We start from the raw sequence: 176,822 nt of genomic DNA on the forward strand, positions 1-176,822 counted from the left end.
GTTCACCATAGCTCGCTATGCTTTCACAAATATTCCTTGAAACTAAACATTTATAAGCGATTTGAGCCAGTAATTTTATGTCGAACTCAGGTTATTAATAACAATGATAAAACTTAGAAACATGAAAGCAAGATTATTTCTACTCGGATTATTAAGCATCGCTTTAAACAGCTCACTAATGGCACAAAAACATGAAGCAGACATTGAAGCCAGTACTGTAAAATGGACAGGAACGAAAGTTGTTGGTTCGTCACACTATGGCTTTATTCAGCTAAAAGAGGGCAGCCTGGAATTGAAAAAGGGTGATATTAAAAACGGCCATTTTGTGATTGACATGGCCAGCATGATCAATACTGATCTCGATAATGAAGACTATAATAAAAAGCTCATTGGTCACCTCCATTCCGATGATTTCTTTGGTGTGGCCACCTACCCCACTGCCGAACTAAAAATTACAGAAGCATCAAAATTTAATAACAACAAAGCCACTGTTAAGGGACAACTAACCATTAAAGGCGAAACTAAGCCTGTAGAGTTTAATGTGACCAAAGAGGATGCTGCCTATACCGCATCAATAGTGGTTGACCGCACACAGTATGGTATCCGCTATGGCTCTGGCTCCTTCTTCGATAACCTGGGAGATAAAGCCATCAGCAATGACTTTACACTTGATGTAAAATTAGTTGTGGAATAATACAGAAACGTTCATCATTCAGGTAGGAGCATTTTGTTTCTACCTGAATTGCCAAGCTTGGTTTCAATATGATGATTAGAAAAAAAGGTTAGTAAGTGGCCTCCTCATTCGGATCATAATTGTCAATGGCTATAATGGCTAAGCCGGTTAGTGCAGCCACTCCAACAACGGTGCCAACACCGGTTGACTTAGTAAGATAAAACTGATCGGCCCGGGCAGGTAGGCGACTATCAACAATCTGGTATACCGATGTCACCCAAAACTCATTATCAATGTACTTTTTATCGCCGGATTGAGCATCGCTATAGCTAATAAAACACCTGAAAAATAGCGGAGTGCTTGCCTTATTAAAATCAAAGGCCTTCACTTCATAGCTCAAACCATTAGCCGCAACAATGTTTCGTTTCTCAGTCTTCGTCGCGTTTTTGGTGTTTAAAAATTTAGTGCAAACATTTAAATCGTTCAGCCTCAAACTGGCTTTGGGAGGTACAAAACCTGAGCGATCGTTGTTGGTGATTGTACCCGAACTGCTTCCATTGGTATAAGTGCTATAGTACAATTCGGTGCTTGTCTCGGAATAATCGGTACTGAAAGTAGCTACAGATGGATTAATCGGATATGTGGCGCCATTAACAATTAACGACGATTGATTCCAATAAATAATAATGGGTACATCCAGCTTATTATAAACATTGATGTTGAGCGGACAATTGAGACCTTCGAAGGAATAGTGAAGCTGTAAAGTGTCATTTTCAAAAATAAAACCATCGGCAAATGGTTGTTCCAATGAACTGTTGACGGTTGCAAACTGATAGCTCGAACAAGAGGTAGCTATAAGAACAGTCAATACAACAATAGGTAATAGGTTAAGCTTTTTCATAGCAGACAAAATAAAAAGGGTGGTGTAACTGATGATATTGATAAACAAAAATCATACCTCTTTGATATGACAATGCACCAATCATCTGCACGTAGTCCAATCTTAGTCTGTATTTCCTTTCATTGGTCGATTGGCCTTTAATGAGCCTATAAGCATGAATAATAAAAATGCCAGACTCACATAACCTACAGACCCATATGTCGCTGTCAATGTATTGGCTACACTAAACAGGTAAGGTCCAATAGCACTTGCCATTACAATCATTGACATAGCTTTGCCTGAGATGGCACCAAGATGCTGGCGCCCGTAATAGCGCGGCCATGTAATTGCATTAATAACGGCAAATAAACCGCCTGTTACACCCAGCCCGATAATCAGTAAATAAACACCCAGCTCATTCTTTATTAGAAGTAGGCCAAAACTGGCTATTAGGGCCCCTGCAATCATCACATACAAAAACACCTTCAGGCGCATCCAGTCACTCATAAAATTAGCAATTAATGAGGTGAGAACCGATACCACTGTCATTGGCAAGAAGATACTGATAGCCTCAGTACGCGTCAGACCAGCTTCAGCAAACAAAGACACCACGTGAAATGTGAGACCGGTAACAAAGAAGGCATGAAAGGCCAGTATCAAGGCATACATCCAAAAGCTCCTTGTTTTCTTAGCTTCCTCAAGTGTGAAAGCATCTCTGCCAGCTGATTGTGAAGCAGTACTTATTTCTGAATCGCTCCCATCGGGATGCAGACCATAGCTTTCCGGATTATCCTTATAGAATAACAAAATCATACCCAAAACAAAGACCAATCCCAACGCCATCACCTGCCAGGCGCCTTGCCAGCTAAAATGCTGAATCAGCAAATCAATCAATAAGGGTGAAGCCGAGAATCCGAGCGATACACTAACACTGCTAAAGGCATTAATTCGACCACGCATCTGGTCAAACCATTTCATTATCATGTTTCGCGAGGTCATTGTTAAAACCCCTTGTCCGCTAAAGCGCAGCATAAAAAACAACCCCACCATTACTACAAAAGGGATGGCCCAATGCCGTATGCCAATCAGTGATTCCAACAAACCCGAGATACCTGGCGAATATGAGCACAAAAGCAATGTAATGGCCAAAACAAGGACGGCAAGTGCGGCTGTTGGTCGTACACCATATCGGTCGTAAAGCTTTCCGGCTCGCGTCAGCACAATAGAGCTCAGTAAAGTACCGATCATATATGCCAGGCTAAACTGATCACGCGTTAAAGAAAGGGCATCTTTCACCGGGTCTGTAAATGTAGAAACACCAGCTGTTTGTCCGGGAATACTAGCCCAGATACCAATAGTTCCGACCAAGGCTATCAAATAACCATAGAAAAATGGGAATCGTTGTGGTTTAATCATCGTGGTTCTTTGCTCGTCCGCGCAAAGTTATCAATCCCTGACAAAAATTTAGCACAACATCGCAATCCTTGAAGAAACCCGATTAGTCATCACATAAGAATGTCCGGCATTGTTTATTGGGTAAACAAATAACACCGGACATTCACCATCTCACATTACCATCCAACATCTTATTATCGCAAACTATTGTATCAATAGCCGATTGGATTTATGCTTCGGCAATCACTTTCCTCGACAGTTTCAAAACCGTTGGATGCACTAAACGCTGATAATCTTTGTAAGTCATCTGTATCAACTCAGCATGATTACAGGCATTGAATGCTATAGTGGTATCTTCAGTAAGCTTTTCGGCAACAAACACATCCATGTTGTACAGGTTACCAAAAGGTGGCTGAGCACCAACTTCACAATCAATAAACGCATCTTTAAACTCTGACTCAGTAGCCAGCCGAACACTTTTAGCACCAGTGGCGCGCTGCAATTCATTTAAATCAACCTGGAATGAGGCTGGCAACACAACCATGCATAATCGCCCATCAACTTTCACCATCACTGTCTTTGCTATTTCATCGCCCGAAATATGCGAATAAGCAGCGGTCTTTTGCGCTGTGTAGGCTCTGGAGTGCACAATTCGCTTATAATTGACATGCTCCAGATTCAAAAACTTTTCTAAGCGTGTAAGTGGCATAATTTCCCCTCCATTTAAGTGTTTATAATCTTTGCGGTACAAGCTGACATAAGTTACTATCAAATTGAGCTGCTGTAAATAGTAAATAGCGGTATTTTACATTGCAATAGGCTTATGTGCTGATTTTCAGTTGGCATTTTTGTTTTCAACATATTTATGCCAATTTTGTGCCCTAATAGTTAGATTTAAGAATGGGAAAAGAACAGGTTTTAACTGCTGAAGAGCTACACTTTTTGGGCATCAAGGTAGTTTACAAGGATATGATTGACAAAGGGTATAAGGTGCTTAATGTTCGTAAAGAGCTGGATGTTAACCCTCAAATTCTGGCTACCAAGGATGACAAGCGCTATTTTGTAGTTGTGCGCACCGCCACCTATCCTGACATGGGTTTATTGCTGCCTCACATTGCGGCTGAGGTAATGAAACACGGCAACAAGCACAAGGCCATATGCTACTTTGCCAGCGTTGGTATTGCCAATGCCAATGGACAAACCGATGAAGAGATGGCTCAACCAATTAAGGATGGTGAGTACTATATCAACTACAAAGGTCTCCAACTGTTCCCCACCTATTAAGTAATTATATCATGCTTAATCAGCTTAAAGAATTTTACAAAAAGAACAGGCTGTTTATTATTATTGGACTGGCCTTCATTTTGTTAATGCAGATATGCAGCCGTGGAGGCCGTGTTAGCAAACCGGCGGTAGCCGAAACAGCCGTGCATCAGCCTGACTCTTCTGTTTCAGATGACAGCCAGCTTAAGCCGCTTCGTGAAATATATTACGAAGAGCAGCAGAACAAGAAAACACAAAACCCAGAGATAACCAACCTTTTTATACTTATGGGCCTGGTATTGCTGGTGTACGTGGCCACCAGGCGTGGATGGTTACAAAAGCTGGCCCCCTCAATTGTTTGGATCAATATCCGAATCAGGCGACATAAAACCAGCAAAGAACGGATTGCCACTATTACTATCAGCAACCATACTAAAGAAAGCCTGACTTTTTCTTCACCGGTACTGAGCTTTGGCTCTCCGCTTAAAAAGAGCCGAAAATTTAAGCTGAAAGGAGGAGGCGAACAGTCGGTCTTTCCTCTGACTTTAATGCCAGGCACAGCCCACAGCCTCACCATCAACCTGGATGCATTTCGACAAAAAGCAGGTATAGCAAAGGGATATAAATGGGTAAAAACCGAAGTGGACACAGGCACAAAAAATTATCGCTCCATCTGGAAATACCTGTTCTAAAACCAATCGTCGCATAGCTTGTTATACCTCAAAAACAAATAAACATGAAGAAAGGATTCTGGGCCGAACAATGGTATAAGTATCGTCGTAAAAAAACAATAATGGGCATTGTTTTCGACTTTCTGTTTACAGCCCTTCTCATTGCAATGATATTTCCGGCTTCACGTAAAGTGGTTCAGTCAACCATCATCAGGTATAGCATGTTTCAGCCCCGCGAAAGCAAAGATATTACTTATCTGAGTGATGCTGACTACAATTGGCACATCGAAGATTTGGAAGGTAATGTCATTCAGCTGTCGGAACTGAAAGGCGAAGTCCTTTTCATCAATTTCTGGGCCACCTGGTGTCCGCCCTGCATTGCTGAAATGCCCTCCATCCAGCGCTTATATGACGAGTACAAAAACAAAATGGCCTTTATACTGGTGAGTAAAGAATCCAAAGATATTCTGCAGGAGTTTATTCAAGCGAAAGGCTATACTTTCCCGGTGTATGTCCTGAGAAGTCGCGAACCGGATGTGTTTACTTCTCGCAGCATCCCGGCCTCCTTCCTCGTATCACCAGAAGGCCAGCTAATGATGAAAAAACAGGGTGCTGCCCGCTGGGATGGTGACAAAGTAAAAGCACTCATCGATGACATGCTGCAATAGCAGCATTATCAACCATCGTAACACGTTAACACCAAAAATTAAGCTTGCAAATACCATTTGCAAGGCTTCTCCATGGTATTTTCTAAGTAAGTTTTCATGTAAACTATGTGATGTTTTTCGGTTTTTACCCTGGTCAAATGATATTTTAACCAGGGTTATATTATTTTTTAACCAGGGTAATACTATCAAAACATAAGGACATTCCGTCAGGATACTAGTGATAAATATCCAAAAACCTCACAAGGTTTTACTAGTAATCTAACTTTCCTCGCTATCATTAAGCAATGCAAATCATTTCTTATCTTTGATTGCTTAAACAAAAAAATAACCGGTAACAATGAAATACAAAAGAGTACTTCTAAAACTAAGTGGTGAATCGCTGATGGGTGAACAAGGCTACGGCATTGACCCGGAAAGGCTAAATGACTATGCTGAACAAATTAAAGAGGCCGTTGAACTGGGTGTTCAGGTTGGTATTGTTATAGGGGGTGGTAACATATTCAGGGGGCTCAGCGGCGCTTCCAAAGGATTTGACCGCTATAAAGGCGACCAGATGGGTATGTTAGCCACAGTGATTAATGGTTTGGCGCTTCAGTCGGCCCTGCAAGCTATGGCTGTGCGAACGCGAGTGCTCACTGCTATCAGAATGGAGCCTGTAGGCGAATATTACGACAAACCTAAAGCGGTTGATGCCCTGGAGAAGGGAGAAGTAGTTATTTTGTCAGCTGGCACTGGTAATCCTTATTTTACAACTGACACTGGTTCTTCACTGCGGGGCATTGAAATTGAAGCCGATGTGATGCTTAAAGGCACACGGGTGGATGGTGTTTACACAGCCGACCCGGAAAAAGATCCAACAGCCACCAAGTTTGATGAGATTACTTTTGACGAGGTGTACAACCGCGGACTTAAAATCATGGACTTAACTGCCACAACCATGTGTAAGGAAAATAACCTGGATATTGTGGTTTTTGATATGGATACTAAAGGTAACCTTATAAAGGTGCTAAAAGGTGAAAATATAGGCACTGTTGTAAAGAATTAGCAGATATATACAAACGAAAAAAGGGAGCTATCGAGCTCCCTTTTTTTATATAATAAGACTAGTAAACTTTATCCTTCAATTAAAATTCCCACATATCGTGTTCCTTTTCAAAAATTTCTTGCTTGATGCGTTCTGACTCCATCATAGCCTCCATTCCTGCAGTAAATTCTTCAATACGGCGGTTATTATAAACGTTGGCTTCTTTATAGATATAGCTGCCAAAATAACGCTTGATAAATATATCATCGAAAGTACGGCGTTGAGCATCGTTACGTGGGTTAAATACCTCATGACGGGCAAATAAGCCGCGTGCTTCAGGGAAGTAAATCCAGAATGTCTGTGATTTCCTTACTTGTCCTTGATCGCCTTCGCCACCGACGTACTCTCTGATAGGACACAAACCTATAATCCGCACATCCATACGTGAGTATTTTCTGTCGAAGAACCAGATTTCCTTTAGCATGATTTGCTTAATCTCGGTTGAGCGCACTTCTCCACCTACGACCTTTTCTTCATACATCCCAGTCTCGGCATTACGAATCATAGTTGTATCTGCAACTGCACCCATTTCACGCATTACCTGCTCTACTGTTAATGGCACCTGAAATTCATCTTCAGTTTTTGTTGAATAAGCCGTTAATCCTTCGTATTGAATGCCGTAAATTAAAAGATCAATCAAACTATAACGATCATCCATCTTAGTAGTTGGATAATACATAGGCAGATTAATTTTCTCACGTAAATCAATCACGCGCCAAATTTTCTTAGCCCATAGTACATCAGCCTCACGAACGTGCGCATATGGAATCGGACGACGATTAGGCACATGATCTTTAGTGTACAACTCAGTGTTTACTTCCTGTGCATGCACCATGTCAGCAGCACCAAATCCAAGCAAAACGATAAGGATAAAGAATAATCTTTTCATTGTCTTTTAATTTATTTCCTAGTCAACAGTAATCACTATAGGTGCCAGTTTTCTGTTACGTCCATCTGGTCCAATAGCTTTAATTTCTTCAATAGTTATTTTAGCACCCCTACTGGTTCCCTTAATCAACTCAATCTGAGCCTGAGTAAGTTTATTGCTTTTAGACAATTCACTCTGGAAGAAACCTCCTTTTATTGTAGCAATACTAAATTGCGTTACTTTATATTCTAATTCAAAATCAAAATCCTCTCCCATCTCAGCAAATACCCCACTCTGACTTGCTAGCAGGTTTTTACGCACCTTACCATCACGCTTACCAGCAAAAGTAGCATATGGCAATGGTAATGGCTTAATACGGAACTCCTGGCTACCCAAACGTCGCACTTGTCCGTTAATTTCAGCTGATACGCTTACAACCGATTTACCACCTGCGAAACCTGCCTTTGGTTTCACATAAAACACATCGCCACGCTTCCTGAATGTACAGTTACCAAATGAAACTCTCAGCTGACTACCTGAGATACCAGGCACAGAAACTTCAACTGGGTTTTCTAGAGCTTCATAAAATACATTCATCTTAGTCGGTGAAATCACCACGTTTGGCTGAATAACCTCATATTCACGATTAACAGCATAACGTCTTGGCTGTCCATCTGGTCCAGTCATTGAGATGATACCTTTCCAACTTTTGGTTCCCAAAGAATTGGCAGGTATGGTTAACACACCACGACCATTAGGCTGAGCGTCCACACTGTGACCTTCAATATTAAACTCTGGCAACTGCAGTGTATCTGTTGCAGCCAGCAACAACTCGGCACGGTATTCGCCACCTTTGATAACAATCTCTGAACGAGGTATTACGATCGGCTCTACCTTATTAAATTTGAAAGAACCTTCGTCAATACTATTCAACAAGTAGTTTGTTATATCTGCCTGCGTATTTCTGATATTACTCTGAATACTACTGAGCAATGCAAAAGAAGCAGATAAAGGTAAATGCTCAAACTTCTGACTTTCCCACGACTGTTGAACCTGACCTTGCTTTGGTTCTTTAGGCTCTGTAGATAAACTCTTGGTAATGGTATGTACCAAAGCTGTATCTTCGGAATTTACGTACTCTAGCAACAGATCTTTATACGCATTTAATTTTTCTTTTAACTCAATACTGCGTGCTCTGTTTTGCTCCGTTATCATGATTTGTGCAGCCACATCCTGATTATCGGCTCCCTTATAACTCTCCAAAGTAGCTTCCGGACTGCCATCTGCAGTGCGCATCATTAATAGTTTCAGCTCGTGGATGTGATTGTAAAGACTATCAGCTTCACCATAAATCCTGTTAACCTTCTCGCGTACAGGCCTTACCTTGTTTGGATTAGCAAATTCTGCTACCTCAAATTGTGATTCCAGCTGCTTGTTTTTTACATCCGTTGCTTTAATACTTTCCTGAATACTTTCATCAACCAGTTGAAAAGCCTGAAGTAACTCTCCCGACACGTTCAATGCAAGCATTGCCGTGAGGAAAAGGTACATCATTCCGATCATCTTCTGCCTGGGGGTTTCGGGACAATTTCCGCCACTCATAATTTTGTTCTTTTAGCAGTTAATAATGATCTTCTGATTATTTATTACCCATATTCATGGCACTTAGCATGTTACCGTAAATGGCGTTCAGCTCCGATACTGACTGGCTCAACTGAGCAACCTGCTCACGATAAACCTTGGCATCATTAGCTGATTGCTGGAATTGATTGGTAATTTCAGATAATCCTTGTGTAAGGGCCTGCGAAGCCTGAACCTGGCTGTTTACTCCTTGTAGCTGCAGTTCGTAGGCAGAATTTATAGCTGCTAAATTTTTTGTTACATCATTTAATTTTTCACCATAAGCCTGGTTGTTGGCCGACAGTGTTTCAAAATGTGCTTTAATGGCACTGCCTGATGTGGCATAGGTATTGGCTAATACTTCGCTGCTTTGGGCCATTGATGCCTGCTGATTAGCAAATTGTCCAACTGCTTCACCAGCCGACTTCATATTCTGAATATAACTATCAGTGGCTACCGTGGCATTACTCAAATCAGAAAGTTGAGAGGATGTATCCGAAAGCTTTTTAATTCCTTCTGTTAATTTTTCAAGGTCTTTAGCATCCAAATTACCACTCTGCACAAGGGCAGCCAGTTCGCTACCACCTCCTTCTCCTCCTCTTTCTCTGGGTTCTAATCCATGTAATTCAGGATATACTAAACCCCAATCCGGCATTTCATGCGGTTTTTCAAACGCCGAAAGTGCGAAAATAATAGCTTCGGTACCTAATCCGGCAATCAACATAACAGAAGCGTAAGGTAAGTGAAGAATTTTCCACAGTGCTCCTAAAATTACCACAGCCGCACCAAGACCGTATACTTTGCCCATAACCTTTTTATAAGCAGGGCTCTCAACAAATTCCGAAATACTCATAATGACCTGATTTTTTTCAATTAACCGTCCTACAATTGATTTGTCTTAGTCACCAATGTAATCTCTTACACATCGGAAACCAATAAATGATTTGGATGAATCCTGATATTCATAAGTACGTGTTCCATTTTGCAGGAAGTAACCTACATCTTTCCATGAACCACCACGTAATACTTTTCTTTTCATTACATGTGGGTCATCTGGTAAAGCATTGTACTTATAGGTTGGGTTAAAATCGTGTGTAAAAGTATATGCCGACTCGTCATATGCGCTTGAAGTCCATTCAGCCACATTACCAGACATGTCAAATAATCCATAATCATTAGGCGCGTATGAACCTACGGACATAGTTGTCATACCACCATCATCGCCATAGCGACCACGTAAAGGCTTGAAGTTTGCCAGGAAGCATCCCTTGTCGTTACGGGTGTACATACCTCCCCATGGATACATGGCGTGCTCTAAACCACCTCTTGCTGCATATTCCCATTCAGCTTCTGTTGGCAGACGATAGTTATTCACGACCGGCTCGCCTTTGCTGCTCAAATAACTATTTAACAATTGAGTACGCCAGATACAGAAGGCTGTCGCCTGTTTCCAGTTAACACCTACAACTGGATATTCATCGAATCCAGGGTGCCAGAAATATTTCTCTGTCCATGGCTCATTGAATGAATAGGTGAAGTCAGCAATCCAGCACAGTGTATCAGGATAAACGTTTACAGCATCTTTCATAATAAAGGCCGAGCGATCCTTAATCTCTCTTTCTTCACCTCTTTGGTCGTAAACAACTCCTTCGTACTGTTTTGTTTCGAAGTTATAACGGTTGCTTCGCTTAGCAGCTTGTAAAAGATCAACCCACTCGTATTCGTAAGTTAACTTACGGGTATCAATTTCTTTTCTTCGAAAGAAACGTTCGTTTTCTGCCAAGTACATTTCATCAAGTATCTCAGCATATTCTTCGTTATCCCACTCAATCTCTTCATCCCAGTTTAGGAATGGAGGGTCAATTTCATTACCAAGATAATCTTCGCTAATTAAAAATTCTTCGAACTGCTCACCCAACAAACGACGGGCAATTGAATCTCTCACCCAGAAAACAAACTGACGATATTCGCTGTTTGTAATCTCTGTTTCATCCATCCAGAATGAACGAACCGAAACTGTTTTTGTTTGTGAGGTCATTGTGTTAGCAATGTCCATATCATTTGGCCCCATATTAAAGCTTCCTTGTGGAATAAAAAGCATTCCGTAAGGATCTGGTTCATAGAATGAGGCGCGGCGCTGAACGCCAACCAATTCTCCACCACTGGACTGTCCGCATCCAGTTAAGATGGTGATTAAAATGACACTGATGGCAAGTACTTTCTTCATAATAGCCTTAATATCTGAATTACTTATCTTTTACTTATTCTGTTCTAACTATAAATATCTTACGCTTTTATACTGCTTCTTTCTTTTTTCTATACTGAGGTCAAACCGATAACCCAACATTATTTCATGCGATCCGTTTTTGGCCTCACTCAGTTCTGAAATACTGATGTCGTAGCTGTAACCTATTCGTAAACCATTGTTCAATTCTACGCCTCCCAACAGCACAATGGCGTCTTGCATTCGATAGGTTAATCCGCCCCAATATTTATCTTTCAAAATGCCATTAATATTCCAGTCAATCTGGTAACTCGACATGTTTGTTTTCAGAAATATGGATGGTACCAGAATGATTGGTCGTTTTTTCATTTGGATGCGATAGCCTCCGGTAATAAAAACAGTGCGGTCGAGGTAGGTGGTGTATGTATCTTTAAATTTAGGTTTTGGTTGATTAAGGTGAGCCACTGAAATACCCAAATAATAGGTTTTGTGTTCCAGAAAAGCTCCAAATCCTGCATCAAATGCCGTTCCCTGATCGTCCGGAAACTGTTCATCCACATGCGAATTATCACCGGTGATGTCCTGTCCGTAACCAAACTCGGGCATTGTTTTCAAAATACTCCCGTTAATTCCCTGATTAAGCAGTCCTAACGAAAGCCCCACTCCTAACTTACCGTAATCCGTTTCCCATCGTTTTGCATAAACAGCCGACATATACAAGGTTGTAAAGGCGCCTATTTCATCATTCATGATGGTTAAACCAACTCCGCTGTTCCATCCCAATAAATTTACTTCTGTATCTACTCCAAAAACCGTTGTACTTGGAGCCAATGAAGAGCCGTCTGCTCCTTTAAATCCGCCCATCCATTGTTGTCTGTTACCAAGCGTCAGATTCATCATTTCGCTTGTGCCTGCATATCCTGGGTTGACAGTCAAATGGTTAAACATGTTCTGACTGAACTGAGGATATTGCTGCCCCCATGCGAGAGAAGCAATGCAAAATAACAGAAAAAATACTATTCTCCTAGCCATGCCATAAAAAAGCTGGTATTAACACTAAGAACCTGAGTTCATTTTATTGTTTCCATGATTGATGTCACTTTCAATCATTTTTTCTACCAGCTGACAAAATGCTGGGGATATATACTCTAATTTCATATTAAAGGTTTCATTTTTCAAACTTATAAATCATAAAAACACCGCTTTATTTTGATTTACAAGCTCTTTTTTTGAATGTAACGAAACCACTTCTCCGGTATCTCGTTCGCCGAAGCTGTTTCAAAATCCGTTCGACCACAGGCAATCACATCAACTCCACCTCCTTCACCTGGTATCTCTACCCACCAGCGGTCGTTATCCGGATTATTATAAAACTTAATTTCTAACTCATAATCGTCGAGATAAACGATAAACTGACGATACAAGTCCAGATCTTTAGCCGGATAATCATTATAACGTAAAGCAATCCCTTCTAGTATGTGCCAAATGGCCTGAGCGGTTAAAACTATGCCCTGATGCCCTTTATCGTCGTGTACATCCTGCTCAAAAACACCAATAACATTCAGCCGGTCGCTTTGACCGGCATACCACATCAGCTGGCACAATTCTTCACCTGATAAACCATTGGGCATAGGCGTAATATGGGCAGGCTGATCACATTGCCTCACTACAGTCATATCAACACTTAGCAAATCGGCATCACGCAACACCGGTTCTGCCAGGCGATGCCCTAACTGCCTGATTTGTCCAAGACGAAGGATTTCGTATGAATGCTTGTGAAGTTCAGCTTCCTGCTTCGGGCTGTAGAGGTATTTTTGCACACCAACAAAAGATACATCTTTAGGTGCAACACCTTCTTGCTCACAAATTTTACCTAAATAATTGTTTGCCGAGTAATCTTGCGCATGAAGCAACCAGTCAATGCGACTATCTAAAATGGCCAGATTATACTTTGCCTGATATTGACGAACGGCCTTGGCCATTGGCAGGGTGTAATCCTGGCTTCCCCCAAGCACAATAGTTATAACTTTTAATGTCTGAAGATGCAACAAGATATCTTCGAGCGCTTTATATCTATCATCAATAGTATTTCCTCGTATATTACCCAGATCAACGATGGTAAGCGGCTTCGAAAGACTCCTCAAACCTGCCAGATAGGAACGTACTAAATCCGGCGCCTCTGCGCTTCCTTTATGAACAGAATTCCGGGCATCATTCACCCCTATTAAAGCAATATCGACTGCATCCCAATCAACCGTTTTCAGCTGATGAAAGCTATCTATTCCATTCTTGAGTCTGTCTTCATCCAGACCTTCAAAGGCATTTATTACTTTATAATTGGGTTGGTTAAAATAATGTATCCAGTCTTCTGTCACAGGGTTAGCTATTTGGTTTTCTTAGCAGTCGCTTTCTTTTTTGTGGTTGTGGCCTTTTTAGTTGCTGTCGTTTTTTTAGTCGTTGCCGCTTTCTTGGCAGCTGTCTTCTTTTTGGGCGAAGCTTTGGTATCTGCCTCAATCAGCGCCTTACAGTCTTCCAAAGATAATTCTTCTGCATTTTTATCCTTGGGTATCTTGTAATTCTTTTTTTGGTATTTGATGAACGGCCCCCATCGACCGTTTAAAATTTGCAAATCCGGCTCCTCAGTAAATTCTTTGATAATTTTTTTCAGATCTTCTTCGCGTTTGGTTTTAATACGCTCAATGGCTGTTTCCAGATCAATCTCAAAAGGATCGTCAACCCCTTTCTTCAGAGAAACGAATTTACTATCGTGACGAATATACGGGCCAAAACGACCAATACCTATCACCACCACTTTATTTTCAAATTCACCAAGTGTTCGGGGTAACTTAAATAAGTCCAATGCCTCTTCCAGCGTAATGGTTTCCAGATGCTGTCCTTTTCTAAGCGATGCAAATCTTGGCTTTTCAGCGCCTTCTTCATCAGATGATACACCAATTTGCGCCAATGGCCCAAAGCGGCCAATGCGCACAGAAACCTGCTGCCCACTCGCAGGGTCTACACCCAGGATGCGCTCGCCTGTGCTTTTTTCTGATTGCTCCAGGGTTTCTTCAACCGTATCATGGAATGGTTTATAAAATTCATCTATTGACTTGCTCCACTCCACATTTCCTAATGCCACATCATCAAATTCCTTTTCAACTTTTGCCGTAAAGTCAAAAGAAACGATACTCTCAAAATATTTAACCAGGAAGTCATTAACGACCATGCCAATATCTGTTGGAAACAGCTTACTCCTTTCTGCTCCTGTAATCTCTTTCTTCTCGCTTTCGATTAGCGGTTCTCCTTTTTCAAGCCACAAATGCTTATAGTGCCTTTCGGTTCCATCGCGATCCTCCTTCTCTACGTAGCCTCTGTTTTGGATGGTGGAGATAGTTGGAGCATATGTTGACGGACGGCCGATACCCAATTCTTCGAGCTTACGTACCAGGCTGGCTTCTGTATAGCGGGCTGGCTTCTGACTCCAGCGCTGACGTGCCTCTACATTCAGCATCTCCAATACTTCGCCTTTGTGAATTGGCGGTAACAACACACTCTCATTCTCTTCCTGTTCCCCTTCATTATCTGTTGATTCGATATATACCTTCAGGAAACCATCGAACTTAATAATTTCGCCTGTTGCCAAAAACTTTTCACCAGTATTCCCTGCTTCAATATGAATCACCGTCTTCTCCAACTGGGCATCACTCATCTGAGAAGCAATGGTTCTTTTCCAGATCAGCTCATACAGGCGTTTCTCCTGTGACGAACCAGCAACCGTATCCTTATCTAGGTAGGTTGGGCGAATTGCTTCGTGAGCCTCCTGTGCCCCTTTTGCCTTGGTTTTATACTTTCGAATATTGACATATTCAGGCCCCATCATTTCACTAATCTGCGCCGATGCCATATTTAAAGCTAAATCAGACAAGTTGACCGAGTCGGTACGCATATAGGTAATCTTACCAGCCTCATAAAGTTTTTGTGCAATGGACATAGTCTGCGCAACTGAGAAGCCCAGTTTTCGTGACGCTTCCTGCTGTAGGGTTGATGTTGTAAATGGCGCTGCAGGCGATTTCTTAACGGGCTTTTTCTCCACTTGTGAAACCAAAAACTCGGCATCACTGCATTTCTCAACAAATGCTTTGGTTTGCTCGTAAGTATCAAAACGCTTGTTCAGCTCTGCTTTAAGCTCCTTAACACGTCCTTTATCGTCGGTTACTTCAAAAATAGCGGTTACACGGTATGATGAAGTGGGTTTGAAAGCAAACACCTCACGCTCACGATCAACAATCAAACGCACGGCTACTGACTGAACACGCCCTGCCGATAAAGAAGGCTTCACTTTGCGCCATAATACAGGTGATAGCTCAAAACCCACCAAACGGTCAAGTACACGCCTGGCCTGCTGTGCATTTACCAGGTTAATATCAATTTTTCGCGGATTTTTAATGGCTTTCTGAATCGCATCCTTTGTAATCTCATGAAATACAATGCGTCGCGTATTTTCTTCTTTGAGCTCAAGTGTTTCAAACAAGTGCCAAGCAATAGCCTCTCCTTCACGGTCTTCATCGGAAGCGAGCCATACCATCTTGGCATTCTTGGCCAACTGCTTTAATTCCTTAACAACTTCCTTTTTGTCGGAAGATATGATGTAATCGGGCTGATAATTATTATTGATATCAACGCCAAAATCACTCTTTGATAAATCGCGAATATGCCCATAGCTCGATTTCACCAGAAAGTCTTTACCCAAGAATTTCTCGATGGTTTTTGCCTTCGCAGGTGACTCGACTATCACCAAGTTTTCTTCCGTAACCGTTGTTTTTTTACCCATCTCTCAAATTGTCTTACAAGCACCACTTATTAATTAAAGCACGCAAAATTATATAAAATTGCCACAATGTTAAAAAATGAAAATGCTTTACGCAAACGTTCACCTCAGTCGATCTGTCAAATTTTACTATTTTTACACCAAAATATCAATAATTATTACGAAACTGCTTACAGAGAATATTTGTGAGCCACAGCTGATAATTTTAATGGCTGCCTGAGCAAACTCTTGATGGGTGGGCTTCTAAGAGCAAAAACAGCCAGATAATTAAACACCTGAAGAAAGATGGAGCAATCTAAATCAAAATACCGCAAATTAATTCGCACATTCTGGATACTTGTTATTGGTGGTATGCTATCGGTATTTCTACTATTTACCATGATCTCTTATGGTCTGCTTGGTTTTATGCCAACCTTTGAAGAGCTTGAAAACCCAAAAAGCAATCTGGCAACCAATGTTATCTCCAGCGATCACCAGATTTTAGGGAATTATTTCCGCGAAAACAGAAGCTTTAGCCAGTATGAAGAACTCTCGCCCAACATTGTTAATGCACTTGTAGCCACAGAAGACGTCCGTTTTTATGACCACTCAGGTATTGATGCCAGAGGATTGGCCAGGGTGATATTTCGAACCATTATTATGCAAGACCAAAGCTCCGGAGGAGGTAGTACCATTACCCAGCAGTTAGCCAAACTGCTGTTTCATGGCCATGCATCCAGTAATATCGAAAGAGCCTTTCAGAAACTTAAAGAATGGGTAATAGCTGTGAAACTTGAAAGAAGCTATACCAAGGACGAAATTCTAACCATGTATTTAAACAAGGCAGAGTTTATATATGATGCGTATGGGATTAAAAGTGCAGCCAAAACATTTTTCAATACCTCAACCGACTCCATAAAAGTTGAAGAAGCAGCTGTAATTATTGGCATGCTGAAAAATCCCGCTCTTTTCAACCCGGTTCGCAGACCTGAATTAACGCAAGACCGTCGTAACGTTGTACTCAACCAGATGCTTAAGGCCCAATTCTTAACGCAGACCGAATATGATTCCATATCCGTTTTACCGCTTGAGCTTAAATTCAACCGAGCTGATCATAAAGAAGGTCCTGCTCCCTATTTCAGAGAGTATCTGCGCTTGGCTCTAACGGCCGATGAACCTACAAGAGCCAACTACCCATCATGGATGGAAACTAAATTTTTGGAAGACAGCGCGCGCTGGGTGGATGATCCTCTGTATGGCTGGATTCATAAAAATTATCGCCCGGATGGCACCCAATATGATATTTATAAAGATGGCTTAAGGATATACACTACCATTGATTCGCGCCTGCAACAATATGCCGAAGATGCTGTTAAAGAACACCTCAGTCAGGACTTACAACCAAAATTCTTTACAGAAAAGAAAGGCCGAAGCGGTGCTCCTTACACCAGAGATTTATCGAAAGAGGATTATGAAAAAATCATTGATAAGGCCATTAAAAACACCGATCGTTATCGTGCATTAAAAAGAAGTGGTGCTGATATGGACAGTGTTAAGCGGGTGTTTAATACACCTTACGACATGACGGTATTCACATGGGCTGGTGAACGCGACACAGTGATGACACCCCTTGATTCAATACATCATTATAAGTTTTACCTGAGGGCCGGTATGATCTCGATGGATCCGCTTTCGGGGCATGTAAAAGCATACGTTGGAGGGCCCAACTTTAAGCACTTTATGTACGATATGGCCGGTAAAGGAAAACGACAAGTCGGCTCAACCATTAAACCATTTGTATACACCTTGGCTATGCAGGAAGGCTTTACGCCTTGCGATTTAGTGCCAAATATAGCTCAGACATTTTACCTGGGCGGCGGTAAAACCTGGACACCGCGTAATAGCGGCAGTGCACGTGCCGGTGAGATGGTGACACTTAAATGGGGACTGGCCAATTCCAATAACAACATAACTGCCTGGGTGATGAAACAGTTTAACCCTGAAGCGGTTGCCAATACCATCCATGAGCTTGGCATCAAAAGCCCAATGGATGCAGTACCGGCTCTTTGTCTGGGAACGCCTGATTTTGGCCTTCTGGAAATGACTAGTGGCTACTGTACCTTTGCCAACAAAGGCGTACATATTGAACCAATGATCGTAACACGCATTGAAGATCGCTATGGCAATGTTATCAGTGATTTCCATCCGCAGAAGCGCGAAGCCATCAGCGAACAAACAGCTTACCTGATGCTTAACCTATTGGAAGGCGTTATTAACCAAGGCACCGGTATACGATTGCGACTAACCTACGAGTTACATGCCCAGATGGGAGGCAAAACCGGCACCACACAGAACCATTCTGACGGTTGGTTTATGGGTGTAACGCCACAATTGGTTACTGGCATATGGGTTGGTGGCGAAGAACGCGACATTCATTTCGATGGTATCAGACTTGGACAGGGAGCCAACATGGCTCTGCCCATATTTGCCTTATACATGAAAGATGTGTATGCCAATGAAGAATTGGGCATAACTGAGGAAGACATCTTTGAAGAACCTCTTAACTTCAATATTAATATTGATTGTGGCGATAATGCTGCCAGACGCGCTGAGGCAAATAACCAGGAAGAAGTTATTGAGAACGTTGAAGAGTTCTTTTAGAAATTACAACTTTATATAAATAGAAAAGCGAGCTATCCAATTATCGAATAGCTCGCTTTTTTTATAGTTTCAATAAAGTATTTACGGCATTTTATACATAAATGCATTGATATTCATACCTGCTCCTACGGATGTCATCATCACATTATCACCGCTTTCCAGCGTGTGACCATTCAATTGCTTTTTACAAATTAAATCGAACAGTGTTGGAACTGTTGCCACACTACTGTTGCCCAGCTCTCGAATCGTCATTGGCATTACGTCCATATCTACCTTACGCTCGCCATACAATCTAAAAATGCGTTTGAGAATCGCCTCATCCATTTTGGCATTAGCCTGGTGAATTAAAATCTTCTTCACATCCTTTAGCTCCATCTCATTTTTATCCAGACATTCTTTGGCCAGTTGCGGCACATTGGTAAGCGCATAGTTATATAAACGTCTGCCGTACATCTTCAAAAACAGGTTTTCACCCTTTAATGCTTCATTGTACGGATTATCCATACGCAGAAGATCAATGTGTTCTTCAGTGTCGGTTTGTACCGCATGCTTTAATATACCCACAGGGGTTTCGCTTTCGCGAGCCTCAAGCACCACGGCTCCGGCGCCATCGGCGAATATCATCGAATCCCTGTCGTGTGGCTCCATGGCACGGCTCAGCGTGTCGGCACCTATCACCAGGGCACTTTTAGCATCACCTGACTTAATGTAATAATTGGCCTGTATCATGGCTTGTGTCCAGCCCGGACAACCAAAGGTTATGTCGTAAGCAATGGTTTTCGGATTCTTAATGCCAAGTTTATGCTTGACACGAGATGCCAAAGTTGGCAGAATATCCGGATAAATAGTACCATGACGCATATCACCGAGGTTATGAGCCACAATGATATAATCCAGCTTCTCCTTATTGAAACCAGCATCTTCAAGTGCTGCCTTACCGGCAAACATAGCCAAATCTGAAGTGACGTGATTCTTTTCGGCACATCGCCTTTCGGCGATATCGGTTATCTGCTCAAACTTATCAACAATTTCCTGGCCTTCTGTTTCGATAACTGTTCCATCATCGTTGAAAAAGGTGTTGTTGATAAAATCGGCATTGGCTTTAACCACAGGAGGGATATAGCTTCCTGTTCCGGTAGCTACAGCATAAATCTCAGCCTTTGAATTCATTTTTACTTTTTTTCTATATCAAACTATACGTGCGAATCGAAGTACTGTAATTCAATGGTATTTCCATCGAAAACACCATATGAAAAATGCTGTATCCAGTCGCCTAAAAAGATAAGCTGGCAACCTGGCCCCACACTGACCGTTCGTGCCACATGGCGGTGACCAAATACAAAGTAATCGACCTTTTCTTCTTTTAAAAACTCTTTGGCATACAATACCGAGAACTCCTTATCATCGCCCAGGTATTTATCGCCATACTCCTTATTGTTTTTCTCCCGGCTTTTTCCCGACCAGTAATTGGCCAATCCAATGCCACTGTTTGGATGAATACGAGCAAACAGCCATTGAGCAAACTTATTGGTGAAAACCGATTTCAGGAAATTATAGTGCTTGTCGTAATCGCCAAGTCCATCGCCATGTGCCAGAAACACTTTCTTCCCATTGAAATCTCTGATTACAGGCTCACGATATACCTTAACGCCACACTCATTTTCGAGATAATCAAACAGCCAGATATCATGATTACCGGTAAAGAAATGAACCGGAATCCCACTATCGGTAATTTCAGAAAGTTTACCTAAGAAGCGTGTAAAGCCTCTTGGCACCACATGCTTATATTCAAACCAAAAATCGAAGATATCACCCATTAGGTAAATCTCAGATGCATCTTTTTTGACTGTATCCAGCCAGTTTACAAACCGCTTCTCATGCAATCGATGATTATTTATACCTGGAGCTCCCAGGTGTACATCCGATGCGAAGTATATCTTTTTATTCGTTTCCAAGTATGCTACCTGCTATATTTTAACCGACAAATATATTAGAAAAATAAAGCATCTCCTAACCTAATTATTCTTGTAAGTAATTGTTGAACAAACAAGTAAAAAAGTCGAAGATTAAATTTCGCCTAATTTGCTGGTTAATTTTATGTAAATGAGACATTAAAAAAACCGCAATCGTAAGAATGCGGTTTTCAAGTTTAGCTTTTATAAGCTTATAATAGTTCTTTTAACTTATCGGTTAAACGATTTCCAAATAAATCCTTCCCTATAATCTCCCCTTTGGGACTAATAATATAGTTGGATGGTATTTGTTTGATATTATATAAGCGGGCCGGAAATGAATTGGTGTAATTTAGATCACTTACATCTACCCACTCATAGCCTTCTTTTTTTATAGTGCTTTCCCAAAGTACTTTACTCCTATCAAGAGAAACTGAATAAACAGCCAATCCTTTATTCTTGTATTGGGCATACATTTTTTTCAGATGACGGTTAGCAGCTACAGATTTTTCGTCCCATGATGCCCAAAAATTAACAATTATGGTCTTTCCCTCCAGCGAAGATAGCTTAATGGTATCACCTTGCAGGTCTGGAGCCTCAATATCAACATATCCTCTCTCATCGGCTTTTGAAGCCATTAACTCATCAGCAAATTTCTGACGTTGCTGCTGAGCCTTTGCACCTAAAACATAGTTGTAAAGGTGATTTGCTCTTTCTGACTCAGGAAAATATAGGTTTAGACTGGTGGCTAAAGTTGAAAAATAAACTTGATCCTTTTTATCAAACACGTTCATAACAGAGCTATTATCATCCAGGTTCTGAAAAAGGGCATAATAACCGGCAAAAGAACGAGGATTCTCCATTATGAACTCTCCGACAAAAGCCTTATGCTCGTTCAGTTTCTGATCATAGCGTTGCTCTAGCTCTGCACGTGTTTGAGCATCCTTTACATCGGTGGCCTTATATTTAGCCACAATGGTATTGAGCTCCTTATTGAGTTTACGAATGCGCTTATTAAACATCTGGATATAAACTGAACCAATCGAATTCTTAAGCTGATAGCTTGTTTCGAGATTTTTGGCATCTGCATCTACTGCTATTGTTTCAATAGAATCTGCCAGTAAAGTAATGAAGTTATTGTCATTTAGCTTTAAAATTAAGAATGTAGGTTCCTCGAGTCTATCGTTTTTAAACTCAAAATTGCCATTCTTAATCTTTACTGAATCAATGGTTACCGTTTGGCTTAGATCCATACGTTGAAGGTATAGCATTTGATCCTTAGCTCCTTCGATATGTCCGGTTACCCTGAATTTATCTTTATTATTACACGCAGTTGTCAATACTATTATTAAAAGTAAAAACAGTCCTTGTCTCATATTTAATAGTTTATTTTCATTGCTTATAAGTTGTAACTCACCTGCCTTTATCAACATCCATTTAAAAGTCATGATAAACAGGCATAAATACGAACTTATTATCAATTGGTTATAAGTTAGTATAATACTAAGATTCTCAATTATAGAACGCTCAAATATAGGATTAATTTTTCATTAATTGCCGCAAAGCCGTGCTTAGGTCGTCTAATTCGCGAGTGCGCTTAACAATGATTCGATTACTGTCTGTGAGCAATAAATACGGGATAGCTGATAGCCCTAACTGCTGAAGAACAGGCGAAGTATCACCATTCAAATCAGACAGGTGCAACACGGCCAGGCGATCCTCTTTTATGGCGCTTAGCCACTTATCTCTATCGTTATCCATCGAAATCAAGCAAACCTGGAGACCCTGATTACGATATGGTCGGGTCCATCGCATTAGCTGACCAGTGATATGACGCGATGCTGCATCATCTGATTTCCAGATTACAAACAAAGTAGGTTGGCTAATCAAACTATCAAGCCGAACTTCTTGCTTCCATGCATCTGGCACCGAGATCGCCGGAAATGTTCGCCCCTCTTTGGTAATGGCATTAAACAAGCTTCTGTTCATTAACGAATCAACATGCGTTGCAAACTGCTTCACCGGCCAGTAATCAGGATATCGATTCTGAAGCTGGTTGCTGGTTTCATAATACAAATCGGCATATTGCTCGGGATGAAACAGATAGTGATTACCTGCTTTGAATTGCATAGCCAGTAGTGGGAGCAAGGTATTCCGATGATTATTGGCAATGCGGTTGATGTCTCTTGCTTTCTTATTAATAATAGCATTAATGGCTGTATAGAATGAATCTTTCACAAATACAAATTCCTCAGCGACAATTGAATCTGGCCGGCTGGCAACTAACTGCTGTATCTCATATGCAGCTTCCTGTGCCAATTGCTCACATTTCCACAAGGCTTTTGTTTCGGAATTGCCAGAAACAGACAGACGTTGATCATTAGCTTGAAAATGCCCTGTTATGGTCGCCGGGAAAGTGGAATTAATTATCAATGAGGCTAGTTCTTCACCATTAATGTGCAAACTATATATGCCCTCGGGCACACTATCTTTCACAAATTCCCAATGACCTTCTTCAGCCTGTATGGCTCTATCGAATAAGTGAGCGGTTTCGTCAAAACGATACAGTTCAACCTTTCCGTTTAAGTCCTGCTCAGGCTTAAGTGTTAAGTAAGGTGTCTTTTGTGGCTTGGTACAATACAAAAACATTAAGGCCATTGCAGCCAATACAAAATATCTCATAGTGTGCAGCATTTACACAAAAATACAAAAAACTGTTTATTGGGAATCACTTTTAAAGATGCCTGATTCCCGATCCATTTTGTGGCATAACAATTGTTTATACTGGCAAATTAATTTAAGTGACCTTATATTTACATGATACTGACACCCTTACCTAATTAATTAGGTAATTACAGAATTTTAAATAATTTTGGTCGGTTATTTAAGCCTTTAACGGTCAACAAAAAACAAGCAACATGGATAATAATGGATACTTGAGCTATGTTGAACATGCTCTTAAAAATTACCGTCAGTTAAATGCATTCAGTGATTTCCAGGGAGAATCTATTACTTACAATCAGGTAGGTGAACGCATCCTTGGATTACATCAATTATATAAGGAGCTGGGCATCGAAAAAGGAGATAAAATTGCACTGATCGGCCGTAACATGACCAGCTGGGCAGTGGTTTATTTAGGCACCATTACTTACGGAGCTGTTATTGTGCCCATCCTGCCCGATTTTAATTCAAGTGACATTCACCACATTGTCAACCATTCAGAGTCCAAACTGCTGTTTTCAACCGACTTGCTTTTTGACAAGCTCGATGAAACCAAAATGAACGGATTACTGGGTATTGTGTCAATTAACCAATGCATATCACTTGTTGACAATAGCAATGGAAAACTGGCAGAAAAGGTGATTAATTTACAGCCTCTTTTTAAAGGCGATGGTAAAAACTTCAATCCTGAAAAGTTAGATTTCCCGGAAATTGATGCCGAAGCCGTGATGGTACTTTCATACACATCCGGCACTTCAGGTTTCTCAAAAGGGGTATTATTGCCCCACCGCAGTATCTGGTCGAACATAAAATACGCGCAAGAGCATTTAATCCTCAAGCCAGAGGAAAGGGTGGTTTCATTTCTTCCCCTTGCACATGCCTATGGCTGCTTATTCGAGTTTTTGTGGCCATTTACCATGGGATGCCACATTACCTTCCTCACCCGCACACCATCTCCGCAAATCATCACAGAAGCATTCAGAAAGGTAAAACCACATCTGATTTTATCGGTACCGCTTATTCTTGAAAAAATATTTAAGAAACGCGTTCAACCACAACTGGAAGAACCAAAAGTAAAGGCATTATTAAAAATCCCCGGGCTAAATAAAATTGTATTCAACAAAGTGAGGAACAAGCTGACTGAGGTATTTGGCGGGGAATTTCGTGAGATTATAATTGGCGGAGCGGCTCTGAATAAAGATGTGGAGCAATTTCTGCGTAAAATTGGCTTCCCTTTTACCATTGGCTATGGCATGACCGAGTGTGGACCTCTCATCAGCTATGCTCCATGGACCGAGTCGAGAACTTACTCAGCAGGTGCTTTGGTAGACCGCATGAGTATAAAGATTGATTCAAAAGACCCCTATAATGAGGTTGGTGAAATACTGGTAAAGGGCGATAACACCCTACTTGGTTACTATAAGAATGAGGAAGCCACTGAGGAAATATTTGATAAAGATGGTTGGCTTCACACGGGTGATTTAGGTGTAATTGACGAGCAAAACTTCATCTACATAAAAGGGCGAAGTAAAAATATGCTGCTGGGACCTTCAGGTCAGAATATTTACCCTGAGGAAATTGAGACCACCATCAACTCGATGAATTACGTACAAGAGTGCCTTGTCAGAGATAACGATGGGAAACTAGAGGCGCTGATTTATCCTGATTATGAAGCTACAGATGCCGAAAAGCTTACCAAAAAACAAATAGAAGAAAAATTACAAGCCATAAAAGTAGCTGCCAATAAGCTACTACCTGCTTACATGAACATATCTAAAGTAACCCTGTTCCCTGAAGAATTTGAAAAAACACCAAAGAAGAGTATTAAACGCTATAAATACACCAAATAGCACTAATTTTATAGAGAAAATATGCAGCCGCCTGAACAACAGGCGGCTTTTTATTGTCATATTGTAACCTAACTATCATCATTTCGTAACAGGGGAAATTGTTTTTTTATCACTTCGCAATTATTTTTGCTTAATACAATCTTTACCAACAGCTCGCAAATTGCCATTACCTAAGGGATAATGCATTAATAACGAATTGAGTGGGAGGAACATTATGGGAATGGAATCATTTATAGTGAGGTTCTTTGTTATTTTGGTAACAACAAGCTCTATCGGGTACTTTTTATTACGTTTGCTCTACAAGGGAAGTATTTTCTTCAGGATTGGAGCATTGTGGATGATCAACGTGTTTTTAACGGTGATGAACAGCCGGATTCATTACAAAAACCCGGAAGCTTATCCTTTCTGGGCTGCTTTATTGGGAGGTATTATTGTGACTGTTATTCTTCAATACCTGGTTTATCTGCAAATCAAAAAACCACTGGCAAGTATTACCAATAAACTAAAGAATATTGCAGCTGGAAATATTTCTAGTAAGCAAGAAGCCTACACTGCACCGGTTAAAGGTGAATTGTTCCAGATACATCAGGCCATTAATCATTTACAATCACAAATGAGTAATGTAGTAGCTGAGGTGGGGCACTCTGCCGATGAAGTTAATCGGGTTGGAACGAGCCTAAATGAAACGGCCACAGAAATATCAAGCCTCGCCAATAATCAGGCATCAGGCCTTGAGGAAATATCCTCATCAATGGAAGAAATGGCTGCTAACATAGAGGCCAACAGCCAGAATGCATTGGCTACTAAAGATAATTCGCATAAAGCAAGACAATCAGTTGATGAAAGCTATGCTAGTACACAGGAAGCTTTAAGTGCTATGCAACAGATCAATGAAAAAATTAAAATAATTGATGAGATAGCCATTCAGACTAACCTGCTGGCACTTAATGCCGCTGTAGAAGCCTCAAGAGCAGGCGCCGAAGGAAGAGGTTTTGCCGTTGTAGCAGGTGAGGTTAGAAAACTGGCTGAACGCAGCAAACTAGCGGCCAAAGAAATTGAAAGCTATTCGAAAAAAGGTAATGAGATGGCAGAAATAGCCCTGGACAAACTGCAGCATACGCTTCCATTAATAAAGAAAAATGCAGACCTGGTGGATGAGATTGCATCTTCGAGTGAAGAACAAAACCTGGGAGCCGCACAAATTAATAATGCACTGCAGGAAATCAATCGTTCTACACAAAGTAATGCTGCCATTTCTGAAGAGATGTCGTCCAGTTCGGGACTAATGGTTGAACAAGCAGCATCCCTCATCGAAAAACTTCGATTCTTTAAATTGCAATCATAACAGAAATAGCCGCACTATCACCTCTGTTTATTACTTTTACTGCCGAAAGGTAATAGTGTGAAAAACGAAGAACTGGTAAACATACCCGAAATAGGCGAAGTAAGCATTAGAATAAGTGCAAAAGCCAGGCGCATTAGTATACGGATGAAGCCCTTTGCACCTCCAACGCTCATCATACCTAAAGGAGCCAGCATACAGGAAGCCGTGCGCTTTTTACACGAGAAGCGTCAATGGGTGTTACAGCAACGCAGCAGACTTGAAGAAAAAGAACAGAACCTGACCATTTTTGATGAACAGACTCAGTTCAAGACCCGTTCGTTTGCTTTAAAAATAGAGCAGCATCAACAGCCCAAAGTACGCCTGCAATTACAAAATGGGTTACTACACATCTCTTATCCATCTCACCTGCCGGTTACATCACCCGAAATTCAGAAAACCATCCGATTTGGTATTGAGGAAGCCTTGAGGTTGGAGGCTAAGCGTTTTCTGCCGGGCCGATTAGCATGGCTGGCTCAGCAGCATCATATCAGCTTTCGCAATGTTACCATTAAGAACTTAAAAACGCGCTGGGGCTCATGCTCTACTACCAACAACATTAATCTCAATCTTCATTTAATGCGTTTGCCCGACCAACTGATAGATTATGTACTTTTGCATGAATTATGCCATGTACACGAGAAAAACCATGGCCCGCATTTCTGGGCACGGCTCGATATCATGTGCAAGGGCAAAGCACGTGAGCTGGATAAAGCCATGAAGGATTATCAAACAAAAATATATTAGCATGAACTGGGAGCAACTACTATCAACAATACGCACCGGACAAGAAAACCAAACGCAAATAAAACACGATCGCACCCAGTTTCAGCGCGATTATGATCGTCTTATTTTTTCGTCTCCTTTCAGACGACTGCAGGACAAAACACAGGTATTTCCATTACCCGGAAGTATTTTTGTACACAACCGCCTTACTCATAGCCTTGAAGTTGCCAGTGTGGGCCGTTCGCTGGGTAACAACATCGCTGCCCGATTAACGAAAGCTGGACATGGCAATCCTGAATTAGTGGCAGAGATTGGCTCTGTTGTGGCAGCCGCCTGCCTGGCGCACGACCTGGGCAACCCTCCATTTGGTCATTCGGGCGAAGCCGCTATTGGTCATTACTTTACCAATGGAGAAGGAAAGAAATTTAAGGCTGAACTAAGCCCTTCGCAATGGACAGATATAACCCGCTTTGAAGGTAATGCCAATGCGCTGCGTATGCTGACACATGCCTTTAAAGGACGACGCAAAGGTGGCTTTGCCATGACCTATACTACCATTGCGTCCATCATCAAATATCCTTATTCCTCAGGCGTTGGCCTTAAAAAATATGGCTATTTCCAGTCTGAATACGATACCTTTGAGCACATCGCCTCCACTTTGGGGCTTCAGCTATTAGACAGTGTAAAGGGGATTTATGCCCGTCACCCCCTGGTTTATCTGGTTGAAGCAGCCGATGATATTTGCTACCAGGTAATGGATATAGAAGATGCCCATAAGCTTAAAATCCTCTCATACGAAGAGACATATGATTTGCTAACCGGCTTTTTTGACAAGGACCAGGAGGCCGAGGAGTTTAAAAAGATAGCCAGTGTTTTTGAGGAGGTTACTGATCTAAATGAGCGCATGGCCTTTCTGCGGGCTAAAGTAATTGGCAAATTGGTAGGCCAATGCACCGAAATATTTTGGAATAACCATGCAAACATCCTCAATGGTACTTTTGAAAAAGGCTTGATCGACCACCTGAGCGGCCATGAACGTGAAGCTATGGAAACCTGCCAGACAACAGCCTACACGCGTATCTACAAACACCCTTCAGTCGTTGAAATTGAAATAGCCGGTTACCGCATACTTGGCACACTGCTCGAAGAATTTATCAAGGCGGTCACCAATCCCAACGACTTCTATTCAAAAATGCTTTTACCCTTTATTCCTGAACAATTCAGATGCGAAACCGATACTCCATTGTATGATAAAATCCAGTCAGTCCTTGACTTTATCTCAGGAATGACCGACGTGTATGCATTGGATTTATACAAAAAAATCAGCGGCATAGGTTTAAAATAGAGAGCGTTGTAATAAGTCCAGCTTTTTCCCTACAAAAGTGGCGTTTGAACTTTTTGGAGCATTCATTGAGCGAAACGGGATTTTAGAACTTGCAGATTCACAGCATCTTTGTCATGTAATAATTAACAAAGTATAATCAATTAAATGTTTGAGTCATGAAAGCATTAAAATCAATTTTCGCTGTAAGTCTTTTTATTGTAGGTTTAAGTTTAACGTCATGCAGTAGCGATGACAAGTACGTTGATCCAGATGGACCATCTGTTGAGAATCCTATCTGGACGGAGAAACCAGAACATTTACCAGAAGGGGAAGCTGTTCAGCCACTTCCATAAGTAAAATGAATACCCTGAGTCGATATTCGTGACTCCGTATATACTCGAAGGTTGCCGGCCGTAATGGTTTGCAACCTTTTTGTTTATCATTAACACGCCTTTAAAAAAGTGGACTCTTTACTTTATTGCTAAGGGATAAGTGACTATAAATTCTATTTTACATTTGTTATTCAACTAACTTTTTAGTTATATTTGAATGATAAAATGATAAAATCATGATCCTTAAACCCAAATTCTTTATTGCAGCTCTCTTTTTGTGCGCCTTACAAGTTAGTATTAATGCACAAGTTTCCCCCCACCTCCTGCTGGCCGAAGGACAATACGACGCTCTAATTAAACAGCTCGAACCAAAATCCCAAAGTCTGGATTTTCCGGACTCCTATTACCTGGCGCTAGCCTATCAACAGCTAGGCTTCCCTAATAAGGCTATTCAATGCTTAACAAATACAACTGCTACACTCAATTCACAGCAGCTTGACCTACTCTGCCGTTGCTACCTCAGCACAGGCGACTACACTAAAGCACTGCCCATCATTAAAAAAACCTATCAGCAAACCCCTGCAAATACTGTTAATTTACTGCGATATGCTGAAGTTAACCACTTCTATAAAGAATATGAAGCGAACGTTGAGCTATTACAAGAATATACTCAGCAAGATTCCAGTAACTACAACATCAACCTGTTTCTGGCTGAGTCGTATGAAAAAACCAAGCAAACCAGTCATGCCATTACCACTTATCAAATGATATTGCAGGCTCACCCCAATAATCAGAAGGTGGCATTAAAACTGGCCAACCTTTACTATAGCGATAAGCAATATGTAGAATGCCACGACTTGTGTATGCCTTATATTGAACGTTTGGAGAACAACAAAAACTTCCTGCTGCTTGCAGGCATGGCCAATTTTAAAAATGGCTCAAACCATAATGTGATGGTCATGTTCAAGCGCCTGGAAGCACAGGGCGACAGTTCATTTCTGACTAAAAAACATTTGGGCATAGCATCGTACCGGCTCGAAAATTTTGATAATGCAACCAGTTACCTGAAGTCAGCCATTAAATTAAAAGATGATGATCCTGAAGTTGCCTTCTTTTTAGGTGCTTCATTGGGGCAATCCAATCAGCCACTTGATGGTAAACTTTTTCTGTTGATAGCCCAGGAGTTAATTAAACCTTCACCTGTGTTAATGGAAAAAACCAACCTGAAACTGGCCATGATGCATTTTGATACCGGACACTATCAAATGGCCATCAATTACTACAATAAAGCTTATATCTATGCACCTTCCAATCACCAATACCTGTATCGTCAGGCATCGATATATGACTACCAGCTGAAGGATCCTGATAAGGCCAAAGAGCTATATCAGCATTTTATTGATGCTCTGCCTGAAGACCTCAATCCGAAAAAAGGCAATGAATTATATGCCATCAAACTCAAAAAAGTAGCCAGCAACCGACTCAACAATCTTATTGAAGAAGACTTCTTTAAAAATGGCATCAACTAAATAAGGCTGCTCTTTCGGGCAGCCTTATTCAACTCGAGAGTAAAACTAAACAACTAATTATAATGCTTTTAAAGCAGCCTCATAGTCAGGTTCGTTAACGATATCATCTACCTGCTCACTATGGGTTACTTTTCCGTTTTCGTCTACTACTACAACTGCACGTGACAATAAACCAGCCAAAGGTCCGTCTACCATCTTAACGCCATAATTCTGGCTGAATACTTCATCTTTATATTCAGATAATGAGACTACATCATCCAGTCCTTCAGCTCCACAGAAACGTGCATGTGCAAAAGGCAAGTCGCGCGAGACGCATAAAACAACCGTGTTGTCCTGCTTTGAGGCTTCGGCATTGAAACGACGCACTGACGCCGCACAAACACCTGTATCAACACTTGGGAATATATTCAATACAACTTTTTTGCCTTTGTAATCAGATAAAGACACTTCACCCAAATCAGTTTTTACCAGCGAGAAATCTGGTGCCTCTGCTCCTACTCTTGGAAGATCGCCTGCTGTACTAACTGGCGAACCTTTAAATGTTATTTTTGCCATTTTGTTCTATAATTTTGTTATGATTCCTAAACAACGTGTTCGAATAGATTGTTTGCTGAAAATTCAAAAAAAATGACTGATAACCAAAATGTCATCAGTCATTTCAATGATAATGTTATACTTAGTCAGTCTTCCTAATCACTATTTTTTTCGGCCTTGATAGCCTTTTGCACCTTCGCTTCGTTGTAGTAGGCAAAGAAGGATACTACCCCCACTACGACAATGGTATAGTAAACAAATGCAGGTATTGGCACCGGATCTCCTTTGGCATACGAATGCATACCTGCCAGGTAGTAGTTAACGCCAAGATAAGTCATAACCACCGAGCTAAAACCTATTACAGACCAGAAGTTGAAAGTGGTTAATCCACGCATACCAGGGATAAAGCGCATGTGCACAATAAACGCATATACTAATATGGTAACTGCCGACCAGGTTTCTTTTGGATCCCAGCCCCAATAGCGTCCCCACGACTCGTTAGCCCACACGCCGCCTAAAAAGGCACCGATAGTTAGCAGGTACAGTCCCACCGTCATACTCATCTCACTGATGGCTGATAGCTCTTCAATTGTGAGCGAAAAGGCTTTATTGTTCTTTGGTGATTTAACACCGAATAATATCAAATTCAGGAATCCCAATAATGCACCCAAAGCCAGGAAGCCATAACTGGCAACAATAATGGCCACGTGGATGGTTAACCAGTATGACTTCAGAACCGGCACCAGGTTGGTAATTTCTGGGTTCATCCAACTAAGGTGAGCCACCATCAGGATAATACCTGCAAAAAATGAGGTGACCGATAGAGCTATTGGACTTTGTTTGCTGAATAATAAACCTGCCAGCAAGGTACTCCACCCAATATACAACATCGACTCATAGCCATTACTCCAGGGTGCATGCCCTGATATATACCAGCGAATGGCTAATCCTGCTGTGTAGAATACAAAGGCCAGTATAATAAGAATTAATCCTCCCCGTAATATCCATTTAAACTGCCACTTAGGATTCACCAGTTTCACTAACTGGAAGAACAACAAAATCAGTCCCAATACTAAAAAGTATGGCATTAAACTCATAAATAACGAGCTGTTGTTGTAGAAAATCTCAATGCTCTTCTTGGCTTCAGAGGGCAGAATATCCTCACCATATTTAATCTGGTAATTGGCAATAGCTGTGATGTAACTTTGTTCATCTGCCTTATTGCCAGAACTAATGGCTTCCAGGTACATGCCGAATAAATTGCGAACCAGCAAACTATCTTCGTGCGTGAACCCTTCTGATTTGGATCCGGGAATCAGCCATGGCTCATGAGAGTCAGTAGGCTGTGGGAATAACTTCAGGAAACTACCCATTCGCGACATATAGAACACATTAATCTGCTCATCCACCTTTACGGCCTCTTGTTCCAGTTTATTCCGATAGGCCGGGCGCTTTCGATAAGAATCTTCGACTAGTTTACGTATTTTATACTCGCCTTTTGGCGTAAAAAAGTCCTGAAACGTTGCCTTCTTACCACTTATCTGCAACTGACTTTTCAGCTCATCGTGCTTAACGGTAATCATCGGCACAGTTTGCCAATACGCAGGATCAATCATCATACTTAGCACCACCCTGTCTGCCGACCAGCCTTTAAAGGTATGGTGCTTGGCCAGCTTGCGCACAACTTCACTGTTAAGGGTATTAAGTGGCTTTATTCTTCCTCCATTATCTTGCACCCACAATTGTCCAAAGGCATCAGCCGTTTCCTGACTGATATTATGCGGAGGATTTAATTCATTGGCATAAACCGCTGAACCAATGAAAAGAGCCAGGAATACAGCCAGGGTTTGTTTTTTCTTATAGATTTCAGAGGTACGCTTAATTAGCTGACGGAAACGCGTGTTAGGCGCTATTAATGCGGCAAACATGCCCAGGGTTAACAATAAGTAACCTGCATAAGTCAATAGCGTGCCCCACCAATCGCGGTTAACGGATAGCACTGTGCCTTTTTCATCCATATCATACGACGATTGGAAGAATCGATAGCCATGATAGTTTAAAATATTATTCATAAAAATGCGTCTATCCTCTTTAAGGCCGGTGCGCTCATCCATCAGGGTTACTTCAGAAGCAAATGAACTAGGGCTTTCACTGCCAGGGTACCTGTCGAGCTCAAACTTATTCAGATGCAAGGAGAACGGTATATGTATATTCTTAGCACCATAGGTCACAGTAAATTTAACACCATCAATTTCTTCGGTATATGGTTTGCCCAACACATCTTTCTGTCCAAAAACAAAGAAGTCTTTTCGCTTATCGCCCAATTCTGCCACGAACTTGATGGCATCGGGTAAGCCTCGCCCCTGATTGCCTTCAACAGAAACTGGTTCAATTACCGCACTCTCAACAAAACTGGATAGCACCATACGTAAATCGGCCACACTATACAATACCCCATTAAACAACTGATGAACTGAATCGGCAGCAAAAGTCTGACTAGTACCTGTTTGCATCTGCATCATACTAGCATCAACCGATGGTTTGTAATAAGGTATGCCATCTGCCACACTCAAAACAATAGTTTGTCCGTCTTCCTTTACAGGATTAAATGCAATTCGATGATTCCCCACCTGAACTTCATCACCTTCAAATAATGAAAACTCCTGACGCCCTGATGCTGCCGAAAGTACTAGGTTGATGGATGGTTTGCCACCTGGCTTTTCAACCGACCGTGACATAGCCTGCGGAATATACAAATCACTTCTCAGCTTCAATTTTCCTTTAGGTGTTGAGAAAGACGCTGTATATTCATGTGGGCTGACAATAGAATAAAGTACATGTTCTTCATCCTCCTTCTCATAAGCATCAGCCGTTACCTTGACATTAACAAACTGGTCACTGGATAAAATGGTGCTCGATTCTTCACCTTCACGAATGTGCATCATTCCCTCATATCCGGCATAACGCGTTATGGCGGCCCCAACTATTATCAATAAAAAAGACAAGTGAAAAACCAAAGCCGGCAGTTTTTTTAAACTAAAGCTTTTGAACTTTAGCAGGTTGCCAACCATGTTAATAGCCAATAGCACAAACACCAATTCGAACCACCAGGCATTATAAACCAAAGCTTTAGATGCGTTGGTTCCAAAATCATTTTCAATAAATGTAGCGACGCCTAATACAGCACCCAGAAATAGCAATAAACTACCCATCAGCCAATAGGCAGTCAGGAACTCAATTAGTTTTTTCATATTTTATTAATTGGATTTTCAATCATTAACTTTTCTAACTCGCAAAACGACTTCAAAATAGTAAATAAGACCAATAAATCTGAAATTTATTTAATTATTTTTTACATCACGTCGTTATTTCTATAACCGCTTATTTAGGAGTTTTCTAAACTGAAATGTTTTGTCAAAAATCATAACCTTTTATGTGCAGGTGCCGTAAAGTTGCACTGGGAATATAACAAGGATAAAATGAAACTAACAACCAAAATCATCGTCTTCTCGGTGACAATGCTATTGGTATTGGCCATGTCAATAGCCATACCTTCTATTTACATTAATTACAAGTCGCAACAGCAAGAGCTAGTCAGGCTGGAAGCAATGATGCGCAATGACTTTGATGGACTGATTAAGCATGAGGTAGAAACCGTCATCAGCCTGTTGAATAGCATCAAAAATGAAGTTGAAAACGATAGCCTGTCAGAAGAAGAGGCCACATTATTGGCAGCTAACATTATACGGCAATTACGGTACGGTGACGATGGCTATTTCTGGGTGGATACTAAAGAAGGTATCAATGTAGTACTTTTAGGTAAATCAGAGGTAGAAGGTAAAAGCCGATGGAGTCTTCAGGATGCCAAAGGGAATAATATGATACAGGACATCATCAATTCTGCTATCAATGGAGATGGCTATACCGAATACTGGTTTCCGCGCCCCGGCGAAACTGAAGCGGCGCCTAAACGTAGCTACTCGGCCTATTTTGAGCCCTTTGACTGGGTTGTTGGTACGGGTAACTATATTGATGACATTGATAAAGCCATTGAAACGGAAAGAATCGATCGCCTGAATCAGCTTAAAAAAGCAATTCTCACTGATATCCTGATTGTAGTTGGTGTATTAGTGCTTTTTTCAGTAATTATCATTGTTATTGGACGAAGATTTGCTGCCAAGTTAGTAACACTATCTAAAGCCACTGAGGAGATTGCAGGAGGTAATCTGATGATTAACGTATCCAAAACAGACAATGACGAGATTGGTGTGTTACAAGCCTCTATCCAGCAAACGATTAATAAGCTTAAAGAAATTATGGGCGAGATAATCGAGGGCTCGGGCAATGTACTGGCAGCGAGCGAACAAATGGCTCAATCGGCCGAACACATCTCCAACGGGGCTACATCACAAGCGGCCTCCACCGAAGAAATATCATCGTCCGTGGAAGAGATGGTATCAAATATTCAATCTAATGCCAACAATGCAAGTCGTACCGAAATAACAGCTGGTAAAGCAGAAAAAGGAATCAATCAGCTGCAGGAGACTGTAAAAAAGAACCTGGAAGCCATGCAAAGTATCACTTCAAAAGTGGCTGTCATCAAAGAAATAGCCGTGCAAACCAACCTGCTGGCACTGAATGCTTCGGTTGAAGCAGCTCGTGCTGGAGAAGCTGGCCGTGGTTTTTCGGTAGTAGCAGGTGAAGTGCGCAAGCTATCGGAAGTAACACAAACTGCTGCAGGCGAAATTGATGATTTATCAGTCAACAGCCTCGAGATTGCTGAAAAATCATGGCAGGCCATGGAAGAGTTATTGCCCGAGATAGCCAATATCATCCAGATGATTCGAGAGATCCTGGCTTCGAGCAAGGAACAGGAAGCTGGTGCCAATCATATCAACAGCGCCATTCAGTCGTTAGTCAGCATTACTTCTGAGTATTCGGCATCATCTGAGGAAATGGCCTCCAGCTCCGAAGAGCTGTCACGCCAGTCTGAGGTATTAAACGAAAGTATCTCATTTTTTAAAATTAAGTAATATAAGTCATAGATATATGGCCATAAGAGGTTTGCACAGCTACAAGCTTTTTTGTTGCTTTGCAACGTTTTTCACAAAGAACTAAGGAAGATAAGAAATACGTAATGAAAAAAATTCTCTCTATACTAACTGCTGTAATTATTAGCTCGTTAGTAATCGCTCAGGAAGAAACCAAACCGTTTAAAGTTGAGATACATGGCTTTGTTGGTGTTAACGCTTTTATGGACACTCGACAAAGTGTGATTGCCCGAAACGGAAACATCTACCTGTTTCCCAAACCTGCTGATCTGGATGAAGGGGGTAATGATATAAATAAAAATGCAGCCTATGATATAGATGCGGCCTATAGCCGTTTTAACATTGGTGTATCAGGTCCCGACATGTTTGGCGCCAAAAGTTTCGCATTTATGGAAGGTGACTTTTTGGGTGACCGCTCAGGTTCGCAGGATGTATACTTCCGTTTACGCCATGCTTTTATTCGCCTAAACTGGGATAACACAAGCTTATTATTTGGACAGTACTGGCATCCGCTGTTTATCACCGAGAATTTTGCCAGCACAGTTAATCTGAGTTGTGGCACACCATACCACCCACTTAACCGCCAACCTATGATACGTGTTGGACATCAGCTAACTGATAAACTGGAAGTTATTGGATTTTTAATGTCGCAGAATGACTTCCTGGATAAAGGCATGGTTAAAGCAGCTGAAAACTCGCTTCGCCCCGAAGCTACACTGCAGTTTAAGTACAAAACAAACGGATTCTTTGCCGCCTTTACCGGGGGCTTGAAAGCCTTACGCCCGGCGCTAAAAGATCCAAACACCAACATCGAAACAAAGGAGTTGGCCAAAGGCCATTATGTTGCCGGTTCAGTTAAGAAAGATTTCGGTGCTGTTACCTTCAAAACAGAAGCTTTGTATACAGCAGGCATGTCAAATATTGTGATGCTGGGTGGTTTTGCCGAGAAAGCTAATGCTACTCCTGAACGCGAGTATACGGCTATTAAGAACTTTTCATTCTGGGCCGATTTGGAATCAAATGCTAAGAAAGTAAAGCCAGGCATCCTGGTTGGTTATACCGAAAACCTGGGTGCACTTGATAAGGCAACGCCTTTGGCCGGATACAATCTGGGCGGAGATATCGCCAACATGTATTCGATTATTCCTCGTGTGAAATTTATGGCCAGTCCTAAAATTTGGTTTGGCCTTGAATGGATGTATGTGGTGGCTGCCTATGGCAATGACTACGATGAGTATGCCAAGCCTGTTGACACCACCGACTATACAAATAACCGCCTGACAGCCAGCATGCGTTACACCTTCTAATCCTATAAGATGAAACAAAAACTAGCAGTTATAGCCATACTGATGATTATTGCCGGCTTTGGCATGATTCATAGCACAAAAGGCACTATGGAGATAGTAAGTCTGTTATTGATTGGCACAGGTGCTGCATATCTGTTATTTTTGTTGCTTGTTAATAAAAAGAATAACAACCTATCTGACGAGGATTAAACATTAACAGGCATGTTTTCAAAAGAGGAAGCTAAACAAATCAGGCAATTATTCTGGCACAAGTTGGAAAATCGCACCCGACGTATACCCGGCCAAAAAGGAAAAAAAATCAAATGGCTATTTGATGATACAGGTATCAAAGGGGTGGATTTACGCTTTGATATCAATCGCGAGCGGGCAATTGTGGCCTTGGAAATAAACCATCGCTCAGAAGAACGCCGATTAAAGCTTTACGAGAAACTTGAGGCTTGTAAAAGCATATTTGAGTCAACATATGGTGGCACATTAGAGTGGGACTATTTATATACAAAGGATGAAGGAAGAGACGTATGCCGTGTATATGAAGAACTTGCTCCGGCCGATCTGTACCAACAGGAACAATGGCCCGATGTTATGAAATTTATGATTGACCGGATGATACGATTGGAAAAAGCATTTCTGGAAGTAAAAGATTTCCTTTTACACGATGAGCTTGGGCAATAATATCTTAATAACAAAATACTAAAGGTCTATCCATTGCGATAGACCTTTTTTGTAGCCCAAACAGATATGTTCTGTTGATGCGAAACTTGTACCGATGTTATTGTTGCAGAAAGGAAACTCAAGTGTAAGATTTGACGCCGAATTATTCTTAATAATATGGTAAACGATAGCCTTTACGCCAATATTATCAACCTCTGATGAAGTACAATGCAGTAAAATGAGGCTAGTCTTTGACTTCAGAAGAAAAGCCCCTGCCATCATCTGGTTATGGGCATCATAGGCTGCATATAAACCCGCACTTTTATACCTCAACGCATAAGGTATGAGTTTCGTAAGTAAACGATGTATAAATGAACTCAGTTGCTTATTGGCCTTAGCAAACATGAGGTAGCTACTTACATCTAATGCTCTCACCACCGTCAATTGTTTACTGTCGTATAGCTCCATAACTTGAACCATTTCCTTACTAAAACTGCTTTTTATACGCTCAACATCACTTATCAGATCCAATACGACATACCGAAATTCATATTTCTTTTTTGCCATACCACTGGGCAGCTTATTGTGCGCATTCATCACCAGATGAATATTCGCATAAGGAATCGCTTTCATCATTTGACGATAAACACCAAAATCGATAGGCACCTTATTGACAATACCAATATAGGGTACTATCTCAGGCCGATAAACATGTTTAATACCCAAAGTTCGTTTTACAGGAATTGGCAAAACGGCGTCGTAATCATCTGCCACAATTGCTTCCCATTCTGGGCATATCAAATCAAGCAACCAAACGTGCGCAAACACATTGCCATTGGAAGCAGTCTGAACACATTCCTTCCAGCGTACTTCATCAATCTTCTCACGTTTTAACAGACGAATATTCATACAATTTTTTATATCATGCCTTCATCGGCATAACTAAAATAACTCCCATCGGTAACAATGATATGGTCCAATACCGGAATATCCATAATACGGCCTGCTTCGCTCATCTTTTTCGTCACCTTGGTATCTGCATCGCTGGGCTGCACATTACCACTTGGATGATTATGACATAAAACGATGGATGATGCCAGGTGATCAATGGCCGATTTAAGAATGAGGCGAACATCGATCACAGTACCTGATAGACCTCCCTGGCTCACTTTGTTTTTTGCTATCACCTGGTTTGAACGATTCAGCATAAGCACCCAAAACTCCTCGTGGTGTATGTCGCCTAATATAGGTTGGAAAATATTACTCACATCTTTACTACAACTTATCTTTGGCCTCGTCTCAGTTTCCTGCAGTTTGCGGCGTCGCCCCAGCTCAAGAGAGGCCACAATACTTATGGCCTTCGCTTCGCCAATGCCGTGATAACCGGTCTTTAAATCATTAACTGACTTTTTGCCGAGCGTATGCAGATTATTCTTGCAGTCGCGTAAAATTTTTTTCGATAATTCAACGGCACTTTCCCTGGCACTACCCGAGCCAATTAAAATAGCTAACAATTCGGCATCTGATAACGAAGCAAGTCCTTTACTGATAAGTTTCTCCCGGGGACGATCCTCCAGGGCCCATTCTTTAATGCTGAGGTGTTGATAGGTCTCCATCTTTTTTCTTTTATGAGAAAAAGATAAAGAGGCTATATGAGAAAGTAAATATGCAGATACTAAAAAAGCCCTCCATATTGGAGAGCCCTTGTGCAGTCCCTAGGAGAATCGAACTCCTGTTTCAAGGATGAAAACCTTGCGTCCTAACCACTAGACGAAGGGACCCTATGGCCTTTTTTAGGCTATAAAGTTATATGCAGTCCCTAGGAGAATCGAACTCCTGTTTCAAGGATGAAAACCTTGCGTCCTAACCACTAGACGAAGGGACCTTAAGCAGCTATTAAAGTGTGTTAACGTGCTTAGTTAACTTTGACTTTAAGTTTGCAGCCTTATTCTTATGAATAATATTTTTCTTTGCAAGCTTATCAAGCATTGAAGCTACTTTTGGAAGCAATTCCTGAGCTGCTTCTTTTTCAGATGTACCTCTCAATGTTTTCACAGCATTACGAGCAGTTTTTGCATAGTATTTGTTGTGAAGTCTTCTCTTCTGTATCTGACGAATTCGCTTTTTCGCTGATTGATGATTTGCCATCGTACTACAATTAAAAATTGTTAATCTTTTTATTTTCGCAGTCCCTAGGAGAATCGAACTCCTGTTTCAAGGATGAAAACCTTGCGTCCTAACCACTAGACGAAGGGACCTTATTGCCTCTGGACCTTGTTGTTTGTCTCAAATGCGGATGCAAAGATATATCAAATTAAAATCCCTCCAAATTTTTTTTACAAAAAACATCGAAAAATTTACACCTCACCATCCGACACACCTTCTTCAATATTCACTAACTGTTAGTTACATGATTTTATGATTCTAATCAGGACATTTAACTCTTATTTTATTTGCAAACGATTTTATAAATGTGTTATTTTGCAGCAGTGAAAAGTGGAAGGATTTGGCTGATTGCAACCACTTAAAAAAAGTGCTAAAACGCAAAACTCGTTTGTACTTCCCCCTTTTCACATATCAATTAGTTTTAATGTACATCTGTATACTATACAGACTTTATTTTTAAATGATATGGGATATTTATTTACATCAGAATCCGTTTCTGAAGGACATCCAGACAAAGTAGCAGATCAAATCTCAGATGCGTTACTTGACAATTTTTTGGCATTTGACCCCAACTCGAAAGTAGCTTGCGAAACCTTGGTGACAACTGGCCAGGTAGTATTGGCAGGTGAAGTACACTCTAAACACTATGTTGATGTGCAGGAAGTGGCTCGTAGCGTAATTAATCGCATTGGATACACCAAAAGCGAATACCGTTTTGATGGCGACTCTTGTGGTGTATTATCAGCTATCCACGAACAATCAGCTGATATCAACCAGGGCGTAGACCGGGCAGAAAAAATGGAGCAAGGTGCCGGCGACCAGGGAATGATGTTTGGTTATGCATCAAAAGAAACAGACGACTATATGCCAATCTCACTGGAGCTGTCGCATCGCTTGCTAATTGATATGGCCGACATTCGCCGAGGCGGTAAAGAAATGACCTATTTGCGCCCTGATTCGAAAAGCCAGGTAACCATTGAATATGGTGACGACAACCAACCAAAGCGCGTACACACCATTGTAGTATCCACGCAGCACGATGAATTTGACGAAGATGAACCAATGTTGGCTAAGATTAAGGATGATGTGCGTAATATTTTAATACCACTCACCATTTCTAAGTTGCCTGCACGTGTACAAGCTCTCTTCGATGATGATTATATTTTACATGTTAATCCAACGGGTAAGTTTGTGATTGGTGGACCTCATGGTGACACCGGCCTGACTGGCCGTAAGATAATTGTAGACACATACGGTGGTAAAGGAGCACACGGCGGTGGTGCTTTCTCAGGAAAAGATCCGAGTAAAGTAGACCGTTCAGCAGCTTATGCATCGCGTCATATGGCTAAGAACATGGTAGCTGCAGGTTTGGCCGATGAAGTACTGGTACAGCTTTCATATGCTATCGGTGTTGCTCAGCCTGTGGGTGTTTTTGTTGATACTTATGGAACATCTAAGGTAACAATGAGCGATGGCGAAATTGCCATTAAAATAGCCGAAGTATTTGACCTGCGCCCTGCGGCAATCGAAGAACGTTTAAAACTACGTCACCCGATGTATGAAGAAACAGCCGCTTACGGACACATGGGACGTACTCCACGAACCGTTAAGAAGGTGTTTGAATCACCCTATTTTGGTAGTAAAGAAATGGAGGTGGAATTATTTACCTGGGAAAAGCTGGATTATGTAGATGTTATTAAAGATGCCTTTAAACTTTAAAATATTCTGCTTTTAGATACTAATAAAGGCCTTAAGTTATTTCTTAAGGCCTTTATTAATTATATCCAATCTTTCAATTCTTATTTCTTAAAATATGCCATCGTATCCTTTAGCTTCTCAGCCAATTGAGTCAGATGCTCAGAGTTATTTGTAAAGATAGATGCCGACCCCGAGTTTTGCTGCGTCACCTCATTGAGCTCCTGTATGGCTTTATTAACCTGTTCAGCACCGCTTTGCTGCTCATAGCTCGATGCCGTAATCTCCTGCACCAGCTGTGTGGTTTTTTCAATCTCAGGAATGATATCTTCTAATTGCTTGCCAGATTTCTCAGCTGCATCAACTCCGTGCTGCGTTAAATCAATTATCTCCACTGCTGCCTTTTGCGAGCGTTCAGCCAACTTCTTCACCTCGGCCGCCACCACTGCAAACCCCCTGCCCTGCTCACCGGCACGAGCAGCTTCTACAGCAGCATTTAATGCCAGGATATTCGTTTGTTTGGCAATCTCCTCAATAATGGTGATTTTTTGAGCAATTTCCTGCATCGATACTGTTGTTTCTTTTGAGCTCTCAAAGCTCTGCTTGATGCCCTTAGCCGACTCAAGGGCGATGCCCTCAGTTTGTTTGGAGTTTTCGCTGTTTTGCTGTATCGTGGCTACCATCTCCTCCATTGAAGACGATATTTCTTCAGAAGAGGCCGCCTGATTAGATGCTCCTTCGGATAGCTGATTAGAAGAGGAAGCCAGTTCCAGACTGGCAGTATTAATGGCATCGGAGCTTTCGATAATCTCATTCACAATTTGCTTCAGGTTATCAATCATATCGCGTAATGCCCGACCTAAATCTCCGGCTTCATCCTGCTGCTCATCATCCACATCAATCTCAGCCGTTAGATTCCCATCAGCAATTTCACGAGCGATAGCCGCACTTTTAATAATTGGCCGAACAATATTGCCTGCAGTGAAATAGACTATCACATAAAGAATAATTAATCCTATCAATCCAATGATGACACTCTGATAGAAAATGGCATTGGCCTTTTTCAATATTACTGCTTTTGGCACTTCAATACCCAGCGTCCAGGTTGTTTCAATGCCTTTAAAAGTTACCGGCGTATAAGATACATAGTACTCTACCCCGTTTTTCTGGTTGACATACTCAAAAGGATAATCCTCAGACTGTAATGTTTTAGCCAGTCCTAATGCAAATTCCTGACTGTCAGAATCAATAACCGATAATAACTTTTGGGATACATAATCGGGTGAAGTATGAGCCACAATACTGGTGTCACGTGATACCAGATAAGAAACAGCGCCTTCATAAAGATCCATGCTTGAGATGATCTTCGACATATCATTCAGGCTAATATCAACACCCACCAGACCAAGAAAACGACCACCGGCATCTTGCAGGGGTGCAGTGATTGAAGTCATCAAGATACCTTCCAACTCCTCTGTTACCACATCATAATATGGATTCCAGATATCTGCATGATTATATTCGCGCGCCTGGTAATACAAACTGGTCAGCACTTCATCATTCATATCCACTCTTTCAGTGGTTTGCTTCAATTGACCATTTAACCGGAAAACTACATTACGCTCACGCCCATTCCGCATGGTATAGTTACTGTCCAGGGCTTTAAGCTCCCATATTTGCCAGGTTGACAACAAATCCGGATTGTTCTGACACCAACCATATAACATATTGCCAAACACCTCATCCCGATAGGCCTCATCCATTGGCAAATAATTATTGTAATTATCACGAATGGTATTAGTTGATGTAATAACCTGATTAATATCATTTTGTATCAGGTTACGAGAAGCCTTTAAGTTGGCATCAATGATTGATTTAGAATCCTCTAATGCATTCTTTCTCAATTGAAAACTAATGTAAGCAAGCGTTGCGCCATAAATGAGTGTAAAAGATGCAAGCGTATAAACCAACAGCTTACTCTTTAAGCGTAGATTAATAATTTTATTCACAAGCAGTTATTTTAGGTTATTTTCCCGGACCTAGTTATGCCTTATATATACGTGTAATGCTAACAAAAGTTTTCCTTTCCACAAATGAGTTTTAACATTTTTATACAAAAAATGCCTGACTAATCGCCAGGCAGAGCTATTATTATAGTATTATATTAGGAGATTTATTCCATGGCGAATACTTTAAAGGCTAATTCAAAGTCATCGTATATCATCTTGTCTCCCAGATTATCGAAGAACTTTCCTGAGCCATATTTCACATCATATTGAGTGCGATCAACAATAATTTTACCTTCAAAAGCATTACCACTTTTAGTAACATTAAACGCTACCGGATGCGTTTTACCTTTAATAGTTAAATCAGCTATTACTTTATAAGCACTGTCTTCTTTTACTACTTTTGAGATGATAAGTCGACTCTCAGTATACTTTTCAACACCGAAGAAATCGTCTGACTTTAAATGACCTACCAGCTTGGCATTATAATCCTTATTATCCAAATCAGTACAGGTGATGGTGGTCATATCAACAACAAATTTACCACCAACCAGCTCCTTGTCTTTCATCTGCAATGTGCCTGATTTGAATTGAATATTACCCATATGCTCACCGGTTACTTTTTTTCCTGTCCAGGTAATCTTACTCAGCTTAACATCAACTTGTCTTTCTTGCGCAACAGCCCAGGTAAAAAACAGGCACAGGCCAGCAATTAATAATGATGATCTTTTCATGGTGTTTATTTTTTAATAGTTATTGTCGACTTTTAATAGAAACATCATCTGCTATTATTGGTTCAGATTCATGCTGTTAAAAGTTTGTTAACAGGCTATCAAAAGTGTGTTACAAATGTTCAGATAATGAATTACAATTTCAATAGAGTTAGCCACATATGCAATTGATATACTGAACACTACCAACACACGGAGCTAATTTTGCCAGCTATATATCAATAAGGTACATGTGGTTTAAATAAAGATGGATGCTTATTTTTACTTTTCCTGATGGTTGTATTTCAAAGCTTTATTCGATATGTTGCCAGTAAAATTTGCGCTTATACTATGCTTTCATTTTTTAGTTAACTGCCTGCTTGCCCAGGAAATTATCTATAAAAAAGACTGGATCGATTTCAATAAAAACGGCATTAAGGATATCTATGAAGATCCGAAGGCACCCATAGATAAGCGCATCAATGATTTGCTGTCGCAGATGACCTTAGAAGAAAAAACCTGCCAGATGGTGACGCTTTATGGCTATGGTCGCGTGGCCAAAGATGAGCTACCTACCAAAGACTGGCAGCAAGAGCTTTGGAAAGATGGCTTAGGCAATATCGACGAAGCATCAAATGGTGTTTTTAAAGATGCCCAATTCAAATACCCATATGATAAACATGTATGGGCACTTAACCAGATTCAAAAGTTCTTTGTGGAAGAAACACGACTGGGTATACCCGTTGAATTCACCAATGAAGGCATACGTGGCTTGAATCATTATAAAGCCACTGCATTTCCGGCCCAAATTGGCATGGGCTGCACCTGGAATAAAGAATTACTACATCAGGTAGGTTTGTGCATTGGATCCGAAGGGCGGGCTCTTGGCTATAATAACATCTATTCGCCAGTGTTAGATGTGGCACGCGATCAGCGTTGGGGCCGCATCGTTGAGTGCTTCGGGGAAGACCCCTTTCTTGTGGCCGAGCTGGGCATTCAGGTAAGTAAAGGTATTCAGTGGTATGGCATGGCCAATACCCTGAAGCATTTTGCCGTATACTCGGCACCCAAAGGTGGCCGTGACGGACATGTGAGGCTTGATCCACACATTGCGCCTCGTGAAATGCATCTGCTATACCTCTATCCCTTTAAAAGAACCATAATGGAAGCGGACGCACTTGGCATCATGAGTTCGTACAATGATTACGACGGGATCCCGGTGAGTGCCAATCGTTATTTTTTATACGATTTATTAAGACACACCTACGGCTTCAAAGGCTATGTAGTGTCTGACAGTGATGCCGTGGCCTGGGTTTACTCCAAGCACCGCGTGGCTGAAGACTACAAAGAGGCTGTGCGACAAACGGTGGAAGCCGGTTTAAATGTGCGCACCACCTTTAACCATCCCGCGAATTTTGTATATCCGTTGCGCGAACTGATCAATGAGGGCACCCTTTCAACGGCAGTTATCGATGAGCGGGTGAAAGATATTTTATACGTCAAGTTTAAAGAAGGACTTTTTGATCAGCCATACAGAGATGAGCAAACTGCTAATTCTGCCGTTCGAACACCAGCTCACCTGGAGCTATCCAAACAAGCTTCGCGCGAATCATTGGTTCTGCTTAAGAATAACGGAGCTTTACCTCTAAAAACTTCCCAATTACAAAACATACTGATTGTAGGGCCTAATGCCAAAGCAAAGAAGAGTTCTATCAGTCGATATGGTGCTTTGGGAGTTGATGTAGTTTCTCCTATGGAAGGCATTCTCAGTTATCTGCCTGAGGATGTTAAGGCGGATTATGCCTTGGGTTGCGAGCTAAAAGACAGCAACTGGCCACACTCCGAAATCATACCATACGACATTAATCCAGATGAACAAAAACACATCAAGGAAGCGGTTGACAAAGCCAAACTTTCGGATGTAATTATTGCATTTTTGGGCGAAGACGAGAGTATGGTTGGTGAAAACCTGAGTCGCACCTCACTGGATTTACCCGGCAGACAAAAAGACTTACTAAAAGCTTTGAGGTCCACAGGTAAACCTATAATTGTAGTGCTTATTCATGGGCGCCCTTTATCGGTTAACTATGCGCATCAGGTTGCTGATGCCATTATTGCTGCCTGGTTCCCAGGTGAATTTGGAGGACAAGCCATTGCCGAGGCTTTATTTGGAGAATTCTCGCCCGGCGGGAAGTTATCCACCACCTGGCCGGCCACCGTCGGACAAATACCGCTTAACTTCCCGTTTAAACCATACTCCCAGGCAGGACAAGCCAAGGAAGGTCCTCACGGCACCGGTGAAAGCCGCCTTGTTGAGCCGCTCTATCCATTTGGCTATGGACTTTCTTATACCAATTTTGAGTATGATAATCTAAACATCAACAACCAGCTGACAACAAGTACGGGAGATCTGACCATTACATTTGACATCACCAACACCGGCGACTATGCAGGTGACGAGGTGCCACAGCTATACATCAAAGACGAGTACAGCTCTATCATAACCTACGAATGGCAACTGAGAGGATTTGAGCGCGTGCACCTGACACCTGGCGAAAAGAAGCAAGTTAGCTTCACCATTAAACCGGATCACTTGAGCCTCCTCAATCAACATATGGAGTGCGTTATCGAAGTCGGACGTTTTCAATTGGCCATCGGCTCCTCATCGACTGACATAAGACTTAAAAACAGTTTTGAAATCAAATAAAACAAACATATGAACAACAGATTTTTAGGAATAATCACATTGGTAATGGCACTGGCTCTTTCCGCCTGCCAACCTCAAGAAAAGGTGGCTGACAATATATTGGAGTACGTTGATCCATTTATTGGCACAGGCTTTCATGGACACACCTTTCCGGGGGCCACACTGCCTTTTGGTATGGTGCAGTTAAGCCCCGATACCCATTTGGATGGCTGGGAAGCCAGTAGCGGGTACCATTACGATGACACAAAGATCTACGCCTTTAGCCATACCCACCTAAGCGGCACCGGTATTGGCGACCTGGGTGATGTTGGCCTGCTTCCATATTCCAACACCACTGAATCAATTCCGGCAGCAACATTTAGTAAGGAAAAAGAAAACGCTGCACCAGGACACTATTCTGTTCACCTCGATAACTTTAATATCGACGTTGAATTAACCACCACCTTACGCGTAGGTATGCATAAGTACACCTATGGAAACACTCATGATCGTAATGTGATGCTGAACCTGGCGCACGTGCTTCAGGCTAACTGGGGCAACGCCATAACGGGCAACGAATGCAACATTTTGGATGAACAAACCATTGAAGGGATTCAGCTGTCAACCGGTTGGGCACATGACCACCTGGTGGCCTACCGCATTGAATTCTCGGAGCCTTTTATACAAAAACGCATTATGGTAGATGGTGAAGAAAAAGACCTGACAAAAGTAAATGCCAATGATGCGCAGATCTACCTGACGTTTAACGAGAGTGATAAACCTTTGCTGGTCAAGGTGGCCATTTCAGCAGTGGACCCGTCTGGCGCCCACAAAAATATGCAGGCCGAGCTGCCTGGCTGGAACTTTGAACAAACATTGGCTAAGGCACAGTCTGAATGGCAAAAGCAATTGGAGCAGATACACATTGAGACCAACGATGCAGCAGTAAAAACTAATTTCTACACAGCCATGTACCATAGCATGATGGCTCCTTTTATATGGCAGGATGTAGACGGCCGCTACCGCGGTATGGACAAACAGATTCATCAGGCGGCTGAAGGACATGTCAATTACACGGTATTCTCACTATGGGATACCTTCCGAGCCTTTCACCCCTTGATGACCATTATTCAACCAGATAAAGCCAGCATCTGGGCCGAAGCATTGGTTCAGAAATACAAGGAAGGCGGCATACTGCCCAAATGGCCTTTAGTAAGCAATTACACAGGTACCATGGTGGGTTATCCGGCGGTGTCGGTATTGGCCGATGCTGCAGCCAAAGGCTTAGGTCCTGATGACTTAAGTGAGTGGCTCGAAGCCTCTGTGCAATCTGCTACCTGGCGACCTGACATTGTGGAGCGTTTCAAAGGCACCCGGGAAGCAGCCGTGATGCCGAAACACATCTATTTTAAGGAGACATTGGGCTGGGTACCGAGCGATTCAGTTGCTGAGGCCGTATCATACGGATTGGAAATGGCCTATTACGACTGGTGTGTTGGCCAAATTGCCAAAGCTGCCGATGAAACTAAAACAGCTAGTGAATTCATGGCTAAAAGCGAATATTTCCGTCATTATTTCGACCCAACAACAGGATTGATGCGTGGTCGTAACTACGATGGTTCATGGGTAACGCCCTTCCGTCCCCGCTATTCGAGTCACGAAAAAAGTGACTACGTCGAAGGTAATGCCTGGCAGTGGAGCTTTTTTACGCCACACGCCAATGAGCAGCTGATTGAGCTGTACGGCTCAGTCGACCGTTTTGAGGCCATGATGGACACCTTATTCACCACTGATTCGGGTATTGAAGGCGAGCACGCTTCCGCTGATATTACCGGATTAATCGGTCAGTATGCCCATGGTAACGAGCCAAGCCATCACATGGCCTACCTTTACAATTGGACCAATGCGCCTTATAAAGCCAATGAACGCCTCGACCAGATTATGCGCGAATTCTATCTGCCTGAACCAGCTGGTATCATCGGCAACGAAGATTGTGGTCAAATGTCGGCCTGGTATGTTATGAGTGCTTTGGGCTTTTACCAGATATGCCCGGGCGATGCTACCTACACAACCGGTCGCCCCATGGTAGACAAAGCAATCATCAACCTGCCCCAAGGTACACTTGAAATTATCGCCCATAATAACTCACCAGAAAATATGTATGTGGAAAAGGTTGTTTTGAATGGAAAAGTACTGGATAAACCATTCTTCACCCACGATCAGCTATTGACAGGCGGCCAGCTTGAGTTTTTTATGACCAGTGAAAAATAGACTATCAGACAATAGACGCGAGAAAAAAACAAACACAGGCATATGAAACGTAGAACCTTTATAAAGCAATCGGGCATGGTCATTGGTGGTACTTTATTAGCATCACCATTGCTCCGTGCTCAAAACCAATCAACTGTTGATTTAAAGTCAATGCGCCCTGCTGAGGGCAAGCGCTGCTTCAGCAGTAAAGAAGTTGAGAAACTGATTAATAAAGTAAAGAGCTCCATGGCCGACAATGAACTGGCCTGGCTGTTCGAGAACTGCTTCCCCAACACACTGGACACAACGGTTGACTTTGAATACATTGATGGGCAACCGGATACCTTTGTGATTACCGGCGATATTGATGCCATGTGGCTGCGCGACAGTACCGCTCAGGTGTGGCCCTATATGCCACTTATTAAAAAAGATAAGGATCTCAGAGAAGTGATTAAAGGTCTGGTTAAGCGACAAACCAAATGCATCATACTCGACCCATATGCCAATGCTTTTTATAAAGATGTGACCAAAGTATCGAAATGGCAGAGTGACCGCACCCAAATGCTCCCTGGCATACATGAACGCAAATGGGAGATTGACTCGTTATGCTATGCGGTGAGGTTGGCCAATGAATATTACAGCATTACTGGTGACAGCAGCGTTTTTGACGACGATTGGCAAGAGGCTTCACGCCTTATTGTGCAAACATTTAAAGCCGAGCAGCGTAAAGATGGCACCACCCCTTATACCTTTAATCGTGAGACAGGGCAAATGTTTGACAGTCCGGTTCACTGGGGATTAGGTCGACCGGTGAAGCCCGTCGGACTTATTTGCTCTATGTTCCGTCCATCAGACGATGCCACGCTTTACCCCTACCTGATTCCATCCAACGTGTTTGCGGTAGTTAGTTTACGACAAATGGCCAATATTCATGAAAGCATTACCGGTGAAACACAACTCGCCAAAGAATGTACTGCTCTGGCCGATGAAGTAGATGCAGCTATCAGGCAATATGCCATTGTGGAGCATCTGGATTTTGGTGAAATTTATGCCTATGAGGTCGATGGTTTTGGCAACCGTGTATTTATGGATGATGCGAACGTGCCATCACTCATGTCACTGGCCTACCTGGGTGCACATCAGCCCGATGACGCCTTGTATAAGCGTACCAGGGCCTTTTTACTAAGTGATAATAATCCCTACTATTTAACGGGCAAAGCGGCAGAAGGACAAGCCAGCCCGCACACCGGACAAGTTAATATCTGGCCTATGGGAATTATCCTCAGGGCCATGACCAGCACTGATGACAAAGAGATACTCCATTGTTTAAAGATGCTTAAAGCTACCCATGCCGGCACCGGTTTTATGCACGAGAGTTTTCATAAAGATGATGCATCAAAGTATACCCGCGACTGGTTCGCCTGGGCCAATACTCTGTTTGGCGAGCTAATCGTTAAGCTCTATCATGAACGACCTCATCTGCTAAAGACAGAACTGTAGATAATACAATAGTAACGCCGCTTTATTATTCAACTAATAAGGCGGCGTTTATGTATCAGGATAGTTATTGTTGGCTCTACAGAGCAATGTGCCCGCATGAGAGTTGGTTTCAATATCTCATGCTCCCATAGATGACTCATCAGCCTTGTTAGGTAAGCTATCTCCCGCCCATGCCTTTAAATTTGGAACTGGTAATCAAAAACTAATTTGTTTTGTTATACCTTTACACTATTACCGTTTTACAATCGTAAAACTGATTTACTAATCTGCTTAACCACTAAAAATGAAACAGATCAAAAAAAGGTATTATGTGCTCTCCTCATTGGCACTCATTATCTTCCTGCTGCTTTTCTTTCTTTCCACCTTTGTTAAAAACTATATTAACAAGAACAGTGAGGAACTGATTGGACGTAAAGTGCATCTTACTGATTTAAGCATCAACTATTTCAAGGTCGCCGTGCGTGCATCGGAACTAGCCGTTTATGAAGCCAACCAAACAGACACCTTTGCAGGCTTCAGAGAGTTGTATGTGAATTTTGATCCCACCCGCTTATTCGGTAACGAGTATTCTTTTTCGACTATTACACTAGATAGTTTATACATCCATGTCACACGTACCGATAAAGGCTTTAATTTTGATGACTTAATCCCGCCCGCCGATTCGGCAAGTCAGGAGGTAGCGACCGATACAGTGCCTTCGAAGCCTTTGCGTTTTGCCATCCATAATATTCAACTGGCTCACGGTCATTTCAACTTCCTTGACCAAACAGTTGATAACGAGCTAAAGCTGGAAGACATCACTCTTGAACTGCCACTTATTGCCTGGGACAGCGAATCGTCGGATGTGGGTATTGAATTTGAATTTGGTGAGCGCGGCAAGGTGTTTGTTGATGCCCATGTGGACCAACTAAAAAATGAATACAGGGTTGATTTTGAAGTGAGTAAGCTAGGCCTTGATAATATCTCAAGCTATGTGGAGGATGTAATTGATGCAGGCGGCATTGAGGGTTATGTGAATACCAAACTGCATATTACAGGTCACATGGTTGAAACCAGCCAAATAGTGGTAAAAGGTGAAGCCAGTGTAGATTCATTCCGCATTTGGGATTTGGAAAACAAAGACGTGTTCAGGCTTGACCAATTCAGCGTTGGATTAGAAAACATCGATGTTGGTAATGAAAACTATCACTTTTCTCACCTGTCTGTTGTAAGACCAACCCTCACAGCCAGCCTTTACAAAGATATGACCAACATTGAGCGCATGTTATTGCCGGTGATGCCAGCAGACAGTATTAGTCAGGAGGCCGATGCGACTGCTGATACCACTGAAACTGCATCCTCTCTAAGCTATCGGGTAGATAACGTGAATATCGACAATGGCACGGTTGTTTTTACCGATCATACGCTGTATCGTCCATTCTTATACGACCTGAAAAATATTAATGTGGAGCTCAACGGCATCACCAATAATGCCGAGCAGGTGCCGGTTAATTTCAGCGTTAACCTGAACGATCAGGGCAAGATGGAAGGGCATTCGACTATTAACATACTGCATCCTGAGGTGTTTGATTTGGAGGCCAAAATGGAGAAACTACAACTACTGAGCTTCTCTCCCTATTCAGAGTACCACATTGCCCGACCAATTACACAGGGTGACTTCAACTACGACCTGAGCATCAGCATGACGCCAACCCACATGATGAATAACAATGACATTGTGATTAATGAGTTGGAGATTGGTGATAAAACTCAAAACGAACCACAAGTGAAAGCCCCGGTGAAGTTAGGCCTTTACCTGATGAAAGATCCACAAGATGTCATCAGCATTCACATGCCGGTTGAAGGAAATCCTTCAGATCCTAATTTCAGCGTTGGCAAGCTTATCTGGAAGGCTATCTCCAACCTTATCATTAAAGCCGCAGCTTCGCCATTTAATGCACTGGGCAATCTGGTTGGTACACGCCCCGAAGAGCTGGAAAATATTCCCATGCCATATGCACAGGATTCATTGTCAATGGAGCAGAAACAAACGCTTGATAAGATTGCTAGCATTCTGACGAAAAAACCACAGCTTAACTTCAGCTTTATGCAACAGACCGATCCGGAAACGGAGAAAAGTGCATTGGCTGTCGCCATGGCCAAAAAACGCATGCTGACCGAAATAATGCCAACCAACAATGAAAAGCAGATTGCGGCATACAATGAAAGACTGGCTGCATTAGCCAATGACGACCCTGATTTCCTTGACTACATCAGCAAAACAGTAGAAGGTTCGGTAGGCCAGCCTCTATCAGCCAGCTGCCGACAGCTGATTGGTGAGGATGAGTTACAAGACGCCTTTACAAAGCTACTGATTAACCGCAACGAGCAGCTGAGCTACTATCTGCTGCAGGAAAAAGGGGTGGACTCGACCAGTATTAGTGTAGCTACAGCGGATTTGCGCAACTTGCCCGAACAGCTGAAGAGTTGTAATTACAAAGTGGAGGTATCGATTAAATAATAATCAGAGTAAAATAAAAAGCCGTCGGGACCATGTTTATTTATGATCCTGACGGCTTTCCTTTATTTGACTGTTTACAGAATCTTCTTATACAGAAAAATCTCTGCAGCTTTTTGCCCAATAACTAATTTGCCATCATCACTTACTTCTTTAAACCCGGGAAAACCACGTAGCTACTTAATACCACCTCGGTAATATACCTTGTTTGCTTGTTTTTATCTTCGTATTGACGATAGGTTAAGCGCCCTTCAATGGCCACCTCATTTCCTTTTTGCAAATACTTTTGAGCTATTTCAGCTTGTTTGCCCCAAGCCACAACATTGTGCCATTGTGTTTCTGTCTTCTCCTGCCCGTTCACGCCATTAAAACTTTCATTGGTGGCCAATGTAAATTTTGCCAGCTTGCGTCCATTATCAAATGCTTTGATCTCCGGATTCATACCCAGGTTGCCAACTAACTGTACTCTGTTCCTTATATTTGCCATGACTCATAATTTTAAATGAATAATAAATTGATGAAACAAAGGTGCAACGCCGCGCAAGCTTTATTTGGTTATTAAGTATTTAGAGTTGTTTAGCTTTCGTTTAAAACCGTTTGCAATCATTTAAAAACGTTTATATATTTACTTACCTGATACTTACAAAACCAAATCACATGTCTGAAAAACGTTTATGCCCGGTTTGCAACGACCCGATAATTGGCAGAGTTGACAAGAAATTCTGCTCCGACCAATGCCGAAACAGTTTCAATAATCGAAGATACAGTACTGAAAATGCCTTAGTTCAAAAAGTTAATCGCACCCTTAAGAAGAATTACAGCATTCTTCAGGCTTTCAACCAATTGGGTAAAACAAAGATTAAACGCACCAAGTTGCTACAGGAAGGTTTTGACTTCAACTACTTTACTGGCACCTACACCACCCAAAAAGGCGCCACCTACCATCTGTGCTACGATCAGGGGTATTTACCTTTAAGTGATGAGCTGTATTTATTGATTCATTGGGAAGGTTAAACCCATAGATATCAATGGTCTTGCTGCTTCATATTCAAACATCTTTATAACAATACTCCAATGATACATCTGGATTAAAACAACAAAAGCAGACCTGTATCAGTCTGCCTTTATTAGTATGTGAGCATTGGGCTATTTCTTATTGAAGAAGTAAACTTTTCGTTCCTGGCTATTAGGAATACCAATGATATTGTTAAGATAATCATTCTTTAAAGTCAATCCGCTTTTCTGAACATAGCCTTCCCCCATAGGCATGGCCGTCGCCCAGGAACCACTCATCTGGGTATATTCCAAATCGGTAATGCGTGCGATGGTATGCACCCCAACTGTGATAACGCAAAAATGATAGTCTTTGGCTGTTTCAAGGATTTCTTTAACCGATTCTTTGGTTAAATCTTTTGTCAGTGCGGTTTGTTCGGCAGCCAGCATTTTGATATCGGCAATTGGTGTGCCCTCATTAATAGTGGCATTTTCAAAACTGATGATACCATCAAGAAACTCAGTCAGTGTTTCGGTTTTTGATTGTGCAGAAAGGTTACCTGCCAACCCAAAACAAAAGATAAGGACCAGTGTGCTAATACATTTCATACTTGTAGATATTACAATTAATAGTTAACAAGCATTGAAGATAATAATATACCCAATAAATTTTTAATTTAAGAAGAAATTATATCAACACACCTTGAACAGTGCCATTGTTTGACCACAATCCCCCTTCTTCAATGCACAGAAAGCATATTACTGTTGCAACTTGTGATTGAAATACTAGCTCAATTTGTTAGCGCACTAATCATTAACATATTTACCAGATTCATGCTTATTCGTAACGCAAGGCCTCAACCGGGTTGCGATTGCCAATACGCAGATAATTGACCACCGCCACGGCGGCAACTGTCAAAAGTATAATGAAACTGCACATTAAAAACAGCATCCAGTTCAAGGGTATCTTATAGGCAAAATTCTGCATCCATTTACTGGCAGTGTACCAGGCACCAACTAAACCAAACATTACTGCCGGAATAGCCATGTATTGAAGCTCCATAACAAAATACTGCACCAGATTTGACATTTTAGCGCCATTGATGCGTCGAATAGCCAGCTCTTTCTGTCGGCGGGTTGCTTCATTTGTAGTATACCCAATCAGGCCGATGATCGTTATCAGAAGAATCACAAAATTTCCGGCCAGCATGGCATTGCGGAAGCCTTTCTCATCAGCATAGCTAATTAGTTGTTCTTCCGCCAGGCTCTTTACTTCAGCATCTTTCTGCGGTAATACTTTATTAAATACGGCAGCTATTTTATCCTTCATACCAGCCTGCGTGGTGCTGTGTACTTTCACAAGTATAGTCATTGACATAAACGGATGTTCATTCTTCTCCTGGATAAACAAATGCTGAGGCTTGTAAAAGAAAACAGAAGGTCGATCATCGGGTCTCGAAAGCGGACCGATAACAAAATCAGGATAGATACCCTGGATGGTAGTTGCGCCATGTTCAGTAATGGTGAGCGGCTTACCTGTAACACCATCCGTCCAGTTATTATACACTTCCAGCAAATCAGCCGCTTTCTGACTAATCATCACATTATTGGTCGATGCCATTTCATTGGCAAAAGAATGTCCCTGGATGATGGGTATGCCCAACATTGAAAAATAGTGCTCATCAACCTCGTAAAAATCGGCCACATTAAACAGCTCACGATGCCCGCCGGGCGAAAGCACATTGTTACCCGAAGCATAGCGTATGGGCACAGAATAGCCCAATGACACCTGCTCAACCTCAGCCATGGCATTTAATTCATTAATAATCATCTGTACCTGACTCCCGTTCATAGCAGTGGTAGCACCATAATAAATACCTTCAGTATCATAACCGTGATCGGCCTTGCGCATTTGCTCGTACTGCAAGGTGACTATCACCATGAGCGTTAAAATAAATGAGGCACCCACCAATTGCAGGGCCAGTAGCCCCAGTTTCCAGTTATTTTTCTTTTGCCGGTAACTACGAAAAGCTGTGGCAACCGGGATGCGTGAAAAGTAACGGGCTGGTAAGTAACTCATCAAGACTAACCATATGGCCAAAACGCCCATTAAAGGCCATAATACGCCTGGATTAACAGATGCAGTCAGGCTATGTCCAAGCTGCGCTTCGGCGAAGGGTTTAAATACCCAAAGCAGCAGAGACGCCAAGGTCAAGGCCAGAACAAAAAGGGTGAGCGACTCCACAAAAATTAATTGTCGGATATTATTCACCTGCGCTCCGCAGGTTTTATAAATGGCTGATGACTTAGCCCGGTTAACCAATATACTAAGGGTCAGCAGAAAATAGTTCATCAAAGACACAAACAGCACAGCCAATGCAATGGTACTGAGTATCACCAGCATGTCTTTATGGTTGTTTTTATAGATACACTTAATTGGTTTTAGAACGTATTTGAGTACCAAACCACCCTGCTCTTCCTCCAGCCGCTCTATATCCTGGTGTTTTTGCTGCATTTTTCGCAAGGCCGGAGCTAAATCATTGGGGTTAATGCCAGGCTGCAGCTTGACGTAGGCCATGTAACGATCGTTACCTAACCAATTGGTTGAACCGTCCCATGAGAAAAACTCGGTGATGGAAACCATCGAAACCAGAATATCATAGTTATAGTTCGTGTTTTCGGGCAAGGCTTCGAATACGCCCTGAATAGTCAGTTGTTTGCCCGGGTAGCGTTTTAGCTCAATCACCTGGCCTATTACGTCGCCCCCCATAGCTTCAGCCAATTCGCTGGATACCATGCAGGCCATCGGACTTGCTAATATTTTAGCTGGATGACCACTTATCATTGGTCGGGGTACAACATCGCCCCAATGTTCGTCGGCCAGTACCACCTCGGCCTTGTAGCCTCTTTTAAGCTGATCATATACTAGATGTGTACCTATTGAATTAAGCCGTGTAGCCGCCTCCACGCCCGGCACTTCGGCTTTGATACCGGGAGCTATGGCCCCGCTTACTTTCGAATAGTTCTCAAATTCACCCGCTTCCTTATCGCGCTTAAAACTGGACTGCACCGTGTAAATACGATCTGCATCGGGGTAAAACCCATCGTAGCTATAGTAATAAAAAACTTCGGATAGTATTAGCATCCCAAAAGCCAGTCCGACAGCCAGTGAGATGGTGCGTGTAAATGTATATTGTCCTTTTACAAATAGCTTGCGAAGAGCAAGTTTAATTGCGTGTTGCATAGTTATTTTGTTTTCAAACGTTCATTCTTCTTATTCATAGCGTAGGGCCTCAACCGGATTAAGGCTACTCGCTTTGATGACCTGGTACCCACTTGATATCAGAGTGATAAGAATGGATAACAACAGTATTATACCGGCATCGAGTATTGTAAACTGATATTTAAACTGGCCGGGCATCGTATCCTTAAGGAACATCGCCACTGGATAGACCACTATGTTAGCCGTCACGGCCATCAACAGGTATTTTTTGGTTATGAGCGGAAAAATCTGATAGGCCCTGGCTCCTTGTACTTTTCTAACACCAATCTCTTTAACCCGCCTTTGTGCCGCATAGTATATCAAACCAAACAGTCCCATTGCCGCAATAACCACCGCCATAACTGTAAAAAACAGGACGGTATTTTTTGCGTTATTCCAAATTTTCAGCTCTTCACGCGGCAGATTGGTATCGTAGGAGTTGACTTCGAACAAAACGTCAGTAAAGTGCTTATTCATTACCTGGTTAATATGTTGCAGGCTGCTTGCTGTTGTCTGCGGATGCACCTTAAAGGTTAAATCCAGGGCCTGCGATAAATCTCTGTCAATGAATAATAGCACGTATGGATTAACCGGATTATGAACATCTTCAATGTTAAAATCCTTAATGACACCCACCACTTTATAAGTACCTTCCTTTTCGAGTTGTTTCCCAATAGGCTGTTGCCAGCCAAATGCACGTGCAGCCGTTTCATTTATCAGGCATGCCTGTTCATCACTGGCCAGATCATCTGAAAAGTTACGCCCTTCGACAAGTTGCATGCCCATGGTATTAATAAAATTGGAGCAGGCAGCATTCCACCTTGAAAACACAGAGTTTTCACTTGACCAGCCTTCGGGAATGATCTGGCAGCCCCAGTTGGCATGCAATGGTGAATTAATGGACATGCTCATATTCTCAATACCAGGATGCGCCAGTATTTCATCACGCAGGGCATCGTGGGAAATACGGCTCTCTTGTGCCGGCAGCGTGCAATGAAGCAGGTGCTCCTTTTGAAATCCTAAATCTTTATTGATCAGAAAATTCACCTGACGATAGGTCCACAAGCTAACCGTTATGAGTACCACCGAAAGAATAAACTGAAAATATACCATGGCTTGCAACGCACTGAAACGATTCTGTTTTACCAGGTTACTGCGTTTGAGCACCACCACCGGTCGATAGTTAGACACTACAAATGCCGGGTAAGCCCCTGACAGCAATCCTGTGAGGAGCACCACTCCAAGTAGAAAAAGAGTAAAACGATAGTCAGCAAACAAGTTCAGTTCGATGTGGCGGTTAACCACGTTATTGAATACAGGTAAAAGCATATGAGCCAGGAACACAGCCAACACAAAAGCCACTATGGCTATAAACAAGGTTTCGCTTAAAAACTGAATGGCGATACTTTTGCGGCTGCTGCCAATGCTTTTTCGAACCCCGATTTCTACCTGTCGCAGTGAAGAAAATGCCGTGGTCAGATTCATAAAACTAACACAGGCCAGCAGTAAGATCATCAGGCCCATCACCGAGAAGATGTAAACCACCGCTCCCCGATCATCGCGTGGATTCTCCTTGAGGTGCAAAGTACTTAAGGGATTGAGGTATAATACGCGCCGGGCATCTGGATCATGCTTGTGAATCACCTCATCAATCTTCCGATTGATATCATCCACCGAAGTATTGGGCTTTAATTGCACATATACCGAAAAGGAATTATTGTACCAGTTATCGGCATAATTTTTTAATAAGGTAGCACTGGACCTGAAGTAGTCCACAGCGAGGTGTGATTGCTCAGGTACATCCTTCATAATGCCGCTGACAACTAACTCTTCCTTTTGTCCATCATAAATAATTTTACCCATTGCATTCTCACCAGGAAAATAACGCTCAGCCATCGACTCACTAATCACAATGGCATTGGGGGCATCCAGCACCGTATGACGGTTGCCCTGGCGAAGCTCAAAGGAAAACATTTCAAATATGGCTGACGGTGCCTTATAACCTTTAAACTCCTTGTATACAGTTCCTTTATCGGGCGATAAAAACTCAAACCAAATCTGACGAATAACAAAAGCATCATCTACTTCCGGCACATGCTCTTTCAGGTATTGGGCCACAGGCACTGGTATCTGATACCAGTCATCTGTTTTATCTCCTACTTTGTATGTTTGTGCCCGATAGATATGCTCATAATTGGCATTAAACTTATCGAAGTCTTGTTCATACTGCACATACCGTGCTACTAAGAAGAAAGCAGCCAGCCCAATAGATAAGCATACCACCTGAATAAAAGAAAGCGTCTTTTTACGTTTCAGGTTACGCCAGGCGATTAATAAATAATGGTAGAGCATATTATATTGGTTTAATTCGTTCTGTATCTATTCATATCGCAGTGCCTCCAGCGGATTACGACTGGCTGCTTTCCACGACTGCACAGACACTGTAGCTAAGGCAATGACCAGGGCCAACACTTTTAGGATGGTTTGTGTTGTTGCTTATTCAAAAAATTACTTTTCAGTAAAAGCACTGGTAATGTATTGAAGCATTATAAGCTGCATTCATTTACAACTCAACTGCCTCAAAACTCTTGTTCTGATGTATCTGCTCCGTTACTACGTGCCCATCGAACAGGTTGATAGTGCGGTGCGCATATTCAGCATGCTCGGCCGAGTGCGTCACCATCACAATGGTGGTACCTTCTTCATTAAGCTGACGCAACAGGTTCATTACTTCGGCGCCATTACGTGAGTCGAGATTACCGGTAGGCTCATCGGCCAGAATTAACTTTGGACTGGCAACTACGGCACGGGCTATGGCTACACGCTGCTGCTGTCCACCTGATAGTTGCTGCGGAAAATGTTTGGCACGATGAGCTATCTGCATGCGCTCCATCACTTTTTGTACGCGCTCGCGTCGCTCTCGGGCCGATAGCTTCAGATAAACCAATGGCATTTCAATATTTTCATATACATTGAGCTCATCAATCAGGTTAAAGCTCTGAAATACAAATCCAATATTGCCTTTTCGCAGGTTGGTGCGCTGACGCTCTTTAAAGGCAGCAATTTCCTGACCATCAAAATACAATTCACCATCGGTAGGATTATCCAGTAAGCCAATGATATTAAGCAATGTTGACTTGCCACAACCCGAAGGTCCCATAATGGCCACAAACTCGCCCTTTTGCACATGGATATTTACATTATTCAAAGCGGTGGTTTCCACTTCCTCAGTCCTGAAAACCTTTTGGAGATTGTTCGTTCTTAGCATATGTTTAGTTTTTAAGTGCTTTGTTTTTAGCGCACGGTGATAAGTTAATTTGATTGTATTGTAAATAGCTATCAGCTATTGGCTGCTTTACTCATACCTTAGTGCTTCTATGGGGTTTTGGCTGGCTGCTTTCCATGTTTGACGCAAGGTTACCAGGGAAGCCAATAGCCACACTCCCATTCCGCCCAGCAAAAAGTAATACCATTGAATAGCTGTATGCACAATAAAGTTATTCATCCACAGCTCCATCAAATACCATACAAGGGGCACCGAAATCACAAAAGCGATGATAATGGTATAGGTAATCTTCCTGTTGAGTAGTTTAATAATATCATATATACGTGCCCCATTAGCCTTACGAATCCCTATCTCTTTTATATGACGCTGGGTAATAATGGTGACCAGCCCTGTAATACCGATAGCTGTAATTAAGAGGGCTATGAAGCTGAAAAAGCTGATGAGCTTAAACAGGTTCATCTCACTCTTATAGTAAGCCTGGTAGGTGTCATCCACAAAACCATAGTCGAACATCTGATTAGGTGATACATCCTTGAAACAATTCTCAACATGATCTAAAACAAGTGGCAGGTTTCCTGAGAACTTAACAAACGCCATGTTGCACCGACCTCGATTGAGCCAGAAACACATCGGATCAACTGTATGATGCAAAGAAGCATAATTAAAGTTCTCACAGATACCTATCATATCAGCTTCTCCGCTAAAAGTAGGAAACTTCTTATTCAACTTCTGTTCCCAGTTGAATTTATCAATGGCCGTCTGGTTGAAGATAAATGTATTGTCATCCATTGTTTTATTCGAGTAATCACGGCCTTTAAGCACCTTCACATCAAAAAAGCTCAGGAAATTCTCGGCCACCGGCCACACATAAAACGATACCGACTCTCCATCAATGGTTCTTCCCCATCCCATCATGGTATTGGATGGTCCATGGGCAGCATAAGTGACATCAGTAATATGTGCTGATTTCTTTAACTCCGAAGTAAAACTATCCAGGTTTTTCTTAATCTTACCACTCAAAGGAAACGAGAGTATGTTATTAGTGGCAATGCCCGTATCGTAATGGAGAAGAAACTGCTTTTGCTGATAAATAACAATCGAACTGATTATCAACACCAGTGAAGCAATAAACTGGAATGTCATCAGTATACCGCGCATGCTTATGAACGATTTGGTGGAGGACTGACGGTACTTACCTACCAGTGTATCGGTAAATTTAAAGCCGGTTGGCAGCAATACCGATATAACAGCAGCAGAAATACTAATGGCAGACAACATCAGCAATCTTTGTCCCAGCCCAAATTCTTTAAGGTCATAAGGTACCAGATCCGATAATTGTGAACTGTTAAACAACTCTACCAGCAGGTAGGCCAAAGCAGCTGCCATCGCGCACACAATAAGTCCCTCAATCAACAGTGTTAGCCTGATATGCTTCAATTTAGCCCCGTTCACCTCCTGTACAAAGAAGTTCTTTTCACGGGTAGGCATAATGCCACACTTGAAATTATAATAGTTAATCACACTAATAATCAGAATAAGAAAAGCAATGGACAAGAATAGATCCACCGTCGAACGCTTGGTTACTTTGGCATATTCGTAGTTTATTTTTTCTGCGAAATGCACATCTTTCAGAGCTCGTAGATGAATGGTTACCTCATCATCAAATTCAGTATTGAGAATTTCTGCCATACGCTGCTTCAGACGCTCTGTCACCAGGTGCGAATCAAGCTCCACGAATGTTAAAAAGCTGCTCTCTGTCCTATCAAAACGCGATTGATTTTGCTTGATGCTCATAAAACCCGCCGGACTGAAGGAACTGTTGGAGGGAAACGATTTATACACAGCACATATCTCCATCTCTCGTCCGTAGTTAACCAATACCTTCTCGCCAATAACACTGGTAGAACCAAATAACTGCAGGGCTGCATCAGAAGCGATGGCCATCTTACTTTTATCAATAAATGCAGCATCTAAATCGCCAATGAGCACATCAAAGGTGAGCATTTTACTCAGCGCCGAATCAGATTGAAACACACGCCCTGCATATATATTATCAGGCTGTGTTGGATGCACCATAACCTGACCCGCATAGGATGATAGTGTAGTGGCATTTTTAATCTCAGGCATCTTATCTTTTAGCAGCTGCGCAGTGGTTCCTTTATAAATCACCTGATCGCCAAACTCAATACGGTAAACTGTTGCAGCCTTCTCATGGTGGCTATCAAAACTGTATTCGAAAATAACATAGAAGAAAATGATAAGCGATGTGGCAAAAGCCATTGCAAAACCAACAATATTGAGCAAGCTGAAATACTTGCGATGGATGATATGGCGAAAAGCCGTTTTTAATAAATAGTTTGTCATTTTGTTCTAGTTTAAAACCACCACTTCATTGTCTCCAAATATCTCATAGCCCGATGTAATTACTTCTTCTCCGGCCTCCAATCCGTCCAGTACCTCAAAGTAACGCGGGTTCTGCCGGCCAATACTCACCTGACGCTTATAAGCTGTAGTACGATCCTTATTAAGTACAAACACCCACTGCCCGCCTGTGCTTTGAAAGAAGCTGCCACGTGGCAACAGAAGCGCTTTAGATGAGTTACCCAGTTCAAGTTTTACATGACTGGTCTGGCCAATACGCAGGTTCTGCCGATTGCTGTTATCAAACTCCAGGTCAACGGTAAACTTACCCTCTTTTACTTCGGCGTATATTTTACTCACCTCAGCATCAATAGTCCCACTGGGAAACTGACAGCTGGCTTTTAGACCTTTTCGCGTTCGTGAGATGTAATGCTCATCTACTTCGGCCTTTAGCTTAAACTCATCCAGTATATTGACTTTACCAATGCGTGTGCCGTAACTGATGACCTGTCCTTCTTCAAGGTTGAGTGCCGCCAGCTGCCCGGTAACCGGTGCCTTAATGGTAAGGTTATCCAGCCGCTGACGGATAATGCCCTGATTCTGCTCCATGCGTTCGGCTGAACGCTCCAGTGTCTGAATCTGAATACCCCGATATATGGAATCGCGCTTAAAGCTTTCCTTGAGCAGAGTCATTTGCCGCAATGAAGCCTCGTAACTGGTTTTATCGCGCAGGTATTCATCTTCTGCAATGAGGCCTTCCTTGTAAAAGGCCTTTGAGTTATCGTATTTACGCTTTTGAATAAATAAGTCGCCTTCCAGCTGTACAATCTGATTCTGCAGCTCCATGGCATTCATCTCCATTTGCAAACGGGCAGTGCGCAGCTCATTAATGGCTCGTGCCACATTTGCTTCGTTGTTCGAAATCTCCAGTATCAGGTTGGTATTACTCAGCTGCGCTATGGCATCACCGGCTTTCACCATACTGCCTTCCTCCAGCAGAATACCTTCGACTCGTCCGCCCTCAATAGCATCCAGAAAAATGGTTTTGATAGGTTCAACAGTGGCCGTTACACTAATATAATCCTGAAAATCATCAAGCTCAACGGTTGAAATAGTAACACGATTAGCATCCACCTTTACCTGGCTTCGGTGATCGGCAAATGCAATAAAATAAATGCTCCAGCAAATAAATATGCCGCCACCAATAAGCCATTTCAAATGCTTTTTCCACCAGGGTTTCTTTTGTAGTTGTTTATCCATTATAATATTCTTTGACTGCTGTTATTGCCTTATGCCAAAGTCATGCCTCATACACTAATCCCTATTTTTCAATACTTTACATTTTCAGATAATAAGACCTGTGTTGGATTTTCCAACACATATGTATGATATTCCAACAATAAAGAAGTATTTTGTGGGTAGAAATAATAAGCCCGATAAAAAGTAATTTCCCCCTTGGAGAAGGGGGCCAATATGAAACAGATAATTAATATGAAATAAGCAGGGGGATTGACCTAATTCATACTCAATCCCCCAAAACCAACAACCAAAAATTCATTATTAGCACTACCCCCTTCGCCAAGGGGGAAAAATATTAACTTACAAAAATGTCTGAATCACATTATAATAAGAAATTAATTCAATGTGCCCGATAAAAAGCGATCCACCCTTTGTGAAGGGGGGATTGATAGCGATCCTAAACCTAAACAAACAACTATGCTCAAAGAAGGAAATATACTCATCGTTGACGACAACAAAGAACTGCTTGTTGCCCTTAAGCTCTACCTGAGTCCACATTTTAAAACGGTAGTCACCGAGCATAATCCTAACCGGATTAAAGAGCATCTCACAAAATCTGTTTTCGACATCATCATGCTTGATATGAATTTCAAGGCAGGTATTAATAATGGCAACGAGGGCTTATATTGGATGCAGGAAGTGCATAAACATGATCCGGAACTGGCTGTAGTACTGATAACAGCCTATAGCGATGTAGAGCTGGCCGTTAAAGCCATTAAAAAGGGTGCAGCCGATTTTATCGAGAAATCATGGGACGAACGCAAGATACTATCTACCCTTCGCTCAGTGTTTGAGTTGCAAAAATCAAAACGTGACATCAGCCGCCTGAAAAAGAAACACAAGCATCTGAAAGAGTGCATCGAAACACAATCTGATATGTTCATTGGGCAATCGGACACCATGCAACAAATAATGCACATGGTTAAAAAAGTGGCTCCAACCGATGTTAACCTGCTTATTCTGGGCGAGAATGGGACTGGTAAAGAGGTGATGGCACGCACCATCCATCAGCTTTCTGCCCGAAAAGATGAGATGTTTGTATCCGTGGACTTGGGTGCTATCCACGAAAACCTGTTTGAAAGTGAGCTATTCGGCCATTTGAAAGGTGCTTTTACAGATGCTAAAACAGACCGTACCGGCCGTTTCGAACTGGCATCAGGTGGCACACTGTTTCTCGACGAAATTGGCAACCTGTCGATGGCAGCGCAGGCCAAACTATTAGCCGCCTTGCAAAACAGAGAAATAACACCTGTTGGTGGCACACGCCCCATTAAGGTAGATATTCGCCTGATATGTGCTACCAATATGCCTTTGCAGCAAATGGTGGCCGAGGGTAGCTTCAGGGAAGACCTGCTATACCGGATCAACACCATTGCCATTGAGCTGCCGGCCCTGCGCAACCGGAAGGAAGATATTGGCCCACTGGCCAACTATTTCATTCAAAAACAGGCTGATAAATACAATAAGGGCTCATTAAGCCTGACGGCCAATGCCATTGAAGCGCTTAAGGAACAGTCGTGGCCAGGCAATATACGTGAGTTGCAACATACCATCGAAAAGGCTGTTATCCTTTGCGATTCAGCAAGCATCTGCAGTGAAGACCTTTTCTTAAACAACCACCAACCCAAAGTATTGGACGATGGTTGCTTTAATCTGAATGAGCACGAGCGCTTACTTATAGAAAAAGCCATTGCCAACTGTAAGGGCAACATGAGCAAAGCCGCCATGAAGCTGGGCATCAACCGCTCTACTTTATACGACAAAATAAAGAAATATGACCTTTAAGCACTCATCCCTCAGCCTTATTGTTCAATCAGTTTTACTGGCCATCACGCCTTTAATGGGTTTGGTGATCTGGCTATATGAACAACCTCTCATGCTTTTATATCTTCTTGGGTGTCTGTATATTTTTCAGGTTGGCCGACTGATATATACGGTGCGGAAAACCAATCGCGAACTGGCCAAATTCATTCAGTCATTTGGATTTGGCGATACCACCATTCATTTCAGCACCCGCGATAAGGATGCCTCCTTTCAGGACTTGTTCAGAGCTTTTAACCAGGTGGTAGAAGCTTTCAGACAACTCAAACTCGATAAAGAGAAAGAATACCTCTTTTTTGAAAATGCGCTGAAAAAGCTGGGTGTAGCCATTATTGTGGTCAACGAACACGGTAATGTGATGATGACAAACGATGCCCTTTTGCAATTGCTGGATTTCAAGTACATCCATCGTTTGGATAAACTCAATACACTAAAGCCCGGTTTGGCCGATGAACTGATGCAGCTGCAACCACACCAGCAACATCTGGTCGAACTGATGGTGAATAACCGCTTGCTACAGGTAGCTTTAACATCGGTACTAATGAAGCAGGAGACCAAAGTGTTGCGTTTAATAGCCTTCCAGGATATACGCAGCGAGATAGAACAGAAAGAACTGGAGTCGTGGCAAAAACTCATTCGGGTACTCACACATGAGGTTATCAACTCCTTAAGTCCGGTGAACCTTATCTCTGCCGGTCTGAAGCAACGCTTTGAAAACAACACGCAGCCACTGGTGATGGAAGCCGATGAACAGCAGGAAATTATTGAAGCCCTGGATGCCATGCACAACCGCAGCAAGGGACTCACGCAATTTGTAGAAAGTTACCGCAGCATGACCGGCTTAAAGAGTGTACAAACCAGCCATTGCAATATACACCAGCTGCTCTCACGTATACAAACGCTTTTTGCTGCATCGGCAAGTGAAGTTAACTGCTTAATAAGTATTGAGTGCCAGGCAGACCTTGCTTATAATATGGATGAGAAATTGATTGAACAGGTGCTGATTAACCTGGTTAAAAATGGTCTGGAAGCACTTGATAAAACAGACTCTAACATTGCGATGGTGGCTAAAATGAATGGCCGTAACCTGCAGCTGAGTGTTAAGGATAATGGGAAAGGCATTCCGCATGATGAAATAAACAAAGTGTGTGTACCTTTTTATACCACACGCCAAGGGGGCAATGGTATAGGCCTGGCCTTATCGCGCCAGGTGATGCGCTTGCACGGCGGGCAGCTGAAAGTTGACTCCAAAGAAGGACAAGGTACAGTTGTCAGCCTCTTGTTTAGCGTCTGACATCTGGTATTTTAATGACGCTGAGGGATCATAAAGCTCAGCCGCCTGCAAAAATCACTCAATGCTTCGCAAAAAAGTCAGAAACTTGTGGTTTTTGCTTAAACCGTTCTCCAAAATTCACAGAAAATCCTCAGATTTTTGCAGAAGATTCGATAAAACCGCCAGATAATTCAGGAAAAAAGCCAGAATGTTTTCCAGAATCCCTAGAAGCTTCTAAATAATGTGAAGAAAGATGAACTTGAGAGCCACATGATCGACTGTTTTTGCCAGATTAACGAGCTCCAGAGACAGATGCATGGTGGTTTTTACATCTTCCTCTTTGTAAAAATGCAGATGAGCGATAACTCCGGAAAAATTAAATACACTAAGAACCAGATGATAGGCTAAGCTCCGCATTTTTTTCTTAGTAAAAACATTTGCTTTAATGATTATTCTTCTATTTTTGCATCCGCATTAGCAAAGGCAATGCCACTAAAATATACGGGTGTAGCTCAGTTGGTAGAGCACTGGTCTCCAAAACCAGGTGTCGGGCGTTCGAGTCGCTCCTCCCGTGCAGAAAGCTCAACCTTATTGGTTGGGCTTTTTTATTTATAATTCATACATTACTGCATAAAATTAAACATCGTCGACTCATACCCAGAAAAGTCAGTTGGCTTTGTAGGTTCTACCTAACATGCCATCATGTTTTATGTATATGTAATTAAAAGTCAAGTTCAAGACTGGATTTACGTTGGTTTATCTGACAATGTGGAGCGACGCATACATGAACACAACTCTGGTTGGGGAAGAAGTACGAAGCTATACCGACAATTTAAATTACTGTTTGTGGAGAATTATCCTGATCGCCCATCTGCAAGAATAAGAGAGAAATACCTAAAATCAGCATCTGGAAAAAGATTTATCAGAAAAAAATTTAACCAATAAGCGCATTCATTTGACGGGCGCCTGTCTAACTGGCGTTAGCCAGGTAGATTCGAGTCGCTCCTCCCGCCCATAATCCTGACTTCGGTCGGGATTTTTTTATTCTAGCCAACTGAACTTTCAGAATTAAAATAAGTTCATATATTTGGGGCTGCAATTGGAGAGGTGACAGAGTGGCCGATTGTGCATGCCTGGAAAGCATGTGTACCCGCAAGGGTACCGGGGGTTCGAATCCCCCTCTCTCCGCTCTTCATTAATTCTTTTTTATTCGGCATAACTATACATCTTCCATACATTATGCTAATCCTGCCAATAATGGCTATTTATCCGTATTCAACAACCGGCAACACTCCGATACTTCACCACAAGATGTTATTGAAGTGCAAGAGGACTTAGATAATCATAATTCGCTATTGTTAAGACTAAAGGCAGGCTGATTGACCATCAATCACTGCTTGTTAACGTTCAAACACACATTATCAAGGCTCCGTATTACCTGCTTGGTATTCAACAATCAATTGTTGAAACTATAATAGGTCTTTTTACAGATGCACCAGTCACAGTTAACCTTCCACCAGGTTACTTTAAAGATGCACCAGTCATTGTTAACACTCCACCAGCTCTTTTTAAGGCTGCACCAGTCATTGTTAACACTCCACCAGCTCTTTTTAAGGCTGCACCAGTCATTGTTAACACTCCACCATGCCTGATTAATGTTAAACTCTCCATTGTTGGTGTTCAACAATTTGGTTGAGCATTAACAACGATGGGGTTAATCTGTGTTTGAAAAATAATCCCTACATTTGCACCTACCAGAACAGAACACTTAATTTCGAATTTGATGATTAAATTCAATATCAACCCCAATAGTGAAATACCCAAATTCCAGCAGCTGGTAGATACCGTGACCAATGCACTGGCTGAAAACAAACTGCACGAAGGCGACCAGCTTCCTTCAGTTAATGTTATCTGCCAAACCTACAAGCTTTCGCGCGACACGGTGTTTAAGGCCTATGGCATCTTAAAAGAACAGGGCGTTATTGAGTCGGTGCCCAACAAAGGCTATTTCATTGCCCGCGAAGGTCGCAAAGTATTTCTTTTTCTGGATACACTTAAAGCCTATAAAGAAGTACTGTACGGCGAGTTTGTTAAAAACCTGGATAAGAACACCATTGCCGATGTGCATTTCCACCATTACAACATCGATATCTTTAAGAAACTGATAACCGACAGCCGTGGCCGCTACAGCAAATACATCATCATGCCTTTCGACCACCAGGAAGTGCCTGACATCGTCAACACCTTGCCCCCCGACAAAAGCCTGATTATCGACTGGAACACCAACATCCAAAACTTCAACAATAAGCTTTATCAGGATTTCAGCACCCCTGTCTGCGAAGCACTAGAAGCAGCCGACCACCTGTTGAAAAAATACGAACGTAAGATAATGGTTTACCCCTCGTACACCTATCACCCCATTGAAACGGCCGATTGCTTTGCCCAATACTGCCTCGACAAGGGCTACCAACATCAACGACTCACCAATGAAGACGACCTGAATGTGCGAGCAGGCGACATGTATTTCAGCGTAAGCGACCGTATGTTGGGCCATATACTGGAACAATGTAAGGAACGCAAACTGGAACCGGGCAGCGATGTTGGCATATTATCGTATAACGAAACACCCATGAAGAAATTCATTTACAAAGGCATTTCGGTTATTTCAACTGATTTTAAATTAATGGGACAAAAGGCGGCAGCCTTTGCCTCCAGCGATATGGCAATGGATTTTTGTGTGCCAACAAAGCTTTTTTTTAGAGAATCATTATAACCATGATTCTTTTTTTTATAGATTTACACCATACCAGTACAGAACAGTATACTAAATCTCAAATCATGTATTCATTAGGATTCGACATAGGAAGCTCATCGGTAAAAGTGGCATTGCTTGATGTAACAACAGGGAAAGCCCTCAGCACAGCGTTTTATCCAAAAGAAGAAATGGCTATCTCAAGCCCGCAGCCCGAATGGGCCGAACAAAATCCTGCGGATTGGTGGAACAACCTGAAACTGGCACTGAAAGATGTGCTGACCACATCCAACATTGACCCATCAGCAATTCATTCAATCGGCATCTCGTACCAAATGCATGGGCTGGTAACGGTTGATAAAAACGGAGACATACTAAGGCCTGCCATCATCTGGTGCGATAGTCGCGCTGTACAGTACGGCAACATAGCCTTTGATGAAATTGGTAAGGAGCACTGCCTCTCACACATGCTCAACTCACCGGGTAACTTCACGGCATCCAAGCTCAAGTGGGTGAAGGAAAATGAACCCGACACCTACGCGCGTATCAACAAAATAATGCTGCCAGGCGATTACATTGCCTATCGATTAACCAATGAGCTAACCACCACCAAAAGCGGCTTATCAGAAGGCATCTTCTGGGATTTTAAGACACAAAGTGTATCAAAAGAACTACTGGCTAACTATGGTTTTAAGACCGACATCATCCCCAGCATTAAAGACACCTTTGAAATACAGGGCTACCTGAGCGAACAAGCAGCTGAGGAGTTGGATTTACCCACAGGTATAGCAGTGTCGTACCGCGCAGGCGACCAGCCCAACAATGCCTTAAGTCTAAATGTATTAAACCCGGGCGAGGTGGCTGCCACTGCCGGCACATCGGGAGTGGTGTATGGTGTTAGCGACCAGCTGAAGTATGATCCGGCATCACGCGTTAATACCTTTGCCCATGTCAACCACACCAATATAGATAATCGTCTGGGAGTATTGCTTTGCATCAACGGCACAGGCATCCTGAACTCATGGCTGCGTAAAAACGTGGCGGCCGATTTAGACTATGTGCAAATGAACTGCGAAGCCTCAGTTATTGAACCGGGGAGCAATGGCCTGCTGGTATTTCCTTTTGGCAATGGCGCTGAGCGTGTATTACAAAACCAGAACCCCGGCGCAACGGTTAAGCACCTGAATTTTAATATTCACACCCGCGCCCACCTGTTAAGAGCTGCCCAGGAAGGCATTGCCTTTAGTTTTATGTATGGCATGGAAGTGATGGAACAAACCGGCATTGCCACTAAAGTTATCAGAGCCGGCAAGGCCAATATGTTCCTGAGTCCGATATTTCGCCAGACACTGGCCGATATTTCGGGTGCCACTATTGAACTGTACGAAACCAATGGCGCATTGGGTGCGGCGCGTGGAGCAGCCTATGGAGCCGGCCTATACAGCACACTCGAAGAGGCCTTTGCCTCTTTGGAGAAGGTGGAAATCATTAAGCCAATTGAGCGAAACACAAAATCTTTGAAAGCGGCTTACAAGAACTGGAAGCAGCAACTTAGCGAAGACTAAAGCGGTTAAGCTGCCAAATGTTAATCCTTCATCATATAATCCATCTAACGAATCACCTACACAAAATCCAAAATGAAAAAACTCTTTATCGCCTGCTTATTTATAGTTTCGTTGTTAGTTGCTTGCAGCACCTCCAATCAGCAAACATCAAATCCAGTCCCTGCCCTGCCTGATTCATTGGCCGGCACATTCCTCGACCACCGTATTGACATGGAAGAACGCCTGGATATGGTTATCAGTCAGCTATCGCTTGAGGAAAAATGTGCACAGCTGATGCACGACGCGCCAGGCATCGAACGCCTGGGTATCAAACCCTACAACTGGTGGAACGAAGCGTTGCACGGTGTTGCCCGCATGGGACGCGCCACTGTTTTCCCGCAACCCATTGGCATGGCTTCCACCTTCGATCCCTTGCTCATTGAAGATGTGGCTACTGCTATTTCTGATGAGGGACGGGCTAAATTCAACATCGCACAAAAAAACGGAAATTACCTGCAGTATGCCGGTTTAACCTATTGGTCGCCCAATGTAAATATCTTTCGTGATCCCCGCTGGGGACGTGGTATGGAAACATGGGGCGAGGACCCCTTCCTGAGTGGGACACTGGGCGGTGCCTTTGTAAAAGGCATACAGGGCTATGACCCCACCTACCTGAAAGCTGCCGCCTGTGCAAAACACTACGCCGTGCACAATGGCCCTGAAGGATTAAGGCACAGCTTTAATGCCTATTCATCACCCAAAGATTTGTATGAAACATATCTGCCCGCCTTTAAGATGCTGGTTACGCAATACGATGTTGAAGCGGTGATGTGTGCCTATAACCGCACGCTGGATGTACCTTGCTGTGGAAGCACTTTACTGCTGACAGAGATATTGCGCAACAACTGGGGTTTTACGGGGCATGTCATGTCCGACTGTGGTGCCTTAGCCAACTTCCATGGTTTACACCAGTATACAAGTGATGCAAAAGCATCGTCGGCCGAAGCCATTAAGCACGATGTGAGCCTTAACTGCGGCAGCACTTACCAAAACCTTGTGGAGACTGTACAAGCCGGACTGATTAGTGAAGCGGATATCGACCGAAACCTTCGCTTGCTATGGCGAACTCGCTTTAAACTGGGCTTATTCGATCCTTATGGCGATAACCCATATAATCATCTGGGACCTGAGGTGGTTAACAGCAAACAAAACGTTGACCTGGCTCGCAAGGCGGCTCAAAAATCAGTTGTCCTGCTAAAAAACAACGGTGTTCTACCACTAAAAAAAGATATCAAACACCTGTTTGCCATTGGCCCCCTGGCGGCCGATGTAGACGTGATGCTGGGCAACTATAATGGCATGTCAAACAATGTTGTCTCAGTCATTGAAGGCATTGCCGGAGCAGTGAGTCTGGGTACCCGTTTCGAATACCGCCATGGTTTCTTGTTAACTGAAGAAAACAAGAACCCCATCGGCTGGGCCATAGGTGAAGCAAGAGGCGCCGAAGCCTGCATTGCAGTGGTTGGCATCAACACACTGCTCGAAGGCGAAGAAGGGGAAGCCATTGGCTCGGCCCATAAAAGCGATCGCCCCGACCTCCAATTACCGGGCAAACAGGTGGACTATCTAAAGCAAATCCGCAAAGATCAGGACAAACCTTTAATTGTAGTGGTGATGGGTGGCAGCCCCATAGCCCTGGAAGAAGTGCATAAGATAGCCGATGCTGTTATCATGGCCTGGTACCCGGGCGAACAAGGTGGAAATGCCATTGCCGACATTATTTTTGGTGACGCAATACCTACTGGTAAACTACCGGTTACCTTCCCTAAATCCGTTAAGCAACTGCCGCCCTACGAAGATTACACCATGTATGGTCGCACCTACAAATACATGAAAGACGATCCCATGTATCCCTTTGGTTTTGGCCTCAACTATGCCGAAATCAGCTATTCAAACATAAGCAGCCAAAAAACAACATACCAGTTTGGCGAAGCCATTACGCTAACTGCCGATATCAGCAATGGCAGTGATTTTGATGCTGAAGAAACGGTGCAGCTATATATGTCTGCTTTGGATGCCGACTTTCCGGTGCCCATGTACGATCTGAAAGGATTCAAACGCGAAACGATTAACGCCGGTGGCAGCACCCAGGTACGGTTCACCATCGATACATCAGAGCTGACCAATATTGATGAGAAAGGTGAAGAGCAACACGTTAAGGGGCGCTATCGCTTTTATATCGGCAGCACCCTGCCATCGCAAAGAGCCATGGATTTGGGAGCACCTGAGGCCGTTATGTTAGAACTTGAAATAGAAGAGTAAAGACAGAGGATAAAAGTACACAAAATACTAATCAAGAAAATTGGAGATCGGAGTCAATCAAGGCATTATCAGATTTATTAAACACAGGCAAAGTTTTGGTCTCCAATAGTAAAACAACAAAACATGACAACAGGTAACGAGTTTTTTCCCAGCATTGGAAAAATTGCCTACGAAGGCAGAGATTCAAAAAATCCATTAGCATTCAGATGGTATAATCCGGAGCAGGTAATTGCCGGTAAAACAATGAAAGAACACTTGCGCTTTGCTATTGCCTACTGGCACACATTCTGTGGCGACGGTGGCGATCCATTTGGTCCGGGCACGCAGGTTTTCCCTTGGGACAAAGGAAGTAACGCTATAGATAGATCTAAATACCGATTGGATGCGGCCTTTGAATTCTTCACAAAGATTGGAGCGCCTTTCTATTGCTTCCACGATACAGATGTAGTGGGTGATGGCACAGTGTTTGAAATCGAAGATCGCCTGGCTAAAATCATCCCAATCGCTCAGCAGTACCAAAAAGAAACAGGTGTGAACCTGCTATGGGGAACGGCCAATGTATTCTCTAATCCTCGCTACATGAATGGGGCATCAACCAATCCGGACTTTACAGCGTTGGCACATGCAGGCACTCAGGTGAAAAACGCATTGGATGCAACCATCGCTCTGGGCGGTCAGAACTATGTATTCTGGGGTGGTCGAGAAGGCTATATGTCATTACTTAACACCAATATGAAAGCCGAAAAAGAGCATATGGCCCAGTTCTTGACCATGGCGCGCGATTACGCCCGAAAAAATGGCTTCACAGGCAACTTCTTTATTGAACCTAAACCAATGGAGCCTTCAAAGCACCAGTACGATGTGGATGCTGAAACGGTGATTGGCTTCCTGCGCCACTACGGACTGGACAAAGACTTTAAACTCAATATTGAAGTCAACCACGCTACTTTGGCCCAACACTCCTTTGAGCACGAACTGCAATGCGCCGCCGATGCCGGTATGTTAGGATCCATTGATGCCAACAAAGGCGACTACCAAAACGGTTGGGACACCGATGAATTCCCAACCAGTATCCCCGAAACTGTGCAGGCCATGATGGTGATTCTGCAAGCTGGCGGCTTCCAGGGTGGCGGTATTAACTTCGATGCCAAAACGCGCCGTAACTCTACCGATCTGGAAGATATCTTTATCGCTCATGTATCGGGTATGGATACCTTTGCCCGTGCATTGGTAATTGCCGATGACATCCTGAATAACAGCGACTACCTAAAGCAAAAAGCTGATCGCTATGCCTCATTCGACAGCGGCAAGGGTGCCGAATTTGCTGCCGGCAAGCTAACAATGGAAGACTTGCGTTCCTACGCCAAAGAAGCGGGTGAACCAGCCATGATTAGCGGTAAGCAAGAGCGCTACGAGCAGTTAATTAACATGTATATTTAGTCAATAGTTATAGACAGTAGTGAGGCAGAAAACGTATAGTAAGATGTTAGTAGTGAGATAAGCTTTGTAAAAGAACATCAGTCTTGACACTTGCATCTTACTACTCGACACTTCCGTAAAACACTACTGACTACTGACTAAACACCACTAACTAAGCATTTAAATCCGGTTTTATGGAAAAACAACAAAACATCGGCTATATCATGCTGTTGACACTGGTTGCCACTTTAGGTGGCTTACTTTTTGGCTATGATACAGCTGTTATATCCGGGGCCGAAAAATCCATCCAGGCCTTTTTAATTCATGGACTTAATTTAAGCTCGTTTGCGCATGGCGCCACAGTTTCCAGCGCACTCATCGGCTGCATCATTGGCGGGGCAATATCGGGACTGTTAGCCTCTCGCCTGGGCCGTAAAAAATCACTGATGGTAGCTGCAGTGCTATTCTTCATCTCCGCCTTAGGTTCGGGTCAGCCTGAATTCGTGTTCTTCGAAAAGGGAAAAGCTACCATGGGCTTACTATACATGTTTAACTTTTACCGGGTGATTGGCGGAATAGGTGTAGGATTGGCATCGGCTATTAGTCCAATGTACATCAGCGAAATTGCACCAGCGCAAATTCGCGGCCGTCTGATTTCGTTTAATCAGTTTGCCATCATCTTTGGGATGCTCGTAGTGTACTTTGTCAACTGGTCAATCGCCAAAGGGCAAACCATCGAATGGATCAACGGCATCGGCTGGCGTTACATGTTTATGTCGGAAGCCATTCCGGCCGGCCTGTTTGGCATTCTGCTGCTATTTGTGCCCGAAACGCCGCGCTACCTCGCCATGCAAGGCCATCAGGATAAGGCCTTGACAATTCTGAAGCGCATTAACGGCCTGGATGCCGCCAAACGGATTCTAAAAGACATACAGAGTACGGTTGAAAAAGCCGCAGGCTCATCCAAGGTAATGGCCTATGGCAGGAAGGTGATTATCATTGGCATCTTATTATCCGTTTTTCAGCAATTTGTGGGTATTAACGTGGCCTTGTATTACGCACCACGCATCTTTGAAAGCATGGGAGCGGCCAAAGATGCCTCTATGCTGCAAACCATTGTAATGGGTTTAGTGAATGTTATTTTTACGGTTGTAGCCATTCTTACGGTTGATAAATGGGGCCGCAAGCCACTGTTGATAACTGGTTCGGTGGGTATGGCCATTGGTATGATGGCCATTGGCACTTTATCTTTCCTGGAGGTGATTGGTATTAGCACACTGGTTTTTATCATCATCTATACCGCCTCATTTATGATGAGTTGGGGCCCCATTTGCTGGGTGCTGATTGGTGAGATTTTCCCTAACAAAATCCGTGGCAAAGCCATAGCCATAGCTGTAGCAGCACAGTGGGCAGCCAACTATTTTATTTCATCTACCTATCCGGCCATGATGGAGTTCAGCGGCGGCATGACTTACATGTTCTATGGTATAATGAGTATACTATCAGCCATTTTTGTTTGGAAGATGGTGCCCGAGACAAAAGGCAAATCATTGGAGGAAATGGAAGAAGTGATTGAGAAACTATAGGAGCACGCCTAAGCTCTAGTACATAAATAAGCAGCTGTTGTTCTCACCCTTACGGCAGCTGCTTTTATATACATACAACACCCCTGATTGGTGCAACAAGTTTTTTTAATGCTTATCAAATTAGCGCATTCCTTTTTTATCTTTAAGGCATGTTGATTACTTTTACTCCATACTCAGAAAAAAATTAACATGAACTGCCCACGTTGCCAGCAAATACTATCTACCAGAACCATTAATGACTACAATGCCTCTGTTGAAGTAGATAACTGCCCCGATTGTGGTGGCCTCTGGTTTGATAAGGATGAATTAGCGCAGATAGATATGATCATTGAACCCCGATTGGTTGAGATCAGGCACCTGCCCAGTGAGGCAGAACAGCTGAAAAGCCTGCATTGCCCCTCGTGCAATAACTCACCCCGGCTCGAAAAAGGCGTTCACCCGCGCGACCGTAAAGTCATATTCGACTACTGCCCCTACTGCAAAGGTATTTGGCTCGACAAAGGTGAGCTTGAAGCCATTCAGCAGGAAAACTGGCTGCTGACCATCAGTAAATTTATCAGACGACTTACTTGATGCCACTAAAACTATGCATTAGAGGCTTGTTAATTGTCCCATTACTCACGCAGATAGCTAATTGTTGATACCTTGCCACAGCAACAAAAAATATTGGAGTTAAAAGCTAGTGCCAAAGCATCGACATAGCCTATTTCTTTTAATCGTTATCTAATATCGTATGATAAAAGTTGAAAAAACGTGGAGCCTGGTAACATTATAGAGCCACCTTCACGCCACGTTTATTATCAACCTGATTACGATTTAACACCTGCAACTATAAAGAACTGATTTACAACGCACATCTCCAGGGAAACAGTGAACTATTGCGATAAAGTTGCAAGCAGTAAATCAGTTATTTATTCAGGCCACACCTTAAATTCAGGTTATCAATTAGTAAAAATATTAAACTCTCAGAATTTACTCTTCTATGACAATCCTAAACCCTACATTATATACTTTTTGCCAGCTCTTGAAAGCCTTTCGGTGCGAAGAAGATGCCTTCTCGGGCCTGTCTCTCCAGGAACCTCCGCGAGCTACTTTATCAGCAGGCAACGTTCCAGCGTTTCGGCCGTCATTCTCCTTATAGGGATATGGCGCATAATCGGTACGCGTCCATTCAGCTACGTTTCCAATCATATCATATAATCCCCATGGATTAGCTTCGTATTGACCTACTTCTGCTCCAAGCATGTTGCCATCGTCCACCGTTTTAGAACGAGGTATAAAATCAAAGTAAGGTCTCAGGTGGTGCTTTTCAGACATAGGTTTTGGGTCCACGCCTATCACTGCCATATTCGCCAACTGCTTATCGGCTAAATTGGCATAAGAAGAGAAGTTAGTATTAGATTCCCCAAACCAGAAATCTTCTTCACTACCAGACCGGGCCGCCCATTCCCATTGTGCTTCAGTTGGCAAACTAACCTGCATACCTAACTGCTCGCTTAGTTTATCACAGAAAGCCATGGCCTCTTCCCAGCTAATACGAATAACTGGTTGATTGGGCATATTAGCCGGATATCCCGGATTAACATGATCTTTCCAGAATTGAGCAATATAACGACTATCGTGCTCTGGCACCACTGCCGTATATTGTTCATTGGTCACTTCAAATGCACCCATCCAAAATGCCTTTTTCACCTTAACCTTTGAGCGGGGATATTCATCGATGTCTCCATTTTCTGAACCCATTACAAATGAACCGGATGGTATACGTACCATTTTCATAGTAACACCTGGTGCTAGTTCTATTACTTTTAAGGCATCGCCACCGTCGTTTTGACGTCTGCTTGCTGTTTTAGATGAGAATGGCCAATTACGCAACTTTGTTTGTTGATGCATGACAGGTTCTTCGGCTGGTGGCATGACTGGTTCTACCTCACCTTTAGCTGCTAATTTTTCAATGTAAGCATGTAATTCACCTTTCCAGTCTACTTTTACATTGTTGTACTTCTCCATCAATTCCTGACGACGGTCCACCTGATTATAGCCACAGTATTCATTGGCATTAAACACACCATTATATGGGGCATTACAGTCAATCCATCTATATAAGGTCTGCCATTCCTCATCACTCAGTTCAACATTGTGATGCCCCTTCTTAAGCATTTGCACTAAATCACTTGTATTAGCGTGGTACTCCATTGGCTTCATCACATAAATATCTGCTTCAGGCCCTTGTCTATTGATAAAAGGATGAAATGCCAGGTAGCTTTTACCAAACTTTGTCACTTTTTCAGGTGAGTTATCTTTGAAATCAGGCAAATGATTCTTTCCATCATGACAAGCCACGCATCGCTTGTTAAGGATTGGTTGAATCTCATGTTCAAAAGTAATAGCTCTCACCCCATCAAACGGAGGCGTCAGCTCACGGGGTTGCATTTTTGAGGCAATAGTAAATTTTGGTTTTGCAATGGTATTTTGGTTCTCGTGGCAACCTACACAAGACACCACCTCTCCCGGCATACCCGTGAGCCAGCTACGCATCAATTGAACAGCTGCTCCTTCGCCATCTAATGGCTGAATAGTAATTGGCATATTGGCAGGCACTTTAAAGATGACCGAACCATCATCCTCAACAGGCACAGTACCTAATACACGCTTTATATCCCATCCACTTTGTATGCCATGCTCCATATGGCCTGATGGCGATTTGATATAGGCAAACTCATAGGCGATAATACGCAATTCTTTAATGGTTCCACGCGGCACACCTTTGGTCCCTGCTCCTTCATAAATATCCTGTATATAAATGGTTGATTCAGTATCTTTAAGGTTCACCTTTTCAGGTATAACCGGTGGTGTTGTTTTTTTATGTACCGGAGTAGCCTCTGTAATACCTTCTCCTTCAAACTGAACAATCGGTGTAACATTATCGAAAATATCCACCAGGTATAAACCCCACAATGACTCAGGAGACATTTTGGCGGTTACTAAAAAGTATTCCTTGCTTAACGCACGTGGTTTGAGAAACTGAGGCCAAACACCATCTACCAGGCGATCTTTTATTTCAGGTACAACATATTTGTTGCGATAGGGTATTTCCTGCACAACTCCTTTCTCTTCCTGGCGACCTTTTTTCGGATCGAATAATACCAGTCGGCCTGAACGCGCGATGCCATGGTGACCCGACACTATGGCTATGAACTGAGTATTGTCTTTACCGGGCAGCGGCTGCGCATCAAACATACTGTTTGGCCAGTAAGAACCACTTCCATATAGTTCCTTTTTATTGGTACCATCCGGATTCATGTGCATCATTATACGCGAAAAGTAGTGGGTATTATCGGTATACTCCCATCGCAAATACATCACACGTCCGTTGTTCATTACAATGGGGTCCCAATCGTTATCCTGTCCAAAGTTTAAGCGGCGTAAATCATGTGTTTTTGGATCATACAGGCAAATATTACCTACAATATCATTTCCGCTCACACAAGGTACTCCGTGATATCCAATATTGGATACGGCTAATATTTTACCATTCGGCAAATATGTTCCGTCGAAGAAGTTCAAATCTTTCTCTTCACTCTGTGTTACTTGGTGTAATCCTGTGCCATCCGTTTTAACTTCAAACAGCTGCCAGGTATCATTATCTCCGACTGTTGTAAATAGTAAACGATCGGCGTCCCAGTGCAATTGCAAATCGCTTACTGGTGCACCATTATCTGGTTTATAAATTGTTTTGCTTTGTATTTGTCCTCGCAGATTGCTCAACTCTGTAATTTCACAGTCGAACCCATTCTTTCGCTGAGAGTTATGCCCCGACCAGTTATTACTTTGTGTTCCGATACCCGGTCCCATCTCTATTCGGGCATTATTCTTTAGCTTATGACGAACAACAAGGATTCTATCCATATCCAAAAGTGGGTTGGCCAGTAAAATCTCTCTCCTGGCTGACAGAATCTTCTCAGCATCAACAAAAGCTTGCTGTTCTTCCGTGTATATTCCTTTTTGAACCAGGGGCAGCAAATGACTAATTTCTTTTAGCATAGACGTATAACGGGTCGTATCGAAATTGGCATCTTGCTTCATATTTTCAACCGCCAATTGAATCGACTCCGGCTTGACCCATTCAAGCTCTTCCTGCAAAGAATACACATTCAATACACGCTTAAAAAGCTGCAGGCAGGCTTCTATTTTTTTGTCTTTCGCCAAAGCACTCACCCTCCTCATCTCCTTCTGAAAATGAGCTGGTTCTTCAAGTTTGGCAATGAGGTTTTTCAAAGCCGCCTCTTCTTCCTGACCATCATATGAGGTAAGCCAGATATCAGCTTCGGTGTTGGCATGACTTAAAAAGTAACGCATTTCCTCAGGAAAATCCTGAGACAGACGATTAGCTATAGCAGAAGTGGTAATATTCTGTACTTTAAAAATGACTGATGACGATTTATTTCCAAGGTTTTCAATCCCTACCTCTGCCTCAAATCGATCGTATTGACCATCCAATTCAACAATCAACTCCCCATTACCATGGGTGTAAATACCTCGATCATATTGTTTCCCCGCAATAATAATTGGCTTATGCTGTTTGTTCTGATTTCGGGTAGGATGACCAAATTGGGCGTATTCTTTCTTAAATTTCATTTCATCAAGCCAAACAGTTTCACCCGACTTGGTGATCAGTTTGGCATTTACCCAGGCACTATGATCATTTCGTGTTCCATCCTTGGTTCCCCAAGTAATTAAAACCAGCTGTTTTAACTGCGAAACATTTAATGATATTTTTCTTGGCTGCTCACCCTTTCTGACAACATCAGTGGAAAATGGCAAATTATGCTCACTAAAAGTCTGCTGCACCCTTGCCTTTGTTTGCAGAACAGCACTGGCCCAGTCCTCTGCGCGCATATATACCTTATCAGCTGTTTGAGACCACCCGCTTTGAAATGCAATTATGAGCCCTAGAATAGCTACAATTTGTTTTAATGTAAATTTCTTTTTCATTATTCAATTTTTTCTTGTGCAACAAACACTCTATTAGCTTTAGGTCTGCAGGCAGATTCAACGCAGATATGTTAAATGCCAGTGCGGATCAATGGTTGAAATAAGTCCTAAATTATCTTTATCCTCCAGTTTCCAGATAACATTTGCATCCGAATCAATCTCAACAACCGAAGCTGTTGGCTGACTATTACGGGCATGACCTCCCCAGTTACAAATAATGGTATGCCCATTCTCAAGTCTGATTGCCTCGGCCACATATTGCAAGGCAACGCTATCGATATCATATTCATTTACCTCCCAAATCACTTCACTGGTTTGTGGGTTAATTTCGACTAAACGATGTGCATCGCCCAAAGAAACCAGCCAATTATTACTTGGCAGTACAACTAATGAAAATGGAACGCCGCCAACTTTAACGACCTGTTGCAAATGGCCATCCTCATTATATTCATGCACCTCACCATTACTTAATATTGGAACTAAGTATGTTCCCTTTTCTGTTTTACGAATTCTTCTAAATTGTGAATGAGGCTTCTTAATCCCTGTATTAAACACCAGCTCCTTCAGTTTATCACCTTGTGGCGTAAACTCCATTATTTTAGCCGGACAACCACATTGCCCCAGGAGGTAGTTGCCTTCCTTAGTTACAGATGCTGATTGCAGCTCGGTTCCTTCTGGTGCCATATATTCCCACACTACTTCATGCCTGGCGGTAATCACCTTGGCTCCAGTTCGGTGTGCATACAGGATATTTCCATTTGCTAATTCTGTTACTTCATTGCACTCCTGATCCTTTTCAAGCTTATGCCGCCAAAGAATATGACCATTTTTATCAGTCTTTACGATTTCATCCCAGCCTGAACCGGCCATAAGCATCGTTGGTGTATCGTTATGACACCCCATGACTAAGGTTGCCAAAATCAACAATGTTATCCTCCACGATATAGGTATTCCATTCATATTATTAGCAAATAGCATTTAGCAAAACTCCTGCGATTCCTGTTCAGTCGCTTTTTTCCTCCACCAATAGCAATAGGGAGAGGCTGGTACATCAGCTTCCCGGCCTGTTCCATTTTCACCCCTGAGGGCTATACATTACCAAGTATGTCAGTAAATGATACGTTGGGATTTGTAAATCTTAAGCCATTTCCGTCATGATAATTAGCATACTCTGACACAATAGCTCCTTCTGCCCCAGCCATCATAAAGTGAGGCGCTTCAGCTCTGTTCAAGGTATTAATACCATTACATTTTAATTCAACAACGTTATTTACTGTGATAAATTCCTTCTGGCTCACTGGTGTAGGTGGGTTGTTAGGCGTTTCATCACCCTCACCAAATGTAAAGATTGTTCCCTGGCGTACATGCCAGGATTCCATCTTAGCCGGATGCTCGGTTTCTACATGTTGATGCTCTACAATCATTTGACCGGGCAATAAAAAGATTTCATGTGCAAAGTAGCCATGTTTTGCATCGTTGTACCAAAATACACCCGCCATACCGACATTTTCAAAATCCCCGAGGCCAAAATCTGTAATGAACATGTTTGTCAATAAGAACTCATCTAACGGATAATTGTAATGCGCAAACATTTCCTTGTAAGCCTGAAGTGCTTTATCTGCACTTAATTGTCCATTGACATAGTAATCATCATTTGTATATCTCTTCACCATCTTTGTGCATGTTTTTTCACATTCTTTCTCTTTTACAGCAGTGCTTGCACATGAGTTGCTGACACTTGCTGCAACCACTCCTACAGAGCCTAAGGCCGTCATTTTAAGGACATCTCTCCTTTTCATATCATTAATTTTATTGTTATTCTCTTTTTTCTATTCTTAACCGTTACACTACCGATAGCGAGAAAACTGATTCTATTTCAACCAATAGCTCATCCCTACATATATCGGACAATAAGTAGCTAACATTGGCGGCAGCATTGTATTGGGAACACACCGCTCTAATCTCTTCAAAATCCTCTTCATGTTTGATATACACCCTTAACATTTCCAGGTCCCTTACACCTGAAACTGGAGTTACTGTATTATCCGTCGACACCAAATGACTGATATTTTCGAGTGTTAGTTGCGTTTGCCTGGCAGCATTACCTGCTCCAAGACTACTCTCTCCTCTTATGGCTGCCGTGCCAGAGACATAGACTAATGCCTTATTGAGATTCCCAATATATTTAGCCCGTTCAAACTTGGGCGTGGTTTTGATTCCTCTATTCTGGTCTTCTGCTCCAATTAAAACTCCCTGCGTGTAAGCATGGGCATCAATCTGAAGAGGGTTGGTTAATGGAAGATCCTGATCAACTCCTGAAACAGCCAGACAATCGACCACTATACCACCTGCCTTCATACCAATACCAGTTGCTGCCGGAAATCCATTGGGCCAATCTGTCATTTCATAAAACGAAGTGCGTTCATCGTTAAATAACTGGTAGCGTTGCGACTCACCATCCAAATCAGTAATGCACTCAATATAGTTCCATTGTCTAACAATAGAATTTATAGGCATTCCCTCACATTCAAGAATGCTTTTGATTGTGTGAAAAATCTGGTTGGCTTGTTGCCTTACACTCAAATGTAGAGGTGCCGACACACCAGATAAGTGCAATTCACAATACTCCTCCTTAATGACTTTTGCATATGATATACCATGATTTTTTTTAAAGATAAGTTGGGTATTTAAGCAACAAGGTACCTGTACCACTTCAAGTACCATTTTTGAATCCAGTGGTTTTTGCGCAATAAAACTAATAGATGGTTGATTGTTGCCGAATCGTTCGGCAGCAGTAGCTAATAGTCGCCTTTTATCATCTACATATCCTTCGTTCCCGTCAGGATTCCAGAAAACAGCTATGCGTAGAATACCCTCATCTGCAATTAATTGCCTAATACAGTCATTAAACATATCAACAACATTGGTACTAATGGTTGACTTTACAATATGATAGTCAGCTTTAAACATCTAATATTTAAGTTTTAGGCTAAAGTGATTTAACATACTCAATTAAATCCTCCATCTCTTTCTTCTTTAGTTTTTGCCTTTCCAAACCGTGTTTAAAATCCTTTAATAAGATTTCTATACTCTCGGCACGACCATCGAAAAGATAAGGAGCTGTTCGCCACACTTCTTTGAGTGTAGGCGTATCCCAACCCTTCTCAAATTCAAAAGAGCCAATTTTGTGCATCTGCATATCAGTATATAGCGGTCCGCTGTGACAATAATTACAGCTAGCTTTCTGAAATACTTTTTTACCTCGTTTTGCCTTTTCACTTAAATTCCCTTGTTCGAGATAAGGACTCGGCAATGGCCTAAGTGAATTCAGGTAAGCATCAACAGCCTTTGCATCCTCTTCACCTATTTCGGCAAATTGAATATGCTTAAATCCAGCTCTAACAGCCGTTTCGGCATCAGGTCTGATACCCGAAATCATAGCAGGTGCAGTTTGATGAGCATAAAGTAGACTTTTACAGTTCTTTGGATTCCCAATTCCATCATTCAGAAGATCCCAATTCATTCCATCAGAACGGGCATCCCCCGGGTGACACCCATTGCATGATTGCCAGCCTTGAAAACAGTGTGATGCATCGTTAAAGATTCGCTCTCCTCTCCTTTCAATGGTTTCTTTCAAATTAGGATTAAGGGCATGCGTATAAATCTGCCGACTAACCAGGTCTATAACATTAAGCGTATCAGAAAAATAGGTTGGCACAACAGCCTGCTCACCATCTAATAATAATGAACGTGGCCCATTACCAACAACTTTTAACCGATACCGTATATCCGTGAAAAACCGCAAATCGTATGAGAGTTCTTCCTTTTTATCTGTTTGTTCAAACTTGTTAATAAATGCCGCGTAATCTATTACACTGATATCATGTGTTCCAGAATGACTGATAAGCATTTTATCAGCATCGCAGGATACATCCCAGATTCCGGCAGCACCATACTCGGGTTCATCTAACAGCACTGTGCCCAAATAGGATTGTGACGCCGTGTGTATGATACTTAATCCACTGGTGTTCATCCATCCTTGTTGCAATTGTGAGGTTGGCACCTGAAAACGCCCTAAATTATGCGTGATAAAAATATACCTGCCATCTGAGGAAATACAAATACCTCTCAACGCATTACTCCCATTTGCCAAAGCAATGTCTTTAACGCGTTTCATTGTTTTAGTATCTACAACAGACACCTTGGCAGTCACCACCTCAACATCGGCTCGTTGAGCAGGTAAAAAATTAGTAACGTATAAGTATTTCCCATCATTGCTCAAAACAGCCCCTACAGGTTCTCTTAACAAAGAGACATTCCGCTTTACCTTATTGGAAATCAAATCAATCTCAGCCAGTGAGTTATCGTATTGGCAACAAACATACAGCTTTGCTCCATCATGGCTTAATACCGGACTAGTTGCACCCATTGGAACATTTATCTCAATGATCTTTTCCTTAGATAAAATATCAATAACAGTTACTAAACCTGTTGCATAGGAACTGGTAACATAGGCACGTCCATCTTTAACCACCACTCCTGTTGGCTCATCATTAAAAAACCATCGGTGATTCATTTGGTAATCTTCTCTTGATAATAGGTCAAGTCTTTTAGCCGTTTTCTGCAGTAAGAAAAGATATTCTCCCGTTTCATCGCTTGCAACATCTGTGGTTGACAAAGGACCATTCACTACATGTTGTCCTAACACGTTGTCACAGTTTCCAACGATGCATAAAACAGAAATAATAAGAGTCGCTATTTGAGCATTTTTCATAGTACACTTACATTAACCAGAATTAATTATCGAATCCCCATAAACGAGAGATTGCCAAGCCTGCTTCTTTCAATATTCTTCCAGTCTTATCAAAATCTTCATGCGGTAATCTTGCAGAAGGGGCTGTTACCCAAAGTGCCGCGATAGGGTAGCCATACTGATTAAAGATTGGTGCACCTACACAATGCACACCATCTAATTCTTCAGCATGATCAAAGCTATAACCACAACTTTTCACCTGAATTAACTCCTTCAAATAGTGACTCTTTGTAGTGATAGTATTGTTGTTAAATTTTTCAAAACCCATCCGTGCTATAATAACTTCTTGCTCACTTGGCGGCATAAAAGCAATAATCGCTTTGCCTGGTGCAGAAGCATGCAGATTGAAGCGCTTGCCAATCTTCAGCATAAAGGTAAAAGGATGAAGCCCGAGTACCTGTTCCAGTAGAACGCCCTGCTGATCTGCCAAAGAACCTAATAATACCGTTTCCTTTAACTCGTCTCTTATCTGGCGCATTACCGGCAAACTATTTTCAACTAAACTTGATTCTGAAAGAGTTGATAAACCGATATGAAGAAATTTTTTGGATAGAATAAAACGCGAAGGCTGCTCACATTTTATCAAATATTTTCGGTCAACTAACGTTTGTGTTATGCGGAAAAGTGAACTTTTAGGAAAACCTAATTTATCTTGCAATTCAGCCAAAGTAAGTCCATGCGAGTACTCCATTAACAATTCAATAATGGTCAATGCTCGCTCTAAGTTAGGAACAGAATAGTTCTTTTCATCATCCTTTGTATTTTGAAGTTTCATATATGAATCTTTGTTTTATTTATGAAATACAGCGTCAAAAATAAAAAAGAAAATCAAATAAAAAATCAAAGAACATTTCTTTTTACTGGCACAAACGATAATTACGCATTCCATTAGCCATTATTGCATTACTCATACAAACCCAACACTATATGGCTAAAAGCACTTCTATAGCATCTTGTCAATCAACATTAGTAAATTCATCAGGCGACTGACCTAATCTGTATCCTTTTATTAAAACACTGAAGCTTGATATAAACAGGTTTTTATAAGAAATTTGTTGTCCCAATACTTATCATCATGACAGTGACCAAACAACAAATTGACGATTTTTTAAAAGCACAAAGCATTGCCATTGCAGGTGTTAGCACCGATGAACGAAAATTCGGCCGTAAGGTATTCGATGAACTGGTTAAAAGTGGCTACCAGGTACTCCCCATCAATCCGAATACAAATAACATTAACGGACACGTTTGCTACCAGTCTGTTAACGAGCTACCAGAACATACCGAAAGCTTACTCATTATCACACCCAAAAACGAAACAGATAAGGTATTAAAAGAAGCCATTAATAAAGGCATTAAAAACATATGGGTACAGCAGTTTTCAAATACCGAAAATACCATTGCCATTGCCGAAGAATACCAGCAGGAAATCATCCACTCTAAATGCATTTTTATGTTTGCCGAACCGGTTAAAGGCTTTCATAAGTTCCATAAGCAGCTATTAAAGGTATTTGGCCGCTTACCAAATTAATGTTCATTCACTTTTTTTTTGAGTAACGGACTATTCACTCTGACAAAATCCTCCTGACACCTGATAACATTATATATTTCAATGACAAAGGAGCCACGTCGGATTTGATTTGGTTGGGCGATTTGTTTACATTCGACCCCATCAAACCTTACATGATATGTATCGAGCTCTTTTAGTCTTATTTACCTTAAGCCTGCTCACGGCAGATTTGCAGGCTCAGGAAGTCCCTTATCATATTAGCAACAAAGCTGTTTATGACTTTGTGGATGAACTGGCCAACAAGGGTATCATAGATATTAATTCGGCAATTAAGCCCTATTCGCGCATGACCATTGCCAAAGCCCTTCAACAAGCCAATGGTCACTCCTCACTCACTAAACGCCAGCAACAGGAACTAGCGTTTTACTTAAAGGACTTTAATAAGGAACTGACAACAGGCAAAGACTTTGATAAACGTTTTGATGTGCTTTACCACAGTGATTCTCTCTTCAAAGTAACAGTTAATCCTATTATTGGCGGACTGTTCTTCAATAACGGAGATAAAACAGTTTACCACCGCTGGGGCGGTGCAGAGTTTTATGGCTCCATTGGTAAGCACCTGGCGGTGTATGGCAGCCTGCGCGATAATCATGAATCCCAGTACCTGGGCGGACCACGCTACATTTCGCAGCGCGACGGAGTCGTTTACAAAGGTAAACACGATGCCCGCGATTATTCCGAAACACGGGGAGGCATTGTTTACAGCTGGAACTGGGGCAGCATTGGCCTGCACAAAGATCATATTCAATGGGGCCATGGCTACAACCAACATTCCCAACTAATTAATTCAGCTCTTGCTCCTTCTTTTGGGTATATATCCTTTAGCCTGAAACCAGCCAAATGGATTGATTTTCATTATTACCATGGCTGGCTGGTTAGCGAGGTTCTTGACTCAACACGTACCTACGGTGTTTATAATGGCGAACGCCAGGTATTTGCCAATAAATTTATCGCCTCCAATATGTTTACCATTCGCCCATGGCAGAAACTAAACATCTCCTTTGGTAACTCGGTGATTTATGGAGATGTTGATTTCAACCCAACTTTTCTGGTACCATTTCTATTCTACAAATCAGCTGACCACACCTATAACTCATGGGACAATTGGGTAGGCCACAATGCGCAGATGTATTTTGATATTAGTAGCCGGCAAATCAAAAACCTGCACCTCTATACCACCCTGTTTATAGATGAAATATGGCTGGCCAACATGTTTAATAAGGACCAGATGACCAATGACTTCGGCATTAAGGTGGGATTCAGAGCCACCGACCTGCTGCCCAACACATCGGTAACAGCAGAGTACACCAGAATACGTCCTTTGGTCTATGAACATTTTGTGCCAACTACTACCTATAAAAGTAACAAGTACGTAATGGGCCATTACCTGCGTGATAATGCTGAGGAAGTGTTTTTCGAATTGGGCTATAAACCCATCCGTGGCCTCGATATCAGAGCCAGCTATACCTGGTTTAGAAAAGGTAAGGACTACCAAAAAATATTTGATGATGGCGAAGCTGAAGAACATCCTGAAATCAATACCGACGAGCGGGAAATTCGCCTGGGATTGCCTTTCATAAACGAGGTGCGCTACAAAAACCAAAGCGTCACACTTAAAGCCTCTTACCAGGTCATCAACGATGGCTTTATTTTCGTTGAAGCAACTAAAAACAGCTTTGGCGGGCCCGACATGGAGCTATACACCAACCCCTATTACCGGAATGGTGATAACATCTTGTCCTTTGGGATGAACTTCGGATTCTGATATTTTTCTTAATTTAACAGCTCAAATTATAATCAATTAACAATATTAACAGTCAGGAACAGACGCATTAAACCCTTATAACCAACCTACTGGATTTTAAAATAAGTAACTATGTTAAAAGAACTTCTCGCCAAGGATAAAAAGCTATCAGTAATAGGCCTGGGCTATGTTGGCCTGCCAATCGCTTTAGAATTTGCCCGCAAAATGTCGGTCATTGGTTTCGATATTAAAGAAGAACGCGTTGAACTGATGCGCCAGGGCATAGACCCAAGTAATGAACTGGAAGCTGAAGCTTTTAATGGGTGCGATATCACGTATACAAGTAATGCAGCCGATTTAAAAGAGGCCAATTTCCACGTGGTGGCTGTTCCAACACCTATCAACAACCACAACCTACCTGATCTAACACCGTTGCTAAGTGCCACACGTGCAGTTGGCAAAGCACTTAAGAAAGGTGACTATGTAGTGTTTGAGTCGACTGTATATCCGGGCTGTACCGAAGATGATTGCGTACCTATCCTGGAAGAAGAGTCGGGCTTAAAACTGAATATTGATTTTAAAGTAGGCTTTAGCCCCGAGCGTATTAATCCTGGTGATAAAGAACACACACTGACTAAAATTCTAAAAATCGTTTCAGGTAGCGATGATGAGTCGGCCCGTGTGATAGAAGAGGTTTATGCTTCTATCATAACTGCAGGTATCCACAAAGCCAGCTCAATAAAAGTGGCCGAAGCAGCGAAAATTATTGAAAATACACAGCGTGATGTGAACATTGCCCTGATGAACGAACTGTCGCTCATCTTTGATCGCATGGATATTAATACCTTCGAAGTGCTTGAAGCAGCAGGCACCAAATGGAATTTCCTGCGTTTCTTCCCTGGTTTGGTAGGCGGTCACTGCATTGGCGTCGATCCTTACTACCTCACCTATAAAGCCAACGAATTAGGTTACCACTCGAAAATTATTACCGGCGGCCGTTTTATCAACGACTCAATGGGCGGCTATGTTGCCAAAACAGTCGTTAAGAAAATGATATCGAATGGTAACAAAATCAACGGCGCCAAGGTTTTGATTATGGGTGCTACCTTCAAAGAAAACGTGAGTGATATACGTAACTCGAAAGTGGCTGATGTGGTTAATGAGCTGAAATCATTCAGCATACAGGTTGATGTAGTTGACCCACACGCCTCATCGGATGAGTTAAAGCACGAGTATGGCTATGGCTTAATTGATAAGGTTACAGAAAAGTACAATGCGGTTATTGTTGCAGTAAACCATGATGAATATATCAAGCTGGATGAAGACTACTTTAAATCCATTATGGTTGATGAAGGTGTTTTTGTTGATGTGAAGGGCATTTATCGTAACAAGATAAACGATCTTACTTACTGGAGCTTGTAGGAAGCTGTCAAACAGATAAAAAATAAAAACGGTGTATCTACAAAATTGTTGATACACCGTTTATTCGTTCTGTAAACCTTACCTGGTCTACCTGGTCACTTTCATCATTACTTATTAAATTCATAGCTGTACTCCTTATTTCCTGAAGTTAATGAAACCATATAAGCACCTGAAGGAAGATTAGTCAAATCAAACATTCCTGAATAGGTACTCTCTGTTGGCAGGCTTGAGTTATAAATCTCAGTACCAAATCTATCACCAATAGTAATGTTTAATGCTGCCTCATCAAAGTTCATATGACTAACATATAGCTTGTCATTGGCAACTCTGAAAAATGCTTTCAGCATATCACTATCGTCACTTGCACCATTTACTTTCACCAATGAATGATTTTCAATGGTAAATTTCTCAGATGATTTTTCCTTTTTACTGGTTAACTCAATCGTATACTCTCCATCTGCTAAAGATTTTAAATCAAAAAGCTTCTGGAACGACTCTGCACCATTAATTCTGGAACTGGCATAAAGCTCTTCACCTGATTTATTGAAAATTTTCACCCGATAATTATCTGCCACATCAAAACGAGCTGTGATAACAGCATAATCTGTTTTCAGGTATGAGCTGATAAAGATCTTTCCTTTTCCGAATGCACCTGTGGATAATAACGCCAATACGGCTATTGGCAAAATCCTCCTTAATACGTTTACTTTTTTCATAGTAAAAACAATTTAAATAGTTAATAATTTATTTTGACCCCTTTTAATAATAGGGTACGATGCAAAAATAGATGGTTTTTTTGAAACCGCATGTAAAAATTAAGGGGTATTTTTGTTAAAAAAGTATAAAGTGCAATTTTTGATGTTGTTTTTAGGGGGTCAAAATCCATTTTTACTACTTTTTAGCTTTATCAAGCTATTTTTTAGGGGGTGTGTTTGAAAATTTACATTTTAAAGCGTACTTCTTTAGAAAATTCCAGATATAAAATACCCATGGGTCGTTTTTTGCATGTTTACCTTCTTTCCAAAAACTCCTTAAATAATCTATAAAAAGCCTTTGTTCATTAATAAACTGTTAAAAACATATAACAATACTGTATTTTAATTACAGTTTTAATGCATATGCACGCCATTAAGTGATGATTTATTACTCCTCCATCCTAATTATTATAAAAGTTAACCCGGATTATATTCGTTTCGCGAAAAAACATTTGGTACTTTTATTCTGGCACATACCTGCAAATGATTGTGCAGTTTAGAAGCAGTTGCACAGACTTATTTAAATATCTGGATATATAGGCATCTTATTAAACACATAGATATGTACCATAAAGATTATATAATGCGCATGATGGAGATGCTTTCTGAATTGATTGCCTTATTGCTTGGACTTATTAAGAAAGGTGATTTTCAGGTGGCAGCCAAACAGCTCGAAAAAGCATATCTTGACTTTCTGAAGAAGGATGCAGCCTTTTTTCATGCTATTCCCTTAGAGAAGTTAACCGACAAACTTCTATCGGAACATCACTACACCAATGACCACCTGAAAGTACTTTCAGAACTGTTGTATGCCGAAGGTGAATTACAGGTAGCTAACAACAAACCGCAAGCAGCACTCATACACTTTGAAAAAGCCATGCGCTTATTTGAATTTACAGAACAAGAGAATGCCACCTTCTCATTAGCTAACGAAAGACGCCATCAGGCACTTGCAGAACGTATTGAATCAATAAAAAAATTGCCAACCCGATAATCAGGCTGGCAATGTCCATCTTAAATATTTCTTACCTGGTTTAGAAGGTAAATGCTATCTCCAATTCAAATTGGTTCATTTCCAATTCGATGGTTTGATTCGGCACCATATTGCCTTGCATAGCTTGCTCAGGATCAAAGTCGAAAGGATTGTAGCCTTTAACCGATGCCGGTAAAGCATATACCATAGCCAAATGAATTGCACGGCCAGACTCTCCAAAAGCTTTTGAACATCCTAGCGATATATGGTTTTCGATTACACCAGGAGCTAACATATTAAAAATAACTTCAGATTCTGGAATTGGTTGATCGTTATGTGAGAATCCTCCTCTGAATACCCAGCTATTACCTTTATCATACTCAAGCCCCAGTTTGTATACATTAATATCCTGCCAGCCAAAACCGGAGCCATTATCGGCACCAAGTGGCACATGGTTTGGATTTGGGGTGAAACTACCATCCGGATTCATGAATGCTGGTGGCAAGGCCATCGGATCAATTGGATTTGCTATAGATGCCACTCCTGAGTAGTTGATCCGTTTATAGTCGAACATGGCAGTTAGCTTATCATTTACCTGATAGGCAAGACCAATAGTAAAGTTCTCTGGGATATCAAAATCGCCCTGCTCAGCGAATAAACCAGCATATTCATCAAAGGTACTCATGTTGATTTTCGGCTGATAACTTGCTCCAACAGACAACGCATCGGTAAGTTGACCCAAATACCCAATCTTTAATCCTACGCCAAATGAGTTGTCATGGCCATTTCCTGTCAGTTTCTCCGGGTTACTTGACATGCCAAATTCACCAAACATACCTAACCCTTTTGCTTCAAAATACTGATAGGTACCCAAAACAGTCAGACCCAAGCTATGCTTTTCAGACAGCTTGCGAGAATAGGTAACACCCAGAAACATTTGTGCCAGGTCAACGCCAGTTGTTGAAGATGATTGATCGCCAAAAGTCATCGCTGGATAGTTCGTGTTCATACCTCCATTACCAAACAGCACAGCAGACAAACTACTTTTCTCGTTTAACATCCAATTAGCACCAATATTGGGCACTACAAATAATTTAGAGTCACTCTCTACTGTACCTGGCATCAAACCCATTGTACCAGGCATCATCGATGGATTACCGGCCACGGTATATTGCCTGTTAGGGTTAAAAAACCCAACACCTAACTGGTATTGTTTACCTAAGAGCACATGCGCCGCAGGGTTTCCGTTTATCAGGGAGTTTTTATACCAGGCAATACCTGCCCCGGCCAGCCCTTTATTTTGAGCCCCATAGCCAACGCCAAAATAACCATCGGTGGCATAAGTTAGTGAAGGCATCAACAGCCCAACCAACATCGTTAAAACATAGATTCTTTTCATAAATGTGGATTTTAGTACTTTAAATACATTAATGTAGATATTTTAATGTATAAATATAGAAATAATTCTATATTTAGATTCTTAGAATTATTCTAAACTACCACTCCTCATTCTGAAACATTTATAGAGTTGAGCTGTAGGCAATCAAACGGGGTTTAGGCATGCATGATCTTTTTTTATACGTCTATCACCTAAGCTAAATCAAAAGGAATGAATAATAATTGATGCGTTCCCCGGCTTTTCAACTTATGGTTGGATAAGCTAAACTTTGGCACTCCTCTTTTTTTGCTATTTTTGATTGTGAATATGTTTATCGAGCCAATGCTAAATAACAAACAAATTACAGAGATAGAAGAATGGGCCCAATTAAAACTATCAGAGTGTGATGCCGGTCATGACTGGTGGCACATTAAACGTGTTCAGAATAATGCCCGCCTGATTCATCAGCAAGAAGGTGGTGATTGGAACATTATTCTGCTGGCAGTTATCCTGCACGACTTGGCCGACACCAAATTCTTTGATGAGATTGAGGCTTTAATGCTAATTGAAGATAAACTGAACGATTATCAAATAACGGAATCAAGCATTCAGCACATATTGGCAATTATCCAGAATATCTCCTTCTCCAAGCAATGGAATAACAATCCTTTTCATTCACTTGAGTTAGAAATTGTACAAGACGCCGACCGGCTTGATGCTATTGGAGCCATTGGGGTGGCCCGCGCCTTTAGCTATGGGGGCCACAAAAAACGTGATTTTTATAATCCAGCGATTGCACCTCAGCAATTCGACGATACCGAGGAGTACCGCAAAAGCAACAGCCCAACCATTAATCATTTTTACGAAAAACTACTGTTGCTTAAGGATAAGATGAATACCTCAACAGGTAAAACCCTGGCCGACGACCGGCATCAGTTTATGGAGCTATACCTGAAACAGTTTTTTAAAGAATGGGGTGAAGACCTCTAGTAAACACAAGTTTTTAAGCAAACTATTAACTCGTCGTTATTCACTAATTTTACCGCCGCTTAATAAAACACACAAGCTACATGGCAGCTAAAAAAACAACATATAAAAAGAAGTCGCCCACAAAGAGAACTGCAAAGGCCAATAATAAGACTCTTAAAAATAGAAGTTTTAAGAAACGTCTGCTAATATTTAGCCTTAAAGCAGCAAGCATAGGAATTGCAGCCTTCTTTATCTTCTGCCTGTTTGTGTATTTGGGTTTATTTGGAGCCTTACCTTCCGAGAAAGAGCTATCAAAAATACAGAACCATTCCGCATCTGAGGTCTACTCCATTGATGAAAAACTGATGGGCCGCTATTACATTGAGCACCGCCTTACAATAGATAACGATGAAGTATCACCCTATATAAAAGAAGCTCTTGTTGCTACCGAGGACAGCCGTTTTTTCGAGCATAACGGTCTTGATTTTATCAGCCTGGGCCGTGTAGTTGTGCGCTCAATTATATTTGGCGACCGTGCCCAGGGTGGAGGAAGTACCATCAGCCAGCAGTTGGCAAAAAACCTGTACCCGCGTATGCACCTTGGGTTTCTCACGCTACCGGTTGGAAAGACAAAAGAGATATTTACAGCAGCCCGTCTTGAGAAAATATATTCGAAAGATGAGATATTGATGCTATATCTGAATACTGTACCTTTTGGTGAAGACATTTACGGCATAGAGGTGGCCTCTCAACGCTTCTTTGGCAAGAAGTCACTTCATCTGAACCCCGCCGAAGCTGCTACATTGGTAGGGATGCTGGCTGCTAACACAGCTTATAACCCGCGCCTTAACCCAGAGCGCAGTTTTGATCGACGCAACATTGTACTGAAACGCATGAAAGAGCATGGTTCCATTTCGGAGAACGAATACCTGAAGTGGAGCCAGAGTAAGATTGAGCTGAACTACAAAAGAATTGATCACAACACAGGTATTGCTCCTTATTTCAGAGAGAAAATACGTGTACAAGCGCAGGATATTCTGGAAGACCAATATGGTGATGAGTACGACATATACTCTGATGGGCTAAAGATATATACCACTATTGATGCACAACTCCAGCTCTATGCAGAACAAGCTGTGGCCCAGCAAATGACTCGTCTGCAGGATGAATTTAACCGGCATTGGAAAGGACAAACAGCCTGGGCCAGACATCCACAGGTTTATACCAATGCGCTGCGTCAGTCGCGCCGTTATCAGAAGATGAAAGATGCCGGGCACAGTGATGAGGCCATTTTTAAAGCCATGGAAAAATCAGTGCCCATGACCATTTATACCCATGCCGGAGAAAAAAAGGTGAACATGAGTCCTGTTGATTCCGTCAAACATTACCTGATGCTATTAAACACAGGTTTTGTCGCCATGAATCCCCGCAATGGACATGTATTAACCTGGGTAGGTGGTATCGACCACAAAACGTTCCAATACGACCATGTCACCTCTCGCCGACCTGTAGGCTCTACCTTCAAACCGATAGTATATGCAGCTGCTTTGCAAGATGGTGTGTCTCCTTGTGACTTTATCTCTAACGAACAGGTTGTGTATGAAGATTACGACGATTGGTCGCCCGCCAATAGCAATGGACAACACGATGGCTTCTTCTCTGTAAAAGGAGGACTGGCCAACTCTGTTAACACCGTTAGTGCCAAGTTAATTACACAAATTGGTATTAATAAGGTGATTAATATGGCGGAAGATATGGGTATTAAAGAAGACATCCCCAATTATCCGTCAATAGCACTTGGCACAGCCGAACTTTCACTGCTTGATATGGTATCGGCCTACACCACTTTTCCGAACTATGGCCGGCCGGTTGAACCTGTTATGCTATTGCGCATAGAAGACAGAGACGGAAACGTGCTGTATGAAAATGAAGGTAATATTCCGGGTGACGAAGTTTACGATGATGACGTAGCGTATTACATGGTTGAGATGATGCGCGGCGTTGTTGAGCGAGGCACAGCCGGTTCGTTGAGAAATATTTTCCACCTGAAAAGCGAACTCGCGGGTAAGACAGGAACCACACAAGACAATTCCGATGGCTGGTTTATTGGCTATACGCCAAACATCGTTGCCGGTGTCTGGGTGGGCAACGATCAACCATCAATACGCTTTCGTTCCACTGCATTGGGAAGCGGCGGACATATGGCCTTACCAATTTTTGCCCGCTTTATGCAGCGTCTAGAGAAAGACCGAAGTCGCTATCAATATCACAAAGGCTCGTTTTATGTGGTGCCCGCACGCCTGCAAAAACAACTCATGTGCGACGATTTCTCAGAGCAAGATCCGGATACCAACTTCTTCGATAGCCTGTTCGACAGTTTTAGCCGACCAGACTCTGTTAAGCTAAAAAAACAGGAGGAACGCAAGGCACAAAGAGAAGAGCGCAAGAAGACCGACCACAAAAGCGTGTTACAAAAGATGAAAGACTTATTTAAAAAGAAATAAAAAGAGGTGTCTGTACCCCTGACACCTCCATCAAATTAAGGTTTTAACGAAACAGTCAGCTCTTTGAGTTTATTCACCCTTCAGAATCGAGTTCGGTTTTCAGGTCGGTGGTAAACTGACGAATCTGTTGCTCATTCTCTTTTGGGCAAATTAAAAGTGAGCTATCTGACTGTACAATGATGTAACCTTCCAAACCTTGAATAACCCCAACCTTTCCTTTGGGTAAATGCACAATACTATCTTTTGTATCGTAAAGCAGCACCTTTCCGCTCAGTACAGCATTATTGGCTGAATTTTGAGCCGAATTCTCATGTAATGAAGTCCAGGTTCCCAAATCGGACCAACCAAAATCAACTATTTGCACATAAACATTGCTGGCTTTTTCCATCACACCGTAGTCAATCGAAATATTCCGGCAATCAACATAGGTATCAAACAAGGCTTTTTCCTCCTGTTCGGTCCCAATATATGGGTAAAAAGTATCGAATAACACAGCCACTTCGCGCAAATGCTTATGAAAAGCATTCTCGATACTACCAAGTGACCAGATAAATATCCCTGAATTCCAGAAGAACTCACCACTTTCCACCAATATCCTGGCCATCTCCAGATTGGGTTTCTCAGTAAAAGTTTTCACCCTGTTAAAGCCATCGGGCAAACCTTTGGCTGAGCCAACCTGAACATAACCATAGGCTGTTTCTGGACGGTTTGGTTTCAAACCCAAGGTTAACAACACATTCTTCTCTTCAACAAACTGTAAGCCGTTAGTGATATTTGTCCTGAACAACTCTTCATTCATTATCAAATGGTCCGATGGGGTCACTACCACCTTTGCATCGGGATTCTTCTTTTTAATCACGGCATTGGCCAATGCAACACATGGTGCCGTATTCCGCCGCATCGGTTCTGCCAACACCTGTTCAGCCTTTAATTCGGGTAATTGTTCAAGTACCATCTGTTTATAATCCAGGTTGGTGACCACCAAAATATTTTCGATGGGACAAAGCGGCTTAAAACGCTCAAAGGTCTGCTGAAGAAGCGATTTTCCTGTTCCAAGAATGTCTAAAAACTGTTTGGGAGTTTGGGTAGTGCTGAGCGGCCAGAATCTTCGACCAACACCTCCTGCCATTATCACGCAGTATGTATCGTTACTCATGGATGTGTTTATTTACAAATACTCTAGTCGTATTCTTTCTTGAGTTGATGGAATATTATTACTTTTATCTCTCTAAATTACGGACTATTTTCCATACCACCATGAGAATGTTTTACCACCTTGGCCGTTACGCTATCTTTTTAAAAAAAGTCTTTGGAAAACCAGAAAAGCACTCTGTTTTTGTCAAACAGATTGTACGCGAGATAGATAAGCTGGGCATCGACTCTCTGGGCATTGTGATGATTATATCAGCATTTATGGGTGCTGTTATCACCTTACAAACTGCTTATAATATTGATTTACCAATCATCCCCAAATACACTGTGGGCTTAGCAGCACGTGACTCTATCCTACTGGAATTTTCATCTACCATTGTTGGATTAATATTGGCAGGCAAAGTTGGTTCAAACATTGCTTCTGAGATTGGTACCATGCGGGTTACCGAACAAATTGATGCCCTGGAAATAATGGGCATTAACCCGGCCGGCTACCTGATATTACCAAAGGTGGTGGCCTTTGTATTTATTATTCCTGCCTTAACGGTTATCAGCATGGGCGTTGGGATTACAGGTGGATATCTGGCCGGTTCACTTACTGGTGAAGTACCCGGCCCCGACTATATATATGGTATTCAATTTGCTTTCCAACCATTTTACATTGTTTATGCTCTCATTAAATCAGTTGTATTTGCATTTATAATCGCCACCATATCGGCCTACTGGGGCTACCATGTGCAAGGTGGTGCACTTGAAGTAGGTAAAGCCAGTACAAAGGCAGTAGTTGCCAGCAGTGTTCAGATTCTGCTGTTTAACCTCATCTTAACACAACTTTTATTGGCATGATTGAAGCAATTGACATACACAAATCATTTGACGACAAAGAGGTACTTAAAGGTATATCGACCAAATTTGAAAAAGGGAAAACTAACCTGATAATTGGTCAGAGTGGTTCAGGAAAAACCGTATTACTCAAATCCCTGGTTGGATTGCATGATATTACTTCAGGCGATATCCGGTACGATGATAATAGTTTTCTATCCATGGACAACGCCAGTAAGAAAAGGCTGCGTCAGGACATCGGGATGCTGTTTCAGGGGTCAGCCCTGTTTGATTCACTTACGGTAGAAGAGAATGTACGCTTCCCGCTTGATATGTTTACCGATTGGAATCTTGAGAAGAAGCGCGAACGAGCCAACTTCTGTATCAATCGCGTAAAGCTCGAGAATGCCAATCATAAGTTCCCTTCAGAGATAAGTGGTGGTATGCAGAAACGTGTAGCTATTGCCCGTGCCATAGCATTGAATCCTAAATACCTGTTTTGCGATGAACCTAACTCCGGCCTTGACCCCCGTACGTCCATTGTTATTGATGAGCTGATTCACGAAATCACAAAGGAGTTTGATATGACAACCATTGTGAATACCCATGATATGAATTCGGTGATGGGAATTGGTGAAAACATCATTTTTATATACGAAGGGCGCAAGCTATGGGAAGGGACGAAAGATGATATTTTCCATGTGCAGAACAAGGAGCTGGAGGATTTTATTTTCGCTTCGAAACTCTTTAAGAAGATAAAAGAAAACAATGGTTAAGGTTTCTGCGCTGAAACCTTAACCATAATGCTACTATTTCTTCAGCTCATATTGCATGTCGTATTTAAGAGGATGAGCCAGACTCGCCTCGGCATTAAGCGGCCTAACATCTATCTCTCTGGCTGCTTTTAAAACAGCTCCCTGTGGCGCAACACCTGTGATATCTGTTAATGCCGCTGCCAGGAAATCTTCATTGATATCCCCCAAAGGATAAATTTCCTGCCCCTGAAAGGCTACCTTAAAGTCTTTCTTTGGTACATCAGGTAGTAATCCCTGTGTATAATCAATTGAGTTATCAATATTCTCAGCTCGCATGACAATTGGTTGTATGGCCCAATTATGCTTCTCATCAGGATCGGAGATGGTAATGGAACCATAGTATTTACCATGTGTTTGCTCTCCAATCTGAATAACCTCGTCAAGATGTGGTTCTAATCCATAAATCACCATTTCACTAGCCGAAGCTGTTTTGTAGGTAGTAAGCACATACATCTTAGATAAATTAAGATTGCTAACGTTCTGCTGCAATCGGTCAATATTAAAATCATCACCATATTCCCCCTGCAAATAGCTGGTCAATGCGGGATTATAGCTTGTTCGTAACAATACCTCTCCGGCCTTACCCGAAGGGGCTATCATACTACTCATTAAGATAGCCGATGACACTGCTCCACCACTATTATAGCGCAAATCGAGTACTAAGTTATCCACACCCTGCGCTTTAAATTCTGCAAAAACAGTCTGAAGTTCATCATTGTAATCATCAATAAAAGATGTATATACGAGGTAACCGATTTTATGCCCCTCATACTCTATCACATCTGAATACAATATAGGATTACTCTGCCATACCACCGCTTCAATATTTATTGAAGGTGACCTTTCAGTAATCGTTAAGTCATTATTTAATGTACCCAGAGTTAGTTTAAAATTATCACGGTATATCAAATCCTGATAGTTTTGATCGGTGATCACTTTATCATCTATCTTATAGAAAATATCACCGCGCTTTAAGCCCGCTTCAGCACCCGGCGAGCCTGGCTCAACATATTCTATAAAACCAATCACTTCATTTGAGGTGTTTTCATCCCTGTAATATAGCCGGTACCCATAGCCGGTGGATTTACTTACCCCACCTAACATGTCAATTAGTCCTTGATAGTCATCAGTAAGAAAAGACCATCTATCTTCGGCTCGATACGTACATTTCTCAAACAAGTCGTACGTATCTGGCTCACGTTTATAATCAATATTAGGTATTTTATCCTCCCAATAGTAGTAGGCTTTCATATACTCATAAACAAACCCATTAATATTCTGCACCTCAACAGGCACAGGATTCGGATCAGGCTTGGGTGAGTCATCATCACTACAAGACAAAAAGTTGAGTGACAGTACTGCAAACAATGCAACAATGGTAAATTTCAGGTTTTTCATCTGATTAGATTTATTTCTTTTTAAAAGGTTGAAGACCAAAATAAAGTTCATTCATCATTATAACTGCTAAAATGAATAACTAAATTTGGATAGAAGTTTAAGGCTTCTCATCTTAAAACTAAAAAATATACTTTATTATTACCTACACAACTAAATAAATATTTGGAACAGAACCACAAATACTACCTCATCTGGCCGATTGATCAGCCCACATTACCTTGCAAAAAAGCAGCTATGGAACAAATTGCTTTAGTCAACCTTATACGAAACAATGCACCTCATCTGCTGATTCCTGAAAAGCGTAACAAAGCCAACTCAAGTCTGCCAATGCTTACTCAGCTATTTAGTAACAATGACTATCCTTTTAAAAACGGACAACAACTTCATACCAAAGGAAGTATTGTATGGACAGATTATGCCATTTACTTTTGGCAGCTTACACTTTATCTTCTAAAAACACATTCCAATATCAGTTTCGTTGATTTGCTTAAGACCTGTTTTTCTAATGATAGCTATCAACCAGACTGGCAGGCCATCGCACCATTAATTGCAACAAATGGCACCCAATCACCTATTGTTGAAACAGATGAGCTGGATCGTTGGTATGATGAAATTAGTCTGACACACCTGTCACCCCACAGCTACCACCAGCTGTACCAATGGTTTGGGATCGATTTAAAGGAGATTGGCTACCAGGCATTCGATTATTTCATGATTCACAGAGATGGTAGTAATGCCTGGCAAAAGGCTATTCAGCATTACCTAAGGAATATCAATAATTTGCCAAACAAAACAGCATCAGCCATATTTGATGACTACCTTAAAGCACTTCTGACTAAGCATTGATTAATCTTCATTAATTTCGTTTGAACATTAAGCGATGCCACTTTACCTTTGAACAAAACAAATAAATCATGGATATTACCTATCAGCACATACAAGAAACAGCAGAGTTTATAAAAGCAAAAGGCATTGAAGCCCCACAAGTGGGTATAATACTCGGCACTGGCTTGGGTGGATTAGTTAAACACCTGAACATTATCCAGGAAATAGACTACGCCAGCATACCAAATTTCCCGATATCAACAGTAGAGTCACATAAGGGCAAGCTAATATATGGCGAACTGGAAGGCAAAAAAGTACTGGCTATGCAGGGGCGTTTCCACTATTACGAAGGTTACAACATGCAGCAAATTACACTTCCTGTGAGGGTGATGAAGCTTTTGGGCATTCAGCAATTGCTTATCTCCAATGCTGCGGGCGCCGTCAACCTCAACTACAAAAAAGGCACATTAATGTTGTTGGATGACCACATTAACCTGCTTCCTGAGAATCCCCTGACCGGTAAAAACATCAACGAATTAGGCCCCAGATTTCCAGACATGAGTCAACCCTATAACAAGCGTATCAATGAACTGATGATAACAGCCGCAAAAAAAGAAGATGTAGAGCTCCATAAGGGCGTTTATGCATCGGTACCGGGTCCTAACCTCGAGACACGAGCAGAATACCGTTATATCAAAATTATTGGTGGCGATGCGGTTGGCATGTCAACGGTGCCAGAAGTAATAGTTGCCAATCATATGAATTTGCCTTGTGCTGCGGTATCGGTACTGACCGATGAATGCGATCCGGATAATCTGCATCCGGTGAGTTTGCAGGAAATACTGGATGTGGCAGCTGAAGCAGAAAAAGGATTGGTTAAGCTGTTTAAATCAGTTATTAAACAACTATAATACAATAGACTAAAAAGGATCACATCTTTATTAACATAGTGTCGATAAAGATGCGTTCCTACTATTTTAAAGTCAGAAAGACTACTTATTCTGAATAGCCATTATACGGCTAATATATTTTCCAAGTATATCAAACTCAATATTGATGGTTGAGCCAACTTCTAGCTGGTGGAAGTTGGTAAATTCGTGCGTATACGGAATAATTGCTACCGAAAACTGGTCATCCTTGCTATTAACAACTGTTAAGCTAACTCCATTAACGGTAACTGAGCCTTTTTCAACAGTCATATACCCCTGTGCCGCTTTCTCTTTATCAATCACATATTGGAAGGTATAATACCAGCTGCCATCGGCTTCTTTCACCTCAATACATTTAGCAGTCTGATCAACATGCCCCTGAACAATGTGTCCATCCAAACGACCGTTCATAATCATGCTACGTTCCAGGTTTACCTTATCACCAATTTTTAGCAGTCCAAGGTTCGATTTCTCCAAGGTCTCTTTAATGGCAGTTACAGTGTAGGTTTTACCTTCTTTTTTAACCACGGTTAAGCACACCCCATTATGTGCAATACTCTGGTCAATTTTAAGCTCATCGGTAAATGAGCACTCCAATGTTAAATGAAGATTTCCTTTATCTTGCTCTAAGCCCACTACAACAGCGGCTTCTTCAACAATACCTGAAAACATTTTTAAGCTGTTTTTGTTAGAAACTATCTGATTATCTGAACCGCTAAAATACAGATATTATTCGTATTTTTCGGGGCATAATAAGTAAATCGGCAGTGACAATCATCAACCTTTAATACTGAAGCAATCATGACCACTATAAAAACAAAATACCTGGGCGGATTACGTACCGAAAATACACACCTTCAATCGGGAGCAAAAATCATTACCGATGCGCCATGCGACAATCGCGGCAAAGGGCAGTCATTCTCCCCGACGGATATGCTTGCAACAGCCCTGGGAAATTGTATTTTAACCATTATGGGCATTAAGGCCATGGACAATGACATTGATATTGAAGGAACTGAATTGGATATCACTAAGGTAATGGCAGAAAATCCTCGTCGTGTCGCTGAAGTTGTAATGGAATTCCGATTCCCGCAGAAAGATTACAGCGAGCAGCAAAAAGCACTTATTGAGAGTGTCGCTGGCACTAGCCCCGTTCCACTTAGCGTGCACCCTGACCTAAAACAAACCATCCAATTTATTTGGTAAACACACACTATGATACTTGTTACCGGTGGCACAGGCCTTGTTGGCGCGCATTTACTTCATACACTCACTCAGGAAGGCAATAAGGTTCGGGCTATATACCGTTCTGAGCAATCTCTGGATTATGTGAGAGATCTATTCAGGTTTTACAACAACAAGCATTTGCATCTTATACAATGGGCTGAGGCCGATTTACTGGATTACTTCTCATTACTGGATGCTTTAAAAGGTGTTGATAAAGTATTTCATTGTGCAGCCATGGTGTCGTTTAAACCAAGTGACAGGATGACTATGTTTACGGCCAATGTTGACGGAACGGCTAACCTGGTAAATGCCTCCATTGAAAGTGGCATCAACCGTTTTTGTCATGTCAGTTCAATAGCCACACTAGGCAAAACACAAAACGGTCAACAGATAGATGAAACTACTTTCTGGCAAAATGACGATAACCACTCTGTATACTCACAAAGCAAATTCAGGGCCGAGATGGAAGTATGGCGTGGTACAAAGGAAGGTCTGAAGGCACTTGTTGTCAACCCATCAGTTATACTTGGCCCGTGCCCAATCGATAAAAGTTCTGGTCAGCTCATTCATACCTTAAGTAAAAACATGCTATTCTACACCGGTGGAGGTTCAGGATTTGTTGATGTAAGGGATGTAACCAAGGCTATGGTTACTCTTGCTGAATCAGAAGTGGTCAATGAACGTTTCATCATCAATGGTGAGAACCTGAGCTACAAAAAATTGATGACAACAGCAGCCGAAGTGTTTGGAGTAAAAGCCCCAACTATTAAAGCTAATCGATGGCTAACAGGGATTGTCTGGCGCTGGGAACGACTGCAATACATGCTTTTTCGCAGAGCTCCTAAAATGACCAAAGAAACGGCGCGCACATCACAAAACCAATCAAAGTACTCCATCAGTAAGCTGCAAGAGGTTTACCCAATGGCTTTTATATCCATCAAAGAGGCGTTGGAGAATGTGAAAGCTTATCAGAGTTAATTAAATATATACTAATTATAGTCAAAAACTACTTATAAACCTATCTTTTCATGGTACGTCTTTTTACATTAGAAGATGCACGGGACCTATTCCTAAAAGGTAAACAAAGAGGTTATCGTTTTCTTCTATCAAAACTTTCATTCTCCGAAACATCACGAACCATATCAGCTTTTGATAAATCGGCTCAATTCAGTTCAAACTGGTGGGATATACCATATATTCAAAAGCACTGGAATAAAAGAATTTCAGGAAACGAAACTCAGGGGTATGAAGCCTACTTTGTAAACTCAGTACTGGGTAAACGATCAAATCTTAAGTTACTTTCTATTGGCAGCGGTAGTTGTGAACATGAGATAAGATTTGCAGGCTACAGAAATTTTAAGATGATAACATGTGTTGACTTATCTCCTTTTAATATTGAACTTGCACAAAAAAAAGCATCGAAGAAAAACCTTACAAATATTGAGTTTATTTGTGCCAATCTAGCTCATCTTGATTTGTCTAAAAAGCAATTCGATATTGTAATGTTCAATGCTTCGCTCCATCATTTTAAAAAGGTCAATTCTTTATTGAGCAATACAATACTTCCACTTTTGCCGCAAGACGGCATTCTTTTGATAAATGAATTCGTTGGTGCCAATAGACTACAATTCCCCAGGGAGCAAATAAATACGATAAACCAAGCAATAAAATTAATCCCTAAGAGATTAAGACGAAGACTTAATACTTCACTTTACAAAAATAGCTTTTCAGGCTCTGGCCTTGTAAGAATGTTTATGGCCGATCCATCCGAATGCGTAGATTCATACAATATAATGCCTGCAATCCATAAGCATTTTAAAATAATAGATGAACGACCATATGGTGGCAATATACTTATGAGCGTACTCAAAGATATTGCTCATAATTTTATTGAAGAAAGTGATGAAACTAAATCAGTTTTAGACAAACTGATCGCAGTGGAGGATGATTATCTAAAAAATCATCCATCTGATTTTGTTTTTGGTGTATATCAAAAAAAGTAAATAAAGACTAACCTCTATCATAAGAAAAAGGTTAGTCAATCCTATATATCATTACACCCTGCTTACCAGCTCCTTAATAACTTTTGTCATTTTTGGTTCTGCTGCTGCAGCTACCTCCTGCACTTCTTCGTGCGACACCTCAACAATCTGTCCAGGCACGCCCGAATCGGTAATAATAGAGATACCAAAACATTTCATTTCCATATGACGAGCCACGATCACTTCAGGTACAGTAGACATACCAACCGCATCGGCACCTAAAACCCGGAACATCTTATATTCTGCCGGCGTTTCAAAAGTTGGACCTGTAGTACCTACATAAACTCCTTCTTTCAGATCGATCCCATTCTCCTTACCTATTTTAAGTGCTTCTTTAACATACGCCTTACTGTACGGCTCACTCATGTCAGGAAAGCGAGGCCCCAACTTATTATTGTTTTTACCAATAAGCGGATTGTCGCCAAACATATTAATGTGGTCGTTAATCACCATGATATCACCTACCACATAATCAGGATTTAGTCCACCACTTGCATTTGAAACAAACAATGTGTTAATACCCATTTGCTTCATAACACGAACGGGGAATGTCACCTCCTGCATGTTGTAGCCTTCGTAATAGTGAAAACGACCTTGCATAGCTAATATGGGCACATTATTAATGGTACCAAAAATAAGGCGTCCGCTGTGTCCCTCTACAGTTGATACCGGAAAGTTAGGAATATCTTCATAAGGAATTGATTTCTCAATATTAATCTCCTGCACCAAACCACCTAAACCGGTTCCCAGTATGATGCCAATCACAGGCTTGATATTACTCTGCGAAGCTAAGTAATCAGCTGTTATTTGAATGGTTTCTAACATAGTTGCGTATTCTATTTTCAAATTGTTTTTCTTCATTAAAAAGTATCTCCAATTCAATGGGTACAAACCAGCATTTCGCTGGTAAATTATCTACCAGGCCTTTCAAGCGCACTGCGTCTTTTTCGGTAGTTATTAAGCTCCTTCCAGCTTGTTTAAGCTTTGTAGCTATCTGCTCAATATCTACTGATGAAAAATGATGATGATCGGGGTAGATCATTTTTTCAACCACCCTAAATGATTTATCGACATGATTAAAAAAACCAAATGGCTGGGCGATACCGGCAAGAGCTACCATCTCACCGACCGGCAATACGGGAGACTTCTCCAATTCGCCTATCATTTGTGGTTGTCCATATCGAATAGTCGTAAAAAACACCTGCTGATCATTTGTGGCCTTTAACTTACTTAACCAATATGCTTTATCGTCTGCAGACAAATCATCAGGACATTTGTTTACTACAATGATATCGGCACGCGACTGCCCTTTAGATGTTTCTCTTAAATTGCCTGCCGGAAAAGGACAATCTTTCCATAATGGCCGATTATAATCAATGACCAGAATGGAAAAGCCAGGCTTGACATAGCGATGCTGATAGGCATCATCCATCAGTACCAAATCTGTTTTGGTACCACTCAAAATAAGTTCCATGCCTTCAATACGCTTCTCTGCCACCACCACATTAATGCCCGGAAATTTCTTCAATATCTGAAACGGCTCATCACCAATTGTTTCTGCAGTGCAATCTGGCTGAGCCAATATGGCACCTTTGGTTTGGCGCTTATAACCGCGACTTAATAGACAGAGCATATACTCATCATTGAGCAATCGGATGAGATACTCAGTAAGCGGTGTCTTGCCTGTTCCACCAACCGTAATATTCCCAACGGAAATAATTGGTAGCTCATAACTCTGTGAGCTAAGTACCCCGGCATCAAAAAGCCTGTTTCGGAGCGTAGTAATTCCGCCGTAAACAATGCTAAAGGGATAAAGTAATTTCCGGAGCCTCATGGATACTATTTTCGTTTTGACAAAAAAACAGGTCACCCATTGGGCAACCTGCCTAATTCAATATTTTAAACTTATTTTATTTCCAGATTATAAGGTATACGCGCCTGAATCTGATAACCATTCTTTAAATTTTCGAGCGTTTGGATATATTTATATTCATCACCCATTAACGACTTACCAACAAACATGCGAGCTTCGCCAGTCAAATCCTTCATTAGCTGCTGTATAGGATCTTCCACCTCTGGTAATTCAACCACCCTGTATTCTTCCAAGTCAGCAGCATCTTTAGCTAACTCAATGGCCTTACTAATACCACCGATTTCATCCACAAGGTCAATATCCAGCGCATTAACACCACTCCACACACGTCCCTGACCAATCTCATCAATGGCTTCTTTTGTGGTATTACGACCATCGGCACATCGGCCAATAAATGTATCGTAACCTTTAACAATATATGCCTGCAACAACTCCTTCTCATCTTTACGGAAAGGTCTTGTTATACTTGGCATATCAGCAAACTTATTGGTTTTTACTCCATCAAAGCTAACACCCAGCTTATTGGTTAACTCTTCAGCATTTGGTATCATACCGAAAATACCTATTGAACCAGTAAGAGTAGTTGGGTTAGCCACAATCTTGTCAGCCGCACACGAGATATAGTATCCACCTGATGCTGCATAGTTACCCATTGAAACGATGACTGGCTTGGTTTCCTGAGCTAATTTGACCTCGCGCCAGATAATTTCGGAACCAAGTGCTGATCCACCGGGAGAATTAACCCTGAACACGATAGCTTTAATGGAGCTGTCGCGACGTGCTTTACGGATGGTCTTTGACAGTTTATCTGATTTTATACCATCTGATGAAGTGCCATCGATATCGCCTTCGGCATAAATAACGGCAATCTTTTGTCTGATAAAGCCCTTACCTTCTGAAACAAACACTTTGGCATACTTATTATTCTTAATAGCCTCCAGGTCATTTGTTTCATCAATGCCCATAACTTCTTTGAGCTCATCAATTACCTCATCCTTATATTTTGAGCCATCTATCAAACCCGACTCAATAAGCATCTCATCAGACCTGAACATGGGCATTTCATCCGCCAATGCTGATACTTTCTCTGGTGTTAACCCCCGTGCTTCGGCAATACCAGCTTTCACATGATCCCACATGGAATTAATGTAAACCTCTGTTTGCAAACGTGCAGGTTCACTCATCTTTTCCAACAAAAATGGCTCAACGGCTGATTTAAATTTGCCATGCTTAAACACCTGAATCTCGACACCCACCTTCTCCAATGCTTTCTTGAAAAAAGTACGTTCGGCATACATACCTTTTAACTCTAACATGCCAGATGGATTAAGGTAAACTTTATCGGCTACAGATGCCAGGTAATAAGCCTTTTGAGTATAAATTGGTGAAAAGCTGTATATGAACTTGCCCGATGTTTTAAAATCAATCAGTGCATTTCGTATCTCCTCAATAGTGGCATAACCAGCTTGTACCATGCCCGATTCAAGCACAATACCAGAGATATTGTCATCGCGTTTGGCTTTATCGATATTACTAAGCAAACGGTTCAAACCTTCCGGCGTTGGCTCGCCTGTTAATGAAGCAAAAGCATCGGCAAAAGGATCATCCGATACCCGATCAACAATAGGTCCATTCAGATCCAACAGAAGAATCGTATTTTCCTTTATCTTTGTTTCTTTTTCGCCCATAGCTGCTAAGCCTGAAAGCATAGCAATAAAGAAAATGAACAGCACAAATGCTGCGACAATACCACCCGCGAAGGTGGCAAACATGTATTTGAAAAATTTTACCATAATGATAGAATTGAGTTTAGTTGTAATTGATTCGTTCAACTGTATTTTAACAAAAGTATTAAAAATAACTTACAAATAAACCTCAAAATTTCGACGACAAATATACTAAACCATTTGGTCGGTTTTTGTTTCTAAAGCGTTAAATTTTAGCATGAATAGACAAATTTTATTGTTAGGTGGCAATCAAGGCAATGTAATAGCCGCCTGCAAAAAGGCCGTGACTCTGCTTTCTGATAGTTTAGGCGATCCCATTCTTCAATCGGCATATTACGAAAGTGAACCATGGGGCTTCGAGGCTTCCCAAAACTTCATCAATCAGGTGGTTGAATTCCATTCTACCATAGAAGCTACTGAACTACTAACCGTTACCCAATCTATTGAGCAACAACTGGGGCGACAAACAAAAACCGGAACCCATTATGAGTCCCGGCTTATTGATATTGATATTTTATTTATTGACGATCTGCAAATTGACTTAGCCCAACTAAAAGTACCACATCCCAGGCTTCACGAACGAAAATTCACGCTTCTGCCCTTAATGGACTATTGGTCAAACTTTATGCATCCAACTTTTAAAAAGACCATTACGCAACTAACGCATGAGTGCCTGGATAAGGGAATTGTACAGCGTCTTTAATTAGATTTTACTGCCGTATGCTAAATCACCAGCATCACCAATGCCTGGTACAATGTACGACTTTGAGTTCAGTTCTTCATCTACTGCCCCCAGCCACAAAGTTACCGGTTCATCTTTAAACATGTTCTGTACATACTGAACACCTGCTTCGCTGGCAATTAAAGAAACAATATGAACATGCTTTGGCTTTCCTTTATGCAGCAAGGCTTTATAAGCTAATTCAATGGATGTACCTGTAGCCAGCATTGGGTCGCTCAGAAGCACTATTTTATCATTTAAAGAAGGCGATGAGATGTATTCAATGTGAATATCAAAATCACCCTTTTCATTGTATTTACGATAAGCCGAAACAAATGCATTCTCGGCACGATCAAAATAGTTTAACAGCCCCTGGTGTAATGGCAAGCCAGCTCGTAAAATGGACGCAATTACCGGCTCCTCTGTCATAACCGTTTCAGAAGCTACACCCAAAGGCGTAGTGACATCCTTTGCTGCATGAGGGAATTCTTTGCTTATTTCATAGGCCATAATTTCTCCCATACGCTCTATGTTTCGACGAAAACGCATTGGATCGGTCTGAATAGAAGTGTCACGAATCTCTGCAATAAAGCGATTAAAAATGCTTTGTTGTTGATTGAATATTATTGTTTGCATTTGGAAATTTTGCTGCAAAGTAAATAAAAATGAACGAATTCTTTAAATTATTATATGTGTTCACCTTGAATACCTCTATCTATGTCCAATCAAGTTAGTCTTTATTTCGTAATTGAAAAAAAACATTGAAAATGATATTATTTTCGTATTTAATACGTTGATCTATCCAGATTAATATCATTGAGGTTATTTGATGCATGATTAAATTACTAAATAAGAACCCGTTTTTATCAATCTCCATAAAGAATTCTTCTCAAATAATTATTCGAGTTCTGATTGGCTTACTAAGTATAAAAATTGTAGCTGTCATTCTAGGTCCGGTTGGCTTGGCAATTGTTAATCAAATGCAGAACTTTTTGCAACTCACAGCTAATTTAGCCAATGGTGGAATCTATAATGGAATAATTAAACTGCTATCTGATAAAGCTACTCTTAATTCAAAAAAAGAAATATTAAACACGGGATATGTCATAATCATTGTGGCATCTTTAACCATCAGTTTAAGTGGCATCTTCTTCAATCAGGCTATTTCTATTTTCTTATTTGGTAATGATTCATACCGATTTGTTATTCTTTGCCTATTTATTTATGTAATTCCTACTGCCTTATTTAACTTTGTATTATCAATAACTAATGGACTGCAAAACCTCAGATTATATCTTTTTATTACTATTTCATATCTAATAAGCGGCCTTATAATCTTTGTAACATCACTTTATATATGGGGATTATTCGGTGCATTATGGGCACTGTTATTGCAGGGACTAATTGCTTACATCCTCTTTCGAAAAGGCATTAAGAAACTTCAAATACAACTTCAGTTTGTTTTAAATAAAGATATATTCAAAATATTAAGTAATTATTCCCTAATGGCCATTGTATCCAATGCAATAACACCACTTGTTGTTATATTAATAAGGAGGATTATTATTAGTAACCTTTCACTTCATGATGCAGGCATATGGGATGGCGTATATAAGATCAGCTCAAGTTATGTCAACCTTTCGATGTTGTCGTTTAGCTACTACTTTTTACCAGCGTTCTCTAAAACAATCTCAACAAAAGAAATTAGAAAAGAAATTAGAGATTCACTTAAGGTACTTATCCCCCTTCTATCAATAGCCTCATTATCAATTTACTTATTTAGAGATGTGATAATTAGATTAATCCTCAGCAATAGCTTTGAAGCATCATCACAAATTATTAAATGGCAACTTATTGGTGATATTTTTGCTGTTACATCTTGGCTATTTAGAATTCTACTGATTGCTAAAGAGAAAACCAAGGCATACATTTTTTCCGAAATTCTGGCCGGAACACTTCTTCTTGCAGTTTCTTATTATGCTATAAAAGGTTTTGGAATTGAAGGCTGTACGATTGCCTATTGCATTGTGAATTTGATAAACTTATTCGTTCTTTTTATTGTGCACAAGTATTATTGGAAGGAACATTAATATTACAATAACATCTTTTTTAAATAGAAATGAAACTTAAGGCATTAAAACATACTACGCTAGGGCTAATTGGTTTATTAATACCGTATATCTCTATTTTAGCTGCATGTGCCGACAGTATTGTTGGACTAAAAATTATAATTGTCTATACAGGTATCATAGTGGCTTGCATCGGCTTATTAAGTTTTATATATAACAAAACAATCTATGTTGGGCTATTAATTATTTTTCAAACCATTTATAATGTCTCCGCATTTATTGATTTATCGTACTACCTGATTTTCAATACCAGATTGACAACGTCTGCTCTATACATAATGGGGGAATCAAACATTAATGAGTCATGGGAATTTCTCACAATGTACTTAAAACCACAACTCATAGCTGTCCTTTTATTGTTTTTTATTGGGCTTATTTTAGGCACAATTATTACTATCAAGTATTTTAAAAGAATAAGATTATTGCTTAATAGTTTTTACACTTTCAAATATATAACGATAATAACTTCTTTTTTTGCTATCTGTGGCAGTGTATTATTAAGAAACAATTTTGCATTTTATGTTACCACAAATGGGATGTACATATTTATCCAAGAAAAGAGAATGTTAGAACGATTAGAAATTACCTCAACAGGAAACTACAAAGATGTTGTTCACAAAAGCTCTAAGTATCAAGAAACCTATGTTGTTGTTATTGGAGAATCAACTACTCCTACACACATGGGGCTTTATGGATACTATAGGCAGACAAATCCCTTACTTAAAAACAAAATAAGCGAACTCAAAATTTATACAAACGTTAGATCTCCTCACGCTTATACTATTGGAAGCTTATCAAAAGCCTTAACATTAGGGGACTATGACGATCCGGCTAAAATGTATAATAGCTCCCTCATTCAACTTTTTAATAGTGCCGGCTTTTATACATACTTTATATCCAACCAGGCCCCAATAGGCAAATATGAAACCACTGTAACACTAACTTCAAAAATTAGCAACAATAGCTTTTATACCAATATGGAAAGAGCGATAAATAAAGCTAGGCCTGATAGTGTAATTTTTGAACCTTTAAAAATGGCATTAAAAGCACCCAATGATAAAAAATTCATTATGGTTCATCTAATGGGAACACATACAGCCTACTCAAAACGATATCCTGAAGAATTTAACAGGTTTACTACAACCCCCAAAACTCAATTCAACCATAAACTGGCACACAACACAATTAACGAATATGACAATGCTGTATTATACAACGACTATATAATTAATCACATTATCGATCTAGTTAACGAAAGCAATTCTAAATCATTTGTTTTATATTTCTCGGATCATGGAGAAGATGTATATGAAACAATAAATGAAGCCCGTCACGCAGAAAGTTCTGCAACTGACCCCATGTTTAAGGTTCCATTTATCATATGGCAATCGGAGAAATATAAAAGAACGATGACAGATTTATGTATTAATGAAGAAAGAAAATACAACCTTGAAGATGTAATTTTCACCATTGCAGATTTATCAAATATACAATTTAATCGTTTTGATCCTCAAAAAAGCATTGTAAATAGTGCATTTAAAGAAATCGGCCAATAAAAAATATGATGACTGATTTTATTCTTGAATCAATATAAAAGTTTCTAAAAACTATATATGACAATCCCAATAGTAATTAGTTTTAACGACAATTTCACTACTCCCACTGGAGTTTGCCTTACTTCTCTTTGCTTAAATGCGAAACCGGAAACTAAATATGAAGTTCATGTCTTATACTCCAACCGCCGACTGAGTAAAGAAAATAAGAGTATTATCAAGAAACTAGAAGAGTCCTTTAGTAATATTTCAATTTCATTTATCAATGTCAAAACTGCCTTTGAAAACTCATATGAGATAAGAAATATAACCATTGAAGCATACTATCGACTTTTAATTCCCAACTATTTTAAAAGCCTGTCCAAAATCATCTATATCGATGTTGATACCATCATTAATAATGATCTTTCATCTCTTTTCAATAATGAACTTAATGACAAATCCTTAGCCGGTGTTCCTGAATTCACATACAAGAATGAACCTTTTCAAAGCAAGCACATTAAGTCATTATCACTTGACCCCAAAAACTATATTAATTCTGGGATATTAATATTCAACCTAAATAAAATACGTTCTGAAATCGATAAGTACAACAACAATGTAAAAGAATTATCAAAATTGAACTTCTTATATCAAGATCAGGATATTCTTAATATACTATTCAAAGATGATATTCTTTATATTGAACACACCTATAACTATACCTATTCGAAACTTAAGGAGGGATTAGTTATTCCTGAACCTGTCATTATTCACTACACAATGCAAAAACCATGGCACACCACCAGACCTTTTGGTGACGTTTGGTGGAATCATTACAAACGTTCATTATTTTTTGAACCAATTAGTTACACAAACTATCAACTTAAAGCTTTTGATAGCATTGAAACACACATAAAGGTTGGTAAAACATTAAAGAGACTAGGTATATACCGCTTTCTTTTCTTACTAAGACTTTTTACAGGTTCAATCAAATCGATTTTCAATAAGCTGTGAACCAAAAGATTAATTAGAACTTAAGAAACACCTTATACGGATAAATTGTCACTTTATATTACTTCAATGCCAGGCAGCTTTCAACATCATCCTCCATTAATTAAACTCATACTACTCTTTACAGCAGTATTATTCTTTGGCACTATCAACACCTATTTGATGAGTCTACTGGCTAATCCCTGCTTCGGTGTTGACATTACTTCTATTGAGTCTATGCAGAACAACATCAGCTTTATGCAGCTTTTCCAGATTAGCCAAAGCATCAGCTTGTTTGTACTGCCATCGCTCCTAGCCTTCTATTTCTTTTATAAACCATTCAAAACGGGCATTACGGGTTACCATAAAATATCATGGTCCATCATCATATTTACAATTGCAATAATTGGTATTTCTCAGCCATTTATTTCTTTTAGCGGGTGGTTGAATCATCAGCTGGAGCTTCCTGACAACATGCAGCAGGTCCAAAACTGGATGACCCAAAAGGAATACGAGGTTAAAGAGTTGACGATATCATTAATTCGATACGATAACTGGCTGCAAGTGTCGATAACTATCTTAATGATGAGTATTCTCCCGGCCATTGGCGAAGAGTGGTTATTTAGGGGCTTGCTTCAACGCGAGCTGACAGCACTATTTAAGAATAAACATGTGGCTATTATTGTCACAGCTATACTTTTTAGTGCTATTCACATGCAATTTTTTACGTTCCTGCCACGTTTCTTTTTAGGCATTATCCTGGGCTATCTTTTTGTTTTGTCGGGCCATTTGTGGCTGCCGGTAATAGGACATTTTGTCAATAACTTTATGGCAATAGCTGCTACATATTATTTATTGCAGAACGGCAATAAAGAGCCTTTAGATATACCCTTTGATAATCCGTTTGGGGCGGGAGTGGTTGTTAGCTTTTCAGCTATTATTTTTCTGCTTTACCTGATAAGGATAAGAAGCAAAGCCATTAATGGTTAATGCCTATTCCAATGGCTCCTTTTCATGCTTGCGTAGCAGATAAACAATACCATAATTGGCACATTTCATACGCTTCTCATCTCCTTCCAGCGTATCAAAATAGTCTTCTATCTCGTTCCATATATGAAGGACGATACGGTCGGCGGCATTGCGCAGCTCAATGACTTTATCATGCATCTTTTGGGTGGTTACCAACAGGTTTTTATGATTATTATAATATTCAACAAACTTCTCATATTTAATCTTCACCATGGCAATGGAAGGGTTGTAAATACGAGAACCACCAGTCATGCCGCGCTTCTCCTCTCCTTCAATAACACTTTTACCCACTTGCAACAGTTGCTGTTCTGTTCCCAACTCAGGCACCGCCTTCTCCTCAATGTCAAACCCATATAATTTACGAACCTCTGGCTTAATCTCCCCCCTGATAATGCAAAAATTAAGCACCTGGATAAAATGAGAAACATACAAGCGGGTAATCTTAAACTGATCGCCTAACAGTTTTCCATATTTGGCCTGTCTGTCTTTACTAAAATTGTATTGCGAGATAGCCTGCTCGTATTGAGGCAAGAATGATTGCAGCTCAAGAAACAACTTTTGGCTATAAGCTAAATCAAAGGGACTCAATTGTATACCCTTCTGCAAGGCAGCTTTTAAGGCCCGCAAACGAGCCTGATCTGTATTGGGAAGGCGACGATATGGCATGTTGTTTTCAGTTAAAAGAGACCTGTTCGCATCTAAAAGTAGAAAAAATAACTTCTATTAACAAATATCTACCAGTCAATGACTTTTATTATTCATCTTTTTTGCTTCATTCATTTCATCATCTAAACTCATCTGTTTATCAGGATGAAATAACCATTCATAAAAACGATAAGTTTCGTTAAAGGTTACAATTTTTTAAAATTTAGCACTATAAACGAAAAAGAGCCGTCCTTTTCAGAACAGCTCTATTAATATCTCTAACGACTATGTATTAGTCTTGCAATTTTGCTTTAAGGAACTCACGGTTCAAGCGGGCGATGTTAGAAATGGAAACACCTTTAGGACATTCCACTTCACAAGCACCAGTGTTGGTACAGTTACCGAATCCCAACTCATCCATTTTAGCTACCATGTTTTTAGCGCGACGTGCAGCCTCAACTTTACCTTGCGGCAACAAAGCCAGGTGACTTACTTTTGCCGAAACGAATAGCATAGCTGAACCGTTTTTACAAGTTGCCACACAAGCACCACATCCAATACAAGAAGCAGCATCCATGGCCTCATCAGCATCAACCTTAGGAATTGGAATAGCGTTAGCGTCTGGTACACCACCTGTACTTACTGATGTATACCCACCCGCTGCAATAATCGTATCAAAAGCATTGCGGTTCACAATCAAATCTTTGATGACTGGGAAACCAGCTGAACGCCATGGCTCAATGGTAATTGTTTCACCGTCTTTGAACTTACGCATGTGTAACTGACAAGTAGTTACATCATCGTCTGGTCCGTGCGGACGTCCATTGATGTACAACGAACACATACCGCAGATACCTTCGCGACAGTCATGATCAAATGCAACAGGCTCATTACCATCGTTGATCAACTGCTCATTCAAGATGTCCATCATCTCAAGGAATGAGCTATCAGTAGATACTTTCTCTAATTTGTAGGTTTCAAAACGACCTTTCTCTTTAGGCCCGTTCTGACGCCAAACCTTTAGAGTCAAACTTATATTATTTTCCATTTTTCTCTGTTTAACTTATGAACAATAATGACCTAGAGATTATTTGTAGTTACGCTGAGCAACTTTTACAACTTCAAAAGTCAATTCTTCTTTATGCATTACAGGTGCTTTATCTTCACCCTGGTACTCCCAACATCCTGCGTAGGTAAACTTATCGTCCTGACGTTGTGCTTCACCTTCTTCAGTCTGGTACTCTTCGCGGAAGTGACCACCACAAGATTCTTCACGGTGTAATGCATCACGAGCCATCAAATCACCAATCTCGATGAAATCAGCTAAACGAGAAGCTTTCTCTAACTCTACATTCATACCTTCTCCTGAACCAGGAATACGCACATTGCTGTAGAATTCTTTCTTGATAGCAGCAATCTTTTCGATAGCCTGCTCCAAACCTTCTTTATTACGAGCCATACCAACGAAATCCCACATCACTAAACCAAGTTCTTTGTGGATGCTGTCAACCGAACGGTTTCCTTTGATAGCTAATAACTTCTCGAATTTAGCTTTTGCTTCATTTTCAGCGTCAACGAATTCTTTCTCATCACCAGTCATACGTGGTGTGGAAATATCATCAGCCAAATAGTTCTGAATAGTATATGGTAACACGAAGTATCCATCAGCAAGTCCCTGCATCAGAGCAGAAGCTCCTAAACGGTTTGCACCGTGATCAGAGAAGTTTGCTTCACCAGCAGCAAATAAACCAGGAACAGTTGTTTGTAATTCGTAATCAACCCAAATACCACCCATTGTATAGTGAATAGCTGGGTAAATCATCATTGGTGTCTCGTATGGATTGTCATCAACAATCTTTTCGTACATCTGGAATAAGTTTCCGTAACGTGCACGAATCGCATCTTCACCTAAACGCTCAATAGCTGATTTAAAGTCAAGGTAAACAGCCAAACCAGTAGCTCCTACACCAAAACCAGCATCACAACGCTCCTTAGCAGCACGTGAAGCCACGTCACGAGGTACCAGGTTACCAAATGCAGGGTAACGACGTTCTAAATAGTAATCGCGATCTTCCTCAGCAATTTGTGTTGGTTTTAATTTACCCGTACGAATCGCTTCAGCATCTTCTTTCTTTTTAGGTACCCAGATACGGCCATCGTTACGTAACGACTCCGACATAAGCGTTAATTTTGACTGAAACTCACCGTGTACAGGAATACAAGTTGGGTGAATCTGAGCAAAACATGGGTTAGCAAAAGCAGCACCTTTCTGGTAAGCTTTGATAGCTGCAGAACCGTTTGAACCCATCGCGTTAGTTGACAAGAAGAAGGTATTTCCGTAACCACCAGTGGCCAACACCACAGCATGTCCGAAATGACGCTGGAATTCACCGGTTACCAGGTCACGGGCAATTACCCCGCGCGCTTTTCCATCAACCATTACGATGTCAACAATCTCGGTACGAGTATATAAATCAACTGTACCAGCATTTACCTGACGCATCAACGCCTGGTAAGCACCAATTAACAATTGCTGACCAGTCTGACCTTTAGCGTAGAAAGTACGGCTTACCTGAGCACCACCGAATGAACGGTTGTCCAACAAACCACCATACTCACGCGCAAAAGGTACACCTTGAGCCACACACTGGTCGATGATGTCGTTACTTACTTCAGCCAAACGGTGTACGTTAGCCTCACGAGCACGGTAGTCACCACCTTTTACTGTATCGTAAAACAAACGGTGTACAGAGTCACCATCGTTAGGATAGTTTTTAGCCGCATTGATACCTCCCTGTGCAGCGATTGAGTGAGCACGACGAGGTGAATCCTGAATGGTGAAGTTTTTTACATTGAAACCCATCTCACCAAATGAAGCAGCGGCCGAAGCACCTGCCAATCCGGTTCCAACAACAATAATATCTAATTTACGCTTGTTAGCGGGGTTAACCAGCTTCTGGTTAGCTTTATAATTAGACCACTTTTTGGCCATTTCGCCTTGTGGTATCTTAGAATCTAATTTCATATCTATGATGTATTTAGATTTGACTATTGATAAAATGCAAATTGAAGGATGGCAATAGCTGCAAAGCCAAGACCAACAATCCATGCGAATGCAATACCGGCAACAGTCCAACGGCTACGCCAGATGTTATTGCTCAATCCAAGAGTTTGGAAAGCCGACCAGAAACCATGAGTCAGGTGAATGGTAAGACCAAGAGCTCCGATAACATACAAAATCACTCTCCATGACTCAGCAAAAGCAGCGTTTACCAATGCATAAGTATTGTGCATTTCAACACCGTCGATTGTAATAGATTCCGCAGCATGAGTAATTTGTAATGGCACCCAATAGTCAATTAAATGCACCACTAAAAATGCTGAAACAGTTAAGCCTAAAACAAACATGTTTTTTGAAGCCCACATAACATCTTTGGTATTGTTACCTGATGCGTATTTAGCCGAACCACGTGCCTTATTGTTTTGCGCAGTTAAAATGGCAGCATAAATAATATGCACAATGAAACCTGCAAACAAGACTGGCTGTAGACCATATTTAATTAATGGCAAAGCCATAAAATTGGCAGCCACATTAAACATCTGCCCGCCATCAGGCACCAGCAGCAATAAGTTTATGGAAAGGTGAATGATTAAGAACACCACCAAAAAAAGCCCTGACAAACTCATCAGTAACTTTCTTCCAATTGAGGAACCAAAAATAGTACTCATAGGAATCCCTTTTAAATTTATTTAATTGTTAAAACTAATTTGATATTAAAGGCTGCAAATGTATGTCTGAAACCCCCTCTGGACAAATAAAATTAAAGAATTAATTCTATATTTATATCAATTCTAATTAACCATCCATTATTACATTGAATTTTATAATCTTTTTAACATTTGTTATTACAAATTAATCAAAAACTTCTCAGACTATATCATCTTTATTTCTTTTATGTTTTTATGACTTTCCAGCTTGCTTATTGCTATGGGGCCACCAATTTACTTTAAATTTAGGCTTATATCAAAAAAAACACCTGTAATTGAATTAAAGAATTTGTTCGTTAAAGCTTGACAACCAGCGCTTTTTTGATTTCATGTAAAGTTTTCTATTTTTGTGTAAAAGAACAGGTTAAACGCAATCATTTATTCTGACCATGCAAGACGAAATAGATTTAATATTAGACGATGCCAAAGAAAGGATGGCCAAAGCAATTGAACACCTTGATAACGAATTAGGTAAAATACGCGCAGGTAAAGCAAATCCAAAAATGCTTGAAGGTGTAATGGTAGACTACTACGGCAGCATGACACCACTTAGCCAGGTGGCTAATCTGAGCACACCTGATCCGAGAACAATTGCCATACAGCCTTGGGAGAAACAGCTAATAGGTGAGATTGAGAAAGCAATTATGGCTGCCAACCTTGGACTTAATCCAGATAACAACGGTGATATTATTCGTATTAATATTCCGCCATTAACTGAGGAAAGACGTAAAGATTTGGTTAAGCAGGCTAAATCGGAATGTGAAGATACAAAGGTAAGCTTTCGCTCTACCCGCAGAGATTGCAATGAAGAATTGAAGAAGATGAAGAAAAACGGTCTATCGGAAGACCTTGAGAAAGATGCTGAAGCGGAAGTACAAAAAATCACTGATGAATTCACGAAAAAAGTGGATGCCATGTTTGAGGTCAAAGAAAAAGACATCATGACCGTGTAATGCCTATGAATGCTTTAAGCAAAAAAGAAATACCGTTTCGCGAAAAGAGACGGTAGATAAATAAAACAAGAGGCTGTCCATTTTACTTTTGGACAGCCTCTTTTTCTATGTATTTTCCCTGCTCTTCAGTTGCTATAAAACATCTGTCATCCTTTGAAAAAAGTCAACTGATAGTCTGAAACTTCCATCCTGGCAAGCTCAATAATGAGCTGTGTTATTCAGCAAGAATGCTAAATTCAGCGCCTCCCCCAAAATCCTGTCCGTTCTGTGAACTTAAACCGGTAAAGCGAATGAAACGCGCCTTTATAGGTTGCTTGAATAATACCTGCTTTTCTTTTTTATCGGGGGAGAAACGACCTGTATGTGCAGGCTCACCCCATTCTTTACCATCTATACTTACATGAATGGTATAGTCCTTAATATCTCCGTTATTTCCCCCATCCTGGCGTGACATATACGAGAAACCTTTGATGGACTTAGCTTCACCACAGTCGAAATCAACCCAGTGTGGGTACTGTGCAACAGTGACTGAATACATGGTGTGCCACATGGTTGACGGATCGCCATCCACCAGGTTATTGGCAGCGTTACCGGTACCGGGCTCCTCACTGCTGGCGAATACTACCGTTGTCTCAATCTTTTCAATTTTATTGAACGTCATTGTTATTTCAGAATCTTTGTTGCCTTTGTACCAAGCTTTAATGGTTCCATCTTCACGCATAGGAAATGATTCGCTGTAATCCTGTGTTTTACCACTGTTTATAGAGTAACATAATTGTGCATCGGTTTTACGTGAAGAAATCTTTACATTGCCATTACCTGAACGTGTGATAGCAATGGGCACCTCACCTGAGGGAGCCACATTGGCAATTTCATCCAAATTCAATCCTGCAGGACGAATAATAAAACCAAAATCGTTTTGACCGGCATAAACACGGTCGTGCTTTAGAGGCCCCCCCTGTCCGCAACTTGCTCCACCAAGACCTGTCACTTTCAAATCAAGATGAAGTGTAATGTCGCCAGCTTCCGGCAATTCATAGATGTGGGCAGCAGTCGCCATGGTTTGTGCTGTGTATGGCAATGCACTAACAACCATCTCACCATCAGCTACAAATACAGCACCTGCTTTGCTATTAGAGGTTAAGGCGCACCAGCGGGTTTCCTCGTGGTTGGCCATATCCTGAGGCTTGGGGAAGTTGACAAATTCCTCATTCACAGTCGTTGTGTATTTCTGGATATTCTGAGCAGTTTTACGGTCGTTGTAGTTACCTATAGGTCCACGTCCGTAATACGTAAAGTTCTCGTATTCTTTTGGAATAGTCATAGAGTAACCCAGTCGTGGCAACACAAATTGTGATTCATTGCTGGTGATGTTTGACTGAAGTTCCACTGAACCATCCTGGTAAACCGTCCATATCTGATTCGTTACAAAACGGAAGTCATCCTCACCGAATTGATTATCGGGAAGCTCTTCAACAGTTAGAACATTACCACTTGTACCACCATGCTGACGAGCAGCGTTGGGTGCTTGTGAGATTACCGTAAAAGACAATGTCATACTACCGTCTTCATTCGGCCACACCTTGGAATCAACTGCCACGTGTTTCAAATTATGAAGACCTTTTTCATACCATTTACTATATCCCCATGTATCATTATTAACAAAAGCTCTGAATGCGTCAAGCTTTGGTCCGTTGCCATCTTCTATGATTGTATTATCATCATAGATTAAACCATATAGTGAACCATCATTTAAATTAAATTTAGCTGAAAAGTTTTTCCCACTGATAACCCATATATGTTTGGATTTATCAATCATCAATCGCTTATCAGCCCCTTTAGATGCAACCGCATCGGCAACAGAAGGCACTCTGCTTTTCTCTTTAAGCAAAAACTGTTCTTGAGCCTGAACATACCCCCCATTAGCCCATGGCTGATCTTCTTTCAATGTGAACTGAAGTTTTATGAAGTATTCAGAATCAGGTTCGAAATCGGAAAAATCGTATGGTATGGTTACTGCAGCTTTTGATCTTGCATTGACTGGAGGTAGTGTAAGCTGACCATTTTTAACCTCAGTACCATTCTCCCAGATAGACCATTTCAAATCATAATCAGCAAGAGACTTGAAATAGTACTTATTGAAGATTTCAAACGAACCTTTCTTAACATCAAGTGCCTTAACAGCAATGTTCTGATATACTTTCTTAACTTCATAATACTGAGGTTTCAGGTCACGTTCGGCAAAAAGAATACCGTTCATCACAAACTGACCACTATTGGGTTTGTCGCCAAAATCGCCACCATACGCCAGGTAACGCGTGCCATCTTCCTTATAGTTGTATAGAGCCTGGTCAACCCAGTCCCAAATGGCACCACCACAGAAGAAGTTGGTCGATTCAATCGCCTCCCAGTAATCAATCAGGTTACCACAGGCGTTACCCATTGAGTGAGCATATTCGGAGATGTGGAACGGGTATTTAATATTCATTTCACCGGTAACCGCCTTATTCATCCAACCAATTGACGGATACTGGTTAGAGCCCATATCTACAATGCTGTTGTTACGTTCGTACTGAACGGGACGTGATTCATCAATCTTTTTAAGAGCATTGTATGCATGTACAAAGTTTTCGCCAGGTCCGGCTTCGTTACCGAGTGACCAAATGACGATAGAGGGATAATTTTTGTTCTGGTGAGTCATCTCAACAACACGACCAACGTGGGCATTTTTCCACTCAGGGGGATGAGAAAGCGAGGCTTCGCCATAGTAATACTGATGTGATTCGATATTGGCTTCGTCTTCCTGGTAAATACCGTATTTGTCGCAAAGGTAGTACCAGTAGGGTGCCGGTGGGTAGTGTGAATTACGAACGTGGTTTATATTGGCTTGTTTCATTAACATCACTTCCTCTTTCATCTGCTCACGAGTCAGTGTATGCCCCGATTCAGGGTGTGTTTCATGGCGGTTGACACCTTTCAGTTTTACCGTCTTGCCATTGATGTAATAATAGCGCCCGGCCAAACCAAATTCATCTTCTTCAGCTAAGGCATCTTTAATCACCACTTCACGGAAACCGGTGTAGGTGGAGATGGTCTCAACCATTTTGCCTTTCGCATCCTTCAGTTCAGCAACCAATGTATAACGATAAGGATATTCAGCCGACCACTGGTTTGGAGAAGCTACCTGCATCACTGCAGTAGCACTTGCCTGCTCACCACAATTTACAACAGGAACAGAGGCTGTCGCCACCACACCTTCTACCAATTCATTATCATCAGAATAGAGTTTATTGGCGTAGAGTGAATAATCCACTGTATAACCTTTAGCAGCCTTTTTACTGAAATTACGTATATCGACTGAAATATTGAGTGAGCCGTGTTCGTAGTTATCATCCAACTCAGGAAGGGCGAAAAGGTCACGAATCTGAACCTTGGGAGTAGAATACAGTTGCACAGAACGGAAAATACCTGGAAGGCGGAACATATCCTGTGCCTCAAGAAAAGAGCCGTCGGAGTTACGGTAAACCTCAGCGGCAATAATGTTAGTCCCTTTTTTAACGTATTTGCTGATATCAAAAATAGCTGCATTACGTGAATTCTTGGAGAATCCAATGTATTGACCATTGATCCACAGGTAGAAGAAAGAGTCCACACCATCGAATTGAACAAAGATTTCACGTCCATCCCAGTCTTCCGGAATTTCGAAATTACGACGATAAGAGCCCACTTCATTACGTGCCTCATAGGTCACCCAATCTTTAGCTGGCTCACGCATGACCCCACCTTTCCAGTCATCCACGGCAACTGTGTGTTTGAAAATTACCGGCTGGTTACAATAAATCGGTGTGCCGTATTTCTGGCCACCATCTTTAGCCAAACCAACAATATTCCAGTTAGACGGAACAGGAATCTCATCCCATTGGCTGACATCATATCCAGGTTTGTAAAAGTCTATCGGACGCAGTTCAGGGCGTTTGACCCAGTTGAACTTCCAATTCCCGTCCAGTGACTGCCAGTACTCAGAATTTTCAGGTAGTACTTTACGGGCACTTTCAACATCTTTGAAAGAATAAAAGGTAGCACGTGGCTGTTCTTTGTTATGGGCAAGGTGAGAAGGTGATTCCCACTCTTTGCCTGTCGTCGCTTCTTTATCACCATAAGTGAAACCTTCAAGTTGTGCCAAGGCAATGTTACAGCATGCAAATAAGCATACAATCAATCCCAATATAATTCTTTTCATATTCTGTTACTACGTGTTAGTTTTTATCTCTACAAATTTCACAATCCCTCGATAGTATAAAGTGTAAATTTTAAGCGATCAGGAGGACAATATAAATTTTATACATTAATCATTTATTCAAAAAGGAAAAATTGAGGGCGCCCATATATATTGATGTCTTTTACAGCGCCGGGTTTATTCATATCTCTCTGACGTAATCGAATCCCTTTTACACTTAAGATTTCACCCAAATCGATGATAACCTTGTGAGGATACTTATCATTTCCCTTACTCCACTTTGAATGCCAATAGGTACTAATATTATTATCAATCAACAGTTCAGCATGCCCTTCTCCCACTTCCTCTGAGTTGGTATAAAGTATCTCCCAGGTATCTTTGGTTAGAACGTCTCCATCCTCGCCTATTATCTCCAGTTCAGTTAAACAGGCAAAACTATCTGTATACCCGCTTATGGCTTCAATTGCAAGGTGCCGAAGCGTCTTGACACTGCTAAAATTGAAATCTTGCCAGCCGTTTTCTCGTTTCATCTGTACCTCTAGTAACCTATCTCCCAATTCTAATACTGGAGTCTTAGACCCATAATGCTTCGTCCGCTTTTTAGCGTTTATGTCATCCCCAATCTGATCAAGAATAGGAACAGCCAGACCTTCAACTGTTCTGGCCCCTGTATCTTCTAATGTAAAAATAACCAATTCATTATCGCCTTCATTTAGCCATGGTCCTGGCACATACAATGTCTGTTGTGGTCCAATGTTCCAAAACTTTCCTAAGGAACGACCGTTAATCCAGGCTGCTCCTTTACCCCATTTGCTTAAATCCAAGAACGTATCTCCCGGTTGCCTGAGTTTAAAGGTAGCTTTGTGAAATGCAGGCACCCCTTCAGTCTTACCAGAAGAATAATTGAAATCACCAACCTTTGCTTTATACAGCGGCATGGGTGTATTCATCCATCCGGCTATATCCTTGCCATTGATACTTACCTTTTCGGTTATTCCTTTCCGGTTATTTAAAATGTCGGCTCCATAATTTATTCTACCCACATTCTCAACAACAATTTCCAGTTTGGCAGGGACCTCCTTAATATCAATATTAATAGAGCTTTGAAGATGACGCCTGTCCAAACTACCAACCTGCTTGCCATTAATCAGAATGACAGCATAATCTCTAACATCTTTAATTGTTAATTTCCCACTTATTGGCTCATTTATAATGGTTTCGTAATGGATATAGCCAAAATCCTGATCAACATCTTCCATTGACATCGGCATTTCAGATGCGATACGCTGATTAAAGGCCTCTGACAAGGGTGCAGTCTCAACTAGCTCTATCGATGGAATTGTGATTACTGGATTTGGTTCTGGCACTGGAGGTAACTTCTCACTTTTGTATAACTTATCCTGAAGGACATCTCTGAATGCAAAGTATTTCTCGTATTCATTACCATACTCACCTAAAGGCGCATCATAATCATAACTTGTAGGTTGAGGCGCGTATCCATATGCATTATTCGCGCCGTTGGTATAGAAAAAATTAGTTCCCCCATGAAACATGTAAATACTCACTGACACCCCATTTTCAGCCATCCAGGCCAGCTGTTCGGTTGGTTTTTTATAGTCGCGATACGAATGCTTTTGCCCCCATACATCAAACCATGCCGGATAGAATTCAGCAACAAAATAGGGACCTCCATCGTGAAAACGATCAACGGATTTAAAAATATCTTCGCCAACGGCACCATTAACGGTAGTAATCGTACCTTCCACAAATCCAGCTTCCATCTGGCCGGAACCATCACAAGTCATAAGGGGCGTATTAAACCCGGCTGACTTAATCATATCCCTCAACTTTCCAAGGTAAACCTTGTCATTTCCATATGAACCATATTCATTTTCAACCTGTACCATCAAAATTGGCCCGCCATTTTCAATTGTTAAATCGGCCAGCTCCTCGCCCAAACGTTGTATGTAACGATCACAAGCCAGCAAAAAACGCTCATCATTACTGCGGTACACCATATCCTTTTCCTTGAGCAACCACGATGGGTAACCTCCAAAATCCCACTCTGCACACACATATGGTCCAGGGCGTAAAATGACATACAGCCCTTCTTGCTGTGCCAGTTCAATAAAATGGCGAATATCAGCCTGGCCTTCAAAATCAAACACTCCCGGCTGACGTTCATGAAAGTTCCAGAATACATAAGCTGATACGGTATTTAAACCCATGGCTTTTGCCCTTTTTAATCTGTCCTGCCAATATTCTTTTGGAATACGGGGATAATGCATCTCCCCACACATTAACTGAATTGGCTGATCATCAAGCTGAAAAGCACCATCTTTTACGATAAATCGTGCCGATTCTTTGAAGGCACAGGATGAAAGAATTACCACGAGTACAATACTTACTACTATTCTCATCCTGTTACTAGATGGATTGCTACTAAATAACTTTATCAAAACCTGTTTATATTTTTTATAATGAATACTTTACTATCAACCTTGAATACTTTATTCTTGCTTCTGAAAATGATTACTTTAAGCCGCATCAATAAATTATCTGTATAAATGACAGAAGAAATAAAGGCCTTTAAAGTCTGAAGAATATTCTAAACCTATCTTGAGAAACCTTCTTTAAACCACAAAGAGAATTAAATAAAGGCATGTTCGCACAAGAAGAGATTATCAAACTCTGCGAACATTCACCTAATATTAACTTTGTGCACTTCACCTTACCTTTCGCCGAACACTAAAACGCGAGTACCATCATAGCCTACAGCTTCAATACGTGTTGAACCCGATGGGTAAGGCACCTTGGAACTGGTGTTACTATTACTTCCGGTACCAACCATTGTGATGTTGGTCAGCTCGTTACCAGCATAGGTTTCAAAAACAACTACATTCTGCCAGTTGGAATGGGAAATCGTTTTGGTGGTTGACCCGCTTACTCCAGTATTAAAAGTCCCCGACACCTGTCTTCTATTTTTGAAAGCGTCAATACAGTTGCCACTGATATAATAGATGTAGTCGGTTTCAGGTTTTGGATATTTCGTAGCATAGCTGATTACCTCATCAACCATTGACTGAGTAATGGTTTTACGTGCTACTCCATAGTCATTCATTGACTTATCTATGACCTTAAGCATGCCTATTTTAATAAAGAAATCGCTAAGATCAAACTGTACTGCATCACAGGCATTCTTCATAAAGTTAATCTGCAATTGCCCATCGCTTAATCCTTTTTCGTCTGTCTGTCTGACCTTTTCAAATATTTCGGCCCAGAAATATGGCCTGTGCCAGGCATTACCCTCTCCTGCCACATGGAAGTACAACTGCAACTGCCACATGGGTACAAGTTTAACAAAGTGATCTCCACCCCAATCGCCGTTCTCATCAGCTCCATATTGCCTGTCGGGGCCTGCCTGTATACCCCATTCCTGGCCCTTAACCAAACCGTTATTCAGGAAAGCGTTAAAACGACCGCCAATGTCTCCGCCAATATTTTCATGTTCTAAACGGAGACTATTTGGTGTGTAGCAATATTGTATCCATGCCGAATAGATGTTGTTGGTACATTCGGTTGTACCTACCCATTTCATACCAGGACGTACCTGATTCACATGTCCAAATTCGTGTGCCACTCCCCAACTGGTTCTTCTTAAGTTATCCGGATTAGCCACATCTCCCATTGTATTATCATGAAAGGCAGCCCCCCATCCGTCTGCATGCATGTAACCGTCCCAAATCACCCTACCAAACATCTTGTTTTTTGGCAGACGGTTGTATTTTTCCAATCCCATAATAGTATGCTGAGAGCTGACTATACTATCATAGATAACCATTAATTCAGCCAGGCGACCATAGCACTGGTTTCGCAATGAGTTAACGCTATAAGCAAGATGCACGCGTTGGCCTTTTACATCTAAAATAGGACTCACAGCATTATCAAGAAGTTTCATCCCATATTCTTCGGAGTGCTTAGCTGCATCGAAATAACCGTTAACCTTTCCCGACGCAATATGAACTTTAACAGGACTAGCCGATTTGTAATTTTTAGTGTAATAGCTAAGATATCCATTGCCTTTTCCTTTCATGGTCAACACATTAAGTCCTTCTGCCAGAGGATAACTAAAATCATCGCCCGATTGTCCGAAATCAGTCACTCTAAGACTCACTTTTTCACCATTTAAAGGACCTGTAAAAAGCACCACTTCATCACCGCTTTCGAAATACATACCAGTCATGTTTTCAAATTGACTGTAAGTACTGGTTTTAAGTTCAGCTGTCAGATCTGCCAACTCTCTTACCGGCTCATAGTTCTGCACTCTGAACTCGGCTGGATATTCACCTGCCAGCAGGTATGCGGCAATATTTTGGAGAAAGGGATTCTGTATACTTGCAATATCATTTATTGTGGAGCCTGGGTTTAGCTCAGAACAAGTCATATCGGTAAAGAATTGCAAGTCTTGCTCAATGCTGTTCATTGCTTTACTTTCGTAACACTCAAATTCGGCCAGTGATACATAGTATTTTCCTTCATCACCAGAATAAGCATCGGTGATAACCAGCTTAATATCCTTAGGACGTATAACAGGAGTAGCAAAACGAACCACCACAGGTTGATTGGAAAAAGGTGCTTCGATTGTTCCCATCTGTTTAAAGGTTTGATCATCGTATGTATTGACCCAGATTGTAGCCGTTTTGATGATGCCGTTCGGGCCACTGTTTCGCGGATGCAGCACCACATAGTTGACAATATTATCTGTCACATCTTCCAGATTAAATACCATGGTTATATCCGTATCGGGTGTCATACCACCCCAGGGAGAATGGTAGATGGTTGACGTTTGCCCATCAATAGTATTATTAACGCCTTCCCCACTCTGGTATTTATCTGCGGGTATTAAAGTTACACCCTGTATGTTGAGTTTAAGATCTTTTTCAAATGCGGTGGCGTCCTCCGGTTTGTATTTATCGCCGGTTAACGACTGGGTAATCATAACGCTATCCGTCAATCCAGCATCCTCATCTGAAAAATATACTTTAGCCTGCCTTTGGGGTAGGTCGTTTTCCAACTGCTCCACTTCAATCAGGAATGCAAAATCTACCAGGTCAGTCTTCACTCCCTTAAGTCCCTCATTATCTACCTGCTTAATCCAGGGTTCGGAAAATGAAATAAGCGGGGAAGCATTACTGGCTATTTTTAATTCAAGTTGCTGGCTGTTCAGATTGAGGTTGATATCTCGCGAGTCGATTAAAATAACCGGCTTGGTACCCAATTGGGTGACTTTAATTGTCTCGGTAAGCCCAGCAGCCGTTATTTTAATATTGGCCGTTCGAACGTCAAAGGTAGTGTTAGACAACACTGTGACACCCAACCACGCATTATCGGCATTATTAATCTCGACGGAGCACCAAGACTGGTCTGAGCTGGCAGTCCAGTTGACCACATTGGTTTTAAAAGAAATAGTTTTGGACGTCTCCTCAGGGGGCAAATTAATTGTTTTATCGGCATTTTCAATTTCCAATATAGGAGGAGGTGCCGCATTATCCTTCTGACAGGCTGAATAAAAAAAACTCAAAAACAGTATAGATATAAGCAATAATATTTTGATTTTAGACATAATAAAGCAATTAAATAATGATTAGTATTGCCTGATAGCAGACGAATGTGAAACACCAATTCTTTATTAAGTATATCCTTCACAAAGCATAACATCCCAAATTGCGAAGGTTATTTGTATATAATCCATTTAGCAATTAACCTAACCTTATACAATCTCTTAACTCGCAGACAATGATTAAGAGGTTGTTAGGCTAGTAATTGTGGAGCTATTAACTTATTTACAAAGTGTTCTTTTTCAGAACTCACTAAATCAATACACTTCTGAAAGTACATTTTGTATTAAATCGCTACTTTGGTTAAAATCATAGTCAATATGACATCACCACAATAAAAAGTAGCATGAATCATTTTGATTGGCACCTATTTCGCACTTTCGCTGGATGACTTCCAGTAGCTATTAGCTTAATGATATCGCTCTGTGCGAACATTATTCAATATTCAGGTTTGAATTTAAAGCGGACAGCCTAAGGCCATCCGCTATTCATTATAATGATAAGTTATTATTGTATCACACCACCGTATATGTATATCTCTGACAAGAAGGCAAAGAAGTTAGGACCTTCCACAGCTACATACTTGAAATAACGCATTTGTGGCGAACCGGCTATTGCAAATTGTTGCCCATCGTCAATGGTTGCATCAAAATCAAACTCACCATAATCGGTCCAGGTAATACCATCGACACTTCCTAAGAGCTGTATCTTGGTTTGCCCGCGACTATCGCCCTGGCGTCTGTAGCACTCGAATTTAGATACAGCAACTTGCTGTCCCATGTCAATAATAAACCAGTGAGGATAATCAGGACTGCCTCCATTCCATTGGGTATGCCAGAAGGTTCCCAATTCGCCATCAAAGGATGCAGTAACCAAACCGTTTGGTGCACCTTCGGCGGGCTCTTCTGATGAAAAATCAACAACAGCCCAGCCTGTTCTGTCAATTTGTTCTTCTACCAATGGAGTAGCAGTAAATATTACCGGTTCAGACTTGTGTTCATAAACATCTGTTGCAATCACTGAGAAAGTATATTCCTGAACAGTCAAACCACCGATTGAACCAACACCGGTTTCGAGTGCATTAAATGATACAGATTGCTCTTGTTGGTCTTCATCCGTGTAACTGACAACCACTTTTACCTTTTTTCCTGTTTCGTTAACCCATGATACCTTAACGCCACCAAAATCAGGTTTCAAATCAACCGTTCCAATAACCAGTTCATAAGGAGGAGTATTGGCATTTGCCGTAACCGACTGCTTTTCAGATGCGTTTCCATTTTCATCATAAGCCGTCAAGGTAAATTCGTTGGAATCTGTATTACCAAAACCTTCAATGACCTTCTCCTGGCTATATTTGCTGGCTTTAACACTTCTGGCCTTACCCTTTTCATCTGTATAGTTAATATCCACATAAAACAGATCTTCATCCGTTGGGTTAGTCCAGGATAATTTTACAGAACCATAGTCTGAAATCGCTTCAATATTCGATACTGGTCCGGGAGGAGTTGTTTCTCCTTCTTCTTTCTCGCAGGCAAACAGCATGCAGCCTACTATCATCAAAATTAAGTATTTATATATCGGTTTCATTTTTGCAAATTTTGAATAACAATTACCATCCTGGATTTTGCACCAGATTTGTATTAATCTCCAGTTCCTTTATTTTGATTGGGAAAAGATAATAGCCTGGAGAAAGAAATACACGTTCCTCAGTATCAACCACCTGATAAAACTCAGTTGCCGAGGAGCCATTAATCTTCCAGCCTTTAACTGGCGTATTAAACACTTCTTCTCCCATTTTCCAGCGCCTGATATCCCAGCAACGGTGACCTTCATAACATAATTCAATGGTCCGTTCGGTTCTAATTATCTGACGCATCTCTTCTTTGGTAAAACTACTTTTGCCAACCTTTTGCCAGGCCTGCAAAACACCTGGGACTCCAGATCTATTTCGAATTCGATCCAGGTAGGTGATAACATCAGTATGGCTGGCACTGCCATTGTACTCATTTAATGCCTCAGCATAATTAAGATACAATTCGGCCAAGCGAATAATCGGCCATGGATAGAGTATCATGTTATCCTTTGAGGCTGTCATGGTGGTATTCGGATGAACACCTTTTTTCACCAAATAACCTGTTGGTGAATAATCGTTTCTGTTGTCAGCATAACCGTGCGCTTCATTAGAACGCATTCGAAGGGAAGTTACTTCACCGTTAATCTCATAATCTCCCCTGTCATAACCTATTGTGGCATAAAAGCGAGGTTCTCTTTCCTGATGCAGCTTAACAGTAACCCCATCAACGGTGTAACGTCCAGCGTAATCAAAATCCGGATCCACATCAATTGGAAGACCATCTTTAGTGAGAAAAGCTTCCACCATTCGCATTGTAGGTGCTTGTCCATTATAGGTTGTACCGTTGCCATTGGCAGGTGCACTGTGCCTCTGCCAGCCATAGTAACCCTCTGATTTAGAATAGCCCCATACCAACTCCTTGTTCCATGCATCCACCATTGAGTAGCGGTAGTTAGCTACTGATTGTTCAAATTCATCAGCCATCGATTCAGGATATTCATACAACTGCCGTCCATTTCCTTCAGCCATATCAATGGCCTCCTTAGTGGCATCAACCGCCCTCTTCCATTTCTCGGCATCGTATGTAGTATTCATCAATGATTCACCGTCCTTATTTTTAAAGTCGCTATAGAATTCACTGTTCCCATTAAATAGGGGTGATGCTGCATAAAGTAACAGGCGTGCCTTAACAGATTTAGCAACCATTGCTGAAGGTTTACCATACTCTGTCTGATCAACAATCTGTGATGGCAGGTCAATGGCGGCCTCATCTAATAGTTTAGCAATAAAATCAACACACTCGTCATAGGGTCTGCGGACCGGGAAAAACTCCTCCTCCGGTGCATCCAGCGGAACGGATTTCTCCATAATAACAATAGGCCCGTACTGACGCAACAAAATAAAATGGTAGTACGCTATCAGAAATTTTGCTTCAGCTTTCCATTGTACATTAAGTTTTGGTTCTAAATCAGCTACATTGTCAATATTTTCCAAAAACACATATGCCTGACGAATACCGTCATAAAGGTCAATACTTCCTGCTGTTGTCCAATAATCAAAAAATGGTTCATTAGCATTTAACTCCCCCTTCATCATCCGCTTAGCATAATAGTGACCTCTGTCCCAAGGCGTTGCTAATTCGTCAGTTCCCCATAGCCCGATACTTGCAAACATATCATTCTCCTTTGGCATGAATGAGTAAAGGGAAAACAGGAAATTCTGGGCCTCACCAGGTCTTGCGAATGCATCTTCCAGTGTGGGCGTATTATCAGGTACAATCTCCAGGTAGTCACATGAAAATGTGAACAAGGAAAGAAAAAGTACTATATATTTTAATCGTTTCATAATTCGTTTCTTTAATTGAATTAGAGTTTAAGTTGAACACCAATATTCACAACTCGCTGAGGTGGATATCCCAAACCGTTGGTTCCGGTGTAATTAGGATTACCATTACCGACGTTCATTTCTGGATCCCAAAACTTAAACTTAGAGATGGTGAACAGGTTGGTAGCATTAGCAAAGAAACGTGCCTTTTTATATGTATAGCCCAGTTCCAGATTTTTTAGTCTAATGAAATCACCATCGCGCAGCCACCATGAAGAATTTTGCTGATTATTAGTATTCTCGGTATCCGATAAACGTGGATAAAATGCATTAATATCCTGAGTTTCCTCATTCCAATAATCATCGGCAATGGCTTGTAACACATTTCTTTCGTTTTGTGCAAAAGGTTGAATATCTCTTAAAAAGAAAGATACGCGGGCAACACCTTGAAAGAAGAATGAGAAATCAACATTTTTATACTTAAAGAATGAGCCAAAGCCATATACTATTTCTGGAACTGTAGGGTGTCCCATTGGAACCATATCATTCACATCTATGCGATCCTGCCCATCAATGGCATTTGACACATCTTTATATTTTATATCACCAGGTAAAACCGGTCCAAAAGTATGGTTAGCACTATTATCTATCTCGGCCTGATCGATAAACAGGTGTTCGGCTTCTAAGCCCCATAACTGATTAATTGGACGACCAACCTTTGATAAATAAGGATAGGTTTGGTTAGGTTCGTCAATTTCAAGCACTTCATTGGTAGCGTATGTAAAGTTACCTCTTGCAGACACAACCAGGTCACCAAACACTTTATTGTATTCCAGAGACGCATCAAATCCCCTGTTCTCAACTTTACCAATATTTGCGTATGGTTTAGCATTACCAATACCAACTGTACTAGGCACTGTTTCGCGTTGCATAAAAATGCCATCACGTATTTCATGGAACACATCGGCCTGTAACATAAAATCATCGAAGAGTCCAACCTCTATACCAATGTTGGTTTTACGCCCTACCTCCCAGGTAGTTAATTCATTTCCATACTGATCAATTGAAACACCATTGCGCGAGTTATTAAAGTTTTCACCAAATGTATATCCATAATCACCATTAGATAAATTGACCTGTGTCAGGTAAGGGAAGCGATCACCTCCAATCTGGTCATTACCTACCAATCCATATGAAACGCGTAGCTTTAACAGACTGATTGTCTCTTTTAATCTTTGAAAGTAGGCCTCATTAGATATGATATACCCTACAGCGTATGAAGGGAAGTAACCAAAACGTTTACCACTAATAAAGTTCTCACTCCCATTATACCCAAAGTTAAACTCGCCAAAATATCGGTTATCGAATGAGTAAGTAAAACGGCCTGCTACCCCCTGGTTACGATATGGTAATAGTAAATAATAATCTGTAGCACTCCCATTAACGTACTCATCTTGGTTATACAACAACATTCCTGAAACATCATGTTTGCCATAAGTGCGCATGTAGTTAAATGCAAATTGCATATAGGTCTTACGATCACCTGAACTACCAGACGAATGATCAAGGGAGTTTCTCCCTCCACTTCCTACTTGCTTCAATGTATAATCGTAATCACCTGCATCAGGATCGAATGCGTAAGTATCAACCTCGTAATAGAATGGCTCAATTTTACGGTCAATGCTTGTTGAGCTCCAGTTTTTAAAAGAAATAAGACCATTGACTGAAAGACCTTTTGTAATAAAATCCAGTTCCTGATCAAAATTAAAACTTGAAATAACTGTAGATGAAAAACGTTCACTATACCCTTTCACCATTTCTGCATAAGGATTAATGTATCTGCCGCTAAAGAATCCTCCAGACTTATTACCAAAATATATATGCTCTTCTCCTTCTCCTGGGAAAGTTATTGGAAAAGCGACTGGATTGGAGTTCATTATATTGCCGTATAAAGAAGACGCAGCAACTACAGGCCCGTTATAATCCTCCAGGTTAGCTGAAATTTTCAGATCCACCTTCGTCGTTGGTGTCAGATTGATAGTCAGATTGTTGCGCAAGTTATATCGCTTCACATCAATATTGCTGTTATATGGCATTGAGTCGTCAGATTTCAGGATACCACTATCATGAAAGATAGAGGCCGATAAAAAGTACTGAGCCTTTTTGCCACCACCAGTCACATTCAGGTTACCACGCTGGCTTTGTGCCATACTCTTAAATAGGGTATTGTACCAATCCACATTAGGAAAAACATATTTATTCAGACCTTGAGCTGTACCATCAATTTTCTCCTGACTGAATTTCATTGGATCGAGTGGTCTTCTCATTCTAATGGCTTCATTGTACATCTTCATGTAGGTTACACCATCGGCGAATTCAGGAATCTGAGTTGGCTGAGAGAAAGATGTTTCAGCTCTGATACTAATACTGGCTCTTTCTACATCTTTACCTGTTTTGGTGGTAATAAGTATAACTCCATTGGCACCACGCACACCATAAATAGCAGTCGCAGTCGCATCTTTTAGTATGGAGAAACTGGCAATATTTTCAGGTTCAATATCATTAAAATCACCACTACTTACTTCCACACCATCTACAAGAATGAGTGGACTTTTATTGGCGCCAAAGGTTGAAATACCACGAATCCAGAAATCAGCACCATCGGCACCAGGTTCACCAGAGCGCTGCACTGAAATTACACCTGCCAAGCGACCAGCAAGTGTTGTTGATAATGAACTTGTTGGCATTTTCAGTTCCTCTGGCTTAACCGTATTTATCGAACCTATAACACTTGCCTTTTTTTGCTTACCAAAACCAACCACCATTACTTCCTCAAGACCTTGATTATCATCCATCATGGTCATATTGATGGTGCTCTGACCATTGTATGCAACTTCTTGCTGTTTCATCCCAATAAAGGTGAAAACAATAGCATCTGCATCTTCAGGTACACTTAAGATATAGTCTCCGTTGATATCAGTAATAGAACCTATGGCTGTACCCTTAATAATTACATTTACACCGGGTATTGCAGCACCTCCTACATCAGTCACACGCCCCTTAAGCTCTTTCTGGTTTTGTTGAACTGCGTTATCTTCAACATAGCGTTTCTGCGAAATAATAATCTTGTCATCAAGAATAATATAACCGACTTTCTGATCCTTCAGGATATGGTTCAGAACCTCTTCAAGGTTTGCATCTTTAAAATCAGCTGAAATTCTTACAGCTTCATTTAACTCATCTGTACTATACATGATAGACAATTCTGAAGTGTTTTTAAGCTGATCCAATACCTCAACAATGGAGTTATTATTAGCCGAAATAGACACTGTACTTTTTTGCGAAAACAAATCTGCTGCACTTATTGTCAGCAAATTAACGCAAAGCAAGAAAGTCGTAATCTTCATAACTTTTAACAGTTTTCCCCTACACCGCATGATATACCATGTGCGGTCAAATAGAATTTTTTTCATACTTTTGATATGGTTATATTAAAATTTATAGATGCTCCACTGCAATGAAGCGTTATTGAATTTTAACGGAGAGTCCTGCAAGACACTCCGTTTTTTGTTATTTCATAGGCTATTTTTCAATAATTACTACGCTATTTTTTATAGTAAATGAAAAGGATGACCACTCTTGCAAGGTTTCAAGCACCTGAGGTAGTGACTCATCCTTAAATTCTCCTGTCAATCGTTTTTTTGATAATTGATGATTATTGAACACGACTTCCACATTATAGTGACGTTCAATCTTGGTTGCGATATCCCCAAAGGTTTCATTTCTAAAAGAAAGACGATTTTCTCTCCAAGCTAATTCATGCCTCAAATCAACCGTGTGAACATCATGCATTAAAGTTTGATGGTTATATATGCACTTTTGAGAGGGATTTAACAGCTGATTTTCTAATATTTCAGATTCATCATTCTTAAACTCCAGATTCACGAGTCCATCCACCAAAATAGTGGTAGTATAATAATCGTCGGGATATGCTTTAACATTAAAGGTTGTACCAAGCACCTTGATATCTGAATATTTAGTATAAACCACAAAAGGCCAATCTTTGTCATGTTCAACATCAAAGTAACCTTGCCCTTCGAGCCTTACTTCTCTTTTATCTGAATCAAATTTAAGGGGGTAATACAATTTTGTATCTGGTGCCAGCCACACTTTAGTGCCATCCTCCAAAATAATCTGCTGCTGATTTCCCTTTTCCACAGTAACCATCTCCCACTTTTCACCTTCAGTATTAAAAAGTAAGAAGGTTAGAGTACCAATGAACATCAAACCTATAAACGCTGCTGCAATTCTATGAAACAATCGCCTTGTTTGCTTCTTCTGAATCTTTCGACGGATATCTAAATAGTCTTTTGTTTTCCACTCTGTATCATTCTTACTTAGGAGAAAAGCTTTGGAACGCATATACTTCTCAAGTATTTCATACCTCCTGGCATCAGCATTCAACCAATCCTTTATTTTCTCTTCTTCAGCCTCATTGGTTTTTCCGAAAATAAATTTTATAAGTAGTTCCTGATTGAAATTATTGTCTTCCATTTTTACGTCTTATAAACCAATAACGTGTAAAAGACCTGACACCCTAGTGTAAAAATGTAAATATTTTTAACTTTTTTTAATTATTACTCCAAAAGCCAATAATAGAAGCAATTACTGGAAGGTATTCTTGCAGCTCGTGTCTAAAAGTTTTCAATGCCTTTGACATATGAAACTCCACTCCTTTAACAGATATATCAAGTTCAAGGGCGATTTCTTTATTAGTCTTATCTTCAAATCGACTCATTCGAAACACTCTGGCAGTTTGTTCTGGCAGGTTATTTAATACTTTATCAATGCGATTGGAAAGCTCCAGTATTTCGATTTCTGAAATATGAATTTCTTCTTGCTCAAGAAGTCTTTCTAATATTAAAGCTCTTGAATTATGACGAACTTTCTGCTTTCGAAGAAAATCAAAGCATGCGTTTTTAATACTTCTGAAGATAAACTTTTCAAGTTCTTCCTCTGAAAAGTTATCTACTCTAACTTCCCATAATTTAATAAAGAGTTCCTGCACAAGATCACGGCAAACATCGAAATCAAGAATGAAGGTATGAGCATAATGACACAATCGTACATAGTAGCTTTCAAATATCTGGCTAAAAAACTCATCCCGCGAAGCAATAGTATTTCCCGATAATTTATCCTGCGCCATTTTCATATCTTCAATTGGTAACTGGGTTATTACCTTACGACCATTGCAAACGTAATGAAAGAAATCGAAAATTCATTAAGATTTTTTAACAAAACAAGCTACCACATATTTTCACTATTATCTAATACGTATCATCTTTCTTATAGCTGTTAACAGGTTTTGGTTCATCAAATGCAAGTTTTATCTTACCAATACTCAATCACATTAAAATATGAATATAACTCTCCTCCAAAACTCCTTATTCTTCCCATTCATCTTCTCACACGAAAACGAACTATCTATCTAATATAAAGCAATGGCTTATTTGTTACAAGTCGCTTTTTCAAAGTTACTGCTTGCATTGAAACAACCCAGGATTCTAACCAAATCCATCTATGTAAACGGGATTAGTTTTTTACTAAAGGATTAGATCCAATTCTGCAGTTTTTTTTGGTAATTGTATAGGTAAAAACAGGAAATCAAAAAAGCCTGACACTTAACGTATCAGGCTTTATTTCTGTACCCAGAGCCGGGATCGAACCGGCACGATATTGCTATCACTGGTGTTTGAGACCAGCGCGTCTACCAATTCCGCCATCTGGGCAACACTCTATTGAGCTTTTTTGCGGTTGCAAAGATAAGTCAAATCCTTTGTTCTGCAAGAAAATTCAATAAAATGTTCGTAATATTTTTACTCTTCTGTGCTAAGCTCCTCTTTTTTAGCATCTATCTTTTTGGTCACATATCCATACACAATTAACGATATGGCTGAAACCAATGCAACCCCAACAAAGAAGAACCAGATATAGTGCGCATGGTTGTATGCTGTCAATTTCTCTGTCTCAGTCAGTAGCTCTGGATCCGGACAATATTTCTCCAATAAGAAACCTGATGAGATGAATCCTAATAATGATGAAATAAACGAATGCAGGTGACTAAATCCAAGATATAGGCCCTCTTCACCTTTTGGCGCCTGTAACGAGAAATACTCCAGGAAACGAGGAGAAATAAAAGACTCAGCCAATCCCTGGAAGGCAATGCCAATAATCATCATAAAGGCCACCGGGTGCATCGTCATAAAGCCAAGGTTAATACTTTCTACACTAATCATATTACCGGCAGCCATCGCAAATGCCGATACAGGCATGATAAACATACCAATGGTCATGGAGAACAGGGCCGAACGCTTCCTGAGCAAGGCTGTAATCAGTCCAACCGTTGTAAATACCACCAATGGATTAACGTTGGCATACCACGACGGCGATGCACCTTCACCGGCCATACGCAACACATATTTAGGCATAGTGGCATACAGCTGGTGCTGCACCATCCAGAAACCGGTGATAATAATGATGAGAATAATTAAGCGGGCATTACAAAGCACTTTAACAAAGGCGTGCCATATTTCCTTTATTGACTTTCCTTCTCCACTCCTCACTGTTGGGCGAAAGAAAAAGACAATGGCTATCAAAGCTAAGAGCGTCATCCCGGCTGAGAAGTAACTGATGTTAATTAAACCAACATTACCCATGGCTTCGCGCAATGGTTTTACAATGGTCTTGCCTGAGAATGACCCAATATTTACAATCGTATAGAATATTGAGAATCCGGTAGCACGATTGGCCGTCGATGTCTCTTTAGCAACTGTACCAGTTATTACCGATTTAATAAAACTACCACCAATAATAATAAGGGCCATAATTGGCAGAATAACGTATTTGCCATTCGACTCTTTCAAACCGGTAAACTCGGTGGTTACACCGTACTTAGCTAAACCGGCACTCTCTAACACGGTAGGTAGCACACCCAATCCGGCGTACCCCACACTCAATAGTCCAAAAGCTACTATTAATGAGGTTTTAAATCCTATTTTATCGGCGTAGGCACCAGTGAATGTTGGCAGAAAATACAGCAAAGCACTAAAGGTACCGGCAATAGCAGCTGCTTGCACATCGGTAAATCCAAGAATGCGCGATAGATAAAGCGTTATAACAATAAAAACTCCATAATATGCAGCCCGCTCCAAAAGCTCAGCAAAGTTAGCCACCCAGAACGCCTGACTGAATCGCTTAAAGAAATTGACATTCTCTGTCATAAATAACATTTTAAAATTTATATCCTCTTATATTTCTTCTCGATAATAGTAATACTACAATTCACAAAAATAGTTACTTTAATTATATGTCTGGCATACTTTTATCATGCACTGAACATATGGTGAATAAACTAATCATATATATCAGACAAAATAAGCACCCGCAACCCTATATTGTATTACGACCTGAGTTCGATTTAAATTTTACTCCCAACTCAGGTTTTTCTAACCTTCAAATACTACTTTTGCACAAAACCGCAACGATGATACACACTACCAAGGGTATAGTACTCAATCATGTAAAATACAGGGAGACCAGTATCATCGTATCTGTTTATACTGAAAAGTTTGGGCGACAAAGCTATATGGTTAATAAAGTGCGTACCAGGCGCAATAAGGGCAATACCGTTTTACTTCAACCGATGACTCTACTGGATATGCAAGTGTACCATCGGCCTAAAGCAGATATACAACGCATCAAAGATTTTAAGGTTGCCCACCCCCTAAGCTCCATCCCTTTTGAACAAGAGAAGCGAGCCATGGCCTTCTTCCTGACTGAACTCATGAGCAAAGTACTTCGTGAGGAAGAAGAAAATACCGACCTGTTCAGTTTTATCTACCACGGCATTGCATTGTTTGACAGTGGCCTCGACGGCGCGGCCAACTTTCACCTGTTTTTCTTGTTTCAGCTAACGCGCTTCCTCGGATTTGGCCCAGAGAAAGCCACTGAAAACCAAGACTTCTTTGATTTGATGAACGGCCACTTCACCAATGCAGAACCTTCTCACGGTTTCTTTATTACTCAGCAAGTCAACACTAACTGGAAGAAACTATTCGATTTACAGGTGGATAACCTCAGGCACCTGCACTTGAAAAGCACAGAACGCTATAAGCTGCTTGAAGCCATACTCGAATACTACCAACTGCACATTGATACGCTTGGCGAATTAAAGTCATTACCTATTGTTCACCAACTGTTTCACGACGAATAACACAGGCTGCACAATAGCTCTTTTTATTCATGCTGAAGTCGTTAGTCAAATAATTACGCATGTTGATTGAACAAAAACTGCCATTCCGCAAAACAACCCGCATTTTAGAAACTTAATGACTAAATTGATTTGGCTTACTGCAATTGCCTATAACCTTTTAGTTGCATCATGAAAATAAATTCAAAGTTTCACAATCTGGAATCAAGCTTCCTGACAACAATACGTCCTCTAATAAAAGAGTACAATGCCATTAATCTGGCATCGGGCTATACCGGTTTTCATTGTTCTCCCAAACTGATTGAATTGGTTGAAAAACATTTGCGCGAAGGACTCAACAGGTATGCCATGCCGGCTGGCGAATTAAGCCTTCGGCAGCAGGTATCTGATAAAATTGCCAGCCTGTACGACACCTGCTACCATCCCGAAACCGAAATAACCATAACCGCAGGTGCTTCGCAGGGCATTTACACAGCCATTGCCGCGTTGGTAAAAGAAGGTGATGAAGTTATCATATTTGAACCAGCCAATGAGCATTATGTACCGGCTATTGAAATGAACGGAGGTCAGGTGCGTACCATTCCCATGAGTGGCGAGCAATACCACATTGAATGGGAGCTGGTGCAGCAAATGATTTCCAGCAAAACGCGGATGATCATCATTAATTCACCACATGCACCTACGGGCTGGGCTTTAAGCGAAATAGACCTGTTGCGCCTCCAAAAAATCATTAGTGGCTCCGAAATCATTGTTCTGAGCGAAGAAACCTTCGAGCACATTCTGTTTGATGGCAACCTGCACCAAAGTGTGGCTTGCTTCCCTAAGCTGGCCGAACGAAGTGTTATCGTAGCCTCACTGGGCGAAACTTATCATGTAACAGGCTGGCAAATTGGCTACTGCGCCGCTCCAAAAGAGATAATGAAGGAATTCAGGCAGGTACATGAAGCAATGATGCATAGTGTTAACTCCCCATTTCAGATTGCCATGGCTGATTTTCTGTCCTTTAAAGAGGAATACACCAGATTATCGGCTTTTTACCAGGATAAACGCGACAAGTTGCTGCATCTAATGGAAGACTCGGCGTTTAAGCCACTTAAGTGCGCAGGCTCCTATTTTCATCTATTTGACTACAGTCAGATATCTGAAGAGAAAGACCGTGAATTTGTTATTCGCCTGATTAAAGAAAAAGGAGTAGCCACCATGCCCATTAGCGCCTTTATGACTGAGCGGCAAAACCGCCACCACATCAGAATCAACTTTGCCAAACCCGATGATGTGCTAGAAGAAGCGGCAGTTAGGTTAAAGTCCTTGTGATATTTTTCTTTTCGATGAAAACTATTACATTTGCCCCGCATTTGGCCCCATAGTTCAAGGGATAGAACAAGAGTTTCCTAAACTCTAGATACAGGTTCGAGTCCTGTTGGGGCTACAAAAGCCTGCAAGCAAACTGCCTGCAGGCTTTGCTTTTTCCTCAGTAAACCATTCCACATTAATCTCAAACACATCCTGATTATCAAGACCCATTGCCATGTATGTATTATCAATCGTTAAATCAGCACTTGGCTCAACAGGTGGTATCTGCCGCTCTGTAATTCTTTTAGGCTTTACTGCAGGTTAAATGTTCCTTAATGCATATAGAATGTACACTCATACAAGTATCAAATATTTAATTGTAAAACTCATTTACTTCAATGTAAATACCTATTTATTGAATGTTGATATTAATTATTTCAGTGCAAATATTCATTGATGGAGCGTAAACATCAATTGTGCAACTGTAATAGGCAATTGTTTGCATGTAGCTGCCAATTGAATAACTACCGATAAGGATTGATATGCACCATCTGCCTTCTAACTTATAGAAATTAGTTATTTGCCGAATAACCGAGCCAATGATCGCATGATCAGCCGGATTTACATAGCATCTGTTTAATTGTCCTCAGACACTTCTTAGATATTCACAATTCTTTTCTATTTTTGGCCTGATGGCGGGATTATTACGGGAGATTCAGCCGCTAATCTAATTATCATGAACTATTTCGACATAATTACGGGCATCTTGCTAATACTGGCCATTATAAAAGGATTCAAAAATGGCTTAATCATTGAACTGGCATCATTGGCGGCGTTGGTACTTGGCCTTTTCGGAGCTATTAAATTCAGCAGTATTACCGAAACCTATCTAATGGAACACATTGATTCCTCACACATCGGCCTTATTGCTTTTATTGTCACGTTTATCGCCATTGTCATAGGTGTACATTTGGTAGCCAAGGTAGTTGATAAGCTAGTGTCGGCCATTGCTCTGGGCATGGTCAACCGGGTGCTTGGAGCAATTTTCAGCCTGCTCAAATACGCCTTTATCATTAGTGTGATTATTGCCATTCTGGGGAGTTTCGAAAAAACATACAGCCTGATTCCGGAGGAGCAAAAAAGCAGTTCGCACCTGTACGAGCCTTTGAAGTCAATTGCCCCCTCGATATTCCCATATCTGCAATTTAATGAGGTACGCGAGCAGATAGATAATGCCAGAAAAGGTGTTGATGTTTAGCTTAAACCCTGGTGCCATTTAGCGAGTGATTAAAGGCCTTTAATAGCTCTTCATTGTCCACCGGCTTGCCTAGCACATGATTAAAGCCAATTGCTCTGTAGGCTTCCTGCAATTCGGATGTTACGGGCTGATTGGTTTGTCCAACGAATGGCACATAGATGCCCATCTGTCTGATGCCTGAAATAAAGCCATCGAGCTCAAGCCCCGGCATATCCAGATCCATCAACACAATATGAATATCGTTACGTTTCAACAGCAGCTCCCTGGCCGATTTCTGCGTACGGGCTGATATCAGTGTTATTTTAGTCCTGTCAAGCACCTTACGCAGCTGTAACTGCGCCGTACTGGTAGCATCTATCAGCAACATCATTTTATTGGCCCAGGTGAAATTAGGTGTGACATTAATCGTTGGCTTCTCTTCAATCACCTCTTGCTTTATACCATTTACTTTATTCCCATTCACGGCATTCTTCAGCGGCAGTGTAAAATAGAATTCCGAACCTGTTGAAGGCTCTGATATTAATCCGATTTCACCGCCGTGTGCCGCCACTAAACGCTTGCAAATGGATAAGCCCAAGCCGGTACCTCCATAATTCTTTGAAGTGCTTTCGTCGGCCTGCCTGAATGGCTCAAAAATAAATGACTGCTTATCGGCTGCAATACCTATACCGGTATCACGTACATAAAAACGCAATTGTTGGTTGTCGGCAGTAAACCCAAATTCAATAAACCCTTTTTGGGTGAACTTGAAGGCATTCCCCAGTAAGTTGATAAATATCTGACGTAAGCGTCGCTGATCGCACTTCACCCTGAAGTCTGATGGGCCTTCAGGCAGATTCAGATAGAATTTCAAATGCGTCTTCTGATCAATAGCCATCCGTTTCTCAAACAAACGGTGCAACTCCTGCATCAACTGAACCACATTACATTCCTCTTTATGCAGCCTCAGCTCACCACTTTCTATTTTTGCCAAATCAACAATATCGTTAATCAGGTCCATCAGATTTTCCGAGCTCTTATTTACAATATCAATGTATTCAACTTTCTCGGCATCAGAAATATTTTCCTCTTTGAGCAAATTCGTAAATCCTACAATGGCATTAAGTGGCGTTCTGATTTCGTGGCTCATATTAGCCAGGAAGGCTGACTTCAGCTTATCAGCGCCAACGGCCTTTTCTTTGGCAATCACCAGTTCCTGTTCAGCTTTTTTCTTCTGCGTATAATCACGTCCTACAATCAGCAGCGACGAAATGTGCTTATTATCCGCCTCGGGCGTAATGGTCCAGTCAAAGGCCTTTATGGCATCTAAAAACCGGTATTCTATTTCAATATTACTGGCAGTTGCCGAAGCCAGCACATCATTAATACTGGTAAGCAAGCCATCCACCAGTTCCTTTGGCAGCTCCTTTATTTGGCTAAGCTTCTTCCCGACACAAGCCTGCAGTTTCAGATTGAAATCAGTCAGAAAAGCTGAGTTACAGTATGACAACTCACCCACACTATCGATGCGTAAAATATGATCACGGGAATTTTCGGTTAAAGCTCTGAATTTCTCTTCACTCTGTTTCAGGGAAGCCTCATTGTGCTTACGTTTGGTAATATTATGGATGGATACGTAATAATGAAAATCCCCATCGAGGTTTATAGATGTGGCGTATATCTCCGCATGAACGGTGCGCTTTGTTTTATCAACTAACTGAATATCTCCCTTGTAATCCACACCGTTTTTCACACTACTCAATGCCAGCAAAAAGTCTTCCACTAACTCTTCCGAATGGAATAAATCGTCAATTTTCTGCTCAAATAATTCCTCCTGCTGATAGTGCAGCATATTACAAGCTGAGGAATTTGCATATACCAACTGCATATGCTCATTAATCATCAGTATACCATCAATGGTGGCTTCTATCAGCTTACGATTTCGCTCTTCACTCTCCCGCAGATGATGCTCGGTATTTTTAACATGTGTAATGTCTTCGCCAATGAGGAGGTAGGCGTTTTCGCCTATGCTTTCGGGCGCAGGCGTACCCAATACTCTTATAATGATTTCATTATTGTATTTGCCGCGCATATGCGCTTCCATACTGGCAAACCCGTTGGCTTCAATTGCTTTGTAAAAATCATTAACCAGCTCTTCATCCTGTTCGCCTTTGTAGTACAAATCAGCTAATGAATGCCCAACCAGTTCATCTCTGGTGTAGCCTGACTGTGCAAGGGTGGCCTCATTAATATATTCAATCACCCGGTTACGAACCAACAAAATTCCAATTGGTGCCGAACTCAGAATGCTTTGCAGGAAACGTTCTTTATCAGCCAGCTCCTTGTTAATTTTCAATATTTCGGCATGACTTTTACGAATCTCACTGGATACGGCTTCTTGCTCATAAGTATTAGCAATCAAGCGCGCTGCCATCTGCAACAAGTCTGTTTCGTGAGGCAACCATTCCCTATTGAAGCTGCATTCGTCAAAACCAATAAATCCAAAATAGTGATCCTTTACCATTATCGGATAGACCAAGACCGACTTTATGCTTTGCTGAGCTAGAATGTCTCTTATACCATCGGGCAATTGATTGATGTCTGACGCCTGTATACTACCTTCCTCGATCAACATCCTCCGCCACTCAACAAACTCGTCGTAGGATATATTCTGAAGATTATCTTTCTCAGGATTTACACCATCGTTGCACCATTCAAAGGTATTGGAACAAAGGCTATCACCTTCATGGTTTTCGAAGATATAGATGCGACTAACATCGGCAAACTGCCCCAGCACACTTAATGACTTAGCTATTCGCTCCTCAAACGAATCTTCAGAGGAAAGAATGGTGGAAAGGTAAAGTGGTAAGTAACCGGCCGGAACAGCCTCATCAGTATTTTCGGGATAAAAAGGAATACCCCAGGCACCTCGGTACACCCGCTTCATCATCCGCTTTAACCTGGCATTTTCTGCTAATAAAACCTTAATATCTGTACTGTCCACCACTTCAGGAATATGTGTGTTAATACAATTATCTAACTAATTGTCCATTACAAAAATAGATAATTCAAACCCATAAAAACATTCATTGCTAAACGAAATCGAGCGATTCGTGTAAAAAATTAAACTTTTCGTCCAATGCCATCCGTTACCATCTTCTGAATACAATAAATTCAGGACAACAGAAGTTTAACAAATGAAAAGTTCCTTTACTGATGGGGTATTTTTAAAATCATTCAACTATTTTTGAGAAAATGTTTTTTGGATGGAGCAAAAGAATGGATTAGTAATTAAGTCAACAGGTAGCCGTTACACTGTTTTGTCAGATGACGGAACCATAATGATATGCCGTATCAGGGGCAAAATAAGGCTTCAGGGCATAAAGAGTACTAATCCTGTTTCTGTTGGCGACCGCGTTGTATTTGATGCCGATGAGTCTGGTGAAGGCGTTATTTCCGAAATCAAAGAGCGTAAAAACTACATCATCCGAAAAGCCACTAACCTGTCCAAAGAATCTCACATTATAGCGGCCAATGTGGATCAGGCTGTACTGATTGTCACCATTAACTACCCTATGACTTCCAGGGTATTTGTTGATCGCTTCATTGCTGCTTCCGAAGCATATGGCATACCCGTAACACTGGTATTTAATAAAACCGACCGCTACGATGCCAAACACATGCAGATACTGAATGAATGGCGTGAGTTATACGAAGGTATCGGCTATAAAACCATGGCTGTTTCGGCCAAAAAACAGGAAGATTTAAGTGAGTTCCAGAACCTCTTAAAAGATAAGATAACTGTATTGAGCGGCCATTCAGGCGTAGGGAAATCTACGCTGATTAACCGGGTTGAACCCAGCTTAAACCTGAAAACAGCAGAGATATCCTCCATTCACCATTCGGGTAAGCACACCACTACTTTTGCCGAAATGCATGCCCTCAGCTTTGGTGGGTACATTATTGATACACCAGGTATTCGTGGCTTTGGCCTCATCCATATTGAGCGTGAAGAACTTTACCATTATTTCAAAGAGCTTTTTGAATTTGCCAAAGATTGCCGTTTTAACAACTGCAGCCACTATAGCGAACCAGGCTGTTCGGTGAAAAAGGCCGTGGAAGAAGGTCACATTGCGCTCTCGAGGTACGAAAGCTATTTGAGCATACTATTAGATAAAAACGAAAAATACAGATAAAGGCTAATGCAATACTACATCCTATGAAAAGAGCCTTTATTATAGCCTTCATCAGCATTGCTTTTCTGGTGGTTTCCAACGTGTACTACTACCTTGATACCTACCAGTGGCAAATAAACTCTCAAAAGGATGTACTGCTCAAGCAATCACTTATGGTGCGTGATAAGCTGAGTCAGTTTGCCAACAAAACCAACACAGGCATATCCATACTAATTTCGCAGAAAGAACTTGACAGCCTCTTTATATCCAGGCAGCATTCCTTTGAAGTGCAGAAACGACTTGAATTGTTATACAATGGCTTTAGCGAGCACCTGAACGATCTGACTGTTTATGATACCAGAGGCCATGCTTTTGAGTTAAAACGGACCAGCAACGGCACCTTCATTTCTGCCTTTGGCCACAGTGATAACATTGGTATTAATACAGCCAAAATACTTATTAACCCACAAGGTACCCGAATCATCTATATTCAACCCTTGCTTACTAATGATGAGATCATTGGATACGTGAAATTCAACATGGATCTTAACCTGTTCTTTTCATCCGTCTTTCATAACTTTAACGTGGAAGATGTCAACTTCCAGTGGGTAATGAAACCGAACGGCGAAGTGGTATTCAACACCTTGCACCAGAATAAGTTTATACCCAACCTGAAGAATATCGACAGCCAGATTACCCGACATGATTGGTTTTCGGACATACACTACCTCAACATCGATGGCAAAAAAACCAAAGTACTTACGGTTTTCAGCAAATTATATTTTGATGGCATTGGTTATTACCTGGCTTTTTCGATGCCCCAGAAAATAATAACCGCGTCAATCGCCAGGTACTCGTTCTTAGTTGGTGGCATATCACTGTTTATCATCTGCCTGATCATCCTCACCTTTAGCATTTACCAGCGAAGGCAGGCCGAAGATGAGCAGACATTGAAACAATCGGAAGAGGCGCTCAGGAAAATGGTGTATTACATGCCGGTTGGCGTTGTGCTGATAGATAGCCGAAACCGCATCAGGCAGGTTAACAAGGCAGCCCTCAAACTGTTTGCATTCGATGATGAAGATCAGCTGGTTGGACGCATTGCCAGTGACAATATTTTATTTGAGAATAAAACACGTCTTGATAAAACCACCTACTCTTCGCAGTCAAATAAGTATATCCTGAAAAGCAAAACAAATGAGGAATCGGTTATACTGAATGAACAGATCCCTTTTTATTTGCTTCGGGAGAGGTATTCATTACAGGTTTTTATGGAGGTTACTTCGCTTGAAAATGAAAGAAAAAGCGAAGAAATGGCCAACAAAGCCAAATCAACCTTTATTGCCAACATCAGCCATGAGCTGCGCACACCCTTAAACGGCATCATTGGCATGACCGACATTCTGCTTTCGTCAGAAAAAGATGAACAGGACAGAAGCCTGCTGGGCATTGTCAAGCGCTCTGCTGATACTCTGCTGGTTTTGATCAATGATATTCTTGACTTCTCAAAAATGGAAGCGGGACGTTTTGAGATCGAATCCATCCCCTTTGATTTGCACGATGAAGTTGAGAATACCATTCAGTCGTTTATGCCTAAAGCGCATGATAAAGGTTTAGAATTAACGTGGACTTCCATGCTCAAACTGCCCAAGCACTATTTGGGCGATCAGATACGAATACGCCAGGTGCTGAATAACCTATTGAGCAATGCCATTAAATTTACCAACCAGGGCCGCATTCACTTAAGTGTTAAACAAGCAAGGGGTATCAACGGCTCGCCGGCCATACTCTTCTCACTTAAAGATTCTGGTATTGGCATCAAAAAAGAGAAGCTGGAGACCATCTTTAATTCATTCGCTCAGGAAGATGAAAGTACCACACGCAAATACGGTGGCAGCGGACTTGGCATCACCATATCAAAGCAATTGGTAAATATGATGGGTGGCGAAATATGGGTGAATAGTCCTTCTGGCATATCAAGTGATCCTGCCAATCCGGGTGCTGAGTTTGCATTCACCATCCCATACAAATCGAAAACCCATCAGAAGCACTTTAACTACAGTCACATTCATAACTTAAAAAAAGTGAGAGCCTTTATCATCTCTGACGAACCTTTACAGGTGCGTGTGCTGATGAAAAATCTGGCTTCGCTGCACATTGACTATAAAGTTATTCCGCCGTCCATTGAATCCATTGACATTATAGGAACAGACAATAAGCATCACCTGCTTATCGTTGATCATCGGCCTGATTTTAATGGTCTGGAATTTTTACAAACCCTTTACAACAACAGGTTGCATAAACGCATGCCCATCATCATGCAAAGTTCTGACTTTGAACCATCCAACACTGCTCTTGCCAAAAAGCTGGGTGTAGATGTGTATTTGCGTAAACCCGTTGAACTCACTAATCTGGAGGAATGTATTATCCGCTTCTTTCCGGGTATACCGAAGCGTCGCGCTGCAATTGGAGAGCCAAGCACAGAGCAATCTCTTAAAATACTTCTGGCCGAAGACAATGTGCTGAACCAACGCATTGCCAAAAGCTTGTTTAATAAAATTGGTCACAAAATAGATGTGGTAAGCAACGGTGTTGATGCTGTTGAAAAAATGCAGCGTAACAAGTACGACATTGTATTTATGGATATCCTGATGCCACAAATGGATGGCATAGAAGCTCTGCAAAAGATGCGCAAAACAGGCGACACCTGTCCGGTAATTGCTATGACGGCCAGCATTGAGGAAACAGAGCGTGAGCGAGTGCTGAAAGCAGGCATGGATGATTTCATTACCAAACCTACCAAGGTAGAAGATTTATCGCGAATGCTCACAAAATGGTGTCAGTTTTAATAGTCTGCCTGTAATAAATAGCTTCCTTATCCGTTAATGCTGATAACAACAAACTATTAACCAATGAGTTTTTATACACACCGGCGCATCTGGAAGCTATTCCTGCTAATCACTGCCATAGCCATCGGCATATTCACACTTGTGTACACCGATGACCTCACCAATCAGCTAAAAGATGAAGAGCGCAAAAGTGTAGAGATATGGATTCAGGCCATTAAGCAAATAACTCAAAGCGGCGCAGGCGAGGATGAATTGGCGCTTACCCTGGAAGTCATCAGCCAAAACACCACCATACCTATTATTATAACCGAAGCCGATTCAACCATAAATTCTCATCGCAATATACAACTGCCCAAAGAAAATGCCGACGAAGCTCTGCAAAAAGAGCTTGAACGTCTCATGAGTAAAACCAAACCACTTGTGATTGATTTAGGTGAAAATGAGCTGCAATACCTTTACTATGACGATTCTGTGCTTATCAAAAAACTGGAATGGTTCCCCATTATCCAGCTATCGGTAGTGGCACTTTTTATATTTGTAGCCTACCTGGCATTCAACGGCGCCCGCAAGGCCGAACAAGACCAGGTGTGGGTGGGCATGTCCAAAGAAACAGCACATCAGTTGGGTACACCTACCTCCTCCCTGCTTGGCTGGGTTGACCTACTGAAGCTAAAAGAGGAAAATACCGACATTGCTCTTGAGCTGGAGAAAGATGTGGAAAGGCTACAGGTAATCACCGACCGTTTCTCAAAAATAGGCTCCAAACCAGAACTTAGTGAGCAACCCTTGCTGATTGCCATTGAGGAAATCATCAATTACCTGAAACGACGGACTTCCTCAAATATTAGCATGACTATACAGTCGGAGCTACAGCCATACCAAATGGTTAAAATCAATAAGGTGTTATTTCAGTGGGTGGTTGAAAACCTCTGCAAAAACGCCATTGATGCTATGAATGGAAACGGACAAATAGATATTAACATCCAGACCAATAACGGGCACCTTCTAATAGATATTAAAGACAACGGAAAAGGTTTGCACCGCAATCAATTCAAAACAATTTTCAAACCGGGGTACACCACCAAGTTACGGGGCTGGGGCTTAGGACTTTCTTTGGCCAGGCGCATTGTGGAAGGCTATCATGGCGGAAAATTGTTTGTTAAAGAGTCAGAAATAGGTAAGGGAACCACCTTTAGAATTGTACTTCCCAAGGCCTGATTTATTAGTTACTGATAAAAATATGTAATTAAAAAATTACTTTTCTTTTCTTACATTGGTTTATTTTATACTTTTGCACAGTTTTTAGCTAGGGAAAAGTGGACAGATTGAGGAACTACAGTATCCCATTCAAGGGTTTAAAAGAAGGCAAGCACCTGTTTAACTATGAAATAGGGGCCGAATTCTTTGAGTTATTTGAACAGCCTTTGATTGAAAAGGGGAATGTTAAAGCAGAGGTTGAACTTGGTAAAAGTTCAGCATTGCTAACCTTAACCTTTAAAATTAAAGGCGAGATTGATACTGTTTGTGACAACTGTCTGGAGGCATTAACTCTTCCGATTGAAAATGAATCGCTGATGTACATCAAGTTTGGCGAGGAATATGACGAACCAACAGAAGAGATTATTGTGTTGCCCCACGATGAACACGAAATTAATGTAGCACAATTGCTATACGAGTTTATTTGTGTGGCCTTGCCAATCAGACATGTGCACCCCGAAGATGAAGATGGCAACGTTACTTGCGATACAGACATGTTGGATCAACTGGATAATTATTTAGTTGAAGAGGATACGGATGAGGAGCAGGACGATGATATGGATCCGCGATGGGCGGCTCTGAAAAATTTATTAGATAAATCAAGTAAATAGGTTGAAAAATGGCACATCCTAAGCGAAAAATCTCGAAAACGAGAAGAGACAAGAGAAGAACACACTACAAAGCAGTTGCACCTGCATTGGGAGTATGTTCAAACTGTGGTGCTACTGTAAAGTTACACACAGTGTGTGGTGAGTGCGGTTATTACCGTGGAAAATTAGCTGTAGAAAAAGAAGTGACAGCATAGTTTATTGAATCCGCATTCAATAAAATTTGCCCTCAAAGAAATTTGAGGGCAAATTTTGTTTTAGGGCATTTAAATTAAATCGTTTGTATACTATAACTGTTTTCTTACTTTTGTAGTCGCCCTAATTGAGTGTTAGTTAAAAGGCTTCAATATAAAGAACAAGCTATAACAATTGTGGTATTGTGTAAATGGTAGGTGTGGTACCATTTGCTCTTGTTGAAAAAAATACGGAAACAAAGAAAAATTAATTCTGGAGCGGACAATTAAATTTCTTGGTAGTTTCCAACTTGCTGTTGCGCCGTGCGCATGAAGCAAAAAATGAAAGTCAAATGAAAAAAACCAATGCAGTAATTACAGCCGTTGGAGCATACGTTCCTGATTATATCCTTGATAATCAAGAGTTGAGCACAATGGTAGATACCACCGACGAGTGGATCATGACCCGCGTGGGTATTAAAGAGCGTCACATCCAGAAAGGCGAAGGACTTGGAGCTTCGGACATGGGTGCTGAAGCCATAAAAGAATTATTTGAGAAAACTGGTGTTAAACCCGAGGAAATTGACCTGGTGATTTGTACTACCGTAACACCAGACCATCCATTCCCGGCCACAGCCAACATCATTGCCGATAAGTGTGGCATTAAAAACGGACATGGTTTTGACTTGAACGGTGCCTGTTCGGGATTCTTATACGGCCTGGATACAGCCACCCGTTTTATTGAATCTGGTGCCAAGAAAAAGATAATATTAGTAAGTGCAGAAAAGATGTCATCCATTGTGGATTACACCGACCGTACCACATGTGTATTATTTGGCGATGCAGCTACTGCTGTTTTGATTGAGCCTACCGAAGAAGAAATTGGCGTATGCGACAGCATCCTGCGCAGCGATGGTTTCGGACGTGTACATTTACATATGAAAGGTGGCGGCTCTGTTTATCCTGCCTCGCACGAAACAGTGGATAATAAGATGCACTATATCTACCAGGAAGGTCAGCCTGTATTTAAAAATGCCGTTTCAAAAATGGCCGATGTATCGGTTGAAATTATGGAACGCAACAACATGAATCACGAGGACATTGCATGGCTAGTGCCTCATCAGGCCAATCTGAGGATTATTGGCGCTACAGCTGAGCGTATGAACCTGGCAAAAGAAAAGGTGATGATCAATATTGAACGTTACGGAAACACTACTTCAGCCACTATTCCATTGTGCTTATGGGAGTGGGAGAAGCAGCTGAAGAAAGGTGACAACATAGTTATTGCTTCATTTGGTGCTGGTTTTACCTGGGGTTCTATCTATATGAAATGGGGCTACGACGGAGATAAATATGCCAAAAAATAAAGCTACTGGCCTTTAGCTGATAGCTTATAGCTAAAAAAGGATCGTATCTTATTGCATCTTGCAATGTTAGATACGATCCTTTTTATTTCAACTGACTAAGAAAATTACTTATAGCTATCCATTTTTTCGGCCAGCTTGTCTACCTCATCAATTTTAAAGTTGCCAAAGAAAGAAAGCAAAACACCATTGGTTTCTCCTTGAAACAACACATGGCATTCCGATACTTTCTTTCCTTTACGTAATACACGTATATCCACATCTTCGTCTGGATCGTCATCTTCTACCTTGTCGTACCTGCTCAGGGGCAAATACCCTAGGGTCGTTTCTCTGAAAGCCATTGGTTCCTCGTTCTCAGGCGCTGTGTAAATAATCAGTTTAACCTCATGCAAATCACCTGTCACATTACTTTCTTCATCTCCTTCATCATCGTCAAAATTTAAATTAACTGCATCCAGCATTTCTTTTGAGAAAGACATCATGGTAACACCGGGTTTCAGTGCCATCTTTTCAAAGAGTTTATCCGAAGGACGACTTTGTGCGTTAACTGCCAAACCAAACGACATCAGCAAGGCAAATACAAATATCTGTTTCATAATATTGGGGGTTAAAAATTTATCTTTTGTAAATCATTTAAGGCTTGCATCAAAAAGGTTTAAGCTTTTCACCCAAAACCCTTAACCTTTTTAAGCAAAGGGTTTAACCTTTCAGACCAAAAGGTTTAACCCTACTGATAAAAGCCTTAAACCTTTTTAATACTCATTAATAAATCTATCAAGGTAAGGACTTACCTCCAATTGTTTACCATATGGAATTTGAATAGTAACAAACACCTTTTGATTACGCACAAGAGCTTCTTCAGCGATAATAAATCGCTTGTCCAGGTAAACGATAGAATCATTCTGCGACCAGTTATAGACTGTATTCTGAGCATTAAACTCAGCCTCTTCCTCATTAAGCCCCCGGGCTTTTTTATCAATGGTCATCTGAAACCTATCGCCATGCGTAATATTAATGACTGGTGCGCCTTCAATGATTAGTTCGCCATCGGCCGAAAACAGCTCCAGGTGATCCATATCCATCAGGTAGTCGCGGTTATTGCCATTTGCCTCGGTAGCTGCAGGCTTCAGGTAAATGGTTTCTGCCGAACTGGCCATTAAGCTGTGTTGCTCCGAAACATTGCCGGTTTGCTCAAAACTTTTGGCAATGCGCACTCCTGTAAAGAATACTAACACAATGCCTGCCAGCCACAGAATCAGTGCTGTCATACCTATCACTTTGCCGTGACCTTTAAAGTGGAATATCAGCTTCAGCCCCAGATATAATATCACTAGAAACGGAATGCCAATTACTAAAAATGTGGCCGCAGATAGTAGGGTCTGATCCATATGTGACAAGAAACGGTCAGGTACCGATGCCAGAAAGTGATTGCCATCTGACACCGCCAATCCCATAATGGTGTCTTTAAAAGCGAAGAAGCCAACTAATCCCATAATGGATAAAACACTCCATATAACGATGCCAATACCTAAGATAATTCCAAAGATATTCAGCAGCTGATAAAGACCGCTGGCCATGGCATCTCCTGTTTTATTTGCTCGTTGTTGCATACGTTTATAATTAGGTTTGTTTTTATATTCTTTCAACTTGGAGGAAACAGCCTCATACTCTTCCTTAATGTTATCACCCATTTTTTTGAAGGTAATGCCTCCACGCATCTCAATACGCTGCCCCAGTGTTTTAGCCTTAGGCATGGCTATCCATAAAATGATGTAAATAATTGGCACAACACCAACCGACATGAGGGTGGTAACAACAGCTATGATGCGGAACACCAGCGGATCAACATCGAAATAGGCACCCAGTCCGGCACAAACACCACCTAATATACGATCATCCGGATCGCGAAACAGTGATCGTTTGCCTACATAGGTGGATGATGAGCTGCTTGTACTTTTACCGGCATTTTCCTGCGTTTCGGCTTCTTCCTCGTCCACAATCTCGCTCGGCTCACCAATGGTATGTATAATCTCTTCGACATCGGATAAAGCAATGGTACATCCCTGGCATTTAAAATGAAACAACTCAGCAATGCGGGATTCAATATCAGCAATCACCTCCTTGGCCTCTTCATCATTGCCCAGGCGTTTCTTAATGGTTTCAATGTATTCGTTAAGGCGCTCGTAGGCTTCTTCTTCTATTTTAAAGGCAAAGCCATCAAGGTTTATATTTATTGTCTTATTCATAATTCTTGTCAGTTATTATCAAATAATCTCCCTGTTAAGTATTAGCACATGAGCATAAATCCGCCAAACAGCCAGAATAATACCTTCAATGCGAGTGAGCCCAGCAACAAAAATGCAATTAGGTACAACACAATCTTCAGAAAGGTTTTGAATATTAAACCAATGACCAACAGCACAAGCACAAAGGTTAACGCCCCTGGAAAAAAGATATGATTAAAGGTGGGCACCACATGGTGACTAAAACCTGTAAATACTGCTGCAGGACCATAAAACACCCCATGCCAGTCGGGCATATTAAATAGCAAAGCAGCACCAACTACAGCCAGAATAATAAAGATGGTCGTTTTTTCACTCTTTGAGAAGCGACTAAAAAAACTCTCTCCCTTTTTATAGGTTTTCGATTCTTTAAAATGACCAAACTTCTTCTTTACCTCATCATACTCATCGCGAATGCTACGTTCAATGTTTTCGATGGTAATCCGTTCACCCCGCATTTGCAGTTTTTGAGCCGTGGTACGTGCAGGTGGTAGTGCTATCCAAAGTATAATATAAATAAGCGGAATACCTCCCCAGGTAAGTACGGTAAGGATGACAAAGAGTACGCGTACCAGTACCACATCAATACCAAAGTAAGCTGCTATACCAGCACATACACCACCAAGCACTCTGTTATCAATGTCGCGGTAGAAGCGACGACTGGCTTTGCGGAATACCATTGTGGTTGGAGGCGTATAGCTTTTCTGCTCTTCTCCTTCTCCGTCCTCAAACTGCTCTGGTTCGCCCATTGTAGCAATGACTTCATCAACCATCTCCAATGTTACAACACCTGTTTCGCGGTTAATGCGTTCATTAAATATCTCGGCAACACGGCTTTCAATATCAGAGATAATCTCATCACCACTCTCCTGCGAACGAAAAGTTGTCTCAATTTTATCGAGGTAGCTTCGAAGGCGTGTGTAGGCATCCTCATCTATATAGAACATGTGCCCACTAATATTGATTGTTACAGTCTTGTTCATTGTTCGGTTACGTTTTTGGTTTGATGTATTAATTCAACGGCGTTGACCAGCGCCTGCCATGAGGCATCCATTTCGCCTAAAAAGGTTCTGCCTTCATCGGTAAGTGCATAGTATTTACGGGGTGGTCCCTGGGTCGACTCTTCCCAGCGATAGCTAAGAAGTTTAGCGTTCTTGAGTCGCGTCAAAAGCGGATATAGTGTTCCCTCCACAACAATCATCTTTGCTTCCTTCAACTGATTGATGATGTCTGAAGCATAGGCATCGTTGTTAGACAGGATGAGCAATATACAATACTCTAAAACTCCCTTCCGCATTTGCGCTTTTGCATTTTCTACATTCATTCTCCCGGTTTTATAGAGTTACTTGTTATAGTTTACTTATGATATGATTCTTAAATAAAAAGGCATGTTCCAGATTGGCCTTACTGGTAGCTTTAACTTTTGTATCAGCACTGTTCTTTCGCTTCACCTCAGCTTTCGCCTTCTTCACATCCTGCTTTTTCTCAACTACAGGCTTCTCCTGTTCCACAATTTTACAAGTATCAGGCTTCTCGGTTTGCGCCAGCATTCCAGCCGAAATACAAAATAGCGCGGCAGCTATCAGTGATAATCGTTGGGTGGATAATGATCTTAAAAGTAACATGACTAATAATACTATCTTAAACAATGAATTTGGTATAACAAATATACAGTCATTAAATGGTACTTTGCAATACATAGTACCATATTTTTTTGAATTATTTTTGTTAAAATCTCTGAAAGTCTTTTAAATAAAGGATTTTGCAGCAACAATATTTTTATGGCGATACACTAATTTTCTTACTTTTGTGCCTCAAAAACTATAAAATGCTGTTTGAATCGGGATATTTTGCGTTGTTTTTAGCCTCATTTTTGGCTGCTACAGTGGTACCATTTAGCTCCGAAGCTCTTTTGTCGGGCATGCTGGCCACCAACTACAACCTGTATTGGTGCCTGGGACTGGCCACACTGGGCAACTGGCTGGGCGGTATGAGTTCTTATGGACTAGGCTGGCTGGGCAAAACAAAATGGATTGAGAAATACCTGAAGATTAAACACCAGCAGATAGAGAAAACCCGAAAAATGGTAAGTGGCAAAGAGCTTTGGATCGCCCTTTTTTGCTGGCTGCCAGGTGTGGGCGATGTTATTGCCGTAATATTAGGCTTGTTGAAAGTTAATGTTTGGCTGGTGAGTATTGGCATGTTTATCGGGAAACTCATCCGATATGTTGTATGGGCACTTATCACACTAAAGGTCATTACCTGGATAAGCTAATTCAGTATACAGATGATTTTGCCTACACCTGCAAAGCTAAGAGAATAAATAATTTTCAAATCATCACAATTTTCCCCATTTTTGCAGCTCTTTATTAAGAGATTAGACTGTTAGACGATAGCCAAAAGAAAATAAACTGATTGACAATATCCAAATCAGAACAGATTTCATAAAGCTATCTCATAGCTGAATTATAAAAACATTGATAAAATAAGTTCCAGATGGCAGAAGAAAATATAAGTGAAGCAATCAACGCTTCATTCGAAAGAGCTGTTCAGAAGAGTAATGAGTTAGAAGCTGATTTGCAGCTAAATCCGGAAAAGCACCGGGTATTAACAGGCGACCGTCCAACTGGCAACCTGCACATAGGACACTATTTTGGTTCGTTGCAAAACAGGGTGCGTTTACAAAACCTGGGTGTTGAAACATTTATTGTCATTGCCGACTACCAGGTATTGACCGATCGCGATGTGTTTAAGGACATCTCAAAATTTGTTCTGGAACTGACCATCGATTATTTAGCCTGTGGTTTAGACCCACATAAATTTAAGACGCATATTTTCCCGCACAGTCATATTCCTGAATTGAACCAGTTGCTGGTACCTTTCCTGTCATTGGTTTCTAATTCTGAATTGAGTAAGAACCCAACCATTAAAGAAGAGATTCAGGCTTCGGGACAAAATGTGATTAATGCTGGCATGTATACTTATCCGGTACACCAGGCAGCCGATATCTTATTCTGCAAGAGCGATGTGGTACCCGTTGGAAAAGACCAGCTGCCACACATTGAATTAACCAGAAACATTGCCAAACGTTTCAACAAGAAATTTAAAGCTCGTGTTTTCAGAGAGCCAACCGGCTTATTGAGTGAAACACCAATGATTCTTGGACTGGATGGTGGCCAAAAGATGAGTAAGAGCCGCAACAACACCATCATGATTAAAGCAACTGAAGACGAAACCATGAAAGCGGTGAAGTCGGCTAAAACTGATTCGGAAAGATTGATCACCTACGATCCTGATAATCGCCCCGAAGTGGCCAATCTGCTGCGCATTGCTGCGCTGGCTTCGGGCGGAACACCTCAAAACCTGGCGGCTGAGATTGGGGACCAGGGTGCCGGCAAACTGAAGCAAATTGTTACTGAATCGATTAACGAACACTTCAGGGAAATTCGTCAGCGACGCGCCCACCTGGAGAACAATTTAGACTTTGTAAAAAGCATCCTTCGCGAGGGCATTGCCGAATCGCGTAATGTAGCGCAGAAAACACTGGAAGAAGTACGCGCAGCCATGAATATGGACATCTAGAAATCAACAGCATCAAAATAAAGATGAAAGGGAGGCACATGCTTCCCTTTTTTAGTGCCCGAATGTTAAAAAATTATTAAATCTCCTTCTGACGTGTTTTTACGTCAATAGCATGACGTATTTTTGCGTCAGAATTTTCAGTTAGTAGTATGTCACAAGCAAAAAACAACTTATTTGACGATCACCTGCAGGATTTGGCACTTATATTCAAAGCCTTAGGCCATCCGGCACGTTTGCAAATCCTAAAATTCTTAGGCACCCGCAACACTTGCTACTCAGGCGATATATCCGAAATAATACCTCTTGGCCGAACAACGGTCAATCAGCATCTGACCGAATTAAAAAAGGCCGGATTGATTAAAGGGACAACACGTGGCGCAAAAACCAACTACTGTCTTAACCCTGAAGGCATTCAGAAACTCACTAACTGTGGTGTATCATTTTGCAACGAGCTACAGCTTGATGCGTGTGAAACCAAAGTGTGTTAATCATCAATAAAAAAAACAGATAATGAAAGTATTGATTTTATGTACTGGTAACAGCTGTCGCAGTCAGATGGCACATGGATTTTTACAGTCTTTTGACCAAAACATTGAGGTGTTTTCAGCAGGTACCGAAGCTTCAGGTAAACTAAATGCTAAAGCAGTGCAGGTAATGCAAGAGATAGGCATTGATATCAGTGGCCACACCAGCGACTCAGTGCAGAAATACCTGAACGATGAGTGGGACTACGTAATTACTGTTTGTGGAGGAGCCAACGAATCGTGCCCTGCATTCAGTGGTAAAGTAAAGCATCGTTTACATATTGGCTTTGATGATCCATCACATGCCCAGGGAAGCGATGAATTTATCATGAGTGAATTTCATCGTGTGCGTGACGAGATTAAAGACGGTTTCTACAAATTCTATCTGGAAAATATCAAACAAGCCTAACGCATGTCTGACAATAAAAAACAAATCGGCTTCTTTGAGAAGTACCTGACCCTGTGGGTGGCACTTTGCATTGGTGGCGGTATTTTAATCGGCCATTTCTTTGGCGATACAGTTTCGGTTTTAAGCAGCCTGGAAGTATCGGGTGTAAATATCTTGGTGGCTATACTGGTATGGCTCATGATTTACCCCATGATGCTGCAGGTAGATTTCACCAGTATCAAAAATGTGGGAAAACGCCCCAAAGGCCTGATCCTGACACTGGTTGTTAACTGGCTGATCAAACCATTTACAATGGCATTCTTTGCCTGGATATTCTTCAGCAAATTATATGGTGCATTCATAGAGCCAGAGCTGGCCGGTGAATACATTGCGGGCGCCATCCTGTTAGGCGCAGCTCCATGCACGGCCATGGTGTTTGTATGGTCGTACCTTACTGATGGCGACCCTAACTACACACTGGTACAGGTGTCGGTGAATGACCTTATTATATTGGTGGCCTTTGTGCCAATAGTTGGTTTTTTGCTGGGCATCACCAATGTTACCATCCCTTATGATACGCTGGTGACCAGTGTGGTCATCTTTGTGGTGGTTCCTTTACTGGCTGGCACCTTTACCAACCGTTACCTCATTAAGCGCCATGGACAAGAATGGTTCACACAAGCATTCTTACCAAAGTTTAAGCCGGTAAGTATTTTTGCTTTGCTGGCCACATTGGTCTTGCTGTTTGCGTTTCAGGGGCACAATATCACACAAAACCCCTTGATCATTCTTTTGGTAGCTATCCCCCTAATTATTCAGACCTATTTCATCTTTTTCATTGCCTGGTTTGGGGGTCGCAAGCTGAAGCTTCCACACGCTGTGTGCTCACCTGCATCCATGATTGGCGCCAGCAACTTTTTTGAATTAGCCGTGGCGGTAGCCATTGCACTGTTTGGCTTACAGTCACCGGCAGCATTGGTAACCGTAGTGGGTGTATTGGTTGAAGTACCGGTTATGCTATCCTTAGTAGCATTAGCAAATAAATGGAAATATTAAAAAAAACAGATAGATAACAGTCAGTGGTTAGTAGTAAAGAATGTTAAACTACTAACCACTGACTAATAACTACTGACTTATTATTATTTTTGCAGCATGATTTATTTATTGGCTGGCATAGTAGTGGCGTTAGTAGTGGCTTTCATCTTTTCACGAAAGTCAGGTACTGATGCAGAAGAACAAACCATTGTGGCTGATGACTGTTGTGGGGCACATGAAGTATGTGAAGCCGACAGCCTGCTCAGCAGCAGCGATAAAGCCGAATATTACGAAGATGAGGAGCTGGACAGCTATCAAGCCAAACAAGCCAACAGCTATTCTGATGAAGAAATTGAGCAGTTCAGAGAAGTACTGTTTACCCTTAAGGAGCGCGAAGTGGCAGGCTGGCTTAAAAGCCTTCAAATAAGAGGCATCAATCCACCAGATATCATCCGGGAAGAAGCACTAATGATTGTAGCCGACAGAAGAGGCCTGTAATAATACGTGTCACCTCAATCACAAGCATCTCGATCACCAACAACAGATGCCTGACCTCTTAACTTACCAACTTATCTTATATCTTAGTGCTGTAAAATTCAGAACCAATGAATCCAGCATTAACAGCCACTATCATAGCCAGCTATTTTGGCCTTTTAATCCTTATTTCCTTTTTAACCAGCAAAAAGGCCGATAACGATACCTTCTTCAGAGGCAATAAGCAATCGCCCTGGTACATAGTATCCATCGGAATGATTGGGGCATCATTGTCTGGTGTTACCTTTATATCAGTACCCGGATGGGTGGGTTCAACCGGTTTGACCTATATGCAGATGGTATTTGGCTATTTCCTGGGATACCTGGTGATTGCTCATATTCTACTGCCACTATACTATCGTCTTAACCTCACGTCTATTTATACCTACCTTGATAAACGTTTTGGATTCTGGTCGTATAAGTCGGGTGCGGCCTTGTTCCTGTTGTCGCGTACCATCGGTGCGTCAGCTCGTCTCTACCTCATGGCCAATGTGCTGCAAATAGCAGTTTTTGATGCCTTCAATATTTCCTTTGAAATAACCGTGCTGGTGACCATATTGCTAATTTGGCTCTACACCTTTCGCGGAGGTATCAAAACTATTATCTGGACTGATACTTTACAAACGCTTTTTATGCTGCTAAGCGTAGGTATCACAGTTGTGGTTATTGCCAAAACCATGAACCTGTCTTTTAGTGGCATGATATCGGCCATTGCCAATAGCGAATACTCACAGCTATTTGAGTTCAGCGATCTTTCGTCGAAACAGCACTTTATCAAGCAGTTTTTCTCAGGTGCTTTTATCACCATTGTCATGACCGGGCTGGACCAGGATATGATGCAAAAGAACCTAACCTGCCGTAACCTGAAAGATGCACAAAAGAATATGCATTGGTATGGTTTCTCATTCGTTCCTGTAAACCTGCTGTTCTTGAGTCTGGGCGTGCTTTTGTTTATGTTTGCTGCCAACCAAGGCATCGCCATACCTGAGCGCTCAGATGACTTGTTCCCAATAATAGCAACTGGCGGCTATCTGCCTAAAATTGTGGGCGTGTTCTTTATGTTGGGATTGGTGGCGGCTGCCTATTCAAGTGCCGACTCGGCTTTAACATCGCTCACCACCTCCTTTTCGGTAGATATATTAAATATTGAAAAGAAGGATGAAGCGCAAGCCAAACGCACTCGTTTTAAGGTACATATCGGATTCAGCCTTTTGCTGGCTTTTGTAATATTGTTATTCAGAGCTTTTAACAACGACAGCGTGATCAGTACTGTATTTAACCTGGCCGGTTATACCTATGGGCCACTACTGGGTTTGTATGCATTCGGTTTATTCACCAAATTCAAAGTACACGACAGCTTAGTGCCCATCATAGCCATACTGTCTCCAGTCATCATTGGCATACTGGACTACAACTATACCATCGGTTTTGAAAAGCTGATCTACAACGGTGCCATTGCTTTTATTGGGCTGCTGCTTATCATCAAATATAAGGACTAGAGTCGTTCGGGTACCTCTACCTGGTAATTAGTTAATCCGATGCCCTTGCCTCGAAGAGGTGATTCAAATGGCATGTAGAAATCACCATCATCATCAATGAGTAAACGATGGTTTAGTTCAGGGAAATCTATTTTGGTAAGATCTCGCATCTTGTACACCACCGCATTTCCAGGATCACGTAAAGTACCTTTCCCCTTAATCTGATAGAAGGCATGGATTTTACCCTTAACGAAAGAGCCATCGCTGTTGGTCCACACCTGTACCACTGGCGATAAGGCATTAGGACCGGAAAGGTTAAACCTGCTGTAGGTACAGAAGTTACCCAAACTGTAGGCAATAAATCGATTTTTATAAATCTCAATGGAACGAGGCACATGTGGGCCATGTCCAAAAACAATATCTGCACCGGCATCAATCACGGCATGGGCAAAAGCATACACGTTACCTCTGTTTTCGCCGTAGAAAGTCTCTGTTTCTCTTGTAACATGCATATGCGCTCTACCTTCGGCGCCTCCATGAAAAGATACTATCACATAATCACACTGTGCATCCAACTCCTCAACAATACGCACAGCACCTGCAATGTCGCCAATTTGAGCCGTTCCGGTGTTGGGAGCAAATGCACACATACCTATCAGTTGTCCGTTTATTTCCTTTATTACAGAAGGCTTATCCATTAAACCGGCAAAAGCAATATCCAGGCTATCCAACAGCTTGCGGGTTGTTTTGAGTCCGGCTGGTCCAAAATCCCTAATATGGTTATTGGCAACACTCACAAAGTCAAACCCTACCTTTTGCAATACCGGCGCATAGCGTGTGGGTGTTTTAAAGGCATAGCACTTCGTGATGTCCTTACAGCGCTTAAATACATCCCCTTCATCCAGGAAAGCACCTTCCAGGTTACCGAACACCACATCGGCCTCGGCAAATACCGGTGCCACCTCATGTAGCAGCGGCCAGGGATCATCATTCGGTGGTAAATAATCGGCAGATGGGAAGTGCGTGCCCAACATCATATCCCCTACTCCAATAAACGACAATCCGCTATTCTGTTGCGCAAAGCCTGAAATAATGATACCAAACACACCAATCAAAAGCAGGGATAATTTTTGCATAATCTAAATATTAGGATGCTAAAGATACAATTTTGGAACCAAGGCGAATGGCCACCATTTGGCTTTTCGCGAAAATACCGCTAATATTGTGTTAGCGCATTTCAAAACTACGTAGTAAAAATTATATCATGCCTTACAAAGAGCAAAAAGTTGAGAGATTGTTCTATTCCATTGGTGAGGTGGCCGAGATGTTTAATGTGAACACTTCGCTCATCCGCTTCTGGGAAAAAGAGTTTGACATCATCAAGCCTCATAAAAACAAAAAAGGCAACCGCCTGTTTACTCCAAAGGATGTAGAAAACTTCCACCTTATATTTCACCTGGTGAAGGAAAAAGGAATGACTCTTAAAGGCGCTCAAAAAAAGCTGAAAGAAAACCATGACGATACGGTTAATAACTTCGAAGTGGTATCAAAGCTGAAAGACATTAGGGAGTTACTGGTGGAAATCCGTGATAATATAGATTAAGACAGTCAATTGTGCAGATTCAGAATATTTTAAACGAACTGGAGCAGTTCGCCCCTTCAGCCTTAAAGGAAGATTTTGATAACGTTGGCCTGCTGGTGGGCAATGCCGCCGCAGAGGCAACCGGTGTACTTATCACTTTGGATATTACAGAAAAGGTAATGGATGAAGCCATTGACCTGGGCTGTAACCTGGTGGTAGCCCATCATCCGATTATGCTTTCGGGACTAAAAAAAATAAATGGCCACAACGCTACCGAGCGCATCGTTATCAAAGCCATACAACACAACATTGCCATTTATGCGTCACACACCAATGCCGACTCGGTGATTAACGGGGTGAGTGGCCGCATGTGTGAAAAACTGGGACTCCAGAACTGTAAAATACTTGCTCCCAAGAAAGAGAGCTTGCTTAAGTTGGTAACATTTGTACCTGCCGACCATGCTGAAAAAGTGCGCGAAGCTGTTTTTGCTGCCGGTGCCGGTCAAATTGGTAATTATGACGCCTGCAGCTACAATGTAAATGGACAAGGTACCTTCAGAGCCGGTGACAACACCAAGCCGTATGTGGGTGAAAAAGGACAAATTCATACGGAAGCTGAAGTGCGGGTAGAAACCATTTTGCCTGCTTACCTGAAGGGGAAAGTGGTAAGTGCCCTGTGGAAAGCTCATCCTTACGAAGAAGTAGCCTACGACCTTTACCCATTGGCCAATGAATGGCCCTCTGCCGGAATAGGTATGGTGGGCGATTTACCCGATGAAGTTGATGAAGCCACGTTTCTTAACAGGATTAAAAACACCTTTAAAGCCAAATGCATACGCTATACCAATTTGCTAAACAAACCCGTCAGACGTGTGGCTGTATGTGGTGGTTCGGGCAGCTTCCTGTTAGGTAAAGCCATAGCCGAAAAAGCAGATGTGTTTATTACCGGTGATTTTAAATACCATCAGTTTGCCGATGCCGAAGACCGGATTTTAATTGCTGATATCGGACATTTTGAGAGCGAACAGTACACTAAAGAAGTTTTTTTTGAGTTACTTACAAAAAAATTCTCTAATTTTGCAATCCATTTATCAAACGTGAATACCAATCCCGTAAATTATTTATAACAGCATGGCAACAAATTCAAAAGCAAATGCACCAGAAATGACGGTAGAGGAAAGATTAAAAGCTCTTTATGACCTTCAGAGTGTGGAGTCGTCGATCGACAAGATTCGTACGTTAAGAGGAGAACTTCCTTTGGAAGTGCAGGATTTGGAGGACGAAATTGAGGGGCTTGATACCCGTATGGCCAACCTTGATGGGGAGGTTAAGAAATTAAATGACGCCATCCTGAGTAAGAAAAACGAGATTAAAGAAGCTGACTTATTAATTAAGAAATATGAGGCTCAGCAAGGCAACGTGCGTAACAACCGCGAGTTCGATTCTTTATCTAAAGAGATTGAGTTCCAGAAGCTGGAGATTGAGCTTTGCGAAAAACGCATTAAAGAGTTCACTGTTGAACTGAAGAATAAGAAAGAAATTGGCGAGTCATCTAAAACTCTTTTAGATGAGCGTAAAGCTGACCTGGATGCCAAGAAGAAAGAACTGGAAGAAATTGTTGGTGAAACTCAGGTTGAAGAGGAACGACTGATTCAGAAATCATCTGACATTATGAACGTTATTCCGGAACGTCTTCAGGTAGCCTTTAAGCGTATCCGCAAGAATGCTCGCAACGGCTTGGCTGTTGTAACTGTTGAACGTGATGCATGTGGTGGTTGCTTTAACAAAATTCCACCTCAGCGCCAGATGGATATCGCTTCTCGCAAGAAGATTATTGTATGTGAGTACTGTGGCCGTATTTTGGTTGACGGTGCCATGGGTGATACTGCAGAATAAGCCTATTCGTAAGAGATATTTAGCAGCCGGACTTGTTCCGGCTGTTTTTGTTTATAGCTTTTGCTATTTTTAATGCAAAACAAACGCATGAAACACATCCTGACCGGTATCTTTATTACAGCATTTGCACTGCAACTTAGCGGGCAATCTGCCTATCTGCTGTCAACCCAAGGTCAGGAAACCCTGAATCGAATCTACCAGACGCCACAGGGTAACTTACATCTCTTCGAAAGCAGGAATAACCCATCCATTGAAGATGAATACCTGCGTCTCTACGGTCATTTTATGGCCCATCAGACCAATGAGCAACTGGTTCATGCGAATTTCTTTCATCAAGGACTAAAACACTTCGAAACTCATTTTAATGATGATGAGCGCTTTCATTTAATGCAGGTCACACTCCTTATCCAACAAAGTTTGTTGTATTGGAGTAACGAAGCCTACACCGATGGCGTGCGTGCTTTTTACAAAGCCCATCGACTGTTTGCGAGAGCCGATAGGGCCAATTTTAAATATGACTACGATAAGATAAAAGGCCTGTTTAATGTATTCCTGAGTCAGATACCCGAGCAGTACCGTTTCTGGGCTTCACTATTCGGATTACAAGGGGATGCTGACAAAGGGTTACAACTGCTTAAAATTAACTTACAAAATAGTCATCTTAACGAAGGTGCCAGACAGGAAGCATTGGTGGCCTACTCCTACTGCCTGCTTAAATTTGGCGAACCAGACAAAACAGAAATCATTCAGTTAATGGCTTCTTCTCAAGAACTTCACTCGCCAGTTTTATCATTCGTTATAGCATCTTTAGCTATTAAAAAGCAAATGGGTTATGAAGGCTTAAGCTATGTTGAAAATCTTCCTGATAAGTATTTTCAGGTCTTTCCGTTGATGAACCATGTAAAAGGCCGCTTATTATTAAATCAATTGGATAGTGCAGCCACCAACTCTCTGCAGACTTTTACCAGACTTCACAAAGGACAATCCTTTCGGACCGATGCCCTGATGCGTCAGGCCTGGTGGTGGCATATCCAGCAGAATGCAAACAAGCGGGATAGCCTGATAATGCTGGCGAAGCAACAAACCATCTTCCCAACATCCAACGACAAGCAAGCCCAAAAAGAGTTAGCCGCATTGCCAGATGAGCCTGTAGCCTTGCTTAAAGCACGCTTGCTATTTGATGGCGGCTATTATGAGAAAGCACAAGCAGCATTGATGTCTTCAAACACTTCACAGTTGAGCACATACTATTTACCGGAGTACCATTATCGGCTGGGGCGCATCCATCAGGCACTAAATAAGCACCTGGATGCACAGAAACACTACGATATAGTCATTAGTTTATGCCAGGATGATAAGCGCTATATAGGCCCATATGCTGCAATAGAGTCGGCTAAAATATATTTGAGCCAAAATGATAGTACCAAAGCGCAGCAATACCTCCAGCAGGCGCATCAACTAAACACCGGAGAGTACAAGCAAGACATTTCCCGCACCATTGCCTCTTTGATTAAGCAATAAGTACTGCTGCGCATAACATAAACTTAACACTCCGCATTAATTCTTTCGAGACTGCCAGTCAATACTATAAATTGCCTGATCAACCGCGAGCTCGCAGCTGGCGATACAACTAGACCTACTAGTCTATATATTCTTAATAATTACTTAATATTTAAGTTCTTAAATCACCTCCATTCATACTATTTTTGTTTATATTCGTATTGACATTTTTTTCTTTTAACCTAAAACACATTTATATGAAAAAGTTTTTACTCTTTTTTGCCTCCTTTTTAATGCTCTCCTTGGCTGGAGTAGACGGTCAAAATCTATTAGTTAATGGTGATTTTGAGAATTGGGATGACGCTTCAACACCTACAGGATGGACAAAAGCCGAAAATGTTGCTCAGGAAACTACAATAATTCAAAGCGGTTCATCTGCTGTCAAGCAAATAGCAGATGGCACAAAGGATATAGCCCAGACTATTGCAGTAACCGAGGGACAAACCTACAGAATATCTCTATGGTATTATATTGAGTCTGGTGACGGCACTGATGCTAGAATCTGGTCTTACTGGAAAGATGCCAGTGGCACGGTTACAAATAATGCAAACGAATTAAGAGGGCCAAACGATGCCTATTTTCCGGATGAGAAAGGTGAGTGGAAGAATTATGAAATAGTATTAACTGCTCCAACAGGGGTTATTGAGTTATCATTTGAAGTTAGAGCTTATGGAACAGCTGTTGTTTATTGGGATAACTTTGTTGTGGAAGAATATACTCCAACAGGTACATTAGAATTAACAACTCCAAATGGAGGTGAATCATACGATACAGGTCAACAAGTTCAATTTGCCTGGAACTCAACAAATGTATCGTCTGTATATTTTGAGATTCTTGGTGATGGAGGTTCGTGGGAACCAATTACTGATAATATTCCTTCAGTAGATGGAGCCAACACTTACGATTTTACTATTCCAGCTAATGCTTGGGGGTGGGATCAATATAAATTAAGAGTAGTTGATGCCTCAGCTCCTTCAATTAATGATGAATCTGATGCTGTCTTTACTGTTGTTGGTCATGACGTAGAGTTATTATGGGAAGACTTTGGTGGGGGAACATTAGGTAGTTTTGACGAAGTTTCAGTTTCTGGAACCAATACTTGGATTGCCGATGAATATTCCGGTACAACTTTCGCCAAGATGTCGGGAAATAATAATGGCATTAATGAGGATTGGCTAATTTCATCAGCTATCAATCTTGATAATTCGACAGATGAAATTCTTGAATTCCAAACTGCATGTAATTATTCTGGCGATGACATTGTTGTAAAATATTCAATAGATTATGACGGCCAGGGCGATCCTTCAACGGCTACCTGGACTGAGTTCCCAGCATATACGCTTTCAGCTGGAAGTTGGGCGTGGACACACTCTGGATATATTGATTTAGGTTCCATCACAGGAAGTATACATGTTGCTTTTATCTTCACTTGCTCTGAAACAGCATCAAAAACATGGGAAGTAACTGATATATATGTTTCTGGTATCAATGATAGTTCAACCAGCGTGGATAGCCAAAAGGCATCTGAAGTTGTTATCAGTCCAAACCCATTTAGTAATGAGTTATACATAAAGGGAACAAAAGAACTACAAAACATCATCCTATTTAATACAGCCGGACAAGTCGTTATGAACAACCAGTCAGGCAGTAAACGTGTAAGCACAGCAAACCTACCAAAGGGTATGTATATTGTACAAGTGAAATTTATGGATGGTACATCAACTACTCAAAAAGTAATTAAGAAATAAGAATTTCCCCTCTAATAATTCAAAAGCTGTCACGCGCTTGTCGCGTGGCAGCTTTTTTTTATTCAAAAAAAGGGCCTGCCCACCGGCAAGCCCCCAACTAAACTATATTAAAGCTAAATGAATCCTAGAATAAGCTGTCGATGAACTTATCGTCAGTGAGATTAGGTATGGTCACCTTTAATTGAGGATTAGCTTCCATCGCACGTTTAATGGCAAAAATAGCGCCATCGTTGCGTGCCCAGCTACGACGTGAGATGCCGTTATTTACATCCCAGAACAGCATGTTGGTCAATCGACGGTGGGCATCATCAGAGCCATCCAGCACCATTCCAAAACCACCGTTCATTACTTCACCCCAGCCTACGCCGCCACCATTGTGGATAGACACCCAGGTAGCGCCACGGAACGAGTCACCAATCACGTTCTGCACGGCCATGTCAGCTGTAAATTGTGAGCCATCGTAAATGTTCGATGTTTCACGGTATGGGCTATCGGTACCCGACACATCGTGGTGGTCGCGACCCAATACCACAGGTGCAGAGATGCGTCCTTCAGCAATAGCTTTATTGAATGCTGCTGCAATGCGCATACGTCCTTCGGCATCGGCATACAGGATGCGTGCCTGCGAACCCACCACCATTTTGTTTTTACCGGCTTCTTTAATCCATAGGATATTATCAGCCATCTGCTGTTGTATCTCAGCGGGCGATTCCTTCATCAACTCTTCCAGTACGTCAGTGGCTATCTGGTCAGTTATTTCCAAATCTTTTGGATCGTTGCTGGCACATACCCAACGGAACGGACCAAAACCGTAATCGAAGCACATAGGCCCCATGATATCCTGCACATACGATGGGTATTTAAAGTCACCCTTCTCATTCAGAATGTCTGCTCCTGCACGGCTCGACTCCAACAAGAAGGCATTGCCATAGTCGAAGAAATACATGCCGTTGCTGGTACACTTGTTCACGGCCGCCACATGACGACGTAAGCTCTCCTGAACTTTCTCTTTAAACTGTTCAGGCTCCTCAGCCATCATTTTGTTTGACTCTTCAAACGATAAGCCAACAGGGTAGTAACCACCTGCCCATGGATTGTGCAATGATGTTTGGTCAGAACCTAAATCAACATGAATACCTTCTTCGGCAAATTTCTCCCAAACATCCACCACGTTACCCTGGTAGGCAATAGACACCACTTCTTTGGCAGCCTTCGCTTTTTCGACACGTGCTACCAGTTCATCCAAATCTTCAATTACCTCATCAACCCAGCCCTGCGAGTGGCGTGTATAAGTTGCTTTTGGATTCACCTCGGCGGTGATACTGATAACACCGGCAATGTTACCGGCTTTAGGCTGAGCGCCTGACATACCGCCCAAACCAGCCGTGATAAACAGCTTACCGGCCAAATCCGTTTTTCCACCTGAAATCTTACGTCCGGCATTTAAAACAGTAATGGTTGTACCATGTACAATACCCTGTGGGCCAATGTACATAAACGAACCAGCGGTCATCTGACCATATTGGGTTACACCCAGAGCATTGAAACGCTCCCAGTCATCAGGCTTGGAATAGTTCGGAATCATCATACCATTGGTTACCACCACGCGTGGTGCATCTTTGTGTGATGGATACAAGCCCATTGGATGCCCCGAATACATCACCAACGTTTGCTCATCGGTCATAGTAGCCAGATACTGCATACATAAGCGGTACTGTGCCCAGTTCTGGAAAACTGCCCCGTTACCTCCGTAAGTAATCAGCTCGTGTGGGTGCTGTGCCACAGCATAATCCAGGTTGTTCTGGATCATCAGCATGATGGCAGCTGCCTGACGTGATTGATGAGGAAATTGATCCAGATGGCGTGCTTTCATCTCATAATCGGGACGCAGGCGATACATATAAATACGTCCGTAAGTATTAAGCTCTTCCAGAAATTCAGGTGCCAGCTCGGCATGATCCTTCTCCGGGAAATACCGTAAGGCATTCTTAAGCGCCAGTTTCTTCTCTTCTTCGGTTAATATCTCCTTGCGCTTTGGCGCATGGTTAATATTTGGCTCATATGCTTTTGGAGCCGGCAACACTTCAGGAATCCCCTCTAAAATTGCTGCCTGAAACGCTTGTGTATCCATATATGGTAAGTTTTAATTTTTCGATTTTGAGCGAAATTACAACCATATTCAGCTTATATACATGACAAAAGGCAAATTGAGTAAAATCAGGTTTTGAAAAGGGCTGATAGCTATTAGCTTCTAGCTGCCAGCACAAAACAATAAGCCTTTCACAGTCTTTCGACTGCTTCTCCATGAAGAGCATTGATTATCGGCATGTAGCTATATTTCTTTTATATCTTCCCCTTGGGGAAGTGCCTGAAAGGCGATGGGGGGAGGTTATAATCAAAAATCACTCGCTAGCGCGGATTTGCAATCCGTGC

The 176,822-nt window shown here is 41.4% G+C and carries 136 protein-coding genes and 7 tRNA genes; 74 read left to right on the forward strand and 69 right to left on the reverse strand.

Annotated features, from left to right (window positions below; all coding sequences use genetic code 11):
• The first annotated feature begins 121 nt into the window (after positions 1-121).
• Positions 122-694 (forward strand): YceI family protein, encoded by a 573-nt coding sequence (locus KDU71_RS05315; protein WP_212188880.1) that lies wholly within the window; start codon positions 122-124, stop codon positions 692-694.
• Positions 695-782: 88 nt separating this feature from the next.
• Here the strand turns inward: KDU71_RS05315 and KDU71_RS05320 are convergent, their stop codons facing one another.
• The 3 genes from KDU71_RS05320 to KDU71_RS05330 all read right to left on the reverse strand — a co-directional run bounded on the left by KDU71_RS05320 (position 783) and on the right by KDU71_RS05330 (position 3,657).
• Entirely contained in the window at positions 783-1,574 is a 792-nt protein-coding gene (locus tag KDU71_RS05320; RefSeq protein ID WP_212188881.1) for a hypothetical protein, read from the reverse strand.
• 102 nt (positions 1,575-1,676) lie between these two features.
• Positions 1,677-2,969 carry an MFS transporter gene (locus KDU71_RS05325; protein ID WP_212188882.1) on the reverse strand — a complete coding sequence of 431 codons (1,293 nt, stop codon included), beginning with the start codon at positions 2,967-2,969 and terminating at the stop codon, positions 1,677-1,679.
• 208 nt (positions 2,970-3,177) lie between these two features.
• On the reverse strand, positions 3,178-3,657 hold the full coding sequence (locus tag KDU71_RS05330; protein WP_212188883.1) for an aminoacyl-tRNA deacylase: 480 nt from the start codon (positions 3,655-3,657) through the stop codon (positions 3,178-3,180).
• Positions 3,658-3,848: 191 nt separating this feature from the next.
• Here KDU71_RS05330 and KDU71_RS05335 point away from each other — a divergent pair, with 191 nt between their 5' ends.
• The 4 genes from KDU71_RS05335 to pyrH all read left to right on the forward strand — a co-directional run bounded on the left by KDU71_RS05335 (position 3,849) and on the right by pyrH (position 6,595).
• Complete coding sequence (locus tag KDU71_RS05335) at positions 3,849-4,232, forward strand: hypothetical protein (protein WP_212188884.1); 384 nt, start codon at positions 3,849-3,851, stop codon at positions 4,230-4,232.
• Between the two features lie 11 nt (positions 4,233-4,243).
• Entirely contained in the window at positions 4,244-4,903 is a 660-nt protein-coding gene (locus KDU71_RS05340; protein ID WP_212188885.1) for a hypothetical protein, read from the forward strand.
• Between the two features lie 44 nt (positions 4,904-4,947).
• Positions 4,948-5,550, forward strand: a complete 603-nt coding sequence (locus tag KDU71_RS05345; protein WP_212188886.1) for a TlpA family protein disulfide reductase — start codon at positions 4,948-4,950, stop codon at positions 5,548-5,550.
• 337 nt (positions 5,551-5,887) lie between these two features.
• Positions 5,888-6,595 (forward strand): UMP kinase, encoded by a 708-nt coding sequence (pyrH, locus tag KDU71_RS05350; RefSeq protein WP_212188887.1) that lies wholly within the window; start codon positions 5,888-5,890, stop codon positions 6,593-6,595.
• Positions 6,596-6,674: 79 nt separating this feature from the next.
• Here the strand turns inward: pyrH and porN are convergent, their stop codons facing one another.
• From porN to topA, 7 genes are all read right to left on the reverse strand, one after another.
• Positions 6,675-7,523, reverse strand: coding sequence for a type IX secretion system ring subunit PorN/GldN (gene porN, locus KDU71_RS05355; protein ID WP_212188888.1), 849 nt, complete (start codon positions 7,521-7,523; stop codon positions 6,675-6,677).
• 18 nt (positions 7,524-7,541) lie between these two features.
• On the reverse strand, positions 7,542-9,104 hold the full coding sequence (porM, locus tag KDU71_RS05360; protein ID WP_212188889.1) for a type IX secretion system motor protein PorM/GldM: 1,563 nt from the start codon (positions 9,102-9,104) through the stop codon (positions 7,542-7,544).
• Positions 9,105-9,141: 37 nt separating this feature from the next.
• Positions 9,142-9,975, reverse strand: coding sequence for a type IX secretion system motor protein PorL/GldL (gene porL / locus KDU71_RS05365; protein ID WP_212188890.1), 834 nt, complete (start codon positions 9,973-9,975; stop codon positions 9,142-9,144).
• 45 nt (positions 9,976-10,020) lie between these two features.
• Positions 10,021-11,349 carry a T9SS ring complex lipoprotein PorK/GldK gene (porK, locus tag KDU71_RS05370; RefSeq protein ID WP_212188891.1) on the reverse strand — a complete coding sequence of 443 codons (1,329 nt, stop codon included), beginning with the start codon at positions 11,347-11,349 and terminating at the stop codon, positions 10,021-10,023.
• 48 nt (positions 11,350-11,397) lie between these two features.
• Positions 11,398-12,378 carry a PorP/SprF family type IX secretion system membrane protein gene (locus KDU71_RS05375; RefSeq protein WP_212188892.1) on the reverse strand — a complete coding sequence of 327 codons (981 nt, stop codon included), beginning with the start codon at positions 12,376-12,378 and terminating at the stop codon, positions 11,398-11,400.
• A 182-nt stretch (positions 12,379-12,560) separates the two neighbouring features.
• On the reverse strand, positions 12,561-13,721 hold the full coding sequence (locus KDU71_RS05380) for an arginase family protein (protein ID WP_212188893.1): 1,161 nt from the start codon (positions 13,719-13,721) through the stop codon (positions 12,561-12,563).
• Positions 13,722-13,729: 8 nt separating this feature from the next.
• Positions 13,730-16,177, reverse strand: coding sequence for a type I DNA topoisomerase (gene topA / locus KDU71_RS05385; RefSeq protein WP_212188894.1), 2,448 nt, complete (start codon positions 16,175-16,177; stop codon positions 13,730-13,732).
• Between the two features lie 282 nt (positions 16,178-16,459).
• Here topA and KDU71_RS05390 point away from each other — a divergent pair, with 282 nt between their 5' ends.
• Complete coding sequence (locus KDU71_RS05390) at positions 16,460-18,814, forward strand: transglycosylase domain-containing protein (protein ID WP_212188895.1); 2,355 nt, start codon at positions 16,460-16,462, stop codon at positions 18,812-18,814.
• Positions 18,815-18,895: 81 nt separating this feature from the next.
• Here the strand turns inward: KDU71_RS05390 and KDU71_RS05395 are convergent, their stop codons facing one another.
• From KDU71_RS05395 to KDU71_RS05410, 4 genes are all read right to left on the reverse strand, one after another.
• Positions 18,896-19,984 (reverse strand): 3-oxoacyl-ACP synthase III family protein, encoded by a 1,089-nt coding sequence (locus KDU71_RS05395; RefSeq protein WP_212188896.1) that lies wholly within the window; start codon positions 19,982-19,984, stop codon positions 18,896-18,898.
• A 23-nt stretch (positions 19,985-20,007) separates the two neighbouring features.
• A complete protein-coding gene (locus KDU71_RS05400) occupies positions 20,008-20,769 on the reverse strand; it encodes a UDP-2,3-diacylglucosamine diphosphatase (RefSeq protein WP_212188897.1) in 762 nt (253 codons plus the stop codon).
• A 209-nt stretch (positions 20,770-20,978) separates the two neighbouring features.
• Positions 20,979-22,142 (reverse strand): TlpA disulfide reductase family protein, encoded by a 1,164-nt coding sequence (locus KDU71_RS05405; protein WP_212188898.1) that lies wholly within the window; start codon positions 22,140-22,142, stop codon positions 20,979-20,981.
• 163 nt (positions 22,143-22,305) lie between these two features.
• Positions 22,306-23,448 carry a peroxiredoxin family protein gene (locus KDU71_RS05410; protein ID WP_212188899.1) on the reverse strand — a complete coding sequence of 381 codons (1,143 nt, stop codon included), beginning with the start codon at positions 23,446-23,448 and terminating at the stop codon, positions 22,306-22,308.
• Positions 23,449-23,684: 236 nt separating this feature from the next.
• Here KDU71_RS05410 and KDU71_RS05415 point away from each other — a divergent pair, with 236 nt between their 5' ends.
• The 6 genes from KDU71_RS05415 (at position 23,685) to KDU71_RS05440 (ending at position 30,629) form a co-directional block, all read left to right on the forward strand.
• On the forward strand, positions 23,685-25,337 hold the full coding sequence (locus tag KDU71_RS05415; RefSeq protein ID WP_212188900.1) for an AMP-binding protein: 1,653 nt from the start codon (positions 23,685-23,687) through the stop codon (positions 25,335-25,337).
• Positions 25,338-25,557: 220 nt separating this feature from the next.
• Positions 25,558-26,682 carry a methyl-accepting chemotaxis protein gene (locus KDU71_RS05420; protein ID WP_212188901.1) on the forward strand — a complete coding sequence of 375 codons (1,125 nt, stop codon included), beginning with the start codon at positions 25,558-25,560 and terminating at the stop codon, positions 26,680-26,682.
• A gap of 57 nt (positions 26,683-26,739) precedes the next feature.
• Positions 26,740-27,465, forward strand: coding sequence for a M48 family metallopeptidase (locus KDU71_RS05425; RefSeq protein WP_212188902.1), 726 nt, complete (start codon positions 26,740-26,742; stop codon positions 27,463-27,465).
• A 1-nt stretch (position 27,466) separates the two neighbouring features.
• Entirely contained in the window at positions 27,467-28,789 is a 1,323-nt protein-coding gene (locus KDU71_RS05430; protein WP_212188903.1) for a deoxyguanosinetriphosphate triphosphohydrolase, read from the forward strand.
• Between the two features lie 155 nt (positions 28,790-28,944).
• Positions 28,945-29,121, forward strand: coding sequence for a hypothetical protein (locus KDU71_RS05435; RefSeq protein ID WP_212188904.1), 177 nt, complete (start codon positions 28,945-28,947; stop codon positions 29,119-29,121).
• Positions 29,122-29,336: 215 nt separating this feature from the next.
• On the forward strand, positions 29,337-30,629 hold the full coding sequence (locus tag KDU71_RS05440; RefSeq protein ID WP_212188905.1) for a tetratricopeptide repeat protein: 1,293 nt from the start codon (positions 29,337-29,339) through the stop codon (positions 30,627-30,629).
• Positions 30,630-30,686: 57 nt separating this feature from the next.
• On the opposite strand, the gene tpx is transcribed toward KDU71_RS05440, so the two are convergent.
• Positions 30,687-31,184: a thiol peroxidase gene (gene tpx, locus KDU71_RS05445; protein WP_212188906.1), complete on the reverse strand. Its 498-nt coding sequence runs from the start codon at positions 31,182-31,184 to the stop codon at positions 30,687-30,689.
• Between the two features lie 134 nt (positions 31,185-31,318).
• Positions 31,319-34,414 carry a cytochrome c biogenesis protein CcsA gene (gene ccsA, locus KDU71_RS05450; RefSeq protein ID WP_212188907.1) on the reverse strand — a complete coding sequence of 1,032 codons (3,096 nt, stop codon included), beginning with the start codon at positions 34,412-34,414 and terminating at the stop codon, positions 31,319-31,321.
• 228 nt (positions 34,415-34,642) lie between these two features.
• Between ccsA and KDU71_RS05455 the strand changes: the two genes are divergently transcribed.
• The 4 genes from KDU71_RS05455 (at position 34,643) to KDU71_RS05470 (ending at position 38,193) form a co-directional block, all read left to right on the forward strand.
• Entirely contained in the window at positions 34,643-36,196 is a 1,554-nt protein-coding gene (locus KDU71_RS05455) for a methyl-accepting chemotaxis protein (RefSeq protein WP_212188908.1), read from the forward strand.
• A 104-nt stretch (positions 36,197-36,300) separates the two neighbouring features.
• Positions 36,301-37,521 carry a hypothetical protein gene (locus tag KDU71_RS05460; RefSeq protein WP_212188909.1) on the forward strand — a complete coding sequence of 407 codons (1,221 nt, stop codon included), beginning with the start codon at positions 36,301-36,303 and terminating at the stop codon, positions 37,519-37,521.
• Between the two features lie 9 nt (positions 37,522-37,530).
• Positions 37,531-37,710 carry a hypothetical protein gene (locus KDU71_RS05465; RefSeq protein WP_212188910.1) on the forward strand — a complete coding sequence of 60 codons (180 nt, stop codon included), beginning with the start codon at positions 37,531-37,533 and terminating at the stop codon, positions 37,708-37,710.
• 12 nt (positions 37,711-37,722) lie between these two features.
• Positions 37,723-38,193 (forward strand): DUF4268 domain-containing protein, encoded by a 471-nt coding sequence (locus KDU71_RS05470; protein WP_212188911.1) that lies wholly within the window; start codon positions 37,723-37,725, stop codon positions 38,191-38,193.
• An 18-nt stretch (positions 38,194-38,211) separates the two neighbouring features.
• On the opposite strand, the gene KDU71_RS05475 is transcribed toward KDU71_RS05470, so the two are convergent.
• The 6 genes from KDU71_RS05475 to KDU71_RS05500 all read right to left on the reverse strand — a co-directional run bounded on the left by KDU71_RS05475 (position 38,212) and on the right by KDU71_RS05500 (position 40,430).
• Entirely contained in the window at positions 38,212-39,081 is an 870-nt protein-coding gene (locus KDU71_RS05475; protein WP_212188912.1) for a hypothetical protein, read from the reverse strand.
• Between the two features lie 8 nt (positions 39,082-39,089).
• A complete protein-coding gene (gene radC / locus KDU71_RS05480) occupies positions 39,090-39,788 on the reverse strand; it encodes a RadC family protein (RefSeq protein WP_212188913.1) in 699 nt (232 codons plus the stop codon).
• Between the two features lie 93 nt (positions 39,789-39,881).
• A tRNA-Glu gene (locus KDU71_RS05485) sits at positions 39,882-39,953 on the reverse strand.
• 32 nt (positions 39,954-39,985) lie between these two features.
• A tRNA-Glu gene (locus KDU71_RS05490) sits at positions 39,986-40,057 on the reverse strand.
• Between the two features lie 11 nt (positions 40,058-40,068).
• Positions 40,069-40,320, reverse strand: a complete 252-nt coding sequence (gene rpsT / locus KDU71_RS05495; RefSeq protein WP_212188914.1) for a 30S ribosomal protein S20 — start codon at positions 40,318-40,320, stop codon at positions 40,069-40,071.
• 38 nt (positions 40,321-40,358) lie between these two features.
• Positions 40,359-40,430, reverse strand: a tRNA-Glu gene (locus KDU71_RS05500).
• Positions 40,431-40,803: 373 nt separating this feature from the next.
• Here KDU71_RS05500 and metK point away from each other — a divergent pair.
• A complete protein-coding gene (gene metK / locus KDU71_RS05505; RefSeq protein WP_212188915.1) occupies positions 40,804-42,057 on the forward strand; it encodes a methionine adenosyltransferase in 1,254 nt (417 codons plus the stop codon).
• An 80-nt stretch (positions 42,058-42,137) separates the two neighbouring features.
• Here metK and KDU71_RS05510 read toward each other — a convergent pair whose 3' ends face one another.
• Complete coding sequence (locus KDU71_RS05510; RefSeq protein WP_212188916.1) at positions 42,138-44,042, reverse strand: methyl-accepting chemotaxis protein; 1,905 nt, start codon at positions 44,040-44,042, stop codon at positions 42,138-42,140.
• Between the two features lie 164 nt (positions 44,043-44,206).
• On the reverse strand, positions 44,207-44,773 hold the full coding sequence (locus tag KDU71_RS05515; RefSeq protein ID WP_212188917.1) for a YceI family protein: 567 nt from the start codon (positions 44,771-44,773) through the stop codon (positions 44,207-44,209).
• Positions 44,774-45,071: 298 nt separating this feature from the next.
• Between KDU71_RS05515 and KDU71_RS05520 the strand changes: the two genes are divergently transcribed.
• From KDU71_RS05520 to KDU71_RS05535, 4 genes are all read left to right on the forward strand, one after another.
• Complete coding sequence (locus KDU71_RS05520) at positions 45,072-47,456, forward strand: glycoside hydrolase family 3 N-terminal domain-containing protein (protein ID WP_212188918.1); 2,385 nt, start codon at positions 45,072-45,074, stop codon at positions 47,454-47,456.
• A 9-nt stretch (positions 47,457-47,465) separates the two neighbouring features.
• On the forward strand, positions 47,466-49,706 hold the full coding sequence (locus KDU71_RS05525) for a GH92 family glycosyl hydrolase (protein WP_212188919.1): 2,241 nt from the start codon (positions 47,466-47,468) through the stop codon (positions 49,704-49,706).
• 42 nt (positions 49,707-49,748) lie between these two features.
• Positions 49,749-51,185: a glycoside hydrolase family 125 protein gene (locus KDU71_RS05530; protein ID WP_212188920.1), complete on the forward strand. Its 1,437-nt coding sequence runs from the start codon at positions 49,749-49,751 to the stop codon at positions 51,183-51,185.
• A gap of 283 nt (positions 51,186-51,468) precedes the next feature.
• Entirely contained in the window at positions 51,469-53,685 is a 2,217-nt protein-coding gene (locus tag KDU71_RS05535; protein ID WP_212188921.1) for a DUF748 domain-containing protein, read from the forward strand.
• A gap of 142 nt (positions 53,686-53,827) precedes the next feature.
• On the opposite strand, the gene KDU71_RS05540 is transcribed toward KDU71_RS05535, so the two are convergent.
• Positions 53,828-54,169 (reverse strand): single-stranded DNA-binding protein, encoded by a 342-nt coding sequence (locus tag KDU71_RS05540; RefSeq protein WP_212188922.1) that lies wholly within the window; start codon positions 54,167-54,169, stop codon positions 53,828-53,830.
• Positions 54,170-54,339: 170 nt separating this feature from the next.
• Here KDU71_RS05540 and KDU71_RS05545 point away from each other — a divergent pair, with 170 nt between their 5' ends.
• Complete coding sequence (locus tag KDU71_RS05545; protein WP_212188923.1) at positions 54,340-54,696, forward strand: DUF2116 family Zn-ribbon domain-containing protein; 357 nt, start codon at positions 54,340-54,342, stop codon at positions 54,694-54,696.
• 132 nt (positions 54,697-54,828) lie between these two features.
• Here the strand turns inward: KDU71_RS05545 and KDU71_RS05550 are convergent, their stop codons facing one another.
• The 6 genes from KDU71_RS05550 to KDU71_RS05575 form a co-directional block, all read right to left on the reverse strand.
• Positions 54,829-55,284: a hypothetical protein gene (locus KDU71_RS05550; protein WP_212188924.1), complete on the reverse strand. Its 456-nt coding sequence runs from the start codon at positions 55,282-55,284 to the stop codon at positions 54,829-54,831.
• Between the two features lie 229 nt (positions 55,285-55,513).
• Positions 55,514-57,919, reverse strand: a complete 2,406-nt coding sequence (locus tag KDU71_RS05555) for an ABC transporter permease (protein ID WP_212188925.1) — start codon at positions 57,917-57,919, stop codon at positions 55,514-55,516.
• Between the two features lie 30 nt (positions 57,920-57,949).
• Entirely contained in the window at positions 57,950-60,289 is a 2,340-nt protein-coding gene (locus KDU71_RS05560) for an ABC transporter permease (protein ID WP_212188926.1), read from the reverse strand.
• A 211-nt stretch (positions 60,290-60,500) separates the two neighbouring features.
• On the reverse strand, positions 60,501-61,205 hold the full coding sequence (locus KDU71_RS05565) for an ABC transporter ATP-binding protein (RefSeq protein ID WP_212188927.1): 705 nt from the start codon (positions 61,203-61,205) through the stop codon (positions 60,501-60,503).
• A gap of 87 nt (positions 61,206-61,292) precedes the next feature.
• The gene (locus KDU71_RS05570; RefSeq protein ID WP_212188928.1) at positions 61,293-63,587 is read right to left on the reverse strand and encodes an ABC transporter permease; all 2,295 of its coding nucleotides are present in this window, start codon (positions 63,585-63,587) and stop codon (positions 61,293-61,295) included.
• A 6-nt stretch (positions 63,588-63,593) separates the two neighbouring features.
• Entirely contained in the window at positions 63,594-64,844 is a 1,251-nt protein-coding gene (locus tag KDU71_RS05575) for an efflux RND transporter periplasmic adaptor subunit (RefSeq protein ID WP_212188929.1), read from the reverse strand.
• Positions 64,845-65,300: 456 nt separating this feature from the next.
• On the opposite strand from KDU71_RS05575, the gene KDU71_RS05580 reads away from it, so the two are divergent.
• The 5 genes from KDU71_RS05580 (at position 65,301) to KDU71_RS05600 (ending at position 69,165) form a co-directional block, all read left to right on the forward strand.
• Positions 65,301-66,668 (forward strand): sigma-54-dependent transcriptional regulator, encoded by a 1,368-nt coding sequence (locus KDU71_RS05580; RefSeq protein WP_212188930.1) that lies wholly within the window; start codon positions 65,301-65,303, stop codon positions 66,666-66,668.
• On the forward strand, positions 66,658-67,998 hold the full coding sequence (locus tag KDU71_RS05585; RefSeq protein WP_212188931.1) for a sensor histidine kinase: 1,341 nt from the start codon (positions 66,658-66,660) through the stop codon (positions 67,996-67,998). The genes KDU71_RS05580 and KDU71_RS05585 overlap by 11 nt, the downstream gene beginning before the upstream one ends.
• A gap of 480 nt (positions 67,999-68,478) precedes the next feature.
• Positions 68,479-68,551: transfer RNA gene (locus tag KDU71_RS05590), tRNA-Trp, on the forward strand.
• Positions 68,552-68,679: 128 nt separating this feature from the next.
• On the forward strand, positions 68,680-68,922 hold the full coding sequence (locus KDU71_RS23395; RefSeq protein ID WP_212188932.1) for a GIY-YIG nuclease family protein: 243 nt from the start codon (positions 68,680-68,682) through the stop codon (positions 68,920-68,922).
• A gap of 156 nt (positions 68,923-69,078) precedes the next feature.
• Positions 69,079-69,165 (forward strand) — tRNA-Ser (locus KDU71_RS05600).
• 333 nt (positions 69,166-69,498) lie between these two features.
• Here the strand turns inward: KDU71_RS05600 and KDU71_RS05605 are convergent.
• Positions 69,499-69,648: a hypothetical protein gene (locus tag KDU71_RS05605; RefSeq protein ID WP_212188933.1), complete on the reverse strand. Its 150-nt coding sequence runs from the start codon at positions 69,646-69,648 to the stop codon at positions 69,499-69,501.
• Between the two features lie 112 nt (positions 69,649-69,760).
• On the opposite strand from KDU71_RS05605, the gene KDU71_RS05610 reads away from it, so the two are divergent.
• The 6 genes from KDU71_RS05610 (at position 69,761) to KDU71_RS05635 (ending at position 78,173) form a co-directional block, all read left to right on the forward strand.
• On the forward strand, positions 69,761-70,750 hold the full coding sequence (locus tag KDU71_RS05610; protein WP_212188934.1) for a GntR family transcriptional regulator: 990 nt from the start codon (positions 69,761-69,763) through the stop codon (positions 70,748-70,750).
• A gap of 65 nt (positions 70,751-70,815) precedes the next feature.
• Positions 70,816-72,294, forward strand: coding sequence for a xylulokinase (locus KDU71_RS05615; protein WP_244828221.1), 1,479 nt, complete (start codon positions 70,816-70,818; stop codon positions 72,292-72,294).
• 72 nt (positions 72,295-72,366) lie between these two features.
• Positions 72,367-74,595 (forward strand): glycoside hydrolase family 3 C-terminal domain-containing protein, encoded by a 2,229-nt coding sequence (locus KDU71_RS05620; RefSeq protein WP_212188935.1) that lies wholly within the window; start codon positions 72,367-72,369, stop codon positions 74,593-74,595.
• Between the two features lie 123 nt (positions 74,596-74,718).
• On the forward strand, positions 74,719-76,035 hold the full coding sequence (gene xylA, locus KDU71_RS05625; RefSeq protein ID WP_212188936.1) for a xylose isomerase: 1,317 nt from the start codon (positions 74,719-74,721) through the stop codon (positions 76,033-76,035).
• 173 nt (positions 76,036-76,208) lie between these two features.
• Positions 76,209-77,600, forward strand: a complete 1,392-nt coding sequence (gene xylE / locus KDU71_RS05630) for a D-xylose transporter XylE (RefSeq protein WP_212188937.1) — start codon at positions 76,209-76,211, stop codon at positions 77,598-77,600.
• A gap of 189 nt (positions 77,601-77,789) precedes the next feature.
• Positions 77,790-78,173 (forward strand): TFIIB-type zinc ribbon-containing protein, encoded by a 384-nt coding sequence (locus KDU71_RS05635; RefSeq protein ID WP_212188938.1) that lies wholly within the window; start codon positions 77,790-77,792, stop codon positions 78,171-78,173.
• Positions 78,174-78,572: 399 nt separating this feature from the next.
• Here the strand turns inward: KDU71_RS05635 and KDU71_RS05640 are convergent, their stop codons facing one another.
• The 6 genes from KDU71_RS05640 to KDU71_RS05665 all read right to left on the reverse strand — a co-directional run bounded on the left by KDU71_RS05640 (position 78,573) and on the right by KDU71_RS05665 (position 88,183).
• A complete protein-coding gene (locus KDU71_RS05640) occupies positions 78,573-82,595 on the reverse strand; it encodes an SUMF1/EgtB/PvdO family nonheme iron enzyme (RefSeq protein ID WP_212188939.1) in 4,023 nt (1,340 codons plus the stop codon).
• Between the two features lie 57 nt (positions 82,596-82,652).
• Positions 82,653-83,513, reverse strand: coding sequence for a beta-propeller domain-containing protein (locus KDU71_RS05645; RefSeq protein WP_212188940.1), 861 nt, complete (start codon positions 83,511-83,513; stop codon positions 82,653-82,655).
• Between the two features lie 170 nt (positions 83,514-83,683).
• Positions 83,684-84,394 carry a cupin domain-containing protein gene (locus KDU71_RS05650; RefSeq protein ID WP_212188941.1) on the reverse strand — a complete coding sequence of 237 codons (711 nt, stop codon included), beginning with the start codon at positions 84,392-84,394 and terminating at the stop codon, positions 83,684-83,686.
• 43 nt (positions 84,395-84,437) lie between these two features.
• Positions 84,438-85,565 carry a chorismate transformation enzyme, FkbO/Hyg5 family gene (locus KDU71_RS05655; RefSeq protein ID WP_212188942.1) on the reverse strand — a complete coding sequence of 376 codons (1,128 nt, stop codon included), beginning with the start codon at positions 85,563-85,565 and terminating at the stop codon, positions 84,438-84,440.
• Positions 85,566-85,584: 19 nt separating this feature from the next.
• The gene (locus KDU71_RS05660) at positions 85,585-87,369 is read right to left on the reverse strand and encodes a YncE family protein (protein ID WP_212188943.1); all 1,785 of its coding nucleotides are present in this window, start codon (positions 87,367-87,369) and stop codon (positions 85,585-85,587) included.
• 22 nt (positions 87,370-87,391) lie between these two features.
• On the reverse strand, positions 87,392-88,183 hold the full coding sequence (locus KDU71_RS05665) for an IclR family transcriptional regulator (RefSeq protein ID WP_212188944.1): 792 nt from the start codon (positions 88,181-88,183) through the stop codon (positions 87,392-87,394).
• 300 nt (positions 88,184-88,483) lie between these two features.
• Here KDU71_RS05665 and KDU71_RS05670 point away from each other — a divergent pair, with 300 nt between their 5' ends.
• From KDU71_RS05670 to KDU71_RS05680, 3 genes are all read left to right on the forward strand, one after another.
• Entirely contained in the window at positions 88,484-88,939 is a 456-nt protein-coding gene (locus tag KDU71_RS05670) for a CoA-binding protein (protein ID WP_212188945.1), read from the forward strand.
• Between the two features lie 157 nt (positions 88,940-89,096).
• Positions 89,097-90,743, forward strand: a complete 1,647-nt coding sequence (locus KDU71_RS05675) for a hypothetical protein (RefSeq protein ID WP_212188946.1) — start codon at positions 89,097-89,099, stop codon at positions 90,741-90,743.
• Between the two features lie 111 nt (positions 90,744-90,854).
• Positions 90,855-92,144 carry a nucleotide sugar dehydrogenase gene (locus KDU71_RS05680; protein WP_212188947.1) on the forward strand — a complete coding sequence of 430 codons (1,290 nt, stop codon included), beginning with the start codon at positions 90,855-90,857 and terminating at the stop codon, positions 92,142-92,144.
• A 107-nt stretch (positions 92,145-92,251) separates the two neighbouring features.
• Here KDU71_RS05680 and KDU71_RS05685 read toward each other — a convergent pair whose 3' ends face one another.
• The gene (locus tag KDU71_RS05685) at positions 92,252-92,860 is read right to left on the reverse strand and encodes a DUF3244 domain-containing protein (protein WP_212188948.1); all 609 of its coding nucleotides are present in this window, start codon (positions 92,858-92,860) and stop codon (positions 92,252-92,254) included.
• Between the two features lie 601 nt (positions 92,861-93,461).
• Here KDU71_RS05685 and KDU71_RS05690 point away from each other — a divergent pair.
• Entirely contained in the window at positions 93,462-93,893 is a 432-nt protein-coding gene (locus tag KDU71_RS05690; RefSeq protein ID WP_212188949.1) for a hypothetical protein, read from the forward strand.
• Positions 93,894-93,933: 40 nt separating this feature from the next.
• Here the strand turns inward: KDU71_RS05690 and KDU71_RS05695 are convergent, their stop codons facing one another.
• Positions 93,934-95,271: an OmpP1/FadL family transporter gene (locus KDU71_RS05695; RefSeq protein ID WP_212188950.1), complete on the reverse strand. Its 1,338-nt coding sequence runs from the start codon at positions 95,269-95,271 to the stop codon at positions 93,934-93,936.
• Between the two features lie 321 nt (positions 95,272-95,592).
• Here KDU71_RS05695 and KDU71_RS05700 point away from each other — a divergent pair, with 321 nt between their 5' ends.
• Both KDU71_RS05700 and KDU71_RS05705 read left to right on the forward strand, forming a co-directional pair.
• On the forward strand, positions 95,593-96,240 hold the full coding sequence (locus KDU71_RS05700) for an HD domain-containing protein (RefSeq protein ID WP_212188951.1): 648 nt from the start codon (positions 95,593-95,595) through the stop codon (positions 96,238-96,240).
• Between the two features lie 80 nt (positions 96,241-96,320).
• Positions 96,321-98,723 (forward strand): penicillin-binding protein 1A, encoded by a 2,403-nt coding sequence (locus KDU71_RS05705; protein ID WP_212188952.1) that lies wholly within the window; start codon positions 96,321-96,323, stop codon positions 98,721-98,723.
• A gap of 73 nt (positions 98,724-98,796) precedes the next feature.
• Here the strand turns inward: KDU71_RS05705 and KDU71_RS05710 are convergent, their stop codons facing one another.
• On the reverse strand, positions 98,797-99,879 hold the full coding sequence (locus KDU71_RS05710; RefSeq protein ID WP_212188953.1) for a mannose-1-phosphate guanylyltransferase: 1,083 nt from the start codon (positions 99,877-99,879) through the stop codon (positions 98,797-98,799).
• Positions 99,880-99,986: 107 nt separating this feature from the next.
• Between KDU71_RS05710 and KDU71_RS05715 the strand changes: the two genes are divergently transcribed.
• Positions 99,987-100,721, forward strand: a complete 735-nt coding sequence (locus KDU71_RS05715) for an MlaE family ABC transporter permease (protein ID WP_244828223.1) — start codon at positions 99,987-99,989, stop codon at positions 100,719-100,721.
• Positions 100,718-101,473 carry an ABC transporter ATP-binding protein gene (locus KDU71_RS05720; protein WP_212188955.1) on the forward strand — a complete coding sequence of 252 codons (756 nt, stop codon included), beginning with the start codon at positions 100,718-100,720 and terminating at the stop codon, positions 101,471-101,473. Before KDU71_RS05715 ends, KDU71_RS05720 begins: the two co-directional genes overlap by 4 nt.
• A gap of 33 nt (positions 101,474-101,506) precedes the next feature.
• Here KDU71_RS05720 and KDU71_RS05725 read toward each other — a convergent pair whose 3' ends face one another.
• A complete protein-coding gene (locus KDU71_RS05725) occupies positions 101,507-102,910 on the reverse strand; it encodes a S41 family peptidase (RefSeq protein WP_212188956.1) in 1,404 nt (467 codons plus the stop codon).
• 234 nt (positions 102,911-103,144) lie between these two features.
• On the opposite strand from KDU71_RS05725, the gene KDU71_RS05730 reads away from it, so the two are divergent.
• Entirely contained in the window at positions 103,145-103,756 is a 612-nt protein-coding gene (locus KDU71_RS05730) for a hypothetical protein (RefSeq protein ID WP_212188957.1), read from the forward strand.
• A gap of 68 nt (positions 103,757-103,824) precedes the next feature.
• On the forward strand, positions 103,825-104,646 hold the full coding sequence (locus tag KDU71_RS05735) for a purine-nucleoside phosphorylase (protein ID WP_212188958.1): 822 nt from the start codon (positions 103,825-103,827) through the stop codon (positions 104,644-104,646).
• 81 nt (positions 104,647-104,727) lie between these two features.
• On the opposite strand, the gene KDU71_RS05740 is transcribed toward KDU71_RS05735, so the two are convergent.
• Positions 104,728-105,336 (reverse strand): riboflavin synthase, encoded by a 609-nt coding sequence (locus KDU71_RS05740; RefSeq protein WP_212188959.1) that lies wholly within the window; start codon positions 105,334-105,336, stop codon positions 104,728-104,730.
• A gap of 129 nt (positions 105,337-105,465) precedes the next feature.
• Between KDU71_RS05740 and KDU71_RS05745 the strand changes: the two genes are divergently transcribed.
• The 3 genes from KDU71_RS05745 to KDU71_RS05755 are packed head-to-tail and all read left to right on the forward strand — an operon-like array spanning position 105,466 to position 107,894.
• Positions 105,466-105,870, forward strand: a complete 405-nt coding sequence (locus KDU71_RS05745; protein ID WP_244828225.1) for an OsmC family protein — start codon at positions 105,466-105,468, stop codon at positions 105,868-105,870.
• A 9-nt stretch (positions 105,871-105,879) separates the two neighbouring features.
• A complete protein-coding gene (locus KDU71_RS05750; protein ID WP_212188960.1) occupies positions 105,880-106,869 on the forward strand; it encodes an NAD-dependent epimerase/dehydratase family protein in 990 nt (329 codons plus the stop codon).
• A gap of 50 nt (positions 106,870-106,919) precedes the next feature.
• A complete protein-coding gene (locus KDU71_RS05755) occupies positions 106,920-107,894 on the forward strand; it encodes a class I SAM-dependent methyltransferase (RefSeq protein ID WP_212188961.1) in 975 nt (324 codons plus the stop codon).
• Between the two features lie 51 nt (positions 107,895-107,945).
• Here KDU71_RS05755 and KDU71_RS05760 read toward each other — a convergent pair whose 3' ends face one another.
• The 3 genes from KDU71_RS05760 to sppA all read right to left on the reverse strand — a co-directional run bounded on the left by KDU71_RS05760 (position 107,946) and on the right by sppA (position 111,599).
• A complete protein-coding gene (locus tag KDU71_RS05760) occupies positions 107,946-108,758 on the reverse strand; it encodes a purine-nucleoside phosphorylase (RefSeq protein ID WP_212188962.1) in 813 nt (270 codons plus the stop codon).
• Positions 108,730-109,767 carry a tetraacyldisaccharide 4'-kinase gene (lpxK, locus tag KDU71_RS05765; protein WP_212188963.1) on the reverse strand — a complete coding sequence of 346 codons (1,038 nt, stop codon included), beginning with the start codon at positions 109,765-109,767 and terminating at the stop codon, positions 108,730-108,732. Before lpxK ends, KDU71_RS05760 begins: the two co-directional genes overlap by 29 nt.
• A gap of 71 nt (positions 109,768-109,838) precedes the next feature.
• Complete coding sequence (gene sppA, locus KDU71_RS05770; RefSeq protein WP_212188964.1) at positions 109,839-111,599, reverse strand: signal peptide peptidase SppA; 1,761 nt, start codon at positions 111,597-111,599, stop codon at positions 109,839-109,841.
• 151 nt (positions 111,600-111,750) lie between these two features.
• On the opposite strand from sppA, the gene folK reads away from it, so the two are divergent.
• The gene (gene folK / locus KDU71_RS05775) at positions 111,751-112,236 is read left to right on the forward strand and encodes a 2-amino-4-hydroxy-6-hydroxymethyldihydropteridine diphosphokinase (protein ID WP_212188965.1); all 486 of its coding nucleotides are present in this window, start codon (positions 111,751-111,753) and stop codon (positions 112,234-112,236) included.
• Here folK and upp read toward each other — a convergent pair whose 3' ends face one another.
• A complete protein-coding gene (upp, locus tag KDU71_RS05780) occupies positions 112,237-112,890 on the reverse strand; it encodes a uracil phosphoribosyltransferase (protein WP_212188966.1) in 654 nt (217 codons plus the stop codon).
• Positions 112,891-113,087: 197 nt separating this feature from the next.
• Between upp and KDU71_RS05785 the strand changes: the two genes are divergently transcribed.
• From KDU71_RS05785 to KDU71_RS05800, 4 genes are all read left to right on the forward strand, one after another.
• Positions 113,088-114,344: an O-antigen translocase gene (locus KDU71_RS05785; RefSeq protein ID WP_212188967.1), complete on the forward strand. Its 1,257-nt coding sequence runs from the start codon at positions 113,088-113,090 to the stop codon at positions 114,342-114,344.
• Between the two features lie 29 nt (positions 114,345-114,373).
• Positions 114,374-115,939, forward strand: a complete 1,566-nt coding sequence (locus tag KDU71_RS05790; protein WP_212188968.1) for a sulfatase-like hydrolase/transferase — start codon at positions 114,374-114,376, stop codon at positions 115,937-115,939.
• 57 nt (positions 115,940-115,996) lie between these two features.
• Positions 115,997-116,932, forward strand: a complete 936-nt coding sequence (locus KDU71_RS05795; protein WP_212188969.1) for a glycosyltransferase family 8 protein — start codon at positions 115,997-115,999, stop codon at positions 116,930-116,932.
• Positions 116,933-116,998: 66 nt separating this feature from the next.
• Positions 116,999-117,898 (forward strand): CPBP family intramembrane glutamic endopeptidase, encoded by a 900-nt coding sequence (locus KDU71_RS05800; protein WP_212188970.1) that lies wholly within the window; start codon positions 116,999-117,001, stop codon positions 117,896-117,898.
• Positions 117,899-117,901: 3 nt separating this feature from the next.
• Here KDU71_RS05800 and KDU71_RS05805 read toward each other — a convergent pair whose 3' ends face one another.
• The 4 genes from KDU71_RS05805 to KDU71_RS05820 all read right to left on the reverse strand — a co-directional run bounded on the left by KDU71_RS05805 (position 117,902) and on the right by KDU71_RS05820 (position 122,311).
• Positions 117,902-118,603, reverse strand: a complete 702-nt coding sequence (locus tag KDU71_RS05805) for a hypothetical protein (RefSeq protein ID WP_212188971.1) — start codon at positions 118,601-118,603, stop codon at positions 117,902-117,904.
• A 271-nt stretch (positions 118,604-118,874) separates the two neighbouring features.
• A complete protein-coding gene (locus tag KDU71_RS05810; protein ID WP_212188972.1) occupies positions 118,875-119,630 on the reverse strand; it encodes a succinate dehydrogenase/fumarate reductase iron-sulfur subunit in 756 nt (251 codons plus the stop codon).
• 39 nt (positions 119,631-119,669) lie between these two features.
• Complete coding sequence (locus KDU71_RS05815) at positions 119,670-121,607, reverse strand: fumarate reductase/succinate dehydrogenase flavoprotein subunit (RefSeq protein ID WP_212188973.1); 1,938 nt, start codon at positions 121,605-121,607, stop codon at positions 119,670-119,672.
• Positions 121,608-121,630: 23 nt separating this feature from the next.
• On the reverse strand, positions 121,631-122,311 hold the full coding sequence (locus KDU71_RS05820) for a succinate dehydrogenase cytochrome b subunit (RefSeq protein ID WP_212188974.1): 681 nt from the start codon (positions 122,309-122,311) through the stop codon (positions 121,631-121,633).
• A gap of 428 nt (positions 122,312-122,739) precedes the next feature.
• On the opposite strand from KDU71_RS05820, the gene frr reads away from it, so the two are divergent.
• On the forward strand, positions 122,740-123,303 hold the full coding sequence (frr, locus tag KDU71_RS05825) for a ribosome recycling factor (RefSeq protein WP_212188975.1): 564 nt from the start codon (positions 122,740-122,742) through the stop codon (positions 123,301-123,303).
• A gap of 214 nt (positions 123,304-123,517) precedes the next feature.
• On the opposite strand, the gene KDU71_RS05830 is transcribed toward frr, so the two are convergent.
• The 10 genes from KDU71_RS05830 to KDU71_RS05875 all read right to left on the reverse strand — a co-directional run bounded on the left by KDU71_RS05830 (position 123,518) and on the right by KDU71_RS05875 (position 143,835).
• On the reverse strand, positions 123,518-127,543 hold the full coding sequence (locus tag KDU71_RS05830; RefSeq protein WP_212188976.1) for a glycoside hydrolase family 2 TIM barrel-domain containing protein: 4,026 nt from the start codon (positions 127,541-127,543) through the stop codon (positions 123,518-123,520).
• A 113-nt stretch (positions 127,544-127,656) separates the two neighbouring features.
• Positions 127,657-129,960 (reverse strand): beta-galactosidase, encoded by a 2,304-nt coding sequence (locus KDU71_RS05835; protein WP_212188977.1) that lies wholly within the window; start codon positions 129,958-129,960, stop codon positions 127,657-127,659.
• Positions 129,961-130,271: 311 nt separating this feature from the next.
• Entirely contained in the window at positions 130,272-133,163 is a 2,892-nt protein-coding gene (locus KDU71_RS05840; protein ID WP_212188978.1) for a M60 family metallopeptidase, read from the reverse strand.
• Positions 133,164-133,665: 502 nt separating this feature from the next.
• Complete coding sequence (locus tag KDU71_RS05845; RefSeq protein WP_212188979.1) at positions 133,666-134,745, reverse strand: DUF4959 domain-containing protein; 1,080 nt, start codon at positions 134,743-134,745, stop codon at positions 133,666-133,668.
• 22 nt (positions 134,746-134,767) lie between these two features.
• Complete coding sequence (locus KDU71_RS05850; RefSeq protein WP_212188980.1) at positions 134,768-136,576, reverse strand: RagB/SusD family nutrient uptake outer membrane protein; 1,809 nt, start codon at positions 136,574-136,576, stop codon at positions 134,768-134,770.
• A 20-nt stretch (positions 136,577-136,596) separates the two neighbouring features.
• Positions 136,597-139,962, reverse strand: coding sequence for a TonB-dependent receptor (locus tag KDU71_RS05855; protein ID WP_212188981.1), 3,366 nt, complete (start codon positions 139,960-139,962; stop codon positions 136,597-136,599).
• 175 nt (positions 139,963-140,137) lie between these two features.
• Entirely contained in the window at positions 140,138-141,109 is a 972-nt protein-coding gene (locus KDU71_RS05860) for a FecR family protein (protein ID WP_212188982.1), read from the reverse strand.
• 76 nt (positions 141,110-141,185) lie between these two features.
• Positions 141,186-141,761, reverse strand: a complete 576-nt coding sequence (locus tag KDU71_RS05865) for an RNA polymerase sigma-70 factor (protein ID WP_212188983.1) — start codon at positions 141,759-141,761, stop codon at positions 141,186-141,188.
• A 499-nt stretch (positions 141,762-142,260) separates the two neighbouring features.
• Positions 142,261-142,344, reverse strand: a tRNA-Leu gene (locus KDU71_RS05870).
• An 87-nt stretch (positions 142,345-142,431) separates the two neighbouring features.
• Positions 142,432-143,835, reverse strand: a complete 1,404-nt coding sequence (locus KDU71_RS05875) for an MFS transporter (RefSeq protein ID WP_212188984.1) — start codon at positions 143,833-143,835, stop codon at positions 142,432-142,434.
• A gap of 263 nt (positions 143,836-144,098) precedes the next feature.
• On the opposite strand from KDU71_RS05875, the gene recO reads away from it, so the two are divergent.
• The 4 genes from recO to KDU71_RS05895 all read left to right on the forward strand — a co-directional run bounded on the left by recO (position 144,099) and on the right by KDU71_RS05895 (position 147,375).
• The gene (gene recO / locus KDU71_RS05880; protein WP_212188985.1) at positions 144,099-144,827 is read left to right on the forward strand and encodes a DNA repair protein RecO; all 729 of its coding nucleotides are present in this window, start codon (positions 144,099-144,101) and stop codon (positions 144,825-144,827) included.
• 168 nt (positions 144,828-144,995) lie between these two features.
• Positions 144,996-146,138, forward strand: coding sequence for a methionine aminotransferase (locus tag KDU71_RS05885; RefSeq protein WP_212188986.1), 1,143 nt, complete (start codon positions 144,996-144,998; stop codon positions 146,136-146,138).
• Positions 146,139-146,181: 43 nt separating this feature from the next.
• Positions 146,182-146,253 (forward strand) — tRNA-Arg (locus tag KDU71_RS05890).
• Positions 146,254-146,853: 600 nt separating this feature from the next.
• Positions 146,854-147,375: a CvpA family protein gene (locus tag KDU71_RS05895; RefSeq protein ID WP_212188987.1), complete on the forward strand. Its 522-nt coding sequence runs from the start codon at positions 146,854-146,856 to the stop codon at positions 147,373-147,375.
• 1 nt (position 147,376) lies between these two features.
• Here the strand turns inward: KDU71_RS05895 and KDU71_RS05900 are convergent, their stop codons facing one another.
• Complete coding sequence (locus KDU71_RS05900; protein ID WP_212188988.1) at positions 147,377-150,358, reverse strand: PAS domain S-box protein; 2,982 nt, start codon at positions 150,356-150,358, stop codon at positions 147,377-147,379.
• A 262-nt stretch (positions 150,359-150,620) separates the two neighbouring features.
• Between KDU71_RS05900 and rsgA the strand changes: the two genes are divergently transcribed.
• The 6 genes from rsgA to KDU71_RS05930 all read left to right on the forward strand — a co-directional run bounded on the left by rsgA (position 150,621) and on the right by KDU71_RS05930 (position 157,783).
• On the forward strand, positions 150,621-151,550 hold the full coding sequence (rsgA, locus tag KDU71_RS05905) for a ribosome small subunit-dependent GTPase A (RefSeq protein ID WP_212188989.1): 930 nt from the start codon (positions 150,621-150,623) through the stop codon (positions 151,548-151,550).
• Between the two features lie 23 nt (positions 151,551-151,573).
• Positions 151,574-154,378 (forward strand): response regulator, encoded by a 2,805-nt coding sequence (locus KDU71_RS05910; RefSeq protein WP_212188990.1) that lies wholly within the window; start codon positions 151,574-151,576, stop codon positions 154,376-154,378.
• 63 nt (positions 154,379-154,441) lie between these two features.
• Positions 154,442-155,596, forward strand: a complete 1,155-nt coding sequence (locus tag KDU71_RS05915) for a sensor histidine kinase (RefSeq protein WP_212188991.1) — start codon at positions 154,442-154,444, stop codon at positions 155,594-155,596.
• 98 nt (positions 155,597-155,694) lie between these two features.
• A complete protein-coding gene (locus KDU71_RS05920) occupies positions 155,695-156,246 on the forward strand; it encodes a YceD family protein (protein ID WP_212188992.1) in 552 nt (183 codons plus the stop codon).
• Positions 156,247-156,254: 8 nt separating this feature from the next.
• The gene (gene rpmF / locus KDU71_RS05925) at positions 156,255-156,440 is read left to right on the forward strand and encodes a 50S ribosomal protein L32 (protein ID WP_212188993.1); all 186 of its coding nucleotides are present in this window, start codon (positions 156,255-156,257) and stop codon (positions 156,438-156,440) included.
• Between the two features lie 329 nt (positions 156,441-156,769).
• The gene (locus KDU71_RS05930) at positions 156,770-157,783 is read left to right on the forward strand and encodes a beta-ketoacyl-ACP synthase III (protein ID WP_212188994.1); all 1,014 of its coding nucleotides are present in this window, start codon (positions 156,770-156,772) and stop codon (positions 157,781-157,783) included.
• Between the two features lie 104 nt (positions 157,784-157,887).
• Here KDU71_RS05930 and KDU71_RS05935 read toward each other — a convergent pair whose 3' ends face one another.
• From KDU71_RS05935 to KDU71_RS05955, 5 genes are all read right to left on the reverse strand, one after another.
• On the reverse strand, positions 157,888-158,376 hold the full coding sequence (locus KDU71_RS05935; RefSeq protein ID WP_212188995.1) for a DUF4252 domain-containing protein: 489 nt from the start codon (positions 158,374-158,376) through the stop codon (positions 157,888-157,890).
• A 156-nt stretch (positions 158,377-158,532) separates the two neighbouring features.
• A complete protein-coding gene (locus KDU71_RS05940) occupies positions 158,533-160,026 on the reverse strand; it encodes a PspC domain-containing protein (RefSeq protein ID WP_212188996.1) in 1,494 nt (497 codons plus the stop codon).
• 41 nt (positions 160,027-160,067) lie between these two features.
• On the reverse strand, positions 160,068-161,045 hold the full coding sequence (locus KDU71_RS05945) for a PspC domain-containing protein (RefSeq protein WP_212188997.1): 978 nt from the start codon (positions 161,043-161,045) through the stop codon (positions 160,068-160,070).
• Positions 161,042-161,386: a PadR family transcriptional regulator gene (locus KDU71_RS05950; RefSeq protein WP_212188998.1), complete on the reverse strand. Its 345-nt coding sequence runs from the start codon at positions 161,384-161,386 to the stop codon at positions 161,042-161,044. The genes KDU71_RS05945 and KDU71_RS05950 overlap by 4 nt, the downstream gene beginning before the upstream one ends.
• Before the next feature lie 25 nt (positions 161,387-161,411).
• Positions 161,412-161,687 (reverse strand): hypothetical protein, encoded by a 276-nt coding sequence (locus KDU71_RS05955; RefSeq protein WP_212188999.1) that lies wholly within the window; start codon positions 161,685-161,687, stop codon positions 161,412-161,414.
• Positions 161,688-161,824: 137 nt separating this feature from the next.
• Between KDU71_RS05955 and KDU71_RS05960 the strand changes: the two genes are divergently transcribed.
• The 7 genes from KDU71_RS05960 to KDU71_RS05990 all read left to right on the forward strand — a co-directional run bounded on the left by KDU71_RS05960 (position 161,825) and on the right by KDU71_RS05990 (position 167,624).
• Positions 161,825-162,337 (forward strand): YqaA family protein, encoded by a 513-nt coding sequence (locus KDU71_RS05960; RefSeq protein ID WP_244828229.1) that lies wholly within the window; start codon positions 161,825-161,827, stop codon positions 162,335-162,337.
• A 221-nt stretch (positions 162,338-162,558) separates the two neighbouring features.
• A complete protein-coding gene (trpS, locus tag KDU71_RS05965; RefSeq protein ID WP_212189000.1) occupies positions 162,559-163,644 on the forward strand; it encodes a tryptophan--tRNA ligase in 1,086 nt (361 codons plus the stop codon).
• 149 nt (positions 163,645-163,793) lie between these two features.
• A complete protein-coding gene (locus KDU71_RS05970; RefSeq protein ID WP_212189001.1) occupies positions 163,794-164,132 on the forward strand; it encodes an ArsR/SmtB family transcription factor in 339 nt (112 codons plus the stop codon).
• A 22-nt stretch (positions 164,133-164,154) separates the two neighbouring features.
• On the forward strand, positions 164,155-164,577 hold the full coding sequence (locus KDU71_RS05975) for an arsenate reductase ArsC (RefSeq protein WP_212189002.1): 423 nt from the start codon (positions 164,155-164,157) through the stop codon (positions 164,575-164,577).
• Between the two features lie 3 nt (positions 164,578-164,580).
• Complete coding sequence (gene arsB, locus KDU71_RS05980; protein WP_212189003.1) at positions 164,581-165,612, forward strand: ACR3 family arsenite efflux transporter; 1,032 nt, start codon at positions 164,581-164,583, stop codon at positions 165,610-165,612.
• A 96-nt stretch (positions 165,613-165,708) separates the two neighbouring features.
• Entirely contained in the window at positions 165,709-166,089 is a 381-nt protein-coding gene (locus KDU71_RS05985) for a hypothetical protein (RefSeq protein ID WP_212189004.1), read from the forward strand.
• 107 nt (positions 166,090-166,196) lie between these two features.
• On the forward strand, positions 166,197-167,624 hold the full coding sequence (locus KDU71_RS05990) for a sodium:solute symporter (RefSeq protein ID WP_212189005.1): 1,428 nt from the start codon (positions 166,197-166,199) through the stop codon (positions 167,622-167,624).
• On the opposite strand, the gene KDU71_RS05995 is transcribed toward KDU71_RS05990, so the two are convergent.
• Positions 167,621-168,739, reverse strand: a complete 1,119-nt coding sequence (locus KDU71_RS05995) for a CapA family protein (RefSeq protein WP_212189006.1) — start codon at positions 168,737-168,739, stop codon at positions 167,621-167,623. The two genes, KDU71_RS05990 and KDU71_RS05995, sit on opposite strands and share 4 nt — an antisense overlap.
• A 128-nt stretch (positions 168,740-168,867) precedes the next feature.
• Here KDU71_RS05995 and KDU71_RS06000 point away from each other — a divergent pair, with 128 nt between their 5' ends.
• The 5 genes from KDU71_RS06000 (at position 168,868) to KDU71_RS06020 (ending at position 174,389) form a co-directional block, all read left to right on the forward strand.
• A complete protein-coding gene (locus KDU71_RS06000) occupies positions 168,868-169,206 on the forward strand; it encodes a MerR family transcriptional regulator (protein ID WP_212189007.1) in 339 nt (112 codons plus the stop codon).
• A gap of 11 nt (positions 169,207-169,217) precedes the next feature.
• On the forward strand, positions 169,218-170,312 hold the full coding sequence (locus KDU71_RS06005; RefSeq protein ID WP_317195159.1) for a Nif3-like dinuclear metal center hexameric protein: 1,095 nt from the start codon (positions 169,218-169,220) through the stop codon (positions 170,310-170,312).
• Positions 170,313-170,316: 4 nt separating this feature from the next.
• On the forward strand, positions 170,317-171,081 hold the full coding sequence (locus KDU71_RS06010) for a zinc ribbon domain-containing protein (RefSeq protein WP_212189008.1): 765 nt from the start codon (positions 170,317-170,319) through the stop codon (positions 171,079-171,081).
• 87 nt (positions 171,082-171,168) lie between these two features.
• On the forward strand, positions 171,169-172,602 hold the full coding sequence (locus KDU71_RS06015; RefSeq protein ID WP_212189009.1) for a tetratricopeptide repeat protein: 1,434 nt from the start codon (positions 171,169-171,171) through the stop codon (positions 172,600-172,602).
• Between the two features lie 236 nt (positions 172,603-172,838).
• The gene (locus KDU71_RS06020) at positions 172,839-174,389 is read left to right on the forward strand and encodes a T9SS type A sorting domain-containing protein (protein WP_212189010.1); all 1,551 of its coding nucleotides are present in this window, start codon (positions 172,839-172,841) and stop codon (positions 174,387-174,389) included.
• A gap of 124 nt (positions 174,390-174,513) precedes the next feature.
• On the opposite strand, the gene KDU71_RS06025 is transcribed toward KDU71_RS06020, so the two are convergent.
• Complete coding sequence (locus tag KDU71_RS06025; protein ID WP_212189011.1) at positions 174,514-176,520, reverse strand: urocanate hydratase; 2,007 nt, start codon at positions 176,518-176,520, stop codon at positions 174,514-174,516.
• Positions 176,521-176,822 lie beyond the last annotated feature (302 nt).

Source organism: Carboxylicivirga sediminis (assembly GCF_018156225.1).
GTDB lineage: Bacteria > Bacteroidota > Bacteroidia > Bacteroidales > Marinilabiliaceae > Carboxylicivirga > Carboxylicivirga sediminis.

What these genes read in the sequence shown, in the direction of transcription:
- KDU71_RS05315 (WP_212188880.1), top strand. Translation starts at nt 122, where the DNA reads ATGAAAGCAAGATTATTTCTACTCGGATTATTAAGCATCGCTTTAAAC.
- KDU71_RS05320 (WP_212188881.1), bottom strand. Translation starts at nt 1,574, where the DNA reads ATGAAAAAGCTTAACCTATTACCTATTGTTGTATTGACTGTTCTTATA.
- KDU71_RS05325 (WP_212188882.1), bottom strand. Translation starts at nt 2,969, where the DNA reads ATGATTAAACCACAACGATTCCCATTTTTCTATGGTTATTTGATAGCC.
- KDU71_RS05330 (WP_212188883.1), bottom strand. Translation starts at nt 3,657, where the DNA reads ATGCCACTTACACGCTTAGAAAAGTTTTTGAATCTGGAGCATGTCAAT.
- KDU71_RS05335 (WP_212188884.1), top strand. Translation starts at nt 3,849, where the DNA reads ATGGGAAAAGAACAGGTTTTAACTGCTGAAGAGCTACACTTTTTGGGC.
- KDU71_RS05340 (WP_212188885.1), top strand. Translation starts at nt 4,244, where the DNA reads ATGCTTAATCAGCTTAAAGAATTTTACAAAAAGAACAGGCTGTTTATT.
- KDU71_RS05345 (WP_212188886.1), top strand. Translation starts at nt 4,948, where the DNA reads ATGAAGAAAGGATTCTGGGCCGAACAATGGTATAAGTATCGTCGTAAA.
- pyrH (WP_212188887.1), top strand. Translation starts at nt 5,888, where the DNA reads ATGAAATACAAAAGAGTACTTCTAAAACTAAGTGGTGAATCGCTGATG.
- porN (WP_212188888.1), bottom strand. Translation starts at nt 7,523, where the DNA reads ATGAAAAGATTATTCTTTATCCTTATCGTTTTGCTTGGATTTGGTGCT.
- porM (WP_212188889.1), bottom strand. Translation starts at nt 9,104, where the DNA reads ATGAGTGGCGGAAATTGTCCCGAAACCCCCAGGCAGAAGATGATCGGA.
- porL (WP_212188890.1), bottom strand. Translation starts at nt 9,975, where the DNA reads ATGAGTATTTCGGAATTTGTTGAGAGCCCTGCTTATAAAAAGGTTATG.
- porK (WP_212188891.1), bottom strand. Translation starts at nt 11,349, where the DNA reads ATGAAGAAAGTACTTGCCATCAGTGTCATTTTAATCACCATCTTAACT.
- KDU71_RS05375 (WP_212188892.1), bottom strand. Translation starts at nt 12,378, where the DNA reads ATGGCTAGGAGAATAGTATTTTTTCTGTTATTTTGCATTGCTTCTCTC.
- topA (WP_212188894.1), bottom strand. Translation starts at nt 16,177, where the DNA reads ATGGGTAAAAAAACAACGGTTACGGAAGAAAACTTGGTGATAGTCGAG.
- KDU71_RS05390 (WP_212188895.1), top strand. Translation starts at nt 16,460, where the DNA reads ATGGAGCAATCTAAATCAAAATACCGCAAATTAATTCGCACATTCTGG.
- KDU71_RS05395 (WP_212188896.1), bottom strand. Translation starts at nt 19,984, where the DNA reads ATGAATTCAAAGGCTGAGATTTATGCTGTAGCTACCGGAACAGGAAGC.
- KDU71_RS05405 (WP_212188898.1), bottom strand. Translation starts at nt 22,142, where the DNA reads ATGAGACAAGGACTGTTTTTACTTTTAATAATAGTATTGACAACTGCG.
- KDU71_RS05410 (WP_212188899.1), bottom strand. Translation starts at nt 23,448, where the DNA reads ATGAGATATTTTGTATTGGCTGCAATGGCCTTAATGTTTTTGTATTGT.
- KDU71_RS05415 (WP_212188900.1), top strand. Translation starts at nt 23,685, where the DNA reads ATGGATAATAATGGATACTTGAGCTATGTTGAACATGCTCTTAAAAAT.
- KDU71_RS05420 (WP_212188901.1), top strand. Translation starts at nt 25,558, where the DNA reads ATGGAATCATTTATAGTGAGGTTCTTTGTTATTTTGGTAACAACAAGC.
- KDU71_RS05430 (WP_212188903.1), top strand. Translation starts at nt 27,467, where the DNA reads ATGAACTGGGAGCAACTACTATCAACAATACGCACCGGACAAGAAAAC.
- KDU71_RS05435 (WP_212188904.1), top strand. Translation starts at nt 28,945, where the DNA reads ATGAAAGCATTAAAATCAATTTTCGCTGTAAGTCTTTTTATTGTAGGT.
- KDU71_RS05440 (WP_212188905.1), top strand. Translation starts at nt 29,337, where the DNA reads ATGATCCTTAAACCCAAATTCTTTATTGCAGCTCTCTTTTTGTGCGCC.
- tpx (WP_212188906.1), bottom strand. Translation starts at nt 31,184, where the DNA reads ATGGCAAAAATAACATTTAAAGGTTCGCCAGTTAGTACAGCAGGCGAT.
- ccsA (WP_212188907.1), bottom strand. Translation starts at nt 34,414, where the DNA reads ATGAAAAAACTAATTGAGTTCCTGACTGCCTATTGGCTGATGGGTAGT.
- KDU71_RS05455 (WP_212188908.1), top strand. Translation starts at nt 34,643, where the DNA reads ATGAAACTAACAACCAAAATCATCGTCTTCTCGGTGACAATGCTATTG.
- KDU71_RS05460 (WP_212188909.1), top strand. Translation starts at nt 36,301, where the DNA reads ATGAAAAAAATTCTCTCTATACTAACTGCTGTAATTATTAGCTCGTTA.
- KDU71_RS05465 (WP_212188910.1), top strand. Translation starts at nt 37,531, where the DNA reads ATGAAACAAAAACTAGCAGTTATAGCCATACTGATGATTATTGCCGGC.
- KDU71_RS05470 (WP_212188911.1), top strand. Translation starts at nt 37,723, where the DNA reads ATGTTTTCAAAAGAGGAAGCTAAACAAATCAGGCAATTATTCTGGCAC.
- KDU71_RS05475 (WP_212188912.1), bottom strand. Translation starts at nt 39,081, where the DNA reads ATGAATATTCGTCTGTTAAAACGTGAGAAGATTGATGAAGTACGCTGG.
- radC (WP_212188913.1), bottom strand. Translation starts at nt 39,788, where the DNA reads ATGGAGACCTATCAACACCTCAGCATTAAAGAATGGGCCCTGGAGGAT.
- rpsT (WP_212188914.1), bottom strand. Translation starts at nt 40,320, where the DNA reads ATGGCAAATCATCAATCAGCGAAAAAGCGAATTCGTCAGATACAGAAG.
- metK (WP_212188915.1), top strand. Translation starts at nt 40,804, where the DNA reads ATGGGATATTTATTTACATCAGAATCCGTTTCTGAAGGACATCCAGAC.
- KDU71_RS05515 (WP_212188917.1), bottom strand. Translation starts at nt 44,773, where the DNA reads ATGAAAAGATCATCATTATTAATTGCTGGCCTGTGCCTGTTTTTTACC.
- KDU71_RS05520 (WP_212188918.1), top strand. Translation starts at nt 45,072, where the DNA reads ATGTTGCCAGTAAAATTTGCGCTTATACTATGCTTTCATTTTTTAGTT.
- KDU71_RS05525 (WP_212188919.1), top strand. Translation starts at nt 47,466, where the DNA reads ATGAACAACAGATTTTTAGGAATAATCACATTGGTAATGGCACTGGCT.
- KDU71_RS05530 (WP_212188920.1), top strand. Translation starts at nt 49,749, where the DNA reads ATGAAACGTAGAACCTTTATAAAGCAATCGGGCATGGTCATTGGTGGT.
- KDU71_RS05535 (WP_212188921.1), top strand. Translation starts at nt 51,469, where the DNA reads ATGAAACAGATCAAAAAAAGGTATTATGTGCTCTCCTCATTGGCACTC.
- KDU71_RS05540 (WP_212188922.1), bottom strand. Translation starts at nt 54,169, where the DNA reads ATGGCAAATATAAGGAACAGAGTACAGTTAGTTGGCAACCTGGGTATG.
- KDU71_RS05545 (WP_212188923.1), top strand. Translation starts at nt 54,340, where the DNA reads ATGTCTGAAAAACGTTTATGCCCGGTTTGCAACGACCCGATAATTGGC.
- KDU71_RS05550 (WP_212188924.1), bottom strand. Translation starts at nt 55,284, where the DNA reads ATGAAATGTATTAGCACACTGGTCCTTATCTTTTGTTTTGGGTTGGCA.
- KDU71_RS05555 (WP_212188925.1), bottom strand. Translation starts at nt 57,919, where the DNA reads ATGCAACACGCAATTAAACTTGCTCTTCGCAAGCTATTTGTAAAAGGA.
- KDU71_RS05560 (WP_212188926.1), bottom strand. Translation starts at nt 60,289, where the DNA reads ATGCTCTACCATTATTTATTAATCGCCTGGCGTAACCTGAAACGTAAA.
- KDU71_RS05565 (WP_212188927.1), bottom strand. Translation starts at nt 61,205, where the DNA reads ATGCTAAGAACGAACAATCTCCAAAAGGTTTTCAGGACTGAGGAAGTG.
- KDU71_RS05570 (WP_212188928.1), bottom strand. Translation starts at nt 63,587, where the DNA reads ATGACAAACTATTTATTAAAAACGGCTTTTCGCCATATCATCCATCGC.
- KDU71_RS05575 (WP_212188929.1), bottom strand. Translation starts at nt 64,844, where the DNA reads ATGGATAAACAACTACAAAAGAAACCCTGGTGGAAAAAGCATTTGAAA.
- KDU71_RS05580 (WP_212188930.1), top strand. Translation starts at nt 65,301, where the DNA reads ATGCTCAAAGAAGGAAATATACTCATCGTTGACGACAACAAAGAACTG.
- KDU71_RS05585 (WP_212188931.1), top strand. Translation starts at nt 66,658, where the DNA reads ATGACCTTTAAGCACTCATCCCTCAGCCTTATTGTTCAATCAGTTTTA.
- KDU71_RS23395 (WP_212188932.1), top strand. Translation starts at nt 68,680, where the DNA reads ATGTTTTATGTATATGTAATTAAAAGTCAAGTTCAAGACTGGATTTAC.
- KDU71_RS05605 (WP_212188933.1), bottom strand. Translation starts at nt 69,648, where the DNA reads ATGGAGAGTTTAACATTAATCAGGCATGGTGGAGTGTTAACAATGACT.
- KDU71_RS05610 (WP_212188934.1), top strand. Translation starts at nt 69,761, where the DNA reads ATGATTAAATTCAATATCAACCCCAATAGTGAAATACCCAAATTCCAG.
- KDU71_RS05615 (WP_244828221.1), top strand. Translation starts at nt 70,816, where the DNA reads ATGTATTCATTAGGATTCGACATAGGAAGCTCATCGGTAAAAGTGGCA.
- KDU71_RS05620 (WP_212188935.1), top strand. Translation starts at nt 72,367, where the DNA reads ATGAAAAAACTCTTTATCGCCTGCTTATTTATAGTTTCGTTGTTAGTT.
- xylA (WP_212188936.1), top strand. Translation starts at nt 74,719, where the DNA reads ATGACAACAGGTAACGAGTTTTTTCCCAGCATTGGAAAAATTGCCTAC.
- xylE (WP_212188937.1), top strand. Translation starts at nt 76,209, where the DNA reads ATGGAAAAACAACAAAACATCGGCTATATCATGCTGTTGACACTGGTT.
- KDU71_RS05635 (WP_212188938.1), top strand. Translation starts at nt 77,790, where the DNA reads ATGAACTGCCCACGTTGCCAGCAAATACTATCTACCAGAACCATTAAT.
- KDU71_RS05640 (WP_212188939.1), bottom strand. Translation starts at nt 82,595, where the DNA reads ATGAAAAAGAAATTTACATTAAAACAAATTGTAGCTATTCTAGGGCTC.
- KDU71_RS05650 (WP_212188941.1), bottom strand. Translation starts at nt 84,394, where the DNA reads ATGAAAAGGAGAGATGTCCTTAAAATGACGGCCTTAGGCTCTGTAGGA.
- KDU71_RS05655 (WP_212188942.1), bottom strand. Translation starts at nt 85,565, where the DNA reads ATGTTTAAAGCTGACTATCATATTGTAAAGTCAACCATTAGTACCAAT.
- KDU71_RS05660 (WP_212188943.1), bottom strand. Translation starts at nt 87,369, where the DNA reads ATGAAAAATGCTCAAATAGCGACTCTTATTATTTCTGTTTTATGCATC.
- KDU71_RS05665 (WP_212188944.1), bottom strand. Translation starts at nt 88,183, where the DNA reads ATGAAACTTCAAAATACAAAGGATGATGAAAAGAACTATTCTGTTCCT.
- KDU71_RS05670 (WP_212188945.1), top strand. Translation starts at nt 88,484, where the DNA reads ATGACAGTGACCAAACAACAAATTGACGATTTTTTAAAAGCACAAAGC.
- KDU71_RS05675 (WP_212188946.1), top strand. Translation starts at nt 89,097, where the DNA reads ATGTATCGAGCTCTTTTAGTCTTATTTACCTTAAGCCTGCTCACGGCA.
- KDU71_RS05680 (WP_212188947.1), top strand. Translation starts at nt 90,855, where the DNA reads ATGTTAAAAGAACTTCTCGCCAAGGATAAAAAGCTATCAGTAATAGGC.
- KDU71_RS05685 (WP_212188948.1), bottom strand. Translation starts at nt 92,860, where the DNA reads ATGAAAAAAGTAAACGTATTAAGGAGGATTTTGCCAATAGCCGTATTG.
- KDU71_RS05690 (WP_212188949.1), top strand. Translation starts at nt 93,462, where the DNA reads ATGTACCATAAAGATTATATAATGCGCATGATGGAGATGCTTTCTGAA.
- KDU71_RS05695 (WP_212188950.1), bottom strand. Translation starts at nt 95,271, where the DNA reads ATGAAAAGAATCTATGTTTTAACGATGTTGGTTGGGCTGTTGATGCCT.
- KDU71_RS05700 (WP_212188951.1), top strand. Translation starts at nt 95,593, where the DNA reads ATGCTAAATAACAAACAAATTACAGAGATAGAAGAATGGGCCCAATTA.
- KDU71_RS05705 (WP_212188952.1), top strand. Translation starts at nt 96,321, where the DNA reads ATGGCAGCTAAAAAAACAACATATAAAAAGAAGTCGCCCACAAAGAGA.
- KDU71_RS05710 (WP_212188953.1), bottom strand. Translation starts at nt 99,879, where the DNA reads ATGAGTAACGATACATACTGCGTGATAATGGCAGGAGGTGTTGGTCGA.
- KDU71_RS05715 (WP_244828223.1), top strand. Translation starts at nt 99,987, where the DNA reads ATGTTTTACCACCTTGGCCGTTACGCTATCTTTTTAAAAAAAGTCTTT.
- KDU71_RS05720 (WP_212188955.1), top strand. Translation starts at nt 100,718, where the DNA reads ATGATTGAAGCAATTGACATACACAAATCATTTGACGACAAAGAGGTA.
- KDU71_RS05725 (WP_212188956.1), bottom strand. Translation starts at nt 102,910, where the DNA reads ATGAAAAACCTGAAATTTACCATTGTTGCATTGTTTGCAGTACTGTCA.
- KDU71_RS05730 (WP_212188957.1), top strand. Translation starts at nt 103,145, where the DNA reads ATGGAACAAATTGCTTTAGTCAACCTTATACGAAACAATGCACCTCAT.
- KDU71_RS05735 (WP_212188958.1), top strand. Translation starts at nt 103,825, where the DNA reads ATGGATATTACCTATCAGCACATACAAGAAACAGCAGAGTTTATAAAA.
- KDU71_RS05740 (WP_212188959.1), bottom strand. Translation starts at nt 105,336, where the DNA reads ATGTTTTCAGGTATTGTTGAAGAAGCCGCTGTTGTAGTGGGCTTAGAG.
- KDU71_RS05745 (WP_244828225.1), top strand. Translation starts at nt 105,466, where the DNA reads ATGACCACTATAAAAACAAAATACCTGGGCGGATTACGTACCGAAAAT.
- KDU71_RS05750 (WP_212188960.1), top strand. Translation starts at nt 105,880, where the DNA reads ATGATACTTGTTACCGGTGGCACAGGCCTTGTTGGCGCGCATTTACTT.
- KDU71_RS05755 (WP_212188961.1), top strand. Translation starts at nt 106,920, where the DNA reads ATGGTACGTCTTTTTACATTAGAAGATGCACGGGACCTATTCCTAAAA.
- KDU71_RS05760 (WP_212188962.1), bottom strand. Translation starts at nt 108,758, where the DNA reads ATGTTAGAAACCATTCAAATAACAGCTGATTACTTAGCTTCGCAGAGT.
- lpxK (WP_212188963.1), bottom strand. Translation starts at nt 109,767, where the DNA reads ATGAGGCTCCGGAAATTACTTTATCCCTTTAGCATTGTTTACGGCGGA.
- sppA (WP_212188964.1), bottom strand. Translation starts at nt 111,599, where the DNA reads ATGGTAAAATTTTTCAAATACATGTTTGCCACCTTCGCGGGTGGTATT.
- folK (WP_212188965.1), top strand. Translation starts at nt 111,751, where the DNA reads ATGAATAGACAAATTTTATTGTTAGGTGGCAATCAAGGCAATGTAATA.
- upp (WP_212188966.1), bottom strand. Translation starts at nt 112,890, where the DNA reads ATGCAAACAATAATATTCAATCAACAACAAAGCATTTTTAATCGCTTT.
- KDU71_RS05785 (WP_212188967.1), top strand. Translation starts at nt 113,088, where the DNA reads ATGATTAAATTACTAAATAAGAACCCGTTTTTATCAATCTCCATAAAG.
- KDU71_RS05790 (WP_212188968.1), top strand. Translation starts at nt 114,374, where the DNA reads ATGAAACTTAAGGCATTAAAACATACTACGCTAGGGCTAATTGGTTTA.
- KDU71_RS05795 (WP_212188969.1), top strand. Translation starts at nt 115,997, where the DNA reads ATGACAATCCCAATAGTAATTAGTTTTAACGACAATTTCACTACTCCC.
- KDU71_RS05800 (WP_212188970.1), top strand. Translation starts at nt 116,999, where the DNA reads ATGCCAGGCAGCTTTCAACATCATCCTCCATTAATTAAACTCATACTA.
- KDU71_RS05805 (WP_212188971.1), bottom strand. Translation starts at nt 118,603, where the DNA reads ATGCCATATCGTCGCCTTCCCAATACAGATCAGGCTCGTTTGCGGGCC.
- KDU71_RS05810 (WP_212188972.1), bottom strand. Translation starts at nt 119,630, where the DNA reads ATGGAAAATAATATAAGTTTGACTCTAAAGGTTTGGCGTCAGAACGGG.
- KDU71_RS05815 (WP_212188973.1), bottom strand. Translation starts at nt 121,607, where the DNA reads ATGAAATTAGATTCTAAGATACCACAAGGCGAAATGGCCAAAAAGTGG.
- KDU71_RS05820 (WP_212188974.1), bottom strand. Translation starts at nt 122,311, where the DNA reads ATGAGTACTATTTTTGGTTCCTCAATTGGAAGAAAGTTACTGATGAGT.
- frr (WP_212188975.1), top strand. Translation starts at nt 122,740, where the DNA reads ATGCAAGACGAAATAGATTTAATATTAGACGATGCCAAAGAAAGGATG.
- KDU71_RS05830 (WP_212188976.1), bottom strand. Translation starts at nt 127,543, where the DNA reads ATGAAAAGAATTATATTGGGATTGATTGTATGCTTATTTGCATGCTGT.
- KDU71_RS05835 (WP_212188977.1), bottom strand. Translation starts at nt 129,960, where the DNA reads ATGAGAATAGTAGTAAGTATTGTACTCGTGGTAATTCTTTCATCCTGT.
- KDU71_RS05840 (WP_212188978.1), bottom strand. Translation starts at nt 133,163, where the DNA reads ATGTCTAAAATCAAAATATTATTGCTTATATCTATACTGTTTTTGAGT.
- KDU71_RS05845 (WP_212188979.1), bottom strand. Translation starts at nt 134,745, where the DNA reads ATGAAACCGATATATAAATACTTAATTTTGATGATAGTAGGCTGCATG.
- KDU71_RS05850 (WP_212188980.1), bottom strand. Translation starts at nt 136,576, where the DNA reads ATGAAACGATTAAAATATATAGTACTTTTTCTTTCCTTGTTCACATTT.
- KDU71_RS05855 (WP_212188981.1), bottom strand. Translation starts at nt 139,962, where the DNA reads ATGAAGATTACGACTTTCTTGCTTTGCGTTAATTTGCTGACAATAAGT.
- KDU71_RS05860 (WP_212188982.1), bottom strand. Translation starts at nt 141,109, where the DNA reads ATGGAAGACAATAATTTCAATCAGGAACTACTTATAAAATTTATTTTC.
- KDU71_RS05865 (WP_212188983.1), bottom strand. Translation starts at nt 141,761, where the DNA reads ATGGCGCAGGATAAATTATCGGGAAATACTATTGCTTCGCGGGATGAG.
- KDU71_RS05875 (WP_212188984.1), bottom strand. Translation starts at nt 143,835, where the DNA reads ATGACAGAGAATGTCAATTTCTTTAAGCGATTCAGTCAGGCGTTCTGG.
- recO (WP_212188985.1), top strand. Translation starts at nt 144,099, where the DNA reads ATGATACACACTACCAAGGGTATAGTACTCAATCATGTAAAATACAGG.
- KDU71_RS05885 (WP_212188986.1), top strand. Translation starts at nt 144,996, where the DNA reads ATGAAAATAAATTCAAAGTTTCACAATCTGGAATCAAGCTTCCTGACA.
- KDU71_RS05895 (WP_212188987.1), top strand. Translation starts at nt 146,854, where the DNA reads ATGAACTATTTCGACATAATTACGGGCATCTTGCTAATACTGGCCATT.
- rsgA (WP_212188989.1), top strand. Translation starts at nt 150,621, where the DNA reads ATGGAGCAAAAGAATGGATTAGTAATTAAGTCAACAGGTAGCCGTTAC.
- KDU71_RS05910 (WP_212188990.1), top strand. Translation starts at nt 151,574, where the DNA reads ATGAAAAGAGCCTTTATTATAGCCTTCATCAGCATTGCTTTTCTGGTG.
- KDU71_RS05915 (WP_212188991.1), top strand. Translation starts at nt 154,442, where the DNA reads ATGAGTTTTTATACACACCGGCGCATCTGGAAGCTATTCCTGCTAATC.
- rpmF (WP_212188993.1), top strand. Translation starts at nt 156,255, where the DNA reads ATGGCACATCCTAAGCGAAAAATCTCGAAAACGAGAAGAGACAAGAGA.
- KDU71_RS05930 (WP_212188994.1), top strand. Translation starts at nt 156,770, where the DNA reads ATGAAAAAAACCAATGCAGTAATTACAGCCGTTGGAGCATACGTTCCT.
- KDU71_RS05935 (WP_212188995.1), bottom strand. Translation starts at nt 158,376, where the DNA reads ATGAAACAGATATTTGTATTTGCCTTGCTGATGTCGTTTGGTTTGGCA.
- KDU71_RS05940 (WP_212188996.1), bottom strand. Translation starts at nt 160,026, where the DNA reads ATGAATAAGACAATAAATATAAACCTTGATGGCTTTGCCTTTAAAATA.
- KDU71_RS05945 (WP_212188997.1), bottom strand. Translation starts at nt 161,045, where the DNA reads ATGAACAAGACTGTAACAATCAATATTAGTGGGCACATGTTCTATATA.
- KDU71_RS05950 (WP_212188998.1), bottom strand. Translation starts at nt 161,386, where the DNA reads ATGAATGTAGAAAATGCAAAAGCGCAAATGCGGAAGGGAGTTTTAGAG.
- KDU71_RS05955 (WP_212188999.1), bottom strand. Translation starts at nt 161,687, where the DNA reads ATGTTACTTTTAAGATCATTATCCACCCAACGATTATCACTGATAGCT.
- trpS (WP_212189000.1), top strand. Translation starts at nt 162,559, where the DNA reads ATGGCAGAAGAAAATATAAGTGAAGCAATCAACGCTTCATTCGAAAGA.
- KDU71_RS05970 (WP_212189001.1), top strand. Translation starts at nt 163,794, where the DNA reads ATGTCACAAGCAAAAAACAACTTATTTGACGATCACCTGCAGGATTTG.
- KDU71_RS05975 (WP_212189002.1), top strand. Translation starts at nt 164,155, where the DNA reads ATGAAAGTATTGATTTTATGTACTGGTAACAGCTGTCGCAGTCAGATG.
- arsB (WP_212189003.1), top strand. Translation starts at nt 164,581, where the DNA reads ATGTCTGACAATAAAAAACAAATCGGCTTCTTTGAGAAGTACCTGACC.
- KDU71_RS05985 (WP_212189004.1), top strand. Translation starts at nt 165,709, where the DNA reads ATGATTTATTTATTGGCTGGCATAGTAGTGGCGTTAGTAGTGGCTTTC.
- KDU71_RS05990 (WP_212189005.1), top strand. Translation starts at nt 166,197, where the DNA reads ATGAATCCAGCATTAACAGCCACTATCATAGCCAGCTATTTTGGCCTT.
- KDU71_RS05995 (WP_212189006.1), bottom strand. Translation starts at nt 168,739, where the DNA reads ATGCAAAAATTATCCCTGCTTTTGATTGGTGTGTTTGGTATCATTATT.
- KDU71_RS06000 (WP_212189007.1), top strand. Translation starts at nt 168,868, where the DNA reads ATGCCTTACAAAGAGCAAAAAGTTGAGAGATTGTTCTATTCCATTGGT.
- KDU71_RS06010 (WP_212189008.1), top strand. Translation starts at nt 170,317, where the DNA reads ATGGCAACAAATTCAAAAGCAAATGCACCAGAAATGACGGTAGAGGAA.
- KDU71_RS06015 (WP_212189009.1), top strand. Translation starts at nt 171,169, where the DNA reads ATGAAACACATCCTGACCGGTATCTTTATTACAGCATTTGCACTGCAA.
- KDU71_RS06020 (WP_212189010.1), top strand. Translation starts at nt 172,839, where the DNA reads ATGAAAAAGTTTTTACTCTTTTTTGCCTCCTTTTTAATGCTCTCCTTG.
- KDU71_RS06025 (WP_212189011.1), bottom strand. Translation starts at nt 176,520, where the DNA reads ATGGATACACAAGCGTTTCAGGCAGCAATTTTAGAGGGGATTCCTGAA.